Raw genomic sequence first — 225,066 nt, forward strand, 5'->3', positions numbered from 1 at the left:
TCTCGCCGGCCCCGCCCAGCACCCGCCCCCGCAACCAGGCCGCGCCAAACCGCACGGTCGGCGTCAAGCCGGGAATGGGCAGGCTCACCAGCCGACCTGAACGCAGGTCCTCGTCAACCATGAAACGCGGCATGAAGGACAAGGCATCGCTTTGCTGCAGCACCGCGCGCAGGATGCCCGAGCTGTCGCAGGTCACGCCCAGCAAACCGGGCCGCAGGCGCTCGGCCGGCACCCCTGCGGTCTGCGCCAGGGCCAGCAGTGTCTGCAAGGCGTCGTCGGGCAGGTGGGGTCCGGCCAGGGGCCAGTCGAACAGGTCGGCGGCACGCAGCCGGGGCCGACGCGTCAACGGGTGGTCGGCCCGGGCGACGACACACACCGCATGCGTGCTCAGGGGCGCGCATTCGAAATCGGGCAGCTGCTCGATCTCGCGCAGTTCACCGAGCACCACGTCGACTTCGCGGGCGCGGGCGCGCTCGGGCAGCTCCCGCCAGGGGGCGAGCACGAGCTTGAGTTGCAGACCCGGGTGCTGCGCATTCAGCCGACCCACCACCGGGCCGACCAGCACCGAGCCCCCCCAGGGGCCCACGCCCACCCTCAGCTCCCCCAGCGCCAGGCCTTTGGCCAGGCGCAGCTCGCGGTCGAGGTCGCGGACCTGGCACTCAAGCTCGCTGGCATGGCGCAGCATCAGCCGCCCCAGTTCAGTGGGCTCCACCCCTGTGCGGTGACGCATCAGCAGCGGCGCACCGACGTGAGCCTCTAGCGCCTGGATGCTTCTCGACAAGGCTGGCTGGGTCAGATGCAAGGCCTCCGCCGCGCGATGGAAATTGCCATGCTGAACCAACGCGGTGAGGTGGCGCAGGCGTTTGAGATCAATCACGATGCACTCCACTCATCAATAGAATGAGAATAATGGGCGGAGTCAATAATCAAGTGCAACACCCCTGATCTTCCTTGCACCTGACCCTGCCGCCGACCCATGGGAACCCACTACCAGCACCTGAGCGCCGAAGAGCGCGCCACCATCATGATCATGCTGCAGCAGGGCTGCTCGGCTCGCAGCATTGCCCGCACGCTGCAACGCTCGCCGTCGACGGTGACGCGCGAGATCCGGCGAGCGCTGGACTGGCCGCAGCGCTTGGCCTTCGTGCCGGCGAGCAGCGGCACCTACGATGCGCGCGCGGCTGGTGCGCGCGCCTGCGTGATGCGGCTCAAGCGCCGCCGCCCCAAGCTGCGCCAGGATGGGGTGCTCTTCGGCGTGGTGCATCACTTCCTGCTGGAGGGCTGGTCGCCGTCTCAGATTGCCGGCACACTTGAGGCGCATGTGGCCCGACGATCTGGATCGCCGCGTCTCGCACGAGACCATCTACAACTGCATCTACGCGATGCCGCGCGGTGAGCTGCGCAAGGAGCTCATCGCCTGCCTGCGGCGTGCGCAGGCCAAGCGTATGCCCCGGTCTCGAGGTCAGGACCGGCGCGGTCAGCTGCCCGAGGCCGTCAGCATCCACCTGCGTCCGCCCGAGGCCAACGATCGGGCCTTTCCTGGGCACTGGGAAGGCGACCTCCTCAAAGGGGCGGCCAACCGCTCGGCGGTGGGCGTGTTGGTGGAGCGCAGCTCGCGTCTGGTGATGCTGGCCAAACTCAAGGACGCCACCGCAGCCTCGGCCCTGGAGGGCTTCACCGCCAAGCTGCGCAAGATGCCCAAGCCGATGCGCAAGACCCTGACCTACGACCGCGGCAAGGAAATGGCGCGCCACCCGGAGCTGTCTGAGGCCACCGGCATCCGGGTCTACTTCTGCGACCCGCGCAGTCCGTGGCAGCGGGGCAGTTGCGAGAATATCAACGGCCTGCTGCGCCAGTACCTGCCCAAGGGCACGGACCTGTCGGTCTACAGCCAGGAGGAGCTTGATGCGATCGCCGACCGGCTCAACAACCGCCCGCGTGCCATCCACGGCTTCTACCCTCCGATCGCCGTCTACCAGGCCATGCTGCAGAAGCTCACCCAAGCCAGCAGCTCCCTTCAGTGATTCCACCGTTGCACTTGGTGCTTGACACCGCCATGCATTTGACACATGATTGAGCATGACCCAGGATGCCGACTGACTCGTCACATCTTTGGAGACATACATGGCGCTTCGATCCTGCACCCTGCCCGTCAGCTTGCTCGCTGGCCTTTGCTTGATCACGGCTGGCTGCAGCTCCTCCGACACCACCTCCGGTACGGCATCCATCTCATCGACTGGCCCGGTGCACCCGGCTGTGCAGCGCGCGCAAGCCGAGGTGGCGCAGCAGCTCCGACACGCCGACGCCAGCGACTTCGACGACGCCCGACGCGGCTTCATCGCGGCCCCCAGCGGCCAGGTGCGCAACGAAGCCGGCCAGGTCATCTGGGACTACGACGCTTTTGCCTTCCTGCAGGCCGAGGCTGCGCCGGACAGTGTCAACCCCAGCCTGTGGCGCCAGGCCCGGCTCAACAACCAGACGGGGCTTTTCAAGGTGCGCGAAGGCATCTGGCAGCTGCGCGGCTTCGACCTCTCCAACATCACGCTGATCCAGGGCCAGACGGGCTGGATCGTGGTCGACACCGGCACCTCGCGCGAAACCGCTGCGGCGGCGTTGGCCTTCGCGCGCCAGCACCTGGGCGCGCAGCAGGTCTCGGCGGTGATCTACACGCACAGCCACGTCGACCACTTCGGTGGCGTGCTGGGCGTGATCTCGGCCGAGGAGGCCAAGGCCCGCAACGTGCCCATCGTGGCGCCGGCCGGCTTCATGGAAGAGGCCACCAGAGAGAACGTGCTGATGGGCACGGCCATGGCCCGCCGCGCCATGTACATGTACGGCAGCCGCCTGCCGGCCAACGCCACCGGCGTGGTCGACAACGGCCTGGGCAAGGCCGTGCCGTTCGGGCGCGTCGGCATCCTGCCGCCCACGCTGCTGGTGCACAAGCCCAGGGAAGAGCACGTGATCGACGGCGTGCGCTTCGTGTTCTTCAACGTGCCGGGCAGCGAGGCGCCTTCGGAGTTCACCTTCGCCTTGCCTGACCTGAAGGCCTACTGCGGCGCAGAGCTGATGGGCCACACGCTGCACAACCTCTACACGCTGCGCGGCGCCAAGGTGCGCGACGCCACGCGCTGGGCCGGCTACCTGAACGAGGCGCTGGCGCAGGTGCAAGGCAGCGAGGTGGTCTTCACCCAGCACCACTGGCCGGTGTGGGGCGCCGAGCGCATCCGCCGCTTCATCGAGCACCAGCGCGACGCCTACCAGTTCATCCACGACCAGACGGTGCGCGGCATGAACGCGGGCCTGACCGCGCCTGAAATCGCCGAGACCCTGAAGATGCCAACCGCCTTGCAGCAAGACTTCGCGGTGCGCGGCTACTACGGCACCGTCAAGCACAACGTCAAGGCCGTGTACCAGTACTACCTGGGCTGGTACGACGCTCACCCGGCCAACCTGGACCCGCTGCCGCCGGTTGAAGCGGCCAAGCGCTACGTGGCGCTGGCCGGCGGGGCCGATGCGCTGCGCGCCGCCGCGCAGAAGGCCTTTGACGCGGGCGACTTCCGTTGGTCGGCCGAGCTGCTCAAGCATGCCGTTTATGCCGACCCGAAGGACACCGCCTCGCGCGAGCTGCTGGCGCGCAGCTTCGAGCAACTGGGCTACCTGGCCGAGTCGGCGTCGTGGCGCAACGTGTACCTCAGCGGCGCGCTGGAGCTGCGCGACGGCCCGCCCACGCAGGCGCAGTCGCGCGTGGCGTTTGCCGACCTGCTGCAGCACACGCCCATCGAGCGTTTTCTGGAATCGATGGCCGCCTCGCTGAACGCCGAGAAAGCGGGCGACGGCAAGCTGACGATCAAGATGGTCTTCTCTGACCTGAAGCAGGCCTACGTGCTGCGCGTGGCCAACGGCGTGCTGCGCCACGAGGCCATCGACCCCGCCAAGCCGGTGGCCGATGCCGACGCCACGCTCACGGTCACGCACCCCTTCTTCATCCGCATGGTCACGGGCCAGGCCGGCGCGATGGCGCTGCTGACCTCGAATGAAACGAGCATCGATGGCAGCCGCCTGGCGCTGGGGCGCTTCTTCGGATTGCTGGACAAGCCGACGGGGGTGTTCCCGATCGTCACGCGGTGAGTGCCCCGCTGATCAAGCCGGGGTGATCGGCACCACGCCGCGCGCGGCGCATAGGAATTTCAAACGGCCTCTGGCCTGCCTCTGGCCTCTGGAAAGCCCGACTGATGCATGGGTGGCCGGCCGATACCGGCCTGGATGGCTTGGAACTGACGGCTGCGACATCGTCTTGTCGTGATTCGGCCTGGCCCCTGACGGATCGCTCGGGGCTCGCTGGGCCTTGGTATCAGGGTTGACCCTGAGTCCGTGGGCATCGCCCCGGCATGCGGCGCAGCGCCATCCTGGCTGCCGCTGGCAGGGCAGCCTGAGGGCCTGGGGCGAGGTGTTTGTGACGGCCGGCGCGGCTCAGGCAGCTTCAGTCTTGCCCTGCCTCGCGCGCCCGTCCCCGGGGTGGCGGCTGCGGATCCAGCCCCAGATGGCTGAGGATCTTCTCGACGACCGCTCGCTCCAGGATGGCCGCGATGATCTTCAGTTCCCCGGCGCCGCAGTTCGGGCAGTGCTGCATGTCGATGTCGAACACGCGCTTGAGCAGCCGCGCCCAGCTGATGTGGTGCGGCCGGACCTGGACGGTCTGGACTTCGCACTCGGCGGCGGCGGCCTCGGTTGCCACCTGTGCTTGCGCTGGCGGGCCTTGCGGCACCACCAGCGCCCGCAGCTTGGCGTTCGGCGCCAGCACGCCGTGGAACCTGATGAGGTGCAGCCGCGGCCGCGGCACCAGCGCCGCCAGCCGCTGCATGAACTCCAGCGGGCTCAAGACCAGATGCGTCGTGCCGTCGCGCCACGGTGTCTTCAGCTTCAGCTCGACCTGCCCGGCGGCATTGACCTGCACCCGTTCGTCGGAAAGCGCCGGCCGGGTGATGTAGCGGCACAGCTGCTCCAGCCGCTTGCGGTCATGGGCTTCGACCCGCACCGCGGCGTGCAGGCTCAATCCGTCGATGTCGGCGCACAGCGGCTGGCGGGCCCAGTCCTCGCGCGGCATCGCGCCTCTCAGGGTCAGCACCTTCTGCCCGGCGCGCGGCCCGAAGGCGATTCGGTAGGTGATGGCCGCGGCCTGCAGCGGCCGCAGCGTGCGCGCCTCCTCGCCGTCGGCATCCGGCTCGGCCAGGTAGGTCTGGCCCATGTCTTCGACCAGCACGCCCCGGCGCGTGAGCATCTTCATCAGCCGGGCGATGACGGTCTGCAGCAGCGCGTGCAATTCGTCGTCGGTGGGCGCATCCGCCTCAATGAAGGCCGGCGAACCATCGGCGTCGCAGCAGTACACCCCGTCCAGTACCAGACAGTGCAGGTGGATGTTGAGGTTGGCGGCCGAGCCAAAGCGCTGGATCAGCGTGACGGCGCCGCCGTGACCTTCGTCAGCCTTGAGCCCCGCCTGCCGCAGCAGATGTCGCGTGACCACGCGCTGCACCACCTGCAGCACCGGCGTGACCAGTTCCGGCTGCGCGGCCAGCAGCACGCGCAGCGGGATCGGCAGCGACAGCACCCATTGCCGCACCGGCACGTGCGGGATGACGTGGTCGACCAGGTGCGCAGCGGTCTGCGACATGCGCCGGGCGCCGCAAGAGGGGCAGAATCCCCGGCGCTTGCAGCTGAAGGCCAGCAGCTTGTCGTGGCCGCACTCGCCGCAGCGTAGCCGCAGGAATCCATGCGCCAGGATGCCGCACTCGAGGAAGGCGTCGAACTCGTCCTTGATGAACCGCGGCAACTCGGCGTCCGTGCTGGCCTCGGTGTGGGCGATGAAGCTGGCCGCATGCTGCTGGACCAGGCGGTACAGCGTGGTCTGCTCCGGTCGGTGGCGTTCGTAGTGGAGCCGGCTGGCCAAGCCGGGTAAGGAACCGGGCTGGCGGGCGGCGTGCACGGCATGCAGAGGACTCGATGGGGACCTCTACCGTCCCAGCATCGCCCTGCACTCGCCATCGCCCTTCGGTCGGGCTTGTGGGTGCAAGAAGATGGCCCTCCACCGGGTGCAGCCGGTTGGGGTAGGCCAGCCCCGGCGGGAGTCCGTCGTTCACCCTAGGGAAACGCTGATCAAGTCCACCGTATCGTAGTTGCGTGCGTTGAAGGTGTCGACGCGGGATGCGAGGATGACGATGAAGCAGATGACCTTGGCAGCGGCGGCCGATGCGTCGGCGGGATTCGAGCGCTTTCGTAAGCCTACGCGCCGCGACGCATTCCTGGCCCAGATGCAGACGATCGTGCCGTGGGCGCGGCTGGTGGCGCTGATCGAGCCGCACTACCCCAAGCCCGGCAACGGCCGCCCGCCCATCGGGCTGGAGCGCATGCTGCGCATCCACCTGCTGCAGCACTGGTTCAACCTGGCTGACGCCGCGTGCGAGGAAGCGCTGTACGACTCGGCGGCGCTGCGCGCCTTCGCCGGCATCGACCTGGGGCGCGAGCCGGTGCCCGATGCGACCACGATTCTCAAGTTCCGCCACCTGCTGGAGCGTCACCATCTGGGTCAGGCCATCTTCGCCGAGGTGGGTCGCATCCTGCAGGAGCGAGGGCTTCGCCTGAGCGCGGGCACGATCGTGGACGCCACCATCATCGCCGCGCCGAGCTCGACCAAGAACGCCGAGCAGCAGCGCGACGCCGAGATGAAGCAGACGCGCAAGGGCAAGCAGTGGTACTTCGGCATGAAAGTGCACGTGGGTGCCGACAGCAAGACCGGGCTGGTGCACAGCGCCGTGGTCACCAGTGCCAACGTGCATGACAAGCATGCCTTGCCCGATCTGCTGCACGGTGCGGAAAAGCGCGTCTACGGCGACCGCGGCTACCAGGGCTGCCGCGACATCATCAAGGCGGCAGCACCCCAGGCGCGCGACTTCACCAACCGGCGCGTGCGCAAGCCCGACGGGCAGGACGAGGCCGAGCGGCTGCGCAACCGCACCAAGAGCCGCGCTCGGGCGCGCGTGGAGCACCCGTTTCACGTGCTCAAGCGCCTGTGGGGGTTCGTCAAGGTGCGCTACCGCGGACTCGCCAAGAACGCCAACCGCGTCTTCACGGCGCTAGCGATGGTCAATCTGTATATGGCCGCGCGGCGCGTGCCGGCGTTGGTGCGCCCATAGTGCGCCCAATGCGGGCCAGGTGGCCCGAAAACGGGCCCGCAGGGGCCGCCAGAGCGAGCAAAATCGTGCCGCCCAAGCCCGTACAGCCCGCATCGCTACCCCTGCTGCAACTTGATCAGCGTTTCCCTAGGTGTCAGGCGACACCGTAAATTGACCCCCTAGCGACACGAGGAACTGACCCCCTCGTTCGCAAGGAGGCCATCGTTGGAAACGAAGCACATTGAGGTAGATCCTGTGCGCCGTGTGGTTTGCGGAGTGCAGGAGATGTTGGAGCCGGAAGCGATCACGACGATCGTTCGCTTGGGGCAGTCGGGGTGGGGCGCGAAGCGGATCGCCAGGACGTTGGGCGTCGCGCGCAACACGGTGCGGCGGTATCTGAACGCGGGTGGGCCGGTGCCGTATAAGCGGCCACAGCGCACCGGCGTTTTGGTCGGTCATGAAGCATGGCTGCGGGAGCGCTACCTGCAGCACCGGGGTAACTGCGACGTGGTGCGTCAGCAGTTGAGCAAGGAGCTTGGGATCGACACGAGCCTGCGCACGGTCGAGCGCGCGTGCCGAGGGTTCCGCCAGGAACTCGAAGCGAGTCGCCGTGCGACGATCCGCTTCGAGACCGCGCCGGGTGAGCAAATGCAGATCGACTTTGGGCAGACGCGCGTGATGATCGGCGGCGAGTCGGTACGGGTGTTCCTCTTTGTGGCCACACTGGGCTACTCACGCAAGGGGTTTGCCTGCGCATTCCGCCACGAGCGCCAAAGCGCCTGGTTCGCTGGCCGAAAGGTCGCCGGGCAGCCGGCCCCACGGCAGGCGGGAGATCCACGGCCACGCGAGCCCGGCCAGGACGAGAAGCACGCCAAGGACGATGAGCAACCGCTGCATGCGGGCATCTTACGCAGCCGAGCGAGCCCTCGCTGCCCGCCCGGTCTTGCCGTCCAGGAGGCCGCGCCACCAGGCGACCAAGGCCTGGGCGGTGCGGGCCACGTCGCCCTCGTTGCGCAGCACCAGGTCCGCGGGCAGCCCCTCGAACTCGCGATAGCGGGCCATGCGCGCCTCGACCTGCGACCCGCTGTCCCGGCCCCGGCGCAGCAGCCGCTCGCGCAACACGTGCTCGGGCGCGGTGATGCAGATGCTGTGCGCGGCCGGCACCTGGGGGCCCCAACGCAGCCAATGCGCCCGCGAGCCGTTGATGAGGACCCAGTCCCCTGCGAGCCACGGCTCCAGCGCCGCCCAGCGGATGCCATAGAGGCAGCCATGGGCTTCCCAGTGCAACGCGAACTCACCTTCGGACAGCCACCGCCGCATCTCCGGCAGGCTGACCGTCTCGTCTGCCGCGCTCGCGCCACCGTGCGGCCGGGCCACCGTGCGCCGCGCCAGCCGCAGCGGCTCTTCGCGCCGCAGGATGGCAAGTGCGGCCGCCAGCACGCTGTCCTTGCCGGCCCCCGAAGGCCCCATCACGTACAGCAGGCGTTCGCCGTCGCCCAGGGCCGGCATCGGGGTGGCGTCCCGGCCCGCGCCTCGCGCCGTGAGCTGCGGGCGTTCGCTCATCGCGTCCCCAGCGGACAACGCTGCACCAGCACGAAAGGCTCGCCTGCGGCCGGCTCCGCAAAGATCGCAAGGTCCGTGCAATGCAGCGGTCGGGCCAGTGCGGCGGCGAAGTGCCGCCGTGCGCGGACGGTGAGTTCATCACGCCAGGCAGGCAAAGGAGCGAGGCCGTCCGTCAGCGTCATGTGGAACCGCCACTCGTCCAGCACGTAGGGGTAGCCGTAGCGTTGGAGCAGCGTCTGTTGCCGCTGCGTCAACCCCCGCTCGCGCCGGCGCAACTCGCTCTCGGAGGGCGGCGCACGCCACGGATCGAGGTCGATCACGCAGCGCCGGGCGAGCGCGACGATCGGGTGCGCGCCGTCGAAGGGCTCGCGGGGACGCAAGGCCATGAAGTCGCCCAACCAGCCCACATCGAGCGGCGGCATCTCGAAGGGCTCGACGGTGGACGCCAGCTGCGCGACGGCCTCCACGAAGGCGGAGGCCCGCGCCGGCTCCCGCAGCCGGCACGGGGGCTTGAGCGTGGCGTGGAAACCGTAGCGCCGGGGCGCCGCGGCCCACGCGCACACCGGCACCAAGGCCCGCTGCGGCTGCGCCGCATCGCGACCCAGCCAAGTGCAGCCGGCATCCCACAGGGGATGGTCCGCAGGCGGCGCGTAGTACACGGCCAGACGGTGCGCGGACTCAATCCGCATGGAAGTCCTCCGGGCTCACGCTCAGTTGCACCGCGTCCGAGGCGAACAGCGTCGTGCCCGCCTCCACCGGCACGCCCTGCGCGTCGACGTTGACGTAGTCCACGACCAGCACAGGGGCCGAGGTCGGGCGCGCCAGTGCGTCGGCCTCGTCGGCGGTCGGCATGCGGCATGAGACGACGCTGCGCGCGCGGGTGTAGTCGCTCACGCCATAGCGCCGCAGGGAAGCGGTCACCGAGCCCGTCTGCGCGAAGGCGGCGGCGACGCCTTCGAAGCGGCGCCACGGGAAGGCACTGACGCTGACGCCAATCACCCGCCCGCGCACGATGGCCCGCGTGTGCAGCACCTCGACCTTCTCGCGCGCTTGCAGACGCAGCGGCGCTGCCCACGTGCCGGCCGCCACGACCTCGGCATGGCGCAGCTCGCGCTGCGCGCGCTCGCCGGACTCGGCCAAGTTCTGCGTGAGCCGGGTGCGCCGCTGCAAGGCGTAGTCCAGCACCAGTTCGCGCACGAAGGTGCCGCGCCCGTGCAGGACACGCACGAAGCCGCTGTCGGCCAGGGCCTTGACCGCCTGGCGCAGGGTGTGGCGGTTGACGCCGAAGCGCTCGGCCAGGACGAGTTCGTTGGGCATGCGCTCGCCGGGCAGGAAACGGCCCGCCACGATGTCGTCGCGCAGGGCCTGGGCGATCTGCTGCCAGCGCGGCAGGGACGGCTCGGTGTCGGCCGCAAGGGTCAGGGCTGGGTCGTGGAGCATGCGGGTCGCAGGAGGATCGAGCTTCAACAAACTGTCATCGATGGCTTGCACACTGGGCGACATCATAGAGTCGTCTAGATGACCGATCCATGTCAGAGCCCTCCCCGTCCCCCGTTCTTCGCTGCGACGCCAAGGCGCGCCGCCAATGGTTGTCGGTGCTGGCGCGCTCCAGCCGCGAGGCGCTCGAGCGCCACGCCGCGCCGTTGGCAAGGCGTCACCCTGGGCAGTGGTTGCGCCCGCCGGAAAACGGCCTCGTGATGCTGCGCGGCCGCATCGGCAACACGGGCGACCGCTTCAACCTCGGCGAGGCGACCGTCACGCGCTGCGCCCTCACGCTCTGCGGGCCGGACGGACACGCCAGCGTGGGCGTGGGATACGTCCTCGGCCGGGACGCCGAAAGGGCGCACTGGATCGCCTGCGTGGACGCCTGCCTGCAGCAGCCCGCCTGGCAGGCGGACGTGTGGCGGCAGGTGATCGCACCCCTGCAGGCGCAGACCGCCGAGCGCCATGCACGCGAGCGAGCCGCGGTCGCGCCCAGCCGCGTCGAGTTCTTCACCCTGCATCCGGAGGTCAGCTGATGATCGCCGCCCTGACCACCCATTCTGCGTCGGCCCACGCGGGGAGCACCAGCGCGCCGGCCGCGCTGCCGCGCGGCTTCGCCGATCCGGTGCACGGCAGCCAGACCACCTTCCGCTGCCTGCTCGAAGCGATGGCACGGCCCGGCTGCCTCCAGGCTCTGGACGCCGGCACGCGCGACGGACTGGCGCATCCGATCGGCCTGGGCGTGGCGACCTCCGCCATACTGCTCACCGTGGCCGATGCAGACACCGCCGTCTGGCTGAGTCCCGCGTTCGCGCCGTCGCAAGTGCTCGAGGGCGTGCTCGCGTTCGGTCGTTTCCACACCGGCATGCGGGTGGTACCTCGTGCCGAGGAGTCACAGTACGCGCTCGCGCCCGCGCACGCGGCGGCCGAGGCCCTGCTGCTCGGCCTACCTCGCGGCAGCGACGAGGCGCCGCAGGAAGGCGCCACTTTGGTCGTCGAGGCGCCCTCCATCGTCTCGATCGAGGAGGACGCGGCGGCCGCAGCGCCACCGGCGCACCCCGAGGACGCGGACCCCACGCCGTGGGTGCGGCTCTCGGGCCCGGGAGTTCGCCACGCCAGGTGGCTGGCGGTGGGGGGGCTGAGCCTGGCCTTCTGGCGGGCGCGCGAGGAACTGCAAGCGGGTTTTCCTCGGGGCGTGGACATCATCTTCACCTGCGGCGGGCAGATCGCGGCGGTGCCGCGCTCGACCGTGGTGCAAAGGAGCCGCTGAGATGTACATCGCAGTCAAGGGTGGCGAGTCCGCGATCGAAGCTTCACGCAGGTTGCTCGCCGCCGCCCGCCGGGGCGATCCGGCGCAGCAGGAGATCGAGGTCGCGCAGATCGAATCTCAGTTCGGGCTGCTGGTGGATCGCGTGATGGGCGAGGCCTCTTTGTACGACCGCGAGCTGGCCGCACTGGCCCTCAAGCAGTCGCAGGGCGACGTGGTCGAGGCGGTGTTCCTGCTGCGGGCCTACCGGACCACCCTGCCCAGGTTCGGCTACGGCGAGCCGCTGGACACCGAACGCATGCGCGCCAGCCGCCGCGTCTCGGCGATCTTCAAGGACCTGCCTGGCGGGCAGTTGCTGGGAGCCACCTTCGACTACACGCAACGTTTGCTGGACTTCGATCTGCTCCGCGCGTCCGACCAGGCACCGCCCACGCACGGCGAGAAGATCGCCGTGGCCGCCGGGGAGCCCCTGTCCGAGGCCATGCCATGCGCCCTCGAGGCCCTCGCCGCGGAAGGCCTGGTGGAGCCGCTCACACCGAGCGACGGCGATCCGCAGCCTCCCGACATCACCCGCGAGCCGCCGGCCTACCCCATGCCCCGTGCAGGGCGGCTGCAGATGCTCGCCCGCGGCGACGAAGGCTGGGTGCTGGGCATGGCCTATTCGACGCAGCGCGGCTATGCGCACACCCACCCCTTCGCGGGCGAGATCCGCGTCGGGGCGGTGGCGGTGGAGTTCACGCCCGACGAGCTGGGCTTTCCGATCGAGCTGGGCGAGGTCGTGCTGACCGAGTGCCAGATGATCAACCAGTTCACCGGCAGTGCCGAGCAGCCTCCCCAGTTCACGCGCGGATACGGCCTCGTGTTCGGTCGCAGCGAGCGCAAGGCCATGGCGATGTCGCTGGTGGACCGGGTCATGCGCGCCGACGAGTTCGGCGAGGAGCTCACCAGCCCGGCGCAGGACCAGGAGTTCGCGCTTTCGCACTCGGACAGCATCGAAGCCTCGGGCTTCGTGCAGCACCTCAAGCTGCCTCACTACGTGACCTTCGAAAGCGAACTGCAGCTGGTGCGCGGACTGCGCGCGCGAGCCCCCGAGACCCGCTCGCCTGCCTGCGCTGCCGCCGACGCCCCCGCGCCTGCTGCGGGCCCGACCCCTGCCATCGAGCCGACCGCATGAACGCCCGACCGCCACTCGCCCCGCCGGCTGCCGGCTACAACTTCGCCTATCTCGACGAGGGCACCAAGCGCATGATCCGCCGTGCGATCCTCAAGGCGGTCGCCATCCCCGGCCACCAGGTGCCTTTCGGCTCGCGAGAGATGCCCTTGGCCTACGGCTGGGGCACCGGGGGCATCCAGGTCACGGCCGCCGTCATCGGACGCGACGACGTGCTCAAGGTCATCGACCAGGGCTCGGACGACACGACCAATGCGGTGAACATCCGCCACTTCTTTGCCCGCACGACGGGCGTGCGCACCACCGAGCGCACGCGGGAGGCGACGCTGATCCAGACGCGCCACCGCATTCCCGAGGCGCCGCTCACTGAACGCCAGATCCTGGTCTACCAGGTGCCGCAGCCGGAGCCGCTCTACCGCCTCGAGCCCCGCCGCGCCGAGACGCTCAAGCTGCACGCCCACCGCGAGTACGGGCTGATGAACGTCAAGCTGTACGAGGACATCGCGCAATGGGGACGCATCGACACCACCTACGACTACCCGGTGCTGGTCAACGGCCGCTACGTGATGGCGCCCTCGCCCATCCCCAAGTTCGACAACCCGAAGATGCACATGATGCCGGCCCTGCAGCTCTTCGGCGCTGGGCGCGAGAAGCGCATCTACGCGGTGCCACCCTACACGAGGGTCGAGAGCCTGGATTTCGAGGACCATCCATTCCGGGTGGAGCCGCAGGGCCATGCCTGCGCGCTGTGCGGCTGCACGACGAGCTACCTGGACGAGATGGTCCTGGCCCATGGCGAGCGCCTGTGGGCCTGCTCGGACACCGACTGGTGCCGCGAACGAAGGGAGGCCGCCCATGACCGCGACTGACATCCGCCTGCGCATCGCGACCGTCGACGATGTGCCGCGCATCCTGGCCCTGTACGAGGCCTCAGGGCTCGACGCCCCGGGCACCAACGACGAGGGGCAGGCCCGTGCCACCTTCGAGACGATGCAACGCTATCCCAACTACCACCTGTGGATCGCCGAGACGGCGGACCAGGCGGTCGGCACCTACGCGATGATCGTGCTGCCCAACCTCGGCCACCGCTGCTCGCCCTCCGCCCTGGTCGAGGACGTTGCCGTCCATCCGGATGCACAGGGGCTGGGCATCGGGCGCCGGATGATGGAGCATGCCCTCGATCAGGCGCGCGCCGCCGGCTGCTACAAGCTGGCGCTGTCGTCCAACCAGTCGCGCACCGCCGCCCATGCCTTCTACGAGGGCCTGGGCTTCGAGCGCCACGGCTACAGCTTCAAGGTGACGATCGATGCACGGTGACAGCCCTTGCGCCACCGAGCCCTTGCTGCAGGTGCGAGCGCTGGGCCGACGGTACGACCGCCACTGGGCGGTACGCGATGCACACCTCGAGCTGCACCCGGGCGAGGTGCTGGCGGTGGTGGGCGAGTCGGGTTCGGGCAAGTCCACCCTGCTGTCGTGCATCGCCGGCCTGCAGCGCCCGGACGAGGGCCAGGTGCGCTACCGGGCGCGCGACGGCCGATGGCTCGACGTACACGCCCTCGGCGAAGCCCAGCGGCGGCTCCTCGCGCGCACCGAGTGGGGCTACGTGCACCAGCAGGCGCACCTGGGCCTGCGCATGGGCGTGAGCGCTGGGGCCAACATCGGCGAGCGGTTGATGGGGCTGGGTGTGCGCCACTACGGGCACCTGCGCGCCGAGGCCGAACATTGGATGCGGCGCGTCGAACTGGACGCGGGCCGGCTCGACGACCTGCCGCGCGACTTCTCCGGCGGCATGCGGCAGCGGCTGCAGATCGCCCGCAATCTGGTGACGCGACCGCGTCTCGTGCTCATGGACGAGCCGACGTCCGGCCTGGACGTGTCGGTGCAGGCCCGCCTGCTCGACCTCATCCGGCTGCTGGTCGCGCGCATGCACCTGGCCGCCATCATCGTCACGCACGACCTGGGCGTGGCGCGTCTGCTCGCCCATCGCATCGTCGTGATGAAGCAGGGCCGTATCGTCGAGCACGGCCTGACGGACCGCGTCCTCGACGACCCCCAGCACGAGTACACGCAGCTGCTGGTGTCGTCGGTGGTCGTGCCCTGAAGGAGCGGACATGAAGATCGAAACGCACGCCTGGCCGGTGATCGACGTGCAGGGCCTGAGCAAGCGCTTCACCCTGCATCTGCAGGGCGGTCGGCGTCTCGACGTCCTCGAGAACGTGTCACTGCAGGTCCATGCCGGTGAATGCGTCGCGCTGGTCGGCGCATCGGGACGCGGCAAGTCCACGCTGCTCAAGTGCCTCTACGGCAACTACGGCTGCGAGGACGACGGCCGTGCCGGCGCACGCGTGGCGGTGCGCGTGGATGGGAACGCGCCGCGCTACCTCGACCTTGCCCGCGCCACACCGCAGGAAGTGCTGGCGTTGCGCAGATCGACGGTCAGCTACGTGAGCCAGTTCCTGCGCGCGGTGCCCAGGGTGCCCGCACTGGACGTCGTGGCCGAGCGCCTGCTGGAAGGCCTGGTGCTGGGCGACGCGGCCGACGTGGACGATCCCCGCTACGACGAGCACGTGGAGAACGCACGCGCCCGTGCCGCCGCGCTCCTGGAGCGTTTGCGCGTGCCCCGCGCCCTGTGGACACTGGCGCCCTCCACCTTCTCCGGCGGCGAGCAGCAGCGCGTCAACATCGCCCGCGGCTTCGTCAAGCCGACCCCGGTGCTGCTGCTGGACGAGCCCACCGCCTCGCTCGATGCAGCGAACCGGGAGGTGGTGGTGGACCTGATCCGCCAGGCGCGCGAGCGCGGCGCGGCCATCGTCGGCATCTTCCACGACGAGGACGTGCGCGACCGCGTCGCCACGCGCACCCTCACCCTATGATGGGCCTGGACCGGCCTGCCGAACCTCGAGGAACCCCATGACCGAACTGGTGCTCACGCATGCCCGCGTCGTGCTCGCGCACGAGGTGATCTCGGGCACGGTACGGGTGCGCGACGGACGCATCGACGCGATCGACAGCGGCACGACCTGCGTGCCCGGTGCGGTGGACCTGGAAGGCGATTACCTGCTGCCGGGCCTGGTGGAACTGCACACCGACAACCTCGAACGTCATATGATGCCTCGCCCGCGCGTGTACTTCCCCGTACAGCCGGCAGTGCAATCGCACGACGCCGAGGTCGCGGCGGCCGGCATCACGACCGTGTTCGATGCGATCGGCGTCGGCGACCCCTACGACGAGGGTTTCCGTGCCCGCGACCAGGGCGAGCTGCTCGGGGTGCTCGACCGGCTAGAGACGGCGGGCGCCCTGCGCGCCGAACACCTGATCCACGTGCGTTGCGAGCTGCCTGCACCCAACGCGCGCGAACTGTTCGAGCCCTTCGCCGCCCACCCCCGGCTCAGGCTCATTTCGCTGATGGACCACACCCCCGGCCAGCGCCAGTGGAGCGACGTGGAGCACGCCCGCATCTACTACACCGGCAAGAAGGGTTGGAGCGCCGAGAAGTTCGAGGCCGAGCTGCGGGCGGCGCCGGAACGCCAGACGCGACACGCGGCGCCGAACCGCCGCTGGTTCGCCGAGTTCGCGCGGCAGCGTGGCGTCGCGCTCGCCACCCACGACGACACCACGGTCGAGCACGTGGAAGAGGCGGTCGCGCTGGGCGCGTCGATGAGCGAGTTCCCGACGACGCTGGAGGCGGCGCGCCATGCCAAGTCGCGGGGACTGGCGACGATCGCCGGGGCGCCGAACGTCGTGCGCGGAGGCTCGCATTCCGGCAACGTGGCGGCACTGGATCTGGCCCGTGCCGGCGTCCTCGACGCGCTGTCCTCCGACTACGTGCCCGCGAGCCTGCTGACCGCCGCATGGAAGCTGCATCGCGAAGGCGGCCACACGCTCAGCGAGGCGATCAACACCGTCAGCCGCAACCCCGCGCGGGCATCGGGCCTCGTGGACAGGGGAGAGATCGCGCCTGGCTTGCGAGCCGACCTCGTGCGTGCACGCGAGGTGCACGACCACCCCGTCGTGCGCTGGGTCTGGCGGGCGGGTGTGCGCGTGGCCTGAAGGGCGCGGGTCAAAGCGCGCTCAGTCCGTCCGCGGTGGACCAGCCTCCGCCCAAGACCTCGTCCTGCACCAGACGGGCCAGCACGACCAGGTAGTAGTCCAGGGACGGGGTGGGCCGGCCCGGAACTTTCGCCAGGTCGTCCCAGCGGCGCAGCTTGACCGCCGCGTCGGCGTGCGGCAGGGTCTCGAAGGCCTGGGCCTCGGCCTCGCTCATCGGCCCTCCCTGCAACACGAGCGTATGCCGGGAGGCGGGCGAGAGGCTGTCGTGGTATGCGGTGTCGCGGGTACAGAGGTAACGCTTGGCCTGCACGTGCAGGCGGATCGGTTCGACCACGTCGGCGTCGAAGGCCTGCGACAGCCACGCGGACGCCAGCATCTCGTGCTGGTCGTCCTCGCCGTCGGGCGTGTGGCCTCCCGCCAGCAGGTGCCCGACGTCATGCAGCAAGGCCGCAGCAACGAGACTGTCGTCCGCGTGGGCCCACTCGGCCAGCTGCGCGCATTGCAGCGCATGCTCCAGCGCGGTCACCGCCTCCGCCTGCACACCGCCGTAGAGCCGCTGGCCGTGAAGCCGGTACAGCTTGTCGATGCGCTCGATGATGGAGTGGGAAGGCATGGTGGCCTCCGATCGGATGTCAGATGAGCCGCTTGCGCAGGGCCGACGACGCCAGGTCTATCAGCGACACCGCGACGATCAGCATGATGAGCACGGCGGCGGTCTGCCCGTACTGGAATCCTCGGATGACGTCCCAGAGCACCATGCCGATGCCGCCGGCACCGACCATGCCGACCACCGACGCCGAACGCACGTTGGCCTCGAAGCGGTACAGCGAGTACGAGATCCATAGCGGCATCACCTGCGGCAGCACGCCGTAGAGGATCTCCTCGATCGGTCTGGCTCCCGTGGCCCGGATACCTTCGACGGGCTGAGGGTCGATGGCCTCCACCGCCTCGGAGAAGAGCTTGGCCAGCGTCCCGGTCGTATGCACCCACAGCGCGAGGACGCCGGCAAAGGGGCCGAGGCCCACGGCGACGACGAAGAGCAGCGCGAACACCATCTCGTTGATCGCACGGCACCCGTCGAGCAGGCGACGCACCGGCTGGTACACCCACCACGGCACGATGTTGGACGAGGCGAGCAGGCCCAGCGGCACCGCGCAGGTCACGGCAAGTGCCGTTCCCCACACGGCGATCTGCAAGGTCACGAGCAGTTCTGTGGCGTAGTGCTTCCACTCCCGGAAGTCCGGGGGGAAGAACCCCCGCAGGTATTCGCCCATGTTGCCCGAGTCGTTCCATAGGTCGAGGGGCCGCATGTCGGCCCCCTGCCACGACCCGGCCAGCACCGCGAGCAACAGCGCCCACAAGGCCGGCCGTCCCCAGCCGGCGCGTGGTGGCGCGGGCACGGCAAGGCGCGCCCCGGCCACGGGCGGCGTGTGCGTGATGCTCATCTTTGGCAGCTCCTGGTCCGGCGGTCCATGCCGCGCCCGCAACCGTCGCCTTGCAGGCGGCTCACCGGGCGCTCGCGACCAGCTTCTGCAGTTCCGCCAAGCGGGCGTCGATCTCCTGCAGCTTCTTCTGCTTGTCCTCGGCCGACAGGGACGAGTCGTTCTCGACGCGGTTGCGCTCGCGGGCCAGTTCGAGCTGGCGGATCGGCAGCAACTGCGCGTTGCTCGATGCCTTGAAACCGGCGAAGCCGATCACCTTGAGGATGGCCTGCTCGCGCTCGTCCTGCTTGCCGTAGCCGAGCAGGAACTCGCGCAGCCTGGCCTTGACGGCCGGGTCGAGGTCCGCACGCCACACCAGCGGGTCGGAGGGGATCAGCGGTGATTTCCAGATCACCTTGATGTCCTTGGCCTTGGCCGGGTTGGTCAGCTTCAGACGCTCGATGGCCTCGTTGTTGTTGGTGGCCACGTCCACCTGCCGGCTGGCCGCGGCGAGCAGGTTCGTCTCGTGGTTGGCCCGCACCACGCGCTTGAAGTCCTTCAGCGGATCGACCTTGTGCTGCTGGAAGGCGTAGTAACCGGGCACCAGGGTTCCCGACGTGGAATTGGGGTCGCCGAACCCCAGCGTGAGCCCCTGGCGCTGGCGAAGCACGTCTTCCAGCGAGTTCAGGGGACTGTCCTTGTGCGTGACCAGCAGCGAGTAGTAACCCATCGAGCCGTCCACCGAGATGGTCTGGGCGAACACCTCGGCCCCGGAGCGGTCGACCGCCTCCATCGCCGACTTGTTGCCCATCCACGCGAGGTGCACCTTGTTGAAGCGCATGCCCTCGATGATCCCGGCGTAGTCCGGCGCGAAGAAGGCGTTGATCTTCAAGCCGGTGCGCCGGCTCATGTCCTCCAGCAGAGGCTGCCAGGCCTGCTTGAGGTTCTGGGACGATTCCGTCGAGATGATGCCGAAGCTGATCTCGCCCGTCTGGGCGCTGGCGCTGGCGCTGGCGGCCAGGCCGAGCGACAGCGCGGCGGCGGTGAGGGTGAAGGCGCGGCGGTCCATGGTCGTCTCCTCGAACAAGGGGTGAGTGGAATGCGGGCGGGATCAGGCGGCTGCCTGGAGTGCGCCCGCGGACTGGGGGGCGGCACCCGGCAGCGCGCCCACCCGGTGGGAGAACAGCTCCTCGGTCTGCGTGCCATACAGCTCCATCAGCCTCTGGCGGCTCAGCTGCGCCGTCGGCCCGTCGTACACGACCTGGCCGTGTCGCAAGGCCACCGTGCGCGGGCAGTAGGCGAAGGCGAAGTCCACCTGATGCAACGAGACGACCACCGTGGTGCCCTGCTCGCGGTTGAGTCGCGCGAGCAGCTCCATCACCTTGCGGCTCGACTCCGGATCGAGCGAGGCGATGGGCTCGTCGGCAAGGATCACCTGCGCCCGTTGCACGATGGCGCGCGAGATCGCCGCCCGCTGCTGCTGCCCGCCGGACAGCGTCGAGGCCCGCTGCCACGCGCAGCGTTCGATGCCCACGCGCTGCAAGGCGAGCCAGGCCGCCTCCAGCTCGTGCGCCGGAAAGCGCCTCAGCGCCGTGCGCCACAGCGGCAGGCGGTTGAACGCGCCGACCAGCACGTTGTGCATCACGGGCAACTGTTCGACCAGGTTGAACTGCTGGAAGATCGTGGCGATGGCCGCCCGCGTGCGGCGCACGTCCCGCTCGAGCCGCCCGGCCTGCTGCACCCGGCGCCCCAGTACCACCACGCGCGATTCGCTGCCCTCGTCTCCCCGATGCAGCCCGCAGAGGTGCCGCAGCAGCGTGGACTTGCCCGAGCCCGACGCACCGAGCAGAGCGACCATCTCGCCGCGCCGCACGGTCAGGTCCACGTCCTTCAGCGCGCAGCAGTCGCCGAACGTCTTGCGCAGGCCGCGCACCTCGATCACCGTGTCGTGCATGGATTTCCTCCGGGTGGACGTCGCAGCAGATTATCTAGACGACCCATGACCGGTCCATGAACCTTGCATGACCGGGCGATGACAACGGCCGTGCAAGATCTACACGGTAGGTCTTTCCGACCTCCCGCCGGCTCCGCGCCAGGCCAGTTCCAAGGCGGACAGGCGACCCCGAGGGCGGAGCGGGAACGCCATCTGCTCGGCTGTGCCACCCATGCACCGCACGAGCACCGACCTTCGCAGCGGGGTCCATGCCCCGCCGCACACGCAGGCACCGATCGCGCCGCCGCTTTCGCCCGTCGAACAGGGACGGGCCGACTGCTACGGCCTTGCCGCGCGGCTGTTGAGCGCCCCCGCCGACGCGGCCTTGCTGCAGGCGCTGGCCTCGATGCAGGACCTTCGCCCCGCCGGCAGCGTCCTGGCTGATGCGTGGCGGTCGCTGTGCGGGGCTGCGCGCGCCCCGGCCCGCGCAGTGGCGGACGCATTCGACGCCTTGTTCGTCTCGATCGGCACGCCGCGGCTCAATCCCTATGCCTCGGTCTACCGCAGCGGGTTCATGATGGATCAGCCCCTTGCGGACCTGCGCGCGGACCTGCGGGCGCTGGGCCTTGCGCGTGCGCGCCATGTCGGCGAGCCCGAAGACCACCTCGCGGCGCTGTGCGCGACGATGCGGGTCCTCATCACCGGTGTCGGGACCGTGCCGGCGCGCCCCCTCGAGCGTCAGCGCCAGTTCTTCGATCGGCACCTCGCACCCTGGTACGCAGAGTGCCTGAACGACATGGAGCAAGCACCGGATGCCGGGTTCTACGCGGCCGTCGCGCGTTTCGAGCGGGCCTTCCTCGATATCGAGACCGAGGCGTTCGGGATGCTGGAGGACGGATCGGGGTGGCGGCATGAATCCCCGCTGTCCGACCCGGTGCCTGCCGCAGGAGAAGGACCATGACATCGCGCCATCCCCCGGCACCCGCCGCCCCCCCGGCGTTGGTGCACCGACGCACCTTTCTCGGGGCCGCGGTATGCGCGCCGGCCCTGGCCGTCGCCGCCGCCAGCGAAGGGGCCCACGCCGCGGCCGCTGTACAACCAGCCGGGGATCCAGGACGCCGCCCAGGTCGTGCCGGTCGAGGGCGAGAAATGCGCCCAGGCCTTGATCGAGCTCGGGATCGTGGCCACCACCGCGATGCACGGGGCGAATGCGCCCGTGGACAAGACCGATTGGTCGCCGCTGGCGGGCAAGGCCGTCTTGGTCTGGCCTGACCGCGACAAGCCGGGCTGGGAGTACGCCGTGCAGGCGGCCCAGGCGATTCTGTCGGCGGGCGCGAAGACCTGCCACATCCTGTACCCGCCCGAGGAAGCGGCGGACGGCTGGGACGCGGCGGACGCCGTGATGGAGGGCTTCGACGTCGCGGCCTTCCTCGCCCACGGTCCGCGTGTGCAGGTGCATGACATTGCGGACCCCGGCGAGCCGGTGATCGGCGCGGACGAATCGGTGTGGGGTACCGAAGATGCCCTGGCGCTGGCCTTCACCCGGCGCTACCACCGCGACTGGCGCTACGTGGCGGCCTGGGGCCGCTGGTTGGTGTGGGACGGTCGGCGCTGGCGCAACGAGGAGACGCTGGCGGCCACCGACTTGATCCGCGGTGTCTGCCGACACGCGGCCCTCCAGGCCGACAACCCGAAGCTGGCGGCCAAGCTGGCCACCTCCGGCACCGTCGGCGGCGTCGAACGCCTGGCTCGCGCAGACCGACGCCACGCCGCGACCACCGCCGAGTCGGACGCCGATCCCTGGCTGCTCAACACCCCAGGCGGCGTGGTCGACCTCAGGACGGGCCGCCTGCGCGCACACGACCGCGCCGACCGCATGACCAAGATCACCACCGCCACGCCGGCCGGCGACTGCCCGACCTGGCGGCGCTTCCTTGCCGAAGTCACCGGCGGCGACGCCGACCTGCAGGCCTACCTGCAGCGCATGGTGGGCTATTGCCTCACCGGCTCGACGGTGGCGCATGCGCTGTTCTTCCTCTACGGCACCGGCGCCAACGGCAAGTCGGTGTTCGTGAACACCTTGGCCACGATCCTCGGCGACTACGCCACCAGCGCGCCGATGGACACCTTCATGGAGGCGCGCGGCGACCGGCATCCGACCGATCTCGCGGGCCTGCGCGGGGCGCGCTTCGTCTCCTCCATCGAGACCGAGCAGGGCCGGCGCTGGAACGAGTCCAAGGTCAAGGCCATCACCGGCGGCGACAAGGTCTCGGCGCGCTTCATGCGCCAGGACTTCTTCGAGTACACGCCCCAGTTCAAGCTGGTCATCGCCGGCAACCACAAGCCCGCGATCCGCAACGTGGACGAGGCGATGAAGCGCCGGCTGCACCTGATCCCCTTCACCGTGACCATCCCGCCCGAGCGGCGCGACGCCGGGCTCACCGACAAGCTCCTGGCCGAGCGCGACGGGATCCTCGCGTGGGCGGTCGAGGGGTGTCTGGCCTGGCAGCGCGAGGGGCTCCAGCCCCCGGCCAGCGTGGTGTCGGCCACCGCCGAGTACTTCGACGAGGAGGACGCCGTCGGCGACTTCCTGGACGAAGAGGCCCAGCGCCACCCGCAGGCCCGCGTGGCCGTGGCCGACGTGTTCCAGCGCTGGCAGGACTGGGCCGGCCGGCGCGGCGAGTACGTGGGCACGAGCCGCTGGCTCGCGCAGCAACTGGCCAACCGCGGCTTCGAGCGCACGCGCATCCACGGCGGCGTCAAGGCCCTGGCGGGCCTGGCCCTCAAGCCCAAGGACTACGGCACCCGACTGCCGTACCGCGACGACTGACCACCCACGGTGACCGAAGGTGACCCGTCCAAGGATTGAGTCTCTTTACGCGCGTACGCGCGCGCGGGCGGAAGGGATATTCCCCACGGCGGTCACCTTCGGTCACCGGCATGAGAACACGAACGAAGGACTGCAACGATGACAGCAACGATTCTGGCCCTCGACCTGGGCACCACCACCGGCTGGGCGCTGCGCGACCGCACGGGCCGAATCACCAGCGGCAGCCAATCCTTCAAGCCGCAGCGCTTCGAAGGCGGCGGCATGCGCTACCTGCGCTTTGGCCGTTGGATTTCTGAAATTCAGACATCGGTTTCTGAACTTCAGTTTTTGTACTTCGAGGAAGTGCGCCGCCACGTCTCGACCGACGCGGCCCACGCCTACGGCGGGTTCCTCGCCACGCTCACGGCCTGGTGCGAGCACCACGGCATTCCCTACCAGGGCGTGCCGGTGGGCACGATCAAGAAGCACGCCACCGGCAAGGGCAATGCGAGCAAGGACGAGATGATGGCGGCCGTGCGTGCGCGCGGCTACCTGCCCACCGACGACAACGAAGCCGACGCGCTGGCCCTGCTGCACTGGGCCATCCAGCATCACGACGCGGCGCAGGAGGCGTGAGATGGACATCCCGACTCCTCGCTACCGCTGCCCGCTGGGGCGCCTGCAGCCCGAGCCGATGGACGTGGAGGCCGTCAAACGCCGCGGCTGGCGCGAGCAACGCCTGCTCGTCGTCTGCCTCGACGATGACCGGCTCGATTGGACGGAGCGCGAGCTGATCCGCCGAATCGGCGAGCGGCTCTACGGTGCACGGGAGGCGCGCCATGGCTGAGTGGACCGTCGAGCGTGTGGACGAACGCTTCCGGGAGGCGGCCATCACCGCCCACCGCCTGCCGCCCGTGCGCGTGCAGGGCTACTTCAACACCTGGCCCGCGATCCGGCGCATGCCCTGGGAGACGCTGGGGGCCGAACCGGCGATCCGGCGCTTCCCGCCCAGCCCTGAGGCTATCGAGCGGATGCTCGAGACCATGCGCTGGGTCTTGTGGCTGGAGGAAGAGGAACGGCATCTCGTGTGGATGCGCGCCGAGCGCCACCGCTGGCGCGACATCTGCGCCCGCTTCGGCTGCGACCGGACCACCGCCTGGCGGCGGTGGCAGCGGGCGCTCTCGATCGTGGCCGACCGTCTGAACGGAGAGCAAGGAACTTCTCGACACATGGTGCCACTAAGTGGCATACTTCGCTAATGAGAAGAGTCTTCAAGACGCGCCACTTCGCTCGTTGGATGCGCAAGACCGAACTGACAGACGCCGGGTTGTGTCAAGCGGTCGAGGAGATGGCCGCGGGCCTCATCGATGCCGACCTGGGCGGTGGCGTGGTGAAAAAGCGCGTGGGCTTGGCTGGCCGCGGCAAGCGTGGTGGCGCGCGCACCTTGATCGCCACCAACAAGGGCGATCGCTGGTTCTTCGTCTACGGCTTCGAGAAAAACGAGCGGGCCAACATCGATGACGAGGAACTGGAAGCGCTGCAGGATCTGGCCGCCGATCTGCTGGCCCGTCCCGCGCGCCAGTTGGATGAATCCGTTGCCGACGGAACATTGCAGGAGATTTGCCATGACAAACGAGCCTAAGTCCAAGAGCCGCCTGCTCGAAGCCGTTCACGAAACGGCGCGCGACCTGCATCGCCTGGGCTTCATCGACAAGCGCAAGATGCGCAAGTACGACGCGCTGTGCCTGGAGCCGGTGCATGAATACGACGCTGAGAAAGTGCGCGCCTTGCGCGAACGCCTGCACTTGAGTCAGGCCGTGCTGGCATCGGTCCTCAACACCAGCGTCTCGACCGTGCGCAAGTGGGAAGTGGGCGACAAGAAGCCCAGCGGTCCCTCGCAGAAGCTGCTCGACCTCATCGAACGCAAGGGGCTGGAGGCGGTGCTCTGATGGGGTAGCTCTTCCAAACCCATGCGCAACGTTGATGAACGCAGGGCGCGCTGACAGACAGTTTCGGACTGGATGCAAATCCGGGGTCGTTCAGGGGTGCAACAAAGCAGGCCGATCAGGGGTAGTATCTCGGCTAACTTCTGGACAGCGGCGTCGGTCGAGGAAGCCGCCCGGGCATCGACGGGTCCTTCCTGGCCAATAGCCCATGCGGGGGGCGCGAGCGCGGCGCTTTTCTAGTCGTCCCTGAAAAATTCATTTTCACGCCGCCCTTAGCCGCAGCTGGGCAGGGTTGGCGCCACTGGTCTCGGTTGGCCGCCGCTGGGCGAGCCACCGGCCGATGAGGCGCACGGCCGCAATGAGGCGCAAAAAAGCTCGCCTCAAGAAGGGCACGCCCTTGTTGGCGATCATGCGCAGCAGCCAGCGGATGTTGTAGCCCGCCGCGCACAGCACCGCGTGCAGCCGGTCACCCTGCTCGCCCTTGAGGTGGCACCTGTCCATGCGGTGATCCTGCTTCAAGTGCCCGATGACCGGCTCGATGGCCTGGCGGCGCTTGAGCAGTCTGCGCTCCTCGTGCGTCAGGCGCTTGATCTTGCCGCGGTGCACCAGGCGCACATCCGCAATGTCGGCCTCCACCCCGCGGTAGCCCAAGTCGGCATAGGCCGTGTTGGGCTTGATGCCGCTGTCCTGCATCAGGATCGTGGCCTGCTCCAGCTGCGCTTGCAGCGTGTGCCCGTCGTAGGGGTTGCCATGGAAGGCCCGGGCTCCGACGATGAGGCTGTGCTTCAGGGTGCTGGCAATGCCGACCTTGACGCCGAACTCGTAAGGGCAGCGGGCCTTGCCCTTGTTGATGCACTCCACCTCCGGCGCGTGCCAGGCGTAGAGCTTTCGAGTCCCGTCGGCGGTCTTTCGGTTGGCAGTCTGCGCCACCAGACGCGCTGCCTTGTTGAGGGTGTGGCCAAGAGCGCTCTGGATGGCCTGCCCCAGGCGGCTGGCCTTGCGCTCGATCTCCCGCTGCAGCCTGGCCACGATGGTGCGCTGACGCTTGATGACCCGGCGCATGCGCGCAAACTGCCGCGCGTGCGCATAGCGTCCTGCCTTGCGGGCCAGCTCCTTGCCTTCCTTGGCAAAGGTCTGCTTCAAGGCGATGCCGGCGGCCTTGGCCGCCTCCACCAGCTTGGTGCGTGCCGTCTCCAGCAGCCGGCTGTCGGTCGGATGGGCCACCGCCTTGGGTTGTACGGTGGTGTCCACCACCACGCGCTTGAGTTCCTGCGGCTTGATGAGTCCGGTTTCCACCGCCACGTTGATCGTCTGCGCCAGGAGTTCTTCCACCCCCTCCTCGCCCAGCAGCCGGCGAAACTTCACCAGCGTCGTGGCGTCACACGGCAGCCGGTCCTCGTAGTAGGCCAGACCCGAGAAGTACTGCCAGCGCGGCGTGTCGCGCCAACGCTCCACCACCCCTTCGTCCGACTCGTTGAAGGCGTGCTTCAGATACAGCAGCGCGATCATCACGCGCAGCGGCACGCGGGGTCGGCCTGCGTTGGACGCCCGAGCTGCGCGCACCGGAGATTCGCCAAAGAGGTCCAGATCGGGCATGGCCACCCCAGAGCGCGCTTTGCGCATGAACAGGTGCGACAGCCTTGCTTCCAACTCCTGCCACGGCATGCGTGAGGACAACACCGCCAGCGGATGGCGCAGGTCGATCATCTGATCGAGCCGGGCGCGGAAGAAGTCCTCGGTGGCGGGGCAGGCAAACATCGCAAAACTCCCAGAAAACGGCGCATCAGACCATCAAATCTGGGGGAAATTGTACTCGCAAACAGACAATAACACAAGAAAAATCATGAGGTTATGAATATTTCAGGGGCGACTTTCTAGCGTCAGACTGCAAACCGAGGTTTGCAGGGTTTGCGGTTTGCAGGCCAGCGCTGCCGCCACGGCCAGCGACCGGAAGGACGGCCAGGGTACGCATGTTGTGCGTACCCCAAGGGCCGGACCTGAACTCCGACCCCTTGCGGCGCGGCCGACCGTCAGTCGATGCGGTACACGCGCTCGCCGGCGGCGTTGCGCGTCAGTACCACGTTCAGGCCCAGGCGCTTGCGCAGCAGGCCCGAGATCGCGCCGCGCACGGAATGCGGCTGCCAGCCGGTGGCCAGCATCAGTTGCAGACTGGTTGCCCCCTGCGGGCGGCGCAGCGCTACCACCAGCGCGGCGAGTTTGGTGCCAGGGCGCACCGGGATGCCCTCCAGAAGTTGGAGGTCGTCGGTGGTGTCGCACTTCGCGACGCCATCCGGCGGCACAGGCCGCTGTTGGCCGATGGCCGCGTAGCCCGCGTCGGTCAGCACGTGGTAGCCGTCGGCGGGCTCGATCCAGCCACGATCGAGCAGCGCAGTCAGCACCTTGACCCGTGCGCCACCGCGCAGCGTCTCAGGCGGAATCACTTGTCCATCGGCGCGGTGGGCGGCAGTGCGTAGCAGCAGGGCTTGAGTCGGGGTGAGCTTGGGGGTCGTGTCCATGGGGGCCTCCGGAGTGATCGCTACGCCCCGATTCACGCGCAGCTCCGCCCCGAAGCCAAGCTTGGGAGCGCATTTCCCAGCTGATAGACTTTCATCCGGTTTAATCCACTTGAGGCGCTTCCAGTTGGCAAGCGCGGACACCATGACCACAGAACCGTGGGTTTCCGTCGAGCAGGTCGCGCAACACCTGGGCGTGGCCAAGGACACCGTGTACCGCTGGCGGGAACACCGCGGGCTGCCGGCGCACCGCGTCGGGCGTCTGTGGAAGTTCAAGCTGTCCGAGGTGGATGAGTGGGTGCGCGCCGGGGGCGCGGACGAAGAGAACAACGAGCGTTCAGGAAAACCGACATGACCGTCACCCTGAGGGTGTCAGGATTTTTGTGTGAGGGGCCTACCATGACGACTTCCAGGAGCCCCCATGCCACGCAAGAAGACCACCCCCGCCGCGAAGCCGGACGCCATTCTTCCCGACGAGCTGCTTGAGAAGCTGATCCCCGGACCGATGGACGCCGCCGGCGTCGAGGCCGTGTTCCAGAAGCTGAAGAAGGCCGTGATCGAGCGCGCCTTGGGGGCTGAGCTGGGCGTGCACTTGGCCAGCCCCGAGGGCGGCTGCGGGAACCATCGCAACGGCCGCAGCGGCAAGACCGTGCTGACCGACGGCGGGCCGCTGCGGATCGAGGTGCCCCGCGACCGGGCCGGCAGCTTCGAACCGCAGCTGATCCCGAAGCATGAGCGCCGGTTTGCCGGCTTTGACGACCGGATCATCTCGATGTATGCCCGCGGCATGTCGGTGCGCGAGATTCAGGGCCATCTGGCCGAGATGTACGCCATCGAGGTGTCAGCGGAGTTCATCAGCGCCGTCACCGACGCGGTGATGGCCGAGGTGGGGGCCTGGCAGGCCCGGCCGCTGGAGCCGATGTACCCGGTGGTGTTCTTCGATGCCCTGCGGGTGAAGATCCGCGAGGACGGCGTGGTGCGCAACAAGGCGGTGTATCTGGCCTTGGGCGTGCTGCCGGACGGGACCCGCGACATTCTGGGGCTTTGGATCGAGAACACCGAAGGCGCGAAGTTCTGGATGAAGGTGTTCAACGATCTCAAGACCCGCGGGGTCACGGACCTGCTGATCGGCGTGGCCGACGGCCTGAAGGGCCTGCCGGAGGCACTGGAGGCGGTGTTTCCGGCCACGACCCTGCAGACCTGCATCGTGCACCTGATCCGCAACAGCCTCGACTATGCGAGCTGGAAGGACCGTAAGGCGCTGGCCGCGGCGATCAAGCCGATCTACACCGCACCGAGCGCGGAGGCCGCCGAGCGCGCGCTGGACGCGTTCGAGGCAGGGCCGTGGGGCCAGCGCTTCCCGACCGTGGTCGCGGCCTGGCGGCGGGCGTGGAGCCGGGTGATCCCGTTCTTCGCGTTCCCGCCCGAAGTGCGGCGGATCATCTACACCACCAACGCCATCGAGAGCGTGCATTCGCGGTTACGCAAGATCATCAAGAGCCGCGGGCACTTCCCAAGCGACGAGGCGGCCACCAAGCTGATCTGGCTGGCCTTGCGCAACATCACCGCGGACTGGAAGCGGGCGAGCAAGGAGTGGAAATCGGCGATGAACCAGTTCGCGATACTATACGGCGACCGCTTCACCCTCGCACCACGCTGAACGACACGAGGACAGATTCAGAAACCGCCCCACACACAAAAAACAGGACATCCCCGTCACCCTTGCAGACCTGCTGAAAGACAGCGCCTATCGGCTCGACCAGTTCAAGCCCGAACACATCGCCGCGCTGGAGGCAAGCATAGCGATGAAAAGAAGGCCTGAAGATCCGCAACACAGCATGTTGCCCGCCCGCTAGATGGCACTACTGGAGGTATCAGCATGGCTGTCAATCTCGACAAACCTCACAACTGGAAGGCCGACGTGGCGCTATCGGTCGATATGTATAACGACTGGTTCATAAATTTTGCGCCAGATGCGTTTCGCACCACGCGAATTCAGACTACCAAGGACGTTGAGGCAGCGCTTCGCGCCACCGGGAACCTTACCGACGTGCGGCCGGCGGTGCTGCGCAAACATCCCGAGATCCTGCCGACGCTTCGGATGTCCACATGCCCACCGTTGGCAGTAGACCGTCTCATTGGTCTGGCAGGCGCTTCCCCCAACCTCGTCAAGTGCATGGAGCAGGAGCAGCGGCTGCCGGTGCGGATGTCGGTCACCCAGGCCGACCGTGAGCTCGAAAAAATCGCTGCCATCATCGAGCGCCTCGCTGACCCCGACATCTTCGTGTGGATCAAACGCGAGGCGCCAGCGACCGAGGTTGAGATTCACCGAGCGGCCACCATCGTCGCCGACCGGCTGTGCGGCGCCGTCGCCAACCCCATTATTCGTAATGCTCAGGAGAAGCGGCAGCTCGCCGCCATCAAGGCCTGGCTGGAGCAGCGCGGCTACAAGCAGCTTCCCGCTGGAGATGGAACCAAGTTCAACGCCATGCCCGCTGGCACGTTCAGCTTCCGCCTGAACGTGCCGGTCAAGCTGGAGGGCGGGGTGCAGTCGGTCAACATCCCCATTGATGCGGTCATCATGCCAAAGACCGCTAAGGCCAAGGACATGCCGCTGTTCTTCGAGGCGAAGTCAGCGGGCGACTTCACCAACACCAACAAGCGCCGCAAGGAAGAGGCGGTCAAGATGGCCCAGCTTCGCAGCACCTACGGTGACGCCGTGCGCTTCAACCTCTTCCTGTGCGGCTACTTTGATAGCGGCTATCTCGGCTATGAGGCAGCCGAAGGCATCGATTGGGTGTGGGAACACCGCATCGATGACCTCGCGCTGTTCGGAATCTGACCATGCCCAGCAAGAACGACCAGCTCGAAGAACGCCGCTGCGCCTTACAGGCGGCGCTCGACGGCCACAAGACTCAGGCCGAGCGCAACAAGCTCGGCCAGTTCGCAACGCCCACACAGCTCGCCCGCGACGTGCTTGCCTACGGACTGAGCCTGTTGCCTCAGGGCGAAGCGGTGCGCTTCTTCGACCCGGCTATCGGCACTGGCTCGTTCTATTCGGCCTTGAGGTCGACCTGTCGACGCAGACCCGTCGCTTGGGCGCGCGGCTTTGAGATTGATGCGCACTACGGACAGCCAGCGCTGGATCTGTGGCAGGGCTCGCCACTCGAAATCACCCTGGGGGATTTCACGCGGCAGACACCGCCGGCCGCTGATGCCGGCCGAGCGAACCTGCTCATCTGCAATCCGCCTTATGTGCGCCACCATCACCTGAGCGGCGAAGAGAAGCTGCGCCTGCAGGAGGCAGCGCGCAGGGTGGCACACGTCGAGCTGTCCGGCCTGGCTGGCCTCTACTGCTACTTCATGGCACTGTCGCACGACTGGATGAGTGAGGGCGGCGTTGCCGGATGGCTCATCCCGAGCGAGTTCATGGATGTCAACTACGGCAAGGCCCTCAAGGCATACCTGCTGCGCGAGGTAACGCTGCTGCACATCCATCGCTTTGACCCCAACGATGTCCAGTTCGATGACGCGTTGGTGTCCTCGGCGGTAGTCTGGTTCAAGAAGCAGAAGCCGCCGGCTGGCCATGAGGTCACGTTCTCCTATGGGGGGACGATGCAGAAGCCGGCACTCATCAAGAACGTGAGCGTGCAGGACCTGGAGCGGGCTGAGAAGTGGACGCGCTTTCCTAAGCAGGACGCCGAGGCTGTCCATGAGGGCTACCGGCTGGGCGACTTGTTTGCCATCAAGCGAGGCCTGGCCACCGGCGATAACAGCTTCTTCATCCTTGATGAGGAGCGCGTGCGCTCCCTGAGCATCCCGCCGCAGTTCTTGCGTCCTATCCTCCCGAGCGCGCGCTACGTCAAGGACGACGAGATCATGGCCGACGCGCAGGGGGTGCCGCTGCTGGACAAACGCCTGTTTCTGCTTGACTGCGACCTGCCGGAAGACGAGGTGCAGCGTCATCATCCGGCGTTGTGGGCCTACCTTCAGACAGGGTTAGAGCACGTTGCTCCCCGCTACCTTTGCCGCTCGCGGCGGCATTGGTATGCGCAGGAGCGACGCGCCGCCGCCCCCATCGTCTGCACCTACATCGGCCGGAGTGACCATGACGGCAGGCCATTCCGGTTCTTGCTAAACCACAGCAAGGCCATCGCTACGAATGTCTATTTGATGCTCTATCCACTGCCGCCGCTTGTCGAACAACTCCGTCGTAACCCAGATGTGTTGCGCATCCTGTGGCAGCAACTCAACGCTATGACCCGAGAAACGCTCTTGGGGCACGGCAGGGTTTATGGAGGCGGAATGCATAAATTGGAGCCCAAAGAACTGGCCAACATCCCGGCAGACACTCTTGCAGCAGTAGCCGGGCTTGCAGAGAAGCATGGCAACCGTCAGTTGGAGTTGGCAGGAATGTTCTCTCAATAGGCCATGGACCACGCCACGCTCGCCGCCTTACGCGACCGCCACCCCGCCTGGCGGCTTCTGGCTTCGCCGCACGCGCCGCTGGTGGCGAGCTTCCTGCACCGGGTGTTCGTGGCGCCCAACGTGCGCGTGATGAGCGAGGCCGATCTGGCCGAAGCGCTGGAGGACGAGCTTTACTCTTTACGCGAGCAACTGGGGACAGAAGCCTACCCTAAAGCGGCGCGGGAGTATCTCAACGACTGGGCCGCGCCGGACAAGGGCTGGTTGCGCAAGTTCTACAAGCCGGGCACGGACGAGGCGCAGTTCGATCTGACGCCGGCCACCGAGAAGGCCATCGCCTGGCTGGTGTCGCTCACCGAGCGGCCCTTCGTCGGCACCGAATCGCGCCTGCTGACGCTGTTCGCGCTCTTGGAGCAGATCAGCGCCGGCACCGAGGCCGACCCGATCAAGCGCGTGGCCGACCTGCGCGCCAAGCGCGACGAACTGGACGCCGAAATCGCCCGCGTGCTGGCGGGCGACGTGCCGCTGCTGGACGACACGGCGGTCAAAGACCGCTTCTTGCAGTTCCAGCAACTGGCGCGCGAGCTCTTGGCCGACTTCCGCGAGGTGGAGCACAACTTCCGCCAGCTCGACCGCAAAGTGCGCGAGAAGATCGCGCTGTGGGCCGGCAGCAAGGGCGCGCTGCTCGATGAAATCATGGGCGAGCGCGACGCCATCGGCGATTCCGACCAGGGCCGCAGCTTCCGCGCCTTCTGGGACTTTTTGATGTCCAGCCGTCGGCAGGAGGAGCTCTCCGAGCGGCTCGACCAGGTGCTGCGGCTTCCCGCCGTGGCAGAACTGAAACCCGATCCGCGCACCCGCCGCGTGCACCACGATTGGCTGGAGGCCGGCGAGCACACGCAGCGCACGGTGGCGATGCTCTCGCAGCAGTTGCGCCGCTTCCTCGACGACCGGGCCTTTCTGGAGAACCGCCGCATCCTGGATCTGTTGCGCAGCATCGAGACCCAGGCGCTGGCCCTGCGCGATACCGCCCCCGTCGGTACGGTGATGCATATCGACGCGATGGGGGCCGACATCGAACTGCCGCTGGAGCGGCCCTTGTTCACCCCGAGCCTGAAGCCGCGTCTGGCCGATCTCGCCGTGCTGGCCGGTGATGACGATGTTGACACCGCACGCCTGTTCGATCAGATCGTCGTGGACAAAGCCCGCCTGCGCGCCACGGTGCAAGCCGCGCTGCGCCATCGCCCGCAGGTGACCCTGCGCGAACTGGTGGAGGCCGAGCCGCTGCGCCAGGGCCTGGCCGAGCTGGTGGCCTACCTGGAGCTGGCCCATGCTACCGATGGCAGTGAGACAGCGAACGGTTGGCGAGTCGTGGTGGACGATAGCCATCCCGAGACGATTCGCTGGCAGAGCACCGATGCTGCGGGCCACGCCGTGATGCGCGCGGCACGCCTGCCCCGCGTGATCTTCACGCGCTGATGTCCGCCGCAGGGAATGAGGAACATGAACGAAGCGCTCGATGACGACGGCCCGATGGACACGCCGCCCGGCGTGCCAGCCGCGGTGCCCGAGCTGTCGCAGCTCATGGTGCAGTTGCTCAAGGGCGTGCTGTATCGCGAAGATGACGAGCGCTTGTGGGCCAGCCTGCTGCGCCTGCAGGCGCGGGTGCGCGAACAGGCCGCGGTGCTGCTGCTCGATCTGGTGCTGGACGAGGCCGAGGGCTATGCCTTTTTGAAGAGCCGCCCGGACGCCGACGAAGCGGAGGGCGCGCCACGCCTGCCGCGGCTGGTGGCACGCCGGCCGCTGTCTTACTCGGTGAGCCTGATGCTGGCCTTGCTGCGCAAGCGCCTGGCCGAGTTCGATGCGGGTGGCGGTGACACGCGCCTGGTGCTCGCGCGCGAGGACATCGCCGAGATGATGCGGGTGTTCCTGCCCGAGGGCCCCAACGAGGCCCGGCTGATGGACCAGGTGGACGCGACGATCACCAAAGTGGTGGATCTGGGCTTCCTGCGCCGGCTCAAGCCCGCGGCAGGCAGCGCGCAAGACCCGGGCCGCTATGAAGTGCGGCGCATTCTCAAGGCTTTTGTGGATGCGCAGTGGCTGGCCGACTTCGATGCGCGGCTGGAGGTTTACCGCACGGCGCTGTCGGGCGGCGCGGGTCTTGGTGCCCGTCAGGAGAAGGCCGATGCTTGAGGCACCGACGCTCGGGCTGGACTTCGTCGCCGACGACAGCCGGGTGGGCTTTCGGCTCGACCGGCTGGAGGTGCTCAACTGGGGCACCTTCGACCAGCGCGTCTGGCGGCTGGCGCTGGCCGGACGCAATGGCCTGCTGACCGGCGACATTGGCTCGGGCAAGTCTACGCTGGTGGATGCCATCACCACCCTGCTCGTGCCAGCACATCGCGTGGCCTACAACAAGGCCGCCGGGGCGGATGCGCGCGAGCGCTCCTTGCGCTCTTACGTGCTCGGCCACTACAAGAGCGAGCGCAACGAGGTGACCGGCACGGCCAAGCCTGTGGCGCTGCGCGATGCGTCGAGCTACTCGGTCATCCTCAGCGTCTTCCGCAATGAGGGCTACGATCAGGCCGTGACGCTGGCCCAGGTGTTCTGGCTGAAGGACCCGCAGGGCCAGCCGGCGCGCCTGTTCGTGACCGCCGAGCGGGCGCTGGCCATCGCCGAGGACTTCAGCGGCTTCGGCAGCGACATCGGCGCCCTGCGCAAGAAGCTGCGCGGCGCCGGCTGCGAGCTGTTCGACAGCTTCCCGCCCTATGGCGCCTGGTTCCGCCGACGCTTCGGCATCGAGCATGAACAGGCCCTTGAACTGTTCCACCAGACCGTCTCGATGAAGTCGGTGGGCAATCTCACCGACTTCGTGCGCAGCCACATGCTCGAGCCCTTCGACTCGGGGCAACGCATCGAGGCGCTGATCCGCCATTTCGACGATCTGGACCGGGCGCATCAGGCGGTGCTCAAGGCCAAGCGGCAGGTGGAGATGCTCACGCCCTTGATCGAGGATGGCCATCGTCATCAGTCGCTGGCCGCCGAGATTCAGGGCTTGCGGGAGGCGCGCGATCAGCTGCGACCGTATTTCGCCAAGCTCAAGGGCGAGCTGCTGGACCGCCGCCTTGACCTGCTGGCGCAGGATGCAACCAGGCTGGATGCGCAGATCGAGCGTCTCGACGCACAGCGCGAAGCCGAGCGCATCGAGGTCGGCCGTCTGGAACGCGCCCTGCGCGACAACGGCGGCGATCGCCTGGAGGAACTGGCAGCAGAGATTCGCCGTCTTGAGCAGGACAAGACGCAACGCAAGCAACGCGCCGACCGCTATCGCGACTTGCTGACGCGCATCGACGAGACGGCGCCGGGGGATGAAGCCGGCTTCCTCGCTCAACAGCAAAGCATTGCCCAGCGTGCCGAAGACTTGCGCGAGCGCATCGCCGACTTGGACAACCGCGAGCGCGAGGAGGACTTCGCGTTTCGCAAGGGCCGCGAAGAGCACGCGGCCTTGTCCGACGAGATCGACAGTCTCCAGCGTCGCAAGAGCAACATCGACGCCGCCCAAGCTCGCATTCGCGAGGCGTTGTGCGCGGCGTTGGGCATCGGCGAGGACGAGCTGCCTTTCGCGGGCGAACTTATCCAGGTGCGTGACGACCAGCGCGATTGGGAAGGCGCCGCCGAGCGGCTGCTGCGCGGCTTTGGTCTTGCTCTGCTGGTGCCGGACGCGCACTACCAGGCCGTGGCGGACTGGGTGGACCGCCAACATCTCGGCGCCCGACTGGTGTACTTCCATGTACGGCAAAGGAAGGGGGCGCAAGGCGGGATGCTGCATCCGCAGTCGCTGGTGAGAAAGCTCCAAATCAAGCCGGACTCGCCGCTCTACGGGTGGCTGGAGCAGGAACTCAAAAACCGCTTTGACTTCGCCTGCTGCGACACCGGCGAGCAGTTCCGCCGCGAGGGCCGCGCCATCACGCGCGCAGGGCAAATCAAGGACCCGAGCGGTCGCCACGAGAAGGACGACCGCAGCCGGATCGACGACCGCAGCCGCTACGTGCTCGGCTGGAGCAACGCCGACAAGCTGCGGGCCTTGCGCGACCAGCGGGAGCGTCTGGAGGCAAGGCTCGCCACACTTGGGCAGCGCCTGGGCGAGATCCAGCAAGCGCGCAACGAGCTGCGGGGGCGGCTGGAGGCACTGAGCAAGCTGGAAGAGTTCACGCGCTTTGCCGAAATAGACTGGATGAGCCCGGCGCGCCAGATCGCGCTGCTCGCCGAGGAGCGCGTGCGGCTTGAAGCCGCATCCAACACGCTGCAAGAGCTGGGGCACCAGCTCAAAGCGGCGCAAGGCCGGCTCGCGGAAACGGAACGCAAGCGCGACGAGGCCCGAGACAAACGCGCTGAGGTCGCAACCAAGCATGCGACGGCGCAGGAACTGCGGAATCAGACGGTCCACATTTGGAACGACTCGCCGCTGACGGAGGAGCAGATCGAGCACCTGGATGGATATCGTTCGAAGGCGCTGGGCGAGCATCAGCTGTCGGTCGAGTCCTGCGACAACCGCGAACAGGATGTGCGCAAGTGGCTGCAGGATCGCATCGACGCGGAGGACAAGCGCCTGGCCCGTCTGACCGAGCGCATCGTCAATGCCATGCGCGGCTTCAAGGAGGCGTTCAAGGCGGAGACCGTCGAGATGGACGTGAGCCTGGCGGCGCTGCCGGAGTACGAGCGGATGCTCACCGGCTTGAAGAACGACGACCTGCCGCGCTTCGAGGCGCGCTTCAAGGAGCTGCTTAACGTCAACACGATCAACGAGATCGCCAACTTCAACGCCCAGCTCGCCCGCGAGCGCGAGACGATCAAGGAGCGCGTCGATTTCATCAACCAGTCGCTCCAAACCATCGACTACAACCCCGGCCGGTACATCAAGCTGGTGGCGCTGCCCAGCCCGGATGCGGAGATCCGCGACTTCCAGCAGGATTTGCGGGCGTGCACCGAGGGCGCGATGACGGGCTCGGCCGACGAACAGTATTCGGAAGCCAAATTCCTGCAGGTCAAGGCCATCATCGACCGCTTCCGAGGTCGTGAAGGGCTGTCGGACGCCGACCGGCGCTGGGCCGCCAAGGTCACCGACGTACGCAACTGGTTCCTGTTCTCGGCCAGCGAGCGCTGGCGCGCCGACGGGGCCGAGCATGAGCACTACTCGGACTCAGGAGGCAAGTCGGGCGGCCAGAAGGAGAAGCTGGCCTACACCGTGCTGGCCGCGAGCCTGGCCTACCAGTTCGGGCTGGAGTGGGGCGCGGTGCGCTCGCGCTCCTTCCGCTTCGTCGTCATTGACGAAGCTTTCGGGCGCGGCTCGGACGAGTCGGCGCAGTACGGGCTGCGCCTGTTTCAGCAGCTCAACCTGCAGCTGTTGATCGTCACGCCGCTGCAGAAGATCCACATCATCGAGCCCTTCGTGGCCAGCGTGGGTTTCGTGCACAACGAGGGCGGGCGCGACTCGCGGCTGCGCTGCCTGTCGATCGAGGAGTACCGGGCGCAGAAAGCGGCAGATACCGTGGACGGGATGGCCGAATCCCAAGCCGCCGGAGACGGCGCGGCGCTATGAGCTGGACCACGCCTGCCGATCTGCGCGCCCAGGTCCAACGTTTGTGGGATCGGGGCGACTTGCTGCGCGCGGCGGTGACGGACACCGTTTTGTGGCCGCTGCGCCTGAATCTTAAAATCCCGTCGTCTGCCGACCTGTCCGACCGCTTCGAGGCCGTGCGAGAGTGGGTGTGCACCATCGCCAATACCCCTCAGGTTCGAATCGAATGGCGCGAGTGGAACCACCGCGTCCAAGGGACGCAGCGGCTTCCTGTGGCCGTCTGGCTCGACACCCTGCAGGACGCCTTGGCCTTCATCGGCAAGGCACGCCAGGCACAGCGGTTCGAGGCCGTGTGGCAGCAGACGGCCGCCACCCAGCCCGTGTTGCTGGCCTGGTTGTCTCGGCGGCCGCTGCAGGCGCTGGCCTTGGCCGACCGCTGGGGGCGTCTGCTGGCCGTCGTCGCATGGCTGCAGGCCCATCCTCGACCGGGCGTGTACCTGCGCCAGGTTGACGTGCCCGGCGTGGACAGCAAGTTCATCGAGGGCCACCGAGGCGTCTTGGCCGAGTTGCTGGACCTGGCTCTGCAACCCGAAGTCATCGAGCTTGACGCGACCGGCGTCGCGCAGTTCGCGCGCCGATTTGGCTTCCTCGACAAGCCCGTCCGGATTCGGTTTCGTCTGCTCGACCCATCGCTGCCCAGCCTTCCGGGCTGCCTATCCTCACCGCAGAGCCTGCCCGACATCACGCTGGACGCCGCGAGCTTCGCGGCGTTGACGCTACCGGCCCGGCGCGTCTTCATCACCGAGAACGAGACCAACTTCCTCGCCTTCCCGCCGGCTGCGGGTGCCATCGTCGTCTTCGGTGCAGGCTACGGTTGGGAACCGCTAGCGCGCGCCTCGTGGCTGCATCGATGCGAGTTGCACTACTGGGGCGACATCGACACCCACGGCTTCGCCATCCTCGACCATCTGCGTGGTTACTTTCCGCACGCGGCGTCCTTCCTCATGGACCGTGAGACTCTCCTTGCCCACCGCCTGCACTGGGGCGAGGAGCCCGACCCTGCGCGCCACGACCTGGCGCGTCTCACGGCCGAGGAGACGGCGGTCTATGACGACCTCCGATTCGATCGCCACCAGCCCCGGCTGCGTCTGGAGCAGGAGCGGGTGGGGTTTGGCTGGTTGTGCGATCGACTGGCCTGTCTCCCCTCGGGAGCCCCCGTGGCCCCGTTCCCTCGCTCGTAAGCTCGGGAGCCGCTTTTCCGCTGGGTAAACTACCCGCCACCAATACCGAAGGCCCCAGCGCGCGATCACCTCCTCGGCCAGCCCCCCATAAAGCGGGCCGATCCACCACGGGGGACTGGGCTGGGCCGACTGGGCGTGCGCCAGGGCCAGCCAGGCCGTGCCCAAGTGCGGCGCCCAGAGCCGATCCAGCCCGTGCACGAGACCGCCCACGCACGCGCCGAGCAGCGCGACCCCCGCCCATGTCTGGCCACGCGGGCAGGCACCGGTGCCGGCCAGCGCGCTGCGCAAGCCCACCCGATGGGCCACGGCCGCCCCCACCGCGCTGGCGGCCAGCACCAGCAGCCCGGGCTGGACGATCAAGACCGCCCGCTGGGCCCAATGCGGCAGCGCGGCCCACTGTGCGGCCAGATCCGCGGGCACGGCGGGCAGCGGCTGGCCCAGCAAGGCGAGCACGCCCACCCAGCCCACGAGGGCCACGGGCCAGGTGCGACGCCCCCAGGAGGGATGAGCGGCAGCTTGCATGGGATCGATCGGTGAGGCTTCAGAGTGGGGTGTCGCCGTTATCATACGACCGTATTGATATCGACAGGAGGCGATGGCATGGGCCGCCCCCGCTCCATTGACCGAGAGGCGGTGCTCGACGCCGCAGACATGTTGGTCCGGCGACACGGGGCCTCGGCACTGACCATCGATGCCGTGGCCCAGGCAGCAGGCATCAGCAAAGGGGGGGTCCAGTCGTGCTTCAGGACAAAGGCGGCATTGATCGATGCGCTGTTCGAGCGATTCGGGCAGGCCTATGACCGTTGTTATCGCGAGATGACGGGCACCGACGCCTCGACCATCGGCAAGGTGCGTGCCCACGTGGCTGCTACTTTCGGATCCGACGACCTCTCCAGCGCCAAGGCCGCCGGCTTGTTGGCTGCGCTGCTGCAGTCGCCGCGAGATCTGGAGGGCGTGCGCCAGTGGTATCGGGAACGGCTGACCGGACTCGATCACACGAGCGCCGAGCAGCGCCGCGCCTGGATCGCATTCTTGGCTGCCGAAGGCGCGTTCATGCTGCGCCACTTCGGCTTGGTGAAGATGAACAAGCAGCGATGGCGCGCGATCGAAGCCGAGTTGCGCGCGCTGCTGGCAAGCGCGTCATGAACGGACACCGGTCCTTTCTTGCAGCGAAGCGGTCTGTTGACTTTGGCGTGAAGAACTGGACATTTCGGGCGGCAGGTCAGACATGCATTTCGGGGGCACGCTCGCCGCTATTGTTCTTGGTGGAGCCGGTGCGGCAATCAGGGGTGCATCGACCACGGTGCCGCTTGTGAGCGTCTGCTCATCGTTGAATGGGCCGTCACTGCCCGCGATGACCCGTCAATCCACGCCTGGCTCGTCCAGCGCCTCGGCGGCCGCGTCGGGTTCGGGGGGTTTGACGATGGTGACGGGCACGGGGGCGTCGTCGAGCACTGCGCGCGAGACGGAGCCGAAGAGGCCGGCGCGCAGCGCGCCGATGCCGCGGGCGCCCATCACGATGGCCTGGCAGCCATGGGTCTCGGCCAGCTCGATGAGCGTGTGGGCCGGGTCGCCGCTGGCGATTTCGCTGTCGAAGGGCAGCCCGGCCTCGCGCAGCAGCGTTTCGGCGCCCTCCAGGGCATGACGGCCCGCGCCCTCGGCCACACCTTCGAGCACCTCGGCGTCATGCACGGTGACCACCTCGTACAGGGTGGGCGGCTCCTGCACGTTGGCCAGCACGAAGCGGGCCTGCAAGCCGCTGCGGGCCAGTTCGACGGCATGGCGCACGGCCCACAGCGAGAGCTCGGAGCCGTCCACAGGCAGCAGGATCTTCATGATGCTCTCCCGGGTGTTGTGGGTGTGCGTCCTTTCTACCCCAGAAGCCCCTTGCCTGCCCAGAGGGGGATCAAGCAGGCCCCGCTCAGGCCTCGGGGCGGCGCCACAACCACAGGGCCACGCCCAGCAAGACGAGGTAAACCGCGCCGCGTATCCAGGGCGCCACGGGGCTCCACCAGAGGACGGTGGCGCTGCCTAGCATCATGGCCGTGGCCAGCCATTTGGCCCGGCGGGGCACGGCGCCGCGCTCGCGCCATTGACGGATCACGGGGCCGTGCCGCGGGTGGGCCAGCAGCCGGGCCTCCAGGCTGGGCCACCCACGTCCGCCGGCCCAGGCGGCCAACAGCAGGAAGGGCACGGTGGGCAGCACCGGGAGCACCACGCCCACCAGCCCCAGCAGCAGCGACACGCTGGCCAGCGTGCGCCAGAGCAGGAGGCGGGTGTGTCGGATCATCGGCAGCGCTCACACGGGCGGAGGTGGGCCCGATGGTAGCCCGGACGGGGTGGGCTCACTTCATCCCCAGGCGGCGTGCGAGCTTGTGCAGGTTGCTGGCATCCAGACCGAGGGTGCGGGCGGCCGCGGCCCACTGGCCGCCATGGGCCTGGAGGGCCCGTGCGATCTGTTCACGTTCGAAGCACGCCACCGCTTCCCGCAGAGGGCGCAGCGGCTCGGCAGGCGCCGGGGCCGCCGGCGAGGGCGGGGCGCCCGGCGAGGCCGCCTCGGGGCCGTCGAGGTCGAGCAGTTCGGGGGGCAGGCTCACGATGTCCTGGCGTGCAGCACCGCGGCTCACGGCCTTGAGCGCGGCGCGGCCGATCACGTGCTCGAGTTCGCGCACGTTGCCGGGCCAGGGGTAGCGCAGCAGGGCGTCCTCGGCCGCGGGGGTGAGGCGCAGGCTGCGCAGGCCCAGGCGGGCGCGGTTGAGTTCGAGGAAGCGGCCGGCGAGCAGCAGCACGTCCTGCTCGCGCTCGCGCAGCGGCGGGATGGGCACCGGGTAGACGGACAGGCGGTGGTAGAGGTCGGCGCGGAAATGGCCGTCGCGCACCTGGTCGCGCAACTGGCGGTTGGTGGCGGCGATGATGCGCACGTCCACGCGGCGCGGGCGGTCGGTGCCCAGGCGCTGGATCTCGCCGTTTTGCAGGGCGCGCAGCAGCTTGGCCTGTACGGTGAGGGGCAACTCGCCCACTTCGTCGAGGAAGAGGGTGCCGCCGTCAGCGGCCTCGAAGCGGCCCGGGCGGTCGGTGGTGGCGCCGGAGAAGGCACCGCGCACATGGCCGAAGAGTTCGCTCTCGGCCAGCGATTCGGGCAGGGCGGCGCAGTTCACATGCACCGCTGTGTTTAGCCAGACCAAACGGGCGGTTCGTGGGGGAATGAGTGCGGCGAGGGGGTGGGCGCGTCGGGTTGGAGATGTCGCCGCGCGCAGGCGAAGAAGCGCGCAAGATCGTGACCGTCCCCCGACGTGGACGGCCACACGCAAAACAGGCGCAGTCGGTTATTGGCCTTGCTCGACCTTATCGGGGCCGCCCATGACGCGCCGGAGCATGGCGCGAACGTGAGACAGCGACGGCACGGTCGGCGGCTCGCTGGCTCCCCTCAGCGCCTGGATGTCCTCGGCATCGACGAGGACTTTGCCGTCCGGTGTCGGGTCCCGGATGATTGGTTGCTGCATAATCGACGAGGCCTGCTGATGGGCCGCGAGGTGCTGCGGGCCGTGCTGGCAAGATCATCCGTCCGGGAGGCGTAGCATGCTGATCACCTTGCACAAGAATGCCACCACCACGCCGGCCGTGCGCGCGGCCATCCAGCAGTCCTCGGCCAGCGACTACGAGCTGGCCCGGCAATACGGCGTGAGCCGCCAGACGATCCGGCGCTGGCGCAAGCGCGACAGCGTGTTTGACGCCAGCCACACCCCGCACCGGCTGCAGACCACGCTCAATGCCGCGCAGGAAGAGTTGGTGATCTATCTGCGCACGCAGCTGAGGCTGTCGCTGGACGATCTGCTGGCGGTGGTGCGTGAATTCATCGAACCTGGCATGAGCCGCTCGGCGCTGGACCGGCTGCTGCGCCGACGAGGCCATTCGCGCCTGCCGGCCCCGGAGGTCCCTGCGCGCGCGTCCAAGCCCTTCAAGGCCTATGAGCCGGGCTATGTGCACCTGGACGTGAAGTACCTGCCGCAGATGGCCGATGAGACGGCCCGGCGCTACGTCTTCGTGGCCATCGACCGGGCCACGCGTTGGGTGTTCATCGCCATCAAGAGCCACAAGACGGCCGCAGCGGCCAAATCCTTCCTCAACGCGCTGCACAAGGCCGCGCCGTTCAAGATCCACACCCTGCTCACCGACAACGGCCGTGAGTTCACCGACCGCCAGTTCGGCTCCAAAGCCAAGGACGCCTCGGGGCAGCATGCGTTCGACGCCCTGTGCGAAGCCCTGGGCATCGAGCATCGCTTGACCCGGCCGAAGTCGCCGCAGACCAACGGCATGGTCGAGCGATTCAACGGGCGCCTTGAGCAGGTGCTGCGCTCGCACCACTTCAACAGCGCCCAGGACCTGGCCACCACGCTGCACCGCTACGTGTGGCTGTACAACGAGCACCTGCCCCAGAAGGCTCTGCAGCACCTCACGCCCCTCCAGGCCATGAAACGATGGCGCAGCTCCCATCCGCATCTGTTCTCAAAACAGGTTAGGAATCATCCGGGACCCGACACCTACGTTTTCAATCTTCATTTTGGTCTCCATGGAAATATCCCTGGAGACACCTATCCCCTTGCGGGGATGAGATGCCCCGCAGGGGTTGAACACAATGCCCGCTTGCGCGAGCAACCTTGGTGCTGTTTGTTTAGGGCGGCCAGCTACCGCCATGTGGCTCATGGTTACCCAGGAGCAACAAAGCTGGCTTTCCACGGCACACTTGTTCCAGCATGCCCTGGGAAGCCCCGTATCTGGTACGGGGCGCCCGACTCAATCAGCGCAGTCCCAGCGCCCGAACGATCGGGCGGCTGATGACGTATCCCGAGACTGCGCACATCGAGAGGATCAAAAGTGTCATGGCGTTTCCTTGCTGGGTAGATGGACTGACCCGCAAGGCTGCCCGGCTTTTCGCGCGCCCGGACAACCCCGCAGGCCGCAAACCCCATCTGCAAGGGTCTGTGGCCTGCGGGATTGCCCCGCAGACGCTTTTGCTTACCGGAGTCCCAGCGCCCGAACGATCGGGCGCGAGAGAACCCAGCCGGTGATGCAGCAAGCTACGATGACAAGTGCCATGATGGCCTCCAAGAAAACGCGGAGGCACCACGGCCCCTTGCGGGAGCGTGACGGCCCCCGCAGGGTTGAGAAATCTTCCTGGACAAACGAACGCCCCGACATGCGGGGCGTCGCTCCCAGTCTATTCGGCAAACCCCTTCTGGGGAAGGGGCTGTCACCCCATCCGCTGACAGCGGATGTGTCTGCCTTATTGCCGGTGCCAATATTACAGCACCCGTGGTGTCTGGGGAATGGAGCGGACGGGATTCGAACCCGCACCAGCCAGGGTGACAACCTGCTGCTCTGCCAATTGAGCTACCGCCCCAACGGGACGAACTGGTATCCGCCATGCGCGTTTGTCAGACGCACGGATACCGTCCGCTGGCGGCCTTCCAAGCCGCCCGCCGTTCTTTGGAGAACCCCTTCACGCAGGCTCACGGGGCGCGCTGCCTCAAGCCTCGTCCGCTCATAACGGACAAGGCGAGGTCTTACGGTCTCGCGCCCAAGCCATCACCACAATGTCCCGTGGATCAGGGTCGGGCGAGATGCGCCCCTCTCTTTTCTCTACTCGCCGCCACGCATGGCGCGGTCGGCGTGTCTTTGATGCTGCTTCTTTCAAGTCCCCAGCTAGGACACGCTCGCGGCACTAGGCACAACGAAACGATGTGATCATGCTACACCGGCGCTCAGCGGTGTCAAGTCTCTAATCGTGACATTTTTGGTCGCGTTTCGGAACTAGCCACAAGGCCCTGCTCTGGGTACGATATTGTCGCCAAGATCAGCGAAGGAGCACGGCATGGCAGCCCAGGAACCACCTCGAAACACCCCCGACAACCGCAAAAGTCTCCCGTATTTCATCCAGAAAGTTCGTCTTCAGTCCTTCCACGCACAGCAAGTGTTCGAGCGTGGATTCGAGACATGCGCGAATGCAATCTTTTCTCTGTCGGTCGTGCTGCGCATCGTCGGCACCGAAGAGCAAGCGCGCGAAGTCGAGGGCATCATCGACGAGCGGATGAATAAGGCGTTCGAGGATATTCGCGCAGAGATCGCCCGCCTGGAAAAAGTCGCCGAGAATAACGGTATCGAGTTCGCTGGTATCGAATACTCGAATCCAAAGGACATTGAGGCCAAGATCACTTCCCCTCGCGCCGTGCGCTATGTCGGCATCGTGCGCGAGTTCGATGCACTGGTCTCCAAGCTCGATGCGCTGTGGCTGTCGGGCGTGATCCCAGACAGCACCTATTCGGCCAGCATTTACGAGTGGAAGCGCCGCCTGCTCCGTCTGGCTGGCTCGGTGCGCAGCATCGCCAACCGAGCCATGATCGCCGCGCGCAAGAAGGATGCAGCGGGCGATGTTCAGGTTGCAGAAGGGGCGGCCAGCGAGATCAAGGCCGTCGATCCCGAACAAGCTGCCGCGTAGTGTCAGTGCTCAACCCGTATCAAGCACGAGCCGTCGAGGCAAGCGGTCATTGCACCGTGCTCGCCTGCCCCGGATCGGGCAAGACGAGGGTGCTGTCCGAGCGGGCGTCACGGTTGCTTGCCAGCCATGACATGGGCCGTCTTTGTGCCGTGACGTTCACGCGAGACGCCGCCCAGGAACTGCGCTCGCGTATCCTCGCCTCGTGCGGAGAAGCCCACGCCAAGCGGTTGGCCGTGGGCACCTTTCACTCTTTGGCCTTGGCGCACCTGAGACGCGCTTCAGGGGGCCAGCCCCCGCGCTTGCTCGCTGAAGGGGAGCGCGTGAGCCTGCTGCGTCGCTGCTGGCAACAGCACGGCAGCGAAGAGCCGTTCGATGACCTGGTGCGCGCCATCGACGCCGCGAAGGCCCGCCTGTACCCAGCACCGTTTGCCAACGCCACCCAGGAGGCGGTGTTTCGTGCCTACCAAGACCTGCTGGCGTCCGAAGGCGCCATGGATTTTGCCGACCTGCTGCTGGCGTGCGTGCAGCGCATCGCCAGCGGGCAACTGCCTCCGCTGCCTGTGCGCTGGATGCTGGTCGATGAAGCCCAGGATATGGATGAGGTGCAGATGGAGTGGGTGTTGCTTCATGGCCGCGCTGGCACCGAAGTCACTCTCGTGGGCGACGATGACCAAAGCCTGTATGCCTTTCGCCAAGCCTTGGGCTACTCGGGCTTGCAAAGGGTCACGACGGCGCTGTCGGCAACCGAAACCACGCTTCCGATCAACTACCGCTGCGCAGCCAACATCCTGGACCATGCGGCGCGGCTGATTGCCCACAACCAACATCGGGCAGCCAAGAAAATCATCGCGCACCGGCAAGACAACGGCGAGATTCGGGTGATTCGTTGCCCCGACCGCTGGAGCGAGGTCGATATGGTGGTGGACGCCATCCGCCAGAGTCCGCGAGGCACCCAGTGGGCGGTTCTCGCCAGAACGAACAATATTCTCGATGCGGTCGAGGTCGGCCTGTCGGGCGCTCGCGTCGAGTTCGCCCGCTCCGGGGGTAAGAGCGTGTGGGAGCACTCCATCGGCAGCGTGCTGTGTGGGCTGCTGCGATCCGTGCTCGATGATTCCTGGACGGGCATTGCCAACGCGCTGTCGTTTTGTGGTGTGCAGGCCGGATGGATCAATGACCACTCCCGACGCTCGCGTGGTGGCTGTGTGGCCCGCCTCCATGCCGCCGTGGAACACGCCAGCGATGATGCCACCCGCAAGCTCTTGATGGGCCTGCGCATGGGCATGATCGCATGGCGCGAGCAATCGAGCAAAGATCGAGCGTCGCTGGTGGTGCATGGCGTCGCCGCATTTCTGGCGGAGTACTGCACGCCCCCGCAAGCATCCCTGCTTCGCAAGCTCGAAGGTGCACTCATCAAGTTGAGCGGTTCGCTGGCACAGCGATTGGCATTCGTGACGCGATCCAGCCCCGCTGGCAGGCGGGCACCGCATGTGCACATCATGACCCTGCACGCATCCAAGGGTCTGGAGTTCGACAGCGTGTGGATTGTCGGTTGCGAGGATGGCACCTTGCCTCACGCCGATTCCGACGAGGAAGACGAACGCCGTTTGATGTATGTGGGCATGACTCGGGCGAAAAACCGGTTGGTGGTCAGCAGTGCCGTGGAGGAAGGCCCGCCTTCTCGCTTTCTGGAGGAAGCCGAGTTGGGCCGCAATGACTCAAAAGCGAGCACCCTTGCCCCACAAAATGCTAAATGGGTGGCCTAGATTTTCTGGCAAGAATCGGAATGTAACGGAGATAATATGCGCACCATTCGAGAAGATGAACTCAAAATCCCTGGGAAGGTGCTCATCAACCGCAAGCAGCTTCTAAAGATCGTTCCGTTATCGGATCGGACGATTTTCGATATGGAAAAGCGCGGTGAATTTCCGAGACGATTCACCCTCACTCCGCGATCAGTGGCGTGGGACTTGAGGGAGGTCGAAGCATGGATAGATGTAGGGTTCCGGACGATTGCATAGATCCTTCGCGTCGTGCACTCTTCGTTAGTCGCGCAGTGATGCGAGAGCTGATCGACAACCTCCGGAGCGCTCAACCATGATTATTCGCCTACACAAAAACGCCACCACAACCCCCGCCACCCGCGCCTACATCCAGTCCTCGTCCTTGTCGGTTGCGGCCTTGGCAGCCGAGTTGGGCGTATCCGAAGACACCATCCGCCGCTGGAAGCGTCGGGACTTTGTGGAAGATCGCCCGCATACCGCGCATCGTTTGCAGACGACGCTCACCCCGGCGCAGGAGCTTTTGGTGGTGGAGCTGCGCAAGACCCTCCAGCTACCCCTTGACGATCTGCTGGTGGTCACACGGGAGTTCATCAACCCCCGGGCCTCACGTTCTGGGCTGTATCGTCTGCTCAAGCGCCATGGCCTATCCCAACTGCCCAGTGAAGCCAAGGATGCGCCTGCTTCCAAGCCATTCAAGACCTACATGCCGGGCTACCTGCACATCGACGTCAAGTACCTGCCGCAGATGCCCGACGAACATCAGAGGCGTTATCTCTTCGTCGCCATTGACCGCGCCACCCGTTGGGTCTTCATCCAGATTAAGCCAAACAAGACCGCAGCCGCGGCCAGAAGCTTCCTGAAGGCCTTGCACAAGACCTGCCCGGTCAGAATCACGCACATCCTCACCGACAACGGCAAGGAGTTCACGGATCGCCTCTTCGCCTCAGGCGCGCGCGCACCGTCCGGGAAGCACGAGTTCGATCAGCTCTGCCAGGCCCTTGGCATCGAGCATCGCCTCACCAAGCCCAGACACCCTCAGACCAATGGCATGGTCGAACGCTTCAACGGCCGTATTGCCGAGGTCCTTGCCACCCATCACTTCAACAGCGCCGAGGACCTCGAGACTACCTTGACCCGTTATGTTTGGCTGTACAACCATCATTTACCCCAGAAGGCAATCGGACACATAACACCTCTGGAGGCCTTGAAAAAGTGGTACGCTCAACGCCCCGATCTTTTCATCTTCAAACCACGTAATCGTCCGGGACCTGACAGATAGAGGCGAGGAAGGCGGCGGCACAACGGCCCAAAGCGCCGGGTCGCCCTGTACCCAGCGGTCGATCATGTCAGCCCAGTCCTGAAGCATGATGCGCCGCTGCTCGGCATATTCAGCCTTGTTATAAATCGCTCGTACTCCCTTTTGCTCATGGGCGAGGCACTTCTCGATCCAATCCGTATTGTATCCGGCCTCGTGAAGCAGGGTCGAGGCGGTCCGCCGTAAGTCGTGGACGCAGAACTTTCCCAACGGCTGTCCATCTTGCTGCGCCGCCTTCCACGCAAGAGTCGTCACTTGATTCAGCGTGGCCTTGCTCATTGGAATGTCAGGATCGTAGCGCGACGGCAAGACGTACCGCGACCCGCCTGCGCACGTCTTGAGGGCAACGAAAATATCCAATGCCTGGCGGGACAGGTACACCACGTGCGGACGCTTCCTCTTCATCCGTTCCGCTGGTATGGTCCAGGTCGCCAAGGTAAAGTTGACTTCGTCCCACGTCGCTTCGGTCAATTCCGACTTCCTGACCATCGTCAACAGCAGCAACTTGACCGCCAAGCGGATGGTCGGCGCGGTTGACACGCGCTCCAAGTACTGGTAGAGCAGCCAGATTTCTTGTGGGGTCAGCGCTCGGTCTTTGGGTTCGAAACGCGCAATGGATGTAGGCCGCACGAGTTCGGCGGGGTTTTCATAACGATGCCCGCGATCCAGCGCGTACCGATACACCATGTGGACGACCTCACGCGCATGAACGGCTGTTGCTGGCGCACCCCGTGCCACGATTTTGTCACACAGTGCCCGAAGGTCTTCGTGGCTGATCTCCGTCATCTTGAGCCGGCCAAATGGTTCCTTCAGGTCACGCTCATAGACCGACCGGCGCATGTCTCTCGTGGACTCCGCCATCGGGTAATGCTTGAGCCACAGATCAGCCCACGCGCCGAACGTTTCGGCGTCTCTGATCTTTTGCATCTCCCTGGACTTCTGGCGCGCCGGTGACTTGCCTTCGCTGACCAGCTTCTTTGCGGCCAGGAGCCGCTCCCGCGCTTCGGCTAGTGTGATGCCATCGGGTCCATAACGGCCAAGCACCAGCGTTTCCTGGCGACCATTGAGCCGGTAGTTGTAGCGGAAGGAGATCGTCCCCTTGGGTGTGACGACCACATACAGACCATCACGGTCGGCGACCTTGTATGGCTTCTCCCTGGGCTTGAGGTTGCGAAGTCTGGTGTCGGAGAGCATGTCGATACCATCACCGAAAGAACGCTGAATCCATGCGTTTTTTCGTTTTTTATCAACGTGTTAGCGTGTTCCGATACCATCACGAGCCCTGCGCGTGGCTGATGGTATCCGTTGAACGCGATGTTATCAGCTCTTGTGATGCCAGCAAGAATGCCAGCAAAAATTGCCCGCTTGCCTCTGCTCGACTCTGCCAGACCTTGCTAGAAAATTTTACGATTTCTATTTGTATATCAATGATTTACAGGGCCTTTGTTGCTTGTTTTCGCCAGTCGCCGCAAGACCTCTACTCACTCCCACTCAATCGTCGCCGGCGGCTTGGAGCTGACGTCGTAGGTGACGCGGTTGATGCCGCGCACCTCGTTGATGATGCGGCTGGAGACCTTCTTGAGCAGGCTGTACGGCAGCTCGGCCCAGTCGGCGGTCATGAAGTCGCTGGTCTGCACCGCGCGCAGCGCGACCACGTAGTCGTAGGTGCGCCCGTCGCCCATCACGCCGACGCTCTTGACCGGCAGGAACACCGCGAACGCCTGGCTGACGAGGTCGTACCAGCTTTTGCCTGAGTTCGGCTCGATGGTGGAGCGCAGCTCCTCGATGAAGATGGCATCCGCCCGGCGCAGCAGGTCGGCGTATTCCTTCTTCACCTCGCCAAGGATGCGCACGCCCAGGCCCGGCCCCGGGAACGGGTGGCGGTACACCATGTCGTGCGGCAGGCCCAGCGCCACGCCGAGCTCGCGCACCTCGTCCTTGAACAGGTCGCGCAGCGGCTCCAGGAGCTTGAGGCCCAGCTGCTCGGGCAGGCCGCCGACGTTGTGGTGGCTCTTGATCGTGACGGCTTTCTTGCTCTTGGCGCCGCCGGACTCGATCACGTCCGGGTAGATGGTGCCCTGCGCCAGCCACTGGATGCCCTTGGAGCCGGGGCGCGCGGCCTTGAGTTTTTCGGCTTCGGCCTTGAACACGTCCACGAACAGTCGGCCGATGATTTTGCGCTTTTGCTCCGGGTCGGTCACGCCCGAGAGCTCGCGCAAAAACAGGTCGCTTGCGTCCACGCGGATGACCTTGGCATGCAGCTTGCCGGCGAACATGTCCATCACCATGTCCCCCTCGTGCAGCCGCAGCAGACCATGGTCGACGAAGACGCAAGTGAGCTGGTCGCCGATGGCGCGATGAATCAGCGCCGCGGCCACCGACGAGTCCACGCCACCCGACAGTCCCAGGATGACTTCCTCGTCGCCCACTTGCTGCCGGATCGCTTGCACCGCTTCCTCGATGTGGTCGCGCATGATCCAGTCCGGCCGCGCGCCGCAGATGTCGAGCACGAAGCGCTCCAGGATCGCGCGCCCTTGCACCGTGTGCGTGACCTCGGGGTGGAACTGCACGCCATAGAAGCGCCGCGTCTCGTCGGCCATGCCGGCGATCGGGCAGGCATCGGTGCTGGCCATGAGCTTGAAGCCCGGCGGCATCTCAACCACTTTGTCGCCGTGACTCATCCACACCTTGAGCATGCCATGGCCCTCGGGGGTGTGGAAATCGGCGATATCGCGCAACAGTGCGGTGTGGCCACGCGCACGCACCTCGGCGTAGCCAAACTCGCGCGTGGGCGAGCCCTCGACCCTGCCCCCCAGTTGCTGGGCCATGGTTTGCATGCCATAGCAAATGCCCAGCACCGGCACGCCGAGCTCGAACACCGCATCGGGCGCGCGGTCATCCACCTCGTACACGCTGGCGTGGCTGCCCGACAGGATGATGCCCTTGAGCCGCCCGTCGGCTGCATAGGCCCGCACCCAGTCGTCGCTGACATCGCACGGATGGACCTCGCAATACACGTGCGCCTCGCGCACGCGGCGCGCGATGAGCTGGGTGACTTGCGAGCCGAAGTCGAGAATGAGGATTTTGTCGTGTGCCATCGGGGCGGCCATCCGTCGAGCCAGTGATCAGTCGAGCCGGTAGTTGGGCGCTTCCTTGGTAATCTGCACGTCGTGCACGTGGCTCTCGCGGATGCCCGCGGCCGTGATCTGCACGAAGGCCGCCTTTTGGTGCAGCTCATCGATATTGGCACAACCGCAGTAGCCGAGTGCCGCGCGGATACCGCCCGCCATCTGGAAAATGATGGCCACCACGGAACCCTTGTACGGCACCCGCCCCTCGATACCCTCGGGTACCAGTTTGTCGGCGTTGGGGTTGGCGGTTTCGTCGTTTTCCTGGAAATAACGGTCGGCGCTGCCCGCCTTCATGGCGCCGATCGAGCCCATACCACGGTAGCTCTTGTAGCTGCGGCCCTGGTAGAGGATGACTTCACCCGGTGCCTCTTCGGTGCCGGCAAACATGCCGCCCATCATCACGGCGTGGGCGCCAGCGGCCAGTGCTTTGGCGATGTCGCCGCTGTAGCGGATGCCGCCATCGGCAATCAGGGGCACGCCCGTGCCCTTCAGGGCCTGGGCCACGTTGTCGATGGCCGTGATCTGCGGCACACCCACGCCGGCCACGATACGCGTGGTGCAGATCGAACCGGGGCCGATGCCCACCTTGACCGCATCGGCCCCCGCTTCCACCAGGGCCCGCGCCGCTTCGCCCGTGGCGATATTGCCGCCCACGACCTGCACTTGGGGGTAGTTCTGCTTGACCCAGCGCACCCGGTCCAGCACCCCTTTGCTGTGCCCATGGGCGGTGTCGACCACGATCACATCCACGCCCGCGCGCACCAGGGCCTCGACGCGCTCTTCGGTGCCGGGGCCCACACCCACGGCCGCCCCGACACGCAAGCGGCCACTCTCGTCGCGGGCCGCGTTGGGGAAGTTGAGCTGCTTGGTGATGTCCTTGACCGTGATGAGCCCCTTGAGCTCGAAGGCGTCGTTGACCACCAACAGCCGCTCCAACTTGTGCTTGTTGAGCAACGCCTTGGCCGCCTCGGGCGTGGTGCCTTCGGGCACGGTGATCAGCCGCTCGCGCGGGGTCATGATCTCGCGCACGGGGATGTCCATGCGCGTCTCGAAGCGCAAGTCGCGACCGGTGACGATGCCGACCACCTTGCCACCCTCGACGACCGGAAAGCCCGATACGCCCAGCTCGTTCGACAGCTCAACGACCTGGCGCACGGTCGTCTCAGGGCTGATGACCACTGGGTCGCGCAACACGCCAGACTCGTAGCGCTTGACCTTGGCCACGTGAGCGGCTTGCTCCTGCACCGACAGGTTTTTGTGCACGATGCCGATACCGCCTTCTTGCGCGATGGCGATGGCCAAGCGCGCCTCGGTGACGGTGTCCATGGCGGCGGACACCAGTGGCAGGTTCAGGGTGATGTCGCGCGTCAGGCGCGTGGCGAGTGACGTATCCTTGGGCAGGATTTGCGAATACGCGGGGACCAGCAACACATCGTCGAAGGTCAACGCTTTTCCGAGCAGGCGCATGGGGTTGGCTCCAAAAGCGCTATTGTATGCGGCCACTTGCGCGGCCCAAGACCCAAGGCGGCCCGTGGATGGACCGGATCGACCTCGATCACCGCGGGCGCCGCGACCGCGCGAACAGCCCCGGGGCACGCGCGCCCTGCCGGGCAAACCGCTCGCGTCGGGCGACCTTGGGGTCGACGCGCAGGGGCCGAGTGACTTCCAGCCGGTCGCCGTCGCGCAGGGGCGCATCACGAGCCACGGCGCGGCCCCACACGCTCAAGGCGCGCGGGTCGCGCTGCGCCACGTCCTGCGCATCGGCCCAGCCAGTGTGGGCCAGCGCCTGCGCAGCGGTCGTGCCCTCCGGCAGCTCCAGCATTGCTTCCTGGACAGTGCGCGCCGCGGGCGCCCAAACGACGGTGACACGCACCTCAGGCCCCGTAGATCTGGTCCGCGCGCTTGACGAACGCGTCGACTAAGGTGTTGGCGATGCGATCGAATACCGGCCCCACGAGGGCGGCGAGCACGCTGCTGGAAAAGCCGTAGCGCAGCGTGAACTCGATGCGGCAGGCGCGCTGGGTGCCGTCGCCCACGGGCTGGAACTCCCATACCCCCTCCAGCTCGGAAAAGGGCCCCTCCACCAAGCGCAGGTGAATGCGGCGGTCGGCCTCGTGCACGTTGCGCGTGGTGAAGCGCTTGTGCACGCCGCCAAAGTGCATCCCGATCGACGCGACCATGCCGTCCGGCGTGCGCTCGAGCACTTGGCCGGCATCGCACCAAGGCAAAAATTCGGGATAGCGCTCCACGTCACTGACCAGCTCGAACATTTCGTGCGGGCTGTGCCAGACGAGCACGGACTTGCGTACGGTTTTCGGTTTCATACAATCGTCGGCCCTGTCTGGATTGTAGTTTCTATGCCGAGCAAGCCGTCCCACGCCCACACTGCCAGCCGCATCGCCGAAAACAAAAAGGCGTTCTTCAACTACCACATCGAGGAGCGCTACGAGGCCGGCATCGTGCTGCAGGGCTGGGAGGTCAAAGCCATCCGCGAAGGCAAGGTGCAAATCACCGAGGGCTACGTGGTCGTGCGCGACGGCGAGCTGTTTCTGATCGGCTGCCTCATCCACCCCTTACGCAGCACCTCCACTCACATCCGCGCCGACAGCGACCGCACGCGCAAACTGCTGATGCACAAAGCCGAAATCCGGCGCTTGATCGGCAAGGTAGAGCAAAAAGGCTACACCCTGGTGCCGCTGAACCTGCACTGGAAGGGCAACAAGGTCAAGTGCGAGATCGCGCTCGCGCGCGGCAAGGCGCAGCACGACAAGCGCGACACGATCAAGGAACGCGAGGGCAAACGCGAGGTCGAGCGGGCGATGAAGCACCGGCTGCGCTAAAGCCCGCCGCGCTTCACGCCAAGGCCCGCAGCGGATGCGCATGCGCGGGCCAGGGGCTGTCGAAAAACGGCGCCACCATCTCGGGCGTGACGTCTTCGATGCAGCCGGGGTTCCAGCGCGGCTGATGGTCCTTGTCGACGGCCAGCGCGCGAATGCCTTCGACCGTCTCGCTCTGCGCGGGCGTGCGCCCCAGGTGCAGCGGATGGAAGCAATGCCGTACCAAGTCGCGCTCCAGGCGCAGGTCATCGGCCAACGACAGGTGGCGCGCGCGGCGAATCTGCGCCAGCACCACGTGCAGCATCAACGGGCTGCGCTGGCGCAGCAGGGTTTTGGTCTGGCGGGCCGCCTCGGTGTCGGCGGCCTGCAGGCGCTGCACAATGGCCGCCACCGTCGGCTCGCCAAAGGCCGACTCCACCTCGGTGGGCAGGGGCGCTACCGTGCGCTGCGCGGGTGCTGGCTGCCAGTCGGCACGCGCCATCCACTCCTGCCATGCCGCGAGCCACGCTGGCGGCGTGGCCGCGTCGAGGGTGGCGAGCGCCTCCCAGGCGCGCGGCAGATCGTCGGCGGGCGCGGCCACATCGGCCAAGCCCCAAGCCAGCGCTTGCGGTGCGCCGATCACGGCACCGGTCAGGCCCAGGTACTCGCCCACGTGCCCGGGGCAGCGACTCAGAAAAAACCCGCCGCCCACGTCTGGAAACAGACCAATATTCGTCTCCGGCATCGCCATTTTGGTGCGCTCGGTGACGATGCGGCATGCCGCCCCCTGGCTGATCCCCATGCCGCCGCCCATGACCACGCCATCCATGAATGCGACATAGGGTTTGGGATAGGTGAAGATGAGGTGGTTGAGCGTGTATTCCTCGGTGAAGAAATCCTCCAGCCGCGCGTCGCCCGCCAGCGCCGCCTGGTGGAAGAACCGAATGTCCCCGCCGGCACAAAAAGCGCCGAAAGGCCCGTCCCGCCCCATGCCGCGGATGGCCACGGCGCGCACCTCGGGGTCATCGCGCCATTGCAACAAGGTCGCCGTCAACGCCCGCACCATGCCCAGATCGAGCGCGTTGAGCGCGCGCGGGCGGTTCAGCGTGATGCGCCCCACCCCATTGGCCGTGCGCTCCGCTTGGATGAAATCGCTCCAACTCGCCGTCATGAAAAGGTCTCCTTCCGGTAGGTCCAGCCCAGATGGGCGAACAAGGCCCCCAGCACCAGCGCGCCGCCTTGCCACACGGCGGGCGACGGCACTTCGCCCGCGCCGATCCACGCCAGCAAGATGCCAAACAGCACCTCCAGCAACGCCAGCAATGACACCTCGGCCGGCTTGAGCACGCGCGCACACACCACGGCCAGCACGCAAGGCAGCGCCAATTGAAACAGCCCCAGCCCGGCCAGCCAGGCCACGTCGTGCGCACTGGCCTGCCAGGGCCAAGCGAGCGGCAGGGTGACGGCGGCCGACAGCAACGCCCCCAGCAGCACCGCCGGCACCAGATCGACCCCCTGCCCCTCGCGCTGGCTGCGCTGCACCAGGTTCCAGTTGAACGCGCCCCCCAACGGTGCGCCGAGCGCCACCAAGCTGCCCAGCCAACCGCCGTTGCCGAGCTGTTGGTCGAACATCCAGGCAATACCCGCGCCCGCCACCGCAATCGCAGCCCAGGTGTGCGGCGGTAGCCGCTGACCAAAGAACAGCCGCGACACCAGCGCCGTCAGCAGTGGCCCGGCGGCGAGGGTAATGAGCACGTTGGCCACACTGGTCAGCGCCAGCGCGACCATGAACGCGGTAAACATCACCGCCCAGCACAAGCTCGACAACCACAGCGCGGCGCCGCTGCCGATCAGACGGCGCCAGACGTCTGCGCCTTGCCACACAGGCAGGATCACCGCCAGCGACAGCGCGGTAAATGCACTGCGCCAGAACGTGATCTCGAACGCCTGCGCCTGCTCGAGCTGACGCGTGACGACACCCGCCGTGCTCCAGAGCAACGCGACCGCCACCATCAACACGACGGCCTGGCCGTGACGCAGCGTCATGCCGCGTCCCGGCTGGCGCGCTTGCGCTCGTGCTCCTTCAGGTAGCGCTTGCGCAGGCGGATGCTCTTGGGCGTGATCTCGACCAGCTCGTCGTCTTCGATGAACTCGACCGCGTACTCCAGCGTCAGCTCGATGGGCGGCGTGAGCTTGATGGCGTCGTCCTTGCCGCTGGCGCGGAAATTGGTCAGCTGCTTGGTGCGCACCGGGTTGACCACCAAGTCGTTGTCGCGGCTGTGGATGCCCACGATCATGCCCTCGTAGACCGGATCGCCCGGGCGCACGAACATACGCCCACGGTCGTCGAGCTTGCCCAGCGCGTACGCCACGATCTCGCCATCGTCCTGGCTGATAAGCACGCCGTTCTTGCGGCTGGCAATCTCACCCTTGTACGGCTCATACCCGTCGAAGATATTGGACATCAGGCCCGTGCCGCGCGTGAGGTTGAGAAACTCGGTCTGAAACCCGATCAGGCCGCGCGCCGGAATGCGGTACTCCAGCCGCACGCGCCCGCGCCCGTCCGGCTCCATATTGACCAGCTCCCCGCGGCGCTCGCCTAGCGCCTGCATCACCGCCCCTTGGTGTGGCTCCTCGATATCCACCGTGAGCAGCTCGATCGGCTCGTGGCGCACGCCATCGATGTCCTGGAACACCACGCGCGGCTTGGACACCGCCAGCTCGTAGCCCTCGCGGCGCATGTTTTCCAGCAGAATGGTCAGGTGCAGCTCGCCGCGGCCCGACACTTCGAACACCCCGTCTTCGCTGGTCTCGCGCACGCGCAGGGCCACGTTGCTCTGCAGCTCGCGCTGCAGGCGGTCCCAGATCTGGCGGCTGGTGACGTATTTGCCTTCGCGGCCCGCCAGCGGCGACGTGTTGACGCAGAAGTTCATCGTCAGCGTCGGCTCATCGACCTTGAGCATGGGCAACGGACGCGGATCGAGCGGGTCGCACACCGTCACGCCAATGCCGATGTCCTCGATGCCGTTGATGAGCACGATGTCGCCCGGGCCGGCACTGTCGGCCAGCACGCGCTCCAGGCCCTGGAAGGTTTGCACCTGGTTGATGCGCCCCTTGCGGCGCGGTCCGTCGGGGCCTTCGCACACCAGCACCTCCATGCCAGGGCGGATGGTGCCTGCGTTGATGCGCCCTACCCCGATGCGCCCCACGTACGACGAATAATCCAGCGACGAAATCTGCAGCTGCAGCGGCGCATTGGGGTCGCCCTGGTGCACGGGTACGTGCTGCACGATGGTCTCGAACAGCGGGGCCATGTCGGTCCCCCACGCTTGCCCGGGCTCACCCTCGGTACGCGACGCCCAGCCGTTGAGGCCCGAGGCGTACACCACCGGAAAATCCAACTGCTCGTCGGTGGCCCCCAGCTTGTCGAACAGATCGAACGCGGCGTTGATGACGTAGTCCGGGCGCGCGCCGGGTTTATCCACCTTGTTGACGACGACGATCGGCTTGAGCCCGAGCGCCAGCGCTTTTTTGGTGACGAAGCGCGTCTGCGGCATCGGCCCCTCCTGCGCATCGATGAGCAGCAGCACGCCATCGACCATCGACAGCGCGCGCTCCACCTCGCCGCCAAAATCGGCGTGGCCGGGCGTGTCAACGATGTTGATGTGCGTGTCCTTCCAACGCACGGCGCAGTTTTTGGCCAAGATGGTGATGCCGCGCTCGCGCTCGAGGTCGTTGCTGTCCATCACGCGCTCACCGATCTGTTGGTTGTCGCGGAAGGTGCCGCTTTGGCGCAGCAGTTGGTCGACGAGCGTGGTTTTGCCGTGGTCGACGTGGGCGATGATGGCGATGTTGCGAATGGGTCGGCTCATGATGGGGAAACTTGGGTCAGCCATTGGGCAATTTCGATGGGGGTCAGCAGCCGGTCGGGGATGAGCTCACCCCCTTGGCAATGGGCGATGCCCAGCAAAGCACGGGGGCGTTCCCCGAAGACGGCGACATGCGCCGCGTCGGGCCATGGGCCACGACGGCGCAGGCCCGACAAAAACCGCGCGGCTTCCCGCTCGTTCAACACGATCTCGGGCCAGCCGTGCAACAGCACCTCGGGCGGCCGCACGGCGCACCGCCGCTCGTCCGGTGGCAGGGCTTGCAGCGCATCGACCGTGATGGCGTCGGACAGACTCAGTCCGCCCGTAGCGGTACGCCGCAGCGCGATCAGATGCGCGCCGCACCCCAGCGCCTGGCCGATATCCTCGGCCAGTGTGCGCACATAGGTACCCTTGCTGCAGCGCACGCGCAGCGTCAGGGCCGACGGGTCGTCGGGCACGGGGGCGAGTGTCAGCGCGTGGATGGTCACGCGCCGCGCAGGGCGCTCGACCTCGACACCGGCACGGGCATATTCATACAGGGCACGCCCGTCTTTTTTGAGTGCGCTGTGCATCGGCGGGATTTGTTCGATCTCGCCCGTGAAGCGCCGCGCCACCCGGTCCAGATGTTCGGCCGTGAGCAGCGCGGGATCCACCGGCGCGCGCGCCACCACCTCGCCTTCGGCGTCGCCGGTGCGGGTGCGCACGCCCAGACGCAGCACCGCCTCGTAGCCCTTGTCGGCGTCCAGGTGCACCTGGGCCAGCTTGGTGGCGGCTCCCAGGCAGATGGGCAGCAGGCCCGTGGCCAGCGGATCGAGCGTGCCGGTATGGCCCGCTTTTTCGGCTGCCAGCAGCCACTTGACTTTGGCCACCGCCGCTTGGGCGCTGAGCCCCAGCGGCTTGTCCAACAGCAGCACCCCATGCACGGGGCGCCGCGGCACCCGTGCACGGGGCTCGGCGGTCATGCGGGGTCCTCGTCCTTGCCGCGCGATGCCACCGCCTTGGCGATCAGGGCGTTGAGGTCGGCGGCGCGCTCGATGCTGCGGTCGTACACGAAATGCAAGGTCGGCACGGTGTGGATGTGCAGACGCTTGAAGAGCGCGTTGCGCAGAAAACCCGCGCCCTGGTTGAGCGCCTCTTCGGTCTCTGCCGGATCGCCCACCAAGACGCTGAAATACACCTTGGCGTGCGCATAGTCGGGCGTCACCTCCACCGACTGGATAGTGACCATGCCGATGCGCGGGTCCTTGAGCTCGCGGGCAATCAGCTCGCTCAAGTCGCGCTGGATTTGGTCGGCCACTTGGTGGCTGCGGTGTGGACCTTTGCGGGGGGGCATGTGGGCTCCTTACAGCGTGCGCGCCACTTCCTTGATCTCGAAGAACTCCAGCACGTCACCTTCCTTGATGTCGTTGTAGTTCTTGAGCTTGATGCCGCACTCGAAGCCTTCCTTGACCTCGCGCACGTCGTCCTTGAAGCGCTTGAGCGACTCCAGTTCGCCCGTGTAGACGACGACGTTGTCGCGGATGAGCCGGAAATGAGCCGAGCGCGTGACGTAGCCCTGGGTGACCATGCAACCGGCGACCGTGCCGATTTTGGACGCCACGAACACCGTGCGCACCTCGGCCATGCCGATGACCTCTTCGCGCTTTTCGGGCGACAGCAGCCCGGCCATGGCCGCCTTGATCTCGTCGACCGCGTCGTAGATGATGTTGTAGTAGCGGATCTCGACGTCGGCCGACTCGGCCAACTTGCGCGCATTCGCATCGGCGCGCACGTTGAAGCCGATGATGATGGCCTTGGAGGCGATCGCCAGGTTGACGTCGGACTCGCTGATCCCGCCCACGCCCGCGTAGACCAACTGCACACGCACCTCGTCGGTGGAGAGCTTGAGCAGCGCCGTCGACAGCGCTTCTTGCGAGCCCTGCACGTCGGCCTTGATGATGATGGGCAGGGTCTTGACCTCGCCCGCGGTCATGTCGGCAAACATGTTCTCCAGCTTGGCCGCTTGCTGCTTGGCCAGCTTGGTGCTGCGGTACTTACCCGCGCGGTAGGTGGCGATTTCGCGCGCGCGCCGCTCGTCGGCCATGACCATGAAGTCGTCGCCCGCCAGCGGAACCTCCGCCAACCCCTGGATTTCGACCGGGATCGACGGGCCCGCTTCCTTGACCTGGCGACCGTTTTCGTCGAGCATGGCGCGCACCCGGCCGTACGTCTGGCCCGCCAGCACCACGTCGCCCACGCGCAGCGTGCCGGATTGCACCAACGCCGTGGCCACCGGGCCGCGGCCTTTGTCCAGGCGGGCTTCGATGACCAACCCCTTGGCCTTGGCGTCCACCGGGGCCTTGAGCTCGAGCACCTCGGCCTGCAGCAGCACGTTTTCCAGCAGCTCGTCGATGCCCTGCCCGGTCTTGGACGACACCCCAATGAAGGGGGAGTCACCGCCGTATTCCTCGGGCACGACTTCTTCGGCCACCAGCTCTTGCTTGACCTTCTCGGGGTTGGCGTCGGGCTTGTCGATCTTCGTCAACGCCACCACGATCGGCACCCCTGCCGCCTTGGCGTGCTTGATCGCCTCGCGCGTTTGCGGCATGACGCCATCGTCGGCGGCCACCACCAGGATCACGATGTCCGTGGCCTGGGCGCCGCGCGCGCGCATCGCGGTAAACGCCTCGTGGCCCGGCGTGTCCAGGAAGGTGATGACACCGCGCGGCGTCTCCACGTGATAGGCGCCGATGTGCTGCGTGATGCCGCCGGCTTCGCCCGCAGCGACCTTGGAGCGGCGGATATAGTCCAGCAGCGACGTCTTGCCGTGGTCCACGTGACCCATGACCGTGACCACCGGCGGGCGCGGCTTGGGCTCGCCTTGGTACAGCACGGCCTCCTCTTCCGAAAACGCCTCCGGGTCGTCCAGCGAGGCGGCGATGGCCTTGTGCCCCAGCTCCTCGACCACGATCATGGCCGTATCCTGGTCCAGCGACTGGTTGATGGTCACCATCTGGCCCAGTTTCATGAGCTGCTTGATGACCTCGGACGCTTTGAGTGCCATCTTGTGTGCCAGCTCGGCCACTGTGATGGTCTCGGGCACGTGGACCTCGATGACACGCTGCTCGGCCGTCGCGGGCGACGACGGGCCGCGCCCATCGCGCTCGTCGCGCCCACCGCGGCCGGGTTTGCCCTTGGGGCCGGCACGCCAGTTGCTGCCGCCACGAGCCGGGCCACTGTCACCCCGGGTCTTGAGCTCTTTCTTCTTCGCCGCATCGTCCTTCCAAGACGACGACAAGGCTTCGGATTTGACCTCTTTCTTGGCCGAAGGCGCAGCCGGTGCCGGCGCCGGACGCGCGGGCGTGCCGGCCGGTTTGTGCAGCGTGCCCTTGAGGCCGGGTTTTGCCTCGGCCGCGGGTTTGGGCTCCTCCGGTTTTTTGGCCACCAGCACCTTGCGCGGCTGGGCCATCATGGCGCGAATCGCCTCCGCCTCGGCCAGCGCCTTGCGGCGGCGCTCTTCCAGCTCGCGCGCGCGCGCCTCCTCGGCGGCACGTTCGGCTTCACGCCGGGCCTGCTCGGCCTGCTGCGCGGCTTGGCGCTCGGCAGCCTCTTGCGCCGCCGCGTCGCTCAAGGACGGGTTGGGCGCCTTCTCGGCCGCCGCTGGCGCCACATCGGCGGTGGCGGTGGCTTCGTTGCGAGCGCGCGCGAGCGCCGCCTCGCGCTCGGCACGGGCGCGCGCCTCGGCGGCCTCCCGCGCCAGGCGCGCTTCTTCGGCAGCGCGGGCCTCGGCCTCCTCACGCTCGCGACGTTGGCGGGCCAGCGCCTCCTCTTCCTGGCGCAGGCGCTCGGCCTGCAGGCGCGCCTCTTCCTCGCGGCGCGCCAGCTCCGTCGCCTGCGCCGCTTCCTCCGCCTCCGACACCTCCGGTGCCCGCGTCTCGGTCTCGTCGTCACGCTTGACGAAGGTGCGCTTCTTGCGCACCTCGACCTGGATCGTGCGCGCCTTGCCCGACGCGTCGGCCTGCTTGATCTCAGTGGTCGAACGCTTGGTCAGGGTGATCTTGCGTCGCTCCTGACCCTGGGTGCCGTGGGCCGCCTTGAGGTAGGCCAGCAGGCGCTGTTTGTCCGCTTCGGTCACGGAATCGCTGCCCGCACGCTTGTCCACGCCAGCGGCAGCGAACTGCTCCAGCAGCAGCGAGACGGGTTTGTTCAGTTCGGCAGCGAATTCGGCGACGGTGTTACTCGACATAGGGGGTCCTTCTCCTCGGCTGGGCCGTTCACGAACGCGCGGACGACGCATCACCAGCGAACCAGTGCTCGCGCGCCTTCATGATCAGGGCCGTCGCTTCTTCGCGGCTTTGCCCCGTGATTTCGATCAATTCGTCGACCGCCAAATCGGCCAGGTCGTCGAGTGTGTGCACACCGGCTTCGGCCAGTTTGGCGATCAGGTCGGTGCTCATGCCTTCCAGGTCGCGCAGGTCCTGCGAGACCTCCTCGACGCTTTCTTCTTTGGCGATCTCCATCGTCAGCAGCGCGTCCTTGGCGCGTGCGCGCAACTCGTTGACGGTGTCCTCGTCGAAGGCTTCGATCTCCAGCATTTCCTGCAGCGGCACGTAGGCCACTTCCTCGAGGCTGGTGAAGCCTTCTTCGATCAGGATGTCGGCGATTTCCTCGTCCACGTCGAGCTTGTTCATGAACAGCTCGCGCAGCGCTTGGCGCTCCTGCGCCTGCTTCTGGGCCGACTCTTCGGCCGTCATGATGTTGATTTTCCAGCCGGTCAGCTCGGACGCCAGGCGCACGTTTTGCCCGCCGCGGCCGATGGCGATGGCCAGGTTTTCTTCGTCGACCACCACGTCCATCGCGTGCCGTTCTTCGTCGACCACGATCGACTGCACGTTGGCCGGCGCCAGCGCGCCGATGACGAATTGGGCAGGATCGTCGCTCCACAGCACGATGTCCACGCGTTCGCCGGAGAGCTCGTTGGTGACCGCATTGACGCGCGAGCCGCGCACGCCCACGCACGTGCCGATCGGGTCGATGCGTCGGTCGTGCGAGAGCACGGCAATCTTGGCGCGGCTGCCCGGGTCACGCGCGCAGGCCTTGATCTCCAGCAGCCCCTGCTCGATCTCAGGCACTTCTTGGCGAAACAGCTCGATCATGAACTCCGGCGACGCACGCGACAGCAGGATGGGCGCGCCGCGCAGCGTGGGATCCACCTCCATGATGAGGGCACGCACCCGGTCGCCCGTACGGAAGTTCTCCTTCGGGATCATCTCGCTGCGCTTCAAGCGGCCTTCAACCCGGCCGCTTTCGACGATGACGTCGCCCTTGTCGAGCCGCTTGACGGTACCAACGAAGATCCGGTCGCCACGCGACAGGAAGTCGTTGAGCAGCATCTCTCGCTCGGCATCGCGGATCTTTTGCAGAATGACCTGCTTGGCGGCCATGGCGCCAATGCGGCCAATGGGCACGCTCTCGATCGGCTTTTCGATGTAGTCGCCCACCTGAATGCCCGGATGGTCTTCCACCGCGTCGGAGTACAGCTCCTCAGCGTCCGGGTTTTGCAGGCCGGCCTCGTCGGGCACCACTTTCCAGCGCCGGAACGTTTCATACGCCCCGGTGTCCGGATCGATCGACACCCGCACGTCCACCTCGCCGCCGAGCAGCTTCTTGGTCGCCGACGCAAGGGCCGACTCCACCGCTGCCAACACGACGCGCGGCTCCACATTCTTCTCGCGCGAGATGGCATCGATCAACATCAACATTTCGCGGTTCATTGTTCTGGCCTGCCTTTCACTGCCTGCGTATTCGTTTCAAGCGGGATCATGGGCGCCGCGCGGGCGGCGCCCTTTGAAATCCACGATGGGCGCCAGGCGCGCCTCGCGCACCTCGTCGAGCGTAAAACCCAGCACCTGAACGGTGGCCAGGTCCGCCACGCGCCGCTGTGGCTTGCCGGTCGGCTTGGCGCGCGCAGACGGCGTCGCCTCGTCGATCAGCTCGAGCTGCCAGGTACCCGGCTGGCTGCCACGGCGCAAGGTGCCACGGAACTTCTTGCGCGTCGGCGCCACCGCACCGGCAGCCGCCGCCCCGATCGGTGTGCGCAGCGACAGATCGACGACTTCGCCCACGAAGCGCTCGTAATCCCGCTCATGGCGCAGCGGGCGGTCGATACCGGGCGAGCCGACCTCCAGGCGCCGGTAATCGACGCCCTCCACCTCCAGCACGTACTGGAGCTGGCGCGTGACGCGTTCGCAATCGTCCACGGTCACGAAGCGCTCTTGCGGCTGCGCCGCATCCCACGGCCAGTCGATGGTCACGCGCAGCAGCCCGCCGGCGGACCGCTCCAGATCCACCAACTCGTACCCCAGTCCAACGACCGTCTGCTCGACCACCTGCTGCCAGCTCATGCGATTCGTATCTGCCCTTTCTGGGAAAGCGCGCTGATCACGCTCCCACGCTTGCCACCCATCGTGATGGGACGTTCGACCAAAAAAAATGGGCCGGTATGCACCCGCCCATTCGGTCGTGACCCAGCTATTCTAACACCCCATGCTCCGAAATGCATCATCCCCGGCTTGGGGCCCGTTCACCCCGGCGCCGCCGCGGTGCGCCCAAGCCGCTACAATGCGGGCTTCGACGTCGGAGCGTAGCGCAGTCTGGTAGCGCATCTGCTTTGGGAGCAGAGGGTCGAAGGTTCGAATCCTTTCGCTCCGACCAATGCATTCACACCCCTGCCGTCCGTAGCTCAGCGGGATAGAGCAACGGCCTTCTAAGCCGTGGGTCGGGGGTTCGAGCCCCTCCGGACGGGCCAGCGCAACAGCTCTATTTCACGACATGACCGTCACCATCAAAGATGCCGCCGGCATCGAAGGCATGCGACTCGCCGGACGGCTGGCCGCAGAGGTGCTCGACTATTTGACCCCGTACGTTCGCCCCGGCATCACCACCAACGAGCTCGATCGGCTGGCACACGACTACATCGTGAACGTGCAGCAGGCCGTGCCCGCGCCGCTGAACTACGCTCCCAACGGCTACCAGCCATACCCCAAGAGCATTTGCACGTCGGTCAACCACGTGGTCTGTCACGGCATCCCCAACGACAAGCCGCTCAAAAAAGGCGACATCGTCAACATCGACGTGACCGTCATCAAGAACGGCTGGCACGGCGACACGAGTCGCATGTTCCTCGTCGGCGAGGTTGCGCCCCACGCAAGGCGGTTGTGCCAGGTCACGTATGAAGCGATGTGGAAGGGCATCCAAATGGTGCGCCCGGGCGTGCGGTTGGGTGACATCGGCCACGCGATCCAGACTTATGCCGAAAGCGCTGGCTATAGCGTGGTGCGCGAATTCTGCGGCCACGGCATCGGCCGCCGCTTTCACGAAGACCCCCAGGTGCTGCATTACGGCCGTCCCGGCACTGGCATGGAGCTGCAGCCGGGTATGACTTTCACCATCGAGCCGATGATCAACCAGGGCCGCCGCGACATCCGCGAAATGGGCGATGGCTGGACCATCGTCACGCGCGACCGGTCGCTGTCGGCGCAGTGGGAGCACACCGTGCTGTGCACGGAGAACGGCTACGAGGTGCTCACCCAATCGGCTGGCACCCCTGCCCCGCCGGCGTTCGTCACGGCCGCACAGTCCGCCCCGGCCTGAGCGTGGGCTGGCCCCGGTCTTGCTTGTCACTGGGCCATGACCGACACCGTTGCACCCCTGCCTGAGGCGCCGTTGGCGGCGCTGCGCCAGCACTACCGCACGCAAAAGGCGGCCATTCTGCAGGCCATCGAGTCGCTGGACGTGCGCTCACGCGGGGTGCGCAGCCTGCTGCGGCGCCTCAGCCGCCTGACTGACGACACCTTGCGCCGTTTGTGGACCGGCGCCGGCCTACCCCACGCGCTGACGCTGGTGGCGGTCGGGGGATATGGACGCGGCGAGTTGTTTCCGTACTCCGACGTGGACGTGCTCGTGCTGTTGCCCGACCACACCAGCACCGACGCCCCGCCCCCCTGGCAGAGCGCGGTCGAGCGCTTCATCGGACAGTGCTGGGACGTGGGCTTGGAGATCGGTTCCAGCGTGCGCACGGTGGCCGACTGCCTGCGCGAGGCATCCAACGACATTTCGGTGCAGACCGCGCTGCTGGAGAGCCGCTGGCTGGCTGGCGATCGGCGCCAGTTCGAAGCCCTCGGACGCGCGTTGGGTGAACAGATCGATGCGCTGACATTCTGCCGTGCCAAGCAGTTCGAGATGCAACAGCGCCACCAGCGCTACGAAAACACCCCGTATGCCCTAGAGCCCAATTGCAAGGAGTCGCCCGGTGGGTTGCGCGATCTGCAGGTCATTCTGTGGGTGGCCAAAGCGGCGGGGCTGGGCAGCACGTGGGACGAGCTGGCGCGGCGCGGCCTGGCCACCGCACGCGAGGCGCGCCAGCTCAAGGCCAACGAGGCACTCTTGAGCCTGATCCGCGCCCGCTTGCACGTGTTGGCGCGTCGACGCGAGGATCGGCTGGTCTTTGATTTGCAGACCGCGCTGGCGGAGGCCTTTGGTATCGAGGCGCAGCTGGGTGCTGAGGGGGGGCGCGAGCAGTCGGCACGCCATGCCCGCCGCGCCAGTGAGCGCTTCATGCGGCGCTACTATTGGGCGGCCAAGGCGGTGACGCAGCTCAATCAGATTTTGCTGCTCAACATTCAGGAGCGGCTCGAGCGCGATGAGCACGGCGTCGGCCCCCTGCGCCCCATCAACGAGCGCTTTCTGGACCGGGGTGGCATGCTGGAGGTGGCCAGCGACGACCTCTACTGGCACCAACCGCACGCCATTTTGGAAACCTTTTTGCTCTACCAGCAGACCCCCGGCATCAAGGGGCTATCGGCGCGTACGCTGCGCGCGCTCTATAACGCCCGCCCCATCATGAACGCGGCATTTCGGCGCGATCCGGTCAATCGCCAGACCTTTCTGCGCATCCTGCAGCAGCCCCAGGGCATCACCCATGCCTTTCGGCTCATGAACCAGACCTCCGTCCTGGGGCGCTACCTGTGGCCGTTTCGCAACGCGGTCGGGCAGATGCAGCACGACCTGTTCCACGTCTACACGGTCGACCAGCACATCCTGATGGTGCTGCGCAACATGCGGCGCTTCTTCATGCCAGAGCATGCCCACGAATACCCGTTTTGCTCGCAGCTCGCCGCCGGCTGGGACAAGCCGTGGATCCTGTACGTGGCCGCGCTGTTTCACGACATCGGCAAGGGCCGCGGCGGCGACCACTCGGTCATCGGCGCGCGCGACGTGATGGTGTTTGCCCGCCAGCACGGGATCGCGCGCGAGGACGCCGAGCTGATTCGCTTTTTGGTCGCGCAGCACCTGACCATGAGCCACGTGGCACAACGGGAGGACACCAGCGATCCCGAGGTGATTCGCGCCTTCGCCCGCCTGGTTGGGGACGAGCGGCGACTGACCGGGCTGTATCTGCTGACCGTGGCCGACATCCGCGGCACCAGCCCCAAGGTGTGGAACGGCTGGAAGGCCAAGTTGCTGGAAGACCTGTACCGCGTCACGCTGCGGGTGCTGGGCGGCGGTGCCCCCGACCCCCATGCCGAGGTGGAGGCGCGCAAGCGTGAAGCCTTGGCCGCGCTCGCCCTGCATGCCCTACCCCATCAGGCGCACCTGGCCCTGTGGTCGCGGCTGGACGTGGGCTACTTCATGCGGCACAGTGCCGACGAAATCGCTTGGCACACCCGCCACCTGTCGCGCGCACTGGCGCAGACCAGTAGCACCTTCCCGCCAACCATCGTGCGCGCGCGCCTCTCACCGGCGGGCGAAGGGCTGCAGGTGCTGGTGTACTGCGCCGACCAGCCCGAGCTGTTCGCGCGCATCTGTGGCTATTTCGACCAAGCGGGCTTCTCGATTCTGGACGCCAAGATCCACACCACTGCCGACGGCTGTGCGCTCGACACCTTCCAGGTCGCCACCGAAACCTTGTCCGAACACTACCGCGAGTTGGTCGCACTGGTGGAAAGCGGCTTGCCGCGCGCGCTCGATCCCGCGGCCCCATTGCCGACGCCAGGGCGCGGCCGCGTCTCGCGGCGGGTGCGCAGTTTTCCGGTCGTGCCCCGGGTGCAGTTACAGCCCGACGAACGCGGGCAGCGCTGGCTGCTGAGCGTGTCCGCCAGCGACCGCAAGGGTCTGCTCTACCGCATCGCAGGGGTGTTCATGCGGCACCGGGTTCAGGTGCAGCTGGCCAAGGTCACGACACTGGGCGAGCGGGTCGAGGACACCTTCGTCATCACGGGGCCGACGCTGCATGTCGCGCGCGAGCAAGCCCAGCTCACCCAGGACTTGATGGCGGTACTGGACGACGCAGCGGGTTCCGCCGTATAGTGCACGGACGACAGCTCAAGGAGGCACCATGCGACACGACACCCTCTCGGCAGCGCGGGCGGTATGCGGGGTGCTAGGGCTTGCTCTGGCGGCGGCTACCGGCGTACGGGCCGACGTGCCCACCATTTTTCGGGACGCCGACCTCGCGCAGGGCGAGAAGCTGATCCAGCAGCACCGTTGCGCCCAATGCCATGCGGAAAAGGTTGGCGGCGACGGCAGCGCGATCTACCGGCCGCTGGGGCGCATCAACACCCCGGGCCTGCTACGCGGTATGGTCGAGCAGTGCAACAGCATACTCAACCTGCAGCTGTGGCCCGAGGAAGTGACGGCGGTGGCCGCCGTCCTCAACCGCGACCACTACCGTTTCAAGCAGGACTGATGCCAGCTCCGGGCGCGGGCGTCGACTTGGGCGCCTCGCCCAACAGCGCGAGCAACCCCGCCTCGTCGAGCACGGGCACGCCCAGTTCTCGGGCACGCTCGAGCTTGCTGCCCGCGGCCTCACCGGCGACCACCCAGTCGGTCTTGCGGCTGACCGATCCCACCACCTTCCCCCCCGCGGCTTCGATGCGGGCCTTGGCTTCGTCGCGTGTGAGCGTGGGCAGCGTGCCGGTCAGCACGAACGTCTTGCCCGCCAGCGGCAGCGGTGTGGCGGCCGGTGTGCCCTCGTGCTCGGGCCAGTGGACGCCGCAGGCGCGCAACTGCTCGACCACTTCGCGGTTGTGCGGCTGCGCAAAAAAGGTGTGGATGCTGCGCGCCACCACGGGCCCGACGTCGGGCACCGCCTGCAGCTCGTCTACCGACGCATCCATGATCGCGTCGAGCCGACCGAAGTGGCGCGCCAGGTCGCGCGCCGTGCTCTCGCCCACGTGCCGAATGCCCAGCGCGAACAGAAAACGCGCCAGCGTCGTGGACTTGGACGCTTCGATCGCCGCGAGCAGGTTGGCGGCGGACTTCTCGCCCATGCGATCGAGCGCTGCCAGCGCGTTCAAGCCCAGCCGGTACAGATCGGCCACGTTGCGCACCAGGTTCGCATCCACCAGTTGATCGACCAGTTTTTCGCCCAGGCCCTCGATGTCCATGGCGCGCCGCTGCGCAAAATGCAGGATGGCCTGTTTGCGCTGGGCGGGACAGAACAGCCCGCCGCTGCAGCGGTGATCCACTTCGCCCGGCTCACGCACCACGGCGCTGCCGCAGACGGGGCAGGCAGTGGGCATCTCGAACGGCGCGCCCCGCGGCTCCGACAACGGGGGCGCCACCGCCACCACCTCGGGGATGACGTCGCCGGCGCGTCGCACGATCACGGTGTCGCCCACGCGCACGTCTTTGCGTCGCACCTCGTCGGCATTGTGCAACGTGGCGTTGGTGACGGTGACGCCGCCGACGAACACCGGCTCAAGCTTGGCCACCGGCGTGAGCTTGCCCGTGCGCCCGACCTGCACGTCGATGGCCAACACGCGCGTGAGTTGTTCCTGGGCCGGGTATTTGTGCGCGATCGCCCAGCGCGGCTCGCGGGTAACGAAGCCCAGCCGTTGTTGCCAGTCGAGCCGATCGACCTTGTAGACCACGCCGTCGATGTCGAACGGCAAGGCATCACGCTGGCCCCCGATGTCACGGTAGTAGTCGGCCAGCGCTTGACCGCCCGCACAGCGGCGCGCCAAGTCGGATACCGGAAATCCCCAGTCCCGCAACGCGCACAAGACGTCCCAGTGGCGGCGAAAGTCGGGGCCGCCGTGCGTCGGCGGACTCACCTCTCCCAGGCCATAGGCAAAAAAACTCAAGGGGCGTGATGCCGTCACGGTGGGATCGAGCTGGCGCACTGCGCCCGCGGCCGCGTTGCGGGGATTGACGAAGGTCTTTTCGCCGCGCTCACGCTGACGGGCATTGAGGGCCTCGAACGCATCGCGGCGCATGTAGACCTCGCCTCGCACCTCCAGGCGGGGCACTGGCACTCCCGCCCCCCGCAGCCGCAGGGGTATCTGCCCGATGGTGCGGATGTTTTGTGTCACGTCCTCGCCGGTCTCACCGTCACCGCGCGTGGTGGCCCGCACCAGCACGCCGTGCTCGTACAGCAGCCCAATGGCCAGGCCGTCGAACTTGGGTTCGGCCACGTACTCGACCGGTGGGTCGTCAGGCCCCAATCCGAGGTCTTTGCGGATGCGCGCATCGAATGCCAGCGCAGCGGCCGGGTCGGTATCGGTTTCGGTGCGGATGCTGAGCATCGGCACTGCGTGCCGCACGGTGGTAAACCCCTCCAGCGGTGGCGCGCCGACGCGCTGGGTGGGCGAGTCGGGTGTCACCCAATCCGGGTGGCGGGCCTCGATCGCCTGCAGTTCGGCCAACAGGCGGTCGTACTCGGCGTCCGGAATTTCGGGGTCGTCCAGCACGTAGTAGCGCCACGCGTGGTGGTGCAGCAGGCGGCGCAGCGCCTGCACACGCTGCCATTCGGGGTCATCCGAAGGGTGGGTCGCGCCCTCGGCGCTCGCGGAAGTGAACAGATCGGATGGCACAGGAGCAGTGAAAAGCGGGATGGCGGACACGGACCCGATTATCGGCGCCGAAAGCGGCTCAGGTCGGCAGCAATCGGGTCGTGTACAGGCGCGTGGGGTCGAGTGAATCGTAATCCATGCCCTGGGGTTGCGCGTACAGCACCCGCAGTACCTGCTGCACGGCCTGTGGCTCCAGCGTACCGTCGGGTGAAAACGCCCCCCGCGTGTGCATCAAAATGGACAAAAAAAGGCTCGGATCACCCGCAAAGCCGCCCAGGTCGGCGTGGCGCGCCAGATCCGACGGCCCCGCGGTCTGCAGCCAGCGCAACGCACGCCGCACCGCACGGGCGACGGACTGCAGCTCGGCGCCGTGGCGGCGCACCTGCGGCTCGGGTGCGCTCAGGCAGGCGCACAAGACCGGGCCACCGAGCAAGCGCTGACTGTCCGACGGGTGGCGGGTGTCGGCCACCAGACGGATGGCGCCCTGGCGTTGCAGCTGGGTCAGCATCGGGTCGCCCAAGCAGACGGCGTCGATGGTGCCCGATGCCAGCAGCGTTTGTGTATGCGCCACGTCGCCCAGCGTCGGATACTGCACCTGCCCCGGCGCGACCCCCTGTCCCTGCAGCACCAGGGCGGCGATCGCAGGTGCCATCCGGTCACCCGCCAGCACGCCAACCCGCACGGGCGCCGCGGCGAGCCCTTGACCCTGCGCGGGTGCCGGATGGCGCCAACCAAACCCAAGCTGTGGCGTACGGACCAGCGCCAGAAATGCCTGCTCGGGCTGCCCATGCAGCTGTTGGCGCAACACGAAGTCGAAGGCACCGGCGTGAACCCGGACCGCGTCGGGGTCGAGTGCAGCCGCTGAGGCCGAGCCGTGCGGCGCCAGCGCAACGGCCACCCCCTCGGCGGCGAAGTAACCAAGCCGCTCGGCCAGCCGCACCGGCAGGGCCGCCAGTGGTGTGTGCAGCGCCCACTGCACCGACACCGGGGCTGCTGCCCCGGCCCGCACACGTGGCGGCAGCGTCGTGGTGACGACCGCCCCCCCCAGCACACGCAAACAACCCCGCCTGTCCATGTCGCCGCCCCGGCTGATGCCGCCCGCTCGCGCGGGCGACGATGTCCGTACAGGATAAGACGCGGCATCGGGGCCGCGCATCGGGATCTGCCCCGACAGGGTCATCCCGGAGCGGGTATTCCCGCACCCGCCGGGAGGCGTCAGCGCCGGTCTGCCAGCGCGTGCGCGATCGTACCGAGGTCGACATACTCCAGTTCGCTGCCCACGGGTACGCCGCGGGCCAGCCGGGTCACTTTCAGGCCCAGAGCGCGCGCCAGTTGTCCCACCACGTGGGCGGTGGCCTCTCCCTCGGCGGTAAAGCTGGTGGCCAGAATCACTTCTTGCACCGGTGGCGTACTCTGCAAGCGCTCCAGCAGCGGCCGCACGCCGATGTGGTCAGGACCAATGCCGTCGAGCGGGCTGAGCCGCCCCATCAGGACGAAATAGCGCCCGCGGTAGGCGCCGGTGCGCTCGAGCGCCGCCTGGTCGGCCGGCGTTTCGACGACGCACAACAGCCCCGCATCGCGTGTGGGGTCGGCGCAGGTCGGGCAAATCGCCTCTTCCGAAAACGTGTGGCACAGCGCGCAGTGCTGGACGCCTTCGGCCGCAGCCTGCAGCGCGTGCGCGAGCTGCAGCGCGCCGTCGCGGTCGTGCTGCAACAAGTGGTATGCCATGCGCGAGGCCGAGCGCACGCCCACGCCCGGCAGCCGCTGCAGGGCTGCGATGAGCTGCTCGAGCCGCCGCGACGCGGACTTGCCCATGGGCAGCGGTCGCGTCCGCTCAGAACGGGAACTTCATGCCACCGGGCAAACCGGGCATGCCAGCGGTCACCTGGGCCATGCGTTCTTGGGTCGTCTCCTCGACCTTGCGCACCGCCGCATTGAACGCGGCGGCCACCAGGTCTTCGAGCATTTCCTTGTCATCGCTCAACAGGCTGGGGTCGATGGTGACGCGCTTGACGTCGTGCTTGCCGGTCATCACGACCTTGACCAGTCCTGCGCCAGATTCGCCGGTGACCTCCATCGTCGCCAGTTCTTCCTGGGCGCGCTTGAGATTTTCCTGCATGGCCTGGGCCTGCTTCATCAGGCCGGCGAGCTGTCCTTTGTTGAACATGGGTCAGTGCTTTCTCTCGAAGGGGGTCGATGGGTTCAGACGGCGGGGTCGCCGTCGACGGGCTGGATGCTACCAGGGACGATGGTCGCCCCCCAGTCGCGCATCAAAGACTGCACGAGCGGATCGCCCTGAATGGCGGCCTCGGCCGCTTGCTGGCGTGCCTGGCGCGCAGCGGCACGCCGCTGCGCGGGCGAGTCGGGCGCGGGGCCCACCTCCACCGCCAGTTGCCATCCCTCGGGCAGCCCCAGGTATTGGGCCAGCGCCACACGCAGGCGCTCGCGCGGCGTGTCTTGTGCCAGTGTGCCCTGGGGCACGCGCAAGCGCCAAGCGTGCGCCTGCCGATCCACCAACTCGGACTGCAGCGCCAGCTCCCGCGCCAGCGCCTGCACGTGCCCGCCCGCCACCAGGGCAAGCACGATGCGTTCCCACTCGTCCCCCAGCGGCGGCGAGTCGACGGCGGGGCCGACCAACGTTTGCGCGACCGCGGCGGCCGGCTCAAGGGCGGGGGGCGGCGCTGGCGGCGTTTTTTTTTCCGCCGGTGCCTCGGACGCCACGGGGGCGACCACCGACGGGGGCGGCTCACCCATGAACGCCAACGCGCGCAGCAGCACCATGGTCAGCGCGGCGTACTCGTCTGGCGCCAACCCCAACTCCGCACGCCCATGCAGGCACAGGCTGTAGAGCAGTTGCGTGACATCGGCCGGCAAGGCAGCCGCCAGTGCCGGCAGGCGTGCGTCGTCGGCGTCGTCGACGGCGGCCCCCCCCGTCCACTGCAGCACCGCCAAGCGTTGCAGGATGGCCGTCATCTCCTCCAGCGTCGCCGCGGGGGGCAGCCCCTGTACACGCAGGTCGTCGACGGCGGCCACCAGCGCGCGTGCATCGCGCGCTGAGAGCGCGTGCAACAGGCCGAGGACGTAACCATGATCCACCGCCCCCAACATCTGGCGCACGTCCGCCTCGGCCAGACGCCCGGCACCGAAGGCGATGGCTTGATCGGTCAGGCTCAGCGCGTCGCGCATCGAGCCTCGCGCCGCGCGCGCGAGCAGCCGCACCGCGCCCGGCTCCGCCGCGATCGCCTCGCGCGCGAGCACCTGCTGCAAATGCTGGGCCACCGTCTCCGGCGCCATCGGCCGCAGGTTGAACTGCAAGCAGCGGCTCAACACCGTCACCGGCACTTTTTGCGGGTCGGTGGTGGCGAGCACGAACTTCAGATACTCCGGCGGCTCCTCCAGCGTCTTCAACATGGCGTTGAAGGCGGTGTTGGTGAGCATGTGCACTTCGTCGATCATGAAGACCTTGAAGCGCCCCTGCACCGGTTTGTAGACGGCCTGCTCCAGCAGGGCCTGCACTTCGTCGACGCCGCGGTTGGATGCAGCGTCGAGCTCGGTGTAATCGACGAAGCGGCCCGCGTCGATCTCGCGGCAAGCATCGCAGACGCCACACGGCGTGTCGGTGATGTCACCGTTCCCATCCGGCCCCGTGCAGTTGAGCGACTTGGCCAAGATGCGCGAGACCGTCGTCTTGCCCACGCCACGCGTGCCCGTGAACAGGTACGCATGGTGCAGCCGCCGTGCGCGCAGCGCGTTGCCCAGCGCCTGCACCACGTGTTCCTGCCCCACCATTTCGGCAAAGGTTTTGGGGCGATATTTGCGGGCCAGCACCAAATACGACATGCGGGCATTCTATCCGTCGCATACAATGGCGGGTGACGGGCCTTCCCGCATGGTGAAGCGGCCAACCGGGTCAGGTGGGGAACCAAGCAGCCCTAACCGCGTAGCCAGTGCCGGGGTCAAGGCTCGTCACCTCTCACATTCGACACGAACACGACGACCCGAGGCCCATCCACCATGGCGAGCGACCTGATCAAACACGTGACCGATGCCACTTTCGACGCCGACGTCCTGAAGTCGACGACGCCGGTATTGGTGGATTTCTGGGCCGAGTGGTGCGGCCCCTGTCGCATGATCGCGCCCATCCTGGACGAGATCGCGGCCGCTTACGCTGGCAAACTGCAAGTGGCCAAGGTCAACGTGGATGAAAATCGCACGGTACCCGCGCAGTATGGTATTCGCGGCATTCCCACGTTGATGCTGTTCAAGGACGGCCAACTCGCCGCCACCAAGGTGGGCGCGCTGAGCAAACAGCAGCTCACCGCCTTCATCGAGCCGTACCTGGCCTGATAGCGCCGCACAGCCAACCGCGGGCGCCTCTGTGCGGCTGCCCGGGGTGTTTGGTGTCATAATCCGTGTCAAAGGCAGCGCCCCACGTGCTGCCGGCCCCGGTTGGTAGCCAACCAGCCGTGCGGGCACCGATTGCGCCGGTATGGTTCCGGCCGTTGTTGGTTTTCCCCAATGTCGTCTTGGCGCGTGCGCATCCACTGCCACGCAGCCACCAAGCACACTCCCTTGTCTGGAGTCGATTTCCATGCACTTGAATGAACTGAAGGCCCTGCACGTCTCGGAGCTGCTCAAGATGGCCGAGGCGCTCGAGATCGAGAATACCGGCCGCATGCGCAAGCAGGAGCTGATGTTTGCGATCATCAAGAAGCGCGCCAAGGCAGGCGAGCAGGTGTTCGCGGACGGCGTGCTGGAGGTGCTGCCCGACGGCTTCGGTTTCTTGCGGGATCCGACGGCCAGCTACACCGCCAGCACCGACGATATCTACATCTCGCCCAGTCAGATCCGGCGCTTCAACCTGCACACCGGCGACATGGTCGAGGGGGACGTGCGCATCCCCAAGGACGGCGAGCGCTATTTCGCGCTCAACAAGCTCGACAAGATCAACGGCTTGCCGCCCGAGCAGAACAAGCACAAGATCATGTTCGAGAACCTCACGCCGCTCTTTCCCAAAGAGCACATGAAGCTCGAGCGTGAGGGCATCAAGAGCGAGGAAAACATCACCGGCCGCATCATCGACATCATCGCCCCAATCGGCAAAGGCCAGCGCGCGCTGATCGTGGCGCCGCCCAAGAGCGGCAAAACCGTCATGATGCAGCACATCGCGCACGCCATCACCAGCAACTATCCCGAGGTGACGCTGATGGTGCTGCTGGTCGACGAGCGCCCGGAGGAAGTGACCGAAATGCAGCGCACCGTGCGCGGCGAGGTCATCGCCTCCACCTTCGACGAGCCGGCCGCACGCCACGTGCACGTTGCCGAGATGGTCATCGAGCGCGCCAAGCGCCTGGTCGAGCTGAAAAAGGACGTGGTCATCCTGCTCGACTCCATCACGCGGCTGGCGCGAGCCTACAACAACGTGCTGCCGTCGTCGGGCAAGGTACTCACCGGCGGCGTGGACGCCAACGCGCTGCAGCGACCCAAGCGATTCTTTGGTGCCGCACGCAACGTGGAAGAAGGCGGCAGCCTCACCATCATCGCCACCGCACTGGTGGACACCGGCAGCCGCATGGACGAAGTGATCTTCGAGGAGTTCAAAGGCACCGGCAACTGCGAAATCCACCTCGACCGGCGCCTGTACGAAAAGCGCGTCTTCCCCTCGATCCAGCTCAGCCGCAGCGGCACCCGCCGCGAGGAGCTGCTGCTGCCGCCCGAGATTCTGCAAAAGACCCGCATCCTGCGCCAGTTCTTCTACAACATGGACGAAATCGAGGCGATGGAGATGGTGCTCAAGAGCATGAAGCAGACCAAGAATAACCAGGAGTTCTTCGAGCTCATGCGGCGCGGCGGCTGAGGTACCGCGGTCGATTCGACAAGGTATAATGGCAAGCTTTGCAGCAAGTGCTGCCTGGATGGGCCGGGCCGTGGCTACTGCATTAGGAAAGCGATCATGAAAGAAGGCATCCACCCCAACTACCGCGAAGTCTGCTTCGTGGACCTGTCCAACGGCAGCCAGTTCATCATCCGCTCGTGCGCCAACACGAAAGAGACGATCAAGCTCGACGACGGCCGCGAGCTGCCGCTGTTCAAGCTGGAAACCTCCAGCGAGTCGCACCCGTTCTACACGGGCACGCAAAAGAGCGTGGACACGATGGGTGGGCGCGTGGAGAAGTTCCGCAACCGCTATGCGCGCGCGGGCAAGCCGTCCTGACCGGCTGCCGTTCCCGCAGCGGGCGCTCACGACAAAAGCAGCCGCGAGGCTGCTTTTTTGTTGCCTGCCCCGTGTAGGCTAACGCCTGTCGCCAGCCCTTGCCGCCATCACCCAACGTGCTGCAATCCACCCCTGCTCTCGTCACCGAACAGGCTGCCCGGCGCCTGCCGCGCTGGGTCCCGTGGCTGCTGATCGCCATCTACGTGCTGCCGGGCTTTCTGGGGCGCGATCCCTGGCGCACCGACGATCTGGCGGCATTCGCGGTCATGATCGACATGGTGCGCGGCGGCCCGTGGTGGACACCGCAGGTACTGGGCGAGCCGGCCTCGCCCCTGGCGTGGCTGCCCTATTGGCTGGGGGCACTGGCCATGCAATCGTTACCGCTGCCCGCCGAGCTGGCGGCACGCGTGCCATTCGTGGCCCTGCTGCTCGGCACCTTGGCCGCGACGTGGTACGCCACGTACCGGCTCGCGCGCCAGCCCGCAGCACAACCCGTGGCGCTGGCGTTTGGCGGTGAGGCGCGGCCGACCGATTACGCCCGCGCACTGGCCGACGGCGCGCTGCTGGCGCTGGTGGCCACCTTGGGGCTGGCCCTGCCCGCGCACGAGGTCACGCCCGCCGCAGCCCAGTTGGCCTTTGTCGCGCTGCTGCACTACGCCGTGGTGCGCGGTCTGGCGATCGACGACACCCCCGGCACTGGTCACGCCGCGCGGGTGCTGGCGTGGTGGTGGCTAGCGGCGTGGGGATTGGCGCTGTCGGGTGCCCCATGGGTGCTGTTGGCCATCAGCGCCGCCGCCCTGCTGTGGTGGCACCGAGTGCCGCTCGGACGCGCCGTTCGCTGGGGCGCGGCGCTTGGCACCCTATCGGCCCTGGCCGCGGCATGGGTGCTGGCCAACGCCGCGGGCCGCACAGGGGAATGGACGGCTGTGCGCTGGGAGGTTTGGACAACGCCGGCGACTTGGCTCAGCTACGGACGATTGTTGGGATGGTTCTTGTGGCCCGCGGCCGCGTTTGCCCTGTGGGCGTTGTGGCGCTGGCGCGGCCGTTGGCGCGAGCCGCACATCGGCTGGCCCGCGACCCTGGTGGTCATCGTGCTGGTGGCAACCTGGCTCGACGCGGGAGACGACCGAACGCTGCTGCTGGCCCTGCCGCCGTTGGCCAGCTTGGCCGCCTTTGCCCTGCCGACGCTGCGCCGCAGCGTCAGCGCGCTGATCGATTGGTTCGCGGTGCTTTTTTTCACGGGCGCCGCGCTCATCATCTGGATCATCTGGATTGCGGTGCACACGGGCGTGCCGCCGAAGCCAGCCGCCAACGTCGCGCGCCTGCTGCCGGGCTTCGAGCCCACCACGCACTGGGCCCTGTGGCTGCCTGCCCTGACGGCCACACTGGCCTGGTTGGGCGTGGTGGTATGGCGGCTGGGGCACCATCGCCCAGCCCTTTGGAAGAGCGTCGTGCTCTCGGCCGCAGGATCCGTCCTCAACTGGCTGCTGCTCATGACCCTATGGTTGCCGATGCTCAACCATGGCATGGGCCAGGCCCCGGTGTCGCAGCGCATCGCCGCGCTGGTGCCCGCTGGCGACTGCGTGCTTGTGCACGGGCTGGATGCGGCCCGTATCGCCGGTTTGCAGCATCACGGCGGACTCGAGGTGCGGCGCGCTGGGCAACCCGGCGGGCAGCGCTGCAGCCTGCTGGTGGTCAACCCCCGCGACTACCCTTCACTGGTGCAAGTCATCGACATCGCCGATTGGCGGCTGCGCACGGAGGTGCCCCGCCTGCGCGAAAACCGCGAGCGGTGGCTGGTATTCGAGCGGCGCTGAACGTCAGCCAAGATCCCGGGCCCGCACGCGGGCTGGTGGCAAGCGCAGCCGAAAGGTGGAGCCCACGCCAACCGTGCTGTCGATGAGCAGCTGGCCTCCGTGTCGCTGGGCGACGTGCTTGACGATGGCCAGTCCGAGCCCCGTGCCACCGCTGTCGCGCGAACGGCTGCGGTCGACCCGGTAAAACCGCTCGGTCAGGCGCGGCAGATGTTCGGCGGCGATGCCGGGGCCGTTGTCGGTGACGAAAAACTCAAGATCACCTTCACCCAACAGCCGCCAGCCCGCTTCGACCCGCCCGTCGGCCGGGGTGTAGCGCACCGCATTGCTGAGCAGATTACCCAAGGCGCTGAGCAGTTCGCTGCGCGCCCCCGCCACTTCGGCCGCCGGTCCCGGCACCCGCGCCAGCTGCTGGCGTCCGGCGTGCAGCACGCCAGCGAGCGCCTGCGCTTGGGCAAACGCCTCGTCCAACAGGTCGGCCACGTCCACCCATTGCGAGTCATCGGGCGCGGGGCTACCCTCCAGTCGCGACAGGGTCAACAGATCGTCGACCAAGGTTTGCATGCGCTGCGCATGCTGCTGCATAAGCGCCAGATAATGGCGCCGCTCGTCCTCCTGCAGGGGCAAGGTTTGCAGGGTCTCGATGAAGCCAGAGATCACGGTCAGCGGGCTGCGGATCTCGTGCGAGACGTTGGCCACGAAGTCACGCCGCATCGCTTCGGCGAGCTCAATGGTGGTGATGTCGCGCGTGAGCAACAGCCGACGCCCTTTGGCGTACGGGAATATCTGTACCGAGATGCGCTGGGGGTGCCCTGGGCGGGCGTGGCGACCGTCGATCTCGACCGCACGGGTGAAATCACGCTGGTTCAAATAGGCAATGAATGTCGGGTCGCGCACCAGGTTGCGGATGCGCTGGCCCAGATCGCGCTTGGCGTCGAAGCCCAGATGCTCGCCCGCGGTCAGATTGCACCACTCGATGGTGCCTTCCTTGCTGAGCAGCACGACACCATTGGGCGACGCTTGGATGGCAAGTAAAAATTCCTGCAAACGCGCATTGGCCTTGCGCGCTTTGCGGTTGGCCGCCTTGAGCGCGCGGCGCGTGCGCTCCACCAGCTCACCCCACCACGGCCCCACGTCGGGCAACCGAGAGACCGACGGCTCACGCAACCAAGCCAACACCCGCTGGGCACGCCGCTCGTCCCACGCCAGCCAGACCAACGCCCCCCCCAGCGCCCCCAGCACGCCCCACGTGCCGCCACCGGGCCACCACAAAGCCACCGCTGCGGGCACCGCGGTCGAGACCAGCAGTTCGAGCGCACGTCGCGTCATGATGGGGACATTATGACGAACCCCTGCGCCATCCCGCCGAATGGCGCAGCACGGATCACGCGGTGCGCACGCCGTCGGTCACCGACTCGATGGCCCGAGGCGAAAACCGGTATCCCGCGCCGCGCACGGTTTCGATCATCGCCCCGGCCGCCCCCAGGGCCTCGCGCAGGCGCTTGATGTGCACGTCAACGGTGCGCTCTTCGATGAAGACATGGTCGCCCCAAATGCGATCGAGTAGCGCCGCTCGCGTGTGCACCCGCTCGGGGTGCTTCATCAAAAAATGCAGCAGCCGAAACTCCGTGGGGCCGACCTTGAGCTCGCGGCCCTCGAACGACACGCGGTGCGCTGCCGCATCGAGCAGCAAACCACCGGCCTGAACCGTGTCGTTGACGGCTTCCGGTGCCCGCCGACGCAGGACGGCGCGAATGCGGGCCAGCAGCTCCTGGGTGGAAAATGGCTTGGTAACGTAGTCATCCGCGCCGGCATCGAGTCCCTGGACCTTGTCGGACTCCTCCGAGCGCGCCGTCAACATGATGATGGGGACGGTCTTCGTGCGCTCGAGGGTTCGCCACTGGCGTGCCAGCTGCACCCCGCTGCCGCCGGGCAGCATCCAGTCGAGCAGAATCACGTCGGGTAACACCGCTTCGACCTCGCGCACCGCTGCGTCGGCGTCGAACACCACGATCGGCGTGAATCCGTTGTGCCGCAGGTTGACCGCGATCAATTCCGCGATCGAGGGCTCATCCTCGACCACCAGAACACGGGGCAGCTTTCTCATTTGATGGCAGATTCGCGCTCGGCCGGCGTGGCGTGCCGGATGTCCTTGCCCATGGCCACATAGACCGCGGCCTCGGCGATGTTCTTCGCGTGGTCGCCCACGCGCTCGACCGCCTTGGCCAGGAACATCAGCCCCAGACACGGGGTGATCATGCGCGGGTCTTCCATCATGTAGGTGATCAGCTTGCGCACGAAGCCCTCGTACACCACGTCGAGGCGGTTGTCCTCGTCGATGACCTTGATCGCCGCCTGCACATCCAGCCGGGCAAAGGCGTCGAGCGTGGCGCGAATCGACTCGGCCGCCATCTTGGCGGCGTTGACCAGATCGTCGATGGGCAGCGCGCGCGGGGCACCGGCGTCGATGAAGTCCTTGGTCAGGCGTGCGATGCGCGCGGCCTCGTCGCCAGCGCGCTCCAGGTTGACGATGACGCGCGAGACGCCCACCAGCAGGCGCAGATCGCGCGCGGTGGGCTGGCGCCGGCTCATCACCGAGGTGATGTCGCGGTCGATCTCGACCTCGAGCCGGTTGACGCGCTCCTCCAGCTCCAGCACCTGCTGCGTGGCCGGCAGGTCGAGCTGATAGAGGGCATAGATGGCATGGCGAAGCTGCGACTCCACCACGCCCCCCATCTCGAGCACGCGGGTCGAGATGCGGTTGAGTTCCTCGTCGAACTGGCTGGACAGGTGTTTTTCCATGATCAGCCGAACCTCCCGGTGATGTAGTCCTCGGTTTCCGTGCGCTTGGGCTTGACGAAGATTTGCTCCGTCTCGCCAAACTCGATCAACTCGCCCAGATACATGTAGGCGGTGTAGTCGCTGCAGCGCGCGGCCTGCTGCATGTTGTGGGTGACGATGGCGATCGTGTACTCGGTCTTGAGCTCGTGGATCAGCTCTTCGATCTTGCCGGTGGAGATGGGGTCCAGCGCCGAGGTCGGCTCGTCGAGCAGCACCACCGAGGGCTTGACCGCCACGCTGCGCGCGATGCACAGACGCTGCTGCTGGCCGCCCGACAGCGACATGCCGTTTTGGTGCAGCTTGTCCTTGACCTCGTTCCACAGGGCCGCCTTGGTCAGCGCCCACTCGACGCGGTCGTCCATGTCGGACTTGGACAGCTTTTCGTACAGACGCACGCCAAAGGCGATGTTCTCGTAAATCGTCATCGGAAACGGCGTGGGCTTTTGGAACACCATGCCGATGCGCGCGCGCAGCAGGTTCAGGTCCGTGTCGGGGTCGAGGATGTTGCGGCCGTCGAAGCGGATTTCGCCCTCGGCACGCTGCCCCGGATACAGGCTGTACATGCGGTTGAGCGTGCGCAGCAGCGTGGACTTGCCGCAGCCCGAGGGGCCGATGAAGGCCGTCACGCGGCGCTCGGGGATGTCCAGCGAGACGTTCTTGAGCCCCTGGAACTGACCGTAATAGAAATTGAGGTTGCGGATCTCGATCGCGTTGCGCTCGGGCGCGGCCGAGGCCGCCCGGTTCTCGCCGAGTGCCGCTGCGGTAGAAATGGAGGCGGTCATGGTGGAATGTTCCTGCGTATCCTGCGTATCCTGGGAATGGGTCATCGGCTCACTTGGGCGCGCGCTCGCGGAAGTAGACGCGCGCCAGGATGTTGAGCAGCAGCACGGCGAGCGTGATCAGCAGCGCCCCGCCCCACGCCAGGCGGATCCAGTTGTCGTACGGGCTCATGGCGAACTGGAAGATGACCACCGGCAGGTTGGCCATGGGCTTGCCCATGTCGGTGTTGAAGAACTGGTTGTTGAGCGCCGTGAACAGCAGCGGCGCCGTCTCGCCGCTGATGCGGGCTACGGCCAGCAACACCCCGGTGATGACGCCGCTGCGGGCCGCGCGCAGCGTCACCATCGTCGCCACCTTCCAGCGCGGCGCGCCCAGGGCAAACGCCGCCTCGCGAAGGCTGCCGGGCACCAGCCGCAGCATGTTCTCGGTGGTGCGCACCACCACCGGCACGGCGATCAGCGACAGCGCCAGGCTGCCCGCATAGCCCGAGAAATTGCCCACCGTCGCCACGGCAATGGCGTAGACGAACAGACCCAACACGATGGACGGCGCCGACAGCATGATGTCGGTGACGAAGCGCGTCAGCGACGCGGTGCGGCTGGTGTCGCCGTACTCCGCCAGATAGACCCCCGCCAGAATGCCGATCGGCGTGGAAACCAGCACCGTCAGGCCAACGATCATCAGGCTGCCGACGATGGCATTGCGCAGGCCGCCGCCTTCGGTGCCGGGGGCCGGCGTGTCCTTGGTGAAGATGTTGCCGTCGATGGCCGCGATGCCGTTGGAAAACAGCACATACAGAATCCACAGCAACACCGCCAGGCCCAGGGCCATCGCGGCCATCGACAGGGTCAGGCCGACGGCGTTGGACAGCCGGCGCCGGGCGTAGAGTCGGTCGTCGATCGCCATGTCAGAGCCCCTTGGCCTTTTCGGCGCGCAAAATCATGAGCTTGGCCAGTGCCAAGACCACGAAGGTGATGAGGAACAACAGCAGCCCCAGCGCAAACAGCGCCGAGAGGTGAAAGTCGGCCGCTTCGGCAAATTCGTTGGCCAGCGTGGACGCAATCGACGTGCCGGGCGAAAACAGCGACGTGGGCATGCGGTTGGCGTTGCCGATGACGAAGGTCACGGCCATCGTCTCGCCCAGCGCGCGCCCCAGACCCAGCATGACGCCGCCGATCACGCCCTTTTGCGTGTAGGGCAGCACGATACGGCGCACCACCTCCCAGGTCGTGCAGCCCAGGCCGTAGGCCGACTCGCGCAGAATCCCGGGCACGATCTCGAACACGTCGCGCATGACCGCCGCGATGAACGGCAGGATCATGAAGGCGAGGATGATGCCCGCGGCCAGGATGCCCAGACCCGTGGGCGCACCGCCGAACAGCCAGCCGATCAGGGGCATGCCGCCGAGCAGGCTTTGCAGCGGCACCTGCACATAGTCCGCGAACAGGGGCGCGAACACGAACAGGCCGAACATGCCGTAGATGATGGAGGGTACCGCGGCGAGCAGCTCCACCGCGGTGCCGAGCGGCCGCCGCAGCCAGACCGGGCACGTCTCGGTCAGGAACAGCGCGATGCCAAAGGCCAGCGGCACCGCCAGCAGCAGCGCGATGCCGGCGCTGATGAGGGTGCCGACGATGGCGATGGCGGCACCGAACTCCTCGTTGACGATGTCCCACTCCACGTACCACAGGAAGCGGATGCCGAACTTCTGGAATGCGGGCCAGGCGTTGATGAACAGCGAGACGATGATGCCCAGCAACGCCAGCAACACCAGCAGGGAAAACGCCTGCGTCAGCCGATGGAAGACGACATCCTGCAGCCGCTGGCGGCGGGCGATCGCCGTCACGCGGGACGCATCGGCGGCATCGGGGGCTTCGGTGGGGTGGGTCATGGGAATGTCCACGTTCATCGACCTGAGGCTCCGGAGAATATCCAACAAAAACCCGTCGGCGCTCACAAGCCGCCGACGGGCGCACGGGTCTCAGCGGATCACTTGTTGTTGATCTGCGACCAGACCTTGCTGCGGATCTCGGCGGTCAGCTTGTCGGGCAGCGGCACGTAGTCCAGGTCCAGCGCCATCTGCTTGCCGTTCTTGAAGGCCCAGTCGAAGAACTTGAGCACCTCGGCGCTCTCGGCCTTGTTGGTCGGCTCCTTGTACATCAGGATGAAGGACGCCGTGACCACCGGATAGGCGTTGTCGCCGGGCTGGTTGACCAGGGAGATGCCCATGCCGGGGACGCTGAACCAGTCGGCGCCGGCCGCGGCGGCGGCGAAGGTCGCATCGTCGGGCATGACGAACTTGCCGTTGCGGTTCTGCAACTGCATCACGGGGATGTTGTTCTTCTTGGCATAGGCGTACTCGACATAGCCGATCGAGCCCTTGATGCGCGAGACGTTGGCCGCCACGCCTTCGTTGCCCTTGCCGCCCACGGAGGTCGGTGCCGGCCACTTGACGGCGGCGCCCTTACCCACGGTGTCGGCCCATTCCTTGCTGACCGCGCTCAGGTAATCGGTCCAGTTGAAGGTGGTCCCCGAGCCGTCGGCACGGTGAACGACGGTGATGGCCTGGTCGGGCAGCTTCTTGCCCGGGTTCAGCGCGGCGATCTTGGGATCGTTCCACTTGCTGATCTTGCCCATGAACATCTCGGCCAGCACGGGGCCGGTGATGCGCAGCTCACCCTTGCCGAAGCCGTCCAGGTTGAACACGGGCACCGTGCCGCCGATGATGGCGGGGAACTGCACCATGCCGTCGCGCTCCAGCTCGTCGCCCGGCAGGGGGGCGTCGGTAGCACCGAAGGCCACCGTCTTGGCGCGAATCTGGCGAATACCGCCCGAGGATCCGATGGACTGGTAGTTCAGGCCGATGCCGGTGACCTTTTTGTACTCTTCCGCCCACTTGGCGTAGATCGGGAACGGGAAGGTCGCGCCCGCGCCGGTGATGTCGGCGGCCATGGCGGCGGAGCCCCAGCCCAGGGTGACGGAAGCCACGGCGACGGCGGCGACGGCCTTGAGGAATTGGCGTTTCATGCGGATCCTTTCGTGGTGTGCATCAACACGATCGGGAGTGTAGTGACGCTTTGTGACGGTTTTGTGACATCCGTGCGGCGCGGCACCGCGGCGCCGTCACGGGGGTTTGGTATGCTGCAGGCCGACGACTGGAAGCCCTGCATGCAAGACGGAACCCTGCTGGCCGCCCTGGACCTTGGATCCAATAGCTTTCGCCTGGAGATTGGCCGCTACCAGAGCGGCCACATCGAACGGGTCGAGTACCTCAAGGAGACGGTGCGTCTTGGGGCCGACTTGGACGAAAACCACACCCTCAGCCTGGTGGCGATGGAGCGAGGATGGGCATGCCTGGCCCGCTTTGCCGAGCGACTGCGCACGTTCGATCGCCGACAGGTTCGGGCCGTGGCCACGCAAACCCTGCGGGAAGCCCGCAACCGTGACGACTTTTTGGTCCGCGCCCAAGCCATTCTGGGGTTTCCGATCGACGTCATCGCCGGGCACGAAGAGGCGCGCCTGATCTACCAGGGCGTGACCCACTTGCTGCCGCACTCGGACGAGCGGCGCCTGGTGGTCGACATCGGCGGTCGTTCGACCGAGGTCATTTTGGGCCAGGGCTACCGCCCGCAACGCATGGCGTCGTACGGCTTGGGCAGCGTGGCGTGGTCGAACCGGTATTTCCCTGGGGGACGTGTCAGCGAGGGAGCGCTGCGGCGGGCGGTCATCGCCGCCCAAGCGGTGCTGGATGAGGCGCTCGAGGTGTTCGTGCCCGGCAGCTGGGATGCGGTTTACGCCTCCTCCGGCACGGCCGGGGCGCTGGCCGACATGCTGGGGCTGGCCGGGTTTCCACCCGGCCTCATCACGCGCGAGGGCATCGATTGGGTGGCCGAGCGGCTGGTGCGCGCAGGCCACGTGGATGCGGTGCGCTTGGAGGGGCTCAAGGATGATCGCCGCCCCGTGCTGGCGGGCGGGCTCAGCGTCATGCTGGCGCTGTTCGACTTGTTTGGCTGGACGGTCGTCCATCGGGCTCAGGGGGCGCTGCGCCAAGGAGCGCTGGTCGATTTGATCGACCGCGCCTCGCTCGAGACCGACGTGCGCGAACGTACGGTACGCTGGTTGGCGCAAAAGTTTCAGACCGACGCCGCGCAGGCCGAGCGGGTGCGCAGCGTCGCGGTGCGCCTGTTCGAGCAGGTGGCCAGGCCAGACCCGAACAACGGGCGCTTTTCCCAGAAGCTGGCCTGGGCGGCGCGGCTGCACGAGATCGGCGCGCACATCTCGCACACGGACGCGCACAAACACGGCGCCTACATCCTGGATCATGTGGACGCGGCGGGCTTTTCGCTGCCCGAGTTACACCGGCTGAGTCTGCTGGTGCTGGGCCAGCGCGGCAAACTGCGCAAAGTAGAAACCATGCTGGAGGACGAGTTGTTCGTCAAACAGCTGCTGTGTCTGCGGCTGGCGGTGCTGCTGTGCCACGCCCGTCGGGATCCGGACGTCGCCACCGTGCAGCTGAAGCAGACGTCGACACGCCAGTTTCGGCTGACCACTGGCCCCGGTTGGGCGCGCCAGTACCCGCAATCGGCGTGGTTGTTGCAAGAGGAAGCCGAGGCTTGGTCACGCACGCCGTGGCGTCTGGTGGTCGATCTGGGCTGAGGGCCGGCACCGGTGGCGCTGGCTACAGCAGTTCCGGCGTCTGCACGCACAGCACGATGGTCTGCCAGTCTTGATGGCGCTCGCGCCGGCGCAGCCACCAGACCGACCCTTTGCGAATCGAACACTCACCCGACTCGATGCCCAGCAGCTGGGCCACCACCCGGCCCAGCGTCGGCTGGTGTCCCACCACCAGCGAAGGGTGGCGCGCATCGGGCCACTGCACCACGTCCAGCAGCGCCTGTGGCGACCCGTCGGGGCCCAGCTCGGGCCGCACGCGGTAGCGGCGCCCCAGGGCCAGCACGGTCTGCTCGGTGCGCACCGCGGGGCTGGACCAGATGCGGGTACCCTCAGGCAACTGGCGGTCCAGCCACGCGGCCATGCGTGCGGCCTGTTTTTCCCCGCGCGGGGTCAGGCGCCGCGACAGGTCGTCGCCGCCGCCCTCGTCGGTTTCGTCCAGGTCCTCGGCCTCGGCGTGTCGCCACAAAATCAAGTCCATCGCCATCACCCTTTCGTGCCGTAACGCCCCATCAGCGTGGACTGCGCGGACAGCAGGCCGCTGCCGCGCGCCGAGCGGCCCGCCGCGGCCGCCGCCTTGACATACTGCCCATCGGGCTGCAACAACCAGGCGTCGCGCTGGTCGCTCAGGTACAGGTGCAAACACTCATCCATGATGCGCGCCCGTAGCTGGGGATCGGTGACGGGCCAGGCCAGCTCTACCCGCCGCAGCATGTTGCGGTTCATCCAGTCGGCGCTCGACAGCCACAGCTCCTCGGTCTCGCCGTAGCGGAAATAAAACACCCGCGAATGTTCGAGAAAACGGCCGATGACGGAGCGAATGCGCACGTGGTCGGTGTAGCCGGGCACGCCCGCCGGGAGGATGCAGGCGCCGCGCACGATGGCGTCGATCTGCACCCCTGCCTGCGACGCCGCCACCAGCGCGCGCGCCAACGGCTCGTCCGTCAGCGCGTTCATTTTGAGCGTGATGTGGGCGGGCTGCCCCGCCTTGGCGGCCGCGATCGCGGCATCGATGCGCTCGAGCAGGCCTTTTTGCAACTGGAACGGCGCCATCAACACCTTGTGCAGCCGTGGCAGCCGGTTCTGGCTGGCGAGATGCCTAAAAATGTGGTCGATGTCCGCCGTCAGGGCCTCATCGGCCGTCAGGTAGCTCAGATCGGTGTAGAGCTTGGCCGTACCGGGGTTGTAGTTGCCCGTGGAGACGTGCGCGTAGCGCACCAGCCGCCCGTCCTCGCGGCGCGTGACGAGCAGCATTTTGGCGTGGGTCTTGAGGCCCACGATGCCATAGACCACTTGCGCCCCGACCGATTCGAGTCGTTCGGCGTGATTGATGTTGGCTTCCTCGTCGAAACGGGCCTTGAGTTCCACCACGGCGGTCACTTCTTTGCCGCGGCGCACCGCTTCGCGCAACAGCTCGGTCATTTCGCCGCGCGAGCCGGTGCGATAGATGGTTTGCTTGATGGCGAGCACTTGAGGGTCTTCCACCGCCTCGCGCAGGAAGGCCAGCACCGCGTCGAAGCTCTCGAACGGCTGGTGGATGAGCACATCCCCCTGCTTGAGCCGTTCGAAGAACGACTGCCCCGGCACCAGCGCCACCGGCCAGCCGGGCGTAAAGCGCTCGAAGCGCAGCGCCGGGGCGTCGATCAGGTCCACCAACTGGTTGAGGCGCACCAGGTTCACTGGGCCCGCCACGCGGTAGAGGCTCTCGGGCGGCAGATTGAATTGCTCGAGCAAAAAGCCCGCCAAAAAGTCGGAGCAACCGGCAGACACCTCCAGCCGCAGCGCCTGGCCGTAGTGGCGCTGCTGCAGGCCCAGCCGCAGCGCGGTGCGCAGGTTTTTGACCTCTTCCTCGTCCACGGCCAGGTCGGAGTGGCGCGTGACGCGAAACTGCGAGAACTCCAGCACCGTGCGACCGGGGAAGAGATCCGGCAGGTGTGCACGGATGATGCTGGAGACGGACACGAAGTGCAGTTGCTTGGAACCCTTGACCGCTGGCATCTGCACGAAGCGCTTGAGCGCGCGCGGCACCTTGACGATAGCGATTTCGTTTTCGCGCCCGAACGCGTCGCGCCCCCCCAGCCGAACGATGAAGTTGAGCGACTTGTTGGCCACCTGCGGAAACGGGTGCGAAGGGTCGAGCCCGACGGGCAACAACAGCGGCTGCACCTCGTTGACGAAGTACTCGCGCACCCAACGGCGCTGGCGCGGGTTGCGCTCACCGTGTGCGATGATGCGGATACCACGTTTTTCCAGGGCGGGCAGGACCTCATCGTTGTAAATGGCGTATTGACGCTCGACCAGCGCATGCACGCGCTCGGTCAATGCCCGGTAGGTCTCGACAGTCGCGGGGCCGCGCTGTTCGTTGGTCAGGCGCGCGGTGTGGTGCGGGGCGAAGCGGACCTCGAAAAATTCGTCCAGGTTGGACGAGACGATGGCCAGGTAGCGCAGCCGCTCCAGCAGCGGCACGTCGGCACGGCAGGCCCAGTCGAGCACGCGCTCGTTGAAGGCCAGAATGCTTTGGTCGCGGTCGAGAAAAGCGTGACGGGGGTGTGAGGGGTGGACTGCCTGGGTCATGGTCATCGCCGCCGGCGAGGCCGGCCGGTCAAAGGAAGGGCGGTGTGCCATCGCCTGCGATTATTGCCGCTTCGGCGTCCCGCCACGTGACGAAACGATGACAACCGGATTTATCCGGGGAACACACCAGCGCGTGTCGGGGTGCCCGCCGGTTCCAGCAGGCGACCATGCGCCCAATGGATGATTTCCAACCGCCCGTCGCTGTGCTCCACCAAGGCGCTCAGGCTTTCCACCCAATCACCGTCGTTGCAATACAACACCCCATCGATCGTACGCATCTCGGGGCGGTGAATGTGCCCGCAGACCACCCCGTCGAGCCCGCGCCGACGCGTTTCGGCGGCCAGCGCCTCCTCGTATCGGGTGATGAAGCCCACCGCCGACTTGACCCGGTGCTTGAGGTACTGCGACAGCGACCAATACGGCAACCCGAGCCGCGCGCGTAAAGAGTTGAGGTGCCGGTTGAGCCGCAGCGCCAGTTCGTACGCCGTATCACCCAGATACGCCAGCCATTTGGCATACTGAATCACGCCATCGTAGAGATCACCGTGCGTCACCCACAAGCGGCGTCCGTCGGCGGTCACGTGCACCGCCTCGTCCACCACCTCTACCCCGCCGAACTGGTGGCCCACGAAGTGACGCACGAATTCGTCGTGGTTGCCCGGCACGAACACCACGCGACAGCCCTTGCGCGCACGGCGCAGGATTTTCTGCACCACATCGTTGTGGCTTTGCGGCCAGTACCAGCGCCGCCGCAGTTGCCAGCCGTCGATGATGTCGCCCACCAAGTACAGGCGATCACTGGGATGGGCCTTGAGAAATGCCAGCAACGCCTTGGCCTGGCAGCCGGGCGTGCCCAAGTGCACATCCGAGATGAATACGGTGCGCAACCGCTGGCGCCGCACCCCCAAGGGCTCGCCGTCGTCGTCGTCCTCGACCAACGGCTCCACACAGCGCGCCGCCATCTTGGGCGTCCAAGCCCCAGCGGCCGCCGCCGGGGCCGTCGTGACGCTCGACCACCCGCTGCGCAACATCACGACCCCAGCAAGTGGCGCCGATAGCGGGCCGGCATGTCGCCCAGCCGCATCATCATCGGCAGATCGGCCGTGTTGAAGTCCGGATCCCACGCGGGGGGGCCGAGCACCTTGGCACCCAATCGCAGATAGCCTTTGACCAGCGCGGGCGGCTCGACCGGAAGGCCGTCGTCCAACTCGTCCACCGGCAGCGGCAAGCGCGGGCGGACGTGATATTCGACAGGGGCGAGGTAACGCTCGCGCACCTGGCGCCAGATGCTGGCGGCGGCGTGCCCGCCCCCCGCCATGCCGTGCGGGCCCTCGTGCTGCATCGGGATGCTGGCGCAGCCGATCATCACCTCTAGCCGGTTGCGCTGCATGAAGTCGGCCAGCGCCGCCCACAGCGCCATGATGACGCCGCCGTGCCGGTGCGCCGGGTGCACGCACGAGCGGCCCAGCTCGACCATTTGGTCGCGCAGCGACCGCAGCCGCGTCAGGTCGAATTCGGTGTCGCTGTAAAAACAGCCGACGCGACGCGCTTGCACCGGCGTGAGCACGCGGTAGGTTCCCACCACATCGCCGCTGGCACCGTCACGCACCAGCAAATGTTCGCAGTGGTCGTCGAACAAATCCACGTCGTGCCCGGGTAGCGGCGTGCGCAGGCGCGCCCCCATCTCCTCGGCAAACACGTGATACCTCAGCCGCTGCGCCGCGCGCACGTCATCGAGGTGTCGCGCCCAGACGACTTCGAGCGGCGCAGCGGGGCGAGCCGCTTCAGCCACCCCAGGGTGAAGTAACCTCCCGGCCGCGCGGCCAGGGGACAAATCCCCCACGGGTGTCAGGTGCAACGTGGGCGTGGGCACTTCTTTCATCATGTGGACGTCTCCGCAAAGTGGGGCGGGGAGCCGGCGATCGCCAGCCCGACCCCGTTGAACCGCATTCTGAAAACCCGTCATGACACGCCCTTGGCGAAAGCGTGTCATGGCCGTGACATGAGCCGCCCTGCCCCGCTGCGTCACGACGCCGTCACGTGCCCGTGTCAGGCTTGCCCACCATGCCTGCAGGTTTTTTTTGGCTGCTGGCGGCGCAGTTCTGCTCGGGCCTGGCCGACCACGCGGTACTGATCGTGGCCATCGCCTACCTTCAAGAACAACAGCATCCGCTGTGGTGGGCACCCTTGCTCAAGTTCGCCTTTACCTGGAGCTATGTGTTGCTGGCACCGGTGGCAGGCGCGTGGGCCGACGCCGTCCCTAAACAGCGCTTGATGGCGCAGATGAACGCGCTCAAAGCGGTGGCGGTACTGGCGCTGGTCGCGGGCTTGCAGCCCTTGCTGGCCTTCGCCCTGCTTGGCTTGGGCGCGGCACTGTACGCGCCCGCCAAGTACGGCTGGATCACCGAGTCGGTACCCGGGCGGCTGCTGGTCGCCGCCAACGGTTGGGCGGAGGTTTCGGTGGTGCTGTCGCTGCTGCTGGGCACGGCGCTGGGCGGCTGGTGGGTCTCGCCGATGTGGCGCTTGCCGCTGGATGGCACATGGGCAAACCTGCTTGGCCCGGTGTGCCCACCGACGGCGCTGCTGCCAGCCTTTGGGGTGGTGCTGGCGCTGTACGCGGTGGCGGCGTGGTGCAACGGCCGCATCCCTGCACGGGCAGCCCGACGGCCCTGGCAAACGGACGACTGGCGCCGCTTGTGGCCGCGCTTCTGGCACGACAACCGACGCCTGTGGCGTGACCTGCTCGGTGGACTCTCGTTGGCCGTGACCACGTCTTTTTGGGCCATCGGGGCGTTGATGCAGGTGGCTATGCTGCGCTGGGCCGAGCAGCGACTCGGGTTGCCGTTAGACCGAGCGGCCTACCTGCAGGCCACCGTCGCACTGGGTGTGATTGCCGGTGCCGGCTGGGCGGCACACCGCGTGGCACTGGTGCGCGCGTGGCGGGTGCTGCCAGCCGGTGTGGCCATGGGGCTGCTCCTCGCGGTGGGGGTACAACTCACTTCGACGCCGTGGGCGGTGGGGATTTTGATGCTGCTCGGCTTTTTGGGTGGTGTGTTGGTAGTGCCCCTCAATGCATTGCTGCAATATCGGGGGCATCGGCTGCTGCAGCCCGGCCAGTCGATCGCGATTCAGGGGTTCAACGAGAACGCGGGCGTGCTGCTGTCGACTGCACTGCTGGCCGCCGCCTTGCGTGCCGACGTCCCGCTGGTGCCGCTGTTGACGTCGCTGGGGCTCATGTTGTCCGCGTCGATGGCCGCGTTATGGCTGGTCACCCGCCAATGGCGGGCTGACCGTCCCACCAAGCCGACGAGCGAATGACGCCCGGCCCCGCGGCATGCGCGGCCAGCAGGCGAACCCAAATATGCTCTGTTTGGGTAACGATCCGGTCCCACCCCAAATGCGCCACCGCATCGGCCGCACCCGCGCGCAGGCGCGGCAGCCAGTCCCGCTCGCGCGCGAGGCGCCGGGCATGCTCGACGAAAGCGTCCTCATCGCCCACTGGCGCCAACCATCCGTTGACACCGGAGCGCACCACCTGGGCTGCAGCCGCGTAGTCGAAGGCCAACACGGGCAACCCGCTGGCTAGCGCCTCTAGCGTAACGTTGCCGAATGTCTCCGTCATGCTCGGAAAGGCCAACACATCGCCGCTGGCATAGGCACGCGCCAGTGCGTCGCCCGTCAGGGCCCCAGTGAAGACCGCCTGCGGGCAGTGTTCGGCGAGCCGGTCACGCATCGGTCCGTCACCCACCACCACCAGACGCCAGCGTGGGTCGATGTCGATCATCGCCCGATAGGTGCGCACCAGCAGCTCGAGATTTTTCTCCGGTGCCAGCCGCCCTACATAGAGCAACACCGGCGTATCGCCGGGCGCCCCCCACGACTCGCGCAAGAGGGGATGGCGGTGGCGCGGCGTGAATCGGTCGGTGTCCACGCCGCGTGGCACCACGATCAAGCGCTCGAACCCTTGCGCGCGCAGCGCGTCGGCCAGCGCCTGCGTGGGCACGAGCGTGCAGTCGGCCTGATTGTGAAAGCGGCGCAGATACGCCTGCACCGAGCGGCGCAGCCAGCCCACGCCGTAGTGGGTGCTGTACGCCTCGAAGTGTGTGCGAAAATCGGTGCTGACCGGCAGCCGCAATTTGCGCGCCGTACGCAGCGCCGACCAGCCCAAGGGGCCTTCGGTGGCAATGTGGACGATGTCAGGCCGGCGGTGCATCCACAGCGACTGCAGCGCACGCTGCGCGGGCAGCCCCATACGCAGCTGTGGATAGCGCGGAATCGGCAAGCCGCGCGTGAGCACCTGCTCCAGCCCCAGCCGAGCCCCCTCGCGGTCCCAACCGTCGCTGGTCTGGCGCGGGCGAATGACCTGCATATCGTGGTCACGACGCTGCAGCCCGCGCACCAGGCGCTCGACCGTGGTCGACACGCCGTTGACCTCGGGCGGAAAGGTTTCGGTCACCACCGAGACGCGCAGCGTGATGCGCCGGGGCGGGAAGCTCTCGATCATGATGCGCTCGTCCATGGCCAGCAGCATGCGTGGCCAGTGCGTCAAACGTGTGACAAGGGGCGGCTGCGGCATTGTCACGACGGCGTCACACGGTGACACCACGATGAAGCCCGCGCGCTGGGGCCCCTGCGGGCGGCTGCGGCGCAGCGACGAACTCCCCTGCATCTCGACGAGGACAACCGGCCATGCAACGTTTTTTACGCACCCTGCACGAACAGCGCTGGGACGATCACCGCTACTACCACCAAAGCCGCATCAACCAGACGCTGCACCTGATCAGCGCCTGCAGCTTTCTGGTGGCGTACGTTTGGGTCTTCTTCGACCCCGCGGTCGCGTCCCTCATCGCCTGGGGTGTGGCGATGATTGCTCGGCAGTCGGGCCATTTTTTCTTCGAGCCCAAGGGCTACGACGCGCGCAACCAATGTACCCACGAATACAAAGAAGCGATCAAGGTGGGCTACAACCTGCGCCGTAAAGTGATCCTGCACGCGGTGTGGGCCGCCGCCCCGATCGCGTTGTGGTGGGGTCCGTCGTTCTTTGGTTGGCTGACTCCCCATGAAGACATGTGGGGCTTTTGGCGCAATGTGGGCTGGCTGTGGCTGTGGCTGGCCGTGGCCGCGCTCGTCGTGCGCGTGCTGCAACTGGCGGTGCAAAAGGACCTGTTCACCGGCATCGTGTGGGTGACCAAGATCCTGACCGATCCCTTCCACGACATCGTGCTGTACCACCGCGCCCCGTTGCACCTGTTGCGCGGCGAGCTGCTCGACCCGGGCCACCCGCGGGCGGGCTGAGCAGCCCCCGTCACGGCTGCGCGGGCGGGCGTCGCAACCAAGCACGCACCGTCTCGCGCAGCAGACCCCGCCGAATACGTCGCGCCCAGGCGGCGTCATCGAGTTCAGGATCCCGCCACCACCAGCCGTCGTCGCGCATGCGCCTGCAGGCGCGCAGCAGCCGCTGCAGCACCTCTTCCAATTCTTCATCGCGGATGGTGAGCGGAAAGATCCAGCGCCCCGTGCCCACCCAGCTCAGCGCCAACCCTTCATCGCGCAGGTAGTATTGCAGCAGCCAGTGGTAGCGCCCCGGTTGGTGGTACGTCAGCGTCCAGATGGACGACAGCGCCGCCACCCGTACCGGCAGGTCTGCAGCGCGCAACGCCTCATTGAAGCGGGCTTCCCAATGGCGCCAGCGCTCGTCGAGCCCCTCGTAGAGCCGGCTGACCTCAGCGGTGTCGAGCACACGCAAAAAGGCATTCATCGCTCCCATGACGGCGGGGTGCGCATTGAACGTTCCGCGTGCAAAACACAGGTCGGCGGGGCGCTCCGGCCGCCAGCGCTCCATCCAGCGACGCCGTCCACACACCACGCCCACCGGCAAGCCACCGCCCAGCGTCTTGCCGTAGCAGACCAGGTCCGCAGGCACACCGAAGTAGGCTTGCGCACCCCCCATCGCGAGGCGAAAACCGACGAACACCTCATCCAAAATCAGCGCCACGCCGGCGTCGGTGCACGCCTGGCGCAATGCCTGCAGCCACGCGGTATAGGCGGCGCGGTCGAAGCCTGCTTGGCGCGTCCCGGTGGCCAGCGTCGAGTCGCTGGGTGCTGCGCGGTTGGGGTGTAGCGCTTGCAGCGGGTTGACCAGCACGCAGGCGATGTCGCGCCGGGTGCGAATCACCCGCAGCGCGTGCTCGCTCATGTCGGCCAGCGTGTACGTCTCGCGCGGCGGCATGGGGTTGCCGGGGCCGGGTTGCACATCCTCCCACCAGCCGTGGTAGGCGCCGGCGAAGCGCACCACGTAGCGCCGTCCGGTGTGGTAGCGCGCCAAACGCACCGCCTGCATCACCGCCTCGGTGCCGGACATGTGAAATGTCACATCGTCCATGCCACTGATTGCCTTCAGGCGCGCGACGTTGTCGGCCACACAGGGGTGCAGCCCGCCCAGCACCGGGCCCAATTCGGCGCCGATCTCAACCCCCTGCCGCGTCAGCGCTTTGTACGCGTCCAGCCCCAATAGATTGACGCCGTACGAGCCGGTCAGGTCGAAGTAGCGGTTGTCGTCCAGATCGACCAGCCAAGGACCGTCGTTGCGTGCCCAAAAGGCACCGATGGGCAACTCGCGCGCCAGTTCCGCGAACGGATACGGCACCCGGTAGCGCCCGGTCAGTCGCAAGTCGGGCATGCCGTCGCGCGCCTGCGCGGTCAGCGCCAGTGTGCGCGGGGCGCGCTCGCGCAGCCGCTCACCGAGCGCCTGCCACGCCGCGCGTCGCTGCTGCACGATAGGTGGCGGCGCGCCATCGAGCGCAAAGGCTTGCGGCACCTGCCACTGATACGCCGGCAGCGCCCGTGCCACCCGTTTGGCCATGCGCACGTGCCCCGCCAGCGAGGGGTGTTTGGCACGCGACAGTTGCAGCCTCCGCCATCCCCAGGGGAGCCCCGCCGCGGTCACCAGGGCGGGCCACCAGGTCCATTCGATCATGTCACGGTCCCTTCAAACAGTCGTGGCATGGTTGTAACCATGCCCTTTGACACCCGTGTGAAAGCCGCGCTGGACCAACCCCGCACCGGCTGGCGTGCCTACCTGCCGGCGGCGGATACGCTCAACTTCGTGCTCACCAACCACGTCCCGCGCGCCTTGTTGACGTACGCGATGGGTTGGTTCAGCCGGGTGCGATCCCCGGGGTTGACGCGGATCTCGGTCGCGCTGTGGCAGCGCTGGTCGGATTTGGATCTCAGCGAAGCCGCACCGGGCCCCTACCGCAGCCTGCGCGACGTGTTCACGCGCGCCCTGCGCCCGGGGGCACGCCCGTTCGACGACGATCCAGACGTGCTGTGCAGTCCGTGCGACGCCATCGTCGGTGCCTGCGGCCCCGTCCTGGGCACGCAGGCGTGGCAAGCCAAGGGGCTGACTTACCGGCTAGAGGAACTGATGGGGCCGCGGGCGGCTGCGCGCTACACGGACGGCCACTTCGTGACCTTGCGCCTGACAGCGACCATGTACCACCGCTTTCACGCGCCGGCCGACATGCACGTGCACCATGTGCACTACATCAGCGGTGACGCGTTCAACGTCAACCCAGCGGCGGTGCGGCGTATCCCGCGCCTGTTTTGCCGCAACGAGCGCGCCGTCGTCGAGGCCACGCTACAAGGCGCCGGCCACGACATTGCACTCGTACCCGTGGCGGCGATTCTGGTGGCCAGCATCCGGCTGCACTTCGTCGATGTGACGCTGCACCTGCGCTGGCGTGGGGCCCATGACATCCCGTGCGACGCCCACGTCGCGCGCGGTGAAGAGCTGGGCTGGTTCGAGCACGGCTCCACCATCCTGATGTTCGTGCCCCGAGGCTGGACGTTGGCCACCGGGATCGAGCCGGGCCGCGTGATCCGCGCCGGGCAAGCGCTGTGGCGGCGCATCGACGGCAGTGCCAGGGTTTGACAGGCAGTCCCCGTACCGCGGATTGGGCCCACAGGTGGGAACCAGACACCCGCACCAGCGTCTGCCATGTGGTGCAATTTGATTCACTACCATGTTTGGACGCCGCCGCCCCATCCACATCGGCCTGTCGGCCCGGATTTTTCATCCGGAGGCGGGCAGCACGGGGCTGCGCAGCAAGACACTGCAAGTGCGGGAACAATCGGTCGCACAGTGGGCCACCTCGCGCGACACGCTGGTCCAAATAGAGCGGCAACCCGGTACGCGACGCTTACGAACTGGAGCTCGTGCGCGAGTTTAGGGAGGCCGGCAAGCCCATTCTAAATTGTCGCGGTATGCAGCTCATCAAGGTGGCGTTTGGCGGCAGCCTGATCCAGGACATCCCCGCCCTCTTACCAGCGGCCATCGCCCACGAAACCCCGCACGACGACCGCCACCGCCACGAGGTGACACTGGCCGACAGCAGTTGGCTGCAACACTGGAATGGGGTACTGGCTGGCCGGCAGGTGGTGTGCTCGACCCGATGCCGATGCGGGACGCCTCATTGGCGGGCGCCCGGCGCTAGGCTGCGAGAGAACGCCAGCAGCGTGTCAGGCAGCATTGACCTCGACCACCGGCTGGGGCTGCGCGACGGCCTGCGCGAGCCGCTCTGCCCATTGCTCGGCCAGCGCCGCATCGCGCGCTTCTACCATGATCCGCAACACGGGCTCGGTACCGCTGGCGCGTATCAGCACCCGCCCCTGCCCCTGCAGCGCCGCCTCTGCCTCGGCCTGCGCACGCTGCAGCGCGGGCATCTGTTGCCAGCGTACGCCCGGCGCCAGGCGCACATTGCGCATGACCTGGGGGAACAGCGTCACCCCTTGCAGCAGCTCGGCCAACGAACACCCCTGACGCACACAGGCCTGCAGCACCTGTAACGCCGCGACGATCCCGTCCCCCGTCGTCTGGCGATCCAAGATGATGAGGTGTCCCGACCCCTCGCCACCGAGCAGCCAGTGGTGGCGGTGCAGCTCCTCCAGCACATAGCGGTCGCCAACCTTGGCGCGCACCAGGCGCACGCCCCGTGCCGCCAGCGCCTGCTCCACGGCCAGGTTGGTCATCAGCGTGCCCACCACGCCGGGCACCACCTCATCGCGCCCCAGGCGGTCATCGGCCAGCAGGTACAGCAGCTCGTCACCGTTGAACAGGCGACCGCTGGCGTCCACCATCTGCAGGCGGTCCGCGTCCCCGTCCAGCGCAATGCCCAGATCGGCCTGATGCTCGCGCACGGCGCGCACCAGGGTTTGCGGGTGGGTGGCGCCCACACCGTCGTTGATGTTGCGGCCGTCGGGCTGGCAGCCAATGGGCACCACCTCGGCGCCCAGTTCATGGAACACCGCGGGGGCGATTTGGTACGCGGCCCCGTGCGCGGCATCGACGACGATTTTGAGTCCGCGCAGGCTCAACTCGGGTGCAAAGGTGCTTTTGCAAAATTCGATATAGCGGCCTGCAGCATCGTTGAGCCGTCGCGCCCGGCCCAGCGTGGCCGCGTCAGCCCACTGCGGCGGCTGGGCCAGCGCCGCCTCGACCTCGACCTCCCACGCATCCGGTAGCTTGGTACCCTGCGCACTGAAAAACTTGATGCCATTGTCCGGATACGGGTTGTGGCTAGCGCTGATGACCACACCGAGACTCGCGCGCTGTGCGCGCGTGAGGTAGGCCACCGCGGGCGTCGGCACGGGCCCCAGCAATACCACGTCCACCCCGGCCGACGCGAAGCCCGCCTCCATCGCCGACTCCAGCATATAGCCGGAGATACGGGTGTCCTTGCCAATCAGCACCGTGGGGCGGGGCTCGGTGCGCCGCAGCACTTGGCCCACGGCATGGGCCAGCCGCAGCGCGAAGTCGGGCGTGATGGGTGGCGTGCCCACGGTGCCGCGGATGCCATCGGTACCAAAGTATTGGCGTGTCATGCGTCCTCCCTATCGTTCAAGGCCATCCAGACCCGCAGGGCCTGCACCGTCGCGGCCACCTCGTGCACGCGCACGATGCGGGCGCCGCGCTGCACCGCCAGCAGCGCCGCGGCCACACTGGCGGGCATGCGCTGTTGGGGATCGTCCACGCCCGTGATGCGCCCGAGCGTCGATTTGCGCGACCAGCCAGCCAGCAGCGGGTACCCCAACGTCAGCAATTCGTGCTGGCGCGCGAGCAAGTCGAGATTTTGCTCCACCGTTTTGCCAAAACCGATGCCGTAGTCCAACACGATGCGCGCGGCTGCCACGCCGCGCGCCTGCAGCGCTTGCGCGCGCTGGGCCAAGAAATCGCGCACCTGGGTGACCGCGTCACCCTGCATCGGCTGCACCTGCATGTCCTGTGGCTGGCGGTGCATGTGCATCAACACCACGCCGCACGCCGGGTGTTGCGCAACCACCGCTTCGGCACTGCGCCCGTCTTCGCCCACGCGACGCAAGGCCCACACGTCGTTGACGATATCCGCGCCCTCGGCCAGGCAGGCGGCCATCACCTCGGGTTTATAGGTGTCGATACTGAGGGGCACGTTCCAGCGCACGGCTTCGCGCACCACGGGCAGCACCCGCGCCAGCTCTTCCTGCAGGGGCACCGGCTGCGCGCCGGGGCGCGTGGACTCCCCGCCGATGTCCAGGATGTCCGCCCCTTCGCGCAGCAGCGTTTCGGCATGGCGCAGCGCCGAGTCCACGCCGGCATGGGCACCACCGTCGGAAAACGAATCCGGCGTGACATTGACGATGCCCATCACGCGGGGATGCCGCAAATCGATGGCAAACCGACGGGTCTGCCAGATCGGGGGTGAATAGCGGTCGTGCGACGACATCCCGCTATTGTGCCGCGGAGCGGGAATCGAGATAGGGGCGGTCAGGATACCTGACCGGGCCCCTCCCACACCACCCGGCATGCGGGTCCGCACCGGGCGGTTCGAGAAGTTGAGGTCATGAGAGACGGGGAACGCCAAGTTTGTCGAAGTAGGCAATGGTCAGCACCCGGTTGAGCTCGCCCGCGCTATTCCGCCACCAGCAGCGGGAATTGCCTGCCACCCGCTTTGCCACGTGTTCGGACGCGCCTAGGTTGAGCAGTTCCCGGTAGATCGTGCTACCCCGCTTCCAGTGCTTGAGGTGGATCGCCCGTAGTCGGTGGCGCAGCCATTCGTCCAGCGATCGCCAGACGCCCGGTGTTTGCGCCAGCCCAAAGTAGGCTTTCCATCCCAACAGATAAGGTTTCAGTCGCTCAATGACCTCCGCCATGCTGCGTCCGCCTGAGCGCCGGGTCAGTTGCCTCACCCGCTGCTTGAACGTCGCCATCGGCTTGTCGGCCACCCTGCGCTTGACGCCCTCCTTGCCAAACCAGAAGCTGTAGCCCAAGAACTTCCTTCCCTTGACGCTGGCCACCGCACTCTTGGCTTCATTGATCTTGAGCCTCAGCTTGCCGTAACACTTGCGCAGCAGCGCCATGACCCGTTCGCCAGCTTTCCGACTACGGACATAGACGTTGCAGTCGTCGGCATAGCGCGCAAAGCAGTGGCCGTGCTTCTCCAGTACCTTATCCACTTCGTCCAGCATCACATTCGCCAGCAGCGGCGACAGCGGCCCACCTTGCGGCGTGCCTTGATACCGCTCAAACACTACGCCATCGCTCATGATGCCGCTGTTCAGGTACGCCCGTATCAGCCGAATGATTCCAGCATCGTCGATGCGTTTGCGTAGGCGGTCGATGAGGATGTCGTGGTTGACTCGATCAAAGAATTTCTCCAGATCGACATCAACCACGATCTTCCGTCCGGACTGGATGTAGCCCTGCGCCGCCAGTATCGCGTCGTGGGCTCGTCGGCCCGGCCGGAAGCCGTAGCTGCACTCGCTGAATGTCGGGTCAAGTAGCGGTTGCAGCACTTGCAGCAGTGCTTGCTGGATCAGCCGATCCGTGACCGTCGGAATGCCGAGCTCGCGCTCGCCACCGTCCGGCTTCGGGATCGTTACCCGTCGTACCGGACTGGGCCGGTACCTCCCCTGCAGCAGTTGTTCCCGAATCAATGGCCACGCCGTCACCAGATGGCGGGCGGTCTGGTCAATGTCCAGCCCATCCACGCCGGCTGCGCCTTTGTTGGCTTTGACTCTCTTCCATGCTCGCCGCAGGTTCTCTCTCGCCAGAACCGCTTGCAGCAGTCCCGGCCCTGTGCTCTCGGTGTCCCGTCGCGGGCCGGCCGCTTCGTCGCTGACAGGTTCCCGCCCGGCTTCACCGTGCGCTACCCCCGCCCGCTCTGCTTGCGCAGACTTCTGACGCCTTGCTTCCAGCATCGACATGGTCTCAAGCACTCCTTCTCGTTCGGCCCTTCGCCCACGACTGGCAGCTACTATGGCCTCTGCTGACTTCTCGCTCCGTGTCACCACGTCGCCCTTTCAGGCATAAGGCGAGATCTCCCCGGGTAAGAACGCACTCCTTCACTGCACAACCGCCGGATTTACGCCGCTTCGCCTTGATCACGAGAGCTTCGCGGATTCATGCCCGCTCGCCCTGCTCGGCAGCGCCTTCTATCCGGTTCTTGTCCATCGGCTCGCAGTTTCGCTCCACGCTTCCTCCCCACACTCGGTCGCCCTCATGCAGTTGCGCTTCGCTTCGTTCGCTGTGATCAACTTACGGTGGGACTTTCACCCACAAGAGTGCGCCCGTGCCGGGCGCACATAAAAAAGCCGGGGCCACGCCCCGGCTCTCGTCAACCCCAACGGGCAGCCATGCTCACGCCGCGCTGGGCGCCTGTGGCGTGGGGTCAGCCGCCTTCACCGGCTCGGCGGCGCCACCCGAGCCGCTACCGCCACCGGTATTGGGCGAACCCGGCGCCGCATCCTTCGGCGGGCGTGGCGGGCGGCCTGCCATGATGTCGTCGATCTGTTCGGCGTCGATCGTCTCCCACTCCAACAGCGCCTTGGCCATCGCATGCATCTTGTCGGCGTTTTGCTCGATCAGGCGTCGCGCCAACGCGTACTGCTCGTCGATGATGCGCCGCACCTCTGCGTCGACCTGGCGCATGGTCTCTTCACTCATGTGGGTGGTCTTGGTAATCGACCGGCCCAGGAAGACCTCGCCCTCGTTTTCGGCATACACCATGGGGCCGAGCTTTTCGGACATGCCGTAGCGCATCACCATGTCGCGCGCAATCTGGGTCGCGCGCTCGAAGTCGTTGCTGGCCCCGGTGGTCATCTGGTTCATGAACACTTCTTCCGCGATGCGGCCACCGAACAGCATGGCGATTTGGTTGAGCATGTACTCCTTGTCGTAGGAATAGCGGTCCTTCTCAGGCAGGCTCATCGTGACGCCTAGGGCGCGCCCGCGCGGGATGATGGTGACCTTGTGCACCGGATCGCACTTGGGCAGCAGTTTACCGATCAGCGCGTGGCCTGCCTCGTGGTAGGCGGTGTTGCGGCGCTCTTCCTCGGGCATCACCATGGACTTGCGCTCGGGCCCCATCAAGATCTTGTCCTTCGCGCGCTCGAAGTCCTGCATCTCCACCACGCGCGCGTTACGGCGCGCTGCCATCAACGCGGCTTCGTTGCACAGGTTGGCCAAATCCGCGCCACTCATGCCCGGTGTGCCGCGGGCGATGACCTCCGGGCTGACATCCGGCCCCACCGGAATCTTGCGCATGTGGACCTTGAGAATCTGCTCGCGGCCGCGAATGTCGGGCAGCGTCACGTACACCTGGCGGTCGAAGCGCCCCGGGCGCAGCAGCGCCGCATCCAGGATGTCGGGCCGGTTGGTCGCCGCGATGACGATGACGCCCAGATTGGTCTCGAAGCCGTCCATCTCAACCAGCATCTGGTTGAGCGTCTGCTCGCGTTCGTCGTTGCCCCCGCCCAAGCCAGCACCGCGCTGGCGGCCCACGGCGTCGATTTCATCGATGAAGATGATGCAGGGCGCGTTCTTCTTGGCCTGCTCGAACATGTCGCGCACACGCGCCGCACCCACACCCACGAACATTTCGACGAAGTCAGAGCCCGAGATGCTGAAAAACGGCACCTTGGCTTCGCCCGCGATGGCCTTGGCCAACAAGGTCTTACCCGTACCCGGCGGCCCCACCAGCAACAACCCACGCGGGATGCGCCCACCCAACTTTTGAAACTTCTGCGGATCCTTCAGGAAGTCGACGACCTCCTTGACTTCTTCCTTGGCTTCGTCGCAGCCTGCCACGTCGGCAAAGGTGACGGTGTTGGCGTTTTCGTCGAGCATGCGCGCCTTGCTCTTGCCGAAGCTGAAGGCACCACCGCGCCCGCCGCCTTGCATCTGGCGCATGAAGTAAATCCACACGCCGATGAGCAGCAGCATCGGCCCCCAACTCACGAGCAGGGTCATCAGCAGCGAGCCCTCTTCACGCGGTCGCACGTCGAACTTGACGTCATTGGCGATGAGGTCGCCCACCAGTCCGCGGTCGAGGTAGGTGGCATTGGTGCGCACACGCCGGTCGTCCGTGGTGATGGCGATGATTTCGGTGCCGTTGGCGCCCTCTTGAATGGTGGCGCTCTTGATGCGCTGCGCCTTGACCTCGTTGAGAAAATCCGAGTACGCCATGTAGCCCGCACCGGCGGTGGCACGGCCGTCAAACTGCTTGAAGACCGTGAACAGCACCATGGCGATCACCATCCAGATCGCCACCTTGGAGAACCACTGGTTGTTGTTCAACGATAACTCCTCGATAAACCGGGTGGAGATGGGTTGACGACCGCCAACCATCGGCTGCATGCTCCACGACGACCCCATTGTATGGCTTGTGCACACCCGCTCTGGCACGGAAAAGCGAAACCCTTTCAATCGTCGGGATAGCTCACCGCGTTGCGCGAGACGCCACGTCAACCGCTCCCTTTCAGACCCAATCCCACCAAAAAGGTTTCCGCCGACTGAGGGCGCGACGCCTTGGGCTTGTGCACCTTGACGGCGCGGAAGTGCTCGCGAAACCGCCGCACGGCCGCGTCGTACGCACTGCCGTGAAACACCTTGGCCACGAGCGCGCCCGTGGGCTTGAGGTGCTGGACGGCGAATTCGACCGCGAGCTCGATCAGGTGCTCGATGCGCGCCGCATCCACACTCTCGACCCCGGACAGATTGGGTGCCATGTCCGACAGCACGACGTCCACGCGGTGCGCCGCTTCCGTGCCCAGCGCCTCGGCCAGCGCCGCCCGCAGCGCGGCCAGCGTCGCCTCCTCGCGAAAATCGCCCTGAATGAAGCGCACCCCGTCGATGGGTTCCATGGGCAGCAAGTCCAGCCCGACGATGACGCCACGCACCCGCGGCTGCCCATCGGGTCCTGCCACCGTGCCCAGGCGCCGACGCAGGTACTGACACCACGCGCCCGGCGCGCAACCCAGATCGACGATGCACTGGCCCGGTTGCACCAGGCCGTATGTCTCGTCGAGCTCCTTGAGTTTGTACGCGGCACGGGCACGATAGCCCTCCTTTTGGGCCAGGCGTACCCAGGGGTCGGTCACGTGCTGGTTCAGCCACGCCTTGTTGACCTTTTTGCTTTGTGTCTTGACTTTCATGTTCCCCCGACTATACGGCGCCATGCGGGATAATCCGTCCATGCCCCCGATCATTCTGACTCCCGCCCAGCGGGCCGCCTATCGCGGCCAAGCGCACCACCTCGAACCGGTCGTCATGATCGGCGCCGAGGGCCTGACCGATGCGGTCAAGGCCGAAGTGGACGCCGCCCTCAAGGCCCATGGCCTGATCAAGGTTCGCGTCCTCGGTGACGACCGCGCACAACGCGAAGTTTGGCTGCAACAACTGGCCGAGGAGCTGGGCGCCGCGCCGGTGCAGCACATCGGCAAGCTGCTCGTGCTCTGGCGCCCCATCCCGCCCAAAGCCAAGGCGCCGGACGAGGACCGCAAGCCCGGCCCGCGTGAGTTCAAAGTCGTCAAATACAGCAAGAAAGGCGGCCAGCGCCCCGAAATCAAAACCGTGCGCGTGCTGGGCAACCAGCGCCTGACGCCGGGGGGGCTCGTCAAAAAGGCCAAACGCCGCCAAAAGAGCGCCAAGAAGGCGGCCTCCGCCGCCCAGTAACCCGCCGCGCGGCCGGGCCAACCGAGGCCGTCTAGCGCCGCTGGCGCCCTTCACTGGCATTCTTGACCCCATGAACGATCGCACCGACCCTGCTCTGCTTGCCAACCCCCTGCTCGACGACGGTGGCACGCCGCGCTTCGACGCGGTGGCTCCCGAACACATCGCGCCCGCCATCGAGCATTTGCTGCAACAGGCCGAGACCGCCCTGGCCGCGGTGACGGCGGCCGAGTTCCCTGCCAACTGGCATGCACTGGCGCGCACGCTGGACGTCGCCACCGAACGGCTGGGCCGCGCCTGGGGCATGGTCAGCCACCTCAACGCCGTGGCCGATACGCCCGCGCTGCGCGAGGCATACAACGCCATGCTGCCGCGCGTGACGGAGTTCTGGACCCGACTGGGGGCGGATGAACGGCTGTACGCACGCTACAAGGCCATCGACCCCGCGTCGCTGGATGCCGCCCAGCGCCGCGCGCGCGAGTTGGCGCTGCGCGGCTTCGTGCTGGGCGGTGCCGAGCTCCAAGGCGAAGCGAAGGCGCGCTTTGCCGCCATCCAGGAGCGCCAGGCGGAGCTCGCGCAAAAATTCAGCGAAAACGCCCTCGATGCCACCGACGCCTATGTGGAATACGTGGACACGGCCGAGCTCGACGGCGTACCGCCCGACGTGCTGGCCGCCACGCGCCAAGCCGCCGAGGCCGAAGGGCGCAGCGGCCACCGCCTGGGGTTGAAGTTGCCGGTGTATCTGCCGGTGCTGCAATTTGCCCACCACCGCGCCCTGCGCGAGCGCCTCTACCGCGCCTACGGCACGCGTGCCAGCGACCAGGCAGAGGGCGACTTGCGCCGCTTCGACAACGGCCCCATCCTGCGCGAATTGCTTGCGCTGCGCGCCGAAGAGGCGCGGCTGCTGGGCTACCCCAGCTTTGCCCACCTGTCGCTCGTGCCCAAGATGGCCGAGTCGCCGCAGCAAGTGATCGATTTCCTGCGCGACCTGGCGCGCCGCGCCCGGCCCTACGCCGAACGCGACGTGGCCGACATGCGCGCCTTCGCGCGCGAACATCTGGGACTGGATGATCCGCAGGCCTGGGACTGGCCCTACATCGCCGAGCGACTGCGGCAAGCGCGCTACGCCTACAGCGAACAGGACGTCAAGCCCTACTTCCCGCTACCGCGCGTGTTGCAAGGGCTGTTCGCCATCGTCGAGACGCTGTTCGAGGTGCGCATCCGCCCCGACGAAGCCCCCGTGTGGCACCCAAGTGTGCGGTTTTTCCGCATCGAACGCGACGGGCAGCTGCTCGGGCAGTTTTACCTGGACCCGGCCGCGCGCGCCGGCAAGCGTGGGGGCGCCTGGATGGACGACGCGCGCAGCCGCTGGCGGCGCCCGGACGATGGCCGCCTGCAAACGCCGCTGGCGCACCTGGTGTGCAACTTTGCCGACGGGGTGGACGGCAAGCCCGCGCTGCTCACGCACGATGACGTCATCACGCTGTTCCACGAGTTTGGCCACGGCTTGCACCACCTGCTGACGCAGGTGGACGAACACGATGTGGCGGGCATCAGCGGCGTGGAATGGGACGCGGTGGAACTGCCCAGCCAGTTCATGGAAAACTTCTGCTGGGAGTGGGAGGTGCTGCAAGGCATGACCGCCCACGTCGATACCGGCGAGCCCTTGCCGCGTGCGCTGTTCGACAAAATGCGCGCCGCCCGCAATTTTCAAAGCGGCCTGCAGACGCTGCGCCAGGTCGAATATGCGCTGTTCGACATGCGGCTGCACCTGGAGGGAGCGCCCGACGGCGATGTCATGGCCCTGCTGCAGCAGGTGCGTGACGAGGTCGCGGTGTTGCAGCCACCGGCCTGGCACCGCATGCCGCACACCTTCAGTCACATTTTCGCGGGCGGCTACGCGGCCGGCTACTACAGCTACAAGTGGGCCGAGGTACTCAGCGCCGACGCCTACGCGGCGTTCGAAGAAGCCGCGGTGCAGCGCGGCTCGGTACTGGACCCGGAAGTCGGGCAGCGCCTGCGGCGAGAAATCTTGGAAGTGGGCGGCAGCCGCCCCGCACTCGAGTCGTTTCGTGCCTTTCGCGGGCGCGACCCACAAATCGACGCCCTGTTGCGGCACCAGGGTATGGCGTAGCGGCGGGTTCAGCCCTCGAAGGCGATGGTGCGCACGCCCTCGGGCGTGCCGAGCAGACACACGTGCGCGCGTTGGTGGGCAAAGACCCCCACCGTCACCACACCCGGCCAGTTGTTCACCATCGACTCGAACGCGAGCGGGTCATCGATCGTGAGGCCGTGCACGTCCAGGATGTGCTGGCCGTTGTCGGTGACCAGCGGTTGCCCATCCTTCAAGCGCAGACGCGCTTGCCCGCCCAGCGCGGCAAACTGGCGCATCAGCCGCTGTGTGGCCATCGGGATCACCTCCACCGGCAACGGAAAACGCCCCAGCGTGGACACCCACTTGGACTGATCCGCGATACACACGAAGCGCCGGGCCTGGGCGGCCACGATTTTTTCGCGCGTCAGCGCCGCCCCCCCGCCTTTGATCATGTAGCCGCGCGGGTCGATCTCGTCCGCACCGTCGATGTAGACCGACAGCGTCTCGACCTCGTTGGCGTCGAATACCGGCACACCGATCGCGCGCAACCGCTGCGTCGTGGCCACGGAGCTCGAGACCGCCCCAGGGATACGGTCGCGCACGGTGGCCAGCGCGTCGATGAAACAGTTGACCGTCGATCCGGTACCCACGCCGATGATTTGGCCCGGCTCCACATACGCCAAGGCGGCTTGACCGACCAAGGCCTTGAGGGCGTCTGGGCTCATGGGGGCGGTAGGGGCATCGTGGGGCATGAGTGAGTATCCTCGATAAACGGGTGGGCGGGAGTGCGACAATTATCCGATGACTTGGCTGCCTTACGCCCCGCTGCGCGCGCTGCTCTTCGGCCTGGACGCCGAAGCCGCGCACGATCTAACCCTGCACACGCTGGAGCGCCTGCAACACACCCCGCTGCGCGCGCTGTTTGCCCAGCCGCGCATCGACGACCCGGTGGAACTGGCAGGTCTGCGCTTTCCCAACCGCGTAGGGTTGGCCGCCGGCCTGGACAAAAACGCGCGCTGCATCGATGCCTGGGCCGCCATGGGTTTTGGTTTCGTCGAAGTGGGCACGGTCACCCCGCTGGCCCAGCCCGGTAACCCCAAACCGCGGCTGTTCCGGCTGCCGCAGGCGCACGCCCTCATCAACCGCTTTGGCTTCAACAACGAAGGCCTGGCCGCCTTCGTCGAGCACGTGCAGCGCGCGCGCGTGCGGCAAACGGGCTCGCCAGCGCTGGTACTCGGGCTCAACATCGGCAAAAACGCCAGTACCCCGATCGAGCGCGCCACCGACGACTACCTGCGGGGCCTGGAAGGCGTGTACCCCCACGCCGACTACGTCACCGTCAACATCTCCAGCCCCAACACACAAAACCTACGCCAGCTGCAAAGCGACAGCGCGCTGGAGGGCCTGCTGGCCGCGCTCGCGCAGCGGCGTCAGGCACTGGCCGATCAACACGGCTGCTGGCGCCCACTGTTCATCAAGATCGCCCCAGACTTGGATGAGGTGCAAATCGGCATGATCGCCGACGCGCTCGTGCGCCACGGCATGGACGGTGTGATTGCCACCAACACCACGCTGGCGCGTGACGCCGTGCAGGGCCTGCCCCACGCCGATGAGGCGGGTGGCCTGTCGGGCCGTCCCGTGGCCAAGGCCAGCAACCGGGTCATCGTGGCGCTGCGCCAGCGGCTGGGGCCGGGCTACCCCATCATCGGTGTGGGCGGCGTGATGGACGCCGACGACGCGCTGGCCAAGCGGCAAGCGGGGGCCGATCTGGTGCAGCTCTACACCGGGCTGATTTACCACGGCCCGGGCTTGGTGCCCCAGGTGGCGCGCGCCCTGCGCGATGCGGCCATGGGCTGATCACACGCGCTGCGCGGCGGGAGATACCAGCACGTCACACGAGGCCTCGGCCACCACGTGCTTGGTCACGCTGCCCAGCAGCAATTCTTCCGCCACACCCTGGCCGTGCTTGCCCAGTGCCACCAAGTCGCACCCCCATTCCTGGGCGCTGCGCACGACGGCCGGCGCGGCGTCACTTTCGTACAAATGCACACGGTAGCGGCTGGGCGACCATCCCTGCTCGTGTGCCAAGGCCAGCAGCCGGGCATGGGCTTGGGCGCGAGTGCGCTCGCGGTAGTGGGCGATGGTGTCGTCGTCCACCCCGGCAAACCGCAGCTTCTCTTCGAACGGCACCGTGTAGACGTGCAGCAACTCGACCAACGCGTGGGGCGCCATCGTATCCACCAGCGCCAGCGTCGGGGCCGACCAGGGTGAAAAATCCACCGGCACCAGCGCCGGCCCCAGCGCATCGCCCAGCGTCGACATCTCCAGCTCGGCCCCCAGGTGGATGAAAAAGAACAACAGCAAAAAGTCGCGAATCCCGGACAAGCGCGCATGGATGGCCTCGCGGTACGGGGTGTTGGCGAGGGTAAACCCGGCCACGAAGGCCCCAGCCTCCATCGAAAACCCGGCCCAGGCCCCCAGTGCCGCCAAGCCCAGACCCCAGGCCATGGCAAACACCAGCAGCAACTCTTGCGAGCGCGCCATGGCCGTGACCAGGCGCGGCAGCACCCAGCGCATCACCGCCGCGACCAGCACCACGGCCAGCGCCAATCGCGCCACCAACGACAGCGCCACCACCCAGCCCTCGGGCGCGGCCTGCCCCTCTGGCACGCGCAGCGCGCTCATCGCCATCATCGCCAGCACGACGGCGATGTCCTGCACGATCAAAAACCCGACGGCGATCCGCCCGTGCAGGGAGTCGAGCTCGCGCTTGTCGGTCAGCAGCTTGACGATGATGATGGTGCTGGAAAACGTCAGCGCCACGCTGACGTAGAGCGCGGTCATGAGGTTCTGCCCCAGCAGCAGGATGAGCACGAAACCACCTGCGATGGTAAAGCCCAGTTGCCCCAACCCCGTGGCCAGCGCCACCGGACCGATGTGGCGCACGTGCTACAAGTCGAGCTTCAAGCCGACGATGAAGAGCAGCACCGTCACACCGATCTGGGCCAGCAGCGCGACTTGGTCGTGCGCCTTGACCAACCCCAAGCCCGCCGGACCCAGCGCGATGCCGCTCACGATGTAGGCGATGAGCACCGGCTGGCGCAGCCGCACGAACAGCGCGCCCAACCCTGCCGCGAGCAGCAGGAGGGCGAACTCAGCAAACGGCGTCAAAGTCATGGTGGGGGGGGAACCGGTCGTGCGGCGATGGTTCCCTGCGGTCGTCGCCACGCTCATGTCGGCGTGTCCAGGGCCCTGGCGACGGCTTCACCGATCGCCAACGCGCTCGTCAATCCGGGCGACTCGATCCCCAACAAGTGCACCAGCCCAGCCCAGCCATGCTGGGCCGGCGCCTCGAGCCGAAAATCCGGCGCGGGGGTATCCGGCCCGTGGATTTTAGGCCGCACCCCGCTGTAGGCGGGCCGCAAGGCCCCATCGGGCAACCCTGGCCAGTAGCGCCGAATCGCCGCCTCGAACGCGGGGGCACGGGCAGCGTCCACCGTGTAGTCCAGCGTCTCGGGTCGCGTGCCCTCGGGCAGCCATTCGAGATCGGGGCCGAAGCGGGCCTGTCCGCCCAGATCCAGCGTCAGATGCACCCCCAGCCAGGCATCCTGCGGCGCGGGATAGACCAAGGCGTCGCACGGTGGGCGCCCCGCCAGCGCAAAGTAGCTACCCTTGGCATAGCGCGGCACGGGCCAACGCTCGGGCGGCGGGCCCCACACGGCGCGCGCCACGTCGCAGGCCCACAGTCCGGCGGCATTGACCAACACGTCCGCCTGCACCGCGAAGCGCTCGCCATCCAACGTCCTGCCCCGCACCGCCCAGCCGCCCTGGGCCTGCGGGCCCAGCGGTTCCGCCGCCTCGAAGACCGATCCCAGCGCCACACTGCCGCCCGCGTCGTGCAAGTCTCCCTGCAGTGCCAGCATGAGCCCGTGGCTGTCGATGATGCCGGTCGTTGGCGACCACAGCGCGGCCACACCGTGCAGCGCGGGCACACGAGCGCGCAGCGCCGCACGGTCGACCCACTGTGCGGGCACCCCATTGGCCTGGGCTCGTTGCAGCAGCCTCTCCAGTGCCGGGATCTGCGTGTCGTCGGTGGCAACCACCCACTTGCCACAGCGGCGGTGCGCCACGCCGTGGCGCTGCGCATATTCGAAGAGCAACGGTTTGCCCCGCACGCACCAGCGGGCTTTGCGCGACCCTGGGGGATAGTACAGACCGGCGTGAATGACCTCGCTGCTGCGCGAGCTCACGCCGGTACCGATGGCCGTGGCACGCTCCAGCACCACCACCTCGCGACCAGCCTGGGCCAGCGCCCGCGCCACCGCCAGGCCCACCACGCCGGCCCCGATGACGATGGCACCCACGCGCTCCATGGCCACCCTAACGCGAGCGCACCCACCACCCGCCCATGGCCAGCACCAGCGCCATGGCGACGAAATTCACGAACGACCAGTTGGCGATCGTCAGCCCCAGAAAAGTCCAATCCACCGCCGAGCAGTCACCGCTGCCGCGAAAGATCATGGGGATCGCGCGGCGCAGTGGAAACGCTTCGATCATGCCGTAGAAATCCCGCCCGCAGGTCTGGATCTCGGGCGGGAACCACTGCAGCCACGACTGGCGCGCCGCCACGAACGCCCCAAACACCGCCAGCCCCGCCGCCGCCCACATCCCGCCGAGACGGCCACGTAGACCAGGCCATGCCGCGGCCATCCCGGCCAGCAGCGCCACCCCCACCAGGGCATAGCGTTGCACGATGCACATCGGACAGGGCTCCAGCCCCACCCCGTGCTGCAAGTACAGGCCAAAGGCCAACAAACCCACCGCCCACAGCGCCACCAGCGCCGGGCAGGCCCGGGGGTGCGCCCGCACCCAGGTGCGCAGTCGTTCGGCAGAAAAATCAGTTGGCATCGGCAAAGGCGCGTTCGATCACGAATTGCCCCGGCGTGCTCGTGTTGCCCTCGACGAAGCCGTAGCGCTCGCACATCGCCTTGAGGTCACGCAGCATCGCGGGACTGCCACAGATCATGACGCGGTCCGTCTCGGGGTTGAGCGGGGGCAAGCCCAGCTCGCGCGCCATCTGACCGCTTTCCACCAATTGCGGAATGCGGCCTTGGCGCTCGAACGGCTCGCGCGTCACGGTGGGATAGTAGCGCAGCTGCGCACGCACCATCTCGCCCAGGAACTCGTGCTGCGGCAGCTCGTGCGTGATGTAGTCGCGGTACGCCAGCTCGGCCACCAGGCGCACGCCATGCACCAGCACCACCTGCTCGAAACGTTCGTAGGTGGCCGGGTCGCGGATGATGCTCATGAACGGCGCGAGCCCCGTGCCCGTGCCGAACAGGTACAGGTGTTTGCCCGGCAGCAGATAGTCGATGACCAGCGTGCCGGTGGGCTTGTGCCCCACGATGATCGAGTCGCCGGGCTGGATGTGCTGCAGGCGACTGGTCAACGGCCCATCGGGCACCTTGATGCTGAGAAACTCTAGGTGCTCTTCATAGTTGGCCGACACGATGCTGTAAGCGCGCAGCAGCGGCTTGCCATTTTCCAGCCGCAGACCGATCATGGTGAACTGGCCGTTGAGAAAGCGCAGCCCCGCATTGCGCGTGGTGGTGAAGCTAAACAGCCGATCGGTCCAGTGATGGACGGTCAAAACACGTTCGTCGTCGAATGCACTCATGATGGAAGGGAGTCGAAAAAGATACGGGCGAGGGTAACGGCGATCCGGGCCTGCGGGGTTGACCTGTCTCAACCCTGACCACGCTGGGGCAGCACGACTGCGCTACAGTCTCGGGGTCGCTGGTCGCCGATGGCGAACACCAGACCATACGCCGATCGTAACAAAGCCGTTATACCGTTGCCCCGACGCCGTTATGACGGCATGGCATGAAGCACACATTCGCACAGGAGCATCACCCATGGCACGCACCGTTCGCTGTATCAAACTCGGCATCGAAGCCGAAGGACTGGACTTTCCCCCCTACCCTGGCGAGTTGGGCAAGCGCATCTACGACAATGTCAGCAAACAGGCGTGGCAAGACTGGCTGCGGCACCAAACCATGCTGGTCAACGAAAACCGCTTGAACCTCGCCGACGCCCGCGCGCGCCAGTACCTGGCGCGGCAGATGGAAAAACATTTTTTCGGCGAGGGCGCCGACGTCGCGGCCGGTTACGTGCCACCCACGCAGGGGTGACATGGGGGGCGCCGTGGTCGAGTGGCTGCCGGACGGCACGCCACGCAGCCCGCGCTTTGGCGACATCTACCGCAGCCGCGGCGCCGACGGCCACGGCGGTTGGGCGCAGGCGCAACACGTGTTTTTGGGCGGCTGCGGCCTGTGGCCGCCGGGGCCTGATGCGGTGTGGCGCGGCCAACCCCGCTGGCATGTGCTGGAAAACGGCTTCGGCCTGGGACTGAACTTTCTGGCTACCTGGCGTGCCTGGCGCGACGACCCCGACGCGCCTGAGACGCTGTTCTACACCGCCACCGAGGCCCATCCGGTCAGTGCCGACGACCTGCGCCGCAGCGCCGCACCGTTTGCGCCCTTGCAGGCACTGGCGCAGTCACTGGCCAAGCGCTGGGTGGGGCTGCTGCCCGGCGTGCACCGTTGGGCGTGGCAAGCGACCGACGCCACCGGCCGTGTGCGCCACCTGCGGCTGACGCTGTGCGTGGGCGACGCACAGCGCTGGCTGCCCACGCTCGACGTGCCCGTGGACAGCGTGTTCCTCGATGGCTTCGACCCCGCCGCCAACCCCGACATGTGGTCGCCGCCCCTGATGCGCGCGGTCGCGCGCCTGTGCCGCCCCGGCACCCGGCTGGCCACCTGGACGGTGGCGCGCTCGGTGCGCGAGGCGCTGACGCAAGCGGGGTTCCAGGTTGAAAAAGCCCCGGGCTTGCCGCCCAAGCGGCATTGCCTGCGCGCGCGCTGGGCCCCCGCGTGGACCCCGCGCACGTCGCTGCGCCACGCCCCCAACACCCCGGACAATCTTGGCCCGAACGGCCGGCACGCGCTGGTCATCGGGGCCGGACTGGCCGGGTCCGCCGCGGCCTGGAGTCTGGCGCAACGGGGTTGGCGGGTGACGGTGTTGGACCAGGCCGACACGCCCGCCGCAGGGGCATCTGGCCTGCCCGTGGGCTTGGTCGCCCCGCACGTCTCGCCCGACGATGCCCCGCTGTCGCGGCTGACGCGCGCCGGGCTGGCCTGCACGCTGGAGCGCGCACAGCTGCTGCTCACACCCGGCATCGATGGGGCGGCCAGTGGCGTGCTGGAACACCGCGTGGAAGGCAAACACGCCCTGCCCGCGCCGGACGACTGGACCGAGCAGCGCGCCGCGTGGAGCCAGGCCGCCACCCCCGAATCGATCGTCGCGGTTGGACTGCCCCCTGAAACGCCCGCGCTGTGGCACCCGCGTGCGGCCTGGCTGCGGCCCGCGCGGCTGGTGGCGGCGCAGTTGGCACACCCGCGCATCCGCTTCGTCGGCGGGGCCGCCGTGGCGCACTTGCGGCGGCAAGCGGGCGGGCACGGTTGGAGTGCCCATGACGCCACAGGGGCGCTGCTCGCGCAAGGCGATATCGTGGTGGTGTGCGCGGGCTTCGACTCACTGGCGCTGCTGGCGGCCGAGGGTCGCGCCCCGCTGCCGCTGCACGCACTGCGTGGGCAGGTGGCGTGGGGCCCGATGGAGGCCCTGCCGCCCGACGTGGCCGCGGCGCTACCGCCCCACCCCGTCAATGGGCATGGCTCACTCATCGCGGGCGTGCCGGGTCCAGACGGCCGCCCCGTCTGGTGCATGGGCTCGACCTTCGTTCGTGGCAGCACCGGCCGCACGATCCGCGCGGACGATCATGCCGCCAATTGGGACAAGCTGCGCCGCTTGCTACCCCGTGCGGCGGCGGCGCTGTCGCCGTTGTGGTCCCAGGCGCAGGCCTGGGCAGGCGTGCGCTGTACGCTGCCGGATCGCTTCCCGGCGGTGGGGGCCGTGAACCCCGAGACCCTGCCGGGCTTGCACGTCATCACCGGGCTGGGCGCGCGCGGTCTGACGTTGTCCGCGCTGTGTGGCGAAGTGCTCGCCGCGGGCCTGCATGGCGAACCGTGGCCGCTGGAGCCCGCATTGGCGCGCGCCTTGCTGGCCCAGCGCTTCGCCACGCGGGGCGCACCCGCGTCGGCCGCCGATTCTGGCCGCTACTCTCAATCGCCGTAGCGCACCATCACGTATTGGCCCGGCGCGGGGCCCAGCCCCCGGTGCACGGGCGGGGTCCGCGCCGGCACCTCGCCGCTGGAGTGGCGGCGCAGCCAGTCGCCCCACGTCGGCCACCAACTGCCTTCGACGCGCGGGGCCACGGCCAGCCACTCGTCGGGCGTGCGCCACGGTTCGTCCAGCGGCGTCGTGCGCACATGGTGGTAACGCCCCCGGTGTCCGGGCTCGGACACGATCCCGGCGTTGTGCCCGCCATTGGTCAGGGCAAACGTCACTTCGGCCGACACCAAATGATGGATCTTGTACACCGAGCGCCACGGCGCGACGTGGTCCTTGATGGTGCCGACGGCAAACACCGGCACCCGGATGTCGCGCAGCGAAATCGGCTGCCCCTCGAACCGAAAACGCCCCTCGGCCAGATCGTTGTTCAGGTAGCAGCTGCGCAGGTACTGGCTGTGCATGACCGCGGGCAGGCGCGTCACATCGGCATTCCACGCCATCAGGTCGTTGGCGATCTCGTCCTCGCCGAGCAGCCAGCGCCGGGTTTGACTCGACCACACCAGCTCCCGCGAGTGCAAAAACTGAAACGATCCCGCCATCTGCTGCCCCGTGAGAAAGCCGCGCGCGGCCATCATGTCCTCCAGCAGCCGCACCTGCGCCTCGTCGATCAGGATGCCCAACTCGCCCGGTTCTTTGAAGTCGGTCTCGGCCGCGAGCAGCGTCAGGCTTGCCAGCGGGTGCGCGGGCGCCGCCAGCGGCTGGCAGCCCAGCGTGGCATCGCCGCCCCCCAGGGCCGCGGCGGCGATGGCCGCAAACGTGCCGCCCAGGCAGTAGCCCATCAGATGCACCGGTGCCGCCGTTGCGCAATGCACATGATCGAGCGCGGCCAGCACCCCATCGCGCACATAGTCGTCCATGCCCAGCAAGGCGTCGCTTTCGTCGGGGTTTTTCCACGACACGATGTAGACCGTGTGCCCCTGCCCCACCAGCCAGCGCACCAGCGAATTGTGCGGCGACAAGTCCAGGATGTAGTACTTCATGATGCACGAGGGGATGACGAGCACCGCCTCGCGCTGCACGGTCGGGGTCGTCGGCGCGTACTGGATCAGCTCGATGAGCGCATTGCGCAGCACCACCTGTCCCGGCGTCGTGGCCAGCCCGCGGCCCGGCACCGCATCCGGCCCAAAGCGTTGCGGCGGCGGCTGCAGCCCCAGGCGGGCACTCACATCCTGCAGCGCCTGCCCCCAACCTTTCCACAGCGACTGTCCGCCCGTCTCCCACGCCCGCTGCAGTGCCTGCGGGTTGGTCCACAACACGTTGCTGGGCGCCCACAGGTCCAGCCACTGCCGGCCATAGAAGCGCATCTGCTCCCGGCTGTGCGCGCGCATCCCGCGCAGCGCGGCGGCCTGCTCCCACCAGGCTTCGGTCGCCTTGCCTGCGGTCGCGAGCGTCCGCCATGGCCATTGGCGCCACGCGGGGTGGGTGTAGCGCGGGTCTTCCTGCAACGCGGCCTCGAAGGGCAGCGTCGGGGTGGGCTCGTTCGAGTCTCCGCCCGGCGCACCGGGGCCCGGCGGCACGACCGCCGTGCGGGCGGCAGCCAGCACGGCGTCCTGCCACCAGTTCTGCCCCTGCGCGAGCGCCTGCCGCCACAGGCGCATTTGCGAACCGGGCGCGCTCCACAGGTGCAAGGCCCAATCGGTCGCGGCCAACGCCAGCGAAACGGGCGACAACCCACTGTAGAGCTGTGCCAGCACCACCGACGCCTGCTGGTCTAGGGTGTCGGCGGCGTCGCCGCGGCGGCGATGGAGGGATGGATCGCTGGGAGAGGATGGATTCATGAGGTAAGACCTGTCAGATGGGCACGAGCGAGGAGCAAGGCATCGCCCGCGCTGGACCGCACACGCCACACGATAACCGTTTCATCCCACGTTGTCATGACACGCGTCAACCCAGTGCCGTGTGCACTCGGCCTACAATTCGGCGCTTGTCGATTCGCGGCCCGCGGCCGTGCCGGGTCGACGATCGCCACCTGATAAGACCCAGCGCCATGACACACGTTGTTACCGAAGCCTGCATCGCCTGCAAGTACACCGACTGCGTGGACGTCTGTCCCGTAGACTGCTTCCGCGAGGGCCCCAATTTTCTGGCCATCGATCCCGACGAGTGCATCGACTGCGCCGTCTGCATCCCCGAGTGCCCCGTGGGTGCCATCTACGCCGAAGAGGACGTGCCGCGTGACCAGCAGCACATGATCGCGCTCAACGCCGAGCTGGCCAAGCTGCCGACCTGGAAGAGCATCACCAAGCGCAAGGCGCCCTTGCCCGACGCAGACCAGTACAAGGACATGACGGGTAAGCTCGCGCTGCTCAAGCGCTGAGACACGCCGCCGTCGGGCTGCACGCCATGACGAACGCCGACGCCCCCATCCGCACAGACGCCGTGGTCATCGGCGCGGGCCCAGTGGGGCTGTATCAGGCGTTCCAGCTCGGGCTGCAGGAAGTAGGGGTGCATATCGTCGAAGGACTGGCGCACGCGGGCGGCCAGTGCGCCGAGCTGTATCCCGACAAATTTCTCTACGACATCCCGGGCATCCCCTCGTGCAGCGGGCAAGAGCTCACGCAGCGCTTGCTGCGCCAGCTCCAGCCGCTGCGCGTGCCGCTGCACCTGGGGCAAATCGTGTCGGGCCTGCAGCGGCTGGGCACCGACGGCCCGGCGCGCTTTGCGTTGCAGACCGACGGCGGCCTGACCTTTTGGTGCGACGCCATCGTCATCGCCGCCGGCGTCGGGGCGTTTTTGCCGCGCAAGGTGCCGCTACCGGCACTCGAACGTTGGGAAGGGCGGCAGGTGTTTTATCGGGACGTCGATCCGTCCGTCTGGGCAGGCCAACGTGTCGTCGTCATGGGCGGCACGGATGCCGCCGTGCGCCTGGCCCTGCGCTTGGCGGAGGGCGAAGCGGCGCACGTCACGCTGTTGCACCGCACCGAGCGCTTCGACATCGACCCCGATCTGGATGCGCAGTTGCAATCCGCCATCGGCGCGGGCTGGGTGCGGTTGTGCCTGGGCCAACCGGTGGAAGTGCTCACCGACGATGAGGGACGCTTACAAGCCCTGGCCATCGCGACGGCTGATGACCAGCGCCTGACGCTGCCGCTGGATCTGCTCATGCCGCGCTTGGGGTTGCACCCGCGCCTGGGACCGATCGCCGACTGGGGGCTGGCCCTGGAGCGCAAACACCTGGTGGTGGACACAGAGGGCTTTCGCACGAGCGAGCCGGGTATTCATGCGGTGGGCGACGTCAACGCTTACCCCGGCAAGCGCAAACTCATCGTGTGCGGTTTCCACGAAGCGACGCTGGCCGCCTTTGCCATCGCACAAGCGCTGCGACCGGGTGAGCGCATCGCGCTCGAGTACACCACCACCAGCGCCCGGCTGCAGCGCCTGCTGGGGGTAGCGCCAGACTGATCAATCCAGCAGCCGCATCGGCACGGGCGCATAGCCGTGGTTGAGCGGCCCGCTGCCCTGCCCCGTGCGCACGTGGGCGCCCGCGGCGATGGCGCCGCGCACCCACCCGTGCGCCGACTGCACCGCTTCCTCCAGCGTGTGCCCCAGCGCCAGATACGACGCGATCGCCGACGACAGCGTGCAGCCGGTACCGTGGCCATTGGGGCTTGCGATGCGTTCGCCGCTGAGGCGAATCCAATACGCTGCAGGCTCGCCGCGCAGTGCCAGCAGGTCGGTCACCCAGTCGCCGGGCAAGTGTCCCCCTTTGAGCAGTACCGCCGACGCACCCCGCTGCAGCAAATCGGCGGCGGCGGCTTCCAACTCGTCGACATGCGTCAAGGCACGGCCCAGCAGCAGCCCCGCTTCGTCCAGGTTGGGCGTGACCACCGTCGCGCGCGGAAACAACTGCGCCACCAAGCGTTCGATGGTCTCGGGCTCGATCAACGTGTCACCGCTGGTGGCCACCATCACCGGGTCCAGCACCACATTGGGCAACCGGTAGCGATCGATGGCCCAGGCCACCGCGTCCACGATGTCGGGTGCGTGCAACATGCCGATCTTGACCGCGTCCACCCCGATATCCTCCACCACGGCCGCGATCTGCTCTTTCAAAAACGACGCCGGTACCGCGTGAATGGCGCGTACCCCCAGCGTGTTTTGGGCCGTCAGTGCCGTGATCGCCGTCATGCCGTAGCAGCCCAATGCCGCGATGGTCTTGAGGTCGGCCTGAATGCCCGCGCCGCCGCCCGAATCGCTGCCGGCAATGGTCAACACGCGCGCGTAACGCGCCGCCTTGGGGTGAGCGAGATCGTTGAGGTGTGACATGTGTGACATTATCCGCCGCGTGGGGAGGATTGTTGTGTTCTGTCAATGGCGCGGGTTTTCCCTGGGGTACCATCGCGGATCATGACGACGTCTCCCCCCGTGCTGATTCTGGGCGCTGGCCTGATGGGCCGCTTGTTGGCGGTCACCTTGGCCCGTGCGGGCCACCGCGTGCACCTGGTCGATGCCGCCGACGGGCCGTCACAGGCCGGGGGAGCGGCCCGCATCGCCGCGGCCATGCTCGCACCGTTGGCCGAGTCCGCTGTCACCGAGCCCAACGTCGTCGCCATGGGGCGCTACGGGCTGCCACGCTGGCGCGCCCTGTGCGAAGGGCTCGACCAGCCGGTCTTTTTTCAGCAAAACGGCACGCTCATCCTGTGGCATCGGCAAGACGCCCGCGAGGCCGTTCGCTTCGAAGCCCTGCTGCGCGCCACGACCGAGCGCTTGCCGGAGCTGCCCGCGCCGCAGCCGCTCGACGCCGCCGCGCTGGCCACTGTGGAGCCCGCGGTGGCGGGCCGGTTTGCGCAAGCGCTGTATTTGCCCGAGGAAGGGCAACTCGACAACCGGCAGCTGCTCGATGCGCTGCTGGCCACACTGCGGTCGTGCGGTGTGACGGTGCAGTGGTCCACCCCGATGACGCTGGCGCAGGCCCAAGACTGGCAGCGCGACCACCCCGGCGCCTGGGTGTTGGACTGTCGCGGCCTGGGGGCCCAGGCGGATTGGCCCAGCGCCCCGGCACCAGCGGCGGGGCCGTTGCGGGGCGTGCGCGGCGAAGTCGCACGCGTGTATGCGCCCGACGTCACGTTGCAACGCCCCACGCGCCTGCTGCATCCGCGCTATCCCCTCTACATCGCGCCCAAGCCCAACCACCTGTTCGTCATCGGCGCCACCGAGATCGAATCCGACGACCTCTCCCCTGCGAGCGTGCGCTCCACGCTGGAGCTGCTCAGCGCCGCCTACGCCGTCCACCCCGGCTTTGCCGAAGGCCGGGTGCTCGAACTGGGCGCACAGTGCCGCCCCACGCTGCCCGACAACCTGCCCGCCGTGGTCGAGGCGGCGCCGCGCGTGCTGCAGATCAATGGGTTGTATCGACACGGCTATCTGATCTCGCCTGCCGTGCACGATGCAGTCATCGAATACCTGCATGGTGGCACCGTGTCACTGGCCCAGCGTCTGGGCCTGCGCTTCGTGCCGGCCCGCCAAACCGCTGCCTGCTGCGAGCCATGATCGTCGTCATCAACGCCCATCCCACTGAATTGCCCGACGGCGCCACCGTGGCCGACGCCGTGGCCCGCGCGACGGCCGACCTGCCTGCCAGCGCCCCCTTTGCCGTGGCCGTCAACTTGCAGTTCGTGCCGCGCGCCCAATATCCTCACACGCCCCTGCACGACGGCGACCGCATCGAAATCATCGCCCCCGTGACCGGCGGCTGACCCCCACCATGACCCCGACCCCATCGTCCGACCCCCTCATCCTCTACGGCCAAACCTTTGGCAGCCGACTCATGCTGGGCACGGCGCGTTATCCCTCGCCCGCGGTGCTGGAGCAAGCCGTCGCGCGCGCGCAGCCGTGCCTGTTGACCGCATCGCTGCGCCGCCACGGCGCGTTAGGCGCCGACGCCTCGCACGGCTTTTGGACCCTGCTGCAGCGCTTGGGCGTGCCCGTGTTGCCCAACACCGCTGGCTGCCACAGCGTGCAAGAAGCCGTCACCACCGCCGAAATGGCGCGCGAAGTCTTTGGTACCGACTGGATCAAGCTCGAATTGATCGGTGACGACTACACCCTACAGCCCGACACGCTGCAACTCCCCACGGCGGCCGACCTGCTCATCAAGCGCGGCTTCAAGGTACTGCCCTACTGCACCGACGACCTGGTGCTGTGCCAGCGTTTGCTGGACGTGGGCTGCCAGGCGGTCATGCCCTGGGCAGCACCCATTGGCACGGGGCTCGGCCCGATCAACCCCTACGCGCTGCGCACGCTGCGCGAGCGGCTCGACGTGCCCCTGATCGTGGACGCCGGGCTGGGCCTGCCGTCGCACGCCTGCCAGGTCATGGAGTGGGGGCTGGATGCCGTGCTGCTCAACACGGCCGTGGCGCAGGCGCAAGACCCGGTGCGCATGGCCGGCGCCTTTGCCGATGCCGTCGCCGCCGGCCGGGCCGCGTACCGTGCCGGCGCCATGCCACCGCAAGCCTCGGCCCAGCCCAGCACGCCCGTGCTGGGCACCCCCTTCTGGCACCAGGGATGACCGCCCGAATGACCGACGCGCACGCCCCCACCGCCACGCCAACGGTGGTCCATGACCCGCTGGCGGCCATGCACGCCATCGTGCGCCACCATACCGACTTGTTCATCGAGCGCGACGCGGACCCCGACGCCACGCCAGCCGATGCGACCGTGGCCGCTGTCGCCTACGCCGCCGCCCGTCGGCTGGGGTTCATCGATGCGGACGCCCGGTATGTGTCGGCCGCGTGGGCGCGGCGCTGCCAGGGCCGCCCCTTCGATCCCGCCGACTGGCCCGATGACCCGGCGGATTTTGGCTGGACACTGCCACCGACGCGGTTTGCCCCCTGCCCGCGGGAACTGGGCCTGTACGCCGTGCTGCCCGACGCTGCGTGGGTCGCGCGCCTGGCGCGCGCCGGTGTGCCCACGTTGCAACTGCGCTTCAAACACCCCGACCCCGACCGCGTGGCACATGAGGTACAGGCAGCGGTCGAGGCGGTACGCGGCCTGCCCTGTCGCCTGTTCATCAACGATCACTGGCAGCACGCCATGGCCGCAGGCGCCTACGGGGTGCACCTGGGGCAGGAAGACCTCGACACGTTGACACCAGACGACATCGCCCGGCTGCGCGACAGCGGCCTGCGCCTGGGCATCAGCACACACGGCTACGCCGAAATGGCGCGCGCCTGGGCGCTGGGCCCCAGCTACCTGGCCCTGGGTGCGGTATTCCCCACCACGCTCAAGGCCATGCCGACCGCCCCCCAAGGACCGGGGCGGCTGGCGCGCTACGCACGACTCGCCCGTGACATCCCCACCGTTGCCATCGGGGGTATCGGTCTGGCCGAGCTGCCCGCCGTGGCCGCCTCGGGCGTGGGGTCGTTCGCCGTCGTGCGCGCCCTCGTGGGCGCCCCCGACGCGCCAGCCGCCGCTGCAGAACTGATGCAGCGTTGGGCAACGTTGCGAGCGGATGCAACGCCGTAACATCGATAGGACGCCGTGCTACAATAGTTGTCTATTCCCCGATAGCTCAGTCGGTAGAGCGCCGGACTGTTAATCCGTAGGTCCCTGGTTCGAGCCCAGGTCGGGGAGCCAAAATTCCAGCACGCCAGCCCACCCATCGGTGGGCTTTTTTTATGATCCTGCACGGCCATCTGCAGTGATATCGTGGCACGTCTCGACACCGAGCGTGACACACTCCCGAGCCACCCCGCAGGGACGACCGCGTGCACATGCTCGAACGGTCGATACCCGTTCAACAACCGTCAGGAGTGTCGATGAGATTGCCCCAAGGCGTGATCGCTCTCGGCTTGGTCAGTCTGTTCATGGATCTTTCATCGGAGATGATCCACAGCCTGCTGCCCGTGTTTTTGGTGACGGTGCTGGGCGCGTCGGCGATGTCGGTGGGCATCATCGAAGGCATCGCCGAAGCCACGGCGGCGATGGCCAAAGTATTCTCCGGCGCGGTGTCCGACTGGTTCGGCCGCCGCAAACCACTGGTGCTGCTCGGCTACGGCATGGCGGCGCTGACCAAGCCGCTGTTCCCGCTCGCCAACAGCATCGGCGCCATCTTGATGGCGCGGTTTCTCGACCGCATCGGCAAGGGGATACGCGGCGCACCGCGGGACGCCCTCATCGCCGACATCACCCCAGAAGCACAGCGCGGCGCCGCCTACGGGTTGCGTCAATCGATGGATACCGTGGGGGCGTTTGCCGGTCCATTGGTGGCCATGGCCTTGATGGCGGCCAGCGGCGACAACTTTCGCCTGGTATTCTGGGTGGCGGTCGTTCCAGCCGTCTTGTGCGTGTTGATCATCGCCTTTGGCGTGGACGAGCCCGATGCCACCCGTCCAGCCGTGCAGCCGCGTTTTCCCATCACGCGCGATAGCCTCGCGCGGTTGCCTTCCCGCTACTGGTGGGTGGTGGGCTTTGCCGCCGTGCTGACGCTGGCGCGCTTCTCAGAGGCGTTTTTGCTGCTGCGCGCAGAGAATGTGGGACTCGCGGCGACCTGGGTACCGCTGATCCTGATCATCATGAACGGCGTCTACGCGGCCAGTGCCTACCCCTTTGGTCGGCTGTCCGACAGCGGCAGCCGCCGCGCGCTGCTGGTGTGGGGCGTGCTCCTGCTCATCGCCGCAGACATCACGCTCGCGTTGGCCGCCCACGTTTGGACTGTGGGGCTCGGGGCTGCGATTTGGGGCCTGCACATGGGCGCGACGCAGGGTCTGCTGTCGACGCTGGTCGCCGAGGCGGCACCTGCCGATTTGCGCGGCACCGCGTTTGGCGTTTTCAACCTGGTCAGCAGCGCGGCGCTGTTGGCCGCCAGCGTCATCGCCGGCAGCCTGTGGACCCTGGTCGGCCCTACAATGACCTTCTTCGCTGGGGCGGCGTTTTCGGCGATTGCGCTGCTGGGGCTCATTTGGCGGCGATGAGCATGGGGGCTCCGTCCCCCACCCCGGTGCGGAACTGACTGACCACCTGCTGCAGCTCGGCCGCTTGCTGGCGCAGGCTCTGGGCAGCCGCCGCCGCCTCTTCGACGAGGGCGGCGTTTTGTTGCCTGGTTTGATCGAGTTGTCCCAGCGCCGCGTTGACTTGCGCAATAAACGATCACGGATGGCTATCGTAGCCTGCCAGGTTTTCAAAGCGCGTCAGCGCGCTCAGGAAAGCCAGCTTGACCGTCCCCGTGGGCCCGTTGCGCTGCTTGCCGATGATGATCTCGGCCACACCAGGCTCTTTGCATTGGTCCTTGGTGTAGTACTCGTCGCGGTAGATGAACATGATGATGTCGGCGTCCTGCTCGATCGCGCCCGATTCGCGCAGATCGGACATCATCGGCCGCTTGTCGGTGCGCTGCTCCACGCCGCGGTTGAGCTGCGACAGCGCAATCACCGGACATTGGAGCTCTTTGGCCAACATTTTCAGGCCGCGCGAGATTTCGCCGAGTTCGGTGGCGCGGTTTTCGTCGGCGCTTTGGCTGCCGCTCATGAGCTGCAAATAGTCCACGACGATGAGCCCCAGCTTGCCGCACTGGCGCGCCAGCCGCCGCGCGTTGGCGCGCAACTCAGAAGGCGTCAGGCCCGGCGTCTCGTCGATGTAGAGCGAGATGTGGCGCAGTTTTTCGATCGCTTCGGTCAGGCGCGGCCACTCATCGGGCGTGAGCTTGCCGGTTCGCAGGTGCCCCTGGTTGATGCGACCGATCGACCCCACCACCCGCACCGCAAGCTGCGCGGCCCCCATTTCCATGGAAAACACCGCTACCGGCAGCCCCTCGTGCAGCGCCACGTGTTCGGCGATGTTGATGGCAAACGCCGTCTTGCCCATGCTGGGGCGCGCGGCGATGATGATCAGGTCGCCCGGCTGCAGGCCAGCGGTCATGCGATCGAGGTCGATGAAGCCGGTGGGCACCCCCGTGATGTCGTTGGGGTTGTCGGCCATCTCCTGCACGCGATCGAGCAGCTCGACGACCAGCTTGTCCATCGACTGAAAGCCCTGCTTCATGCGGCTGCCTTCTTCGCCGATGGAGAGGATTTTTTGCTCCGCTTCGTCCAGAATGGTGGCCACCGGCTTGCCGCGCGGGGCAAAGGCTTGGGAGGCGATCTCGTCGCTGGCGGCGATGAGTTTGCGAAGGATGGCGCGCTCGCGCACGATCTCCGCGTAGCGGCGGATGTTGGCGGCGCTGGGCACGAACTGGGCCAACTGGTTGAGGTACGCCAGCCCCCCTACGTCGTCGGCGCGGCCCAGGCTGGCCAGGTGCTCAAAGACGGTGATGACGTCCGCCGGTTTGCCGCCGTTGATGAGGGCGGCGATGGCGGCAAAGATGCGCTGGTGCTCGGGCCGGTAAAAGTCGGTCTCGGTCACCAGATCGGCCACCCGGTCCCAGGCGGCATTGTCCAGCAGCAATCCGCCCAGCACGCTGGACTCGGCCTCCAGCGAGTGCGGCGGCACGCGCAGCTGGCTGAGCTGCGGGTCGTCGATCAGGGGCACCGTGGGGTCGGTGACGGGGGGCAGGCGGGTCGGTTCGTCAAGCATCAGGGGCAATTGTGGCAGCAATGCTGGCTCCGCCACCGCTTAGCCACTGCGCCAAGTACGCCGATGCCGGCTGCGGCCGCCCCAGGTGGTAACCCTGCAGGCGACTGCATCCGAGTGCCAGCAGATGCTCGCGCTGCGCGGGCGTCTCCACCCCTTCGGCCACCACCTGCAAGCCAAAGTTGCGCGCCACCCCGAGCATGGCACTGACGATGGCCGTGTCGTTGGCGTCGTTGGGCAGACCATCGACGAAAGCGCGGTCGATTTTGAGCTCGTGCAGCGGCAACTGCTTGAGGTACGCCAGCGACGAATAGCCAGTGCCAAAGTCGTCCACCGACAGTTTGACGCCCGTGCGGTGCAACGCGTGCAGCTTGCCGACCACCTGGTCGGTGTCGGTCAGCAGCAGGCTTTCGGTGATCTCCAGCGTCAGCCGCGACGCGATCGGGCCGTGCTGGCGTAGCCGCTCCTGCAGACGGGGCACGAAGTCCGGCTCATGGATCTGGCGCGCGCTGACGTTGACGCTGATTTCGATGGCCAAACCCGCCGCGTCGAGCTCGCGCAGCAGCGCACACGCCTGCTCCAGCACCCAGTCGCCGATGGGCACGATGAGCCCCGTCTCTTCGGCCAGGGGGATGAACGCGCCAGGCGGCACCAGTCCTTGCTGCGGGTGGCGCCAGCGCAACAACGCCTCGGCCGCCACGACGCGGCCCGCCGCATCGCACTGCGGCTGCAAAAAGACTTCCAATTCGCCCCGCGCCAACGCCTCGTGCAAATCGTTTTCCAGGTGCAGGCGCTGGCTCGCGGCGGCTTGCATGGCCGGGTCGAAAAAACGCACCCGGTCACGCCCGGCGTCTTTGGCCGCGTGCATGGCCGCTTCGGCCGAGGCGAGCACGTCTTCCACCGGGCGCTGCCGGTCGGGAAAGAGTGCAATGCCCACGCTGGCCGAGACGTGATAGGGCACGCCGTCGACATCAATGGGAATTTGCAGCGCCTTCCGCAGCTGATCGGCCAGCTCGTGCGCATGGCTGCCCGCCGTCGCTGCGTCACCCGGCAGATCCGTCAGCAACACCACGAATTCGTCACTGCCCAGGCGGGCCAGCGTGTCGGCGCTGCGCAGCCGGCTGCGCAGGCGTTGCGCGACTTGCCGCAGCAGCGCGTCGCCCACCGCGTGGCCGCGCGAGTCGTTGATGTGCTTGAAGCGGTCCAGGTCGATGAACAGCAGCGCCCCGCGCTGGTCGTTGCGGCGGGCCAGCGCCTCGGCCTGCTGCAAGCGGTCGAGCAACAGGCGGCGGTTGGGCAACCCCGTCAAGGCGTCGTAGAAAGCCAGGTTGATGATTTCGGCCTGGGCTGCCTTGCGCTCCGAAATGTCGAACAGCGTGCCGGTGATGCGGCGCACGCCACCGTGCGCGTCGCGCTCGGTGATGCGCCCGCGCGAGGTCACCCAACGCCAGCCGCCGTTGGACTGGCGTACACGGTACTCGGCCTCGTAGTGCGGCGTCGCGCCTGCGCAGTGGGTGACGTACAGGTGCTCGACGACGGCGCGGTCTTCCGGGTGGATGCGGTCCACCCACTCGTCGCGGCAGATCGCTTGCCGACCCGACTCGAACCCCAGCAGCGTGCCTGCGCGCGCGTCCAATACGACGCGATCGTCATCGACGAAATGGTCCCACAGCCCGAGGGCCGCCGCCTCCAGCGCTAGCGCCAGACGCGCACGGCTGTCCTCCAGCGTGCTGCGCAGGCGGTACGCTTCCGACACATCGTGAAACACCATCACCACCCCGACCAGTTCGCCGCTGGCGTCGCGGATGGGCGCGGCGCTGTCGGCGATGTGGCGCCGGGTGCCATCGCGCGCGATCAGCTCCGTGTGGTTGGCCAACCCGACGATGCGACCGCACTCCAACACGCGCGCCACCGGCAGATCGACCGGCTCGCCGGTTAGCGCGTTGGCGATGTGCATGATCTCGGTCACCGGCCGCCCGATGGCCTCCTCTGCCGTCCAGCCGGTGAGTGCCTGCGCGATGGGGTTGAGGTAGGTCACGCGCATGGCGCGGTCGGTGGCCACCAGCCCGTCGCCGATCGAGTGCAGGATGGCATTGACGCGGTTTTCGCTGACCACCAGGGCCTGCACCGCCTCGTCGATGCGAGCGGCCATCTCATTGAAGGCCTGCCCGAGTTGCCCGATTTCGTCGCGGCCCAAATCGTGCACACGGACCCGATAGTCCCCGCTCGCCAGCGCGTGGGTGGCTTGCTGCAAGGTCTGCAGCCGCAGGCCCACGTGCTGCCCCCAGCCGCGAAACAGCCACACCGCCAGCGCGACCCCAGCCGCCACGGCCACCAGCACGCCCCCCAGCAGCATGTGCAGCAGCACCTGGAATGGTGCCGGGTTGAGCGACAGCCGCACCTCACCAAACTGCAAGCTGCCCTGCGCCAGCGGCACTGACAGTGTGTGCGCAAACGGCACCCGCATCAAAGCCCCGGATGCCCGCTCGTCGACGACGACGCACCCACCGTGGTCGAGCACGGCAATGGCATCGATCGCTTCGCTGCGCATCAACTCGCGCACCACCTCGGCAATCCTGGCGTAGTCACGCTCGATCATGGGCGCGGTCAGCGCCGCCACGACCATGGGGCGCAGCGCCGCCTCTTCGGCGGCCAGTAGGCGCTGGTTGGCGCGATCCGCCACGCCCATGCCCGCCACGGTCGCCACCAGCAGCACCGCCAGCGCGCTCAGCGCCGTGAGCCACGCGAGCTGGACGCGAAACGGTCGGTCATCGATACGCTGCAACCACCACGCACGCCAGCGGCTGGCCCAACGGAGCAAAGACGGCGTCGTCATGAGAGGCGATAGTATTCGACGACGTAGGGGTCGAGCATGCGCAGGTCGTCGTCGGTGGCGGGCACGAGGCCGCCATGCCCCAAGGTGCGGATGAAGCCCCGGCCCTCCTCGGTCTGGGCGAAGGCGAGCAAGGCCTGTGTCAACGCCGGTGCGCGCGCTCGCCAACGGGGCGCGGCGTGATACACGACCGCCGACAACCCCTTGGGCAGGGGCATGAGCACCCGTACGCGCTGCACGAGCAGCGGATCGACCTGGATCAGGGTGGTCGCCGAAACGATGGCCGCCGCGGCATCGCCCACCAACACGCGGTGCAACGAGTTGGCGTGCGACCCCGAGATGGTCAGACCATAGTCGCGGTCCACGACCAACCCCACATCGCGCAGCCCGCGCGTGCCCAACACGGTCAGCGCCGCCAACCGGTCGGTGACGGCGACCGTGCGCCCGCGCACCTGCGCCACGTCTTGCACCGCCCCGTCACGCGCCACCACCAGCAGCGGCTCCAGCGGCACCTGGGTGCGCACCAATGGCACATGGCCCAGCTCGCGCTGGGCCAGCCGCGCCAAAAACAGCGAATCCGCCACCACGTCGTACGCGCCTGCGCGCAGGCGCTGCACATGCGTTGCATAGTCGCGGGCACTCGAGATGTCCACACGCCGCTCTAGCACCGACTGCACCACGGGTGCCAGCGGAGCGTAGAGCGCGACCAAGCGCTGGGCAGGCAAATAGGGCACGATGCCCAACGTCAGGGACGGGTTGCCCTGTGCCCGTATCGCGGGGGCGGCCGCCATCAGCGCGGCGACCGCTGCCGCCTGAGATAGGGTACGCCGACGACGGTCGATCACGGGTTCATGCACGGTCGCGGCCTCCTGTCGCGCGCGTATTGGGCCATGGCTGGGGATGTCTCGTGCCGCAGCCGCTGACGGCTCTCGTCACCAACCCCTTTTTTACCACACCCGCGGACTGAAGTCGGGGGCGTTGCGCAGCGCCACCGTCTCGCCCGACTGCGCTAACACCCAGAGCCCCGCAGTCTGTGCCGCCTCGACCGCATCCTCATCGACCACCATCCCAGCCACTGCGCCATGAATGCGCATGTCAGCATATTTGGGCAGCAGCCGCTTGAATTTGTTCATCCGTTCAACATGCCGCTCGACTTCCTCTTTGGTCAAGCGGCTTTTGCACTCGACCGCGACCGCGGTGTCGCCGTCGACCACCAAGAGGTCGATCTCGATCGCCTCGCCACCCCGACGCGAGGTCACGCGGCGATGGACCTCGCTGACATCGAGCCCGCGCGCCCGAAAGAGGTCCACCAGTGCAGGCTCGACCATCGCCTCGACGAACTCGCCCAGGCGGTTGCCCAGGTCGCCAAAGCGGCGTGAGAGGCGATCGAGTAGCTCGCGCGTCTCTTGGAACTTGCGGTCGGTTTCTTCCGAACGCTCTTTGAGCAGACGTTCGGTCTCCTGGAACTTGCGGTCGCTTTCCCGGAACCTGCGGTCCGTCTCACGAAAGAGGGCTTTGATCTCTTCCCAGCTCATCTCGCCAGCCGTTGCGCCCATGGGTCATCCTTTGCAATTTCCGGCCCGTATTATGGGGCCAGCCACGCAAAGACGTCACACTCTTGGGCGGCGGGAGCAGCCATGTGAACTGCCTGCCCGTCGGGCGCCGAGTCCTTAGCGCTCACGAGACTTTGTCGCAGCGGTTCAAACGACGGGGAGGGATTTTCGCAACGGGGCATGCCATGTCGGACGGCGTATTTATTGCCCCCATTGGTAGGCGCGATTGGACTCGAACCAACGACCCCCACCATGTCAAGGTGGTGCTCTAACCAGCTGAGCTACGCGCCTATCGTCGTCAACCATCGCATCGATGCGTCGACAGAACCGAGAGTATAGCGCAAAAACGGGCCTTCACCGGGCATGCGTCAACGTCGCCAGACTTTTTGCACGCCAGCGACGTCCGACAGCACGGCCATGACCCGGCTGACCCGGGTGGCGTCGCTGACCTCGACGGTAAACGTCATCCACGCCACCCCCTTGACCGACTGCGTCTGCACACCGATGACGTTGATCTTCTCGCGCGCGAACGCTTCTGAAATATCGCGCAGCAGGCCCTGGCGATCCAGGGCTTGCACGCCCACATCCACCGCGTAGGTGGGCGCGTGGGGCCCCGTGGATACCGCGCCTGACCACGCGACCTCGATGACCCGCCCGGGCTGTCGCCGCGCGAGTGCCTGAAAGTCGGGACAGTCGGCGCGATGGACGCTCACGCCCTTGCCGCGCGTCACAAACCCGCGGATTTCATCGGGTGGCGCGGGCTTGCAGCAGCGCGCCAGCGTCGTCATCAGCGAGCCCACGCCCATCACCAGCACCCCGCCTTGGGGCCCGGCGGTGCCGCTGCGCGCCTTTTTGAGCGGCAAGGTCTCGGGTGGCGCCACCGGCTCGGCCGGATGCAGGGCCTGCTCGACGGCGCGCAGGGTGAGCGCTTCTTTGCCCACGGCCTCGAACAGCGCATCCGGGCTATCGAATCCCAAAGCAAGGGCCAACTCCTCCAACTTGACGGCGGTTTTGCCCTCGCGCTGCAACAGCCGCTCGACCTGCTCGCGCCCGCGCGCGATATTGTCGGCCGCCGCCTGCGCATTGAACCAGGCACGCACCTTGGCCTTGGCGCGGTGGCTGACCAGGTAGCCCGCCTCGGGGTTGAGCCAGTCACGCGACGGGCCGCCCTCTTTGGCAGCGATGATCTCCACCGTCTGCCCATTGGCCAAGGGGGTGTTGAGCGGCACCATCTGCCCGTCCACGCGCGCACCCCGGCAGCGGTGGCCCAGGTCGGTGTGCACGGCGTAGGCGAAGTCGACCGGTGTCGCACCCTGCGGCAGCTCGACGATCGCCGCCTGCGGCGTCAGCACGTAGATGTGATCGTCGAACAAGCCGTGCGACAGGCCGCTCAAGTCGCGCTGCCACGCCAGCAGCTGGCGCAGCACGGCAATCTTGGCATCGTAGGACGAGGCGGCCGTCACGCCCGCGTACCCTTTGGTGCCGGCCTCTTTGTACGCCCAGTGGGCGGCCACGCCGTGTTCGGCGTGCTCGTGCATGGCGCGGGTGCGGATCTGGATTTCGAACGCGCGGCCCTGCTCGTCGCGCACCACGGTGTGCAGCGACTGGTAGCCGTTGGGCTTGGGCCGCGCGATGTAGTCGTCGAACTCCTCGGGCACGGGCTGAAAATGCTCATGCACCCAGGCCAGCACGCGGTAGCACTCATCGACCGTCTCGACGATCACGCGCAGCGCCCGCAAGTCATACAACTGGTCGAACGCCAGCCCCTTGCCGCGCATCTTTTTGACGATGCTGTAGATGTGCTTGGGGCGACCTTGCACTTGCGCCTGCAAGCCAAGCGCCGCCAGTTCGCGCTCTAGGTATTGGCGCACCTGCTCGACATGGCTTTCGCGCTCGACGCGCTTTTCGTCGAGCAAGCGGGCGATTTCTTTGTAGGTATCTGGCTCCAGAAAGCGAAATGCCAGGTCTTCCAGTTCCCACTTGAGCGGCCAGATGCCCAGTCGGTTGGCCAGCGGCGCAAACACGTGCAGCGACTCCGCGGCCAGCGCGGGGCTGGGCGGCTGCCGGGTCGCGGCGCAGTAGCGCAAGGTCTGCAAGCGCGAGGCCAGCCGCAGCAGCACCACACGCAGGTCGCGCGAGAATGCCAGCAGCATCTTGCGCACGTTTTCGGTCTGCGCTGCGGCGAGCGCCGAGGGTGCGCCACGCCCCGATCCCGACGGGGTGCCCGCCTCCGCGGCGCTGGCCCGTGCGCGAGCCTGGCGCTGCAACTGGATCAGCTTGCTGGTCTCGATGGCCACGTCGGCGTTGGCGGCGCCAAAGGCCTTGGCGATCATCTCGCGCGGGCGCGCCAGAAACGGGCTGGCATAGACCAGGTAGACGCAAGCCTGTAGGTCGGGCGTGCCGCCGATGCGCTCCAAAATCTGCACCACGGCGTCGGCGTGGGCCAGCACGGGCTCGCCCGTGTCGAGCACCTCGCCGCTGAGCAGCGGCTCGGCGAATGCGCGCGCCCGCGGCAAGGTGCGCCCATCGTCCGCGCTGGGTCCCCCCAATGCAGCAGTGATCGCCGTTGCCTCGGCCTGAGCCGGGCCATGGGCTTGGCTGTGGCTGATCATGGCGCGAGCAAAAAGTCCGCCACCACTTGCACCTGCTCTGGCTGCACCAGCGTCGGCGCGTGCCCCACACCCTCGAACTCCACCAAGCGTGCACGCGGCCCGCGCAGGGTCATCGCCAGCGCCGTCTCACGCGACAGCAGGTCTGACTCAGCCCCACGCAGCAGCAGGGTCGGGCAGGTGATGGCGTCATACATCGCCCACAAGGCCGCCTCGCCGGCCTGCCGGGCGCTGTCCTGCCACTGGGTGGCTTGCGAATCTGCCGCCTGCGCCGCACGCTGGGCCTCGAGCATGGCGCGAAACGGCACCGCGATCGCGGGGTCGTAATGCAGTGTCCAACCGCCTTCGACCGGTCGCAGCATCGGGCGCGTCAGCGCCAGCCACTGCTCGGGCGTGTGCGGCCCGAACGAGCGCGAAATCTGCCACAGGGCGTCGGCAGCCGCCTGCTCGCTGGGAAAGACCGGCTGCACGCCCACGTACTGCGCGATGCGCTCGAGCGACTGGGGCTCGATGACCGGCCCGACGTCGTTGAGCACCAGCCGCCGCAAGCCGATGGCGGGCTGCGACGCCAACGCCATACCGATCAAGCCGCCCATGCTGGTGCCCACCCAGTCGATGCCCAGCGCGTACGGTTCGGCCGTTCCCGTGGCGGCGGCGTGGCGTTGCCGCAGATGCGCCAGCAGCACCGCCAGATCGTTGACATAGGTCGGTATCTGGTAGGCCATCGGGTCTTCGAGCCAGTCGCTGTGTCCGCGCCCAGCCACGTCCACACACACCACGGCAGCATGGGGCGCCAGCACCCGCGCCAACACGTCGAAATCGCGCGCCTGCCGTGTCAGCCCATGGACGCACACCACGACATGCCCCGGCTCCGCGGTGCCGGTGGCATTCCATTCCCACCAAGCGATGCGGCGCGGTCCGCCGTGTTTGGCCCTCGGTCCCGGGACGACCAAGTGATGCAGCGTCGGTTCCATATCGTTGTTCGTGTGTGACGGATAGGATAATGCGGCCGTCATCGTATCGGAAACGGAGCACGCACCATGCTGAAGGACAAGACCGCCCTCGTCACCGGATCGACCAGCGGTATCGGGCTGGGCATCGCCAAGGCGCTGGCGCGCCAGGGGGCGAACATCGTTCTCAACGGTTTTGGCGACGTCGACCAAGCCTGCGCGGAGGTAGCCGCCCTGGGCGTGGAGGTGTTCTACCACGGGGCGGACATGAGCCGGCCCGCCGACATCGAGGACATGATGCAGGCTGCGGCCGCGCGCTTCGGCCGGGTGGACGTGCTGGTCAACAATGCCGGTATCCAGCACGTGGCACCGATCGAGGCGTTTCCGGTCGAGCGCTGGGACGCGATCATCGCCATCAATCTCAGCAGCGCCTTCCACACCACCCGGCTGGCACTGCCTGCCATGCGCGCGGCCAACTGGGGGCGCATCATCAACGTGGCCTCCGTGCATGGGCTGGTAGCGTCGGTACATAAGTCGGCGTACGTGGCGGCCAAGCACGGCATCGTGGGCCTGACCAAGGTGGTGGCGCTCGAGACCGCGACCACGGGCGTCACCTGCAACGCGATCTGCCCGGGCTGGGTGCTGACGCCGCTGGTACAAAAGCAGGTCGACGCCAAAGCCGCTGCGCTGGGCGTGAGCATCGAGGAGGCCACCCGCCTGCTGCTGGGCGAAAAAGAACCCTCGATGCGCTTTACCACCCCCGAGGAAATAGGCGAGCTGGCGGTATTTTTCTGCTCGCCCGCCGCCGACAACGTGCGCGGGGTGGCATGGAACATGGACGGCGGTTGGCTGGCGCAGTGAGCGCGGCCCTACTCCAGCGCCACGCTGCCCGTCACCGTCAGCTGCAGCCAGGCCAAGCCCGGTTGCAGCGGCAGCGCCTCTGCGCTGGGTGACGCTGCCAGGGTGCGCATGGCGATCGGCTCGCCCGGTGCGGGCAGCGGCGCGGGGTTGACGTGCGCCTCGCGCAGCGTCCAGCCGCGCGCGCCGAATGCCTGCGCCACCTCGTCGGCCTGCTGGCGAAACGCCGCGATGGCCTGCTGGCGTAGCGCGGCCTCGGCGGCGCGCTGGGTGGCCCGTGCCAGCATCATGCGCACCGCCGTCACGGTCAGCCCGGGGGCCTGCTGCGCCAACGCCGCCACTGCCGCCATGTCGCGCCCTTGCAGCGTCAGCTCGGCACTGCCCTGCCAGCCGACGATCTGGCCCTCGCGACCGTAGCGCGGCTGCACACTCATGCCGGCGGTGCTGGCCTCGATCCATTCCGGGCGCAGCTGCGGACGCCACAGGCTCAGCGCCTGCTGCACCGCATCGTTCAACTGATGTTGCACCGTGCGGGCGTCAGCAGCCTGGTGGCGCGCCGACAGCGTCAGCACCACCCAGTCATGGGGCAGCCGCTGCTCCGCTTGCGCGGTCAAATGCACCACCCGTTGGGGCGGCGCGGACAGCCCGTGGGGCTGGTTTTGGGGCTGGGCTTGGGGCTGCGCTTGAGCCGTCACGGCCAGGGAAGCGGTCGTGGCGAGCAGCACGAGCCCGTGGCGAATCAGCGATGAGCACCGTGGCATATCCATCTCCTGATGGTGGTCAACCCAGGCGCCAGCCCAAGGCGCGGGCCAGCATCATGAGTGCGACAACGAAAGTGAGCGCGCCGAACGCGCGGCGCAGCAGGGGGGCAGGCAGGTGCTGCGCCATTTGGCGCCCAGCCAGCAACGCCGCCACTGCCCCCGCGCCAAACGGCAAGGCCACGCTCCAGTCCAGGGCACCGCTGGCCGCTGCCGCTGCCACGCCGCTGGTCGACACGAGGGCGATGACCGTCAGCGAGGTGGCCTGAATACTGCGCAGATCCAAATCAGAGACCCGCTGCAGAGCCGGAATAATGACGAAGCCACCACCGACACCGAACAGACCACTGAGCAGCCCCGCTGTTGCCCCGGTGGCTGCCAGCGCCTGGGCACAACGTCCGGTCCAGCGCAGGCGCCCCTCGTCGGGGTCGAGTCGGCAGGAAATGCCGCCCGGCGCGTCCGCCGCTGCGCCATTGGCGGGCCGCCAACTCCGCCACGACACCCACATGAGCAGCGCGGCAAAGCCCAACAGCAGCGGCGTCGCCGGCAGCCGCGCCGCCAGCCAGACCCCCACGGGGGCCAGCGCCACGCCAAAGGCACCCATGAACCCGGCCGCGCGGTAACGCACGATCCCCTCGCGCAACCCCAGCACCGCAGCCAGCGCTGCGGCCGCGCCAACCGCGATCAGGCCCCTCGGGGCCGCCTGCGGCAGCGGCAGGTGCAGCCCGAACACCAGCAGCGGCACGGCCAAAATGCCCCCACCGGCCCCTGTGAGCGCCATGACCAAGCCGACGGCCGCCCCCAGCGCAACACTGGGCGCGAGGGTCGGGAGGGCCGCAACGACCGTGGCGAGTGAGGCGGTGTCGAGCATGGGATCGGTGCAATGGCGTCTTGTGGTCCGCACGACGGCCCCACAAAGGCGACAGCCGCTATGCTACCGTCTCGTTGTCCCTCGCCGATCGAACCCACGCCGATGAATTTGCGCCGCCCCCACCGTCTCATCATCGTCGACGACGATGCGCGCATCCGCGAGCTGTTGCAGCGCTACCTGCAGCAGGAAGGCTTCGAGGTGCTGCTGGCCGAAAACGGCGAGCGGCTCGATCGCCTGCTGCAGCGCGAAACGCCCGACCTGATCGTGCTCGACCTGATGCTACCTGGCGAGGATGGCCTGTCGATCTGTCGACGCCTGCGCACCGCGGGCGATGCCACGCCCATCATCATGCTCACGGCCAAGGGCGAGGACGTGGACCGCATTGTGGGACTGGAGTTGGGGGCAGATGACTATCTGCCCAAGCCCTTCAACCCGCGCGAGCTGCTGGCGCGCATCCACGCCGTTTTGCGTCGGCGCCCACCCCCGGAGCCGCCTGGCGCCGCCGTGGACAAGGCCGTGGTGCGTTTTGGCCCCTACACGTTCGACCTGGGCCGTCGCAGCCTCACGCGCAACGGCGAGGAAGTCACGCTGACGAGCGGCGAATACGCCATGCTCAAGGCACTGGTGCGGCATCCGCGCCAGCCCATGTCACGCGACAAACTGGCGCAACTGGCCCGCGGGCGCGAGTTCGAACCCTTCGACCGCAGCCTGGACGTGCAGGTATCGCGCCTGCGCAAGCTCATCGAGCCCGACCCGGCCAACCCGCGCTACATCCAAACCGTCTGGGGGGTGGGCTACATGTTCGTGCCGGATGACTGAATGAGCCTGTTCTGGCGCAACTTTCTGCTGCTCGCGGGGCTGCTGCTGCTCAGCGTGTTGGCGTGGTTCCAGGTGTTCCGTACCCTGGAGCAAGAACCGCGCGCGCTGCAAAGCGCGCAGGGGCTGGCGTCGCTGGTGAACCTCACGCGCGCGGCGCTCCTGTATACCGACCCCATCGCCCGGGTGGCGCTGGTCAAAACCCTGGTGGACGAGGAAAACGTGCGCATCGCCGTGCGCGAACCCGAAGACATCCACAGGCCTTTCGAGCCCAACACCTCGGGCCATCGGGTGGCGCAGGCACTCATCGAACGTCTGGGGCCTGGCACCATCGTCGCGCGCGAGGTCAACGGCTTCGACGGCCTGTGGATCGGATTTACCATCGAAGGCCAAAACTATTGGCTGCTGGCCGACCCTTCGCGGCTGGAGGCCGTGGGCGGGCGCACGTGGCTGGCGTGGCTGGCCACGGCGCTGGCGCTGTCGTTGGTGGGAGCGGTGATCATCACGAGGTTGATCAACCAGCCTCTGCAACGGCTGGCGCAGGCCGCCGCGCGCGTGCGCGAGGGGGACTTCGACGGCGCGCGCTTGGACGAGACACTGCCCACGCGTGAAATCGCGGGTGTCAACCGCGCCTTCAACCGTATGGCCGAGCAACTCGCCCGCGCCGACGCCGATCGGCGCCTGATGCTGGCTGGCATCTCGCACGACTTGCGCACGCCGCTGGCACGGCTGCGACTGGAGGTCGAGATGGGCGTGCCGGACGCGCCCACGCGCGAACGCATGGCCAGCGACATCGCCGACGTGGACACCATCATCGGGCAATTTCTGGACTACGCGCGCGAGCGACCGACCGTGCTGGCACCCGTGCCGCTGGCCGCCACCGTGGAGCGCGCCGTGGCCCCCTACCGACCGCGCGACGACGTGCAACTGCACATCCACGTGCCCGAGGGGTTGCAGCCGCTGGCCGACGCCGCGGGCCTGCAGCGGATACTGAGCAACCTGCTGGAAAACGCCGTGCGTCACGGCCGCAGTGCCGACGGATGCGCGGTGATCGACATCGAGGCCACCGCGACCGAGCGCGACATCGCGCTGACGGTGCGCGACCACGGGCCTGGCGTGGACGAGGCGCTGCTGCCGCGGCTGACCGAGCCGTTTTTTCGCGGCGAGAGCGCCCGCACCACGCCCGGCAGTGGATTGGGGCTGGCGATCGTGCGCCGCAGCGCCGAACGCATGGGTGGCACGTGCGAGCTGCGCAACGCCGACGGCGGCGGGCTGGCCGTGACCGTGCGGCTGCCAACGGCTCCCTGACCTCAGCGCTCGCCGCTGCGTTGCACCAACACGACGGCGCGCGCTTCGATGCTCAACCCCTGCCCCACCGGCCCCAGCCGTTCGGCCGTCTTGGCCTTGACGTTGACCGCATCGAGCGGCAAGCCCAAGCAGCGCGCGATGTGGGCCTGCATGGCACTGCGGTGCGGCGCGAGGCGCGGTGCCTGCGCGATCACGGTCGCATCCACGTTGACCGGCTGCCAGCCGCGCGCCCGCACCGCGTCGCACGCGTGCCGCAGCAAGGCCGCCGAATCCGCTCCCGCGAAGCGAACATCGGTGTCGGGAAACCAGGTACCGATATCGCCCAAACCCGCCGCGCCGAGCAAGGCATCGGTGATGGCATGCAGCAGCGCGTCGGCGTCCGAATGCCCCAGCAGCCCCTTGTCATACGGAATCGTCACGCCCCCCAACACCAGGGGGCGGCCTGGCACCAGCGCGTGCACGTCCCACCCCTCACCCACGCGCCAGTCGGGCGCGGGCGGCTGCCCTAGCAGCGACTGCGCCATCGTCACGTCCTCCGGATAAGTGATCTTGACATTGTGCGTGTGGCCGCGCACCAGCAATGGGCGGTGGCCCAGCGCCTCGACCGCGCTGGATTCGTCAGTGATACCGGCGAACCCCTGGGCGCGGTGCGCCTCCAGCGCCCGGCGCAGCAGCCCCAACCGAAACATCTGTGGCGTCTGCGCTAGCCACTTGTCCTCGCGCGGCAGCGTCGCGCGCACCCAGCCCTCGTCGTCGGCCTGCTTGAGCGTGTCGGACAGCGGCACCGCCAGCAGACCACCGACGGGGTCGTCACCACAAGCGGCGATCAAGCGCTCGACGTCCGCTGCGCGCAGCAGGCAGCGCGCCGCATCGTGCACCAGCACCCAGTCGTGGTCGCGCACCCCGGCTTCGGCCAACGCCGCCAGGCCATTGGCCACGCTCTCGGCGCGCGAGGCACCGCCCACACGCCATGCACGCACGCGCTGCCCGTCGCCCACCGTGCTGTCGTCGTCCGGCGCCAGCACCACGGCAATGCCCGCGATCGCGGGCACCGCCGCCAGCGCCGCCAGCGTGTGGTCCAACACCCGGCGCCCCGCCAAGCGGTGATGCTGCTTGGGCGCGCCCAAGCCGGCGCGGCTGCCACTGCCCGCTGCGGGCACCAGGGCGAAACAGCGCGCTGGGGCATCGGCGCGCTCGACTGCCCAAACCGCCGCCGGGGTATGTTCGGTGAGATTCATGCGTGCGATTATCCGATCCGCGTATCCGACCCGCGGACAGGCCGCCCATCGGGCGCGCGTGGCGGCCGCAGCCGCCCTAGAATCGGGCCCCTCATGGATCTGCCCCGCCTGACCCCCGGAAAACGCTTTCAGTCGCCGCGCCCGGCCCCGTCGGCCGACGCGCTGCTGCTGGCCGCGCAGGCCGCCCGCGACCAAGCGGCGGGCCGGCCGACGGCCATCGTCACCGCCGACGCGAGCGACGCCCAGCGCCTGCTGGCCGAGCTGCCGTTTTTCGAGCCATCGCTGCGCTGCGCGCTCTTTCCCGACTGGGAAACGCTGCCCTACGACACCTTCTCGCCGCACCAGGACTTGATCTCGGAGCGGCTGGCCACGCTGTGGCGCATTCAGCAGCGCCGCGCCGACGACGGCGCCGATGTCATCCTCATCCCGGCCACCACGGCGCTGTACCGACTGGCGCCGCCGTCGTTTCTGGCCGCCTACACCTTTCATTTCAAAACGGGCCAAAAGCTCGACGAGGCGCGGCTGCGCGCGCAACTCACACTGGCGGGCTACCAGCACGTGGCCCAGGTGGTCAGTCCGGGCGAATACGCGGTGCGCGGTGGCCTGATCGACCTTTTTCCCATGGGCTCGCCCATGCCGTACCGGGTCGATCTGTTCGACGACGAGATCGACTCGATCCGCACCTTCGACCCCGACAGCCAGCGCAGCCTGTACCCCGTGCCGGAGGTGCGGCTGCTGCCTGGGCGCGAGTTTCCGATGGACGAGGCGGCGCGCGCCCGCTTTCGCGCCCGCTGGCGCGAGCTGCTCGACGGCGACCCGACCAAGAGCCGGCTCTACAAAGACATCGGCAACGGCGTCGCCAGCGCGGGCATCGAGTACTACCTGCCGCTTTTTTTCGAGGAGACGGCCACCGTCTTCGACTACCTGGGGCCCGATGCAACGCTGGTGCTGCACGGCGACCTGGAAGACGCATTCCAGCGCTTTTGGCAGGACACGCGCGAGCGCTACCGCCTGGTGCAGGGCGACCCCGAGCGGCCCGTGCTGCCGCCCGAGGCGCTGTTTCTGGACGCCGAGGGCTTCTACGCCCGCGCCAAACCCTACGCGCAATGGGCGCTTCGTCCGGCTGCGGCCGAGGAGGCGCTCAGCGCGTGGTCGGGCGTGATCGGGGCGCTGCCGGATTTGACGGCCCAGCGCGGCGCCGACGACCCGCTGCAGCGGCTGCACGCCCACCTGCAGCGCACCCCGGCGCGTGTGCTCATCCTAGCCGACAGTGACGGACGGCGCGAGAGCCTGCTCGACCTGCTGCGCGCCAGCCGCTTGAGCCCGCCCGTGTTCGACGATCTGGCCGCGTTTCGTGCCAGCGGCGAGCGCTTCGGCATCACGACCGGGCCGCTGGCGGCAGGGTTTGCCTGGACAGAAGCGGGCATCGAGCTGGTCACGGAGACCGAGCTGTTCGCCGCCAGCCCCAGCGTGCGCCGACGCCGCAAGCAGGAGCAAGCCAGCGACGTCGAGGCGCTCATCAAAGACCTGAGCGAGCTGCAAATCGGTGACCCCGTGGTGCACGCGCAGCATGGCATTGGCCGCTATCGGGGACTGGTCAATCTGGATCTGGGCGAGAAGAACCCCGACGGCAGCCCCGCGCTGCAAGAATTTTTGCACCTGGAGTACGCGCAGCAAGCCACGCTGTACGTGCCGGTGTCGCAACTGCACCTGATTAGCCGCTACACGGGCGTCAGCGCCGACGAGGCCCCGCTGCACCGCCTGGGCAGCGGCCAGTGGGACAAAGCCCGGCGCAAGGCGGCCGAGCAAGTGCGCGACACTGCCGCCGAGCTGCTGGACGTCTACGCCCGACGCGCGGCCCGGCAGGGATACGCCTTTCGCTTCGACGCACAAGCGTATGAGGCATTCGCCAACGACTTCGGCTTCGAGGAAACGCCCGATCAGCGCGCAGCCATCCATGCGGTCATCCAAGACATGATCAGCCCGCGCCCGATGGACCGGCTGGTGTGTGGGGACGTGGGTTTTGGCAAGACCGAGGTGGCGCTGCGCGCCGCGTTCGTCGCCGTCATGGGCGGCAAACAGGTGGCCATGCTGGCCCCCACCACGCTGTTGGCCGAGCAGCACTATCAAACGCTGGTGGAGCGCTTTGCCAAGTGGCCGGTACGCATCGCCGAGATGAGCCGCTTTCGCACGGCCAAAGAAATCACTGCTGCCCTCCAAGGACTGGAAAACGGCAGCATCGACATCGTGGTGGGCACGCACAAGCTGCTGAGTGAGAAAACGAAGTTCAAAAACCTGGGCCTGCTCATCATCGACGAGGAGCACCGCTTTGGCGTGCGGCACAAAGAAGCGATCAAGGCTCTGCGCGCCGAGGTGGACGTACTCACGCTGACCGCCACCCCCATCCCGCGCACGCTGGGCATGGCGCTGGAGGGCCTGCGCGACTTGTCCGTGATTGCCACCGCGCCGCAGCGGCGGCTGGCCATCAAGACCTTCGTGCGCGAAGAAAACCCCGGCGTCATCCGCGAGGCGGTGCTGCGCGAGTTCAAGCGCGGCGGGCAGGTGTACTTCCTGCACAACGAGGTGGAGACGATCGAAAACCGCCGCGCCAAGCTGGAGCAACTGCTGCCGCAGGCGCGCATCGCCATCGCCCACGGCCAGATGCCCGAGCGCGAACTCGAGCGCGTCATGCGTGACTTCGTGGCGCAGCGCTTCAACCTGCTGCTGTGCTCGACCATCATCGAAACGGGCATCGACGTGCCCACGGCCAACACCATCATCATCGCGCGCGCCGACAAATTTGGCTTGGCACAGTTGCACCAACTGCGCGGCCGGGTCGGACGCAGCCACCACCAGGCCTACGCCTACCTGCTGGTGCCCGACATCGAGGCCCTGACCAAGCAGGCCGCGCAACGGCTGGAAGCCATCCAACAGATGGAGGAGCTGGGCAGCGGCTTCTATTTGGCCATGCACGACCTGGAAATCCGTGGTGCGGGGGAAGTGCTGGGCGATGCGCAAAGCGGCAATATCACCGAAATCGGCTTTCAGCTCTACAACGAGATGCTGGCCGAGGCGGTGCGCAGCCTGCGCGAGGGCAAGGAGCCCGACCTGCTCAAACCCCTGGCCGTCGCCACCGATATCAACCTGCACGCCCCCGCGTTGCTGCCGCAAGACTACTGCGGCGACGTGCACCTGCGGCTGAGCTTTTACAAAAAGCTGGCGTCGGCCAAAAACGCCGACCAGCTCGAACGCCTGGTGGAGGAAATCGTCGACCGTTTTGGCAAGCTGCCCCCGGCCGCACAAAACCTGATCGAGGTGCACCGGCTGCGCGTGCTGGCCGAGCGCTATGGCGTGCTCAAGATCGACGCTGCGCCCACGCACATCCTCATCACCTTCCGGCCTCAGCCCCCCATCGACCCGATGCGCATCATCGAGCTGATCCAGAAGAACCGCCACATCAAGCTGGCGGGCAACGAGCGGCTCAAGATCGAACGCGCCCTGCCCGACCCGGCGGCGCGCGCGCAGCTGGCGCGTGACGTGCTGCGTTCGCTGGGCCAGCCGCTGGAGGCGACCACGGCATGAAGCCCACCGCGCCACCACCCTCTGATGCAACCCACGGCCTGCCCTTTCCGGTGCAACGCCACACCTGGCTGGATGACGCACAAGCTCTGCTCACCGGCACCCTGCTCGTGGCCCTCGGTCTGGTGCTGTTTCGCCACGCCGGCTTGGTCACTGGCGGCACGGTAGGGCTAGCTTTTTTGGCGCACTACGCCAGCGGGCTGCCGTTTGGCCCGCTGGTGTTTGCCATCAACCTGCCGTTCTACGCGCTGGCCTGGGTACGCATGGGCACCGCGTTCACGCTCAAGACCGTACTGGCTGTCGCCCTGCTGGGGGCGCTGACCGAGGCCATGCCGCACTGGATCGGGCTGCGACATGTGCACCCAGTGTTTGCCGCGGTGGCGGGCGGCCTGCTGGTGGGCGTGGGCTTCATCATTCTGTTTCGCCACCGCGCCAGCCTGGGTGGCTTCAATACCCTGGTGCTGTGGCTGCAAGAGCGCTTTGGCTGGCGCGCGGGCGTGGTGCAACTGGGCATCGATGGGGCCATTTTGCTTGCCTCTTGGCCACTGCTCGACGCCCCGCGCCTGGCACTGTCGGTGCTGGCCGCGGCGCTGATGAACGTGACGCTCGCCATCAACCACCGCCCCGGGCGCTACGTCGCCTTTTGAACCCTGTATCCTGACACCCCACCATGACCGACCGCACCGAAATTGCCCCCGGCCTGAGCGTGCGGGGCATCACCCGGCCCCTGCGTCTGCGCGACTTCAAGCTCATTGCCTTCGACATGGACTCCACGCTCATCAACATCGAGTGCGTGGACGAAATCGCCGATGCCGCGGGGCGCAAGGCCGAAGTCGCCGCCATTACCGAGGCGGCCATGCGCGGCGAAATCACCGACTACAAGGAAAGCCTGCGCCGCCGCGTGGCGCTGCTCGCGGGCGTGTCGGTCGAGCATCTGGAGCACGTCTACCGCCAACGCCTCAAACTCAACCCCGGCGCGGCCGACCTCGTGCTCGCTTGCAAAGGCGCAGGGTTGAAAGTGCTGCTCGTCAGCGGGGGCTTTACCTTCTTCACCGACCGGCTGCGTGAGCGGCTGGCGCTGGACTTTGCGCGCAGCAACCGGCTCGAAATCGTCGATGGCCGCCTCACCGGGCGGCTGCTCGATCAACACTGGGGTGACATCTGCGACGGCGCACAGAAGCGCCACACCCTGCTGCAGGCGTGCGACCTGATCGGCTGCACACCGCAACAGGCCATCGCCATGGGCGATGGCGCCAACGACCTGGAAATGATGGCCGCCGCTGGCCTGTCAGTGGCCTACCGCGCCAAGCCCAAGGTGCGCGAGCTCGCCCATGTGGCCATCGACATGGGCGGGCTGGATCGCTTGCTAGAGGTCGTTCGAGCTTGATCCAGCCGCCCGCACACGCCTTCAGACCGGCTCAGGCACACTGGGCAGCCCCGACAACGCCATCGCCAGCTCGCGCTCGTCGTAGGTTTCGTCCTTCAGCTCACCCGCGAAATATTTCTGGTACGCCGCCATATCGAAGTGACCATGCCCGCATAGGTTGAACAGAATCGTTTCGCTGCGCCCCTCGCGCTTACAGCGCAACGCTTCCTCGATCGCACCCTTGACGGCGTGGTTGGCCTCCGGTGCCGGCACGATCCCTTCAGCGCGTGCAAACAGCACGCCCGCCTCGAAACACTGGGTCTGGGTGTAGGCCACGGCCTCGATCAAGCCCAGCTCCTTGAGGTGTGACACCAGCGGTGCCATACCGTGGTAGCGTAGCCCGCCCGCATGAAACGGCGGCGGCGTGAAAGTCGAGCCGAGCGTGTGCATTTTGGTCAGCGGCGTCAGGTGCGCAGTGTCGCCAAAGTCATAGGCGTACTTGCCGCGTGTCAGTGACGGACACGCCGCCGGCTCCACCGCCACCACGCGCGGCTTGGCCCCACCGCGCAGGCCGTGACCAATGAACGGGAATGCAATGCCCGCAAAATTGCTGCCGCCACCGGTCGCGCCGACGATCACGTCCGGCCAGGCATCGGCCATTTGCAGCTGCTCCATCGCCTCCAGCCCGATCACGGTTTGGTGCAGCAGCACGTGGTTGAGTACCGACCCCAGCGCGTACTTGGTGTCGTCGCGCTGCGCGGCCAGCTCCACCGCTTCGGAGATGGCGATGCCCAGGCTGCCCGGGTGGTCGGGCCGCTGCGCCAGCACGCGCCGGCCGTACTCGGTCTCGGTCGACGGCGACGGCAAGCAGCGCGCGCCGTAGGTCTCCATCACCGCGCGGCGATACGGCTTTTGGTCGTAGCTAACTGTCAGGTCCCGGACGATTACGTGGCACTTTTATGAAAAGTTCCGGTTTTTCTTTGTACCATCTTTTCATGGCCTCGATGGGCGGGACATGTCCCAGGGCTTTCTGGGGGATGTGGTGATTGTACAGCCAGACGTAGCGATGAATCGTTGCCTCCAGCGCTTCGCGGCTGTCGAAGCGATGGGTGGCGAGTACCTCGCTGATGCGCCCATTGAAGCGCTCGACCATGCCGTTCGTCTGCGGGCGGCGCGGTTTGGTCAGCCGATGCTCGATGTCGAGCGCCTGGCACAGTTCATCGAAGGCATGTGCTCCCGTGGGGGTGCGCTCTCCCCGGGTGATGAAGCGGTCGGTGAATTCCTTGCCGTTGTCGGTGAGGATCGTGTGCAGACGAAAGGGGGCCGCCTCGATGAGCGAGCTCAGAAAGCGCCGGGCGTTGGCGGCTGTCTTCTCCGGGTAGATGGCCACGAACACCCAGCGCGTCGCCCGGTCGATGGCCACGAAGAGGTAGCGGCGTTTGTCCTCGTCGGGCATCTGCGGCAGGTACTTCACGTCCAGATGCACGAACCCCGGCTCATAGGACTTGAAGGGTTTGTGCCCAGGCTTTTCCGCTTTGGGCTGCAGGGCCTTGAGCGAACCGACGCCGTGGCGGCGCAGGCAGCGATCCAGGCCAGATCGAGAGACGTTCGGCGTGATGAACTCACGAACCACAGCCAGCAGGTCGTCCAGAGGCAGCATCAAGGTCCTGCGCAGCTCCACCACGACCGCCTCCTGAAACGGGGTCAGGTTCGTCTGCAGACGGTGCGCCGTGTGCGGACGATCTTCGACGTCGGTGCGTTTCTTCCAGCGTCGGATGGTGTCCTCCGACACCCCGAGTTCCCGGGCAAGACGCCTCACCGGCAGGTTCGAGCTTTGGATGTAGCGCCGGGTCGCAGGGGTCGTGGTGGCGTTCTTGTGCAGTCGAACCATCATGACTTTTGCCTCCGTAGCTCCTCGATCAGCTCACGCATCGTCTCGCGACCTATGAATAATGCACGACGTCGCGGATCAATGCAATCGTCCGGGACCTGACAGCTAACCCGGACTTGGAATACCAGCACCTCCAGCCCGAAGAGCTGCCCCGCAAACGACAGCGACGTACCCCACTGGCCCGCGCCGGTCTCGGTGGTCAGCCGCTTGGTGCCCGCCTGCGCGTTATAGAACGCCTGCGGCACGGCAGTGTTGGGCTTGTGGCTGCCCGCGGGGCTGACGCCCTCGTACTTGTAGAAAATCTTGGCGGGCGTGCCGAGCGCCTTTTCCAGCCGGTGTGCCCGGTACAGCGGGGCTGGGCGCCACAGACGGTAAATCTCGCGTACCGGCTCGGGGATTTCGATCTCGCGCTCGGTGCTGACCTCTTGCAGAATCAGCTCCATCGGAAACAGCGGTGCCAGATCATCCGGGCCGACGGGTTGCAGCGTGCCCGGGTGCAGCACGGGCGGCGGTGCCTTGGGCAGATCGGCCGCAATGTTGTACCAGAACTTCGGCAACTGGGCCTCGTCGAGCAAATACTTGGTGGGCGTGGTCATGGGGTCTCCTCGGATGCCCTCACAATGTAGCATGCGTCGTACCCTCAAAACCTTACGCGAACTGGCGCTGACCGTGGTCATCGCACTGGCCGTTTTTCTGGGCGCGCAAGCGTGGCAAACACGCGACACGCCCGAGCGCTGGCAGCACGACGGCCTGCTGAGCTGGGTACAACCGGACGGCACCCGCGGCAGCGGCACTTGGCAGGACCTGCGGGCACAGACTGGCATCGCACCCGACGCCCCGCTGGCACTGCACGTCTGGGCCACGTGGTGCAGCATCTGCCGGGCCGAAGAAGGCACCATCACCGACCTGTCGCGAGACCACCCCGTCGTCACCCTGGCCACGCGATCGGGGGACGCCGCCACCGTGCAGGCCTATCTGCGCCAGCGCGGCTTGCCGTGGGTGGCAGTGCTCGACCCCGATGGCCGCATCGCCGCCCAGCACGGCTGGCGCGCCGTGCCCGTGTTCAGCGTGCTCGCCCCCGACGGCACGCTGCGCCACACCACCGTGGGCTACACCACCGGCTGGGGCATGCGGCTGCGCCTGTGGTGGGCGGGGCGCGTGTAACGCTTCGCCGACAACAGCTTGACCAACGTCGCCACTGCGCCTACAGCCACCACCGGCATGGTGTCGAGCGGCGCTACACTGCCACGCCATGTCGCTGCAGTACCGCCCCCGACCGACGGCAGATGAACGCCCCCGCCACCGACCCCATCGTCGCCTTCATCGCCCGCTGGCGTGATGCCAGCGGCAGCGAGCGCGCCAACTACCAACTTTTCCTCACGGAACTGACCGAAGCGCTCGACCTGCCCCGACCACAGCCGGCCACCGGCCAGGCGCGCGACGATGCCTACGTGTTCGAGCGCCGGGTGGACATCGCGCACGCCGATGGCAGCGTGACGCACGGCTTCATCGACCTATACCGGCGCGGCTGCTTCGTGCTGGAGGCCAAGCAAACCGGGCTGGACTTGGACAGCGGCGGCTGGGACCGTGCCATGCTGCGCGCGCACGCCCAAGCCGACGCCTACGCCCGCGCGCTGCCGGCCGACGAGGGCCGCCCACCCTTCATCGTGGTGGTGGACGTGGGCCGCTCCATCGAGCTGTACGCCGATTTTTCGCGCAGCGGCGCCACCTATGTTCCCTACCCCGACCCGGCGCACCACCGCATCCGGCTGGCCGACCTGCACCACGACGCCATCCGCCAGCGCCTGCGGCTGCTCTGGCTGGAGCCGCTCAAACTCGACCCCAGCCGCGAAGCCGCCCGCGTCACCCGCGCCATTGCCGACCAACTCGCTCGCCTGGCCAAGTCCCTGGAAGCCCAGGGCCACGCCCCGCAGCGCGTGGCGCACTTCCTCATGCGGGCGCTTTTTTGCATGTTTGCCGAAGACGTCGGCCTGCTCCCCCAGCAAGACGGCGTGGGCGCCTTCACCGGGCTGCTGCACAGCGTGCGCGATCGACCCGACGCCTTCGTCCCCGCCCTGCAACTGTTCTGGCAAACCATGAACCACGGCGGGTTCGATGGCCGGCTGCTCGCCCCCATCCGGCGCTTCAACGGCGGCCTCTTTGCCCACCCGGACGTCATCGCGCTGACACCCGAACAAATCGACCTGCTGCTGCAAGCCGCGCGCGCCGACTGGCGCCAGGTCGAACCCGCCATCTTCGGCACCTTGCTCGAGCGCGCGCTCGACCCCGCCGAGCGTCACGCGCTGGGGGCGCACTACACCCCGCGCGCCTACGTCGAGCGGCTGGTGTTGCCCACCCTCATCGACCCCCTGCGCGCCGAGTGGCAGACCGTGCAAGTGGTCGCCAGCGCCGCCTTTCAGCAAGGCAAGCCGCAGCAGGCCATCGCCGAAGTGCGCGCCTTTCACCACCGCCTGTGCCACACGCGCGTGCTCGACCCCGCCTGCGGCAGCGGCAACTTCCTCTACGTGGCGCTGGAGCACATGAAGCGCCTGGAGGGCGAAGTGCTCAACCTGTTGGCCGACCTGGGCGACACCCAAGGGCGGCTGGAGATGGCCGGCCTCACCGTGGATCCGCACCAATTCTTGGGGCTGGAGGTCAACCCACGCGCCGCCGCCATTGCCGAGATGGTGCTCTGGATCGGCTACCTGCAATGGCACTACCGCATCCACAAGAGCCTGGACAGCCTGCCCGACCCGGTGCTGCGCGACTTTCACAACATCGAACACCGCGACGCGCTGCTGGCCTACGACCGGGTGGAGCTCGAAACCGACGAGGCGGGCCGGCCACTGACGCGCTGGGACGGCCGCACCACCAAACCCCACCCCGTCACCGGCGAGCCGGTGCCCGATGAGACCGCCCGCGTGCCCATCGAGCGCTATGTCAACCCGCGTCCGGCCACCTGGCCCGAGGCCGATTTCATCCTTGGCAACCCGCCCTTCATCGGCGACAAAGCCAAACGCCGCGCGCTCGGCGATGGCTATGTGGAGGCACTGCGCCGCACCTGGCCCGACGTGCCCGACTCCGCCGACTTCGTCATGGTCTGGTGGCACATCGCGGCGTTGGCCGTACGCGAGGGCCGCGCGCGGCGCTTTGGCTTCATCACCACCAACAGCATCCGTCAAACCTTCAACCGCCGCGTGGTGGAAGCGCATTTGAAAGCCCCGCAAAACCCCTTGAAACTGGCCTTTGCCATCCCCGACCACCCCTGGGTGGACGCCGCCGACGGGGCTGCCGTGCGCATTGCCATGACCGTGGGCTGCCGCGATGCGCGCGAGGGCCTATTGCAGACCGTGATCGCCGAGCGCGACACGGGCGAGGACGCGCACGACGTCACCCTCGCCGCCCGCGAAGGGGTGATCCACGCCGACCTCACCATCGGGGCGGATGTGGCGGGGGCCGTGGCATTGGCCGCAAACGCGCGCATCAGCTCGAACGGCGTGATGTTGGCAGGCAGCGGGTTCATCGTGTCGCCAGAGGAAGCGACAGCGCTCGGCTTGGGCCAAGTGCCAGACTTGGAACGCCATATTCGCCCCTACCGCAATGGCCGCGACCTGACCGAAAAGCCGCGCGGCGTCATGGTCATTGACCTGTTCGGCCTCACCGCCGAGGAAGTGCGCAGCCGCTACCCGGCAGTTTTCCAGTGGGTATTCGAGCGAGTCAAACCTGAGCGCGACCAAAACAACCGGCCCAAGCTCAAAAGGGATTGGTGGCTATTTGGTGAACCGCGCCAGGGCTGGCGTGCGATGTCGGCTGGCTTGGCGCGGTACATCGCCACCGTCGAAACCGCCAAGCACCGCCTCTTTCAGTTCCTCGACGCCGCCATCCTGCCGGACCACAAGCTGATCAATATCGCGTTGGACGATGGTTTTTTCTTGGGCGTGCTGTCCTCGCGTGTGCATGTCATTTGGGCATTGGCAACCGGGAGTACTTTGGAAGATAGACCGGTCTATCCCAAAACACAGTGCCTCGAAACCTTCCCCTTCCCCGATGCCGACACCGGCCTGACCGATGCGCTGCGCGAGCGTATCCGCCACCACGCCGAGGCCATCGACGCGCACCGCAAGCGCGTGCTCGCTGCGCACGCCGAGCTCACCCTCACTGGCCTCTACAACGTGCTGGAAGCGCTGCGCGCGGGCCAGCCCCTGACCCCCAAGGAGCAAGCGGTGCATCAGGCCGGGCTGGTGTCGGTGCTGGCCTCGTTGCACGACGAGCTGGACGAGGCGGTGCTGGCCGCCTACGGCTGGAGCGATCTGGCCGCGCCCCTGGTGGGCCGCCCCGGTGCCACCACGCCGCTGCCCAACAAGCCGCCCGAACAGGCCGCCGCCGAAGAGGAGCTTCTGGCGCGGCTTGTCGCCTGCAATGCGCGCCGCGCCGCCGAAGAGGCGCAAGGCCACGTGCGCTGGTTGCGCCCCGCCTACCAACACCCAAACGGCCAAGCCGCCGTGCAAACCACGGTGGCGCTGGACGGCACCGACGAAGCCGCACCCGCCGCAGGCCCCAGCGCCACCGGGCCGCTGCCCTGGCCCCAGGCACTGCGCGAGCAAATCGCGGCGGTGCGGGCCGCGCTGGGTCCCACCCCGCAACCCGCAGTCACCCTGGCGGCGCGCTTCGTGCGCCGCCCACTGCCAGCGGTCGAAGCGGTACTGGCTGCGCTGGCCGATCTGGGCCTGGCCGTGCAAACCCCGGAGGGCTGGCGCGCGGGGTCGTGAGGGGGGCGACCATCTCGATACCAAAGGCCGACGGCAACCGATAATTCACGCCATGAAGCGCAAAAAGCTCCCCATCGGCATCCAGACCTTCCGCGACATCCGCGAAGGGGGCTACTACTACGTCGACAAGACCGCGTTCGCGCACCGGCTGGCCACCACAGGCAAGTACTACTTCCTCTCGCGCCCGCGGCGCTTCGGCAAGTCGCTCTTTCTGGATACGCTCGCTGAACTCTTCGCGGGCAACGAGCCCCTCTTTCGCGGGCTGTACTGCCACGACAAGTGGGATTGGGGGAAGAAACATCCCGTCATTCGGATCAGCTTCGCCGAAGGGCGGCTGGAGAGCCGAGAGCAACTGGATGAGCGCATCCGCGAACTGCTCGACAACCACCAGCGCTCCCTTGGAATCCACTGCGAGCACCGCTCCATCCCGGGCTGCTTCGGCGAGCTCATCGAGCGGGCCACGCAAAAATACGGCCAACGCGCCGTCGTCCTGGTCGATGAATACGACAAGCCCATCCTCGACAACCTCACCGACCCGGAAGTGGCCCGCGCCATGCGCGAGGGCTTGCGCAACCTCTACTCGGTCATCAAGGGGCAAGACGCGCACATCCAGTTCGCCTTCCTGACCGGTGTGTCCAAGTTCAGCAAGGTCTCGATCTTCTCGGGGCTGAACAACCTGCGCGACATCACCGTCTCGGCGGAATACTCGGCCATCTGTGGCTATACGGAAGCAGACGTCGATACCGTCTTCTCGCCGGAACTGGAAGGACTCGACCGCCAGGCCATCCGCGACTGGTACAACGGCTACAACTGGTTGGGGGATTCGGTCTACAACCCCTTCGATCTATTGCTGTTCTTCCAGGAACGCGTCTTTCGCCCCTACTGGTTCGAGACGGGCACGCCCACGTTTCTCATTGACGTGTTGACGCAGCGGCGCTTCTTCACCCCACGCCTGGAAAAGGTCTTCGCCTCCGAAGCGCTGCTGTCGGCCTTCGACGTGGAGCGCCTGGCGCCGGAGGCGCTGCTGTGGCAGACGGGTTATCTCACCTTTCATGGGCAGCGGCAGGTCGGGGCGCGGATCGAATACCAACTGAGCTACCCGAACCTGGAGGTGGAAGCCAGTCTCAACGATGCGCTGCTCAAGGGACTGATGGGCGATGAATCGCAGGCCGAAATGGTCACGAGCCGCCTGTTTGTGGTGTTGCAAGAGGGGGCGCTCGATGAGCTGCACCGGCACATCGACAGCCTCTACGCCGCCATCCCGCACGACTGGTACCGCAACAACCCCATCGCGCAGTACGAGGGCTACTGGGCCAGCGTCTTCTACAGCCACATCGCAGCGCTCGGGCTGGATTTGATCGCCGAAGACGTCACGAGCCAGGGCCGCATCGATCTGACGGTGAAGCTCCCGGAGCGCATCTACCTGTTCGAGTTCAAAGTGGTCGAGCTCGAACCAGAAGGCAAGGCGCTCGCGCAACTGAAAGCCAAAGACTACGCCGCCAAATACCGCGCCGCGGGCGTGCCCATCCACTTGGTGGGCATCGAGTTCAGCCGGGACAGCCGCCGCGTGGTGGGGTTGGAGGTGGAAACGCTGGCATGACGCACGAAGGGGCGCGGGATCGGCGGTCACCCATGAATGGATATGGCCACAGCGGTTGCTCGAATGAAGATTTCAAAGGCCACCGCTGACGGTCAATCATCATCCGGGACGGGACAGCTATCGTCGATCGGTGTCATCGGCAGGGGCACACCGCGCCGCTCATCGAGATGCGGCAACGGCTTGCAACTCGACACGCGCTTGCCGCAGAACGCTCCAAGCGGCGCTGAGCGCCAAAGCGCCCATGATCGAGGCCACCGCCACGTCGGGCCAGCCCTGGCCGGTGCCAAAGACACCCAGCGCCGCCGCCATCACGGCCACGTTGCCGATGGCATCGTTGCGGCTACACAGCCACACCGAGCGCATATTGGCGTCGCCCTCGCGCCAAGCATAGAGCATCACCGCCACCGACACGTTGGCCAGCAGCGCCAAGGCGCCCACGACGCCCATCGTCAACGGCTCGGGCACCCCGCCGGTGGCGATCGTCCACGCCGCCCGGGCCAGGACGAACACCCCAAATGCGCCCATGGTCAGGCCCTTGAGCGCCGCCGCCCGCGCCCGCCACGCCAGCGACAGGCCCAGCACCGCCAGTGACACGCCGTAGTTGGCCGCATCGCCAAAGAAGTCGATCGCGTCCGCCAGCAGCGACACCGACCCCGCGCGCCAGCCACTGACCAACTCGACGACGAACATCGCCGCGTTGATCCACAATGCCGCCCAGAGGATACGGCGATAGCGAGGATTGGCCGTCGCCGCTGGCGCGGCGCATCCGGTTTCACAGCACGAATGACTCATTTCGATAGCCCCCCAAAAGTTTGGACGATCCGATTGGAAACCTTGTAGCCACTTCAGGGTCAAGTCATCATGATGAAAATCGGTGAACTGGCAGCCGCCACCCAAACCCCGGTCGAGACGATCCGCTTCTACGAGCGAGAAGGCCTGCTGCCCCGCGTCGCGCGCAGCGCCAACAACTACCGCTCTTATGGGCCAGTGCATCAGCAACGGCTGACCCTCATTCGACACTGCCGCACGTTGGGCATGTCGCTCGACGAGATTCGCGCCCTGTTGCGAGTACAAGACGATCCCCAGATGGATTGCGATGCCGTCAACGCCCTGCTCGACGAGCACATCGAGCACATCGCCACGCGTATTCGCGAGTGGCGCGCCCTGAAAAAGCAGCTGGAAGCGCTGCGGGAGCAGTGCAGCGGCGGCGGTCCCGCGTCGTCCTGCGGTATCTTGCACGAACTGGCACGGGCACCCGCCGTGCCCGGTGCCAGTGAGGTCGCATGCGCCGGGTTGGGGCGAGGCGCGACCAGACAGCACGCCTAGCCGGGGTTGACGCCTACCGGGCATCCCCCCCACAATAGCAGCTTGCTTTCCGCTGGGCGATGCAGCACCGGCGTGCTGCTGGTGAGTTTTTTTCTCGACATGTCAACGCTCAGATCCGCCCCCTTTCGCCAACAGCACCAGTCCATGCGCAAGTGCATCGAAGCGATGCGCAAGCATTTCAACCCTTTGCTGCTGCCCGCCAACGCCAAGGAAGTGAGGCTGCAGTTGACGCAGTTGTTTGGCGAACTGGCGCAGTATCTGCAGGCCACGGGGAAGGACCTCTACCCCGCGTTGGCCGAAGCGCCAGACCCTGCAGCGCGGGCCGAGGCGGCACGCTTTTCAGCCGAGTTCAAACAGGTGCTGCCAAGGCTGGCCGAGTTCAATCGGCGCTGGTCATCGGCAGAGGCGATCCGTGCCCAGGCATCGTTGTTCCTCAAGGAGGCCAACGAGTTTTTGACGTGGCTGGAGCGCCGCTTCGCGGCCGAGAGCAGCGGGTTGCTGCCCTTGCTGGACCGGCTGGACGCCGCCAGCGCGGCCCCCGCCAAGGTTCAATTGGCGCGCATCTGAGTCGCCACCGCCAGCCGGCGCACCCCTTCGCGAATGCGTTCCTCGTCCACCGTCGCAAAACTCAGGCGCAGCGTCGCGCGGTCGGGGTTGGCCGCATAGAACGGCGCCCCGGGCACGAACGCCACCCCTTGCTCGATGGCGCGCTGGGCCAGCAGCGCACCATCGGCACAGCCCCCATTCGCCCCCGTCAGCCGCGCCCAGACGAACAGGCCACCGCTGGGTGCCACGAAAGTGATGGCATCCCCCAGCTCCTGCCGCAGGGCTTGCACCATGGCCGCCGCGCGCTGGGCGTAGATGGCGCGCACCCGCGCCAGGGTCGCAGGCATGCGGCCCGCAGCCAAATACTGCGCCGCGGTGGCCTGGGCAAAGGTACTGGTGTGCGCATCGCTGAACTGTTTGCACATCGTCGCCTTGGCCAGCAGCAGCGGCGGGGCAATCAACCAGCCCACGCGCAAGCCAGGCGCCAGTACCTTGCTCAGGCTGCCACAGTGGGCCAGACAATCGCGGGCACCGGGCACTTCGTTGCTCAGCGCCAACAGGCTGGGCGGCGGCGGCGCGTCGAAGTACAGGTCGCCATAGGGATCGTCCTCCACGACCAGGGTGCGCGTGCGCACCGCCAGCTCCAGCACGCGTCGGCGGCGCTCCAGCGTCATCGTGGCACCGCTCGGGTTGCCAAAGGTCGGGATCAGGTAGACGAACTTCGGCCGGTGCTCCTCGATCAGTCGCTCGAGGAGATCGACATCGGCCCCCTGCCCGTCCACCGGCACGGTGATCAGTTCGGCCCCGTAGAGTTTGAAGCACTGGATGCTGGCCAAAAACGTGGGCGCCTCCACAATCACCTTGTCACCGGGCGAGATCAGCGTTTTACCGATCAGGTCGAGCGCCTGCTGGCTGCCGGTGGTGACGATCAAATCCGCGGGCGCAACGCCGGTCGCCCCTTTGGCGGCCATGTAGGCGGCCAGTTGCTCGCGCAGCGGGTCAAACCCCTCGGTCGCCCCATACTGCAGCGCCGCACCGGGGTGGGCAGACAACGCCGCCTGGGTCGCTTCTCGGATACCGTCCACATCGAACAGCGCCGAATCCGGAAATCCACCCGCAAAGCTGATGATGCCAGGCTTGCCCAGCAGCTTGAACAACTCACGGATGGCCGAAGTCTCGACATGGTCAAGGCGTGTGGCCAAGCGAATGGGATTGGTCGGCGCGGACTCGCTCGCGGCACAATTCGACATCATTGACTCTCCATCGAGGGGCAGCGGCGCTGATGCCGCCCCTTTTTTGACATGAAACCCCGCGACATCGAGGCTTTTTTTGCGACCCTGCAGGCCGAGCGCCCCTATCCGCAGACCGAGCTGGAGTATACGAGTGTGTTCGAGCTGCTCGTGGCGGTGATGCTCAGCGCCCAGGCCACCGACCGCAGTGTCAATGCGGCCACGCGACGGCTGTTTCCCGTGGCCAACACGCCACGGGCCATCCTGGCCTTGGGGCAGGAGGGGCTGGAATCGTACATCCGCACCATTGGCCTGTACCGCAGCAAAGCCCGCCACCTGCTGGCCACCTGCCAGCTGCTGCTGGAGCGCCACGGCGGCGAGGTGCCCCGTGATCGCGCCGCACTAGAGGCATTACCCGGCGTTGGGCGCAAAACGGCCAACGTGGTGCTCAACGTTGCTTTTGGCGAACCGACGATCGCGGTCGACACCCATATTTTTCGTGTGGCCAACCGCACTGGGCTGGCGCCGGGCAAGACCCCCCTGCAGGTAGAGCAGGCCCTGCTGCGACGGGTGCCGCCGCGCTACCGAGAAGACGCGCATCATTGGCTCATCTTGCACGGCCGCTACGTGTGCCAAGCGCGTACCCCCCGCTGCGCCCAATGTTCGGTGGCGGCGTGGTGCGACCACGCCAAGGCGGCCAGCCGTCGCCCGCGCAAGGGGGAGTGATGGCGCACACGCCGACCCTGCCCTGGCTGGATCCGGGCGATCCCTTCCCGCCCGTGGAGCAGGCATGGGGGCCGCGCGACCCCATACCGGGGCTGCTGGCCGCCGGAGGAGCGCTGGATACGCCCACGCTGCTGGCGGCGTACCGGCAGGGGATATTCCCGTGGTTCAGCGCGGATCAGCCCATTTTGTGGTGGAGCCCCGACCCGCGCATGGTGCTGCGTCCCGAGCGTTTTCACTTGAGCCATTCACTGCGTAAGTCGCTGCGCAGCGGGCTACGCCAGGGCCGGTTGCAGATCCGGTTCGACAGCGCGTTCGATGCCGTGATCCAAGCCTGCGCCCACACCCCACGCCCGGGGCAAGACGGCACGTGGATCGTGCCAGCGATGATCGATGCCTACAGCGCCCTACATCGCGCGGGCCATGCGCACAGCGTCGAGACTTGGTGGGACGGGCGCTTGGTGGGCGGCCTGTACCTGGTCAACATCGGCCGCGCGGTGTTTGGTGAGTCCATGTTCAGCCTGCGCACGGATGCCTCGAAGATGGCGCTGGCGGCGTTGGTGGCGGCTTGTCGCACGTGGGGGGTTCCCCTCATCGACTGCCAGCAGGCCACGCGCCACCTCGCCTCGTTGGGGGCTGCGCCCGAAGCACGCGACGCCTTCGTCCGTGCGGTCGCTCGGGCCATCGACGCACCCGCGCCCGAGTGGCGTTGGGATTGCCTATACTGGGACGCATTGTGGCCCGATGCACCGCTGCCACCCTGCTCTACCCCCTGACCGACGGACGCCCCTGCCGTGACCCGACTGCAAGAGCTGCCCCTGACCGCCGTGCAGTTCTACGCCACGGCACCTTATCCCTGCAGTTACCTGCCGGATCGCCTGGCGCGCTCGCAGGTCGCCACCCCCAGCCATCTGATCGTTGGCGAAACGTACTCCCAACTGGTGGCCAGCGGCTTTCGCCGCAGCGGCCTGTTTACCTACCGCCCGCGCTGTGATGGCTGCCAAGCCTGCGTGCCCCTACGGGTGCGCGCGGCCGAATTTACGCCCAACCGAGCCCAGCGCCGTACCTGGCGCCAGCACGCGCACCTGCAGGCGCGCGTCATCCGGCTGGGCTACTCGCCGCAGCACTACGAGCTGTACCTGCGCTACCAACGCAGCCGCCACCCCGGCGGCGGCATGGACCAGGATGACGTCGAGCAGTACACCCAGTTTTTGCTGCAAAGCCACGTCAACTCGCGCCTGGTCGAGTTCGTGCTGCCCGCAGCGAACGGTCACCCCGAACGGCTGCTGATGGTGGCACTCATCGACCTGATCGACGATGGCCTGTCGGCGGTGTACACGTTCTACGATCCAGACTGGCCGGGGTCACTGGGCACCTACGGCGTGCTGTGGCAGATCGAGCAAGCACGCCGGCTGAATCTGCCCTACGTCTATCTGGGCTATTGGATCGCCGAAAGCCCGAAGATGACCTACAAGGCGCGCTTTCGGCCGCATGAGCTGTACCAGGAGGGGCGCTGGCGTTTGAGTCTTTGAGGTCGCGCCGGGATTTCATCTCGTAAAATGGATGCACATCATCCGAGCGACCATGCGCCCTTCGACCGATACGCCCCACCCTCAACCCAGCGTGCAGGTACTCGAGCGTATGTTTGCGCTGCTCGATGTGCTGGCCCGCCACGAGGACCCCGTCTCGCTCAAGACATTGGGCGAAGAGACGGGGCTGCACCCATCCACCGCCCATCGCATCCTGAATGACCTGGCCATAGGGCGATTCGTGGACCGCCCCCAACCGGGCATGTACCGGCTTGGCCTGCGACTGCTGGAATTGGGCAACCTGGTCAAGGCCCGACTCGACGTGCGCGAGGTGGCGCTGGGCCCCATGCGCGAGCTGCACCGCCAGATCCAGCAACCCGTCAATCTGAGCGTGCGCCAGGGTGACGAGATCGTCTACATCGAGCGCGCCTACAGCGAGCGTTCCGGAATGCAGGTGGTGCGCGCGATCGGCGGGCGCGCCCCGCTGCACCTGACGTCGGTGGGCAAGCTGTTTTTGGCGCAGGAAGACCCGCAGCGGCTGCGCGCCTATGCGACGCGCACGGGCCTGGCAGGTAACACCCCGAACAGCATCACCCAATTGCCCACACTGGAAAAAGAGCTGGCGCTGTGCCGCCGACTGGGCGTGGCACGCGACAATGAAGAACTCGAACCCGGCGTGCGCTGCATGGCCGCTGGCATCTACGACGACCAAGGCAGGCTGGTCGCGGGACTGTCGATTTCGGCCCCCGCCAATCGCATCGATGAGAGCTGGCTGCCCAAATTGCAAGCCACCGCGGCCCGCATCAGCGCCGCATTGGGTTACACGCCGACGCGCCCTTGACCCTGAGGCAGCGACTGTTCGAGCCAGTGCAGCAGTCGCTCGGCGTCGGTCCAGCGGGCCGACGAATCCGCCGCATCCATCAACACCATGATCAGGTTTCGCCCCGCCAGCCGCACCTGCATCGCGACACAGCGCCCCGCTTCGCGAATGTAGCCAGTCTTTTGCAGCAGAATATCCCAGCTACTCTCACGCACCAGCTTGTTGCTGTTGCGGTACTGAACGACGCGCCGGCCGCTGGCCAGCTCGTAGGACGGCGCGGTGCTGAGCTCGCGCAACATGGGCCGCTCTGCCGCCGCTGCCACCAGCCGCGCCAAGTCGCGCGGGCTGGAGCGGTTGTCAGGCGACAGCCCTGTGGGCTCGACGAAACGCGTCTGGGTCATGCCGATCTCGGCTGCCTTGCGGTTCATTGCCGCGACGAACGCCCCGACACCGCCCGGATAAGTCCGCCCCAACGCATGGGCGGCGCGGTTCTCGCTGGCCATCAGCGCCAAATGCAGGGCCTCACCCCGGGTCAGCCGGGTGCCGACCGCCAGCCGCGAGCCGCTGCCCTTGATGCGGTCGACATCATCCTCTGTAATAGTGAGTACCTCATCCATCGGCAGGTTAGCATCGGCGATGACCAAGCCCGTCATCAGCTTGGTCAGCGAGGCAATCGGCAGCACAGCGGCATCGTTCTTGCCGACCAGCACGGCATTGGTGTCACGGTCGATCACCAAGACGGCTTGAGAATGCAGATAGGCGGGATCGAGCGCCTGCGCCGCGGGCGCTGGGGTCGAAGCGGCGTCGAAAGATGCCGTCGCGAGTCCCGCGACTGCCGCCGCAGGCACCAGCGCAGATGGACGGGATGCCAATGCATTCGAGTCGCGCGCGACACGGTCGGTCACGGCCGGGGCGCGCCTGGGCACGTCCGCCTTGCGGGCTTGGAGCTTCTGCTGGTTTGTTTTCTTGGCCTTGGCGCGGGCGGTTGCCTTGGCACGCGGTTTGGCCGGCGCCTCGGCGCGATCCGCCTTGGCTACCTTCGCGGGCTTGCGCGGCGCCGCCTCGCACATGGCTGGGGGTAGTGTCAACCCCAACGCCACCAGCACGGTGGCCAGCGTACGCAACCCCGCGGTCGGGATGATGCTCATGGTGTCGGCCCCATTGGTTGACGACAATGGCATCAGTATAGGCCACGCCCCGGCGAAAACGTGCTTCTCGACAGCGCGTTAGACAAATTTTTTGAGGGTTCGATGCAACACCGGGCCGACCGCCCCATCGGCCCGGCGCGCAACTCGCCTACTCAGCCCTGCGCCGCCACCCGATCGACCTTGCTGTGCAACTTGGTCAGGGCCGAGAGGTAGGCCTTGGCCGAGGCCACGACGATATCCGGATCGGCCCCTACGCCATTGACGACGCGCCCGCCATGCTGCAAGCGAATGGTGACCTCGCCCTGCGACTCGGTGGAGCCGCTGGTGATGGCGTTGACCGAGTACAGCAGCAGCTCCGCCCCGCTCTTGACGTGCGATTCGATCGCCTTGATGCTGGCATCCACCGGGCCGTTGCCGTCCGCTTCACCCACGTATTCCTTGCCGTCGATGGTGAAGACCACGCGCGCGTGCGGTCGCTCTCCCGTCTCGGAGTGCTGCGACAGCGACACCAGGCCGTATTGCTCTTTTTCGGGCGTCACGCTCTCGTCACTGACCAAGGCGATGATGTCCTCATCGAAAATCTCGGCCTTGCGATCCGCGAGCTCCTTGAATTTGGCAAAGGCGTTGTTGAGATCGGTCTCGGACTCCATCTCGATGCCGAGCTCTTGCAGACGTTGTTTGAACGCGTTGCGGCCCGAGAGCTTGCCGAGCACGATCTTGTTGGTTGACCAGCCCACGTCCTCGGCACGCATGATCTCGTAGGTGTCGCGCGCCTTGAGCACCCCGTCTTGGTGAATGCCGCTGGCGTGCGCGAATGCGTTGGCACCGACCACGGCCTTGTTGGGTTGCACCACGAAGCCGGTGGTTTGGCTCACCAGTCGGCTGGCGGGAACGATTTGCGTGGTGTCGATGCCCACCTCGAGCCCGAAGTAGTCGCGCCGCGTCTTGACTGCCATGACCACTTCTTCCAGCGCGCAGTTGCCGGCACGCTCGCCCAAGCCGTTGATGGTGCACTCCACCTGGCGCGCGCCGCCGATCTTGACCCCGGCCAGCGAGTTGGCCACCGCCATCCCTAAGTCGTTGTGGCAATGCACACTCCAAATCGCCTTGTCCGAATTGGGGATGCGCTCGCGCAGCGTCTTGATGAACTGGCCGTACAGCTCCGGCACCGCGTAGCCGACCGTGTCGGGGATGTTGATGGTGGTGGCGCCCTCGTCGATCACCGCTTCCAGCACACGGCAGAGGAAGTCAAGCTCGGAGCGGTAGCCGTCCTCGGGAGAAAACTCCACGTCCGGACACAGGTTGCGCGCAAACCGCACCGCCAGCCGCGCCTGCTCGTACACCTGATCGGGCGTCATGCGCAGCTTTTTTTCCATGTGCAGCGGACTGGTGGCGATGAAGGTGTGGATGCGCGCCCGATTCGCACCGCGCAACGCCTCGGCTGCACGCGAGATGTCACGGTCGTTGGCGCGCGCCAGCGAACAGACCGTGGAGTCCTTGATGGTGTCGGCGATCGCCTTGACCGCCTCGAAATCGCCATTGGAGCTGGCGGCAAACCCGGCTTCGATCACGTCGACGCGCAGCCGCTCGAGCTGGCGCGCGATGCGCAGCTTTTCCTCTTTGGTCATGGAGGCGCCGGGCGATTGCTCGCCGTCGCGCAACGTGGTGTCGAAAATGATGAGCTTGTCGGTCATGGCGGAAACTCCTACAGGGATGGCTGCGGCCCCCATCCCGGCTGCGCGGTCGGCAAAACAAACGGCCCGCAGCGGGATGGCATGCGGGCCGTGGGGGTTAGGTTGCGCGCGCTAAACCGCCTGCCCGCCATGGGGTAGGCGCAGTAGGCGATTCAGCAAACGGTCCATGGGCGCAATGTATCACAAGCCGGGACTCCCAGCCCATGAACACCTTCCATCGCCGCGATAGGTCAAACCCATGGGTTACTCGTGCAGGCCGCGCTCGTCAGGCTCATCGGTGGACGTGCTGACCACGCTCACCGGACGCCCCTTGGCCTTGCGCACCGCATAGACGACATAGCCCGACAGTCCATAGAGCACGAACAGCACGAACAGGACCACTGGCGGGTGGATGTTGATGATGGCGATGCCCAGGGCGATGAGGACCAACGTCGCAAATGGCACGCTCTTTTTCAGGCTCAGGTCCTTGAAGCTGTAGAAGGGCACGTTGGTGACCATGGTCAGCCCCGCGTACAGCGTCAGGGCGAACAGCCCCCACTGCAGCCCATCGCCCGTGTGCCCCGCATCGGTGGCCAACCAGATGAAGCCGGCCACCAGCGCCGCGGCGGCGGGCGATGGCAGCCCTTGGAAATAGCGCTTGTCCACCACGTGGGTGTTGACGTTGAACCGCGCCAGCCGCAGCGCTGCGCAGGCGCAGTACACGAAGGCCGCGATCCAGCCCCAGCGCCCCAGATCGCGCAACGCCCACTCGTACGCCACCAGGGCGGGGGCGGCGCCGAACGACACCATGTCCGACAGCGAGTCCATCTGCTCGCCAAAGGCACTCTGGGTGTGCGTCAGGCGCGCGATGCGCCCGTCCAGGCTATCGAGCACCATGGCCACGAAGATCGCAGTCGTGGCCAAGTCGTAGCGGCCGTTCATGGCCATGACGATGGCGTAGAACCCGCCAAACAGCGCAGCCAGCGTGACCAGGTTGGGCAACAGGTAGATGCCCTTGGAGCGGCGAGGCGTGGGCGCCTCGAGGGAATGTTCGGTTTCTTCGATCATGAGCAAGCAGCAGGCCAAACATGCACCCCGGCCGAGACTCTGATGGCAGACTCTGCCGGGTGCGCAAGTGTACGCCCGCGCGGGCTCAGTTGCGGCTCTGGTCGACCAGCTTGTTCTTGGCGATCCAGGGCATCATGGCGCGCAACTGAGCGCCGACGACCTCGATCGGGTGCGCGGCCAGGTTGCGGCGACGCGCCGTCATGCTGGGGTAGTTCAGCCGCCCTTCCTGGATAAACATTTTGGCGTAGTCGCCGTTTTGGATGCGCTCCAGCGCGCGGCGCATGGCTTTGCGCGATTCCTCGTTGATCACCTCGGGGCCGGTCACATACTCACCGAACTCCGCGTTGTTGGAGATCGAGTAGTTCATGTTGGCGATGCCGCCCTCGTACATCAGGTCGACGATCAGCTTGAGCTCGTGCAGGCACTCGAAATAGGCCATCTCGGGCGCGTAGCCAGCCTCGACCAGCGTCTCGAAGCCCATCTTGACCAGCTCCACCGCGCCGCCACACAGCACCGCCTGCTCGCCAAACAGGTCGGTCTCGGTTTCTTCCTTGAACGTGGTCTCGATGATGCCCGCCTTACCACCGCCGTTGGCCATGGCGTAGCTCAGCGCCAGGTCACGCGCCTTGCCGCTCTTGTCCTGGTGCACGGCCACCAGGTGTGGCACACCGCCGCCTTGCAGGTAAGTGGAGCGCACGGTGTGACCGGGCGCCTTGGGCGCCACCATCCACACGTCCAAGTCGGCGCGCGGCACCACTTGGTTGTAGTGCACGTTGAAGCCGTGCGCGAACGCCAGCGACGCCCCCTGGCGGATGTGGGGCTCGACGTTGGCCTTGTACACATCGGAGATTTGCTCGTCCGGCAGCAGCATCATGACCACGTCGGCGGCCTTGACCGCATCGTCGACCTCCATGACGGTCAGGCCGGCTTTTTCGGCTTTGGCCCACGAGGCGCCCCCTTTGCGCAGGCCGACGACGACACGCACACCGCTGTCGTTGAGGTTTTGCGCGTGCGCATGGCCCTGGCTGCCGTAACCGATGATGGCCACAGTCTTGCCCTTGATGAGGCTGAGGTCACAATCCTTGTCGTAAAAAACTTTCATTGCTTGGGCTCCAGTGAGATACGGGGCAGGGTGGGGTCAGACCCGGAGGATGCGCTCGCCGCGGCCAATGCCACAGGCGCCGGTGCGCACCGTCTCCAGAATCGCGCTGCGGTCGATCGCCTGTAGGAAGGCGTCGTTCTTTGCCTGGTCACCGGTGAGCTCGATGGTGTAGCTTTTTTCGGTGACGTCGATGATGCGGCCGCGGAAGATGTCGGCCATGCGCTTCATCTCCTCGCGTTCCTTGCCGACGGCGCGTACCTTGACGAGCATGAGCTCGCGCTCGGTGTACGCGCCTTCGGTCAGGTCCACGACCTTGACGACCTCGATCAGGCGGTTGAGGTGCTTGGTGATCTGCTCGATGATGTCGTCTGACCCCGTGGTCTGGATCGTCATGCGCGACAGCGACGGATCCTCGGTCGGTGCGACGGTGAGCGACTCGATGTTGTAGCCTCGTGCCGAAAACAACCCGACGACGCGCGACAGGGCTCCGGCTTCGTTTTCCAGCAAAACGGCGATGATATGTTTCATGGGCGATTCCTCTTTTCGCCAACGTGCAGGCCCGGGGCCTGCACCGCCCTCCCCCACGCCCGGTAAGGCGTGGGCTTGGCGGGCGATAGATTCCTCAAAAAGTGGATGATGCTGCGCGACCCACGCCGGGCCGCGCTGCGCGATGGTCACAGATCCTCACTGCCCAACAGCATCTCGGTGATGCCCTTGCCCGCCTGGACCATGGGCCAGACGTTTTCGGTCGGGTCGGTGCGAAAGTCGATGAACACCGTGCGGTCTTTGAGTTTACGCGCCTCGCGCAGGGCCGGCTCGACGTCCTGCGGCCGCTCCACCAGCAGCCCGACGTGCCCGTAGGCCTCGGCCAGCTTGACGAAGTTGGGCAGCGCGTCCATGTACGAGTGGCTGTAGCGACCGGAGTATTCGATCTCCTGCCACTGCCGCACCATGCCGAGGTAGCGGTTGTTGAGCGACAAAATCTTGATCGGCGTGTTGTACTGCAAGCAGGTGGACAGCTCCTGGATGCACATCTGCACCGAGCCTTCGCCCGTGACGCAGTACACCTCGGCCTCGGGCTTGGCCAGCTTGATGCCCATGGCATACGGGATGCCCACGCCCATGGTACCCAGGCCACCCGAGTTGATCCAGCGCCGCGGCTGGTCGAACTTGTAGAACTGCGCCGCCCACATCTGGTGCTGACCGACGTCGGAGGTGATGTAGGCCTCGACGTCTTTGGTCATGTTCCACAGGGTCTCGATAACCATCTGCGGCTTGATGACCTCGGTGTTGTGGCGGTCGTACTTCAGGCAGTCGCGCGCGCGCCAGCCCTCGATCGTCTTCCACCAATCCGCGAGTGCCTGCTCGTCGGGACGCAGCGGGCTTTCGCGGATCATGGCGATCAGCTCGGTGAGCACGTCCTTGACGTCGCCCACGATCGGCACGTCCACCTTGACGCGCTTGGAGATGCTCGACGGGTCGATGTCGATGTGGATGATCTTGCGCTCGTTTTGCGCGAAGTGCTTGGGGTTGCCAATGACGCGGTCGTCGAAGCGCGCCCCCACCGCCAACAGCACGTCGCAGTTTTGCATGGCGTTGTTGGCTTCGAACGTACCGTGCATGCCCAGCATGCCCAGGAAGCGCCGATCGGTGGCCGGAAACGCCCCCAGCCCCATCAGTGTGTTGGTGACCGGGTAGTTCAGCAGGTCCACGAGCTGACGCAGCTCCGCCACCGCATTGCCCAAAATGACGCCACCACCCGTATAAATGTAGGGCCGCTTCGCCGTCAGCAGCAGTTGCAGCGCCTTGCGGATTTGCCCGCCGTGCCCCTTGCGCACCGGGTTGTACGAGCGCAGGGCGATGCTCTCTGGGTACCCGGTAAACGTGGTCTTTTTGAACGAAACGTCCTTGGGGATGTCGATCACGACCGGTCCGGGGCGGCCGGTGCGCGCGATGTGAAACGCCTTTTTGATGGTGACGGCGAGATCGCGCACGTCCTTGACCAGGAAGTTGTGCTTGACGATCGGGCGCGTGATGCCGACGGTGTCGCATTCCTGGAACGCGTCCAGACCGATGGCGGCCGTGGGCACCTGCCCGGTGATGATCACCATCGGGATGGAGTCCATGTAGGCGGTGGCGATGCCCGTGATGGCGTTGGTCACCCCCGGCCCGCTGGTCACCAGCGCCACACCCACTTCGCCCGTCGCGCGGGCGTAGCCGTCGGCGGCATGCACAGCGGCTTGCTCGTGCCGCACCAGCACGTGCTGGATGGTATCTTGCTTGTACAGCGCGTCGTAGATGTAGAGGACGGCGCCACCGGGGTAGCCCCAGATGTATTGAACGCCTTCTGCCTGCAGGCAGCGCACGAGAATCTCGGCGCCCATCAGCTCCTCAGCGCACGCCTGACCCGCTGCGGCGGCGGCAGACGCGACTTCGGCCTTGTTGATTTCCATGACTGACAACCTTTCAGTATTTCTCTGACGAAAAACCTCCGGTGCCCCTGGGTCACGCCCTTGTGAGGCGGCTTTGGGACTTGAGGCCAAGGCCATGGCGGTCGATCCGCTACCTTGACCCGTTTCGGTGTGGCAATGGGTTGATACCAGCTCGCATTATGGCACTGCAGCGCGCTTTTGGCACTGCGGGACACCGCTTTTTTGTTTTGCGCGGCCCCACCGCCCTGACCAGCAGGGCACCGACTCACCCATGAGACAATGCGGTCGATAACGGTTCCTGACCGCCCATCGCCCCCCGTTTCCCGCTGACCGTTGCGCATGCAGCCCCTGCCCGTCGACGCCACCCCCCCGCCCCTCCGCCTGATCGCCCCGTCGCTGCCCCGGCGCATGGCGTGCTGGCTGTACGAGGGCATGCTGCTGTTCGGTGTGGTGTTCATCGCTGGTTATTTGTTTTCGGCGCTGACGCAGACGCGCCATGCGCTGGACAACCGACACGCGCAACAGGCATTTTTGTTCGTGGTGCTGGGCATTTATTTCACTTGGTTCTGGCACAAAGGCCAGACGCTGGCCATGAAGACCTGGCACATCCGTGTCGTCGACCGCTGGGGACGGCCGCTGACGCAGACACGCGCACTGTGGCGCTACGTGCTGTCGTGGTCCTGGTTCCTGCCACCGCTGGTGCTGCGTGAATGGCTGCAACTGCCCGCGCTGGAGGTGCTGGTGTTGCTGGGCGGCTGGATCGCGGTCTGGGCGCTGCTCGCGCGCTTTCACCCCGAACGCCAGTTCTGGCACGACGCCTGGGCCGGCACCCGGCTGGTGGACAGCCGCACCCATCCCACGAACGTCGCGTCATGACCCCGGACCTGCCCTCGTCTCCCTCGGCGGCCTTTTCGCTGTGCGTCTATTGTGGCTCGCGCCCAGGTGTGGACGGGCGCTTTCTGGCATTGGCCGAGCAAGTCGGCACCTGGATCGGCCGCCACGGCGGGCGACTGGTCTACGGTGGAGGCAACGGCGGATTGATGGGCCGGCTGGCCGACGCGACGTTGGCCGCGGGCGGCATCGTCATCGGAGTGATGCCGGAAAGCCTGGTGGAGCGCGAGTTTGCCAAGCGCGACTGCACCGAGCTGCACATCGTGCAAACGATGCACCAGCGCAAACACATGATGGCCGAGCGGGCCGACGCCTTCCTCGCGCTGCCCGGGGGGCTGGGCACGTTCGAAGAGCTGTTCGAAGTGTGGACGTGGCGCCAGCTGGGCTACCACGACAAACCCATCGGCCTGTTGAACGCCGACGGCTACTACGATGGCCTGCTGGCGTTTTTGACCCAGACCGTGCGCGCGGGCTTCGTGGGTGACTGGCAACTCGACCTGGTCACCGTCGAGCGCACACCCGAAGCGCTGCTGCCACGTCTGGTCGAGGCGGCGGGCTGGGCACCCACGGCCGACCTGCGGCGCATCTGACGGCGCTGGCCAGCGACGCCGGATCAGACCGCTTCGTCGTCTTCTTCGCCGGTGCGGATGCGGATGACCTTTTCCACCGGCGTCACGAAAATCTTGCCGTCGCCGATCTTGCCGGTGCGCGCCGCGCGCACGATGGCCTCGATGCAGCGCTCCACGTCGCCGTCACGCACCACGACGTCGATGCGCACCTTGGGCAGAAAATCGACCACGTATTCCGCGCCGCGGTAAAGCTCGGTGTGCCCTTTTTGGCGCCCGAAACCCTTGACCTCGGTCACCGTCAGCCCCGTCACGCCCTGCTCGGCCAGGGCCTCGCGCACCTCTTCGAGCTTGAACGGTTTGATGACGGCGGTGATCTGCTTCATGCGCGGCGACTCCGGATCGGTTGGTGGGGAAAGGGGTGACGCAAGCATCTCGGTGCGGCCCCGAGCGCCCGCAGCACGAAATCTACCACAGCCCCCAAGAAATGACCGCGCGGGACGTCAGTCTTCGCGCATGACCAGCGCCCAGTCGATGACGACACCGGGTACGCTGTGCGCCGCAGTCGTGCCTTGCAGCGCTTGCACCTCGGGCTTGCCGTAGGCCCCCTTCACCAACAAATAGATGGTGACGATGGGTCCACCGGATGCACGAGCCAGTACTCGCGCGCAGGCCGCGCGTCAGCCGCGCCAGCGGTTGGTGTTGGGGTAGCGCCAGTCCTTGCCAAAGCTGCGGTGCGTCACGCGAATCCCCACGGGGGCCTGGCGGCGTTTGTACTCGTTGATCCGAATCAGCCGCACCACTTGCTCGACCGCCTGCGCGGGATAACCCTCGGCCACGATCTCGGCGGGGCTGCGATCGTTTTCCATGTAGCGCTCGATGATCGCATCGAGCACGTCGTAGGGCGGCAACGTGTCCTGGTCGGTTTGATCGGGGCGCAACTCGGCGCTGGGCGCCCGGGTGATGATGCGCTGCGGAATCGGATCGGGGCCGCGGCCGTAGGGGTCGTGCGCGTTGCGCCAGCGTGCCAGCCGCCACACCCAGGTCTTGGTCACGTCCTTGATGACGGCAAAGCCGCCGGCCATGTCCCCGTAGAGGGTGCAGTAGCCGGTGGCCATCTCGCTTTTGTTGCCAGTGGTCAGCACGATGTCGCCGAACTTGTTGGACAGCGCCATCAGCAGCGTGCCGCGAATGCGCGCCTGGAGGTTTTCTTCGGTGGTGTCGGCGGGCCGCCCCTCGAACAGCGGCTGCAGCGCCGCTCGAAACCCATCGAAGATCGGGCCGATCGCGATTTCGTCGTAGCGCACCCCGAGCCGTGCTGCCATGTCGCGCGCGTCCAGCCAAGAGATGTCGGCGGTGTAGGGCGACGGCATCATGACCGCGCGCACGCGCTGGGGCCCCAGCGCATCCACCGCGATCGCCAGCACCAGTGCCGAGTCGATGCCGCCCGACAACCCGATGATCGCGCCGGGAAAGCCGTTCTTCTCGACGTAGTCGCGCGTGCCCAGCACCAGCGCGTGCCACAAGTCTTCCTCGGTGGTGGGCTGTGGCGCCACCGGGCCCTGCACCGTCCAGCCACCATCGGCACACGGGTGCAGATCGACCCGCAGCACATCCTCGGCAAAACTAGGGGCACGCGCGGCCACGTCACCCTGCGTGTCGAGGGCGAAGCTGCGCCCTTCGAACACGATTTCGTCCTGCCCACCCACCAGGTGCGCATACACGAGCGGCAGCCCCGTCTGCCGCACGCGCTCGCGCATGGCACGCTCGCGCTCGTCGCCTTTGCCGATGTGAAACGGCGACGCATTGATGACGCACAGCACCTCGGCGCCAGCCGCCTTCGTCTCTGTCGCCGGCTGCTCGTACCACGCATCCTCGCAGATCAGCAGTCCGATGCGGTGGCGACGGCCATCGACCGTCACATCGAACACGCCGGGGGTGTCGCCCGGCACGAAATAGCGCCGCTCGTCGAAGACCTGGTAGTTGGGCAGTTCGCGCTTGGCATAGCGGTGCACGATGCGCCCCTCGACCACGACGCTGGCGGCGTTGAGGCACGGCGCGCACCCCACACTGCGCCCCGCGCGGGCCGTCGCCCCCGGGGCGGGCAGCGGCTGTCCCACCACAATGTGCAGGCCCAAAAGGTGCGCCGTCTGCGCCGCGACGGTTTGCACGGCATCATCGCAGGCATCGACGAATGCAGGCCGCAAATACAGGTCTTCGGCCGCATAGCCGCAAATCGCGAGTTCAGGCGTCAGCAGCACCTGGGCACCCTGCGCGTGCGCGGTGTGCGCGGCCTCGATGATGCGACGCGCGTTGCCGGCCAAGTCACCCACCATGAAATTGCACTGCGCGACTGCGATCCGGATTGCCATGGATGCCTCAACCTGCGACAAGGGGTTCGATTATCTCACCCGCATCGTGCGCGACCCGCGCGAGATCGACGCGCCCACTTGGAACGCGCTGCTATGGGCGCAGCCCGGTGGCAAGGCTTGCGGCCCGTTCATGCGTCACGAATACCTGTGCGCGCTGCACGAGACGGGCTGCGCCACGGCCGCCACCGGCTGGGCACCGCACTGGGTCACGTTGTGGTCGCGCGACGATGGCCGCTTGGTGGCCGCCGCACCCGCGTATGCCAAGGCCCACTCCTACGGCGAGTACGTGTTCGACTGGGCTTGGGCCGACGCGCACCACCGGCACGGGATCGCCTACTACCCCAAGGGCGTGGTCGCCGTCCCATTCACCCCCGTGGCGGGGCCGCGCCTGCTGGCGCGCGATGCGGCGGCGCGTGCGGCCCTCGTGCAAGCGCTGTTGGCGCACGCGCACGCCAGCGGCTGGTCTTCCCTGCACGTGCTGCTGGGCACACCCGACGACAGTCACGCCGCCGATGCCCACGGCCTGATGGCGCGCGAGACGGTGCAATTCCACTGGCACAACCAGCATCCCGAGCGTGGCGGACCGTTTACGGATTGGGACGACTTTCTGGCCAGCTTGAGCCACGACAAGCGTAAAAAAATCCGTCAGGAGCGCCGCAAGGTCGCCGACGCCGGGGTGACGATCGAGGCGCGGCGAGGCGACGCCATTTCACCCGCCGACTGGGACTTTTTCTTTCGCTGCTATGCGCAGACCTATTGGGAGCATGGCAACCCGCCCTACCTGAACGCCGCCTTCTTCCAATCGGTCGCCAGGGCGCTGCCGGATCACTGGCTGATGTTCATCGCGCGTGATGGGGCTGACCAGCCCATGGCCGCCAGCCTGGTCGCGCTTGGTGACGCCACTCCGCAACCACGGGCGGCCTTTGGGCGCTACTGGGGCGCGTTGGCGCGCGTGGACTGTCTGCACTTCGAGCTGTGCTACTACCAGCCGCTGCAGTGGTGCATCCACCACGGGGTGGCGCGCTTCGAAGGTGGCGCGCAAGGCGAGCACAAAATGGCCCGAGGCCTGCTGCCCACGACGGTGCACAGCCGCCACTGGCTGGCTCATCCGGCGTTTGCGCACGCCGTAGATAACTACTTGGCCCGGGAGCGCTCGGCAACGGCCGCCTATCAGGCGGCCTTGCAAGCGCACGCACCCTACCGTCAGGCAGACTGCGCGCGGTAGGCCTCGACGCCCGCCAAAATCTCCTGCCGGGCTTCTTCGACCGTACCCCAACCCAGCACTTTGACCCATTTGCCAGGGTCGAGATCTTTGTAGTGCTCAAAGAAGTGCTCGATGGTCTTGCGCTGCAAGGGGTGGAGATCCTCGACCGATTGCAGGTTCGAGTACAGGGGCAAGATTTTGTCTGTCGGCACGGCCAATACCTTGCCGTCCACGCCACCCTCGTCCTCCATCTTCAGGATGCCCAGCGCCCGACACGGCACCACCACGCCCGGCGGCAGCGGCACAGGCGTCAACACGAGCACGTCCACCGGGTCGCCATCGCCGGCGATGGTTTGGGGCACGTACCCATAATTGGCCGGGTAGTGCATCGCGGTGTTCATGAAGCGATCGACGAAGATCGCGCCCGAGGCCTTATCGACTTCGTACTTGATCGGCTCGCCATGCATCGAGATTTCGATGATGACGTTGAAGGCGTCGGGGACTTTGTTGCCTGGGGTAACTTGATTGAAAGCCATGACAAGCGAAGGGGTAGATAGCAGAACGACTGGCGATTGTGGTTTATTTTACTGGCACCAAACTGACGCCCCATCAGGTCAAAAAGCGCGCGATGCCCTCCACATCCTCGGGGAAGAGCTGTCCACGCTCGGCCATGACGATGCGGCCGTCACGCCCACGCACCAGCGTGATGGGCAGCCCCTTGGGCTTGGGCATGGCACGCTGTACCTCCGGCGTCACCCAGGCGCTCGGAAAGGTGTAGCCGCGCTGTTGCAGGTAGCGCCGCGCGGCGTCGGCCGTGCGGTCGATGGACAAGCCCAGCAACAGCCAGCCGGGCTGTGTGGCGTGAGTGCGCCAGAAGCGCTCGATGTGCGGCGACGTCACCGCACAAAACGGACAGGTGCTGGCCCACCAGTACAGCACCAGCACGCGCCCCTCGGCATCGGCGGGCTCGAACCGCGTGCCGTCTAGGCGCTCCATCGACGGCACGCGCCATGGCGCGCCCAGTGCTGGCAGGGCAGGCGCGCGCGCCTCGGCCGCCGCCACATCGGCCGGTTGGGCCCAGGCCCGCTGGCCACTCCAGCCTGCCAGTACGCTCCCTGCCATGTGTACCAACCAGTGTCTGCGTCGCCACATCACACAACCCCATTTCCTGTGACAGCATCCGCGCCGAGTACGCGGGATCCGGGTAAGTCTCGGTGGACATTCACCGCAATGCTGCTAATCTAGCGCACATGTCCGAGCGTGTCATTCCCTTGGTCGATCAGCGCATCGCGGCGCTGAGCGCACCGCGCCCCATCGTACCCATCGTGCCACGTGGCCATGTCGCGGACCGACTGGGTCGCCCGCTGCGGGATCTGCGCATCAGCGTGACGGATCGCTGCAACTTTCGCTGCAGCTACTGCATGCCCAAGGATGTCTTCACCAAGGACTACCCTTATCTGCCACACGCGGCGCTGCTGACGTTCGAGGAAATCACGCGGCTGGCACGGCTGTTCGTGGCGCACGGCGTGCGCAAGCTACGCCTGACCGGGGGCGAGCCGCTGTTGCGCAAAAACTTGGAGATCCTGATCGAGCAGTTGGCTGCCCTGCGCACGCCCGAGGGCGAGCCGCTGGACCTGACACTGACCACCAATGGCAGCCTGCTGCGCCGCAAGGCGCGGGCGCTGCGCGACGCCGGGCTGCAGCGCGTCACGGTCAGCCTCGACGGACTGGACGACGCCGTCTTTCGCCGCATGAACGACGTCGATTTTCCCGTGGGCGAGGTACTCGATGGCATCGCCGCCGCGCAGGCGGTTGGGCTGGGGCCGATCAAGGTCAACATGGTCGTCAAGCGCGGCACGAACGACGACCAGATCACCCCCATGGCGCGGCATTTTCGCGGCAGTGGTATTGTGCTGCGCTTCATCGAGTACATGGACGTGGGCGCCACCAATGGCTGGCGCATGGATGAAGTGCTGCCTAGTGCCGACGTGCTGGCACGGCTGCAGCGCGAGTTTGCCCTGGTGCCGCTGGAGCCGAGCGCGCCGGGCGAGACCGCCCAACGCTGGGGCTATGCCGGACCCGATGGGCGGCACGATCCCCAATTGGGCGAAATCGGCCTCATCAGCAGCGTCACACAGGCTTTTTGCCGCGACTGCAACCGCATCCGTCTGTCGACCGAGGGCAAGGTCTATCTGTGCCTGTTTGCCGACCGCGGCTATGACTTGCGCAGCCTGCTGCGCGGTGGGGCCAGCGACGAAGACATCGCGTCGTCGCTGGCCGCCATCTGGCAGGGACGCAACGACCGTTACTCCGAACTGCGCGCCCTGCTGCCGGCGGAACAGCGCAGCGCTGCACGCCGCATCGAAATGAGCTACATCGGGGGATGAAGCGCATGACCGCGGGGGAATCACCTGTACCGGGCAGCGTCACCGGCGTTGTGCTGGCAGGCGGTCAGGGCAGCCGCATGGGCGGCATCGACAAGGGGCTGCAAACCTACCGCGGCGTGCCGCTGGCCCTGAACGCACTGCTGCGCCTGCGCCAGCAGCGCGGCGACTGGATCGGCGACGTCATGATCAACGCCAACCGCCATCTGGGGGCGTACGAGGGGTTCGGCGTTCCCGTCTGGCCCGACACCGTTGGCGGCTTTGCCGGGCCGCTGGCGGGAATGCTGACCGCGCTCACCCATGCGCAAACGCCATTCGTGCTGACCGTGCCGTGCGACGCGCCGCGCTTTCCGCTCGACCTGGCCGACCGGATGTGCCAGACCCTGATCGAACACCAGGCCGACTTGGCCATGGCCGCTGGCCCAGAGGCTGACGGGCGGGTACGCACGCAACCCGTCTTTTTGTTGCTGGGCACCCACTTGCTGGAAGATTTGGACCGCTTTCTGAGCGAAGGGGGACGCAAGATCGACGCCTGGACGGCACGCCACCGCTGCGTGCCGGTGGCGTTCGACCGACCGAATGACGACCCCCTCGCCTTTGCCAATGTCAACACGCTGGCCGATTTGCACGCGCTGGAGACCACGGCCACCCCTGCACAACACCCGTGACGCGCCGCCGGGCGCGTCGCCACGATCCCACTGCTTCTCATGAAAAGCCTGGAACAGATTGCTGCCGAGCTGCAGGGCTACGACCCGGCCGCCCTGCCCGCCCCCCTCGTCGTCGATTTTCTACACCGCATGGTCGAGCCGGTGGCGGAGCTCGAAACCGTCGCCGTGGTCGACGCGCTGGATCGCGTGCTGGCGCGAGATATCCTCTCGCCCATCGACGTGCCGCCGCACGACAACGCGGCCATGGACGGCTTTGCGGTCCGCGGTGCGGCGCTGTCATCCGACCGCGACACCGCGCTGCGCGTTTTGGGGACGGTGGTCGCGGGCGGTCCGCGCTGGACGCAACCCGTGCCCGACGATGCCTGCGTGCGCATCATGACCGGGGCGGTGATGCCCGAGGGCCTGGATACCGTCGTGCCGGTCGAGTTCGCCCGCGTGCGACCCGACGGGAGCGTCGTGGTGCCCGCCGGTGCGGTTCGGCCCGGAGAGCACCGGCGCCTGCGCGGTGAGGACTTGGCGGCGGGTAGGCCGGCGTTGCGTGCGGGTGAGCGGCTCGGGCCCGCTGCGGTGGGGCTCATCGCCAGCCTGGGTATCGCGCAGGTGCCGGTGTGGCGGCGGGTGCGGGTGGCATATTTTTCGACCGGTGACGAAATCCTGTCGCTGGGTGAGCCGCTGCGCGAGGGGAGCATCTACGACAGCAACCGCTACACGGTAGGGACGATGTTGCGCCGCCTCGGGGTCGAGGTGATCGACTTGGGCGTGGTGCGCGACGCGCCCGACGCGCTGGAAGCGGCATTTCGGCACGCAGCCGCGCAGGCCGACGCCGTCATCACCAGCGGCGGCGTCAGCATGGGCGAGGCCGACTACACCAAGGCGATGATGCGCCGCTTGGGCGAGGTGGTGTTTTGGCGCATCGCGATGCGCCCGGGGCGACCGATGGCGGTCGGGCGGCTGCGCCAGAGCGATGATCGCCCGCCCACGCTGTTGTTCGGCCTGCCCGGCAACCCCGTCGCGGTGATGGTGACGTTTTTGGCTTTCGTACGGCCGGCGCTGCTGCGCCTGATGGGTGCACGCGCAACGCTGCCGATGCCGATGCGGGCCCGCGCCGCCGAGGTCATGCGTAAAAAACCCGGCCGCACCGAATACCAACGGGGCATCGTCTGGCGCGCGGCCGATGGCAGCGTGCACGTGCGCACCACGGGCAATCAGGGATCGGGCGTGCTGCGCTCGATGGTCGAAGCCAATGCGCTGATCGTGCTGGGCCACGACCAGGGCACGGTCGCCGTCGGTGACGAGGTGGACGTGTTGTTGTTCGAGGGGATCCTCTGACGCCTGCGGTGCAACTCGCCCGAGTGGACGTTTGCCGCCGCAACCCGATCAGCCCAGCAACATCAGGCCGATCTGCAGCAGGATCAGCAGCACCAGCACCGACAGATCGACCCCGCCGATCGTGGGCAGCAGCCGGCGCACCGGGGCGAGCAACGGATCGAGCAGCCGCCCCAGGGTGCCGATGAGCGGCGAAAACGGCTGCACCCACGTCAACACCGCGTACACCAGCAGCAACACCATCAAACCCTGCAGAGCCGTGCGCAGCAGCAGCTGCAGTGCCAGCACGGGGACGGTGACCGCAAAGCCCAAGGTTTGCACCCCGGGCAGAGCTCCCCCCCAAAGCAGGTGCAGCAGACCCGCATGCGCCAGCGCCAACACCACCGCCGCCAGAAAACTGCCCCAGTCCACGGTGGACTGCGGCCAAGCGCGTGGCAGCGTGCGCCGCAGGGGTTGCACGATCCAGTCGGTCAGCGCCATGATGAATGGCCCGGGCTGGGCCGTCATGCGCAGTCGGCGCGTATTCATCCAACCCCGCAGCAGCGCCGCGCCCACCAGGAAGAAAAACACGGTATCGAGCAGGAAAACGACGATGCGCATGGCCATGACACTCGAATGCAGGGACTCGGGACAGTCTCAACCACGCCCGCTGCGCGGGTGTCGCGCACGGCGTGGCGCTGGCGATTGTGCCGCAGGCTTGGCGCCGCCGCGCGCCGATTTGCTCTGCTGCCCCTTGGCGCGCGTGCGGCGCCCGTGGGTCGGCTCGGCGCTGCCCTCGCCCCCCTCGCGCTCTGGTCCGCCCATGGCCGCACGCGCCGTGCGTGCCTCTGGCGCCATCTCGTCGTCTCGAACCAGGCGAAAGTCGATGCGACGGCCATCCAGATCGACCCGGCTGACCTGTACCGCGACCTTGGAGCCGAGCGTGTAGCGCACACCGGTGCGTTCACCGCGCAGTTCTTGGCGACGCTCGTCGTAGCGGAAATACTCACCGCCCAGTTCCGTGATATGCACCAGCCCCTCGACATAGAGGGTATCGAGCGTGACGAACAGGCCGAAGCTGGTGACAGCGGTGACGGTGCCGGTGAACTCTTCGCCCAGGCGCTCGCGCATGTACTTGCACTTGAGCCAGGCCTCGACGTCGCGGCTGGCCTCGTCGGCCCGGCGCTCGTTGGCGCTACAGTGCAGCCCCGCGGCTTCCCAACCCAGCACCTCGTTCGACGGTCGGCCGCGCGAGCGTTTCATCGCCTCGGACGCGCCGCGCTCCTCCAGCCGCTTGGCCAGCTTGGCCTGCGCCTCGCCCGGTAGCGGCAACTCGGGCAAATGGTAGCGCTCGCCTTTCAAGATGGCTTTGATGACGCGGTGCACCAACAGGTCCGGGTAGCGCCGGATGGGGCTGGTGAAGTGCGTGTACGCCTCGAACGCGAGCCCGAAGTGCCCGACGTTGTGCGGGGAGTACATGGCCTGCTGCATCGAGCGCAGCAACATCTGGTGGATCTGCGGCGCATCGGGCCGGTCCGCCGTGGCCTGCGAGATGGCCTGAAAATCGCGTGGGGTCGGCAAATCCGGCACGGTATAGGGCACCCCCAACGCCTTGAGGTATTCGCGCAGGATCTCCACCTTGTCCGGCGACGGACGCTCGTGCACGCGGTACAGGCAGGGGTGCTGGTGGGTGGCGATGAACTCGGCAGCGCACACGTTGGCAGCCAGCATCGCCTCCTCGATCAGCCGATGCGCGTCGTTGCGCGTGCGCGGCTCGATGCGCTCGATGCGTCCCGCCTCGTCACAGACGATCTGCGTCTCCACCGTTTCCAAATCCACCGCGCCCCGTGCCTGCCGCGCCGCGAGCAACGCGCGATAGACGTCGTGCAGATTCAGCAGGTGAGGCACCAAGGCTGCATGCCGCTGTGCCTCTGGTCCCCGCGTGTTTTGCAGAATGGCCGCCACCTCGGTGTACGTGAAGCGCTGGTGGCTGTGCATCACCGCGGGGTAGAACTGGTAGGCCTGGACCTGCCCCTTGGCATCGATGAGCATGTCACACACCATGCACAAGCGGTCCACGCCTGGGTTGAGCGAGCACAACCCGTTGGAGAGCTTCTCCGGCAGCATCGGAATGACGCGGCGCGGGAAATACACGCTGGTGGCTCGGTCATAGGCATCGATATCCAGCGCCGAGCCGTTGCGCACATAGTGGCTGACGTCGGCGATCGCCACCAGCAGCCGCCAGCCCTTGCCGCGACCGACGCGCGCCGGTTCGCAATACACCGCATCGTCGAAATCGCGCGCATCCTCGCCATCGATCGTGACCAGCGGCACGTCGGTCAGATCGACACGGCCGCGCCGGTCGGTGGCGCGCACCCGATCCGGCAAGGCGCGCGCCTCGGCCACCGTGGCCTCGGAAAACATATGCGGCACTCCGTACTTGCGCACCGCGATTTCGATTTCCATGCCCGGATCGTCGATGTCGCCAAGCACTTCCTTGACCCGTCCCACAGGCTGTCCATACAGGGCGGGTGGCTCGGTGAGCTCGACCACGACCACCTGCCCGGGCTGGGCCGAACCGGTTGCGCCCTTGGGGATGAGCACATCTTGGCCATAGCGCTTGTCTTCCGGCGCCACCAGCCAGACACCGCCTTCGTGCAACAGCCGCCCGATGATGGGGGTGTCGGCGCGCGCCAGAATCTCCGTCACCCGACCCTCGGGGCGGCCGCGGCGGTCCTGGCGCACGATGCGCACGCGCACGCGGTCTTTGTGCAGCACTGCGCGCATCTCGTTGGGCGGCAGATAAATGTCAGGCTGACCGTCGTCGCGCACGACGAAGCCGTGGCCATCGCGGTGGCCAACGACCACCCCTTCGATTTCGGTCAGGACAACTGGGTTCTTTTCTTTCACGGACAAATGGGTTTCCTGCGGGCGCGGCCCGCGTCATGTGTATAATTTTGGCTCTTTCCTTAAGCCCAGGTGGCGGAATTGGTAGACGCACTAGTTTCAGGTACTAGCGCCGAGAGGCGTGGAGGTTCGAGTCCTCTCCTGGGCACCAAAGGCAAACCGTCGGCTTGTCAGTGCTGACACATCACACGTGGTGAAGTGCATCAGTCGCGCCTGACAAGGCCCTGATCATACCGCGAGCCAGGCTCGCCGTGACGGGCGGTCAACGGTAAAAAGTTGTTATAATTTCGGGCTGTCCGGTGCGCCCAGGTGGCGGAATTGGTAGACGCACTAGTTTCAGGTACTAGCGCCGAGAGGCGTGGAGGTTCGAGTCCTCTCCTGGGCACCAGTGACAGACGAACGAAAAACCGGCTCGTGTGACAGCCGGTTTTTTTGTGCCCGCGGCCCGCCACCAACGGCAGGCCGCCCCATCAGACCGGGATACCCACCAAGTCGTGCCCTTGGGCAGCCACGATCCGGGCCCGGATGAACTCCCCCGCGCGGTACGTTTTGCTCAGCTTCTCCGGCGGCAGCAATTGCACCGTGCCGTCGATCTCCGGCGCATCGGCGTAGCTGCGGCCCACCCCGCCCTTCTTGCCCAGCCCAACCGCCTGGTCCACCAACACCTGCATGGTCGCGCCCACGCGGCGCTGCAGGCGTTCGATCGCCACGGCCTCCGCCACCGCCATGAATCGGGCCCGGCGCTCCTCACGCACCGCATCGGGCAAAGCCCCCGGGAGCGCATTGGCCGCCGCCCCCTGCACCGGCGAGTAGGCAAAACAGCCCGCCCGGTCGATCTGCGCCTCGCGCACGAAGTCGAGCAGATGGGCAAACTCCTCCTCCGTCTCGCCCGGAAAGCCGCCGATAAAGGTGCTACGCACCACCAGCTCGGGACAGATCTCGCGCCAACGGCGGATGCGCTCCAGGTTGCGCTCGCCGCTGGCCGGGCGCTTCATGCGCCGCAACACGTCCGGGTGGCTGTGCTGGAACGGCACATCCAGATACGGCAGCACCAACCCCTCGGCCATCAGCGGCACCACCTCGTCCACGTGCGGGTAGGGGTAGACGTAGTGCAGCCGCACCCAGGCGCCATGCGCACGCGCCAGCATCCCCAGCTCGCGCACCAGATCGAGCATGCGGGTGCGAATCGGGCGGCCCTCCCAAAAACCCGTGCGGTACTGCACGTCCACCCCGTAGGCGGACGTATCCTGGCTGATGACGAGCAGCTCTTTGACGCCGCCTTCGAACAAGCGCCGCGCCTCGGTCAGCACGTCGCCGATGGGCCGGCTGACCAGATCACCCCGCATGGACGGGATGATGCAAAACGTGCAGCGGTGGTTGCAACCCTCGCTGATCTTGAGGTAGGCGTAGTGGCGCGGGGTGAGCTTGACTCCGACACCATCGATGGCGTTGCGCGGCGGGGGCACCAAGTCCACGAAGGGATCGTGCGGCTTGGGCACGTGCGCGTGCACCGCCGCCAACACCTCGTCGGTGGCGTGCGGGCCGGTGACCGCCAGCACGGCCGGGTGCAGCGACCGCACCAGGTTGTCACCATGCTCGTTGGCACGTGCGCCCAGGCAGCCGGTGACGATGACCTTGCCGTTGTCGCGCAGCGCCTCGCCGATGGCGTCCAGGCTCTCCTTGACGGCGTCGTCGATGAAGCCGCAAGTGTTGACGATGACGAGATCGGCGTCCTGATAGGTCTTGCTGGTGCGGTAGCCCTCGGCGCTCAGACGCGTGAGGATGAGCTCGGAGTCCGTCAATGCCTTGGGACAACCCAGGCTGACAAAACCGATGGTGGGTGCAGCCGCGGCGGGCCGCTCGCCAATCGTGGGTTCGGAGGTCGGGGTGGACATCCCCGTATTGTCTCAGGTCGATACGGGTTTGCACCGCCCCCGATGACTGCGCCCGGATGGTCAATGCGGACGCTTGATGCCGAACGCGCTGAGCATCTGCTCCTGCATTTGGACAAAGGCCTTTTGTTGCTGGGCAAAAAAATGGCTCATGGCCAACGGCGGTTGCGCGGCCATGAACTGCTGCCACAGCTCGGGCGTCAGCTCCTTGGCCTGCTCGGCCATCTTCTGCTGCAGCTCCATGAAGATCTGCAAGTTGCGCTCCAGGTACGAGCCCATGAAGTCCTGCATCGCATGGCCGTAGAAACGGATGATGTTGGCGAGCATCTTCTCCGAGAATAGGGGCACACCGGCCGTCTCCTCCTCCAGAATGATCTGCAGCAGGATGGCGCGCGTGAGGTCCTCACCGGTCTTGGCATCGCGCACGACGAACGGCTCGCCCTGCATCACCAGCGCCTTCACGTCACTGAGCGTGATGTAGGACGACGAATCGGTGTCATACAAGCGGCGATTGGGATACTTCTTGATGACACGCACCGTCGGCGTGCCGGCCGACGGCGACTCGGCATCGGATGGTTCGGCCCGGTTGGCCTTCGTGGACTGCACGTCACGGACTCCTGAGACGATGGCTGCACCTGCTGCCGCGCGACTGCACGACACCCCGCGGGGCATTGTAGAGCGCTCGAGCCGGCACGCCCAGCGGGGATTTCCCGGCCTCGGCACGGGCGGCCGATGGCGCCCGCCCGCTCAACGACCGTGCGACGCATCCAAGCCCAGGCGCTGGCGCACGGCCTCGTACAGACAGACGGCGCTGGCCACCGAGACGTTGAGGCTCTCCACCGCCCCGCGCATGGGGATGGCCACGAGCTCGTCGCACGTGCGGCGCACCAGTGCGCGCATGCCCTTGCCCTCGGCCCCCATCACCACCGCAGCGGGCCCGCGCCAGTCGTACTGATACAGCGTGCGCGGCGCATCGTCGCTGGTGCCGACCACCCAGATGCCCCGCTCTTTGAGTCCCTCCAAGGCGCGCGCGAGGTTGGTCACCAGAAAAAACGGTACCGTCTCGGCCGCCCCGCTGGCCACCTTGGCCACCGTGGCGTTCAGGCCACAGGACTGGTCCTTGGGCGCGATGACGGCGTGTGCCCCTGCCCCGTCGGCCACGCGCAGGCAAGCCCCCAGGTTGTGGGGGTCCGTCACGCCGTCGAGCACCAGTAGCAGGGGCGGATCGGCCCGGCGCTCGGCCTCGGAGCGGGCCTCCAGCTGGTCCAGCCAATCGTCCAACGTGCGGGCCTGTTCGACCGGATGCACACGCGCCACCACGCCCTGGTGATGCCCACCGCCCGCCAGCCGGGCCAGCCGCGCCCCGTCGGCCTCGATGACGCGCACGCCCGCCTCTTGCGCACGCTGCAGGAATTGGCGCATGCGCGCGTCGCGTCGGGCAGGGTCGACATAGACCTCCAACACGGTGGTCGGTGCGATCTTGAGCCGCACGCCCACGGCGTGAAAGCCAAACAGGATTTTGGGTTCGGAAGCCATGGGGCGCGATTATGCGCCCGGCACCCATTCGCGGGCGCGCCCGGCTTCGATCGCGATGCGCCGCTCGCAGCGTGCGGCGATCGCCGGGTCGTGCGTCACCAACACCAGCGTCGTGCCGTGCTCGCGGTTGAGGTCGAACATCAGCTGCATCACGCGCTCACCCGTGGCGTGGTCCAGGCTGCCAGTCGGTTCGTCGGCCAGCAGCACGGCCGGCTCGACGACGAACGCGCGCGCCAGCGCCACACGCTGCTGCTCCCCGCCGGAGAGCACCCGGGGGTAGTGCCCCAGCCGCTCGCCCAGGCCCACGCGCTCGAGCATGCGGCGCGCCGCCGCGCGCGCATCACGCCGCCCGGCCAGCTCCAACGGCAGCATGACATTTTCCAGTGCGGTCAGGTTGGCCAGCAACTGAAAGCTCTGGAACACGAAGCCGACCTGGCGCGCGCGCAGCGCCGCGCGGGCGTCTTCGTCCAGCGCGAAAATGTCGACACCGCCGAGGTGAACCGTGCCCGTTGTGGGCGTATCCAACCCCGCGATGAGCGACAGCAATGTGCTCTTGCCCGAGCCAGACGCACCCACAATGGCCAGCGTCTGACCGGCGGCAACGGAGAAATCGACCTCGTGCAAGATGTGCAGCGTGCCCGTGGCGTCCGTGACCGATTTGGACAGGCGCTGCACCGTGATGATGGATGTGGACATGAAAGGCGGTTTGGAGTGAATCGACGAGACTGTAACGCGCTGCTGCTGGGCGCGCTGGCGCTGGCGTGCTTGCCAGTCAGAGCGCACGCCCAGGCCGCAGGTTCCACACCCGTGGTGCTGGTGGTAGGCGACTCACTGAGTGCCGAGTATGGCCTGGCACGCGGCAGCGGCTGGGTGGCGCTGCTGGAGCGGCGGCTGGCGCAGGCGGGGCGGCGCGTGCGCGTGGTCAACGCCAGCGTCAGCGGCGACACCACCGCGGGCGGCCGCTCGCGCCTGCCGGCGCTGCTGGCGCAGCACCGGCCCGCCGTCGTCATCATCGAGCTGGGTGGCAACGATGCGCTGCGTGGCCTGCCGCTGCAGAGCACGCGCGACAACCTGCGCGCCATGATCCGCGCCAGCCGCGCCGCCGGTGCCCGCGTGTTGCTGCTGGGCATGGACATGCCCCCCAACTACGGCGAGCGCTTCCGCGCCGACTTTCGCGCCCTCTACACCGACTTGGCGCGCGAGGAGAAAGTAGCGCTGGTTCCGTTCTTCCTGGCCGGCGTTGCCGACGTCGCCCACGCGCCCACGCTGTTTCAGGACGACCGCATCCACCCCAACGAGCGCGCGCAACCCATCCTGCTGGACAACGTCTGGCCGGCGTTGCAGCCACTGCTACCACGGGGATAAGCGCCGATAGGCCGAGCGGGCCAGCCTCGCACACTCTCCCGTTCACGGCATCACAGTAACACTCGAAGCGCCTGTGCGAGATCCGCACGCAAATCGTCCACGTCCTCCAGGCCGACGGCCAAGCGCACCAGCCGCGGCCCGTATGGCCACGGGCGCTGGCGCAGCGTCGGCACGTCATAGGGGACACACAAACTGACCGGACCAGCCCAGCTGTAGCCCAGGCGGAACAGCCGCAGCGCGTCGCAAAACGCATCCACCTGCGGTGGGCTCACGGCGGCGTCGAACACGACGCTAAAGAGCGCGGCGGCCCCGCGCGCGTCGCGCTGCCAGGCCGCGTGCCCCGGGGAGTCGGGCAGTGCCGGGTGCAAGACGCGCGCCACGCGCGGCTGCTCGCGCATCCAGGCTGCCAGCGTGCGGGCAGCAGCGTCTTGCGCGCGGTAGCGCAGCGGCAGGCTGGGCAGACCGCGCAGCACGGTTTCCACATCGTTGGCGCCCACGCCCAGCCCTAAGCGCATGTGCGTCATCAGCAGCATCTGGTGTAGGGCGTCGTCGCGCGTGACGACGGCGCCCATGAGCACGTCGGCGCCACCGCTGGGGTATTTGGTCAGGGCCTGCATGGCCGCGTCGACCCCCAGCTCGAACGGCCGCAGCGCCACGCCCGCCCCCCAGGTGTCATCCAGCGCGGTCACGATGGGGCGCTCGCGCCCTGCGTTGGCGGCGCGCACCACGGCCAGCAGCGCGGGCAGATCGGGAAATTCGAGCGTCACGGAACCCGCTGCCTCCAGCCACACCAGGCGTGTGCGCGGGGTGATCGCCGCCGCCAGGTCGGCGGGGTCCATCGGGTCGTAGATGCGATGCCCGATGCCCCACTGGGCCAGCTCGTGCGCGGCCAACGCTTTGTTGGGCCCGTAGGCGTTGTCGGGCAGCAGCACCTCGTCGCCGCTGCGCAGCAGCGCCAAGTCCACCAGGGCGATGGCCGCCAGCCCGCTCGGCGTCAATACGCAGTGCCGACCCCCTTCCAGCGTGGCCAGGCGCTCCTCGAGCACGAAGGTGGTGGGCGTGCCATGCAATCCATAGGTGTAGCCGGACTTGTCCTGCCAGCGGCGCTCGCGCATGGCCGCCACGTTGGGAAAAAACACCGTGGAGGCTTTGTGCACCGCCACGGGTACGGCATCGAACCCTGAGGGCGCACGGTAGGGGTGATGGATCAGCCGGGTGGCCTCACCCATCCCTGCGGAGGGGTTCAGACTTTCCACTTGGCCAGCAGCTGCTGCGGACGCAGGTTGTCGTAGCACTCGAACGGCTGATGGATCCAGGGGTTGGTCGGCAGGAATTCGACCGAATAGTCGGGTGTGAAGACCGAAACCGCCTTGGTCCAGAGGACGGCGCTGCGCAGCTCGGTAATCGGCGGATAGTTGCTGCGCAGCATTTCGATGACCGCCTTGAGCGTGTGCCCCGAATCGGCCAGGTCATCGACGAGCAGCACGCGGCCCGCGATCTCCCCTTTGGGCGTCGTGATGTAGCGCGCGATGTCGAGCTGGCCGCGCACCGTGCCGCCTTCGGCGCGGTACGAACTGGTGGACATGATGGCCAGCGGCTTGTCGAAGATGCGGCTGAGGATGTCGCCCGGACGCATGCCACCGCGGGCCAGGCACAGAATGGTGTCGAACTCCCAACCCGACTGATAAATCTGGATCGCGAGTTTTTCGATCAGGTTGTGATACTCGTCGTACGAGACGTAGAGGTGCTTGCCGTCTTCGGTCAGCATGGGAGCCCCCGGATGAAAAAGCCTCAGCGGCGGGTTAGGCCGCAAACGGATGACGCACCAGGATCGTGTGATCCCGATCGGGACTGGTCGAGATGACGTGGATGGGCACGCCCGTCACGGCTTCGATGCGCTCCAGATAGCGGCGTGCGTTGAGCGGCAGATCCTCGTAGCGCGTCACGCCCGCGGACGCCTCGCTCCAGCCGGGCAGCGTTTCGTAGATCGGCTCGCAGCGCTCGATCTCGTCGGCCCCCAGCGGCAGCAGATCGATTTCGCGGCCGTCGAGCCGGTAGCCCACGCACAGCTTGAGCTCGGGCAGGCCGTCGAGCACGTCCAGCTTGGTGATGCACAGGCCCGACAGGCCGTTGACCTGCGCCGAGCGCTTGAGCAGCGCGGCGTCGAACCAGCCGCAGCGCCGGGCCCGGCCGGTCGTGGTGCCCTTCTCGGCACCCACGGTGGCCATGTGCCAGCCGGGCGTGCCTTCGGTTTGCCAGTCCAGTTCCGTCGGGAACGGGCCGCCGCCCACGCGCGTACAGTATGCTTTGGTGATGCCCAGCACGTAGTGCAGCAAGCCCGGCCCGACCCCCGCGCCCGCCGCCGCGTTGCCCGCGACGCAGTTGCTGGAGGTCACGAACGGGTAGGTGCCGTGGTCGATGTCGAGCAAGGTGCCCTGCGCGCCTTCAAACAATAGGTTGGCACCTTGCCGGTGGGCCTCGTTGAGCTCACGCGACACGTCGGCAATCATGGGGCGCAGCTGCTCGGCATGGCGCATCGCTTCCTCGAACACCGGCTCAAAGCGCACCCGGCCCGCCTCCAGGTAGGGCTGCAGCGCCGGCGCCCACTCGATCGATGCCGACCCCAAGTACGTGGTCAGCACGTGGTTGTGCCAGTCGAGCAGCTCGCGCAGCTTGGCCGCGAAGCGCTCTGGGTATTGCAGATCTTGCACCCGCAGCGCGCGCCGCGCGACTTTGTCCTCGTAGGCCGGGCCGATGCCGCGACCGGTGGTGCCGATCTTGGCCGCGCCTGACCGTTCCTTGGCCACCTCGCGCGCGACGTCGACCGCGGCGTGAAACGGCAAGATCAGCGGACACGCTTCGCTGATGCGCAGGCGCGAGCGCACCTCGACACCGGCGCGCTCCAGGCCCTCGATTTCCTCCAGCAGCTTGGCCACCGACAACACCACCCCGTTGCCGATGTAGCACGTCACCCCCGGGCGCATGATGCCGCTGGGGATGAGGTGCAGCGCCGTCTTGACGCCACCGATGACCAGGGTGTGTCCGGCATTGTGCCCGCCTTGAAAGCGCACCACCCCCTGCGCGGTCTCGGTCAGCCAGTCGACCAGCTTGCCCTTGCCCTCGTCCCCCCACTGGGTCCCCACCACCACCACGTTGCGCCCCGGCTGGGGCTGAAAAGCCTTGTCGTTCATCGCAAACGGTCGCTCGATCGGTTTTGCTGGAAAGAAGGTCCCATCCCCGTGCGGCCAGCTCACCCCGCCGGAGCGAGCGGTTGCACCCGCCACTCGCCGTCGCGCTCCACCAGTTCACGGTCGCAGGCAAATTCATCGACTTCGTGCTCGTGACCCGGCAGCACGCACACGACCGTCTCGCCCGCCGCGCGTAGCCGCGCGATCGCGGCCCGCAGCGCGGCGTCGTGGCGCCAAGGGGCCCGAATCGCCGGTCGCAGCGGGGCCGCGGCCACCAGCCGCACGAGCTGCTTGATGTCGAGGCTAAAACCCGCCGCCGGGCGCCGACGCCCAAAGATGGCACCCACCTCGTCGTAGCGCCCCCCCCGGGCGATCTCCTCGGGCGCCCTGCCCTCGCCCGCCCCCAGCAGCGAAAACCGCACGCCGGTGTAGTAGGCGTAGCCGCGCAGGTCCGCCAGGTCGAATGTGACTTCGACGTCCGGGGCGTGCTCGCGCAAGCGCGCCGCCAGCCAGGCCAGATCGTCGAGGGCGCGCTGTAAACGCTCGCCGCCCGGCAGTCGCTGCCGTGCGGCGAGCAACACAGCCGCATCGCCGTACAGCTCGGGCAGGGCCAACACCCCTTGCGCGACGGGCGTGGGCAAGCCAGCCGCGAGCCGGGCCAGCGTGGCGGCGTCCTTGGTTGCCAACGCGGCATGGATACGCGCCACCGTCACTGGGGTGGCGCCACAGCCGTCGAGCACCGCATCGACGACGCGCACGTCGCCCAGATCGACAACCAAACGCCGCACGCCCGCGACACGCAGCGCATCCAGCGCCAGTTCCAGCACTTCCAGGTCGGCCTCGAGCCCCGCGTGGCCGTAAATCTCCGCGCCGAACTGCAGCGGCTCGCGGCTGCCATGCGCGGCATCCACCCGCGTGTGCAACACGGGACCGCAGTAGCACAGCCGGGTGACCCCCTGCCGGTTGAGTAGGTGGGCGTCGATGCGGGCCACCTGCGGTGTGGTGTCGGCGCGCAGGCCGAGCATGCGCCCCGAGAGTTGATCCACCAGCTTGAAGGTCTGCAGATCGAGCGCCTCGCCAGTGCCGGTCAGCAGCGACTCCAGGTGCTCGAGCAACGGGGGAATGACCAGCTCGTAGCCATAGCCGCGGGCGGCTTCGAGCAGGCAACGGCGCAAATCTTCGATGTGGCGCGCCTCGGAGGGCAGCACATCGGCGATGTGGTCCGGCAACAGCCAGGCAGACATGGGTGGTTCGACGTCGGGCAAAGGCCGGATTCTACCCTGGCCCCGCCCCGTATGACGCGCAGCCGCGCGCGGCACCGAATCAGCGGCCACCGGCGGCCGCCGTTCCCTTGAACGCCTTGAAAAACTCGGACGACGGGTCGACGATCAGCACGTCGCCCTTGCCGGCGAAGGTGGCCTTGTACGCCTCCAGGCTGCGGTAGAACTGAGCGAACGCCGGGTCTTTGCCAAAAGCCTGGCTGTAAATGCGCGCCGCCTCGGCATCACCTTCACCCTTGATCTTTTGTGCCGTGCGGTAGGCTTCGGCCAGCAGCACCTCGCGTTCGCGGTCGGCTTCGGCACGGATTTTTTCGCCTTCAGCAAAACCGGTCGAGCGCAGTTCATTGGCCACGCGCTTGCGCTCCGCCTCCATGCGGTCGTAGACAGAGCGAGTGATCGACTCGGCGTAATCGATGCGCGAGATGCGCACGTCCACCACGTCCATCCCCCAGGGCTTCTCGGCCCCCCGCACGGCAGCCAGCACCTCGCGCTGCACGGCCGCCATCAACTCCTCGCGCTTGACGGACAGCAACTCGCGCAGCGTGCGCTTGTTGACCTCTTGTTGGAAGGCGTTGCGCACCACGCGGTTGAGCTGCGCCGCGCCGGCCCGCTCGTCGAGCCCCACGTTGCGGATGTAGGCCGAGGGGTCGGAGATGCGCCAGCGCACGTACCAGTCGATGACGACGCGCTGCTTCTCGGCGGTGAGCGTCGGCTCGGTGTCGGTGCTCTCCAGCGTCAGCAGCCGTTTGTCGATGTACGACACGTTTTGAAACGGTGGCGGCAGTTTGACGTTCAGCCCGGGTTCGGTGACCACCTTGCGAATCTGGCCGAACTGAAACACGACGCCGAACTGGCGCTGATCGACCACGAACAGGGTGGAGCTGGCAATCGCCAGCAACACGAGCAGCGAAGAAGCGATGAATCCGATGCGGTTGATCATGGTAGGACTCCGGTCAACGCCCTTCACGGTCGCGGCTGCGCAGGTCGTCGCGGCTGCGCGCATCGGCACCCGACGCACCCGCTGCGGCTGCCGCGGGGGTGGTCGCCGCTGCCGCGCCGGCCGACGCGGATGCCCCCTGGCTAACCTGTTGCATGATCTTGTCCAGCGGCAGGTACAGCAGATTGGACTGCTGGCGCGTGTCGATCAGCACCTTGGTCACGTTGGCGTAGATTTGCTGCATCGTCTCGAGGTACATGCGTTCGCGGGTGACTTGCGGTGCCTTGGCGTACTCGGCCTGCACGAGCGAGAAGCGTTGCGCGTCACCCTGGGCTTGCGCGACGATACGCGCTTTGTAGCCCTGAGCTTCCTCCAGCAGGCGGGCCGCCGCACCACGGGCGCGCGGCACCACGTCGTTGGCATACGCCTGGGCTTCGTTCTTCGCGCGCTCTCGCTCTTGGCCCGCTTTGAGCACGTCGTCGAACGCGGCCTGCACCTGCTCGGGCGGGCGCACGCCCCCGGACTGCAGGTTGATACCCACGACCTCGATGCCGACGTTGTAGCGATCGAGAAGGTTTTGCATGAGCGTGCGCACGCGCGGAGCGATCTGCTCGCGCTCCTCGGCCAGCGCCGCGTCCATCTTCATTTTGCCCACGACTTCGCGCACCGCCGTCTCGGCGGCCTTGACCACGGCTGCGTCCGGGTCGCGGCTGTTGAACAAGTAGGCACGCGCGTCACTCAGCCGGTACTGCACGGCGAACTTGATCTCGACGATATTTTCGTCCTCGGTCAGCATGGCCGACTCGCGCAGGCCGGTGGCGCGCACGATGGCGTCGCGCCCGATGTCGACCGAGCGGATCTGGGTGACAAATACCGTTTCGTGGCGCTGGATGGGGTATGGCAGCCGCCAATTGAAACCCGCGCCCACGGTGCTGTGGTAGCGGCCAAACTGGGTGATGACGGCCTGTTGGCCTTCCTGCACGATGAAAAAGCCCGATCCCAGCCAGATCAAGACCGCCACGCCGACGATCAGGCCGGCGCCGATCCCGGCGCCCTTGGGGTCGGGCCGCATCGGCCCGCCGCCGTCGCCACGGCCCCAGCCACCGCGGTCGTCACCAGGCGGACGGCCGCCACCGCCACGGCCACCAAATAAGCCACCGAGCTTGCGATTGAAGTCGCGCCACAGCTCGTCGAGGTCCGGCGGGGTCTGACCGCCGCCAGGCCGGCGCTGGCCGTCGCTGCCGCGCCCCTCACCATCGCCGTCACCACGCCCCCAGCGGGGGTCGTTGAGGTTGAACACCGCACGCAAACGATGCCACCAGCGTGGCTGCATCGCCGACCTATGCGGGGTGCGCTCGCGTCCGAGGGGCGCGGCGTCCGAGGGAAAGTCGCTCATGGATGGATGATGGGATCGTTGATGGGCAGTGTTATTGTGCCGAATTGTGAGTCACCCTCGTCATGGGTCGGCACCGTCAGCCGGGCGGCGACCGCCTCGGCCACGGCTTGGCGCAGAAGTCCCAAGCCCTCGCCCGTGTGGGCGCTCACAAACACCCGAGTCACCGCACGCCCCTCGAGTTCCGTGACATCACGCGGATGCTGCGGCCGCCGCTCGGGTGGCAGGGCGTCGATCTTGTTGAACACCAGGATCTGCGGGATCTCGGCAGCGCCGATCTCGTGCAGCACCTGCATGACGTTGTCGATCTGCTCGGGATGCTGCGGATTGGACGCATCGACCACGTGCAGCAACAGGTCGGCGTCGCGCGCCTCTTGCAGGGTGGCGGCAAACGCTTCGACCAGCGTGTGTGGCAGATCACGGATGAAGCCCACGGTATCCGACAGTGACACGCTGCAGCCGACCTCGCCCAGGTAGAGCTGGCGGGTGGTGGTGTCGAGCGTGGCGAACAGTTGGTCGGCCGCATAGGCGCGCGCCTTGACCAGCGCGTTGAACAGCGTGGACTTGCCGGCGTTGGTGTAGCCCACCAGCGAAACATTGAACGCGCCGCGCCGCTCACGCAGGCGCCGCTGCGTGCGGCGCTGGCGCTTGACGCGCTCGAGCCGCTCGCGCGTGCGGGCGATGGCCTCGGCGATCATGCGCCGGTCGAGTTCGATCTGCGTCTCGCCGGGGCCGCCGCGCAGCCCGATGCCGCCGCTTTGCCGCTCCAGGTGCGACCAGCGCCGCACGAGCCGCGTCGACAGGTATTGCAGCCGGGCCAGCTCGACCTGCAGCTTGCCCTCGTGGCTGCGCGCGCGCTGGGCGAAGATGTCCAGAATCAACAACACGCGGTCGTTGACCGGCATCTTCAAGTGGCGCTCGAGGTTGCGCTGCTGCGCCGGGCTGAGCGCTTGGTCGAACAGGACTTCACTGGCACCGTGGGCCGCCGCCAGCGCCCCGATCTCGTCCGCTTTGCCGGAGCCGACGTACAGCGCCGCATCGGGCGCGCGCCGGCGGCAGACGACTTTGTCACAAACCCGGTAGCCGGCCGACTCGGCCAACTGGGCCAGCTCGTCGAGAGTGGCGTCGAACGACGGCTGCCCGATGTCGACGCCAACCAGGATGACGCCCGGGGCCACGTTCGATGGGGTGACCGGCGGGGCGCTCGTCACGACGCCGAAGACGCCTCAGCGGGCTGCCCCACCGTGAATTGCACCGGGCGACCCGGCACGATGGTGGAGATGGCGTGCTTGTACACCATCTGCGTGACGGTGTTGCGCAGCAGCACCACGTACTGGTCGAAGGATTCGATCTGTCCCTGCAACTTGATGCCGTTGACCAGGTAGATCGACACCGGCACGTGCTCGCGCCGCAGTTGGTTCAGAAACGGGTCCTGCAGGAGTTGGCCTTTGTTGTTGCTCACGATATCTTCCGTGTTCCGTTCAAGGAAAAAATGGGGGACGCCGAAGTTACCACAAAAGCGCCCAGCCCGCCGTGCGCCTGGGATCGGCGCGTCAGCGGTAGGGATTGTCCTGCGTCTTGAACTCGATGCGCAACGGTGTACCGACGAGGTCGAACGCCTTGCGAAAGCGCGCCTCCAGGTAGCGCCGATAGGCATCGCCCACGTGTTCGAGCGAGTTGCCGTGGATGACGATGACCGGCGGGTTTTGCCCCCCCTGATGCGCGTAGCGCAGCTTGGGCCGAAACATTCCACTCTTGGGCGGCGCCTGAAACGCCACCGCTTCCTGCAGCAGCCGGGTCAGCACTGGGGTTGGCATCTTGACCATCGCCGACTCGTAGGCGCGCGCGATCGACTTCCACAGCGCCTGGATGCCCTGCCGCTTGCGCGCCGAGATCGTGTGCAGCGGAGCAAACTTCAGAAACGCGAGCCTCGCCTCGATCGAGCGCTGCAGCAGCTGGCGCTGGTAGTCATCCACCGCGTCCCACTTGTTGACTGCCAGCACCACGGAGCGACCGCTGTCCAGGATATAGCCGGCGATGTGGGCGTCTTGCTCCGTGACGCCCTGCGTGGCGTCGAGCAGCAGCAGCACGACGTGCGCGTTTTCGATCGCCTGCAGTGTCTTGACGACGGAAAACTTCTCGACCGCCTCGAATACGCGCCCCTTGCGGCGCAGACCGGCCGTGTCGATGAGCTCGAAGCGGTGCCCGTCGCGCTCGAACGGAACACGGATCGCGTCACGCGTGGTCCCCGGCAGATCGAACGCGACCAAGCGCTCTTCGCCGAGCCAAGCGTTGATGAGCGTGGATTTGCCCACGTTTGGGCGACCCGCGACCGCCAGCCGAATGACCGCATCCTGCTCGGCGGGGGGCAGCGCCTCCTGTGTCTCGTCGGGCCAATGCAGCCGGTCGAGTGCGGCCTCGATCATCGAACGCACGCCCTGCCCGTGCGCTGCCGACACCGGGATCACCTCGCCCAAGCCCAGTTCGTAGAACTCGGCTAGTTGCGCGCCTTCGCGCATGCCCTCGGCCTTGTTGGCCACCAGCAAGCAGGGCTTGGCCAGCCGACGCAAATAGTCCGCGATATCGTGATCCTGCGCACTCAAACCGGCGCGCGCATCGACGACGAAGATGACCACGTCGGCCTCCGCCACCGCCTGCCGGGTTTGCTTGGCCATCTCGCGGTAGATGCCGCTTTCCGCGTCGGGCTCGAAGCCACCGGTGTCGATGACGATGAATTCGCGCCGCCCCAGCCGCGCATTGCCGTAATGCCGGTCGCGCGTGAGGCCCGGCATGTCGGCCACGATCGCGTCGCGGCTCTTGGTGATGCGGTTGAACAGCGTGGACTTGCCCACGTTGGGCCGTCCGACGAGGGCGACGACGGGCTTGAATCCGGTCATTCGGGACGCCACGCAAAAACCCCGCCGTTGCGGGTGACGGCCACCAAGGTGTTGCCCACGAGCACCGGCCCCTCGACGATGGCCGACCCATCGGTCGGCAGGCGGTTGAGGAAGGAACCGTCCGCGCGCGACAGCAGGTGCACGAAGCCCTGCGCGTCACCCACCGCCAGCGAACGCCCGAGCGCCAGCGGCGCCGACACCCCCCGGTGCAGCAGCCGCTCGTTGGTCCACACGCGCGCGCCGTCGCTGCGGCGCAGCGCCATCACGCGCCCGTTGGCCTCGACGGCGTAGACACGCTCGGCGTCGGCTTGCACGCCGGTGGCGCCGTCGGCCGGCTGGGTCCACAGCGTGCGCCCGCTGGCAGCGTCCACACAGCCGACGGCGGACTGAAAGGCCCGCACGCACAGCACGTCGCCGTCGCGTCCCACGCGGCCCACCAGATCGACCAGCCGTTCGATCTCGTTGGCGCCGCGCGAGCGGCCCACGGGAGCCTCCCAGCGCACGCGCCCATCGTCGGGATCGAGCCCCACCAAGCGGCCACCGATGCCCACGACCAGCGTGTTGCCGACGGCGCCGATCACCCCCGCTTGCTGCAGCACCAGGGGCTCGGTGCCGCGTGGCGCCTGCGACCACAAGCGCGCGCCCGACTGCGCGTCAAAGGCGGCGACGGAACGGTCACCGCCGAGCACGAACACCCGCTCTCCCGCCACGAACGGCGGCGTGAAGGTTCGCGACGGCAGGCGCTGGCGCCATGCCACGCCCCGTTCGGTGAGCACGACGAGGTCATTGGCGCGCGTCACCAGCGCCACGCGGCGCCCGTCGAAGCCGACGCCCGCGCCCATCGGCGCGCCGGCTTCGGCACGCCAGCGCACGCGCCCGGTCTCGCCCTCGAGCACCGTGACCGTACCGGCGGCATTGGCCAGCGCCACCGCACCCCCGTGCACGGCGGGCACCAGCAGGGGATCGACGGGGCCGATCGCCTGCGTCCAGACTTGCCGCGCGGGCACCAGCGCGACGACAGGCTCCAGCGGGGTGGGTTGCGGCTTGCGCGAGCCCGAGGCGCACCCGGCCACGGTCAGCGCCAGCAGCACCCCGGTCAGCCCCAACGCGAGGCGGCGCGTGGGGGCGAAAAATGGGCGGTCAAAGAAGTTCACGGCTTGGCCTCCGGTTCGGCGGTCGGATCGACACCCAGTGCGTTGAGCTTGGCCTCGACGATGGCCCGGTAGCCGAGCGCGCCGTCCATGCCGCGCCACGCCTCCAGGTACGCACTGCGCGCAGCATCGGTCTGCCCCTGTCGCTGCAGCAGGTCCCCACGCCGGTCGGCCCACCAGGGACGCATCGCCTCGGGCACGCGAGCGTCGAGCACCCGCTGCGCCGACTCCAGGTTGCCCGCGTCGATCTCCAGCCCCGCGAGATGCAGGCGCGCCACGGCGACCAGCGCCTCGTCGCGCCCGCGGTCGATGACGAACTGCAGCGCGGCGCGGGCGTCGTTGGCCTGATCGGCTTCGGCCAGCACGCGCGCCGCGAGCAACGCCCCGTGCTGGGCCTGGGTGGTGCGGGGCACCTGCGCCTGCAAATCGGCCCAGGCGCGGCGCACGCGCTCGATGTCGGCCGCTCGCGCCGCTTGCTCCAACTCATCGAACAACCCCGCCGCCTGCACCGCTTGGCGCTGCTGCCAAAACTGCCAGCCGTGGTAGGCAGCATAACTACCCAGCACGACGATCAGCAGCCAGGTGATCGCGTTGCCATACCGGGCCCAGAACGCCTTGAGTTGCGCGATCTGTTCCTGTTCTTCGAGGTCGTAATGCGACGCCATGCGTGAGCCGTAGAAAAATGAATGTAGCGAGGATTGTAGAGGGCGCGCTCAGGCCGCCGTGCGCGGGGTGCTCGGGGCACGCAGCTCGGACGCCCAATCGGCCACGCGCGCCAACGGCCGCGTGGTCTGGGCGCCCACGGTGCCGTCGGCACCGGCCCGCAAGGGCTTGATCGCCACCTGCCCCGCCGCGAGTTCGTCGCCCCCGAAGATGAGCGCGAAGCGCGCCCCACTGGCGTCGGCTTTTTTGAACTGCGACTTCATGCTCCCCAGCCCGTCCGGGCCGCTCGCGTGCATGAGCACGGACACGCCCGCGGCACGCAAAACGCGCAGCACGGGCATGACCTGCGGCCATGCGGCTGCGTCGGGCACGATGGCGTAGGCGTCCGGCACCGGCACCGACGGCAGGCGCTGCTGGGTTTTGAGCAGCTCCAAGACCCGTTCGACGCCCATGGCCCAGCCCACGCCGGGTGCGGACTTGCCGCCCACCTCGGCCGTCAGCCCGTCGTAGCGCCCGCCGGCGCAGACCGTGCCCTGCGCGCCCAGGGACTGGGTGACGAACTCGAACACCGTGTGGTGGTAGTAGTCCAACCCGCGTACCAGGCGTGGATTGACGCGATAGGCGATGCCCATGGCGTCGAGCAAGCGGCGCACGGTATCGAAATGCGCGAGCGACCCGGAGCCGAGGTGATCGAGCAGCCGCGGTGCCCCCTCCACCAGCGCCTGCATGGCGGGGTTTTTGGTGTCCAGAATGCGCAGCGGGTTGGTGTAGAGGCGTCGCTGGGCATCGGCGTCGAGCTGGTCCCGATGCTGCTCGAAATACGTGATGAGCGCCTGCCGGTGCGCCTGCCGCTCGGGCGGCTGGCCCAGCGTGTTGATCTCGAGCGTCACGTCCTGCAGCCCCAGTTCGCGCCACAGGTCGGCGGCCATGGCGATCAGCTCGGCATCGGCCTCCGGGCCGGCCAGCCCCAGCGCCTCGACGCCGATCTGATGAAACTGGCGGTAACGGCCACGCTGGGGTCGTTCATGCCGAAACATCGGCCCCATGTAGTACAGGCGCTTGGGGCCGTCGTACAGCAGCGAATGCTCCACCACCGCGCGCACCACACCGGCCGTGCCCTCGGGGCGCAGCGCAAGCTGCTCGCCGTTGAGCCGGTCCTCGAAAGCGTACATCTCTTTTTCGACGATGTCGGTGACTTCTCCCAGGCCGCGCACGAACAGCGCCAGCGGCTCGACGATGGGGGTACGGATGTTGCGGTAGCCATAGCGCGCGAACCATTCGCGCACGCGCGCCTCCAGCCACTCCCAGTGCGCGGAGTCGGGCGCAACGATGTCGTTCATGCCTTTGACGGCGGTGATTTTGTCGGTCATATCGATTCACAACGGCGCCGCTGCCACCAACGCAGCGGCGATCGGAAGAAAAACGGGGAAGGTCCTGCCAGCAGGCCCCACGCTCAGCCCGCCCCGCTCCCGAAACGGCGGGCAACGTAGTCTTCGACGATTTGGCGAAACTCCTCGGCGATGCGCTCACCGCGCAGCGTGGCGACCTTTTGACCATCGACGTACACCGGTGCTGCGGGGGCCTCACCGGTACCTGGCAAGCTGATACCGATGTCGGCATGCTTGCTCTCACCCGGCCCGTTGACGATGCAGCCCATGACGGCGACCCTGAGGTTTTCGACACCAGGGTAGCGGCTGCGCCAGACCGGCATGGCCGCGCGCAGGTGGTCGTCGATCTGCTTGGCCAGTTCCTGAAACACCGTGCTCGTGGTGCGCCCGCACCCGGGACACGCGGTCACGCTGGGCACGAAGGCGCGCAACCCCAGCGCCTGCAGGATCTCGAGCGCCACCACCACCTCCTGCGTGCGCGGCTCGCCCGGCTGTGGCGTGAGGCTGACGCGAATCGTGTCGCCAATGCCCTGCTGCAGCAGCACCGCCAACGCCGCTGCCGAGGCGACCGTGCCCTTGGTGCCCATGCCGGCCTCGGTCAGCCCCAGGTGCAGCGGGTAATCGCAGCGCCGTGCCAGCTCTTGGTATACGGCAATCAGATCCTGCGCGTTGCTAACCTTGCACGACAGCACGATATTTTCCGGTGCCATGCCGATCTCGATGGCACGCTCAGCCGAGGCCAGCGCGGAGGTGATGAGTGCTTCGTACATCACCTGGCGCGCATCCCAGGGCTGGGGCCGACGGGCGTTGTCATCCATCAGCTGGCCGAGCAGTTCCGGGTCGAGACTGCCCCAGTTGACGCCAATGCGGATCGGCCGCCCCCACCGCAGCGCGGCTTCGACCATCTGCGCAAATTGACGGTCTTTCTTTTCGCCGCGGCCGACGTTGCCGGGGTTGATGCGGTACTTGGACAGCGCCTGCGCCATGGCCGGGTATTCGGCCAACAAGCGGTGCCCGTTGAAATGGAAGTCACCGATCAGTGGCACCGACACGCCCATGCGGTCGAGCTGCTCGCGGATGTGGGGCACCGCCCGGGCGGCCTCGTCGTTGTTGACCGTGATGCGCACCAACTCGGATCCCGCCTGCGCCAGCTCCTTGACCTGGATCGCGGTAGCGATCACGTCGGCGGTGTCGGTGTTGGTCATGGACTGCACGCGGATCGGCGCACTGCCACCGACCGTGACGCGGTGGTCACCCCAGGCGATGACGCCCTGGCGTGTACGCCGCGGCGCAGGCGCGCCCAACGGGATCGGCCGCTCAGTGTTCACAGTGGGTACGCCCGCGGCACGCGGGGGTTCGATGGCGGTCATGGGCGGTCAGCGAATCTCGAATCGGGCGACATTGTTGCGGGTCACCGGACCCAGGTCGAAGGGACGCCCCCGAACGACGACGTCGGTGACATCGGCACGGCCAATGGTGACCGCCAGCGGCAAATCCTCGTCGATACGAATCACCTCACCCGGCTGTATGGTGCGCTGCAGCAAGACACGGCCGGAGGCCCCGATGACCTGGACCCAACTCGCCGCCCGCACCTCGATCCGCGCCGCTGCGTCGGGCCCGTTGGCGGTCGCGGATGGCTGCGGCCGATCCGTTGCCGCTGGCTGGGGGGCTGGCGGGGGCGTCTCCCCGATCACCACAGGGGCGGCGACCACGGTCGAGGGCCCGACCGCGGCACTCGACGGCACTGGTGGAGCGCCCACCGCGTCAACGGCCGTCGCTGGGGCGGTCGGCACTGCCGCACTCGGCGCAGCCGGGCCCGACTGCGTCGTCTCGGCCCCCGGCGCGCCGTCGCCGGACGGCAGCACGAACCACAACACCGCCGCCAAGACCAGCAGTGCCAGCGCCACCCACAGCGGCAGCCGCCGAGCGGCGCGCACACCATCGCCAAACGGTGACGCGCCATCGCGCGGCATCGGTGTGTCCAGCGCGTCCGTCGGCCGGGCAAGCTGGGCCGGCGCACCCGCCGGCAACGCCGCCAGCACGGGCGCCGGATCGATCTTGAGCACCCGACACACACTCAAGGCCAGCGCGCGCGCAAACGTCGCGTCGGGCAAGGCATCGGTCCTGCCCTGCTCCAGTGCCTCCAGCCGTTGCACCGGCACTTTCAGCGTGGCCGCCAGCGCGGCGATGTGCACTCCCGCACGCTCGCGCGCCTGCCGAAGCATTTCACCGGCGGCGTGGGCAGAGGTCTGCGACTGGGACGGCGGCACGTCACTCATGAAACGCCCCTCGCTCGTAGGCATCGGCCTCGCGCGAGGCCGGGAAACGACGTTTGAGCTGCTCGCCAAGCTGCTGGGCGATGTCGCGCTGGCCCAGCCGGTTTTCGATCTTGATGCCCAGCCACAACGACTCGGCATTGGCCAGCTCGGAATTGTTCAGCCGTCGAATGTAGAACCGTGCCCGCTCGGCGTCACCCCGCTGATGCAGCAGCAGCGCCAGGTTGTACAGCACGACGGGGTTGCCGGGCTCCAGCTCGAACGCGCGTTGCAGGCTGCGCTCGGCCGCGTCGGCCTGCCCTGCGCGTGCCTGACAGACACCCAGCGCCATCCAGGAGCGCGCGGCAGATCGATAGCCGGGCGTGTCCAGCGCACGCCGAAATGCGTCGAACGACGGCGCCCAGCGGCCATCCTGGCAATACATCCAGCCCAGGTTGTGCCACGCGTCGCCATCCCGCGGGTCGAGCCGCAGCGCCTGCTGAAAGCTTTCTTCGGCCAGCCGCCAATCCCGCAGCTGGGTATAGATCAGCCCGCGCAGGTTGAACGCCGCCGCATAGGTCGGATCGGCCGCGATGGCCTGCTTGACCTCGTCGAGCGCGATGACCCACTGGCCCTGCTCGAAATAACCCGTCGCCAACTCCAGGCGCGTGCGGGCGCGTTTGCGCGCCGGCGGCTCGTCTGACTCCGTGATCCAATCGCGCCCCGCATTCACCGCCACACCCCCCCCCGCGCCGGCGCAGCCCGCCAGCGCGCCTAGCAGCACCCCGAGGCCGCATACCAGCCACAGCACGCGCCCTCGCACTGCGACGCTCCCCGCCGCCCTCATGGCGCCACCTCCCGCGCCCCTTGCGGGCGCTGCACCCGCACCACGGCCAGATCCTCACCACGGCGCGCCAGGCGTTGCACGACACGGGTGCGATCCTGCACATCCCCGGCGAGCTGTCCACACGCGGCATCGATGTCGTCGCCCCGCGTCTTGCGGATGGTGGTCACGATGCCGGCGGCGTTGAGGCGATCCGCGAACGCCTTGACGGCAAGACGCGGCGAGCGCCTCAGACCCGACGCGGGAAACGGATTGAACGGTATCAGGTTGATCTTGCACGGCACCCCGTGCTCGCGCACCAGCGCGACCAGCGCGTCGGCATGCGTGAGCGTGTCGTTGATGCCGTCGAGCATGCAGTATTCGAACGTGACGAAATCGCGCGGCGCCGCAGGCAGGTAGCGGCGACACGCCTGCATCAGCTCGTGCAGCGGGTATTTGCGATTGAGCGGCACCAAGCGGTCGCGCAGCGCGTCGTCGGGCGCGTGCAGCGACACCGCCAGCGCCACCGGGCAGTCTTGCGCCAGGCGCTCCATCATCGGCACCACGCCCGAGGTCGAGACCGTCACGCGCCGCCGCGACAGGCCGTAGCCATGGTCGTCGAGCATCACGCGCAGCGCCGGGATGAGCGCAGCATAGTTTTGCAGCGGCTCGCCCATGCCCATCATCACCACGTTGGAGATGACGCGCTCGCGGGTCTGCAAGCGCCGACGCAACTCGTGCTCGGCGTACCACAATTGCGCCAGGATCTCGCCCGTCGTCAGATTGCGGCTGAATCCTTGGTGTCCGGTGGAGCAGAAGCGACACCCCACCGCGCAGCCCGCTTGGCTGGATATACACAGCGTCGCGCGGTCGTCTTCGGGGATATAGACCGCCTCCACCGCGTTGCCATCGCCGACGTCGAAGAGCCACTTGATGGTGCCGTCGGCCGATGCCTGCTCGGCCAGCACGGGCAAGCCCTGCACCCGCGCCACCGAGGGCAGCCGCTCGCGCAAGTCGCGCGCGAGGTCGGTCATCTCCTCGAAGCGCGCCACCCCTCGTTGGTGGATCCACCGAAAGAGCTGCACGGCTCGGAAACGCTGGTGTCCGAGCCGCTCGCAAAAAGCGGCCAACCCCTCGAGGTCGAAATCGAGCAAATTGGCCGTCATGGCATGATCAGCGCGAGTAAATGGCCATGCCCGGGAAGAAGAACGCGACCTCGACGGCGGCGGTCTCGGGCGCGTCGGAGCCGTGCACCGCGTTGGCGTCGATGCTGTCGGCAAAGTCGGCGCGGATGGTGCCCGGCGCGGCCTTCTTGGGGTCGGTCGCACCCATCAGCTCGCGGTTCTTGGCGATGCCGTTTTCGCCTTCGAGCACTTGCACCATCACCGGCCCGGAGACCATGAAGTCCACCAGATCCTTGAAGAACGGGCGCTCTTTGTGCACCGCGTAGAACTGCTCGGCCTCGCGGCGCGACAGATGCACCATCTTGGCCGCGACGATCTTGAGACCCGCGGCCTCGAAGCGGCTGTAGATCTGGCCGATCACGTTCTTGGCGACGGCGTCGGGTTTGATGATGGAGAGGGTGCGTTCGATGGCCATGATGTTGGTCGAGGTTAGTGAGGATATGAAAAGAAACCTGTGATTTTACCCGTTGCGCCGCTGCGCCGCGCCAGCAGGAAGCGCGGACCGCCGTGCGCGCTCCGGCGACGGCGGCGCGGCGGGGCGGCTGGGGCGGGGCCCCGCGCCGCGAGGCGGGCCCGATCGGCGCCGAGGTGCCGTGGCCCGCTGCGGCAGCGGCACGCCGGCGACTTGCATCAACTGCTCGACGACCCGTGGCTCCAGTTCCATGAACGCGCCACGGCGCAGCCCGCGCGGCAGCGCGATCGCCCCGTAGCGCACGCGAATCAGGCGACTGACCGCGTGACCCACGGCCTCGAACAGCCGCCGCACCTCGCGGTTGCGCCCCTCGGCGATGGTCACGCGGTACCAGCGGTTGGCACCGTCACCGCCGCCGTCCTCCAGCGACAAAAAGCGCGCGGGCCCATCCTCGAGCACCACACCGTCGAGCAGCCGTTGGCGCTCTTCCTGCGACAGCGCGCCCAATACCCGCACCGCGTATTCGCGCTCGAGCCCGAAGCGCGGGTGCATCAGGCGGTTGGCCAACTCCCCCGAATCGGTGAACAGCAGCAACCCTTCGGTATTGATATCGAGCCGCCCGACCGCCATCCATTTGCCGCTGCGCAGGCGTGGCAGCTGCCGAAAGACCGTCGGCCGGTTTTCCGGGTCGTCCAGGGTCACCACCTCCCCTGTCGGCTTGTGGTAGGCCAGCACGCGCGGCAAGCGGGTGGGTGTGGCGCTCCAGCGCACCAGCCGGCCGTCGAGTTTGACCACATCCCCGGCCGCGATGCGCTGGCCGACGTGCGCCGGCGCGCCGTTGACCGTGACGCGCCCGGCGGCGATGGCCTGCTCCATGTCGGCGCGCGAGCCCAAGCCGGCCTGCGCCAGCACTTTGTGCAACTTGACCGAGGCATCGGGGCTGGCTGCCGCCGACGCGCTGCCGCCCGAAGGCGTCGCCTTGCGCCGCGGGCGCTCGCCGGTGTGAGGGTCGGAACGGGAGGGTTTCATGATCGTCCTTCGGGTTGCGCGGCCAGCGATGCCGCTTCGGGGGATGGAATGGGCAGCTCACGCTGCCCGTCGGAATCGGGCCCGGTCTCGAGGCCCAGTTGGCTGGCCGATGGCGACTCGTGCGGCTCGAGTGGCGGCAACTCATCGAGCGCGCGCAGCCCCAGGTCATCCAAAAACTGGCGCGTGGTGGCGTACAGCGCGGGACGGCCCACCGTCTCGCGATGGCCGATGACTTCGATCCAGCCGCGGTCTTCGAGCTGCTTGAGGATCTGGCTGCCGATCGTCACGCCGCGGATGGCCTCCATGTCACCCCGGGTGACGGGCTGCCGGTAGGCAATGATGGCCAGCGTCTCCAGCACCGCCCGACTGTAACGCGGCGGCTTTTCGGGGTGCAGCCGTTCCAGGAACGGGCGCACCTCGGGACGGCTCTGGAAACGCCAGCCACTGGCCACGCAGACCAGTTCCAGCCCGCGATCGGCCCAGGCGCGCTGCAGCTCGCCCAGCAGACGGCGCAGCGTGTCGGGAGCCACGGCGCCATCGAACAACGCGCCCAGCTCGCGCAGGGACAGCGGCTGCGTCGCACACAGCAACGCAGCTTCCAAGATACGGCGCGCGTCGTGGGTGTTCATATTTGGCGTTGGGCTGCCTCGGCCGGGCCAGTGGGCTGCACGGGCCACAAGAGGGCGGGATTGTAGTGCAGCCCCGCCTGGACCAGCGCCGCGGCGAGATCGGGCGGCAGCGCGCGCTCGAACGCCAGCCAATGCCCGTGCACGGGGTGCGCCAAACCCAGCCGCACTGCGTGCAGCGCTTGGCGCTCCAGACCCAGCACGGACGCCCCGCCATAGAGCGTGTCGCCCACCAACGGGTGCCCCAACCACGCCAGGTGCACGCGAATCTGGTGCGTGCGCCCCGTGTGCAGCTTACACCCCACCAACACCCAGCGGGCATCGCCCCCAGAGCCGCCCGCCAGGCGGCGTACGTCCGTGCGCGCTGGCTTGGCGCTGGTGCTGGCCGTGGGGTGCACCGCCATGCGCAGCCGCTGCCGCGGATCGCGGCCGATGGGCTGGTCGATGGTTAGCTCGTCCGCGTGGCGCCACGGCCCTGCTGCCAGCGCCACATAAATGCGCTGGACGGCGCGCTGCGCGATCATCGCCACCAGTGCATCGAACGCGCGGGACGTCTTGGCCACGACCATCAGGCCACTGGTATCTTTATCCAGGCGGTGCACAATGCCTGCGCGCGGCAACTGCGCCGCACCCGCGTGGTGCGCGAGCAACCCATTGAGCAGCGTACCCGACCAATGCCCCGCCGCCGGGTGCACCACCAGCCCCGCCGGCTTGTCGATGACCAGCAGGTGTTCGTCCTCGTACACCACGGCCAGCGCCATCGGCTGCGGCACGAACGCCTGCGCTTGCGCCGTCGCGCGCAGCTCGACGGATACCGACTCGCCCACACGCAGCCGCCGCGCCGCCTTGGTCAGCGGCTCGGCACCCACACGGACGGCGCCGTCGGCGATGAGCTGCTGCAGGTAGCTGCGCGAGACCTCGGGCACGCGCGCCGCCAGCCAACGGTCGAGCCGCTCGCCGTGGCCCTCGCGGTCGACGACGAAGCGGCGCCACTCGGATTCGGCGCCGACCTCGTCCGCGCCGTCATCGATGACATCGGGCGGCGCCGCGACGTCGCCCTGGACCTCTATAATTTTTGACATCCTGTTTGCTGCTGCGGCAGCGCGCCTGAGGGGCGCTCCATGAAAACCCAACGATTATCCGTCGATCATCTGCGCGCGCCCATCCTGTCCACCGTCGCCTTGAGCGTCGCCCTGCTGGCGGGCTGCGCCAGCCAGCCCGACAAAGACGTCACCGCCGGCTGGAGCCCCAACAAGCTCTACGCCGAGGCGATGGACGAGCGCAATTCGGGTAACTACGAGCGTGCGATCCAGCTGTTCGAAAAACTCGAAGGTCGCGCCGCCGGCACCCCGCTGGCGCAGCAGGCCCAGCTCGAAAAAGCCTACGCCCACTACAAAAACGGCGAACCGGCGCAAGCGTTGGCGACGCTGGATCGATTCATCAAGCTGCACCCCGCCAGCCCCGCGCTGGACTACGCGCTCTACCTCAAGGGCCTGGTCAACTTCAACGATAACCTCGGGCTGTTCGGCTTCATTTCGCAGCAAGACCTGTCCGAGCGCGACCAGAAGGCCGCCAAGGACTCGTTCGAGGCGTTCAAGGAGCTCGTGGAGCGCTTCCCTGACTCACGCTACGCACCGGACGCGCGCCAGCGCATGACGTACATCGTCAACGCCTTGGCGCAGTACGAGGTACACGTCGCGCGCTACTACTACCGGCGCGGCGCCTACGTGGCAGCGATCAACCGGGCCCAGACCGCGCTGCGCGACTACCAGAACGTGCCCGCCGCCGAAGAGGCCCTGTACCTGCTGATGAAGTCCTACGAGGCGCTCGGGATGGACGAGCAAGCCCGCGACGCGCGCCGCGTGTTGGAGGCCAACTTCCCCAACAGTGCCTTGCTCACCCACGGCCTGCGCCGCGACAGCGGCCCGTGGTGGAAACTGTGGTGAACGCCAGCGGCCCCGTCCGTCGTTGCCCCAGTCACCCATGAACGCGAAGGCCGCCCCGAGAGGCGGCCTTCGTTTGCTGGGGTCACCTCGGTCAGACCGTCTCGCCCAGCACCTGGACGTTGACGTCCACGACCACGTCGGTGTGCAGCGCGACCTGGACGGTGTAGTCGCCCACCATCTTCAGCACGCCGTTGGGCATGCGGACCTGGGCCTTGGCGACCGGGAAACCGGCCTTGGTCAATTCGGTCGCGATATCGTGGTTGGTCACGGAACCGAACAGGCGACCATCGACCCCCGCCTTCTGCGAAATCTTGAGCGTGGTGCCATGGAGCTTCTCGCCCAGGGCCTTCGCTTCGGCCAACTTGGCAGCGGCCACGCGCTCGAGTTCGGCGCGACGAGCATTGAATTCGTCGATGGCGGCCTGGGTGGCCCGGCGGGCACGGCCGGTCGGGATGAGGTAGTTGCGGGCGTAGCCGTCTTTGACCTTGACGATGTCGCCGAGGTTGCCCAGGTTGACGACCTTGTCGAGCAGGATCACTTGCATGGTATCGGGCTCCTTCAGACGCGGTGCTGGTCGGTGTACGGCAGCAGCGCCAGGAAACGGGCACGCTTGATCGCGGTGGCCACCTGGCGCTGGAAGATCGCGCGGGTGCCGGTCAAACGGGCCGGGATGATCTTGCCGTTTTCGGCAATGAAATCCTTGAGCGTGTCGATGTCTTTGTAGTCGACCTCTTCCACGCCGGTGACGGTGAAGCGGCAGAACTTCTTGCGCTTGAACAGCAGGTTGTTGCTGGCGCGCTTGGGGCGGTTGTTGCCCTGATTGCGTTGCGGTGCAGCCATGATGATTCGTCCTAAATCGGCTTGAATGCTTGAATGTGAAACACGACCCCGTTGCCGCGGCGCGCACTGGTCAAAAACCCGGCACACCACAGCGTGGACCCCAGCGTCTGGCGGGCCAAGCGTTCGGCATCGTCACCGAACGCCACCGCCTTCAGCCGCAGCGCCACGTGTCTGGGCTGACCGGCTTCGACTTGCGTGGACGCATGCTCCAGCAACACGTCCAATGCAGCGATACCGGCGGGTGTGTAGCGCATGCCCGCGGCTTCGGCGAGCGTGGCCACCAGCTCCAGGCGGTTGACGGGAGACGCGGTCGCCGCTGCTGGGATCAAGCAGCGGCTTCCTGTTGCGCCTTGCGGGCCTCCTCGCGCTCGACGGCCTTCATCATGGCCGACGGGCCGGTCTCGGCCTTCTTCTTCTGGACCACCAAGTGGCGCAGCACGGCGTCGTTGAAGCGGAAGGCATGCTCGAGCTCGTTCATGACGTCCTGCCCGGCCTCGATGTTGAGACACAGGTAGTGGGCCTTGGACAGCTTGTTGATCTGGTACGCGAGTTGGCGACGACCCCAGTCCTCGACACGGTGAATGATCCCACCGCCGGCCGTGATCATGCCTTTGTACCGCTCCAGCATGGCTGGCACCTGCTCGCTCTGATCCGGGTGGATCAGCATGACGATTTCGTAGTGACGCATGGACTCTCCTTATGGAACGACTGCCACCCCCCGCGTCGACTGAAGGTGTGGCAAGGAAACCTGCAATTATAGCTGTCAAAAAGGCGCGCGCAAACGCCGCACCCAAGCGCGCCGTTGTGCCGACGGCCCCGGGGTGAGCAAGCTGACCAGCACCAGCACGGCCAGGCCGACCGGCACGCCGAACACCCCGGCAGCGATCGGCTGGATGTCCCACCACAAGGGTGCCTCCCCCTGCAGCCCCAGCACCGAGCGCAGCCACGGCTGGCGCGTCGCCATGTAATACCCCGTCACCCCAAGGCCGGCGATCATCCCCGCCACCGCGCCCGGCCCATTGGCGCGTGACCAGAAGATTCCCATGACCAGCGCCGGAAAGAACGCCGCGGCCGCCAGCGAAAACGCGGCCGAGACCAAAAACAAAATGTCGGCTGGCCGCTGGGCCGCGATATAGGCGGCCAGCAGCGCGACGATCAACAACAGCACTTTCGACAGCGTCACCCGCCGCGCCGTGTCGGCATTGGGATCGAGGGTCTTGTAATACAGATCATGGCTGAGCGCGCTGGTGATGACGAGCAGCAGCCCATCGGCCGTCGACAAGGCCGCGGCCAGTCCACCCGCCGCGACCAGCCCCGCCACCACATAGGGCAGTCCGGCGATCTCGGCCGAGGCCAGCACGATGATATCGCCCCCGATCGTAATCTCCCCCAGCTGCAGCACGCCATCGCGGTTGACGTCGCGCACCGACAACAAGCCCGGATCGACCCGACTCCACGCCTGCACCCACGAAGGCAGCGCCTCGAACGAGGTGCCGACCAGGCCGTCGAGCACCTCGACCTTGACCAAGACCGCCAACGCGGGCGCGGTCAGGTACAGCAGCGCGATGAAGCCCACCGCCCACGCCACGGACTCGCGCGCCTGCCGTACGGTGGGGACGGTGTAGAAGCGCACCAGCAGGTGCGGCAGCGCTGCAGTGCCCACGGTCAAGCAAAACACCAGCGCCAGAAAATTGCGGCGCGAGCGCTCGACCGCGTCTGGACCGCTGCCGTCCAGTCCGACGAAGGGCTCGGCATGTGGCGGCATTCCTCCCAGCGCGGCGACCTTGGCCTGGGCCTGCTGGAGCTGCCGTGTCCACAGCGCCCGCGCCGTGTCCTCGTCACGCGGCAAGCGCGACAGCACACGCTCGGCTTCCGTGATCTCAGCGGGCTCGGCACCTAAGCGCCGCAACGCCTCGATATGATTGACCAAGAGGGTGCGCTCACGCTCGAGCGCCGCCGCCGGATCGCGCAGACGATCCGTCAACACATGGACCTGATGCTCCCAGATACGCCGCACGTGCGCTTCCTGGGGGTCGACGGCCAATGCCTGCTCCCGCTCGGTCACCTTCTGCAACTGTTGGCCGGTGATCATGGGCGGCAACGGCCAACCGGTTTGCTTGGCCGACAGCCACACCACCGGGACGAAAAAGGCGATGAGCAGCACGATGTACTGCGCCACCTGCGTCCAGGTGATGGCACGCATGCCGCCTAGAAACGAACACACCAGGATGCCGCCCAAACCCAGGAAAACCCCCACCTCGAACGCCAACCCGGTCAGGCGCGATGTGATCAGCCCCACGCCATAGATCTGGGCCACGACATAGATGAATGAGCACAGCAGCAGCGCCACCACGCCCAACAGCCGCGGCACACGGCCGCCGTAGCGCTCGGCCAGAAAGTCGGGAATCGTGAACTGCCCGAAGCGCCGCAGGTACGGCGCCAGCAGCAGCGCCACCAACACGAAGCCACCGGTCCAGCCCAGCACGAAGGCCAGCCCGCCAAAGCCCTGCAAGTACAGCGTGCCAGCCAGCCCCAAAAACGAGGCCGCCGACAGCCAGTCGGCGGCGATCGCCATGCCGTTGTAGAACGCCGGCACGCGCCGCCCCGCCACATAGTACTCGACGGGGTCGATGGTGCGCGTCAGAAAGCCGATGGTGGCGTAGACCGCCAGCGTGGCCAGCAAAAACGTCAGACCGATCGCCGTGCGCGACCAGCCCAGATACTCCAGCCAGCCGAGCACGAGCACGAAACCCACGAATCCAAGCGTGAAGCGACCGTAGAGCCGATCGAGCGTGCGGCGGAACTGGGGGTCGGGCGGCAGCGTGGACATCATGAAAGCACCTGCGGGTGGCTTGACACAGCGCAAGGCGACTGGCACCGACGCCCTGGGGACTCGGCCTCGGCGGGTGTAGTATCCCATGATCGCGACTCGGCCCTGCCCCATGGACACCGCCCTTGCGCCACGCGCCCCCGACGACTCGATCCACCTGGCCTCGGTACCCGTGCGCAACTTGTTGCGCCAGCCGCCGCTGACGGTGCCCCCCGAGACGACGATCCACGCCGCCGCCGCCTCGATGCGCGAGCGGCACGCCTCCTCGGTACTCGTCGTGCGCGACGGCGAGCTGCTCGGCATCGTCACCGACCGCGACTTGCGCAACCGCGTGCTGGCCGTCGGGCTATCCCCCGATCGACCCGTGATCGAGATCGCGACGCTCGACCCGCAGACCATCGACATCGGCGCGCCCGCCTTCGACGCGCTGCTGCTCATGGCGCGCCTGAACATCCACCACGTGCCCGTGATGGATGGCCGCACCGTGGTCGGGCTCATCTCCAGTACCGACTTGCAGCAGCAGCAAAGCAACTCGGCGGTCAACCTGGCCGGCGCCATCTACCGGCAGGACAGCGTCGAGGGGTTGGTGGAGACGGCCGCGCGCATCGGGCAGCTGCAACGCCAGCTGGTGGCTGCCAACGTCAGTGCGCACGCCATCGGACGCATGGTGTCGGCCATGACGGATGCGCTGACCTCGCGGCTGCTGCAACTGGCCGAGGCGCGGCTGGGCCCTGCCCCCGTCCGCTATGCCTGGGTGGCGGCGGGTTCGCAGGGGCGCAACGAGCAAACCGCCAAGTCCGACCAAGACAACTGTCTGATCCTGGCCGATGACGTCGACGCCACCCAGCATGGCGCGTACTTCGAGGCACTGGCGCGCTTCGTGTGCGACGGGCTCGACGCCTGTGGCTATGTCTATTGCCCCGGCGAGATGATGGCCATGACCGCCACCTGGCGGCAGCCGCTGGCGCGCTGGCGCGAGTACTTCCACACCTGGATCGAGCGACCAGAGCCCAAGGCGCTGATGCTGACCTGCGTCTTTTTCGACCAGCGCTTCGTGCACGGCGCGCGCGAGCTACTCGATACCCTGAGGGCCGAGGTGTTGCAGCGCACGCCAGGCCAGCGCATCTTCCTGGCGCACATGGTGGGCAACGCCCTCACGCACCAACCCCCGCTGGGCTGGCTGGGCGGCATCCACACCATTCGCCACGGTGAACATGAGGGCACGATCGACCTCAAACACAGCGGCATCGTGCCCATCATCGACCTGGCGCGCATCTACGCGCTCGCAGGCGGCATCACCGCCGTCAGCACCCGCGAGCGCCTGCAGGCCGCTGCCAGTAGCGGCGAAATCACGGCCGAGCGCACGCGCGATTTGATCGACGCCCTGGACTTCTTGAGCGGCCTGCGCATCCAGCACCAGGCGCGTCTGATGGCCGCTGGCCAGCCGGCGGACAACTACCTGCGGCTCGACGAGCTCTCCGAGTTGGAACGCCGTCACCTCAAGGACGCCTTCGGCGTCGTCAAAGACCTGCAGGGCGTGTTGGAGAAGCGCTACCTGGCCGGCCGCTTCTGACGGGATGCCGGAGCCGACGGCACTGCGCGCGCCTCAATACGTCAGCCGCGCGTAGTAGGTGCGTTCGGACGCGCGGCGCGCTTGCCCCAGCGTGTGAATGCCCTGCTCGGCCAGCAGGGGGATGAGGCGCAAGAACACCTCGGCCGTGACCAGTGCATCGCCCAGCGCGGTATGGCGCCCAATGACGGGGATACCGAAGCGGGCAGCGATTTCCTCCAGCCGGTGCGAGGGCTGGGCCGGGTGCACCACCGCCGACAGCAGCAGCGTGTCCAGCACGGGATGGTCGAACACCACGCCCGTGGCCCGCTCCTTGAGCTGCAAAAATCGCATATCGAACGCCGCGTTGTGCGCGACGAGCACCGTGTCGCGGGCAAAGGCATGAAAGGCCGGCAGCACCTGAGTGATGTCGGGCTGATCGGCCACCATCTCGGGCGTGATGCCGTGGATGGGAATGCCTTCGCGCGGGATCGAGCGGCGCGGGTTGACCAATTGCTCGAAGCTCTCGTGCCGCAGCAGCTTGCCGTTGACGATGCGGGTGGCGCCGATCTGGATGATTTCGTCCCCTTCGGTGGGGTTGAGCCCGGTGGTCTCGGTGTCGAACACCGTGTACGCCAAGGCGCTCAGCGGCACGTCGTCGAGCGCCTGCGTTGCCGCGGACGAGCGAAACAGGTCGAAATCGTAGTACTCGGGCCGGCTCTCGGTGCGCACGAGCGCAGCCGCGTCGGCGCTGTCCGCAGACTCGATCGCGGGCAGCAACAGGCGAAAAAACGCCTCGCCGGCCGCCGTGTCGGTCTCGACCCACAACGCGCCGCTGTGCCGCTCCATGACGTCGCGCACGCTGGCCGTACCCCCCCCGTCGCCCACGCGCATGGGATCGATCTCCCACCCCAGCAAGCCAGTGACGGCGGCGTCGCCCGACGGCCGCCAGACCAAGTCCAGATGTACCTGAGGGCCTGGCCGCTGGCCTGCCGACGGTGCCCGCTGCAGCCGCAGCATGAGCGCCGTCACGCCCGCCTCGGTGTGCAGCCGCCGCGCCAAATACACCACGGCCTGGATCAGCGAGTAGCTCTCGATGCGCAGCCACGCGTCGCCATCGACCGCCCCGACCGTCACCTGCAGCCCAGGCACATCGGCCAGCCGGCGCGCGATCGCCGCGACCCAGTCCGCGGCCAACATGTCCTCCATCGGCCACTGGCTACCCCAGGTGTTGACCCCCTCGGCGACCAAACGCTGCACGCGCTCGCCCAGTGCCTGCACTTCTTCGCGCACCACCTGCGACAACCGCTCACGCAGCGCCGGGTCGGCGTCCGGCAGCTCCAGCACCTCCAGCGCGGCCTGCACATTGGCCAGCGAGCGACGGCTGCCCTCGGTCAAGTCCAGCCACAGCCGCTCGCGCGCCGCGGCCTGCTCGTGCTCGCGGGTAATGTTGTCGAGCACGAGCACGAAGCCCGCCAGCTCGTCGGCACCGTTGGCCGAGCCTTCGCCTTGACGCACCGGCGCGACCTGCACGCGCAACAACTGCCCCCCGCGCGTCGCGGTGACGAACTGGGCGCTCGGATGCGCCGCACCGCGGCGCATCCGCTGCCGAATGCGCTCAAGCGCGTGCGCGATCAACGCCGGCTCGAACACGGTGTAGATCGAGCGCCCCAGGCCGATCAACTCGGCCCCGCCGGCCAACATCGGGGCCTGCGACAGCGCCCGAAACTGCAGCCGCGCCCGGTTGTTGTAAAGCAGGATACGTCCGTCCAGGTTGCACACCACCACGCTCTGAGTCAGCTCCGACATCAGCGCGGCCAAGCGGGATTTTTCCTGCTCGATGCCGCGCGCCGCTTCGCGCACGCGCTCGTCCACCTGTGCCCGCAGCGCCTCGCGCTGCTGGACGAGTTGATTGAACAGGCGTGCCACCTGCCGCACCTCGGCCGGCCCACGCTCGCGCAACGCCGGCGCCCCCTGGGCCGTGAGCAGCACCCGCGCCTCCTCGGCCAGGCGCCGCCACGGGACCACCCCGACGTCGAACGCGCGCTGCAGCCCCCAGGCGACCGCCATCATGCCGAGCAGCCACATCAGCCCCACGAAGCCCCAACGATCGCCCAGTAAGTCGAGCATGCGGGCGCGTGCCTCGGGCTCGAGCGTGACGGCGATCAAGCCGATCGTCACCCCCAGCCAGGCGAGCGATACGCCCGCCGCCCCCGCCAACAGCCACCACAAGCGCGGGTCGATGCGGCGCCTCACCGCGCGTCCTCCAGCAACTCACGCACGCGCTGCACCAGCTCGTGCGTGGAAAACGGCTTGGTCAGGTACGCATCTGCCCCCAGCGCCAGCCCCTTGGCCACATCGGTGTCACGGCCCTTGGCGGTCAGCATGACGATGCGCATGCCCGCCAGCCGCTCGTCGGCACGGATGGCCTGGCAGACGTCGAAGCCGCTCTTGCGCGGCATCATCACGTCGAGCAACACCAGATCCGGGCGCCAGGTGCACGCCGCCTCCCATCCTGCCTCGCCATCGCGCGCCACCTGTACCTCGTAGCCCTCGCGCTTCATCAGAAATTCCAGCGAGATCAGGATGTTGGGCTCATCGTCGACGATCAGCACACGCTTGCTCACGGGTGGGTCTCCTGTGCGGGTGGGTGGGGCGGATCGGGCGCCTCGGTGGGGGCGTGGCGGCGTCGCGGCAAGTCGAAACCGAAACACGCACCCTGGCCCGGTGCCGATCGTAACCACAACCGGCCACCGAAATGCTCGATGATGCGACGACTGATCGGCAACCCCAGCCCCGTGCCGGGCGGCCGCTCGAGCGCGTCGCCCCCCTGGCGAAATTTCTCGAAAATGACCGACTGCTGCTCCAGCGGCACCCCTGGGCCATTGTCCTGCACTTCGACCGTGACCAGCGGCTCGCCGCCGCTGCCGACGTGGGTCACGACGCGCAGCACCACCCGACCCCTTTCGGCCGGCACGAACTTGGCCGCGTTGGACAGCAAATTCATCAACACCTGTTGCAGGCGGTCAGCGTCGGCCCGCACCCATAGCGGCGCGTCGGGCAGCTCGACGTCCAGCCGCGCGCCGCGCTCGCGCAACACGGGCTCGGCCGCGCGCGCGGCCTGGCGTGCCACGGCCACCACGTCGACGTCGGTGTCGCTCCAGGTCGCATGGCCCGACTCGATCTTGGCCAGATCGAGCACCTGGTTGACCAAGCGCGTCAGCCGCTCGGTTTCGGCGACGACGATGTCCAGAAACTGCGCGCGCTGTGCGGCATCCATCTGAAGATCGTCGCGCATGATCTCCGCCAGCGCCCTGATCGAGGTCAAAGGCGTGCGCAATTCGTGCGTCACCGACGACACGAAGTCATCCTTGAGGCGATCGAGCTCCTGCAGCCGTTCATTGGCGGCGCGTAGCTCCCGCGTCGCTTGCTCCAGCGAGCGCGACTTCTCCTCCAACGCTTGCGACAGCGCCCGCAGGCGCCCGGTCTCGCGCAGCATGTCCAGCACATCTTCGATCCGCATGGGCTGCTCCTCGACCACCGACGCCACCAGACGCCGCGCCGAGGCGGTGCCCACGGTACCCGCCAGTTGCGTCTCCACCCATTGCACCAGCGCGGCGTCGGCCGGCAACGCCGGCAGCGCGACGCCGCGCGCGCGCGCCTGTTGCGCCAACAGCTCCTGGGCGCGCTCGGGCCCCAGCACGCGCGCCAGCAGCGCCTGCAGCGCCGGCACCGAGGCTTGGCCGCGCCAAAAGACCGGGCGCTGGTCGGACGCCGAGCGCTCGAACACATCCACGAACAGCACCGCCTGGCCCGTCTCTCCCACCCCGGGCGGACGCGCGAGCGATACCCCCACATACAACCCGAGGTTGACCAACAAGCTCCAGAACATCGCGTGCGTCAGGGGGTCGAACCCGTGCAAGCCGAGCAGCGCCTCGGGCCGCAGCCAGTCGATGCCTCCCGGCCCATGGGTGACGAACGAGGCCGGCAGCCAGCCCGACTTGGCCAGCGATGGCAGCATCAGCGTGTAGGCCCAGACGCCAAAGCCACCCAGCAGACCGGCCATCGCCCCCGCGTGACTGGCCCCTTTCCAGAACATGCCGCCCAGCAACGCCGGGGCGAACTGCGCCACGGCGGCGAAACTGATCAGGCCGATGCTGACCAGCGCATACGCATCCCCCGCAACCCGGTAGTACCCGAAGCCCAACAACAGCAGCAGCAGAATCGCCCCGCGCCGGATGCGCAGGATCGAGCGCGTCAGATCGCGAGACGCCCGCTGCCCCGACGCGCGCCGCAGCCACCACGGCAGCACCAAGTCGTTGCAGACCATGGTGGACACCGCAATCGTCTCCACGATCACCATGCCGGTGGCGGCCGACAACCCTCCGATGAACGCCAGCAGCAGCAACGCATCGGCCCCCGCGGCCTGGGGCAGGCGCAGCACGAAGATCTCGGCTTGCGCCGCCGCATCTGGCCCCAACCACAGCAGGCCCGCCAGTGCGATCGGCAGCACGAACAGGTTGATCAGCCACAGGTACAGCGGAAAGACCCACGCGGCGCGCCGGATGTGGCGCTCGTCGACCGCCTCCACCACCATGACTTGAAACTGGCGTGGCAACAGCAGCACCGACAGCCCGGCCAGCACCGTCAGCGTGAGCCAGCTCGACCAGGCGAACGCCCCCATGTCCCCCATCGTCAACAGTCGCGACAGGGACGGGTCGGCCTGCGCCCGCGCCACGATGTCGCCCCAGCCATCGAACATCCCCCACGTCACGTAGACCCCGACGGCCATGAACGCGACCAGTTTGACCAATGACTCGAACGCCACCGCCGCCACCATGCCCTCGTGCCGCTCGGTGCTGTCCCAGTGCCGCACGCCAAAGACGATGGTGAACACCGCCAGCCCCAGCGCGAGATAAAACGTACTCTCACGCCACCACGGTGTATCGGCCGCGGAGGAGACGCTGCCGTCCACGACCACCGCGTACGCCACCGCAATGCCCTTGAGCTGCAGCGCGATGTAGGGCACGATGCCCACCACCGTGATGACGGTGACCAACCCGGCCAGCACCGGACTTTTACCGTACCGACTGCCGATGAAGTCGGCGATGGTGGTGATGCGATGGGTGTGGGCGATGCGCACCATCTTGCGCAACACCACCCAACCCAGCACCATGGCCAGCGTCGGCCCCAGATAGATGGGCAAAAACCACAGCCCTGTGCTGGCGGCACGCCCGACGCTGCCGAAATACGTCCACGCGGTGCAGTACACCGCCATCGACAGTGCATACACCCAGGCACTGTCGATGACCGGGCGCCCCTGCCGCCCGCGACGGTCCGCCCAGTGCGCCAAGGCGAACAGCAGCCCCAGATATGCGAACGCAGCGGCGATGACCAGTGTGGGCGCCACGGATCACCTCCGCCTCGCCGTCAGTCCGGCGCGCGCTCCATGAACCACGCGAGCACGCCGATGAGCGTACCCCAGGCGACGAAGGCCGCCACCGCCAGCGGCGCCCCCCAGCCACCTAGGCGCTCACTCCAGTATGCCCACACGCCCAACAGCGGAAAATTGAGCGCCAACACCCCCGCGACGAACAGCGCCCACAGTCGTGGCGCTTCCCGGGATGCCTGCCAATGCCGCATGGCTGGAGTGCCGCGTCGTGCTGCCGCCGGTCAAGCTCCGCCAGCCAGGCGGTGCCAGGTGTCGACCACGGTATCCGGGTTGAGCGAGATGGAGCTGATGCCGCGCTCCATCAGCCAGTGGGCAAAGTCCGGGTGGTCGCTGGGCCCCTGGCCACAAATGCCGATGTACTTGCCCTGCGCGCGACAGGCTGTGATGGCGCGCTCGATCAGGGCCAGCACGGCCGGGTCGCGTTCGTCGAAGTCGTGCGCGAGCAGCTCCAGGCCCGAATCGCGGTCCAGCCCCAGCGTCAGTTGGGTCAGGTCGTTGGAGCCGATCGAAAAGCCGTCGAAATACTCGAGAAACTGCTCGGCCAGCAGCGCGTTGCTGGGGATCTCGCACATCATGATGAGCTTGAGATCGTGCTCACCGCGCTTGAGCCCCATGGCCGCTAGCAGCTCGGTGACGCGCCGGGCCTGCGCCAGCGTGCGCACGAACGGCACCATCACCTGCACGTTCGTCAGGCCCATCTCCGAGCGCACGCGCTTGATGGCCTCGACCTCCATCGCGAACGCCTCGGCGAAATCGTCGCTGATGTAGCGCGCCGCGCCACGGAAGCCCAGCATCGGGTTTTCCTCGTCGGGCTCGTAGCGGCTGCCACCGACCAGCTTGCGGTATTCGTTGCTCTTGAAGTCCGACAGGCGCACGATCACGGGCTTGGGCCAGAACGCCGCCGCGATCGTGGCCACCCCCTCGGCCACCTTGTCCACGTAGAAGGCACGCGGGCTCGCATGGCCGCGCGCGGCCGACTCCACGGCACGCTTGAGATCGGTGTCGATATTGGGGTAGTCCAGAATCGCCTTCGGGTGCACGCCGATGTTGTTGTTGATGATGAACTCCAGCCGCGCCAGCCCCACCCCCGCGTTGGGGATCTGGGCGAAGTCGAACGCCAGCTGCGGGTTGCCCACGTTCATCATGATCTTGACCGGCAGCTCGGGCATGGCGCCGCGCTTGACCTCGGTGACCTCGGTCTCGAGCAGCCCTTCGTAGATGTGGCCGGTATCACCCTCGGCGCAGCTGACGGTGACGAGCTGGCCATCCTTGAGCGTTTCGGTGGCGTTGCCGCAGCCCACCACGGCGGGAATGCCCAACTCGCGCGCGATGATGGCCGCGTGGCAGGTGCGCCCGCCACGGTTGGTGACGATGGCACTGGCGCGCTTCATGATCGGCTCCCAGTTGGGGTCGGTCATGTCGGTGACCAGCACGTCGCCAGGCTGCACCTTGTCCATCTCGGCGATCGAGTGCACGATGCGCACCTTGCCCGTGCCGATCTTCTGGCCGATGGCGCGCCCCTGCGCCAGCACGGGCCCCTTGGCCTTGAGCTGATAGCGCAACTCGACCTGGCCGGCGGCCTGGCTTTTGACCGTCTCGGGCCGGGCCTGCAGGATGTAGATCTGGCCGTCCACCCCGTCCTTGCCCCATTCGATGTCCATCGGCCGGCCGTAGTGCTGCTCGATGACCAGGGCGTACTGCGCCAGCTCCAGCACGTCCGCATCGCTCAAGGCGTAGCGGTTGCGCTGCTCCACCGGCACGTCCACCGTCTTGACCAGCCGCCCCCCGGCGGCCTTTTCCTCGGGTGTGGCAAACACCATCTGGATGAGTTTGCTGCCCAGGTTGCGCCGGATGATGGCGTGTTTGCCCGCGCGCAACATGGGCTTGTGCACATAGAACTCGTCCGGGTTGACGGCACCTTGCACCACCGTCTCGCCCAGCCCATAGCTGGCGGTGATGAACACCACGTCCTCGAAGCCGCTTTCGGTGTCGATGGTAAACATCACGCCGCTGGCGCCCAGGTCCGAGCGCACCATGCGCTGCACGCCCGCGGACAGCGCCACGTCGCTGTGCGCAAAGCCCTTGTGCACGCGGTAGCTGATCGCGCGGTCGTTGTAGAGCGACGCGAACACCTCTTTGATTTTGTGCAGGATGTCGTCGATACCCGAGACGTTGAGAAACGTCTCCTGCTGCCCGGCGAACGACGCATCGGGCAAATCCTCGGCCGTGGCCGAGGAGCGCACCGCATAGCTGGCGTTAGCGCCGCCGTCGAGGCGCTCGAACGCGGCACGGATGGCCGCTTCCAGCTCAGGCGGGAACGGCTGCGCCTCGACCATGGCGCGGATTTCGGCACCGGTGGCAGCCAGCGCCTTGACGTCATCGGCGTCGAGCGCGGCCAGTTTGGCCTGGATGCGCTCGTCGAGCCCGTCATGGCGCAGGAACAAGCGGTACGCATGTGCCGTCGTGGCAAAGCCGGTGGGTACGCGCACGCCCTGCGGCAGTTGCGAGATCATCTCGCCCAGGCTGGCATTCTTGCCGCCGACGATCTCGACGTCGGCCATGCGCAGTTGCTCGAACGGCACCACCAGCGCGTCAGGGGGGAAGCGATCGGACATGGTTGAAGACTCCACGATGTTGAAAAACCGGTCCGCGGTCCGCACGGGCGGCCATGTCGTTGTCATTCTGGGCCGCGGGCGGCAAGCCGGACAGGCGCATCGTTGGAGGCGCCTGCCCCAGGCCGCGATAATGCGCCGATTGTAATTTCCCACCACCACCATGCCCAACCGCACCGCCTTCTTCGTCTCCGACGGCACCGGCATCACGGCCGAGACGTTCGCGCGCGCCATACTCAAACAATTCGAGATATCGCCCAAGATGGTGCGCCTGCCTTTCGTGGACGACGCGGACAAGGCGCATCAGGCCGTGCGCCAGATCAACCACGCCGCCGCCGTCGATGGCAAGCGCCCGCTGGTGTTCACCACCGTGGTCAACATGGAAGTGCTCGACGTGCTGCAGCGTCACTGCCAGGGTATGTTGATCGACATGTTTGGTACCTTCATCGCCCCGCTGGAGCACGAGCTGGGCATGAAGTCCAACCACCGCGTCGGGCGCTTCTCGGACGTGGCCAGGAGTCAGGAGTACCACGACCGCATCGAGGCCATCAATTTCACCTTGGAGCACGACGATGGCCAAACCAACGCCAACCTGGAAAAGTCCGACGTCATCCTGGTGGGAGTGAGCCGCAGCGGCAAGACGCCAACCTCGTTATACCTGGCGATGCAGTTCGGGCTCAAGGCGTCGAACTACCCCTTGATCCCCGAGGATTTCGAGCGCCGCCAACTGCCGCCGGCGCTGCTGCCACACAAGAAAAAACTGTTCGGCCTGACCATCGACCCCCAGCGGCTGAGCGAGATTCGGCACGAACGCCGGCCCCACTCCCGTTACGCGAGCCTGGAGAACTGCCGCTACGAGGTGCGCGAGGCCGAAGCGCTGATGCGCCGCGCGGGGATTCCGGTGCTGTCGACCACGCACAAGTCGATCGAGGAGATCGCCACCCTCATCCGCCAAAGCCTGGAGGAGCGCGAGGCACACTGAACCGGCGCCCGAGCCCGTATCAGTCGCGCCCGGGCGCGGCGTGGCGGCTGGCGCGATAAAAATTCAGGATGCGCTGCACGTAGGCTCGCGTCTCGGCGTAAGGCGGCACACCGCCAAAGCGGTCGACCACCCCTTCACCGGCGTTGTACGCCGCCGACACCAGCGCCACGTCACCGTCGAAGCGCTCGAGCAACCAGCGCAGGTACGACAGTCCCCCACGCACGTTTTGCTCGGGGTCGAACGCATTGCGCACGCCAAAGCGCTCGGCCGTGCTGGGAATCAGTTGCATCAGGCCCTGCGCATTGCGCGGTGAGACGGCGCGCGGCTCGAAATTGGACTCGGCACGCGCGATAGCCAGCGCCAAGCGCCCATCGACGGAAAACTGCGGGGCCAGGCGCTGGATCATCAGGGCGTGGCGCCGTTTGTCGGCCGGCAAATTGGCCACGTAGTGTGCCACCACCTCGTGCGGCACCACCGACGGCACCGCCACCGCGGGCGCCGCCGTGGCGATGGTCAGGGACGGTGGCTCCCCCCCGCGCAGGCACTCGGGCAGGTCACCCGGATCGCCACCGCGGGCATCGGGCCGCTGCGCCAGGGCGCGCTCCAGATCGGCCAGCGCGTCGGCGTATCCGAGTTGGGCCGCCTGACGCAGCGACGCCACGCCCGCGGCCTGCCCCACCTCGTCGAGCGAGAATGCCCCCAACAGCATGCCGAGCCGGTGGTATGCCTGCGCGCTGCCATGGCGGGCGGCGCGGCAGTACCACGCGGCCGCCAAGGCCGGGTCGTGCGCTTGCTCGGACTGCCAGCCCGCTTCGATCCAGCGCGACAGTTGGGGCGGCTCATCGGTCCACGCTGGCGGCGATGTCGGCAACGCGGACGCGAACGCCACAGCCGATGACAGCAACCCGAGCGCCAGTGCGACGCGCCTCAGCGCACGCGCGAGCGCGGCTGACCGATCCCGTGCGCGTGCCGCCCGAGGGCAAACGACAGAAAAATCTTCATCCACAGCGTCGTCCCGGCAATGGCCACCCAAGTCTGATACTCCAGCCAGCCCATCAGGACCGACAGAATCACGCCCACGAGCACCGCCCCCCCCACCAAGTTGATCGCCAGCTCGTAGGGGGCCCAGCGCTCGGCATCCGCTGGCGGCTCCCCTTTCTTGAGCGCGACTTCCGAAAAGTCGCGCCGAAACGCGATGCGCCACGCCCGCCGCAGCCAAAAGAATGCCACGGGAAAGAGCGCCAGAAAAAACAAAATTTTGATTGGGTAGATGCTCACCATGGTGTCACCAGAAAAAAGCCCCGCCGGCGGCGCCGACGGGGCTGATTGTCGCGGGTCTGGGCCGCCGCTGGCAACCCAGATACGACCCGTTTAGTGAGCCACCGCGGAACCCGCGCCCTTGGGCACGCGGACCGACTCGACCAGGTCCTGAATGTGCGCCGGCACCGGCTTGGACACCGCGCTGACCGCGAACGCCACCACGAAGTTGACGATCGCACCGACGGTACCGAAGGCTTCCGGCGTGATGCCGAAGAAGCTGTTGGCGCCGCCGATCAGGTCCAGGTACTCGGTGCCCTTGACGAAGAAGATGCCCTTGTGCGCGAACACATAGAACAGCGTCACGAACAGGCCGGCGAGCATGCCCGCCACGGCGCCGGAGCCGGTCACCTTCTTGCTGAAGATGCCCATCATCAGCGCCGGGAAGATCGTCGAGGCGGCGATACCGAAGGCCAACGCCACGGTGCCCGCGGCGAAGCCCGGCGGATTCAGGCCCAGGTAGCCGGACACGATGATCGCGCCCGCCATGGCGATCTTGCCGGCCAGCAGCTCGTTCTTCTCGCTGATGTTGGGGTTGATGGCGCCCTTGATCAGGTCGTGCGAGATGGCCGACGAAATCGCCATCAGCAGACCCGCCGCAGTGGACAGGGCCGCGGCCAGACCACCGGCGGCGACCAGCGCGATCACCCAGTTCGGCAGCAGCGCGATCTCGGGGTTGGCCAGCACGATGATGTCGGCGTTGACGGTCAGCTCGTTGCCCTTGAGGCCGGCCGCTTCGGCCTTGGCCTTGACGGCCTCGCTCTTGGTCTTGTCGTTGTAGAACTGGATGCGGCCGTCACCGTTCTTGTCCTCGAACTTGAGCAGACCGGTCTTTTCCCAGCGCTTGAACCAGTCCGGACGTTGCTCGTAGGGCAGCGCAGCTTCCGGGGCGAGCAGATCGGCCTGAGCCTTGACCTTCTCCGGATTGACGCGGATGCCACCCGCCGGGTCGGGCTCCACGCCCACCGCGGTGTTGACGGTGCCGATCAGGTTCAAGCGCGCCATGGCACCCACCGCCGGCGCGGTCGTGTACAGCAGCGCAATGAAGACCAGCGCCCAACCCGCCGACGCGCGCGCGTCGGCCACCTTCGGCACCGTGAAGAAACGCACGATCACGTGCGGCAGGCCGGCCGTACCGATCATCAACGACACGGTGTAGAAGAACATGTTGAGCTTGCTGCCCGCCACACTCGTGGTGTACTCGCCGAAGCCCAGGTCCTTGACCACTTGGTCCAGTTTGGCCAACAGCGACACATCGGTGCCCTTGAGATCCGAACCCAGCCCCAGTTGCGGCAGCACGTTGCCGGTCAGTGCCAGCGAGATGAAGAACGCCGGCACCAGGTAGGCCACGATCAGCACGATGTACTGGGCCACCTGGGTGTAGGTGATGCCCTTCATGCCGCCGAACACCGCGTAGGCAAACACGATCGCCATGCCGATGTAGATGCCCATGTCGCTGGACACGCCCAGGAAGCGCGAGAAGGTCACGCCGACCCCGGTCATCTGGCCGATGATGTAGGTGATGGAGGCCACCAACAGGCAGATCACGCCCACGTTGCGCGCGGTCTTCGAGTAGTAGCGATCACCGATGAACTCGGGCACGGTGAACTTGCCAAACTTGCGCAGATACGGCGCGAGCAGGCACGCCAGCAGCACGTAGCCGCCGGTCCAACCCATGAGGAACACGGCACCGCCGTAGCCCATGTTGGAAATCAAGCCAGCCATCGAGATGAACGACGCCGCCGACATCCAGTCGGCGGCAGTTGCCATGCCGTTGGTGACGGGGTGCACGCCGCCGCCAGCCACGTAGAAGTCGGACGTGCTGCCAGCGCGCGACCACACGGCAATGCCGATGTAGAGCGCAAACGTGGCGCCGACGACGAGATAGGTCCAAAGTTGCAGACTCATGTTCGGTGCCTCCGCATCAGTCTTCGGACATGCCGAACTTCTGATCGATCTTGCGCATCTGCGCCGCGTACCAGAAGATCAAAGCGATGAAGACATAAATCGAGCCCTGCTGGGCAAACCAGAAACCGAGCGGATAGCCACCCAGTTTGATGGCGTTGAGCGCATCGGCAAACAAAATGCCAGCGCCGTAGGACACCAGGAACCAGATGACCAGCACTTTGGTCAGCAGTCCCAGCGTCGCAGACCAATAAGCCCGCGCGTTGCTGTCGTTGGACATGGGTACGTTCTCCTCGGATACACGTTTCGAATCGGCGGTACGGACCGCCGGCCGGAACATCGCTGGACATTCGCAATGTTTCCTGGCGGACTATCCTGAGCCAGCCTTACGGCGAACTGAAAAACCGCCCGCCATCGCCCAAACCTAGGGAAAGTCCTAGGGTCGAGCTGGGCTGTGCGTGCCTTCTGGCAGCGTGACGCAGGTCCACTCGCCACAGGCGGGCGCATCAACGGGCCATTCGTGCGCGCTGCACGGCAGCGCCTGCTCGCCTGCACACAGGGTGTAGCGCACGGCGCGGATCACCCCGGCATGGGTGATCCAGACACCATCGCTGGCGCGCGTCGCCATCACTCGATGCAGCGCCTGCCGCACGCGCGCCAGCAGCGCCGCCACCGACTCGCCCCCACCCGGGCACGCGTGCGCAAAATCGCCCGCCCAGGCATCGAGCTCGGCTCGCGGCACGTCGTCCCAACGGCGCCCCTCCCATGCACCGAAATCGAACTCGGCCAAGCGCGCATCCGCCAGCGGCGCGGGCAGCGCGGGGCGCAGGGCATGCAGGGCTTGCGCGAGCTGCCGTGCCCGGATCAGCGGGGACACCCACCACACGAACGCTGGCGGCAGCACCGCATGCAGCCGCTGGGCGGCCTGCGCCGTCGCTTCCGGGTCGGCCGGCGCATCCGTGCGGCCACAGCAGACGTCGGAGGCCAGTCCGGTGCGCGCGTGCCGAACGAGCCACAGGCGCATGTCCTCACCCCCCGACAGTGACGGACACGCCCAGCGCGACCGCCAATCCCAGGTAGAACGCCAACTCGGTCACCTGCTGGGTGGCGCCGAGGGTGTCGCCGGTGAAGCCCTGCAGCCGCCGCGCCAACCAGCGCCGCATCAGCGCCAGCGCGAGCAAAGCCGCCAGCACCGGACCCAGCCAGCGCCACGACGGTTGCAGCGCCAGGGTCAACCCCATCGCTGCCCACCACCAACCCGTCCCCACCCACAGCGCGCCCGCGTCCAGCGCGTCCGCCAACGGCTTGGATTTGGAGCCGTCGGCATCGCCGACGTAAGGCAGGGCGTGGATGATCCACAGCGGTGCCCAGCGCGAGGTGACATGCGCCCCCAGCACGCCCGCCGCCGCCCAGACCAGGCCCGACTGCACCAGCAGCGCGAGCAGCCCCACTTTGGTCAGCAGCGCCAGCACCAGCGCCACCGCCCCATAGCTGCCGATGCGCGAATCCTTCATGATGGCCAGGGCGCGCTCGCGCTCGACCATCCCACCCAGTGCGTCGGCGGTGTCGGCGAGTCCATCTTCGTGAAACGCCCCTGTCAGCCACACGCCGGCCGCCGTACTCAGGGCCGCCGCCACCCAGGCCGACGCGGGCTGCGCTGGCAACGCCCACGCGGAAATCACCAACACCAGCGCGCACCACGCGCCCACCACCCAGCCCACGCCCGGGAAATGGGCCGCGCTCGCGCGCAGCATGGCGGGCGAGTAGCCCACCCACTGCGCCAATCGCCCCGTCACCGGAATGCGGGTGAAGAACTGCAGCGCCAACAACCAGTGCCGCACGGCGCGCGCGAGCATCGGCCGCCCCTCTCAGTGCGCGGGGGCCGTGTCGGCACGGCGCGCCACACCGGCTGCATCGAAGCTGGCCATCTCGCGCAGGATGGCGCACGCCGACACCAGCAACGGCCAGGCCAGCGCGGCCCCCGACCCCTCACCCAGGCGCAGCCCGAGGTCGAGCAGCGGTTCGGCCTTCAGGTGCGCCAGCAGCAGCGCGTGCCCGCGCTCGCCCGAGCGGTGCGCAAAGACGCAGCGCTGCAGCACCGCGGGGGCCAGTCGCGCGGCCACCAGCACCGCCGCAGTGGTGATGAAACCATCGACCACGATCACGCGCCGCTCGGCCGCAGCCTG

At 67.3% G+C, this 225,066-nt stretch carries 203 protein-coding genes, 7 tRNA genes, 1 other RNA gene and 7 pseudogenes (2 of these 218 only partly in view); 89 read left to right on the forward strand and 129 right to left on the reverse strand.

Annotation, left to right across the window (positions count from 1 at the left end; translation table 11 throughout):
- Nucleotides 1–877 carry the 5' portion of a LysR family transcriptional regulator gene (locus ACPYIS_RS11290; RefSeq protein ID WP_424859169.1) on the reverse strand. 74 nt of this gene lie to the left of the window's left edge, so the window shows 877 of its 951 coding nt (coding positions 1–877); its start codon is at nt 875–877; the stop codon falls past the left edge of the window.
- A 99-nt stretch (nt 878–976) separates the two neighbouring features.
- On the opposite strand from ACPYIS_RS11290, the pseudogene ACPYIS_RS11295 reads away from it, so the two are divergent.
- Both ACPYIS_RS11295 and ACPYIS_RS11300 read left to right on the forward strand, forming a co-directional pair.
- Nucleotides 977–2,024: pseudogene (locus ACPYIS_RS11295) on the forward strand (IS30 family transposase).
- A gap of 100 nt (nt 2,025–2,124) precedes the next feature.
- Nucleotides 2,125–4,128, forward strand: a complete 2,004-nt coding sequence (locus ACPYIS_RS11300; RefSeq protein ID WP_425973592.1) for an alkyl/aryl-sulfatase — start codon at nt 2,125–2,127, stop codon at nt 4,126–4,128.
- 352 nt (nt 4,129–4,480) lie between these two features.
- Here ACPYIS_RS11300 and ACPYIS_RS11305 read toward each other — a convergent pair whose 3' ends face one another.
- Entirely contained in the window at nt 4,481–5,944 is a 1,464-nt protein-coding gene (locus ACPYIS_RS11305) for a transposase (protein ID WP_425973594.1), read from the reverse strand.
- A 268-nt stretch (nt 5,945–6,212) separates the two neighbouring features.
- Between ACPYIS_RS11305 and ACPYIS_RS11310 the strand changes: the two genes are divergently transcribed.
- Nucleotides 6,213–7,187, forward strand: a complete 975-nt coding sequence (locus ACPYIS_RS11310) for an IS5 family transposase (RefSeq protein ID WP_424859166.1) — start codon at nt 6,213–6,215, stop codon at nt 7,185–7,187.
- Nucleotides 7,188–7,898: 711 nt separating this feature from the next.
- Here the strand turns inward: ACPYIS_RS11310 and ACPYIS_RS11315 are convergent.
- Genes ACPYIS_RS11315 through phnF form a run of 4 tightly spaced genes read right to left on the reverse strand, consistent with a single transcriptional unit; the run spans nt 7,899 to nt 10,235 of the window.
- The gene (locus ACPYIS_RS11315) at nt 7,899–8,063 is read right to left on the reverse strand and encodes a DUF2905 family protein (protein WP_424859165.1); all 165 of its coding nucleotides are present in this window, start codon (nt 8,061–8,063) and stop codon (nt 7,899–7,901) included.
- Nucleotides 8,064–8,072: 9 nt separating this feature from the next.
- The gene (locus ACPYIS_RS11320; RefSeq protein ID WP_424859164.1) at nt 8,073–8,729 is read right to left on the reverse strand and encodes a phosphonate metabolism protein/1,5-bisphosphokinase (PRPP-forming) PhnN; all 657 of its coding nucleotides are present in this window, start codon (nt 8,727–8,729) and stop codon (nt 8,073–8,075) included.
- A complete protein-coding gene (locus ACPYIS_RS11325) occupies nt 8,726–9,418 on the reverse strand; it encodes a DUF1045 domain-containing protein (protein WP_424859163.1) in 693 nt (230 codons plus the stop codon). The genes ACPYIS_RS11320 and ACPYIS_RS11325 overlap by 4 nt, the downstream gene beginning before the upstream one ends.
- On the reverse strand, nt 9,408–10,235 hold the full coding sequence (phnF, locus tag ACPYIS_RS11330; RefSeq protein ID WP_424859162.1) for a phosphonate metabolism transcriptional regulator PhnF: 828 nt from the start codon (nt 10,233–10,235) through the stop codon (nt 9,408–9,410). Before phnF ends, ACPYIS_RS11325 begins: the two co-directional genes overlap by 11 nt.
- Before the next feature lie 23 nt (nt 10,236–10,258).
- Here phnF and phnG point away from each other — a divergent pair, with 23 nt between their 5' ends.
- From phnG to ACPYIS_RS11370, 8 genes are read left to right on the forward strand one after another with little or no spacing between them, the layout of a single operon-like run.
- On the forward strand, nt 10,259–10,747 hold the full coding sequence (phnG, locus tag ACPYIS_RS11335; protein WP_424859161.1) for a phosphonate C-P lyase system protein PhnG: 489 nt from the start codon (nt 10,259–10,261) through the stop codon (nt 10,745–10,747).
- On the forward strand, nt 10,747–11,481 hold the full coding sequence (gene phnH, locus ACPYIS_RS11340; protein WP_424859160.1) for a phosphonate C-P lyase system protein PhnH: 735 nt from the start codon (nt 10,747–10,749) through the stop codon (nt 11,479–11,481). The genes phnG and phnH overlap by 1 nt, the downstream gene beginning before the upstream one ends.
- Before the next feature lies 1 nt (nt 11,482).
- On the forward strand, nt 11,483–12,652 hold the full coding sequence (locus tag ACPYIS_RS11345; RefSeq protein WP_424859159.1) for a carbon-phosphorus lyase complex subunit PhnI: 1,170 nt from the start codon (nt 11,483–11,485) through the stop codon (nt 12,650–12,652).
- Entirely contained in the window at nt 12,649–13,518 is an 870-nt protein-coding gene (locus ACPYIS_RS11350; protein ID WP_424859158.1) for an alpha-D-ribose 1-methylphosphonate 5-phosphate C-P-lyase PhnJ, read from the forward strand. The genes ACPYIS_RS11345 and ACPYIS_RS11350 overlap by 4 nt, the downstream gene beginning before the upstream one ends.
- Entirely contained in the window at nt 13,505–13,966 is a 462-nt protein-coding gene (locus ACPYIS_RS11355) for a GNAT family N-acetyltransferase (RefSeq protein WP_264892049.1), read from the forward strand. The genes ACPYIS_RS11350 and ACPYIS_RS11355 overlap by 14 nt, the downstream gene beginning before the upstream one ends.
- A complete protein-coding gene (gene phnK, locus ACPYIS_RS11360) occupies nt 13,956–14,750 on the forward strand; it encodes a phosphonate C-P lyase system protein PhnK (RefSeq protein ID WP_424859157.1) in 795 nt (264 codons plus the stop codon). The genes ACPYIS_RS11355 and phnK overlap by 11 nt, the downstream gene beginning before the upstream one ends.
- 10 nt (nt 14,751–14,760) lie before the next feature.
- Nucleotides 14,761–15,522 carry a phosphonate C-P lyase system protein PhnL gene (gene phnL, locus ACPYIS_RS11365; RefSeq protein ID WP_424859156.1) on the forward strand — a complete coding sequence of 254 codons (762 nt, stop codon included), beginning with the start codon at nt 14,761–14,763 and terminating at the stop codon, nt 15,520–15,522.
- A gap of 37 nt (nt 15,523–15,559) precedes the next feature.
- Nucleotides 15,560–16,699 (forward strand): alpha-D-ribose 1-methylphosphonate 5-triphosphate diphosphatase, encoded by a 1,140-nt coding sequence (locus ACPYIS_RS11370; protein WP_424859155.1) that lies wholly within the window; start codon nt 15,560–15,562, stop codon nt 16,697–16,699.
- A gap of 10 nt (nt 16,700–16,709) precedes the next feature.
- Here ACPYIS_RS11370 and ACPYIS_RS11375 read toward each other — a convergent pair whose 3' ends face one another.
- The 4 genes from ACPYIS_RS11375 to phnC form a co-directional block, all read right to left on the reverse strand.
- Entirely contained in the window at nt 16,710–17,312 is a 603-nt protein-coding gene (locus ACPYIS_RS11375) for a phosphonate degradation HD-domain oxygenase (protein WP_424859154.1), read from the reverse strand.
- A gap of 19 nt (nt 17,313–17,331) precedes the next feature.
- Complete coding sequence (phnE, locus tag ACPYIS_RS11380) at nt 17,332–18,144, reverse strand: phosphonate ABC transporter, permease protein PhnE (protein ID WP_424859153.1); 813 nt, start codon at nt 18,142–18,144, stop codon at nt 17,332–17,334.
- 61 nt (nt 18,145–18,205) lie between these two features.
- Nucleotides 18,206–19,189, reverse strand: coding sequence for a phosphonate ABC transporter substrate-binding protein (gene phnD / locus ACPYIS_RS11385; RefSeq protein ID WP_424859152.1), 984 nt, complete (start codon nt 19,187–19,189; stop codon nt 18,206–18,208).
- 42 nt (nt 19,190–19,231) lie between these two features.
- Nucleotides 19,232–20,074 carry a phosphonate ABC transporter ATP-binding protein gene (gene phnC / locus ACPYIS_RS11390; protein WP_424859151.1) on the reverse strand — a complete coding sequence of 281 codons (843 nt, stop codon included), beginning with the start codon at nt 20,072–20,074 and terminating at the stop codon, nt 19,232–19,234.
- Between the two features lie 211 nt (nt 20,075–20,285).
- On the opposite strand from phnC, the gene ACPYIS_RS11395 reads away from it, so the two are divergent.
- The 7 genes and pseudogenes from ACPYIS_RS11395 (at nt 20,286) to ACPYIS_RS11425 (ending at nt 24,811) form a co-directional block, all read left to right on the forward strand.
- Entirely contained in the window at nt 20,286–21,014 is a 729-nt protein-coding gene (locus tag ACPYIS_RS11395) for a TorD/DmsD family molecular chaperone (RefSeq protein ID WP_424859150.1), read from the forward strand.
- 81 nt (nt 21,015–21,095) lie between these two features.
- Nucleotides 21,096–22,883 (forward strand): annotated as a pseudogene (locus ACPYIS_RS11400) (phage/plasmid primase, P4 family); the annotation flags it as partial.
- Nucleotides 22,884–23,021: 138 nt separating this feature from the next.
- Nucleotides 23,022–23,498, forward strand: coding sequence for a crossover junction endodeoxyribonuclease RuvC (locus tag ACPYIS_RS11405; RefSeq protein ID WP_424859149.1), 477 nt, complete (start codon nt 23,022–23,024; stop codon nt 23,496–23,498).
- Nucleotide 23,499: 1 nt separating this feature from the next.
- A complete protein-coding gene (locus ACPYIS_RS11410) occupies nt 23,500–23,709 on the forward strand; it encodes a hypothetical protein (protein WP_241925296.1) in 210 nt (69 codons plus the stop codon).
- On the forward strand, nt 23,702–24,121 hold the full coding sequence (locus ACPYIS_RS11415; RefSeq protein WP_424859148.1) for a DUF6362 family protein: 420 nt from the start codon (nt 23,702–23,704) through the stop codon (nt 24,119–24,121). Before ACPYIS_RS11410 ends, ACPYIS_RS11415 begins: the two co-directional genes overlap by 8 nt.
- Nucleotides 24,121–24,504 (forward strand): type II toxin-antitoxin system RelE/ParE family toxin, encoded by a 384-nt coding sequence (locus ACPYIS_RS11420; RefSeq protein WP_072756620.1) that lies wholly within the window; start codon nt 24,121–24,123, stop codon nt 24,502–24,504. Before ACPYIS_RS11415 ends, ACPYIS_RS11420 begins: the two co-directional genes overlap by 1 nt.
- Entirely contained in the window at nt 24,488–24,811 is a 324-nt protein-coding gene (locus ACPYIS_RS11425) for a helix-turn-helix domain-containing protein (protein ID WP_055424142.1), read from the forward strand. Before ACPYIS_RS11420 ends, ACPYIS_RS11425 begins: the two co-directional genes overlap by 17 nt.
- A 258-nt stretch (nt 24,812–25,069) precedes the next feature.
- Here ACPYIS_RS11425 and ACPYIS_RS11430 read toward each other — a convergent pair whose 3' ends face one another.
- Together ACPYIS_RS11430 and ACPYIS_RS11435 are read right to left on the reverse strand one after the other, a co-directional pair.
- Nucleotides 25,070–26,566 (reverse strand): IS5 family transposase, encoded by a 1,497-nt coding sequence (locus ACPYIS_RS11430; RefSeq protein ID WP_425973569.1) that lies wholly within the window; start codon nt 26,564–26,566, stop codon nt 25,070–25,072.
- 272 nt (nt 26,567–26,838) lie between these two features.
- Nucleotides 26,839–27,324: a DUF3489 domain-containing protein gene (locus ACPYIS_RS11435; protein ID WP_425973599.1), complete on the reverse strand. Its 486-nt coding sequence runs from the start codon at nt 27,322–27,324 to the stop codon at nt 26,839–26,841.
- 142 nt (nt 27,325–27,466) lie between these two features.
- Between ACPYIS_RS11435 and ACPYIS_RS11440 the strand changes: the two genes are divergently transcribed.
- The 10 genes from ACPYIS_RS11440 to ACPYIS_RS11485 all read left to right on the forward strand — a co-directional run bounded on the left by ACPYIS_RS11440 (nt 27,467) and on the right by ACPYIS_RS11485 (nt 39,711).
- The gene (locus ACPYIS_RS11440; RefSeq protein WP_425973601.1) at nt 27,467–27,676 is read left to right on the forward strand and encodes a helix-turn-helix domain-containing protein; all 210 of its coding nucleotides are present in this window, start codon (nt 27,467–27,469) and stop codon (nt 27,674–27,676) included.
- A 66-nt stretch (nt 27,677–27,742) separates the two neighbouring features.
- On the forward strand, nt 27,743–28,981 hold the full coding sequence (locus ACPYIS_RS11445) for an IS256 family transposase (RefSeq protein ID WP_132963481.1): 1,239 nt from the start codon (nt 27,743–27,745) through the stop codon (nt 28,979–28,981).
- A gap of 219 nt (nt 28,982–29,200) precedes the next feature.
- Complete coding sequence (locus ACPYIS_RS11450; RefSeq protein WP_409710641.1) at nt 29,201–30,163, forward strand: XamI family restriction endonuclease; 963 nt, start codon at nt 29,201–29,203, stop codon at nt 30,161–30,163.
- Between the two features lie 2 nt (nt 30,164–30,165).
- Nucleotides 30,166–31,749: an Eco57I restriction-modification methylase domain-containing protein gene (locus tag ACPYIS_RS11455; RefSeq protein ID WP_425973603.1), complete on the forward strand. Its 1,584-nt coding sequence runs from the start codon at nt 30,166–30,168 to the stop codon at nt 31,747–31,749.
- A gap of 3 nt (nt 31,750–31,752) precedes the next feature.
- On the forward strand, nt 31,753–33,225 hold the full coding sequence (locus tag ACPYIS_RS11460; RefSeq protein ID WP_425973605.1) for a DUF3375 domain-containing protein: 1,473 nt from the start codon (nt 31,753–31,755) through the stop codon (nt 33,223–33,225).
- Between the two features lie 24 nt (nt 33,226–33,249).
- A complete protein-coding gene (locus ACPYIS_RS11465) occupies nt 33,250–33,939 on the forward strand; it encodes a DUF4194 domain-containing protein (protein ID WP_143969622.1) in 690 nt (229 codons plus the stop codon).
- The gene (locus ACPYIS_RS11470) at nt 33,932–37,345 is read left to right on the forward strand and encodes an ATP-binding protein (RefSeq protein WP_425973607.1); all 3,414 of its coding nucleotides are present in this window, start codon (nt 33,932–33,934) and stop codon (nt 37,343–37,345) included. Before ACPYIS_RS11465 ends, ACPYIS_RS11470 begins: the two co-directional genes overlap by 8 nt.
- Complete coding sequence (locus ACPYIS_RS11475; protein ID WP_425973609.1) at nt 37,342–38,565, forward strand: DUF3322 domain-containing protein; 1,224 nt, start codon at nt 37,342–37,344, stop codon at nt 38,563–38,565. Before ACPYIS_RS11470 ends, ACPYIS_RS11475 begins: the two co-directional genes overlap by 4 nt.
- Nucleotides 38,566–38,757: 192 nt before the next feature.
- Nucleotides 38,758–39,102, forward strand: a complete 345-nt coding sequence (locus ACPYIS_RS11480; RefSeq protein WP_424859139.1) for a hypothetical protein — start codon at nt 38,758–38,760, stop codon at nt 39,100–39,102.
- A 63-nt stretch (nt 39,103–39,165) separates the two neighbouring features.
- Nucleotides 39,166–39,711: a TetR/AcrR family transcriptional regulator gene (locus ACPYIS_RS11485; RefSeq protein WP_424859138.1), complete on the forward strand. Its 546-nt coding sequence runs from the start codon at nt 39,166–39,168 to the stop codon at nt 39,709–39,711.
- Nucleotides 39,712–39,927: 216 nt separating this feature from the next.
- Here ACPYIS_RS11485 and ACPYIS_RS11490 read toward each other — a convergent pair whose 3' ends face one another.
- From ACPYIS_RS11490 to ACPYIS_RS11505, 4 genes and pseudogenes are all read right to left on the reverse strand, one after another.
- Nucleotides 39,928–40,401: a universal stress protein gene (locus tag ACPYIS_RS11490; protein WP_424859137.1), complete on the reverse strand. Its 474-nt coding sequence runs from the start codon at nt 40,399–40,401 to the stop codon at nt 39,928–39,930.
- Between the two features lie 85 nt (nt 40,402–40,486).
- The gene (locus ACPYIS_RS11495) at nt 40,487–40,855 is read right to left on the reverse strand and encodes a YbaN family protein (protein ID WP_424859136.1); all 369 of its coding nucleotides are present in this window, start codon (nt 40,853–40,855) and stop codon (nt 40,487–40,489) included.
- Nucleotides 40,856–40,910: 55 nt separating this feature from the next.
- A pseudogene (locus ACPYIS_RS11500) lies at nt 40,911–41,729 on the reverse strand (sigma 54-interacting transcriptional regulator); the annotation flags it as partial.
- 162 nt (nt 41,730–41,891) lie between these two features.
- The gene (locus tag ACPYIS_RS11505; RefSeq protein WP_425973611.1) at nt 41,892–42,068 is read right to left on the reverse strand and encodes a hypothetical protein; all 177 of its coding nucleotides are present in this window, start codon (nt 42,066–42,068) and stop codon (nt 41,892–41,894) included.
- 76 nt (nt 42,069–42,144) lie between these two features.
- Here ACPYIS_RS11505 and ACPYIS_RS11510 point away from each other — a divergent pair.
- Nucleotides 42,145–43,104: pseudogene (locus ACPYIS_RS11510) on the forward strand (IS481 family transposase); the annotation flags it as partial.
- Nucleotides 43,105–43,893: 789 nt separating this feature from the next.
- Here ACPYIS_RS11510 and ACPYIS_RS11515 read toward each other — a convergent pair.
- Nucleotides 43,894–43,966, reverse strand: a tRNA-Asp gene (locus ACPYIS_RS11515).
- Nucleotides 43,967–44,437: 471 nt separating this feature from the next.
- Between ACPYIS_RS11515 and ACPYIS_RS11520 the strand changes: the two genes are divergently transcribed.
- The 4 genes from ACPYIS_RS11520 (at nt 44,438) to ACPYIS_RS11535 (ending at nt 48,121) form a co-directional block, all read left to right on the forward strand.
- A complete protein-coding gene (locus ACPYIS_RS11520; protein WP_144327684.1) occupies nt 44,438–45,061 on the forward strand; it encodes an AcaB family transcriptional regulator in 624 nt (207 codons plus the stop codon).
- Between the two features lie 5 nt (nt 45,062–45,066).
- Nucleotides 45,067–46,824: an ATP-dependent helicase gene (locus ACPYIS_RS11525; protein WP_268969071.1), complete on the forward strand. Its 1,758-nt coding sequence runs from the start codon at nt 45,067–45,069 to the stop codon at nt 46,822–46,824.
- 36 nt (nt 46,825–46,860) lie between these two features.
- The gene (locus ACPYIS_RS11530; RefSeq protein ID WP_425973613.1) at nt 46,861–47,079 is read left to right on the forward strand and encodes a helix-turn-helix transcriptional regulator; all 219 of its coding nucleotides are present in this window, start codon (nt 46,861–46,863) and stop codon (nt 47,077–47,079) included.
- A gap of 76 nt (nt 47,080–47,155) precedes the next feature.
- Entirely contained in the window at nt 47,156–48,121 is a 966-nt protein-coding gene (locus ACPYIS_RS11535) for an IS481 family transposase (RefSeq protein WP_424859323.1), read from the forward strand.
- Here ACPYIS_RS11535 and ACPYIS_RS11540 read toward each other — a convergent pair.
- The 5 genes from ACPYIS_RS11540 to ACPYIS_RS11560 all read right to left on the reverse strand — a co-directional run bounded on the left by ACPYIS_RS11540 (nt 48,005) and on the right by ACPYIS_RS11560 (nt 53,612).
- A complete protein-coding gene (locus tag ACPYIS_RS11540) occupies nt 48,005–49,351 on the reverse strand; it encodes a tyrosine-type recombinase/integrase (protein ID WP_425973616.1) in 1,347 nt (448 codons plus the stop codon). The genes ACPYIS_RS11535 and ACPYIS_RS11540 overlap by 117 nt on opposite strands.
- Before the next feature lie 287 nt (nt 49,352–49,638).
- Nucleotides 49,639–51,255 carry a glutamine-hydrolyzing GMP synthase gene (gene guaA / locus ACPYIS_RS11545; RefSeq protein WP_425973617.1) on the reverse strand — a complete coding sequence of 539 codons (1,617 nt, stop codon included), beginning with the start codon at nt 51,253–51,255 and terminating at the stop codon, nt 49,639–49,641.
- A gap of 27 nt (nt 51,256–51,282) precedes the next feature.
- Nucleotides 51,283–52,755: an IMP dehydrogenase gene (gene guaB, locus ACPYIS_RS11550; RefSeq protein WP_299022826.1), complete on the reverse strand. Its 1,473-nt coding sequence runs from the start codon at nt 52,753–52,755 to the stop codon at nt 51,283–51,285.
- Between the two features lie 88 nt (nt 52,756–52,843).
- Nucleotides 52,844–53,161, reverse strand: a complete 318-nt coding sequence (locus ACPYIS_RS11555; RefSeq protein ID WP_299022824.1) for an RnfH family protein — start codon at nt 53,159–53,161, stop codon at nt 52,844–52,846.
- Nucleotide 53,162: 1 nt separating this feature from the next.
- Entirely contained in the window at nt 53,163–53,612 is a 450-nt protein-coding gene (locus tag ACPYIS_RS11560) for a type II toxin-antitoxin system RatA family toxin (RefSeq protein WP_299022822.1), read from the reverse strand.
- A gap of 33 nt (nt 53,613–53,645) precedes the next feature.
- Here ACPYIS_RS11560 and smpB point away from each other — a divergent pair, with 33 nt between their 5' ends.
- Entirely contained in the window at nt 53,646–54,128 is a 483-nt protein-coding gene (smpB, locus tag ACPYIS_RS11565) for an SsrA-binding protein SmpB (RefSeq protein ID WP_299022820.1), read from the forward strand.
- A 13-nt stretch (nt 54,129–54,141) separates the two neighbouring features.
- On the opposite strand, the gene ACPYIS_RS11570 is transcribed toward smpB, so the two are convergent.
- From ACPYIS_RS11570 to rimP, 8 genes are read right to left on the reverse strand one after another with little or no spacing between them, the layout of a single operon-like run.
- Complete coding sequence (locus tag ACPYIS_RS11570) at nt 54,142–55,275, reverse strand: enoyl-CoA hydratase/isomerase family protein (protein ID WP_424894696.1); 1,134 nt, start codon at nt 55,273–55,275, stop codon at nt 54,142–54,144.
- A complete protein-coding gene (locus tag ACPYIS_RS11575; RefSeq protein ID WP_424894697.1) occupies nt 55,272–56,150 on the reverse strand; it encodes a DMT family transporter in 879 nt (292 codons plus the stop codon). The genes ACPYIS_RS11570 and ACPYIS_RS11575 overlap by 4 nt, the downstream gene beginning before the upstream one ends.
- Entirely contained in the window at nt 56,147–57,976 is a 1,830-nt protein-coding gene (gene typA, locus ACPYIS_RS11580) for a translational GTPase TypA (RefSeq protein ID WP_299022810.1), read from the reverse strand. Before typA ends, ACPYIS_RS11575 begins: the two co-directional genes overlap by 4 nt.
- Nucleotides 57,973–58,935: a tRNA pseudouridine(55) synthase TruB gene (gene truB, locus ACPYIS_RS11585; protein ID WP_299022808.1), complete on the reverse strand. Its 963-nt coding sequence runs from the start codon at nt 58,933–58,935 to the stop codon at nt 57,973–57,975. The genes typA and truB overlap by 4 nt, the downstream gene beginning before the upstream one ends.
- Nucleotides 58,932–59,306, reverse strand: a complete 375-nt coding sequence (gene rbfA, locus ACPYIS_RS11590; protein WP_299022804.1) for a 30S ribosome-binding factor RbfA — start codon at nt 59,304–59,306, stop codon at nt 58,932–58,934. The genes truB and rbfA overlap by 4 nt, the downstream gene beginning before the upstream one ends.
- Before the next feature lie 9 nt (nt 59,307–59,315).
- Nucleotides 59,316–62,198, reverse strand: coding sequence for a translation initiation factor IF-2 (gene infB / locus ACPYIS_RS11595; protein WP_299022801.1), 2,883 nt, complete (start codon nt 62,196–62,198; stop codon nt 59,316–59,318).
- Nucleotides 62,199–62,226: 28 nt separating this feature from the next.
- On the reverse strand, nt 62,227–63,726 hold the full coding sequence (gene nusA / locus ACPYIS_RS11600) for a transcription termination factor NusA (protein ID WP_424859119.1): 1,500 nt from the start codon (nt 63,724–63,726) through the stop codon (nt 62,227–62,229).
- Nucleotides 63,727–63,762: 36 nt separating this feature from the next.
- Entirely contained in the window at nt 63,763–64,356 is a 594-nt protein-coding gene (rimP, locus tag ACPYIS_RS11605; protein ID WP_299022797.1) for a ribosome maturation factor RimP, read from the reverse strand.
- Nucleotides 64,357–64,589: 233 nt separating this feature from the next.
- On the opposite strand from rimP, the gene ACPYIS_RS11610 reads away from it, so the two are divergent.
- The 5 genes from ACPYIS_RS11610 to ACPYIS_RS11630 all read left to right on the forward strand — a co-directional run bounded on the left by ACPYIS_RS11610 (nt 64,590) and on the right by ACPYIS_RS11630 (nt 68,699).
- Nucleotides 64,590–64,666: transfer RNA gene (locus ACPYIS_RS11610), tRNA-Pro, on the forward strand.
- Between the two features lie 17 nt (nt 64,667–64,683).
- Nucleotides 64,684–64,760, forward strand: a tRNA-Arg gene (locus tag ACPYIS_RS11615).
- Nucleotides 64,761–64,783: 23 nt separating this feature from the next.
- Nucleotides 64,784–65,605, forward strand: a complete 822-nt coding sequence (gene map, locus ACPYIS_RS11620) for a type I methionyl aminopeptidase (protein WP_424894698.1) — start codon at nt 64,784–64,786, stop codon at nt 65,603–65,605.
- 36 nt (nt 65,606–65,641) lie between these two features.
- Nucleotides 65,642–68,320 carry a [protein-PII] uridylyltransferase gene (locus tag ACPYIS_RS11625; RefSeq protein ID WP_425973619.1) on the forward strand — a complete coding sequence of 893 codons (2,679 nt, stop codon included), beginning with the start codon at nt 65,642–65,644 and terminating at the stop codon, nt 68,318–68,320.
- Between the two features lie 28 nt (nt 68,321–68,348).
- Nucleotides 68,349–68,699 (forward strand): hypothetical protein, encoded by a 351-nt coding sequence (locus tag ACPYIS_RS11630; protein WP_424859116.1) that lies wholly within the window; start codon nt 68,349–68,351, stop codon nt 68,697–68,699.
- Here the strand turns inward: ACPYIS_RS11630 and ligA are convergent.
- From ligA to dnaX, 5 genes are all read right to left on the reverse strand, one after another.
- Nucleotides 68,686–70,857 carry an NAD-dependent DNA ligase LigA gene (ligA, locus tag ACPYIS_RS11635; protein WP_425973620.1) on the reverse strand — a complete coding sequence of 724 codons (2,172 nt, stop codon included), beginning with the start codon at nt 70,855–70,857 and terminating at the stop codon, nt 68,686–68,688. The two genes, ACPYIS_RS11630 and ligA, sit on opposite strands and share 14 nt — an antisense overlap.
- A 28-nt stretch (nt 70,858–70,885) precedes the next feature.
- The gene (locus ACPYIS_RS11640) at nt 70,886–71,881 is read right to left on the reverse strand and encodes a hypothetical protein (protein ID WP_424894700.1); all 996 of its coding nucleotides are present in this window, start codon (nt 71,879–71,881) and stop codon (nt 70,886–70,888) included.
- 140 nt (nt 71,882–72,021) lie between these two features.
- On the reverse strand, nt 72,022–72,621 hold the full coding sequence (recR, locus tag ACPYIS_RS11645; RefSeq protein WP_299022784.1) for a recombination mediator RecR: 600 nt from the start codon (nt 72,619–72,621) through the stop codon (nt 72,022–72,024).
- 19 nt (nt 72,622–72,640) lie between these two features.
- Nucleotides 72,641–72,973: a YbaB/EbfC family nucleoid-associated protein gene (locus ACPYIS_RS11650; RefSeq protein ID WP_299022782.1), complete on the reverse strand. Its 333-nt coding sequence runs from the start codon at nt 72,971–72,973 to the stop codon at nt 72,641–72,643.
- A 35-nt stretch (nt 72,974–73,008) separates the two neighbouring features.
- Nucleotides 73,009–74,646 (reverse strand): DNA polymerase III subunit gamma/tau, encoded by a 1,638-nt coding sequence (gene dnaX, locus ACPYIS_RS11655; RefSeq protein WP_424894701.1) that lies wholly within the window; start codon nt 74,644–74,646, stop codon nt 73,009–73,011.
- Nucleotides 74,647–74,680: 34 nt separating this feature from the next.
- Between dnaX and ffs the strand changes: the two genes are divergently transcribed.
- The 5 genes from ffs (at nt 74,681) to ACPYIS_RS11680 (ending at nt 78,837) form a co-directional block, all read left to right on the forward strand.
- Nucleotides 74,681–74,777: signal recognition particle sRNA small type (ffs, locus tag ACPYIS_RS11660), an RNA gene on the forward strand.
- 43 nt (nt 74,778–74,820) lie between these two features.
- Nucleotides 74,821–75,153: a thioredoxin TrxA gene (gene trxA, locus ACPYIS_RS11665; protein ID WP_299022777.1), complete on the forward strand. Its 333-nt coding sequence runs from the start codon at nt 74,821–74,823 to the stop codon at nt 75,151–75,153.
- Between the two features lie 244 nt (nt 75,154–75,397).
- Nucleotides 75,398–76,663: a transcription termination factor Rho gene (gene rho / locus ACPYIS_RS11670; protein WP_424859112.1), complete on the forward strand. Its 1,266-nt coding sequence runs from the start codon at nt 75,398–75,400 to the stop codon at nt 76,661–76,663.
- A gap of 96 nt (nt 76,664–76,759) precedes the next feature.
- Nucleotides 76,760–77,020, forward strand: a complete 261-nt coding sequence (locus tag ACPYIS_RS11675; RefSeq protein WP_424859111.1) for a type B 50S ribosomal protein L31 — start codon at nt 76,760–76,762, stop codon at nt 77,018–77,020.
- Nucleotides 77,021–77,136: 116 nt separating this feature from the next.
- Entirely contained in the window at nt 77,137–78,837 is a 1,701-nt protein-coding gene (locus ACPYIS_RS11680; RefSeq protein WP_424859110.1) for a hypothetical protein, read from the forward strand.
- Nucleotides 78,838–78,840: 3 nt separating this feature from the next.
- Here the strand turns inward: ACPYIS_RS11680 and phoR are convergent, their stop codons facing one another.
- The 7 genes from phoR to pstS form a co-directional block, all read right to left on the reverse strand.
- Entirely contained in the window at nt 78,841–80,163 is a 1,323-nt protein-coding gene (phoR, locus tag ACPYIS_RS11685; protein WP_424859109.1) for a phosphate regulon sensor histidine kinase PhoR, read from the reverse strand.
- A 55-nt stretch (nt 80,164–80,218) separates the two neighbouring features.
- On the reverse strand, nt 80,219–80,941 hold the full coding sequence (gene phoB, locus ACPYIS_RS11690; protein WP_424859108.1) for a phosphate regulon transcriptional regulator PhoB: 723 nt from the start codon (nt 80,939–80,941) through the stop codon (nt 80,219–80,221).
- A complete protein-coding gene (gene phoU, locus ACPYIS_RS11695) occupies nt 80,938–81,639 on the reverse strand; it encodes a phosphate signaling complex protein PhoU (RefSeq protein WP_143968137.1) in 702 nt (233 codons plus the stop codon). Before phoU ends, phoB begins: the two co-directional genes overlap by 4 nt.
- Nucleotides 81,639–82,457, reverse strand: coding sequence for a phosphate ABC transporter ATP-binding protein PstB (pstB, locus tag ACPYIS_RS11700; protein ID WP_068609968.1), 819 nt, complete (start codon nt 82,455–82,457; stop codon nt 81,639–81,641). Before pstB ends, phoU begins: the two co-directional genes overlap by 1 nt.
- Before the next feature lie 49 nt (nt 82,458–82,506).
- Nucleotides 82,507–83,361 carry a phosphate ABC transporter permease PstA gene (pstA, locus tag ACPYIS_RS11705; protein WP_058615584.1) on the reverse strand — a complete coding sequence of 285 codons (855 nt, stop codon included), beginning with the start codon at nt 83,359–83,361 and terminating at the stop codon, nt 82,507–82,509.
- A gap of 1 nt (nt 83,362) precedes the next feature.
- Entirely contained in the window at nt 83,363–84,346 is a 984-nt protein-coding gene (pstC, locus tag ACPYIS_RS11710) for a phosphate ABC transporter permease subunit PstC (protein ID WP_424859107.1), read from the reverse strand.
- A 98-nt stretch (nt 84,347–84,444) separates the two neighbouring features.
- The gene (pstS, locus tag ACPYIS_RS11715; protein WP_424859106.1) at nt 84,445–85,482 is read right to left on the reverse strand and encodes a phosphate ABC transporter substrate-binding protein PstS; all 1,038 of its coding nucleotides are present in this window, start codon (nt 85,480–85,482) and stop codon (nt 84,445–84,447) included.
- A gap of 141 nt (nt 85,483–85,623) precedes the next feature.
- Between pstS and ACPYIS_RS11720 the strand changes: the two genes are divergently transcribed.
- Nucleotides 85,624–87,111 (forward strand): exopolyphosphatase, encoded by a 1,488-nt coding sequence (locus ACPYIS_RS11720; protein ID WP_424894702.1) that lies wholly within the window; start codon nt 85,624–85,626, stop codon nt 87,109–87,111.
- 22 nt (nt 87,112–87,133) lie between these two features.
- On the opposite strand, the gene ACPYIS_RS11725 is transcribed toward ACPYIS_RS11720, so the two are convergent.
- From ACPYIS_RS11725 to ACPYIS_RS11740, 4 genes are all read right to left on the reverse strand, one after another.
- Nucleotides 87,134–87,607 carry a SixA phosphatase family protein gene (locus ACPYIS_RS11725; RefSeq protein ID WP_424859104.1) on the reverse strand — a complete coding sequence of 158 codons (474 nt, stop codon included), beginning with the start codon at nt 87,605–87,607 and terminating at the stop codon, nt 87,134–87,136.
- 5 nt (nt 87,608–87,612) lie between these two features.
- Nucleotides 87,613–89,706: a polyphosphate kinase 1 gene (ppk1, locus tag ACPYIS_RS11730; RefSeq protein WP_425974119.1), complete on the reverse strand. Its 2,094-nt coding sequence runs from the start codon at nt 89,704–89,706 to the stop codon at nt 87,613–87,615.
- Between the two features lie 104 nt (nt 89,707–89,810).
- Nucleotides 89,811–90,731: a UDP-2,3-diacylglucosamine diphosphatase gene (locus tag ACPYIS_RS11735; protein WP_425974121.1), complete on the reverse strand. Its 921-nt coding sequence runs from the start codon at nt 90,729–90,731 to the stop codon at nt 89,811–89,813.
- Complete coding sequence (locus ACPYIS_RS11740) at nt 90,731–91,582, reverse strand: GNAT family N-acetyltransferase (protein ID WP_425974122.1); 852 nt, start codon at nt 91,580–91,582, stop codon at nt 90,731–90,733. Before ACPYIS_RS11740 ends, ACPYIS_RS11735 begins: the two co-directional genes overlap by 1 nt.
- A 182-nt stretch (nt 91,583–91,764) precedes the next feature.
- Between ACPYIS_RS11740 and lplT the strand changes: the two genes are divergently transcribed.
- Complete coding sequence (lplT, locus tag ACPYIS_RS11745) at nt 91,765–93,018, forward strand: lysophospholipid transporter LplT (protein WP_424859102.1); 1,254 nt, start codon at nt 91,765–91,767, stop codon at nt 93,016–93,018.
- On the opposite strand, the gene ACPYIS_RS11750 is transcribed toward lplT, so the two are convergent.
- Nucleotides 92,969–94,249, reverse strand: a complete 1,281-nt coding sequence (locus tag ACPYIS_RS11750) for a glycosyltransferase family 4 protein (protein WP_424894703.1) — start codon at nt 94,247–94,249, stop codon at nt 92,969–92,971. The two genes, lplT and ACPYIS_RS11750, sit on opposite strands and share 50 nt — an antisense overlap.
- Nucleotides 94,250–94,389: 140 nt before the next feature.
- Between ACPYIS_RS11750 and ACPYIS_RS11755 the strand changes: the two genes are divergently transcribed.
- The gene (locus ACPYIS_RS11755; protein ID WP_424894704.1) at nt 94,390–94,995 is read left to right on the forward strand and encodes a hypothetical protein; all 606 of its coding nucleotides are present in this window, start codon (nt 94,390–94,392) and stop codon (nt 94,993–94,995) included.
- A 10-nt stretch (nt 94,996–95,005) separates the two neighbouring features.
- Here the strand turns inward: ACPYIS_RS11755 and ACPYIS_RS11760 are convergent, their stop codons facing one another.
- Complete coding sequence (locus ACPYIS_RS11760) at nt 95,006–96,676, reverse strand: aminotransferase class III-fold pyridoxal phosphate-dependent enzyme (RefSeq protein ID WP_424894705.1); 1,671 nt, start codon at nt 96,674–96,676, stop codon at nt 95,006–95,008.
- A gap of 39 nt (nt 96,677–96,715) precedes the next feature.
- Here ACPYIS_RS11760 and asd point away from each other — a divergent pair, with 39 nt between their 5' ends.
- Complete coding sequence (gene asd / locus ACPYIS_RS11765) at nt 96,716–97,633, forward strand: archaetidylserine decarboxylase (RefSeq protein WP_424894706.1); 918 nt, start codon at nt 96,716–96,718, stop codon at nt 97,631–97,633.
- Nucleotides 97,634–97,917: 284 nt separating this feature from the next.
- Nucleotides 97,918–98,058 (forward strand): annotated as a pseudogene (locus tag ACPYIS_RS11770) (gamma-glutamyl-gamma-aminobutyrate hydrolase family protein); the annotation flags it as partial.
- A gap of 162 nt (nt 98,059–98,220) precedes the next feature.
- Here the strand turns inward: ACPYIS_RS11770 and glmM are convergent.
- From glmM to ACPYIS_RS11795, 5 genes are all read right to left on the reverse strand, one after another.
- On the reverse strand, nt 98,221–99,582 hold the full coding sequence (gene glmM, locus ACPYIS_RS11775) for a phosphoglucosamine mutase (protein ID WP_424894707.1): 1,362 nt from the start codon (nt 99,580–99,582) through the stop codon (nt 98,221–98,223).
- Nucleotides 99,579–100,460, reverse strand: coding sequence for a dihydropteroate synthase (gene folP, locus ACPYIS_RS11780; RefSeq protein ID WP_424894708.1), 882 nt, complete (start codon nt 100,458–100,460; stop codon nt 99,579–99,581). The genes glmM and folP overlap by 4 nt, the downstream gene beginning before the upstream one ends.
- Nucleotides 100,461–100,575: 115 nt before the next feature.
- The gene (gene ltrA, locus ACPYIS_RS11785) at nt 100,576–101,940 is read right to left on the reverse strand and encodes a group II intron reverse transcriptase/maturase (RefSeq protein ID WP_424859842.1); all 1,365 of its coding nucleotides are present in this window, start codon (nt 101,938–101,940) and stop codon (nt 100,576–100,578) included.
- Nucleotides 101,941–102,373: 433 nt separating this feature from the next.
- Entirely contained in the window at nt 102,374–104,272 is a 1,899-nt protein-coding gene (gene ftsH / locus ACPYIS_RS11790; protein WP_424860190.1) for an ATP-dependent zinc metalloprotease FtsH, read from the reverse strand.
- 206 nt (nt 104,273–104,478) lie between these two features.
- Nucleotides 104,479–105,168 carry an RlmE family RNA methyltransferase gene (locus tag ACPYIS_RS11795; protein ID WP_424859095.1) on the reverse strand — a complete coding sequence of 230 codons (690 nt, stop codon included), beginning with the start codon at nt 105,166–105,168 and terminating at the stop codon, nt 104,479–104,481.
- A 40-nt stretch (nt 105,169–105,208) separates the two neighbouring features.
- Between ACPYIS_RS11795 and ACPYIS_RS11800 the strand changes: the two genes are divergently transcribed.
- Nucleotides 105,209–105,688, forward strand: a complete 480-nt coding sequence (locus tag ACPYIS_RS11800; RefSeq protein ID WP_424859094.1) for a YhbY family RNA-binding protein — start codon at nt 105,209–105,211, stop codon at nt 105,686–105,688.
- Nucleotides 105,689–105,758: 70 nt separating this feature from the next.
- Nucleotides 105,759–107,819, forward strand: a complete 2,061-nt coding sequence (locus ACPYIS_RS11805) for a M3 family metallopeptidase (RefSeq protein ID WP_424859093.1) — start codon at nt 105,759–105,761, stop codon at nt 107,817–107,819.
- Between the two features lie 8 nt (nt 107,820–107,827).
- On the opposite strand, the gene rpiA is transcribed toward ACPYIS_RS11805, so the two are convergent.
- Nucleotides 107,828–108,532, reverse strand: a complete 705-nt coding sequence (gene rpiA / locus ACPYIS_RS11810; RefSeq protein ID WP_424859092.1) for a ribose-5-phosphate isomerase RpiA — start codon at nt 108,530–108,532, stop codon at nt 107,828–107,830.
- Between the two features lie 49 nt (nt 108,533–108,581).
- Between rpiA and ACPYIS_RS11815 the strand changes: the two genes are divergently transcribed.
- The gene (locus ACPYIS_RS11815; RefSeq protein WP_424859091.1) at nt 108,582–109,637 is read left to right on the forward strand and encodes a quinone-dependent dihydroorotate dehydrogenase; all 1,056 of its coding nucleotides are present in this window, start codon (nt 108,582–108,584) and stop codon (nt 109,635–109,637) included.
- Here the strand turns inward: ACPYIS_RS11815 and ACPYIS_RS11820 are convergent, their stop codons facing one another.
- From ACPYIS_RS11820 to ACPYIS_RS11840, 5 genes and pseudogenes are all read right to left on the reverse strand, one after another.
- Complete coding sequence (locus ACPYIS_RS11820) at nt 109,638–110,102, reverse strand: universal stress protein (RefSeq protein WP_424860189.1); 465 nt, start codon at nt 110,100–110,102, stop codon at nt 109,638–109,640.
- Nucleotides 110,100–111,014: pseudogene (locus ACPYIS_RS11825) on the reverse strand (cation:proton antiporter); the annotation flags it as partial. The pseudogene ACPYIS_RS11825 and the gene ACPYIS_RS11820, both read right to left, overlap by 3 nt.
- Nucleotides 111,011–112,153, reverse strand: coding sequence for an NAD(P)/FAD-dependent oxidoreductase (locus tag ACPYIS_RS11830; RefSeq protein ID WP_424859090.1), 1,143 nt, complete (start codon nt 112,151–112,153; stop codon nt 111,011–111,013). The gene ACPYIS_RS11830 and the pseudogene ACPYIS_RS11825, both read right to left, overlap by 4 nt.
- A 7-nt stretch (nt 112,154–112,160) precedes the next feature.
- The gene (locus ACPYIS_RS11835; RefSeq protein WP_424859089.1) at nt 112,161–112,688 is read right to left on the reverse strand and encodes a disulfide bond formation protein B; all 528 of its coding nucleotides are present in this window, start codon (nt 112,686–112,688) and stop codon (nt 112,161–112,163) included.
- On the reverse strand, nt 112,678–113,457 hold the full coding sequence (locus ACPYIS_RS11840; protein WP_424859088.1) for a ferredoxin--NADP reductase: 780 nt from the start codon (nt 113,455–113,457) through the stop codon (nt 112,678–112,680). The genes ACPYIS_RS11835 and ACPYIS_RS11840 overlap by 11 nt, the downstream gene beginning before the upstream one ends.
- Before the next feature lie 238 nt (nt 113,458–113,695).
- Between ACPYIS_RS11840 and ACPYIS_RS11845 the strand changes: the two genes are divergently transcribed.
- Both ACPYIS_RS11845 and mnmC read left to right on the forward strand, forming a co-directional pair.
- Nucleotides 113,696–113,971, forward strand: coding sequence for an oxidative damage protection protein (locus tag ACPYIS_RS11845; protein WP_299019242.1), 276 nt, complete (start codon nt 113,696–113,698; stop codon nt 113,969–113,971).
- A 1-nt stretch (nt 113,972) separates the two neighbouring features.
- On the forward strand, nt 113,973–115,973 hold the full coding sequence (gene mnmC / locus ACPYIS_RS11850) for an FAD-dependent 5-carboxymethylaminomethyl-2-thiouridine(34) oxidoreductase MnmC (protein WP_424894709.1): 2,001 nt from the start codon (nt 113,973–113,975) through the stop codon (nt 115,971–115,973).
- On the opposite strand, the gene ACPYIS_RS11855 is transcribed toward mnmC, so the two are convergent.
- Nucleotides 115,961–117,808, reverse strand: a complete 1,848-nt coding sequence (locus ACPYIS_RS11855; RefSeq protein ID WP_424859086.1) for a PHA/PHB synthase family protein — start codon at nt 117,806–117,808, stop codon at nt 115,961–115,963. The genes mnmC and ACPYIS_RS11855 overlap by 13 nt on opposite strands.
- 209 nt (nt 117,809–118,017) lie before the next feature.
- Here ACPYIS_RS11855 and fdxA point away from each other — a divergent pair, with 209 nt between their 5' ends.
- Both fdxA and ACPYIS_RS11865 read left to right on the forward strand, forming a co-directional pair.
- Entirely contained in the window at nt 118,018–118,347 is a 330-nt protein-coding gene (gene fdxA / locus ACPYIS_RS11860; protein ID WP_299019248.1) for a ferredoxin FdxA, read from the forward strand.
- Between the two features lie 26 nt (nt 118,348–118,373).
- Nucleotides 118,374–119,432 (forward strand): NAD(P)/FAD-dependent oxidoreductase, encoded by a 1,059-nt coding sequence (locus tag ACPYIS_RS11865; RefSeq protein WP_425973623.1) that lies wholly within the window; start codon nt 118,374–118,376, stop codon nt 119,430–119,432.
- On the opposite strand, the gene thiD is transcribed toward ACPYIS_RS11865, so the two are convergent.
- A complete protein-coding gene (thiD, locus tag ACPYIS_RS11870) occupies nt 119,433–120,296 on the reverse strand; it encodes a bifunctional hydroxymethylpyrimidine kinase/phosphomethylpyrimidine kinase (protein WP_425973625.1) in 864 nt (287 codons plus the stop codon).
- An 81-nt stretch (nt 120,297–120,377) separates the two neighbouring features.
- Between thiD and ACPYIS_RS11875 the strand changes: the two genes are divergently transcribed.
- From ACPYIS_RS11875 to ACPYIS_RS11900, 6 genes are all read left to right on the forward strand, one after another.
- Nucleotides 120,378–121,520, forward strand: coding sequence for an FAD-dependent oxidoreductase (locus ACPYIS_RS11875; protein ID WP_425973627.1), 1,143 nt, complete (start codon nt 120,378–120,380; stop codon nt 121,518–121,520).
- Nucleotides 121,517–121,726: a sulfur carrier protein ThiS gene (thiS, locus tag ACPYIS_RS11880; protein ID WP_299022245.1), complete on the forward strand. Its 210-nt coding sequence runs from the start codon at nt 121,517–121,519 to the stop codon at nt 121,724–121,726. The genes ACPYIS_RS11875 and thiS overlap by 4 nt, the downstream gene beginning before the upstream one ends.
- 8 nt (nt 121,727–121,734) lie before the next feature.
- A complete protein-coding gene (locus ACPYIS_RS11885) occupies nt 121,735–122,538 on the forward strand; it encodes a thiazole synthase (RefSeq protein WP_314226234.1) in 804 nt (267 codons plus the stop codon).
- 8 nt (nt 122,539–122,546) lie between these two features.
- Nucleotides 122,547–123,494, forward strand: coding sequence for a thiamine phosphate synthase (locus tag ACPYIS_RS11890; RefSeq protein ID WP_424860188.1), 948 nt, complete (start codon nt 122,547–122,549; stop codon nt 123,492–123,494).
- A gap of 35 nt (nt 123,495–123,529) precedes the next feature.
- A tRNA-Asn gene (locus ACPYIS_RS11895) sits at nt 123,530–123,605 on the forward strand.
- Between the two features lie 182 nt (nt 123,606–123,787).
- A complete protein-coding gene (locus ACPYIS_RS11900; RefSeq protein WP_424859081.1) occupies nt 123,788–124,942 on the forward strand; it encodes an MFS transporter in 1,155 nt (384 codons plus the stop codon).
- Between the two features lie 175 nt (nt 124,943–125,117).
- On the opposite strand, the gene dnaB is transcribed toward ACPYIS_RS11900, so the two are convergent.
- The 7 genes from dnaB to ACPYIS_RS11935 all read right to left on the reverse strand — a co-directional run bounded on the left by dnaB (nt 125,118) and on the right by ACPYIS_RS11935 (nt 134,505).
- Nucleotides 125,118–126,539, reverse strand: a complete 1,422-nt coding sequence (gene dnaB / locus ACPYIS_RS11905) for a replicative DNA helicase (RefSeq protein WP_424859080.1) — start codon at nt 126,537–126,539, stop codon at nt 125,118–125,120.
- The gene (locus ACPYIS_RS11910) at nt 126,532–129,372 is read right to left on the reverse strand and encodes an EAL domain-containing protein (protein WP_424859079.1); all 2,841 of its coding nucleotides are present in this window, start codon (nt 129,370–129,372) and stop codon (nt 126,532–126,534) included. The genes dnaB and ACPYIS_RS11910 overlap by 8 nt, the downstream gene beginning before the upstream one ends.
- Nucleotides 129,369–130,226, reverse strand: coding sequence for a phosphate/phosphite/phosphonate ABC transporter substrate-binding protein (locus ACPYIS_RS11915; protein WP_424859078.1), 858 nt, complete (start codon nt 130,224–130,226; stop codon nt 129,369–129,371). Before ACPYIS_RS11915 ends, ACPYIS_RS11910 begins: the two co-directional genes overlap by 4 nt.
- A 90-nt stretch (nt 130,227–130,316) precedes the next feature.
- Nucleotides 130,317–130,925 (reverse strand): hypothetical protein, encoded by a 609-nt coding sequence (locus tag ACPYIS_RS11920; RefSeq protein WP_424859077.1) that lies wholly within the window; start codon nt 130,923–130,925, stop codon nt 130,317–130,319.
- 211 nt (nt 130,926–131,136) lie between these two features.
- A tRNA-Val gene (locus tag ACPYIS_RS11925) sits at nt 131,137–131,213 on the reverse strand.
- Between the two features lie 77 nt (nt 131,214–131,290).
- Nucleotides 131,291–133,534: a RelA/SpoT family protein gene (locus tag ACPYIS_RS11930; protein WP_424859076.1), complete on the reverse strand. Its 2,244-nt coding sequence runs from the start codon at nt 133,532–133,534 to the stop codon at nt 131,291–131,293.
- Nucleotides 133,531–134,505, reverse strand: coding sequence for an alpha/beta fold hydrolase (locus ACPYIS_RS11935; protein WP_299021445.1), 975 nt, complete (start codon nt 134,503–134,505; stop codon nt 133,531–133,533). The genes ACPYIS_RS11930 and ACPYIS_RS11935 overlap by 4 nt, the downstream gene beginning before the upstream one ends.
- 66 nt (nt 134,506–134,571) lie before the next feature.
- Between ACPYIS_RS11935 and ACPYIS_RS11940 the strand changes: the two genes are divergently transcribed.
- Nucleotides 134,572–135,342, forward strand: coding sequence for a 3-hydroxybutyrate dehydrogenase (locus ACPYIS_RS11940; RefSeq protein WP_424859075.1), 771 nt, complete (start codon nt 134,572–134,574; stop codon nt 135,340–135,342).
- 8 nt (nt 135,343–135,350) lie between these two features.
- Here ACPYIS_RS11940 and ACPYIS_RS11945 read toward each other — a convergent pair whose 3' ends face one another.
- A complete protein-coding gene (locus ACPYIS_RS11945; RefSeq protein ID WP_424859074.1) occupies nt 135,351–136,100 on the reverse strand; it encodes an SIMPL domain-containing protein in 750 nt (249 codons plus the stop codon).
- Nucleotides 136,101–136,119: 19 nt separating this feature from the next.
- Nucleotides 136,120–136,968, reverse strand: coding sequence for a sulfite exporter TauE/SafE family protein (locus ACPYIS_RS11950; protein WP_424894711.1), 849 nt, complete (start codon nt 136,966–136,968; stop codon nt 136,120–136,122).
- 102 nt (nt 136,969–137,070) lie between these two features.
- Here ACPYIS_RS11950 and ompR point away from each other — a divergent pair, with 102 nt between their 5' ends.
- Together ompR and ACPYIS_RS11960 are read left to right on the forward strand one after the other, a co-directional pair.
- Nucleotides 137,071–137,787 carry a two-component system response regulator OmpR gene (ompR, locus tag ACPYIS_RS11955; protein WP_424859073.1) on the forward strand — a complete coding sequence of 239 codons (717 nt, stop codon included), beginning with the start codon at nt 137,071–137,073 and terminating at the stop codon, nt 137,785–137,787.
- Complete coding sequence (locus ACPYIS_RS11960) at nt 137,788–139,092, forward strand: ATP-binding protein (RefSeq protein ID WP_424859072.1); 1,305 nt, start codon at nt 137,788–137,790, stop codon at nt 139,090–139,092. It begins immediately after the preceding gene.
- A 2-nt stretch (nt 139,093–139,094) separates the two neighbouring features.
- Here the strand turns inward: ACPYIS_RS11960 and ispD are convergent, their stop codons facing one another.
- Nucleotides 139,095–140,330: a 2-C-methyl-D-erythritol 4-phosphate cytidylyltransferase gene (gene ispD / locus ACPYIS_RS11965; protein ID WP_424859071.1), complete on the reverse strand. Its 1,236-nt coding sequence runs from the start codon at nt 140,328–140,330 to the stop codon at nt 139,095–139,097.
- Between the two features lie 93 nt (nt 140,331–140,423).
- On the opposite strand from ispD, the gene mfd reads away from it, so the two are divergent.
- From mfd to serB, 3 genes are read left to right on the forward strand one after another with little or no spacing between them, the layout of a single operon-like run.
- Nucleotides 140,424–143,912, forward strand: a complete 3,489-nt coding sequence (gene mfd, locus ACPYIS_RS11970) for a transcription-repair coupling factor (RefSeq protein ID WP_424859070.1) — start codon at nt 140,424–140,426, stop codon at nt 143,910–143,912.
- Complete coding sequence (locus ACPYIS_RS11975; protein WP_299021421.1) at nt 143,909–144,556, forward strand: YitT family protein; 648 nt, start codon at nt 143,909–143,911, stop codon at nt 144,554–144,556. Before mfd ends, ACPYIS_RS11975 begins: the two co-directional genes overlap by 4 nt.
- Nucleotides 144,557–144,579: 23 nt before the next feature.
- Nucleotides 144,580–145,296 carry a phosphoserine phosphatase SerB gene (serB, locus tag ACPYIS_RS11980; RefSeq protein ID WP_424894713.1) on the forward strand — a complete coding sequence of 239 codons (717 nt, stop codon included), beginning with the start codon at nt 144,580–144,582 and terminating at the stop codon, nt 145,294–145,296.
- A gap of 21 nt (nt 145,297–145,317) precedes the next feature.
- On the opposite strand, the gene ACPYIS_RS11985 is transcribed toward serB, so the two are convergent.
- From ACPYIS_RS11985 to ACPYIS_RS11995, 3 genes are read right to left on the reverse strand one after another with little or no spacing between them, the layout of a single operon-like run.
- A complete protein-coding gene (locus ACPYIS_RS11985; RefSeq protein WP_424894714.1) occupies nt 145,318–146,166 on the reverse strand; it encodes a TrpB-like pyridoxal phosphate-dependent enzyme in 849 nt (282 codons plus the stop codon).
- Nucleotides 146,167–146,197: 31 nt separating this feature from the next.
- A complete protein-coding gene (locus ACPYIS_RS11990; protein WP_424894580.1) occupies nt 146,198–147,169 on the reverse strand; it encodes an IS481 family transposase in 972 nt (323 codons plus the stop codon).
- On the reverse strand, nt 147,166–147,762 hold the full coding sequence (locus ACPYIS_RS11995) for a pyridoxal-phosphate dependent enzyme (protein ID WP_425973630.1): 597 nt from the start codon (nt 147,760–147,762) through the stop codon (nt 147,166–147,168). The genes ACPYIS_RS11990 and ACPYIS_RS11995 overlap by 4 nt, the downstream gene beginning before the upstream one ends.
- A 31-nt stretch (nt 147,763–147,793) precedes the next feature.
- Between ACPYIS_RS11995 and ACPYIS_RS12000 the strand changes: the two genes are divergently transcribed.
- From ACPYIS_RS12000 to ACPYIS_RS12010, 3 genes are all read left to right on the forward strand, one after another.
- Nucleotides 147,794–148,330: a redoxin family protein gene (locus ACPYIS_RS12000; RefSeq protein WP_424859067.1), complete on the forward strand. Its 537-nt coding sequence runs from the start codon at nt 147,794–147,796 to the stop codon at nt 148,328–148,330.
- 122 nt (nt 148,331–148,452) lie between these two features.
- Nucleotides 148,453–151,935, forward strand: coding sequence for a DNA methyltransferase (locus ACPYIS_RS12005; RefSeq protein ID WP_425973632.1), 3,483 nt, complete (start codon nt 148,453–148,455; stop codon nt 151,933–151,935).
- A 52-nt stretch (nt 151,936–151,987) separates the two neighbouring features.
- On the forward strand, nt 151,988–153,535 hold the full coding sequence (locus ACPYIS_RS12010; RefSeq protein ID WP_425973634.1) for an AAA family ATPase: 1,548 nt from the start codon (nt 151,988–151,990) through the stop codon (nt 153,533–153,535).
- Between the two features lie 159 nt (nt 153,536–153,694).
- On the opposite strand, the gene ACPYIS_RS12015 is transcribed toward ACPYIS_RS12010, so the two are convergent.
- Nucleotides 153,695–154,327, reverse strand: coding sequence for a cation transporter (locus tag ACPYIS_RS12015; RefSeq protein ID WP_299018404.1), 633 nt, complete (start codon nt 154,325–154,327; stop codon nt 153,695–153,697).
- Between the two features lie 72 nt (nt 154,328–154,399).
- Here ACPYIS_RS12015 and cadR point away from each other — a divergent pair, with 72 nt between their 5' ends.
- Together cadR and ACPYIS_RS12025 are read left to right on the forward strand one after the other, a co-directional pair.
- Nucleotides 154,400–154,861 (forward strand): Cd(II)/Pb(II)-responsive transcriptional regulator, encoded by a 462-nt coding sequence (gene cadR / locus ACPYIS_RS12020; RefSeq protein WP_424860187.1) that lies wholly within the window; start codon nt 154,400–154,402, stop codon nt 154,859–154,861.
- A 99-nt stretch (nt 154,862–154,960) separates the two neighbouring features.
- Nucleotides 154,961–155,428, forward strand: a complete 468-nt coding sequence (locus ACPYIS_RS12025) for a hemerythrin domain-containing protein (RefSeq protein WP_424859064.1) — start codon at nt 154,961–154,963, stop codon at nt 155,426–155,428.
- On the opposite strand, the gene ACPYIS_RS12030 is transcribed toward ACPYIS_RS12025, so the two are convergent.
- Entirely contained in the window at nt 155,410–156,615 is a 1,206-nt protein-coding gene (locus tag ACPYIS_RS12030; protein ID WP_424895247.1) for a PLP-dependent aminotransferase family protein, read from the reverse strand. The two genes, ACPYIS_RS12025 and ACPYIS_RS12030, sit on opposite strands and share 19 nt — an antisense overlap.
- Nucleotides 156,616–156,708: 93 nt before the next feature.
- Between ACPYIS_RS12030 and nth the strand changes: the two genes are divergently transcribed.
- The 4 genes from nth to ACPYIS_RS12050 are packed head-to-tail and all read left to right on the forward strand — an operon-like array spanning nt 156,709 to nt 159,729.
- Complete coding sequence (nth, locus tag ACPYIS_RS12035) at nt 156,709–157,362, forward strand: endonuclease III (RefSeq protein ID WP_299018408.1); 654 nt, start codon at nt 156,709–156,711, stop codon at nt 157,360–157,362.
- A complete protein-coding gene (gene aat / locus ACPYIS_RS12040) occupies nt 157,362–158,135 on the forward strand; it encodes a leucyl/phenylalanyl-tRNA--protein transferase (RefSeq protein ID WP_299018410.1) in 774 nt (257 codons plus the stop codon). The genes nth and aat overlap by 1 nt, the downstream gene beginning before the upstream one ends.
- A gap of 18 nt (nt 158,136–158,153) precedes the next feature.
- Nucleotides 158,154–158,891 carry an arginyltransferase gene (locus tag ACPYIS_RS12045; RefSeq protein WP_424894577.1) on the forward strand — a complete coding sequence of 246 codons (738 nt, stop codon included), beginning with the start codon at nt 158,154–158,156 and terminating at the stop codon, nt 158,889–158,891.
- A 52-nt stretch (nt 158,892–158,943) separates the two neighbouring features.
- Complete coding sequence (locus tag ACPYIS_RS12050) at nt 158,944–159,729, forward strand: IclR family transcriptional regulator (RefSeq protein WP_424894576.1); 786 nt, start codon at nt 158,944–158,946, stop codon at nt 159,727–159,729.
- On the opposite strand, the gene ACPYIS_RS12055 is transcribed toward ACPYIS_RS12050, so the two are convergent.
- From ACPYIS_RS12055 to ACPYIS_RS12080, 6 genes are all read right to left on the reverse strand, one after another.
- Entirely contained in the window at nt 159,708–160,856 is a 1,149-nt protein-coding gene (locus ACPYIS_RS12055; protein WP_424894575.1) for a D-alanyl-D-alanine carboxypeptidase family protein, read from the reverse strand. The two genes, ACPYIS_RS12050 and ACPYIS_RS12055, sit on opposite strands and share 22 nt — an antisense overlap.
- Before the next feature lie 152 nt (nt 160,857–161,008).
- Nucleotides 161,009–162,550, reverse strand: a complete 1,542-nt coding sequence (locus ACPYIS_RS12060) for a 2-isopropylmalate synthase (protein ID WP_424894574.1) — start codon at nt 162,548–162,550, stop codon at nt 161,009–161,011.
- 243 nt (nt 162,551–162,793) lie between these two features.
- A complete protein-coding gene (pssA, locus tag ACPYIS_RS12065; protein WP_299018420.1) occupies nt 162,794–163,597 on the reverse strand; it encodes a CDP-diacylglycerol--serine O-phosphatidyltransferase in 804 nt (267 codons plus the stop codon).
- Nucleotides 163,598–163,682: 85 nt separating this feature from the next.
- Nucleotides 163,683–164,699 carry a ketol-acid reductoisomerase gene (gene ilvC, locus ACPYIS_RS12070; RefSeq protein WP_424894573.1) on the reverse strand — a complete coding sequence of 339 codons (1,017 nt, stop codon included), beginning with the start codon at nt 164,697–164,699 and terminating at the stop codon, nt 163,683–163,685.
- 36 nt (nt 164,700–164,735) lie between these two features.
- Nucleotides 164,736–165,227 (reverse strand): acetolactate synthase small subunit, encoded by a 492-nt coding sequence (gene ilvN / locus ACPYIS_RS12075; protein WP_299018424.1) that lies wholly within the window; start codon nt 165,225–165,227, stop codon nt 164,736–164,738.
- A gap of 146 nt (nt 165,228–165,373) precedes the next feature.
- Nucleotides 165,374–167,152, reverse strand: a complete 1,779-nt coding sequence (locus tag ACPYIS_RS12080) for an acetolactate synthase 3 catalytic subunit (RefSeq protein ID WP_314227629.1) — start codon at nt 167,150–167,152, stop codon at nt 165,374–165,376.
- 387 nt (nt 167,153–167,539) lie between these two features.
- Between ACPYIS_RS12080 and ACPYIS_RS12085 the strand changes: the two genes are divergently transcribed.
- Nucleotides 167,540–168,007, forward strand: a complete 468-nt coding sequence (locus ACPYIS_RS12085; protein ID WP_366139699.1) for an RDD family protein — start codon at nt 167,540–167,542, stop codon at nt 168,005–168,007.
- A complete protein-coding gene (locus tag ACPYIS_RS12090; RefSeq protein ID WP_299018431.1) occupies nt 168,004–168,612 on the forward strand; it encodes a TIGR00730 family Rossman fold protein in 609 nt (202 codons plus the stop codon). The genes ACPYIS_RS12085 and ACPYIS_RS12090 overlap by 4 nt, the downstream gene beginning before the upstream one ends.
- 23 nt (nt 168,613–168,635) lie before the next feature.
- Here ACPYIS_RS12090 and ACPYIS_RS12095 read toward each other — a convergent pair whose 3' ends face one another.
- Together ACPYIS_RS12095 and ACPYIS_RS12100 are read right to left on the reverse strand one after the other, a co-directional pair.
- The gene (locus ACPYIS_RS12095) at nt 168,636–168,974 is read right to left on the reverse strand and encodes a P-II family nitrogen regulator (protein ID WP_299018433.1); all 339 of its coding nucleotides are present in this window, start codon (nt 168,972–168,974) and stop codon (nt 168,636–168,638) included.
- Nucleotides 168,975–169,268: 294 nt separating this feature from the next.
- Nucleotides 169,269–170,960: an NAD+ synthase gene (locus ACPYIS_RS12100; protein WP_425973635.1), complete on the reverse strand. Its 1,692-nt coding sequence runs from the start codon at nt 170,958–170,960 to the stop codon at nt 169,269–169,271.
- On the opposite strand from ACPYIS_RS12100, the gene ACPYIS_RS12105 reads away from it, so the two are divergent.
- Nucleotides 170,959–172,185 carry a GNAT family N-acetyltransferase gene (locus tag ACPYIS_RS12105; RefSeq protein WP_299018996.1) on the forward strand — a complete coding sequence of 409 codons (1,227 nt, stop codon included), beginning with the start codon at nt 170,959–170,961 and terminating at the stop codon, nt 172,183–172,185. The genes ACPYIS_RS12100 and ACPYIS_RS12105 overlap by 2 nt on opposite strands.
- Here ACPYIS_RS12105 and ppa read toward each other — a convergent pair.
- Both ppa and ACPYIS_RS12115 read right to left on the reverse strand, forming a co-directional pair.
- The gene (gene ppa / locus ACPYIS_RS12110) at nt 172,164–172,700 is read right to left on the reverse strand and encodes an inorganic diphosphatase (protein ID WP_299018998.1); all 537 of its coding nucleotides are present in this window, start codon (nt 172,698–172,700) and stop codon (nt 172,164–172,166) included. The two genes, ACPYIS_RS12105 and ppa, sit on opposite strands and share 22 nt — an antisense overlap.
- Before the next feature lie 73 nt (nt 172,701–172,773).
- Entirely contained in the window at nt 172,774–173,286 is a 513-nt protein-coding gene (locus tag ACPYIS_RS12115) for a TlpA family protein disulfide reductase (RefSeq protein WP_424859056.1), read from the reverse strand.
- Between the two features lie 128 nt (nt 173,287–173,414).
- Between ACPYIS_RS12115 and moaA the strand changes: the two genes are divergently transcribed.
- From moaA to glp, 3 genes are read left to right on the forward strand one after another with little or no spacing between them, the layout of a single operon-like run.
- Entirely contained in the window at nt 173,415–174,551 is a 1,137-nt protein-coding gene (gene moaA, locus ACPYIS_RS12120) for a GTP 3',8-cyclase MoaA (RefSeq protein ID WP_424859055.1), read from the forward strand.
- 5 nt (nt 174,552–174,556) lie between these two features.
- Nucleotides 174,557–175,216: a molybdenum cofactor guanylyltransferase MobA gene (gene mobA / locus ACPYIS_RS12125; protein WP_425973637.1), complete on the forward strand. Its 660-nt coding sequence runs from the start codon at nt 174,557–174,559 to the stop codon at nt 175,214–175,216.
- Nucleotides 175,217–175,255: 39 nt separating this feature from the next.
- Nucleotides 175,256–176,545: a molybdopterin molybdotransferase MoeA gene (gene glp / locus ACPYIS_RS12130; protein WP_424859053.1), complete on the forward strand. Its 1,290-nt coding sequence runs from the start codon at nt 175,256–175,258 to the stop codon at nt 176,543–176,545.
- A 48-nt stretch (nt 176,546–176,593) separates the two neighbouring features.
- Here the strand turns inward: glp and ACPYIS_RS12135 are convergent, their stop codons facing one another.
- Together ACPYIS_RS12135 and rnr are read right to left on the reverse strand one after the other, a co-directional pair.
- Entirely contained in the window at nt 176,594–177,142 is a 549-nt protein-coding gene (locus ACPYIS_RS12135) for a YggT family protein (RefSeq protein WP_299019009.1), read from the reverse strand.
- A gap of 36 nt (nt 177,143–177,178) precedes the next feature.
- On the reverse strand, nt 177,179–179,431 hold the full coding sequence (gene rnr / locus ACPYIS_RS12140; protein ID WP_424860185.1) for a ribonuclease R: 2,253 nt from the start codon (nt 179,429–179,431) through the stop codon (nt 177,179–177,181).
- A 63-nt stretch (nt 179,432–179,494) separates the two neighbouring features.
- Here rnr and ACPYIS_RS12145 point away from each other — a divergent pair.
- Together ACPYIS_RS12145 and ACPYIS_RS12150 are read left to right on the forward strand one after the other, a co-directional pair.
- A tRNA-Leu gene (locus ACPYIS_RS12145) sits at nt 179,495–179,579 on the forward strand.
- A gap of 152 nt (nt 179,580–179,731) precedes the next feature.
- Nucleotides 179,732–179,816, forward strand: a tRNA-Leu gene (locus ACPYIS_RS12150).
- A gap of 82 nt (nt 179,817–179,898) precedes the next feature.
- Here the strand turns inward: ACPYIS_RS12150 and rimO are convergent.
- The 4 genes from rimO to ACPYIS_RS12170 all read right to left on the reverse strand — a co-directional run bounded on the left by rimO (nt 179,899) and on the right by ACPYIS_RS12170 (nt 183,552).
- On the reverse strand, nt 179,899–181,323 hold the full coding sequence (rimO, locus tag ACPYIS_RS12155) for a 30S ribosomal protein S12 methylthiotransferase RimO (RefSeq protein WP_424859052.1): 1,425 nt from the start codon (nt 181,321–181,323) through the stop codon (nt 179,899–179,901).
- 60 nt (nt 181,324–181,383) lie between these two features.
- Nucleotides 181,384–181,926, reverse strand: a complete 543-nt coding sequence (phaR, locus tag ACPYIS_RS12160; RefSeq protein ID WP_424859051.1) for a polyhydroxyalkanoate synthesis repressor PhaR — start codon at nt 181,924–181,926, stop codon at nt 181,384–181,386.
- A 141-nt stretch (nt 181,927–182,067) separates the two neighbouring features.
- Nucleotides 182,068–182,856, reverse strand: a complete 789-nt coding sequence (rlmB, locus tag ACPYIS_RS12165; RefSeq protein ID WP_424859050.1) for a 23S rRNA (guanosine(2251)-2'-O)-methyltransferase RlmB — start codon at nt 182,854–182,856, stop codon at nt 182,068–182,070.
- A 9-nt stretch (nt 182,857–182,865) separates the two neighbouring features.
- Nucleotides 182,866–183,552 carry an ABC transporter ATP-binding protein gene (locus ACPYIS_RS12170; protein WP_299022618.1) on the reverse strand — a complete coding sequence of 229 codons (687 nt, stop codon included), beginning with the start codon at nt 183,550–183,552 and terminating at the stop codon, nt 182,866–182,868.
- A gap of 15 nt (nt 183,553–183,567) precedes the next feature.
- On the opposite strand from ACPYIS_RS12170, the gene ACPYIS_RS12175 reads away from it, so the two are divergent.
- Complete coding sequence (locus ACPYIS_RS12175) at nt 183,568–184,221, forward strand: arylesterase (RefSeq protein ID WP_424859049.1); 654 nt, start codon at nt 183,568–183,570, stop codon at nt 184,219–184,221.
- A gap of 50 nt (nt 184,222–184,271) precedes the next feature.
- Here the strand turns inward: ACPYIS_RS12175 and ACPYIS_RS12180 are convergent, their stop codons facing one another.
- The 20 genes and pseudogenes from ACPYIS_RS12180 to ACPYIS_RS12275 all read right to left on the reverse strand — a co-directional run bounded on the left by ACPYIS_RS12180 (nt 184,272) and on the right by ACPYIS_RS12275 (nt 204,529).
- Complete coding sequence (locus ACPYIS_RS12180; RefSeq protein ID WP_424859048.1) at nt 184,272–185,450, reverse strand: PLP-dependent transferase; 1,179 nt, start codon at nt 185,448–185,450, stop codon at nt 184,272–184,274.
- 14 nt (nt 185,451–185,464) lie between these two features.
- On the reverse strand, nt 185,465–185,989 hold the full coding sequence (locus ACPYIS_RS12185; RefSeq protein WP_299022613.1) for a phosphoribosyltransferase: 525 nt from the start codon (nt 185,987–185,989) through the stop codon (nt 185,465–185,467).
- Between the two features lie 34 nt (nt 185,990–186,023).
- The gene (locus tag ACPYIS_RS12190; protein ID WP_424859047.1) at nt 186,024–187,412 is read right to left on the reverse strand and encodes an adenylosuccinate synthase; all 1,389 of its coding nucleotides are present in this window, start codon (nt 187,410–187,412) and stop codon (nt 186,024–186,026) included.
- Between the two features lie 59 nt (nt 187,413–187,471).
- A complete protein-coding gene (locus tag ACPYIS_RS12195; RefSeq protein WP_424894569.1) occupies nt 187,472–188,653 on the reverse strand; it encodes an ATP phosphoribosyltransferase regulatory subunit in 1,182 nt (393 codons plus the stop codon).
- Between the two features lie 79 nt (nt 188,654–188,732).
- The gene (hflC, locus tag ACPYIS_RS12200; protein ID WP_299022626.1) at nt 188,733–189,626 is read right to left on the reverse strand and encodes a protease modulator HflC; all 894 of its coding nucleotides are present in this window, start codon (nt 189,624–189,626) and stop codon (nt 188,733–188,735) included.
- Nucleotides 189,627–189,642: 16 nt separating this feature from the next.
- Nucleotides 189,643–190,959 carry an FtsH protease activity modulator HflK gene (gene hflK / locus ACPYIS_RS12205; RefSeq protein ID WP_299022625.1) on the reverse strand — a complete coding sequence of 439 codons (1,317 nt, stop codon included), beginning with the start codon at nt 190,957–190,959 and terminating at the stop codon, nt 189,643–189,645.
- 59 nt (nt 190,960–191,018) lie between these two features.
- The gene (hflX, locus tag ACPYIS_RS12210) at nt 191,019–192,230 is read right to left on the reverse strand and encodes a GTPase HflX (protein ID WP_424859045.1); all 1,212 of its coding nucleotides are present in this window, start codon (nt 192,228–192,230) and stop codon (nt 191,019–191,021) included.
- Nucleotides 192,227–192,481: an RNA chaperone Hfq gene (gene hfq, locus ACPYIS_RS12215; protein ID WP_299022603.1), complete on the reverse strand. Its 255-nt coding sequence runs from the start codon at nt 192,479–192,481 to the stop codon at nt 192,227–192,229. The genes hflX and hfq overlap by 4 nt, the downstream gene beginning before the upstream one ends.
- Nucleotides 192,482–192,572: 91 nt before the next feature.
- Nucleotides 192,573–193,916: a ribosome biogenesis GTPase Der gene (gene der / locus ACPYIS_RS12220; RefSeq protein ID WP_299022600.1), complete on the reverse strand. Its 1,344-nt coding sequence runs from the start codon at nt 193,914–193,916 to the stop codon at nt 192,573–192,575.
- Complete coding sequence (bamB, locus tag ACPYIS_RS12225) at nt 193,913–195,070, reverse strand: outer membrane protein assembly factor BamB (RefSeq protein WP_424859044.1); 1,158 nt, start codon at nt 195,068–195,070, stop codon at nt 193,913–193,915. Before bamB ends, der begins: the two co-directional genes overlap by 4 nt.
- Nucleotides 195,067–195,732, reverse strand: a complete 666-nt coding sequence (locus ACPYIS_RS12230; protein ID WP_299022595.1) for a YfgM family protein — start codon at nt 195,730–195,732, stop codon at nt 195,067–195,069. Before ACPYIS_RS12230 ends, bamB begins: the two co-directional genes overlap by 4 nt.
- A gap of 48 nt (nt 195,733–195,780) precedes the next feature.
- The gene (gene hisS, locus ACPYIS_RS12235; protein ID WP_425973640.1) at nt 195,781–197,100 is read right to left on the reverse strand and encodes a histidine--tRNA ligase; all 1,320 of its coding nucleotides are present in this window, start codon (nt 197,098–197,100) and stop codon (nt 195,781–195,783) included.
- An 83-nt stretch (nt 197,101–197,183) separates the two neighbouring features.
- Nucleotides 197,184–198,488 carry a flavodoxin-dependent (E)-4-hydroxy-3-methylbut-2-enyl-diphosphate synthase gene (gene ispG / locus ACPYIS_RS12240; RefSeq protein WP_425973642.1) on the reverse strand — a complete coding sequence of 435 codons (1,305 nt, stop codon included), beginning with the start codon at nt 198,486–198,488 and terminating at the stop codon, nt 197,184–197,186.
- Between the two features lie 6 nt (nt 198,489–198,494).
- Complete coding sequence (locus tag ACPYIS_RS12245; RefSeq protein WP_424859041.1) at nt 198,495–199,397, reverse strand: helix-turn-helix domain-containing protein; 903 nt, start codon at nt 199,395–199,397, stop codon at nt 198,495–198,497.
- Complete coding sequence (gene pilW / locus ACPYIS_RS12250; RefSeq protein ID WP_424859040.1) at nt 199,390–200,184, reverse strand: type IV pilus biogenesis/stability protein PilW; 795 nt, start codon at nt 200,182–200,184, stop codon at nt 199,390–199,392. Before pilW ends, ACPYIS_RS12245 begins: the two co-directional genes overlap by 8 nt.
- 32 nt (nt 200,185–200,216) lie before the next feature.
- Nucleotides 200,217–201,362 (reverse strand): 23S rRNA (adenine(2503)-C(2))-methyltransferase RlmN, encoded by a 1,146-nt coding sequence (gene rlmN, locus ACPYIS_RS12255; protein WP_424859039.1) that lies wholly within the window; start codon nt 201,360–201,362, stop codon nt 200,217–200,219.
- A 7-nt stretch (nt 201,363–201,369) separates the two neighbouring features.
- Entirely contained in the window at nt 201,370–201,795 is a 426-nt protein-coding gene (gene ndk, locus ACPYIS_RS12260) for a nucleoside-diphosphate kinase (protein ID WP_424859038.1), read from the reverse strand.
- 45 nt (nt 201,796–201,840) lie between these two features.
- A pseudogene (gene rluB / locus ACPYIS_RS12265) lies at nt 201,841–202,716 on the reverse strand (23S rRNA pseudouridine(2605) synthase RluB); the annotation flags it as partial.
- Nucleotides 202,717–202,817: 101 nt separating this feature from the next.
- Entirely contained in the window at nt 202,818–203,450 is a 633-nt protein-coding gene (scpB, locus tag ACPYIS_RS12270; protein WP_424859037.1) for an SMC-Scp complex subunit ScpB, read from the reverse strand.
- Nucleotides 203,447–204,529, reverse strand: a complete 1,083-nt coding sequence (locus ACPYIS_RS12275; RefSeq protein ID WP_424859036.1) for an RluA family pseudouridine synthase — start codon at nt 204,527–204,529, stop codon at nt 203,447–203,449. Before ACPYIS_RS12275 ends, scpB begins: the two co-directional genes overlap by 4 nt.
- A 39-nt stretch (nt 204,530–204,568) precedes the next feature.
- Here ACPYIS_RS12275 and ACPYIS_RS12280 point away from each other — a divergent pair, with 39 nt between their 5' ends.
- Nucleotides 204,569–205,393, forward strand: coding sequence for an outer membrane protein assembly factor BamD (locus ACPYIS_RS12280; RefSeq protein ID WP_424859035.1), 825 nt, complete (start codon nt 204,569–204,571; stop codon nt 205,391–205,393).
- Between the two features lie 91 nt (nt 205,394–205,484).
- On the opposite strand, the gene rplI is transcribed toward ACPYIS_RS12280, so the two are convergent.
- The 5 genes from rplI to ACPYIS_RS12305 all read right to left on the reverse strand — a co-directional run bounded on the left by rplI (nt 205,485) and on the right by ACPYIS_RS12305 (nt 209,066).
- Nucleotides 205,485–205,937, reverse strand: coding sequence for a 50S ribosomal protein L9 (rplI, locus tag ACPYIS_RS12285; protein WP_314226305.1), 453 nt, complete (start codon nt 205,935–205,937; stop codon nt 205,485–205,487).
- A gap of 14 nt (nt 205,938–205,951) precedes the next feature.
- Complete coding sequence (gene rpsR / locus ACPYIS_RS12290) at nt 205,952–206,233, reverse strand: 30S ribosomal protein S18 (protein WP_299022154.1); 282 nt, start codon at nt 206,231–206,233, stop codon at nt 205,952–205,954.
- A gap of 11 nt (nt 206,234–206,244) precedes the next feature.
- Nucleotides 206,245–206,562, reverse strand: coding sequence for a primosomal replication protein N (priB, locus tag ACPYIS_RS12295; protein ID WP_299022155.1), 318 nt, complete (start codon nt 206,560–206,562; stop codon nt 206,245–206,247).
- Nucleotides 206,559–206,921: a 30S ribosomal protein S6 gene (gene rpsF / locus ACPYIS_RS12300; protein ID WP_299022156.1), complete on the reverse strand. Its 363-nt coding sequence runs from the start codon at nt 206,919–206,921 to the stop codon at nt 206,559–206,561. Before rpsF ends, priB begins: the two co-directional genes overlap by 4 nt.
- Nucleotides 206,922–206,996: 75 nt before the next feature.
- Nucleotides 206,997–209,066: a sodium:solute symporter family protein gene (locus ACPYIS_RS12305; protein ID WP_424859034.1), complete on the reverse strand. Its 2,070-nt coding sequence runs from the start codon at nt 209,064–209,066 to the stop codon at nt 206,997–206,999.
- 109 nt (nt 209,067–209,175) lie between these two features.
- On the opposite strand from ACPYIS_RS12305, the gene ACPYIS_RS12310 reads away from it, so the two are divergent.
- Complete coding sequence (locus ACPYIS_RS12310) at nt 209,176–210,636, forward strand: DUF294 nucleotidyltransferase-like domain-containing protein (protein ID WP_424859033.1); 1,461 nt, start codon at nt 209,176–209,178, stop codon at nt 210,634–210,636.
- A gap of 33 nt (nt 210,637–210,669) precedes the next feature.
- Here the strand turns inward: ACPYIS_RS12310 and ACPYIS_RS12315 are convergent, their stop codons facing one another.
- Genes ACPYIS_RS12315 through ppsA form a run of 5 tightly spaced genes read right to left on the reverse strand, consistent with a single transcriptional unit; the run spans nt 210,670 to nt 218,679 of the window.
- Complete coding sequence (locus tag ACPYIS_RS12315) at nt 210,670–212,868, reverse strand: 3'-5' exonuclease (protein WP_299018615.1); 2,199 nt, start codon at nt 212,866–212,868, stop codon at nt 210,670–210,672.
- A complete protein-coding gene (locus ACPYIS_RS12320; RefSeq protein WP_424859032.1) occupies nt 212,865–213,239 on the reverse strand; it encodes a response regulator transcription factor in 375 nt (124 codons plus the stop codon). The genes ACPYIS_RS12315 and ACPYIS_RS12320 overlap by 4 nt, the downstream gene beginning before the upstream one ends.
- On the reverse strand, nt 213,236–216,022 hold the full coding sequence (locus ACPYIS_RS12325; protein WP_424859031.1) for an ATP-binding protein: 2,787 nt from the start codon (nt 216,020–216,022) through the stop codon (nt 213,236–213,238). Before ACPYIS_RS12325 ends, ACPYIS_RS12320 begins: the two co-directional genes overlap by 4 nt.
- Before the next feature lie 20 nt (nt 216,023–216,042).
- Nucleotides 216,043–216,255, reverse strand: a complete 213-nt coding sequence (locus ACPYIS_RS12330; RefSeq protein ID WP_424859030.1) for a hypothetical protein — start codon at nt 216,253–216,255, stop codon at nt 216,043–216,045.
- Between the two features lie 30 nt (nt 216,256–216,285).
- Nucleotides 216,286–218,679 carry a phosphoenolpyruvate synthase gene (gene ppsA / locus ACPYIS_RS12335; RefSeq protein ID WP_424859029.1) on the reverse strand — a complete coding sequence of 798 codons (2,394 nt, stop codon included), beginning with the start codon at nt 218,677–218,679 and terminating at the stop codon, nt 216,286–216,288.
- A gap of 160 nt (nt 218,680–218,839) precedes the next feature.
- Between ppsA and ppsR the strand changes: the two genes are divergently transcribed.
- Nucleotides 218,840–219,658 (forward strand): posphoenolpyruvate synthetase regulatory kinase/phosphorylase PpsR, encoded by an 819-nt coding sequence (gene ppsR / locus ACPYIS_RS12340; protein ID WP_424859028.1) that lies wholly within the window; start codon nt 218,840–218,842, stop codon nt 219,656–219,658.
- A 19-nt stretch (nt 219,659–219,677) separates the two neighbouring features.
- Here the strand turns inward: ppsR and ACPYIS_RS12345 are convergent, their stop codons facing one another.
- The 7 genes from ACPYIS_RS12345 to cobT form a co-directional block, all read right to left on the reverse strand.
- Entirely contained in the window at nt 219,678–220,562 is an 885-nt protein-coding gene (locus ACPYIS_RS12345; protein ID WP_424859027.1) for a lytic transglycosylase domain-containing protein, read from the reverse strand.
- A gap of 23 nt (nt 220,563–220,585) precedes the next feature.
- Nucleotides 220,586–220,939 (reverse strand): hypothetical protein, encoded by a 354-nt coding sequence (locus ACPYIS_RS12350; RefSeq protein ID WP_299021647.1) that lies wholly within the window; start codon nt 220,937–220,939, stop codon nt 220,586–220,588.
- A gap of 90 nt (nt 220,940–221,029) precedes the next feature.
- Nucleotides 221,030–222,883, reverse strand: coding sequence for a sodium:solute symporter family protein (locus ACPYIS_RS12355; RefSeq protein WP_424859026.1), 1,854 nt, complete (start codon nt 222,881–222,883; stop codon nt 221,030–221,032).
- Between the two features lie 16 nt (nt 222,884–222,899).
- Nucleotides 222,900–223,160, reverse strand: a complete 261-nt coding sequence (locus tag ACPYIS_RS12360; protein ID WP_299021651.1) for a DUF4212 domain-containing protein — start codon at nt 223,158–223,160, stop codon at nt 222,900–222,902.
- Nucleotides 223,161–223,316: 156 nt separating this feature from the next.
- On the reverse strand, nt 223,317–223,904 hold the full coding sequence (locus ACPYIS_RS12365) for a histidine phosphatase family protein (RefSeq protein WP_424859025.1): 588 nt from the start codon (nt 223,902–223,904) through the stop codon (nt 223,317–223,319).
- Nucleotides 223,905–223,908: 4 nt separating this feature from the next.
- Nucleotides 223,909–224,736, reverse strand: coding sequence for an adenosylcobinamide-GDP ribazoletransferase (gene cobS / locus ACPYIS_RS12370; protein ID WP_425973645.1), 828 nt, complete (start codon nt 224,734–224,736; stop codon nt 223,909–223,911).
- 12 nt (nt 224,737–224,748) lie between these two features.
- Nucleotides 224,749–225,066: the end of a nicotinate-nucleotide--dimethylbenzimidazole phosphoribosyltransferase gene (gene cobT / locus ACPYIS_RS12375; protein ID WP_425973646.1), read on the reverse strand. Its footprint extends 738 nt past the window's final position; only the last 318 of its 1,056 coding nucleotides appear in the window; the start codon falls outside the window, past its right edge; it ends in the stop codon at nt 224,749–224,751.

This window comes from Tepidimonas sp. HKU78, assembly GCF_049860815.1.
Classification (GTDB): Bacteria; Pseudomonadota; Gammaproteobacteria; order Burkholderiales; family Burkholderiaceae_C; genus Tepidimonas.

What these genes read in the sequence shown, in the direction of transcription:
- ACPYIS_RS11640 (WP_424894700.1), bottom strand. Translation starts at nt 71,881, where the DNA reads ATGGACAGGCGGGGTTGTTTGCGTGTGCTGGGGGGGGCGGTCGTCACC.
- rlmB (WP_424859050.1), bottom strand. Translation starts at nt 182,856, where the DNA reads ATGGCTTCCGAACCCAAAATCCTGTTTGGCTTTCACGCCGTGGGCGTG.
- ACPYIS_RS11755 (WP_424894704.1), top strand. Translation starts at nt 94,390, where the DNA reads ATGCAACGTTTTTTACGCACCCTGCACGAACAGCGCTGGGACGATCAC.
- ACPYIS_RS11950 (WP_424894711.1), bottom strand. Translation starts at nt 136,968, where the DNA reads ATGCTCGACACCGCCTCACTCGCCACGGTCGTTGCGGCCCTCCCGACC.
- ACPYIS_RS11530 (WP_425973613.1), top strand. Translation starts at nt 46,861, where the DNA reads ATGCGCACCATTCGAGAAGATGAACTCAAAATCCCTGGGAAGGTGCTC.
- ACPYIS_RS11430 (WP_425973569.1), bottom strand. Translation starts at nt 26,566, where the DNA reads ATGTTTGCCTGCCCCGCCACCGAGGACTTCTTCCGCGCCCGGCTCGAT.
- dnaB (WP_424859080.1), bottom strand. Translation starts at nt 126,539, where the DNA reads ATGCTTGACGAACCGACCCGCCTGCCCCCCGTCACCGACCCCACGGTG.
- ACPYIS_RS11425 (WP_055424142.1), top strand. Translation starts at nt 24,488, where the DNA reads ATGACAAACGAGCCTAAGTCCAAGAGCCGCCTGCTCGAAGCCGTTCAC.
- ACPYIS_RS11570 (WP_424894696.1), bottom strand. Translation starts at nt 55,275, where the DNA reads ATGACGGCGAGTTGGAGCGATTTCATCCAAGCGGAGCGCACGGCCAAT.
- truB (WP_299022808.1), bottom strand. Translation starts at nt 58,935, where the DNA reads ATGACCGCCGAGCCCCGTGCACGGGTGCCGCGGCGCCCCGTGCATGGG.
- ACPYIS_RS11345 (WP_424859159.1), top strand. Translation starts at nt 11,483, where the DNA reads ATGTACATCGCAGTCAAGGGTGGCGAGTCCGCGATCGAAGCTTCACGC.
- ACPYIS_RS11800 (WP_424859094.1), top strand. Translation starts at nt 105,209, where the DNA reads ATGCCCCCGATCATTCTGACTCCCGCCCAGCGGGCCGCCTATCGCGGC.
- typA (WP_299022810.1), bottom strand. Translation starts at nt 57,976, where the DNA reads ATGAGCCGACCCATTCGCAACATCGCCATCATCGCCCACGTCGACCAC.
- scpB (WP_424859037.1), bottom strand. Translation starts at nt 203,450, where the DNA reads ATGAACACCCACGACGCGCGCCGTATCTTGGAAGCTGCGTTGCTGTGT.
- ACPYIS_RS12355 (WP_424859026.1), bottom strand. Translation starts at nt 222,883, where the DNA reads ATGAGTCTGCAACTTTGGACCTATCTCGTCGTCGGCGCCACGTTTGCG.
- ACPYIS_RS11630 (WP_424859116.1), top strand. Translation starts at nt 68,349, where the DNA reads ATGCGACACGACACCCTCTCGGCAGCGCGGGCGGTATGCGGGGTGCTA.
- ompR (WP_424859073.1), top strand. Translation starts at nt 137,071, where the DNA reads ATGAATTTGCGCCGCCCCCACCGTCTCATCATCGTCGACGACGATGCG.
- ACPYIS_RS11490 (WP_424859137.1), bottom strand. Translation starts at nt 40,401, where the DNA reads ATGAAGATCCTGCTGCCTGTGGACGGCTCCGAGCTCTCGCTGTGGGCC.
- ACPYIS_RS11460 (WP_425973605.1), top strand. Translation starts at nt 31,753, where the DNA reads ATGGACCACGCCACGCTCGCCGCCTTACGCGACCGCCACCCCGCCTGG.
- ACPYIS_RS11535 (WP_424859323.1), top strand. Translation starts at nt 47,156, where the DNA reads ATGATTATTCGCCTACACAAAAACGCCACCACAACCCCCGCCACCCGC.
- ACPYIS_RS12185 (WP_299022613.1), bottom strand. Translation starts at nt 185,989, where the DNA reads ATGCTGACCGAAGACGGCAAGCACCTCTACGTCTCGTACGACGAGTAT.
- ACPYIS_RS12190 (WP_424859047.1), bottom strand. Translation starts at nt 187,412, where the DNA reads ATGAACGACAAGGCTTTTCAGCCCCAGCCGGGGCGCAACGTGGTGGTG.
- pstA (WP_058615584.1), bottom strand. Translation starts at nt 83,361, where the DNA reads ATGGCGATCGACGACCGACTCTACGCCCGGCGCCGGCTGTCCAACGCC.
- ACPYIS_RS11320 (WP_424859164.1), bottom strand. Translation starts at nt 8,729, where the DNA reads ATGAGCGAACGCCCGCAGCTCACGGCGCGAGGCGCGGGCCGGGACGCC.
- ACPYIS_RS11990 (WP_424894580.1), bottom strand. Translation starts at nt 147,169, where the DNA reads ATGATGGTTCGACTGCACAAGAACGCCACCACGACCCCTGCGACCCGG.
- trxA (WP_299022777.1), top strand. Translation starts at nt 74,821, where the DNA reads ATGGCGAGCGACCTGATCAAACACGTGACCGATGCCACTTTCGACGCC.
- ppsA (WP_424859029.1), bottom strand. Translation starts at nt 218,679, where the DNA reads ATGTCCGATCGCTTCCCCCCTGACGCGCTGGTGGTGCCGTTCGAGCAA.
- ACPYIS_RS12245 (WP_424859041.1), bottom strand. Translation starts at nt 199,397, where the DNA reads ATGAGTGACGTGCCGCCGTCCCAGTCGCAGACCTCTGCCCACGCCGCC.
- ACPYIS_RS11505 (WP_425973611.1), bottom strand. Translation starts at nt 42,068, where the DNA reads ATGCAGCAACCAATCATCCGGGACCCGACACCGGACGGCAAAGTCCTC.
- ACPYIS_RS11485 (WP_424859138.1), top strand. Translation starts at nt 39,166, where the DNA reads ATGGGCCGCCCCCGCTCCATTGACCGAGAGGCGGTGCTCGACGCCGCA.
- hflK (WP_299022625.1), bottom strand. Translation starts at nt 190,959, where the DNA reads ATGCAGCCACGCTGGTGGCATCGTTTGCGTGCGGTGTTCAACCTCAAC.
- mnmC (WP_424894709.1), top strand. Translation starts at nt 113,973, where the DNA reads ATGGGGGGCGCCGTGGTCGAGTGGCTGCCGGACGGCACGCCACGCAGC.
- ACPYIS_RS11735 (WP_425974121.1), bottom strand. Translation starts at nt 90,731, where the DNA reads ATGTTGCGCAGCGGGTGGTCGAGCGTCACGACGGCCCCGGCGGCGGCC.
- rbfA (WP_299022804.1), bottom strand. Translation starts at nt 59,306, where the DNA reads ATGCCCCCCCGCAAAGGTCCACACCGCAGCCACCAAGTGGCCGACCAA.
- ACPYIS_RS11835 (WP_424859089.1), bottom strand. Translation starts at nt 112,688, where the DNA reads ATGCCAACTGATTTTTCTGCCGAACGACTGCGCACCTGGGTGCGGGCG.
- recR (WP_299022784.1), bottom strand. Translation starts at nt 72,621, where the DNA reads ATGGGCAAGTCCGCGTCGCGGCGGCTCGAGCAGCTCATCGCAGCCCTG.
- ACPYIS_RS11350 (WP_424859158.1), top strand. Translation starts at nt 12,649, where the DNA reads ATGAACGCCCGACCGCCACTCGCCCCGCCGGCTGCCGGCTACAACTTC.
- ACPYIS_RS11920 (WP_424859077.1), bottom strand. Translation starts at nt 130,925, where the DNA reads ATGGGCGCAACGGCTGGCGAGATGAGCTGGGAAGAGATCAAAGCCCTC.
- ACPYIS_RS11885 (WP_314226234.1), top strand. Translation starts at nt 121,735, where the DNA reads ATGACCCCGACCCCATCGTCCGACCCCCTCATCCTCTACGGCCAAACC.
- ACPYIS_RS11420 (WP_072756620.1), top strand. Translation starts at nt 24,121, where the DNA reads ATGAGAAGAGTCTTCAAGACGCGCCACTTCGCTCGTTGGATGCGCAAG.
- ACPYIS_RS11410 (WP_241925296.1), top strand. Translation starts at nt 23,500, where the DNA reads ATGGACATCCCGACTCCTCGCTACCGCTGCCCGCTGGGGCGCCTGCAG.
- ACPYIS_RS11310 (WP_424859166.1), top strand. Translation starts at nt 6,213, where the DNA reads ATGAAGCAGATGACCTTGGCAGCGGCGGCCGATGCGTCGGCGGGATTC.
- ACPYIS_RS11575 (WP_424894697.1), bottom strand. Translation starts at nt 56,150, where the DNA reads ATGACGCTGCGTCACGGCCAGGCCGTCGTGTTGATGGTGGCGGTCGCG.
- ilvC (WP_424894573.1), bottom strand. Translation starts at nt 164,699, where the DNA reads ATGAAAGTTTTTTACGACAAGGATTGTGACCTCAGCCTCATCAAGGGC.
- rplI (WP_314226305.1), bottom strand. Translation starts at nt 205,937, where the DNA reads ATGCAAGTGATCCTGCTCGACAAGGTCGTCAACCTGGGCAACCTCGGC.
- pstS (WP_424859106.1), bottom strand. Translation starts at nt 85,482, where the DNA reads ATGAAACGCCAATTCCTCAAGGCCGTCGCCGCCGTCGCCGTGGCTTCC.
- ACPYIS_RS11675 (WP_424859111.1), top strand. Translation starts at nt 76,760, where the DNA reads ATGAAAGAAGGCATCCACCCCAACTACCGCGAAGTCTGCTTCGTGGAC.
- phnK (WP_424859157.1), top strand. Translation starts at nt 13,956, where the DNA reads ATGCACGGTGACAGCCCTTGCGCCACCGAGCCCTTGCTGCAGGTGCGA.
- pssA (WP_299018420.1), bottom strand. Translation starts at nt 163,597, where the DNA reads ATGATCGAAGAAACCGAACATTCCCTCGAGGCGCCCACGCCTCGCCGC.
- phnH (WP_424859160.1), top strand. Translation starts at nt 10,747, where the DNA reads ATGATCGCCGCCCTGACCACCCATTCTGCGTCGGCCCACGCGGGGAGC.
- glp (WP_424859053.1), top strand. Translation starts at nt 175,256, where the DNA reads ATGAAAAGCCTGGAACAGATTGCTGCCGAGCTGCAGGGCTACGACCCG.
- ACPYIS_RS11465 (WP_143969622.1), top strand. Translation starts at nt 33,250, where the DNA reads ATGAACGAAGCGCTCGATGACGACGGCCCGATGGACACGCCGCCCGGC.
- ACPYIS_RS12230 (WP_299022595.1), bottom strand. Translation starts at nt 195,732, where the DNA reads ATGGCGTCGCATTACGACCTCGAAGAACAGGAACAGATCGCGCAACTC.
- ACPYIS_RS12080 (WP_314227629.1), bottom strand. Translation starts at nt 167,152, where the DNA reads ATGGAAATCAACAAGGCCGAAGTCGCGTCTGCCGCCGCCGCAGCGGGT.
- ACPYIS_RS12055 (WP_424894575.1), bottom strand. Translation starts at nt 160,856, where the DNA reads ATGAGCATCATCCCGACCGCGGGGTTGCGTACGCTGGCCACCGTGCTG.
- rho (WP_424859112.1), top strand. Translation starts at nt 75,398, where the DNA reads ATGCACTTGAATGAACTGAAGGCCCTGCACGTCTCGGAGCTGCTCAAG.
- guaA (WP_425973617.1), bottom strand. Translation starts at nt 51,255, where the DNA reads ATGGCACACGACAAAATCCTCATTCTCGACTTCGGCTCGCAAGTCACC.
- ACPYIS_RS11625 (WP_425973619.1), top strand. Translation starts at nt 65,642, where the DNA reads ATGACCGACACCGTTGCACCCCTGCCTGAGGCGCCGTTGGCGGCGCTG.
- phnG (WP_424859161.1), top strand. Translation starts at nt 10,259, where the DNA reads ATGTCAGAGCCCTCCCCGTCCCCCGTTCTTCGCTGCGACGCCAAGGCG.
- infB (WP_299022801.1), bottom strand. Translation starts at nt 62,198, where the DNA reads ATGTCGAGTAACACCGTCGCCGAATTCGCTGCCGAACTGAACAAACCC.
- ACPYIS_RS11865 (WP_425973623.1), top strand. Translation starts at nt 118,374, where the DNA reads ATGACGAACGCCGACGCCCCCATCCGCACAGACGCCGTGGTCATCGGC.
- ACPYIS_RS11355 (WP_264892049.1), top strand. Translation starts at nt 13,505, where the DNA reads ATGACCGCGACTGACATCCGCCTGCGCATCGCGACCGTCGACGATGTG.
- ACPYIS_RS12195 (WP_424894569.1), bottom strand. Translation starts at nt 188,653, where the DNA reads ATGTCTGCCTGGCTGTTGCCGGACCACATCGCCGATGTGCTGCCCTCC.
- ispG (WP_425973642.1), bottom strand. Translation starts at nt 198,488, where the DNA reads ATGACCGCCATCGAACCCCCGCGTGCCGCGGGCGTACCCACTGTGAAC.
- ACPYIS_RS11960 (WP_424859072.1), top strand. Translation starts at nt 137,788, where the DNA reads ATGAGCCTGTTCTGGCGCAACTTTCTGCTGCTCGCGGGGCTGCTGCTG.
- ACPYIS_RS11540 (WP_425973616.1), bottom strand. Translation starts at nt 49,351, where the DNA reads ATGCTCTCCGACACCAGACTTCGCAACCTCAAGCCCAGGGAGAAGCCA.
- ACPYIS_RS12000 (WP_424859067.1), top strand. Translation starts at nt 147,794, where the DNA reads ATGCGTCGTACCCTCAAAACCTTACGCGAACTGGCGCTGACCGTGGTC.
- ACPYIS_RS11455 (WP_425973603.1), top strand. Translation starts at nt 30,166, where the DNA reads ATGCCCAGCAAGAACGACCAGCTCGAAGAACGCCGCTGCGCCTTACAG.
- ilvN (WP_299018424.1), bottom strand. Translation starts at nt 165,227, where the DNA reads ATGAAACATATCATCGCCGTTTTGCTGGAAAACGAAGCCGGAGCCCTG.
- ACPYIS_RS12050 (WP_424894576.1), top strand. Translation starts at nt 158,944, where the DNA reads ATGCGCCCTTCGACCGATACGCCCCACCCTCAACCCAGCGTGCAGGTA.
- serB (WP_424894713.1), top strand. Translation starts at nt 144,580, where the DNA reads ATGACCGACCGCACCGAAATTGCCCCCGGCCTGAGCGTGCGGGGCATC.
- ACPYIS_RS12010 (WP_425973634.1), top strand. Translation starts at nt 151,988, where the DNA reads ATGAAGCGCAAAAAGCTCCCCATCGGCATCCAGACCTTCCGCGACATC.
- phnC (WP_424859151.1), bottom strand. Translation starts at nt 20,074, where the DNA reads ATGCACGACACGGTGATCGAGGTGCGCGGCCTGCGCAAGACGTTCGGC.
- ACPYIS_RS12105 (WP_299018996.1), top strand. Translation starts at nt 170,959, where the DNA reads ATGGATGCCTCAACCTGCGACAAGGGGTTCGATTATCTCACCCGCATC.
- lplT (WP_424859102.1), top strand. Translation starts at nt 91,765, where the DNA reads ATGCCTGCAGGTTTTTTTTGGCTGCTGGCGGCGCAGTTCTGCTCGGGC.
- ACPYIS_RS11855 (WP_424859086.1), bottom strand. Translation starts at nt 117,808, where the DNA reads ATGAATCCATCCTCTCCCAGCGATCCATCCCTCCATCGCCGCCGCGGC.
- ACPYIS_RS12280 (WP_424859035.1), top strand. Translation starts at nt 204,569, where the DNA reads ATGAAAACCCAACGATTATCCGTCGATCATCTGCGCGCGCCCATCCTG.
- ACPYIS_RS11845 (WP_299019242.1), top strand. Translation starts at nt 113,696, where the DNA reads ATGGCACGCACCGTTCGCTGTATCAAACTCGGCATCGAAGCCGAAGGA.
- ACPYIS_RS12100 (WP_425973635.1), bottom strand. Translation starts at nt 170,960, where the DNA reads ATGGCAATCCGGATCGCAGTCGCGCAGTGCAATTTCATGGTGGGTGAC.
- ispD (WP_424859071.1), bottom strand. Translation starts at nt 140,330, where the DNA reads ATGAATCTCACCGAACATACCCCGGCGGCGGTTTGGGCAGTCGAGCGC.
- mfd (WP_424859070.1), top strand. Translation starts at nt 140,424, where the DNA reads ATGGATCTGCCCCGCCTGACCCCCGGAAAACGCTTTCAGTCGCCGCGC.
- ndk (WP_424859038.1), bottom strand. Translation starts at nt 201,795, where the DNA reads ATGGCCATCGAACGCACCCTCTCCATCATCAAACCCGACGCCGTCGCC.
- ACPYIS_RS11975 (WP_299021421.1), top strand. Translation starts at nt 143,909, where the DNA reads ATGAAGCCCACCGCGCCACCACCCTCTGATGCAACCCACGGCCTGCCC.
- ACPYIS_RS12360 (WP_299021651.1), bottom strand. Translation starts at nt 223,160, where the DNA reads ATGTCCAACGACAGCAACGCGCGGGCTTATTGGTCTGCGACGCTGGGA.
- ACPYIS_RS12005 (WP_425973632.1), top strand. Translation starts at nt 148,453, where the DNA reads ATGAACGCCCCCGCCACCGACCCCATCGTCGCCTTCATCGCCCGCTGG.
- ACPYIS_RS11520 (WP_144327684.1), top strand. Translation starts at nt 44,438, where the DNA reads ATGGCAGCCCAGGAACCACCTCGAAACACCCCCGACAACCGCAAAAGT.
- ACPYIS_RS11740 (WP_425974122.1), bottom strand. Translation starts at nt 91,582, where the DNA reads ATGAAAGAAGTGCCCACGCCCACGTTGCACCTGACACCCGTGGGGGAT.
- map (WP_424894698.1), top strand. Translation starts at nt 64,784, where the DNA reads ATGACCGTCACCATCAAAGATGCCGCCGGCATCGAAGGCATGCGACTC.
- nusA (WP_424859119.1), bottom strand. Translation starts at nt 63,726, where the DNA reads ATGAACCGCGAAATGTTGATGTTGATCGATGCCATCTCGCGCGAGAAG.
- dnaX (WP_424894701.1), bottom strand. Translation starts at nt 74,646, where the DNA reads ATGTCGTATTTGGTGCTGGCCCGCAAATATCGCCCCAAAACCTTTGCC.
- ACPYIS_RS11930 (WP_424859076.1), bottom strand. Translation starts at nt 133,534, where the DNA reads ATGATCAGCCACAGCCAAGCCCATGGCCCGGCTCAGGCCGAGGCAACG.
- mobA (WP_425973637.1), top strand. Translation starts at nt 174,557, where the DNA reads ATGACCGCGGGGGAATCACCTGTACCGGGCAGCGTCACCGGCGTTGTG.
- ACPYIS_RS12310 (WP_424859033.1), top strand. Translation starts at nt 209,176, where the DNA reads ATGGACACCGCCCTTGCGCCACGCGCCCCCGACGACTCGATCCACCTG.
- ACPYIS_RS11495 (WP_424859136.1), bottom strand. Translation starts at nt 40,855, where the DNA reads ATGATCCGACACACCCGCCTCCTGCTCTGGCGCACGCTGGCCAGCGTG.
- ppsR (WP_424859028.1), top strand. Translation starts at nt 218,840, where the DNA reads ATGCCCAACCGCACCGCCTTCTTCGTCTCCGACGGCACCGGCATCACG.
- ACPYIS_RS11325 (WP_424859163.1), bottom strand. Translation starts at nt 9,418, where the DNA reads ATGCGGATTGAGTCCGCGCACCGTCTGGCCGTGTACTACGCGCCGCCT.
- ACPYIS_RS12060 (WP_424894574.1), bottom strand. Translation starts at nt 162,550, where the DNA reads ATGACCGACAAGCTCATCATTTTCGACACCACGTTGCGCGACGGCGAG.
- ACPYIS_RS11830 (WP_424859090.1), bottom strand. Translation starts at nt 112,153, where the DNA reads ATGGAGCGCGTGGGTGCCATCGTCATCGGGGCCGGCGTGGTGGGCCTG.
- ACPYIS_RS11560 (WP_299022822.1), bottom strand. Translation starts at nt 53,612, where the DNA reads ATGAAACCGAAAACCGTACGCAAGTCCGTGCTCGTCTGGCACAGCCCG.
- ACPYIS_RS12350 (WP_299021647.1), bottom strand. Translation starts at nt 220,939, where the DNA reads ATGGTGAGCATCTACCCAATCAAAATTTTGTTTTTTCTGGCGCTCTTT.
- pstC (WP_424859107.1), bottom strand. Translation starts at nt 84,346, where the DNA reads ATGACCCACCCCACCGAAGCCCCCGATGCCGCCGATGCGTCCCGCGTG.
- ACPYIS_RS11910 (WP_424859079.1), bottom strand. Translation starts at nt 129,372, where the DNA reads ATGACGACGCCGTCTTTGCTCCGTTGGGCCAGCCGCTGGCGTGCGTGG.
- ACPYIS_RS12115 (WP_424859056.1), bottom strand. Translation starts at nt 173,286, where the DNA reads ATGGCAGGGAGCGTACTGGCAGGCTGGAGTGGCCAGCGGGCCTGGGCC.
- cadR (WP_424860187.1), top strand. Translation starts at nt 154,400, where the DNA reads ATGAAAATCGGTGAACTGGCAGCCGCCACCCAAACCCCGGTCGAGACG.
- ACPYIS_RS11820 (WP_424860189.1), bottom strand. Translation starts at nt 110,102, where the DNA reads ATGTCGACGCTGGGCGATGCGCTGGGGCCGGCGCTGGTGCCGGTGGAT.
- ACPYIS_RS12365 (WP_424859025.1), bottom strand. Translation starts at nt 223,904, where the DNA reads ATGCGCCTGTGGCTCGTTCGGCACGCGCGCACCGGACTGGCCTCCGAC.
- cobS (WP_425973645.1), bottom strand. Translation starts at nt 224,736, where the DNA reads ATGCTCGCGCGCGCCGTGCGGCACTGGTTGTTGGCGCTGCAGTTCTTC.
- ACPYIS_RS11805 (WP_424859093.1), top strand. Translation starts at nt 105,759, where the DNA reads ATGAACGATCGCACCGACCCTGCTCTGCTTGCCAACCCCCTGCTCGAC.
- guaB (WP_299022826.1), bottom strand. Translation starts at nt 52,755, where the DNA reads ATGCGCCTGCTCGGAAAAGCGTTGACCTTCGACGATGTGTTGCTGGTC.
- ACPYIS_RS12085 (WP_366139699.1), top strand. Translation starts at nt 167,540, where the DNA reads ATGGCGTGCTGGCTGTACGAGGGCATGCTGCTGTTCGGTGTGGTGTTC.
- ACPYIS_RS12095 (WP_299018433.1), bottom strand. Translation starts at nt 168,974, where the DNA reads ATGAAGCAGATCACCGCCGTCATCAAACCGTTCAAGCTCGAAGAGGTG.
- phnF (WP_424859162.1), bottom strand. Translation starts at nt 10,235, where the DNA reads ATGATGTCGCCCAGTGTGCAAGCCATCGATGACAGTTTGTTGAAGCTC.
- moaA (WP_424859055.1), top strand. Translation starts at nt 173,415, where the DNA reads ATGTCCGAGCGTGTCATTCCCTTGGTCGATCAGCGCATCGCGGCGCTG.
- asd (WP_424894706.1), top strand. Translation starts at nt 96,716, where the DNA reads ATGCCCTTTGACACCCGTGTGAAAGCCGCGCTGGACCAACCCCGCACC.
- folP (WP_424894708.1), bottom strand. Translation starts at nt 100,460, where the DNA reads ATGTCGTCGCACGACCGCTATTCACCCCCGATCTGGCAGACCCGTCGG.
- rimP (WP_299022797.1), bottom strand. Translation starts at nt 64,356, where the DNA reads ATGAGCTGGCAGCAGGTGGTCGAGCAGACGGTCGTTGGACTGGGGTAC.
- ltrA (WP_424859842.1), bottom strand. Translation starts at nt 101,940, where the DNA reads ATGTCGATGCTGGAAGCAAGGCGTCAGAAGTCTGCGCAAGCAGAGCGG.
- ACPYIS_RS11315 (WP_424859165.1), bottom strand. Translation starts at nt 8,063, where the DNA reads ATGCAGCGGTTGCTCATCGTCCTTGGCGTGCTTCTCGTCCTGGCCGGG.
- ACPYIS_RS11375 (WP_424859154.1), bottom strand. Translation starts at nt 17,312, where the DNA reads ATGCCTTCCCACTCCATCATCGAGCGCATCGACAAGCTGTACCGGCTT.
- ACPYIS_RS11840 (WP_424859088.1), bottom strand. Translation starts at nt 113,457, where the DNA reads ATGAGTGCATTCGACGACGAACGTGTTTTGACCGTCCATCACTGGACC.
- rimO (WP_424859052.1), bottom strand. Translation starts at nt 181,323, where the DNA reads ATGTCCACCCCGACCTCCGAACCCACGATTGGCGAGCGGCCCGCCGCG.
- aat (WP_299018410.1), top strand. Translation starts at nt 157,362, where the DNA reads ATGGCGCACACGCCGACCCTGCCCTGGCTGGATCCGGGCGATCCCTTC.
- der (WP_299022600.1), bottom strand. Translation starts at nt 193,916, where the DNA reads ATGACCGGATTCAAGCCCGTCGTCGCCCTCGTCGGACGGCCCAACGTG.
- nth (WP_299018408.1), top strand. Translation starts at nt 156,709, where the DNA reads ATGAAACCCCGCGACATCGAGGCTTTTTTTGCGACCCTGCAGGCCGAG.
- ACPYIS_RS11815 (WP_424859091.1), top strand. Translation starts at nt 108,582, where the DNA reads ATGACTTGGCTGCCTTACGCCCCGCTGCGCGCGCTGCTCTTCGGCCTG.
- rpiA (WP_424859092.1), bottom strand. Translation starts at nt 108,532, where the DNA reads ATGCCCCACGATGCCCCTACCGCCCCCATGAGCCCAGACGCCCTCAAG.
- ACPYIS_RS12025 (WP_424859064.1), top strand. Translation starts at nt 154,961, where the DNA reads ATGTCAACGCTCAGATCCGCCCCCTTTCGCCAACAGCACCAGTCCATG.
- ACPYIS_RS11440 (WP_425973601.1), top strand. Translation starts at nt 27,467, where the DNA reads ATGACCACAGAACCGTGGGTTTCCGTCGAGCAGGTCGCGCAACACCTG.
- rlmN (WP_424859039.1), bottom strand. Translation starts at nt 201,362, where the DNA reads ATGACGGCCAATTTGCTCGATTTCGACCTCGAGGGGTTGGCCGCTTTT.
- ACPYIS_RS11300 (WP_425973592.1), top strand. Translation starts at nt 2,125, where the DNA reads ATGGCGCTTCGATCCTGCACCCTGCCCGTCAGCTTGCTCGCTGGCCTT.
- phnD (WP_424859152.1), bottom strand. Translation starts at nt 19,189, where the DNA reads ATGGACCGCCGCGCCTTCACCCTCACCGCCGCCGCGCTGTCGCTCGGC.
- ACPYIS_RS11415 (WP_424859148.1), top strand. Translation starts at nt 23,702, where the DNA reads ATGGCTGAGTGGACCGTCGAGCGTGTGGACGAACGCTTCCGGGAGGCG.
- ACPYIS_RS12330 (WP_424859030.1), bottom strand. Translation starts at nt 216,255, where the DNA reads ATGCGGCATTGGCAGGCATCCCGGGAAGCGCCACGACTGTGGGCGCTG.
- ftsH (WP_424860190.1), bottom strand. Translation starts at nt 104,272, where the DNA reads ATGGTGATCGCCATGGTGCTGTTCACGGTCTTCAAGCAGTTTGACGGC.
- ACPYIS_RS11470 (WP_425973607.1), top strand. Translation starts at nt 33,932, where the DNA reads ATGCTTGAGGCACCGACGCTCGGGCTGGACTTCGTCGCCGACGACAGC.
- pstB (WP_068609968.1), bottom strand. Translation starts at nt 82,457, where the DNA reads ATGACCGCCTCCATTTCTACCGCAGCGGCACTCGGCGAGAACCGGGCG.
- ACPYIS_RS11435 (WP_425973599.1), bottom strand. Translation starts at nt 27,324, where the DNA reads ATGGACACGACCCCCAAGCTCACCCCGACTCAAGCCCTGCTGCTACGC.
- ACPYIS_RS11370 (WP_424859155.1), top strand. Translation starts at nt 15,560, where the DNA reads ATGACCGAACTGGTGCTCACGCATGCCCGCGTCGTGCTCGCGCACGAG.
- ACPYIS_RS11985 (WP_424894714.1), bottom strand. Translation starts at nt 146,166, where the DNA reads ATGGAGACCTACGGCGCGCGCTGCTTGCCGTCGCCGTCGACCGAGACC.
- ACPYIS_RS11445 (WP_132963481.1), top strand. Translation starts at nt 27,743, where the DNA reads ATGCCACGCAAGAAGACCACCCCCGCCGCGAAGCCGGACGCCATTCTT.
- ppk1 (WP_425974119.1), bottom strand. Translation starts at nt 89,706, where the DNA reads ATGACCATGACCCAGGCAGTCCACCCCTCACACCCCCGTCACGCTTTT.
- rpsF (WP_299022156.1), bottom strand. Translation starts at nt 206,921, where the DNA reads ATGCGTCACTACGAAATCGTCATGCTGATCCACCCGGATCAGAGCGAG.
- ACPYIS_RS12305 (WP_424859034.1), bottom strand. Translation starts at nt 209,066, where the DNA reads ATGATGTCCACGCTGCCGCCCGACCCCCAGTTCCGCCGCACGCTCGAT.
- ACPYIS_RS11450 (WP_409710641.1), top strand. Translation starts at nt 29,201, where the DNA reads ATGGCTGTCAATCTCGACAAACCTCACAACTGGAAGGCCGACGTGGCG.
- ACPYIS_RS11395 (WP_424859150.1), top strand. Translation starts at nt 20,286, where the DNA reads ATGCACCGCACGAGCACCGACCTTCGCAGCGGGGTCCATGCCCCGCCG.
- ACPYIS_RS11890 (WP_424860188.1), top strand. Translation starts at nt 122,547, where the DNA reads ATGACCGACGCGCACGCCCCCACCGCCACGCCAACGGTGGTCCATGAC.
- ACPYIS_RS11935 (WP_299021445.1), bottom strand. Translation starts at nt 134,505, where the DNA reads ATGGAACCGACGCTGCATCACTTGGTCGTCCCGGGACCGAGGGCCAAA.
- ACPYIS_RS12135 (WP_299019009.1), bottom strand. Translation starts at nt 177,142, where the DNA reads ATGCGCATCGTCGTTTTCCTGCTCGATACCGTGTTTTTCTTCCTGGTG.
- ACPYIS_RS12275 (WP_424859036.1), bottom strand. Translation starts at nt 204,529, where the DNA reads ATGTCAAAAATTATAGAGGTCCAGGGCGACGTCGCGGCGCCGCCCGAT.
- thiS (WP_299022245.1), top strand. Translation starts at nt 121,517, where the DNA reads ATGATCGTCGTCATCAACGCCCATCCCACTGAATTGCCCGACGGCGCC.
- ACPYIS_RS11900 (WP_424859081.1), top strand. Translation starts at nt 123,788, where the DNA reads ATGAGATTGCCCCAAGGCGTGATCGCTCTCGGCTTGGTCAGTCTGTTC.
- ACPYIS_RS12180 (WP_424859048.1), bottom strand. Translation starts at nt 185,450, where the DNA reads ATGGGTGAGGCCACCCGGCTGATCCATCACCCCTACCGTGCGCCCTCA.
- ACPYIS_RS11725 (WP_424859104.1), bottom strand. Translation starts at nt 87,607, where the DNA reads ATGGACTTGATTTTGTGGCGACACGCCGAGGCCGAGGACCTGGACGAA.
- smpB (WP_299022820.1), top strand. Translation starts at nt 53,646, where the DNA reads ATGCCGAGCAAGCCGTCCCACGCCCACACTGCCAGCCGCATCGCCGAA.
- glmM (WP_424894707.1), bottom strand. Translation starts at nt 99,582, where the DNA reads ATGACACGCCAATACTTTGGTACCGATGGCATCCGCGGCACCGTGGGC.
- ACPYIS_RS11720 (WP_424894702.1), top strand. Translation starts at nt 85,624, where the DNA reads ATGCAAGACGGAACCCTGCTGGCCGCCCTGGACCTTGGATCCAATAGC.
- phoR (WP_424859109.1), bottom strand. Translation starts at nt 80,163, where the DNA reads ATGACGCGACGTGCGCTCGAACTGCTGGTCTCGACCGCGGTGCCCGCA.
- ACPYIS_RS11760 (WP_424894705.1), bottom strand. Translation starts at nt 96,676, where the DNA reads ATGATCGAATGGACCTGGTGGCCCGCCCTGGTGACCGCGGCGGGGCTC.
- phnE (WP_424859153.1), bottom strand. Translation starts at nt 18,144, where the DNA reads ATGAGCATCACGCACACGCCGCCCGTGGCCGGGGCGCGCCTTGCCGTG.
- ACPYIS_RS11995 (WP_425973630.1), bottom strand. Translation starts at nt 147,762, where the DNA reads ATGACCACGCCCACCAAGTATTTGCTCGACGAGGCCCAGTTGCCGAAG.
- ACPYIS_RS11475 (WP_425973609.1), top strand. Translation starts at nt 37,342, where the DNA reads ATGAGCTGGACCACGCCTGCCGATCTGCGCGCCCAGGTCCAACGTTTG.
- ACPYIS_RS11875 (WP_425973627.1), top strand. Translation starts at nt 120,378, where the DNA reads ATGACGACGTCTCCCCCCGTGCTGATTCTGGGCGCTGGCCTGATGGGC.
- rpsR (WP_299022154.1), bottom strand. Translation starts at nt 206,233, where the DNA reads ATGGCTGCACCGCAACGCAATCAGGGCAACAACCGCCCCAAGCGCGCC.
- fdxA (WP_299019248.1), top strand. Translation starts at nt 118,018, where the DNA reads ATGACACACGTTGTTACCGAAGCCTGCATCGCCTGCAAGTACACCGAC.
- phoB (WP_424859108.1), bottom strand. Translation starts at nt 80,941, where the DNA reads ATGAGAAAGCTGCCCCGTGTTCTGGTGGTCGAGGATGAGCCCTCGATC.
- ACPYIS_RS11650 (WP_299022782.1), bottom strand. Translation starts at nt 72,973, where the DNA reads ATGTTCAACAAAGGACAGCTCGCCGGCCTGATGAAGCAGGCCCAGGCC.
- ACPYIS_RS11945 (WP_424859074.1), bottom strand. Translation starts at nt 136,100, where the DNA reads ATGCCACGGTGCTCATCGCTGATTCGCCACGGGCTCGTGCTGCTCGCC.
- ACPYIS_RS11795 (WP_424859095.1), bottom strand. Translation starts at nt 105,168, where the DNA reads ATGAAAGTCAAGACACAAAGCAAAAAGGTCAACAAGGCGTGGCTGAAC.
- phnL (WP_424859156.1), top strand. Translation starts at nt 14,761, where the DNA reads ATGAAGATCGAAACGCACGCCTGGCCGGTGATCGACGTGCAGGGCCTG.
- hisS (WP_425973640.1), bottom strand. Translation starts at nt 197,100, where the DNA reads ATGACCGACAAAATCACCGCCGTCAAAGGCATGAACGACATCGTTGCG.
- ACPYIS_RS12090 (WP_299018431.1), top strand. Translation starts at nt 168,004, where the DNA reads ATGACCCCGGACCTGCCCTCGTCTCCCTCGGCGGCCTTTTCGCTGTGC.
- ACPYIS_RS12170 (WP_299022618.1), bottom strand. Translation starts at nt 183,552, where the DNA reads ATGTCCACATCCATCATCACGGTGCAGCGCCTGTCCAAATCGGTCACG.
- ppa (WP_299018998.1), bottom strand. Translation starts at nt 172,700, where the DNA reads ATGGCTTTCAATCAAGTTACCCCAGGCAACAAAGTCCCCGACGCCTTC.
- ACPYIS_RS11405 (WP_424859149.1), top strand. Translation starts at nt 23,022, where the DNA reads ATGACAGCAACGATTCTGGCCCTCGACCTGGGCACCACCACCGGCTGG.
- ACPYIS_RS12015 (WP_299018404.1), bottom strand. Translation starts at nt 154,327, where the DNA reads ATGAGTCATTCGTGCTGTGAAACCGGATGCGCCGCGCCAGCGGCGACG.
- ACPYIS_RS11940 (WP_424859075.1), top strand. Translation starts at nt 134,572, where the DNA reads ATGCTGAAGGACAAGACCGCCCTCGTCACCGGATCGACCAGCGGTATC.
- thiD (WP_425973625.1), bottom strand. Translation starts at nt 120,296, where the DNA reads ATGTCACACCTCAACGATCTCGCTCACCCCAAGGCGGCGCGTTACGCG.